The organism is Mesorhizobium sp. B2-9-1, assembly GCF_006439455.1.
Lineage (GTDB): Bacteria > Pseudomonadota > Alphaproteobacteria > Rhizobiales > Rhizobiaceae > Mesorhizobium.
This window is the reverse complement of the sequence record NZ_VFTP01000004.1, coordinates 55,739-271,327: the sequence shown is the minus strand read 5'-3', so window position 1 is coordinate 271,327 and position 215,589 is coordinate 55,739. Positions and strand designations below refer to the sequence as shown.

Below are 215,589 nucleotides of genomic sequence, written 5' to 3'. Positions count from 1 at the left end.
CCGTGGCCTTCGTCCAGGCGACGCGGCGCGGCTACGCATTCGCCGTCGACCATGCGCAGCAGGCAGGCGAGCTGCTGATCGCCGCGAACAAGGATACGCTGACCAACCCGGCGCTGGTGCAAGCCTCGCTGAAGGCGCTGAACGACGAGCATTTCCTGAAAAGCGCGGACGGCGCCATCGGCACCATGGACAAGGCCAAGATGGAGGCGATGGGCGGGTATTTGTTCGCCTCGGGGATATTGCTCGATGGCGACGGCAAGGTGCTGAAGGAGCGGCCGGATCTCGGGGCGTATTTCAGCAACGAGTTTCTAGGGTAGGGTTAGGCCTAACTCTTCGGATCGGGTCGCACAACCCGTGGATTGATCGCGTCGAAAACCTGCTTCGCGTCAAAGGCGCCAATGTTGTTAAGCCCGGTGAGGTTTCCCACCTTTATCAATACGTCCTGGCCGGGCTTGACGATCTGATAGGTACTCCCTGGGGTGTATGTTGTATAAGCCGTGTTTCCGATGATGTTGGTCTGCATCATTCCAGGAGTCTGCCCAAATTCCTGCCTGCTTGCGTCCTGGCCGCCGACGATTACGAAATGTGTATGCCCGGATTGCAACGTGGTTTCGGCTGCTTTCAGCAGCACATAATCCTGCACCGTCGTGGGGTCTGTATAGCCATTCCCCCGCGCGGAGATACGGTACATGTCTCCTCCGATAGGAGCGGCCGCTACGCCTCCGGTGAATCCCATATTCTGGTATTTTGTCTGGCAACCTGCCAACAAAAGCAGAGCCAATAACACAATTAATTTCACTTTCATCCCCCAACCAAACTGGCCATTGGCCGTAAGCAATTCCTTAGAAAGTCGCGGTCTTTGCTCGCGTAAATGAGCGCCGAGAACTTTTTTAAAAGTGAACCGCTCTAGACCTTCTTGCGGCTGAACAGCCTTCTCAGCCACACCAGCGGCAACAGCACGAGGAAGGCGCCCTTCTTCAGCACCAGCAGCGCCAGCGCGATCAGCCCGGCGCCGGCGGCCTTGCCGTATTTGACCCCGAGCATCGTCGCCAAGACGCCCAGCGCGCCGTAACCGGCCACCTTGTCGCCGCTGGAGAATTCGAAATAGGAACTGCCGGCCCTCGGCTTGTAGGCGTCGGCCGACGCCTCGACGATCTTTTGCACGGCATCGCTCGTGATGTTGCCGTTCACCGGTACGATCTTGATTGGGACATAGCCCTGGCGGTCGAAGATCGAGACCGAGATGTTGATCGTCCTGTCGCCGGCCCAGTTCAGGATGTTGGCGTAGTAAAGGATATTCTTGCCCTTATCGATTTGCGGATAAAGGAGCCAGCCGTCGAAGCGGATATCCTGTCCAAGCCGTTGCGACTGCGCTTTGACCGATTCCTTGAAGCTCTCCTCGAGGGAACTAATTTCTTCGTTGCGGTCGGCACTGTCCCAGTCCGCGAGGCTGACATAGCCGTCCGACACGGGTTTTTCGACGGTGAGGTTATCGATCTCCGGCGTGAAGCCGAAGATCAATTGGTCGATCGTGCCGCACTGGTCGCGGTCCCAGCCGAACTCCTTCACCACCAGGTCGCAGCGGTCCTCCGGCTTCAGGTAGAAGGCGGCGCCGCCAGCCGGAGTGATTGTGCCTCTGGCGGCGCTCAGAGGCTGGGTAAAATTTTGCGGATGATAGTCCGCGTCCTCGGCATGCACGATTGCCGGCTGCGCCAGGAAACAGGCATGCGCCACCATAATGAAAATCAGGTTTTCCCTGACCGACTTGTTCATTACCCCCTCCCGCCAATGGGACCCAACCTCAAGCATCCGTGATATAAGAGTATTTCGAAGACAAGCACAAGACGAGAAGTTCCCCTTTTGTTCCTTGTCTCGACCATGGCCCTGCCGAACTGCTCTTGAGACGGCATGCCGCCGCCTAACCCTCACATATCGATCATCGACCGCTTCACCCGCCCGATGATCGTGATCGCGCCTTCCAGCTCCGGCGGCGGGATGTCGAGATAGGATGCCGGCTGGAAAGGCGGATTGTCGTTCGGGCGCCAGCGCTTGTAGGTGGCGCGTCCCGTCTCGTCTGAAATCACGTAGCAGCCATTGGTCACCAGCCGCTTGTCGCGCAGGTTGACGAAGATGATCGAATCCGGCGGCGAGATCTTGTTCATCGACGGCCCGTCAACGCGCAGCGCGATCCACTCGCCTTCCTCGAGATCGGCGGTGGGGATGGTCGGATAGTCGGAGAGGTTGACGACACTATCCTGGCTGCCGAGCTCGCCGGCGCTGATCCACGACACGATCGGCACATCTATGGTGACGGGCGAGGGGGCGAAATTGACCGGCGCCGCCTCTGCGCCGTCCGCGTTGAACAAGAGCCAGCCGGGGTCGACGCCGAACAGCCGGCCGTATTTCTCCGCCGCCTTGCGCGACAGCGGCCGGTTGCCGTTCTCGTGGCTGATCAGCGTGTTCTTGTTGATGTCACGCAAGGCCCGTGCCGCATCGCTGGGCGAGGCATAGCCGGCCTGGGCGCGCGCCTGCTGCAATCTGTGCCGAGAATCCATCATCGTACAAAATGCCTGAAAATTATCGTCCGAAGTGTACGATTTCGCTTGCGCCAATTTCGTACATAACGTACGCTTAGCGCATGAATGAACATCCCGCAAGCATTTCCGCACTGCCGGTGATTCCGGTGCCGCCCACGGGCATCTCAGGGCTTATCGATACCTGGCGGAGCATCGACGCGTTCGCCGCCATGCAAAAGGAGGCGGCATGAACGCGCTGCCTTTCCAATTCGAACCGCCGTTCGAACCGCCGTTCGAATCGCCTGTCGAATTCCAATCGTCCGGACCGTCCCCGGTCCGGGCGCATTCCGGGGCGCTTGCCCCGGATCCGGCTGAACCGCCCGCACCCCGGTTCACCGGAACGGCCGGAGCCGTTCCTCCCCCGGCTCCGGCCCCCAATTCGGGCATAAGCTGCATCCGCACCGAGGACGGCACCGTCATCCTGTTCGACCGGATGACGGGCCGCGCGGTGTCGGGCCTGACGCGGACTGCGGCCGAGGCCGCTCTTCTCCGACTGACCGGCGCGGCGCCGGAGCAATTCCAGAAAAAGTGCGAAGCGGTTTTCCGTCCGGAATTGCGCCAAGACAACGCTGCCGGCGCCGCCTGACCTTCAACGCCTTCGCTGACCTGACCACCAAACGGCCTCGCGGCCGAACCCTGGCGCTTGGCCTGAAGCCTGGCGCTTCGCCCCAAGTGCTTCGCAATCAACGGAATGAGCAGATGGCAGCCGCCTACACCGAGAAGGAAATCGACGAGATCGCCGCTTTGCTAAAGGAGGGGCTGTCGGCCTCGCGCATCGCCGGCCGCTTCAGCGCGCTGCGCGGCAGCCCGGTCTCGCGCAACGCCATTATCGGCATCGTCCACCGCAACGCCGGTTTGAGCGCCATCGGCTTCGCCAACCCCAAGGGCGGCCGCGCCGGCGGCAGGCCGAAGAAGCCCGCCCGGCCGGATCGTCCGGGCGGGCGGAGAAGGGTGGCCGCCGGAGAGGTGACGCTCTCCGAACCCGCCGCGCTTTCAAGGCATGCCGAATTGGTGGAGACCGCCGGCGCCGCAACCGCCAATCTTCTCCCAAGTGGGGGAGATGCCCAGTCCACCCTCCGCAACTGCTGCGCAGCCGCTGCGGAGGACGGGCAGGACAGAGAGGGACGCTGTCCCGCCGACGTATCCGCGTATGGCGCCGGACCTCATCACTGCCCGCACCCCCAAGCCCAAAAAATCCAAAGCCCGCAAACCCGCGCGCACGCTTCCGCCCGCCTGGCTCGCCCCTGGCACCCGCGAAAAATCCGAAGCGCATCTCTACAAGCTGCCAGCGCCGCCGCCTCCGGTGAACCCTGGCCGCCAGCCGCATGTAGCGGCCATGCGCTTCCTCGACTGCCTGTTCGGCCGCTGCCGCGCGCCGCTCGATCTCGCGCTGCGCCAGGATGCCGAAGCCGATCCCGTCGGCACGCGCCCGGGACTGGACATGCTCTGCTGCGGCCTGCCGACGTCGGCCACGCGCTCCTACTGCGCCCATCACCATGCAAGGTTTCACGGCCATCGCGGCAGGTGATGTGAGGGCGCCAGGCTCTCCTTCTCCCCTTGTGGGAGAAGGTGGCTCGGCGCTCTGCGCCGAGCCGGATGAGGGATGCCTCGCGCCAACATCTATAGAATTCCAACCCAAGGACCGCACCATGCCCCGCAAATCCGCCAAGAAACCCCAGCCGCCAAAGCTCCCCAAGGGCGAGGCCGAGCAGGTACGCATCCGCCGCGAGATCGGTCACGACTTCGCGCTGAAGCCCGACGGCTTCGGCCGCCAGCGCCTCACCACCGGTACGGCGGAAGCGCGCCGCATCTACGAGGTGTCGAACGGCGGCTACACCTCCACCGGCGGCGTCGTGCGCCTGCGCAATGTCGACCCGCTCACCGGCGTCACCTCGCTCAGCCGCCAGCAGCGCGAAGCCGGCCAGCGCTTCCGCGACGATTTCGAGCGTAGTCAACGCGAAGGCCTGCTGCCGCAATCCTGGAGCGAGCGAGTCGATAGCGGTCGAATCGGCGGCGGCGTCCCGGACCGGGTGCTGTCAGCCGGCCGGGCGTATGCCCACGCCGCCGCTGCGCTCGCCCATTGGGAAGTGGCTGAAGCGGTCCGAAAAATCTGCCTCGAAGGCCAGTCGGTGAAGGCCGTCGCCGAACGCACCGGCGACGGGCGCGACGTGGTGGTCAAGCTGCTGAAGATCGGGCTGGATTTGTTGGCGGTGCATTATGGGATGATGGGAAGGAAGGTAGGGTGAATATTAGAAAGTGCTGGTTGATCTTGGGATAACCATAAGCAGAGAACAAAACAGTCAAGTTGTCGAAAGATGGTTATTGGTACGATGAGTCGGTATTGTTGTTAAAGCAATGCAATCGGTTCGAAATGTAGCGGGTGGGGATATGCCTAAAGCGAGGACCAGACTGATTGCTTGGCTCCTGATAGGCCTGGTCGTGGTGGCAGCAATTAGCGTGGGGTTGTTGCTGCTGCGAAACAAATGAGATGGACAGAGGTGTACAAGCGCTGAAGCGAGAGGACGGCACCGCTGCATTGGCGAACCTGAAACCGCTGGCGCAGCTTGGGGATCGATCTGCCCAGATGCTAGTAGGATCAATCTACGCCTACGGATGGGGCGGCATACCGAAGAGTGATGCGGATGCCATATACTGGTTCCATCGGCTCGGTTCGAGGGGCCCGCTGGTTGCCGAGGAAGGCGCCGATCCTGCTGCGCCGTACCAGCTTATGGTTGCAAAGGCTTATGCCAGCGGCGCTGACGGGGTGAGAACCGACCCTGCCGAGAGTCTGAAGTGGCTGAAACTAGCCGCCGAAGCTGGAAGCAAGGAGGCGTCCGCGGCACTCTCCCAGCCTCAGCCTTGATCATCGCCGCCCTTTCTTCCCGGCCCGCTTCTGCTCTCCAAGTCGCGACCCTCCGGCTTCCCCTCCCACCCGAACACGCTCCGCCCGCCCAGCAAATGCGACTGGTCCATCTCACCCGCGACGATCTCCTTCAGGCTCGGCCCCGTCACGTAGCGCTCCATCCGACGGGACTCACCATCCAGCCGCCTCAGCGCCTCCAACTCTTCGGTTCTTCCGAGCCTCGCCTTTCCCACCGCCGATTTCAGCACGGCGATCGTCTCGTCATAGACTTTCAGCGGCACGGGGAAGGGGTGGCGGTCCTTGCCGCCATGGGCGAGGGAGAAGCGGGCCGGGTCGGAGAAGCGATAGGGGGCGCCGTGCACCACTTCCGACACCATGGCCAGAGCCCGCACCGTGCGCGGGCCGACGCCGGGGACCAGCAGCAATTCAGGAAAATCCTTCGGGCCGCTTTCGATGGCCGAGGCGATGTTGCTGTGCAGGCGGCGCATCACGATGTCGCTTTCGCGCACATCGTGATGCGCCGGCATGACGAGGTTGGGCAGCAGCGGCTGCGCGGCCGGTTCAGGCTCCGACCGCGGTTCCAGCGCGGCCAGCTCGGTCAGGATCTTTTCCGGGCTCATCGTCTTGAGCAGCGCGATCTGGCCGCCGCGGGCTTTCTCGGCGCGACGGTCGGTCAGGTTGACGATCTCGCTCTGGCGCTCGCCCTCGATCGCCGCATGCGGTTGGTCGACGAAGCTTTTGAGCCCCTCCGACAGCCAGTGGTAGCGGCGTGCCTGGCGGGCGTCCCCGTTCATGCCTTGCTGCACCACCACCCAGCGCCCGTCATCGGTGACGATGAAGCCGTGCAGATAGAGGTCGTAGCCGTCCTGCACGGCGGCGCTGTCCACCTTGGCGACGAGCCGGCTGGCGGTGGCCAGGGCATCGCCGTCCAGCCCGACGCGCTCGCCGATGGCAATCAACTCGCCGGGCGTCTTGCGCGAATGCGCGCCGCGCCCGCCGCAGACATGGATGCCAAGCTCATTGCTGAGCGGGTTGAGCCCCCGTTTCAGCGCGCCGATGACCGAGGTGGTGATGCCGGACGAATGCCAGTCCATGCCCATCACCGCGCCGAAGGACTGGAACCAGAAGGGATGCGCCAGACGGCGCAAAAGCTCGTCGCGGCCGTAATGGTGGATGATCGCTTCGCACAGCACCGCGCCGAGCTTCGTCATCCGATCGCCCAGCCATTTCGGGACCCGCCCGCCATGCAGCGGCAGGTCGGCGCTGCCGCTTCGCTGCGTCAAGGATGTTCTCCGTGGATGCCGGAGAATTAGATGGCATTTTGCCGGTAATTTGCAAGGCGCCGACGCGATCTCCCCCACGAGGAGCAGCGCAATCGCATATGGGGTTTATTGGCGAAGGCCAAAGCAACGCCGTCATCCTCAGGCTTATCCCGAGGATCCGCCGTCGCACGCGGATATAGCGCCCAGTTCAGGCAGGCCGGTAGATCCTCGGGACAAGCCCGAGGATGACGCCATTAAGGCATGCAGGTTATCCGAACTCCCAAAAGCCATATGCGATCTCCCCCACGAGGAGGGAGATCGGTCCGCCGGCCGCATCACCCGCTAATACCGGTAATAGTACCCGTGGTGATGCCTGTGGTGCCGGTAATGATGCCTATGGTGGTACCGGTGGGGATAGATGTAGTAGTGTCTGTAATACCGATGGTACCGGTAGTGCGGATAGCGGACCACGTAGCCGGGATAGTAGTCATCATAGTAGCGCGGCCCATAATAGCGGCCGCCGTAATCGTAGAACGGGCCGCCATAGAACGGGCCGCCGTAGAACGGATAGCCGCCAAACGGCCCGATCCCGAGACCGAAGAAGCCTTGCGCATCTGCCGGCGCGACCGTGGCCACTGCCGAAGCGATGGCGATTGCCGAGGCAAGTAGAAGCTTTTTCATGGCAAACCTCCTCCTGAAGGTTCGCACTGACAACGCTTGACGAGCCGAAAAGCTGCCTAAGACAGTGGGCCCGGCGCGAAAATCGGCGGGATTTGAAGCCGCGCCTGCTTCCCGGCGGCGGATCGTCTAGCTGCAGACGCGCACCTCCCGCGTGAACCTGTGGTCGTGGCTGCGGGTTCTGACCATTTCGATCCGGCAATGGCGGCCGTGCTTTACGACACGATAGCGGCTCGGCGGGGCAACATAGCCGCCTTCATAGTCGTTGCTGTAGGCCGGGCCGTAGCCGGGCCCGTCATCCTGATAGGGGCCGTCCCAATAGGAGCCGTACACCGGAGCGTAGTTGTAGCTGTCGTAAAAATCGCCGAACGGGCCGTAGTCGAAGTAACTGCCGCCCAGGAATACGTTGCCTGCATCCGCCGATGTGATGACGGCCGCTGTCGAGGCCAGGGCGAACACCGAGGCAAACAGGAATTTTTTCATGGCAACCTCCTGAAGGTTCACCCAGGACAACGTGCGGCAAGCCCACAAATTGCGGCGTCCTGCACAATCAGCAACATTTGAGGGCTTCGTGAGCGCGCGAGGCGCTCCAGGCACACGTCGGACGACAGCACGGAGCGGGCGAAAGCCGTTCCGCGCTATCCAACCAGGGTGACTCTAGTAGCCGTTGTAGCCGTTACCGCAGACGCGCACCTCCTCCACCACGCGGTGGTGGTGGCGCCAGTGGCTCACCAGTTCGGTTCGGCAATGATGGCGATAATAGCGGTGATGGTAGCGAACCACATAGCCGCCATTGTCGTAGTCGTCATTGTAGACATGGCGATAATAGCGGTGAGGGTAGTATCCGCCGTAATCGTCATAATAGCCGTCATCATAGCCCGGCCCGATGCCAATGCCCAGTTGCACGCTACCGGCGCTGGCCGGCGCGATCGCGAACGCCGAGGCGATGGCGATCATCGAAGCAAGTAGAAGCCTTTTCATCGCTGCCTCCTTGAGTTGCAGGACGCCCCTTCAGGGGATAAACGGTTTCGACGGGACCGGTGTTCCGAGGAAAATGCGCGGCCCTATCTCAGGGACGAGCCCGTTCGCAAATGCGGGAAAACGCTCGCTCCCCCGCAAGATGCACGGATCAGGGGGAATAGCGCGTCGCGCGATGTCGCAGCATCGCTCGCGCACCCTTGGCGCCATCGGCTATGCCACACCGACGTAAATTTCAACCGCAGGAGCTCCCATGACCAAGCAGACCATTCTCAAATTCGGCCCCGTCGAGCATGCCGAGGCCGGCGACCTGCCGGGCTGGATCGTCGTGGAGGGCAGGCCGACCATGCAGACGGCCGTGCAGCACACCACCGAGGACGGCAAGGTGATGTCCGGCACCTGGCGCGCTTCGCCCGGCACCTATCACGCCACCTACACCGACTATGAATTCGTCCACATGATCGCCGGCCGCATCATCATCACGCCCGACGGCGGCGAGCCGGTCGAGGTCGGCCCCGGCGATGCTTTCGTGGTCGAGGCCGATTTCAAAGGGACGTGGAAGATCATCGAGCCGGTGACGAAGCATTTTGTCGTTGTGGTGGGGTGAGGGGGCATGAGCTGCTGATCTCTCCCCACAAGGGCTAGGCTATTCACACATCTTCTGTGACTGGCGCGACTGATCAGGCCGAGGCTTGATTGCCAGGTGGTTCCCCCAATCCGTCGCTGCTTCGCAGCGCCACCTTTCCCCCTCCGGAGGGAAAGGAAGGGAGCGTTGCTGGACGGGCGTTGACGGCAAAATGCTTGGCGCCTTTCCTCTACCCCGTCGATCGGGGGAGAGGTGGCTCGGCGAAGCCGAGACGGAGTGGGGGTCGACCAGCGCTACATTAGCCAATGCATGCGCCAAGCTGCCAAGCACGCTATCGCCAAAGACCAGCCGCTTGGAAATGTGTGCATGCCGTAGCTCACAAGAGGGGAGATTGGCAGCTTCACCTTCCCACTTTGGAAATCACCCTCTTCTCCACGTCCGGCTCCAGCGATTTCGCGAAGGGGGTCGCCATGTGGTGCCGGTCGCGGAAGGCGAGCTTGCCGTCGATGAAGACGTGGCAAATGGTGGAGCTGCAGAAGCGGTCGGTGAGGTCGACGTAGGCAGCGTTGGGGATGCTGTCGACGATATCGCGCTCCACCGCCGCCATCTTGTCGTTGGCGGCATAGGCCCGCGTCTGGTCGCAGCGCGAGGGCGTTTCGTTCCGCCAAAGCGCCCGCGCCACGCAGGTGTCGATATTCGCGTTGTTGAACGGCACGTCGCGGATGAAGGCGACCTTGAGGCCGGCTTGGCTCAGGCTGGTGAGCGTGGAGCGCAGGCCGGCCCGCCAGTCGGCGTCCTGGCTGTCCGTGTCGCCGCCGCGGCCCGCCATCTTGCGCCCGCTGCTCAGCGCCAGCTCCGAGATGACCACCAGCGCTGGCTTTGCGCGGATGATCTCCTTGATCGCCTGCTCGCGCCAGCGGTCGCATTCTGCGTAGGCGCGCTTCAATTCGGACGACCAGGCGCTGACGCGCGAGGCGCGGCAGGAGTTTTTCAGCCAGGTCACCACCCGGTAGCCGTTCTTCCGGCCCGCCTCGATCAGCGGCGTCGACCAGTGGTCGGCGTGGGAATCGCCGAACAGGGCTATGGTGCGCCGGCCGTCGCCGAACACACAAGGGATCGGCGTGACCGTCTCGTAATCCAGCACGCAGCCTGCTTTGGCGCGGGCCGTGGAGGGTTCGGCGGCGCTCGCGGCGATGATGCGCTGCCGCGGGTCGAGATCATGCGCGGCGAGCCTGGCATTGCCATAGGCGGCTGCGACGCCGGTGCCGGTCAGGAGGAGGGCCGGCACCAGCGCCCGCGCCGCATTGGCCATCAGCCAGCCGTTGCGACGGATAGGGTTCTCGACGAGGTGGTAGCTGAGCGCGGACAGCGCCAGCGTCAGGGCAAGGCAGTAAAGCCGCTCGGCAGGCGTCAACTCCGGCGCCAGCATGCCGGCATAGACGATCACCGGCCAATGCCAGAGATAGAGCGAATAGGAGAGCCTGCCGATCCATTGCAAAGGCGGCAGCGTCAGGGCGGCGTTCACGCAGTTCCGTTCGGAATTGCGCAAACGAGGAGTGCCGTCCCTGACGCCGGCCGCTCCCGCCTTGAGCAGAAGGACTGTGCCGGCCACCGGCAGAAGCGCCAGAAAGCCGGGGAAGGGAGCGTCCTCGCTGAAGGTGAGATAAGCGGCCCCGATCATCGCCAGTCCGGCCAGGCTCAACGCCCGCCCCAGCCGCGGACGCTCCTGCAACAGCCGCGCCGGCACCATCGATGCGAGGCCGCCGGCGGCAAATTCCCATGCGCGCAGCGGCGAAAAGTAGAACGCCCAGGGTGGCGATACGCTCGTCAGCCAGGCGCAGAGGACAAAGGAGACGAGGCCGGCCGCGGCGATTGCAACGACGATCGAGCGTTTGCCCGGCTTCAGCCAGGCGGCCAGCATCAGCAGCGCCGGCCAGGCGAGGTAGAATTGCTCCTCGACCGACAGCGACCAGTAATGGATGAACGGGTTGCTCGCGGCGTCATTGGCGAAATAGTCGAACGACCAGCGGATCAGCCACAGATTGATCATATAGGCCGAGGCGAACATGGCGCCCTTGGAATAGAGCGCCTGTTCTTCCGGCGACAGGATGACCGCGCCGGCGGCAAGTGTGGCGACGATGACGAAAAGCGCCGCCGGCAGCAGGCGCCGCGCGCGCCGGGCGTAGAAACGCAGAAGGTCGAGCCGGCCGGTGCCGGAAATCTCGGCGACCAGATGGCGGGTGATCAGATAGCCCGAGATGACGAAGAAGATGTCGACCCCGGCAAAGCCGCCGGGTAGCGCGGTCAGGCCGAAATGGTAGGCGATGACGCCCGCTACGGCCACCGCCCGCAACCCTTCTATGTCGGGCCGGAAATCCTGCGCTGATGCTGACACGAATACGAACCTCGCAAGCTCGTTCGTATCCCGCCTTGAGGAAGACTTGCGCCTGCGGGCTCATATCGCAATGCAACAAATCTAACGCGGTGCAACATAAGGCGAGGGGGACGACGTGCGGCAGCACCGAAATTGCCGAGCTCCTCCCTTCCGGAGGTGACTAGCCGGCGGCGCTCCTCCTGCAATGAAAGCAGCCGACCGCATGATCTCCCCGCGAGGGCCGGCGCCGCATTCACGCCTTCTTCACGAACTCCGTCTTCAGCACCAGGCCCTTCACCTGCTTGGTGTTGCATTCGATCTCGCCGGGATTGCCGTTGAGGCGGATGTTCTTCACCAGCGTGCCGCGCTTGATCGTCTCGGACGTGCCCTTGACCTTGAGGTCCTTGATCAGGGTGACGGAGTCGCCCTCCTTCAGCGTCGTTCCGTTGCTGTCTTTTACGATAGCGTCTGTCATGGCGGATCTTTCATCGGTTGGATGGCCTGCGCCCCCGCCTATCGCGCCGATCACGGCCTGGTCAAGCGCGCTGGAGCTGGTCATCTTGCCTGCAAGGGAGAGGTGTGGCGCTACCTCACAATCATCACTTCGGCCTCAATCTCGACCGGGAAATTCAGGGGCAGGGCGGCTACGCCGATTGCCGTGCGGGCGTGGCGGCCGATCTCCGGCCCGAACACCTCGAGGATGAGTTCCGAAAAGCCGTTTATCACCGCCGGCGTCTCGGTAAAGCGCAATGCCGAATTGACCATGCCGTGCACGCGGCACCAGCCGGTGATCCGGTCGAGGCTGCCGAGCTCGCGTTTCAGGCTGCCGAGCATCGACAGCCCGACCTTGCGGGCCGAGCCCCGCGCCTCCTCCAGCGACACGCTCTCGCCGACCGCGCCGAACGGGCCCGCAAGCGTGCCGTCCGGCTCCTGCGGTCCGTGGCCGGAGATATAGGCGCGGTCGCCGCGCACATTCACCCAGGGAAAGGGCAGCACCATGCGCGGTGGCAGTTTCAGCGGCGGTGGCAGCATGATGCCAAGCGCGGTAAGCTTTTCGTCGGCACCCGGCATGGCATGGCCTCCCTTCCCGCACAGCGCCACTGCGGCCGAGCTTTTCGGTTCGCTGGCCATTCGTCAAGAATGGCTTGGATCTGAAGAAGAATGACCTGGGTGACTGTCCGCAAGCCAGCCCACGCGGGCCGCGGCCGACCTGGCGAGCCTCGGCATCGGCCTGTGCATCCCGAAGCGATCGACCGCCAGCTCCCCGAGGCCCACAGCGACGAGGGCTCCATCGGAGGCAACGCCGGATGTTGCCGGCCAGCCACAGCCCAGCTGCTTTCGGTTGCAGTCAGTCCGCATTGGGCCTCGATCACGCAAATGTTCTTGACGCGAGTGTGTTTGCGCTGCGTGCTGCCGAGCGCGAAACTTGGGCAATGGGGGTTCCTTATGAAGAAGATTTACGAAAAGCCGGTGCTGTCGAAGCGGCAGAAGCTGTCAAGCGTCGTCGCGAGCGTCTCGGGTCCCAAATCGTAACAAAGGCGCACGGACAGATTGGCTGGCGCGCCCGGCGGCTCGCCGGCCAGTTGCTGGCGCCAGATTTTCGTCCTCGCTTGACGCGGCGGACGTCGCGCATATGTTGCGGTCCTGTTCGTCGACCGGGCCGAGGCAGCCGATGAAGAAGACATATCGCAAACCGACGCTTGCCAGACGTGACAGGCTTTCGGCGGTGACGGCCGCAGTGCCATCCTCGGGCTTCACGTTCTGAGATCCGATCCGATCACGCGCCGACGCGGTCGTGCACGCCTGGTTGGACGATATTTGAGGCCGACGCCGGACAGGCGCCGGGACTCGCAGTCAAGCGTTGAATCGAGGCGGTGACGCTCCGGCTTGGTCCCGCGACATCCGGCTTGAAAATTGATGCTGGCCAGGAGCGGGCGGTACACTTCGAAGGTGCCCGCCCGTCCGGCGCCGCCGCCAAGCTGCTGAAACCCCGTCCGTCCCCAACAGCAACGGTCATGGCGTGACCAGTGGTTGCGGAGTGCCATTGGCGCGGTGCCCTGTCAACGCCGCCGGCCGGCGGCCAGGAAGCGCCTTTTTAGCCGCCTTTTCGTCCTCGAAGCACGCTTTGCAGCCATGCCGGGGACACGGCTAAAAGCCACGAAATGGCGGAATTCCGGGCTTTTCAGATATTCACCAGGCAGCGCCGCGCATATGCCTATCCGCTTGAATAGGCTGATTTTTCGCCGGCCGGCATGTCGCTTCGACCCTGACTTTTTTTGGGTGCAATTCGGCAGTACAGCATTGATGCCCGGCGACGACGGGATTCCGCTTGAAAGCGGCATCGGATCTATCTGTGAGCCGTTTCATGACCCGCTCATGAAAGACGTGATAGAGTGTCGCCGAATGGGGGAAGTTGCGATGGCCAAACGGTTGTTCGAGGTTCTTGCCAGACGGCGATCATGGCTGGACCGGATCGCTTTGGGGCTGCTCGTGTTTCTGGCGACCTTGGTCGCCGCGCTGATGGGCGGCGCCAGTACTTAAAGCCAGGAAAAGTGCCTGGCGGTTTGCACGGCGACTTCGCCGCGCTTCGTCCACACTGGCGCCAATGCAAAACGGAGCGCGCTATTTCCTTTGGCCTATAGCCTTGAATTCGAATGTCGTGGGCCTGAGCCTGACCGGTCTCGGCCGCTCGGTGAGATCGACGACGCGGACCCACCTGTCGGCGCCGGCGCGCAAAGTGACTTTCTGGCCAAGCGCCTTCTCAGCCGCCTCGAAAGGCGTCTTTGCTGCGGCCGAATGGACCGCGACGACGGCATCGCCGTTCATTTCCTCGACACGATAGATTGTCATGCGGGGCGCCCGCCGCTCCGCTCTCGCCCTTTTATAGTATATTAGAAATTACGAATGAAAGGCAAGACTCCCAAGTGTAGCGAAAGCGAAGCCGGCCGGGTTTAGTCCTCTATAGTAGAGGGCGCGCCGTAGCCGCGCAGGCCGGTTCCGTTGCAGGCCTGGCAGGAAGCCCGTTGTCCAGGGCAATTGTCGCGCAACGCGCCAAAGGGACAACATGCGCCATTCGACGCCACCTGTTTCTCGCACTCGAACACCTTGCCGGCGCCCAGGCACCGGGGGCAGGCGAACTTCCTGAATTCGCTCAAGCGAGCCTCCGGCTGTTTCACGCGCGCCCGGCAACGCGCTGACTAGGCCGCGGGTTCCATGACAGACACGGTTTGTCCTGCGTACGATAGAATATATTAGTGATAACTAATATGATAAAGGCATCGACTGCAGCGCGGGGTCGGTTCCGCGGTGCCGCGGCGTATCAGGGCAAGGGTTCCTCGCCCTCGCGAAACGGCGGAGAGGAAAGACGGCACACCTCTTTCACCAGCCCGCGCAGCCAGCGATGCGCCGGATCGGCGTCGAGCCTCGGGTGCCACAAAAGCGAGACCGTCAGCGCGGCGAGCTTCACCGGCAGCGTGAAGGTGAACAGGCCCTCGCGCAGCGTTCCAGTATAGCGTTCCGGCACCGTGGCGATGAGGTCCGAGCCACGCGCCAGCGCCAGCGCCTCGGCGAAGCCGCCGACCACGGTCGCGACTGTCCGCGTCAGCCCGGCGAGCCCCAAGGCATCATCCACCGGGCCGCGGTCGAGGCCACGGCGCGAGATCAATATGTGCCGGCCGGCGGCGAAGCGCGCGGCGGTGATCCGGCCTTCGCTCAAAGGATGGCCGGCCCGCGCGACGCCGACAAAGCGGTCGCGGAACAGCGCCTGCGCGCGCACCTCCGGCCCGGTCGAACCGCCCACCACGCCGGTCTCCAGGTCGACCGCGCCCTCGCGCATCGGGCCGCTGTCCTTGTCGGGCTTGGGCACGAAACGCAGTTGCACGCCCGGCGCTTCCTCAGCCACGCGGGCGAGCAGCGCGGGGCCGAAATTCTCGACGAAACCATCGCTGTTTCGCAGCGTGAAGCTGCGGCCAAGCCGCGCGAGGTCGAGCCGCTCGGCAGGCCGCAGCACCGCTTCCGCCTCCTTCACCAGCCGCCCGACCTGTCCTCCGAGCTCGACAGCGCGCGGCGTCGGTACCAGGCCGCGCCCGGCACGCACCAGAAGCGGGTCGCCGGTCGCCTCGCGCAGCCTCGCCAGGGCCCGGCTCATTGCCGAAGGGCTGAGCTTCAGGCGCCGCGCGGCCTTGGCGACGCTGCCTTCGGCAAGCAGCACATCCAGCGTGACGAGCAGGTTGAGATCGGGTCGCGACATAGCGCGACCATAGCACGGATTCGTCAAAGCGGCATGGCGTCTGATGCACTATTCAAGTGCATACGCTGCGTGTTCCGCCATGTCATGCCCATGCCTATGTTCCCCGCAAGCTCAACCGACGGAGAAGAAATCATGGTCGACATTGCCGAAACCCGCGCCGCGCCCCTGCGCCATTCGACGGCGGGCGCGCTGGCCGGCCTGTCGCTTGCCATGCTCGTCTCCTCGCTCGGCACCAGCATCGCCAATGTCGCGCTGCCGACGTTGAGCGCGGCTTTCGCCGCGTCCTTTCCGGCGGTGCAATGGGTGGTGCTTGCCTACCTGCTCGCCATAACGGCGCTGATCGTTAGCGTCGGGCATCTCGGCGATGTCGTCGGCCGCCGGCTGCTGCTGATCGCCGGCCTGACGCTTTTCAGCGCCGCCTCGTTTGCCGCCGCGCTCGCGCCGTCGCTGGCGATGTTGATCGCTGCCCGTGCCGTGCAAGGCCTGGGCGCCGCGGTGATGATGGCGCTGACGATAGCCCTCGTCGGCGAGACGGTGCCGAAGCAACGCACCGGCAGCGCCATGGGCCTGCTCGGCACCATGTCGGCGATAGGCACCGCGCTTGGGCCCTCGCTCGGCGGCGTGCTGATCGCAGCTTTCGGCTGGCGCTCGATCTTCCTCGTCAACGCCGCGCTCGGCGCCGTCGCGCTGCTTGCCGCCTGGTGCTTTTTGCCGGGCGACAAAGGGCCGGGCATCGACCGCGCAGAGGCGAAGGGAGCCGCACGTTTCGATATGCTGGGGACACTGCTGCTTGCCGCCACGCTTGCCGCCTACGCGCTGGCCATGACCATGGGGCGCGGTCATATGGGCGGCCTGAACATGGCGCTGCTCGGCGGGGCAGTTGTCGGCGCGGTGCTGTTCGTCGTCGCCGAGGCCAAGGTGGCGTCGCCGCTGGTCAAGCTCGCGCTGTTGCGCGACCCAGTGCTGGCGCCGAGCCTTGCCATGAACGCGCTGGTCTCGACGGTGATGATGGCCACGCTGGTCGTCGGCCCGTTCTTCCTGTCGCGTGCACTGGGCCTCGGCGACGCTGCGACCGGGGCAGTGATGTCGATCGGACCCGTGGTCTCGGCGTTTTGCGGCATCATTGCCGGGCGTGTCGTCGACCGCCTCGGCGCTGCCGCGATGGTCATGGCCGGGCTGGTGCTGATGGTCGCCGGCTGCGTCGCGCTCGCCGTGCTGCCGGGCGTCTTCGGTGTCGTCGGCTACGCGGCGGCGATCATCCTGCTGACGCCCGGCTACCAGCTCTTCCAGGCGGCCAACAACACCGCCGTCATGGCCGATGTCGATAGGTCCGAGCGCGGCGTGGTCTCGGGCATGCTGAGCCTGTCGCGCAATCTCGGCCTTGTCACCGGCACGGCGGTGATGGGCGCGGTGTTCGCCTTCGCCGTGGGCACCAAGGATGTCGCGACGGCAGCGCCGGCAGCGGTCGCCGGCGGCATGGGGTTCACCTTCGCGGCGGCCACGGGGTTGGTGGCGTTGGCGGTCGCGATAGCGGTGGCTGGGCGGAGAGGCCGGATCGCGTAATCTGGGGAGAGCGGCAGCTTCGGCGTCGGCGCCGTTCCTTCCGCGATCACGCAATTTCGTCACCGCACCGGGAGCCTATCCTGACAGGCGGCGGTGCCCATTCCGCCTTCGGCCGGTGCCTCAGCTACCCCCAACGAACCCCCGCCCACTGCGGCGCCGGCCCATCCTCCCACCCGATCTCGATCGCGCGCCGGAGCGGATGGCGCATGTCCGTCCTCCCCGGAACCAAAGCGACAGGCAGCGGTTTACCCAGCCGAAGGGATGATTCAGGAATCAGGAATAGAGCAATGAAAACAGTGCTCCTTGCCGCCCTGGCGCTCTGCGTCGCCGCACCCGCCGTCGCTTCGGCGGCCGAGGCCGATGTCGTCATCAGGACGCATCACAGGCATCATTATCATCACCGCCCCGCCATCATCATCAATGACGAGGGCCATCGCTTGCATCACCGCCATCACGGCACGGTCGCCTTCTATGACAATGGCGAGCGGGGCTGGCGTTATCGCCATCACCGTCGTCAGGACGTGGTCGTCACGAGTTCGATCCACCGGCACCATCATCGTCGGGTCGTCGTCGAAGGCGGCTCCGACTATTGACGCCCCGCGCCCCGGCTCGTGCGATCAGACACGGGCCGGGAGCGCTTTTTTTCCGATTTATCTCTTCAGGACCGATTTCGCTCCGTAGCGCCTTCAGCGCCGGCCTGAACCATGGCGCCCAACCGCAGCCGCCGACGGTTGGCGCGGGCGGCCTTCGACGCTCATTGGACTTCGCCGCGGCACAACCCATATTTGAACTCATGGAGCTTCGAGCGTGACCTTCGCGCGGGCGGCCCTTTTCGCCGTTGCCCTCATGGCCGCGGCTGCCGTTTCTTCCTTCTCCTCGACCGGGAGCGGGAAGATCGCGCTGAGCGTTGCCATTGACGGCGCTATAGGGCCAGCGAGCACCAGGCAACTCGAGGAGGCACTCGACACTGCTGCTGAACGCAACGCCGAAGTGCTCATCCTTCAGCTCGACACGCCGGGCGGCCTGGTCACCTCGATGCGCGAGATGATCGCCGACATCCTGGCCTCGCCCGTGCCCGTTATCGGCTATGTCGCGCCGGCCGGCGGCCATGCGGCGAGCGCCGGCACCTATATTCTTTACGCAACCCATGTCGCGGCGATGGCGCCGGGCACCAATCTGGGCGCGGCGACGCCGGTCGAGATAGGCGGGCTGCCGTCGCTTCCGGGCGGCGACAAGGACAAGAACCAGAAGGGCGTCACCGAGCCGCCCGGCGACGAGATGATGGCCAAGGTGACCAATGACGCGGTCGCGCTCATCCGCTCGCTCGCCGAGATGCGCGGCCGCAACGGCGACTGGGGCGAGAAGGCGGTGCGCGAGGCAGCGAGCTTGTCGGCCAACGCCGCCCTGCAGGAGCATGTCATCGACTTCGTCGCCCGCGATGCTACCGAGTTGTTGCAGCTTGCCGACGGGCGCACCGTCGATGTCGCCGGCGTCAAGAAAGTGCTGGCGACGAAAGGGCTGCCGGTCGAGACGCTGGAGCCTGGCTGGTTCATACGGCTGCTCTCCGTCATCACCGATCCGAACACCGCCGTCATCCTGATGCTGGTCGGCGTCTATGGCCTTGTCTTCGAGTTCACCAGCCCGGGCGCCGTGGCGCCCGGCGTCACTGGCACCATCTGCCTGGTGCTCGGGCTCTATGCGCTCAACCTCTTGCCGATCAACTATACCGGCCTGGCGCTGATGCTGCTCGGCATCGCCTTCCTGATCATCGAGGCCTTCAACCCCACCGTGGTGCTGGGGTTGGGCGGCGTCGCCGCTTTCCTGCTCGGCTCGGCCATGCTGCTCAGGATCGAAGGGCCGGGCTTTGCCATGTCGTGGGCGGTCATCGGCCCCGCCGCCGTGCTGACGCTCGGACTGGCGCTACTCACCGGAACCTATGTCTGGACGGTCCGCAGGAACCCGCCGCGCGTCGGCGGCGAGGCGATGCGCGGCTTGCCCGTCGAGATCATCGACTGGCAGGGCGGCGAGGGCCATGTGCTGGCTTTGGGCGAACGTTGGCGGGCGAGGGCCGACGAACCCGTAGCACCCGGCGACAGGGTCGAGGTGATCGACGTCAGTGACCTCGTGCTGACCGTGCGGCGTCGCGATGCGAGCAACAACGGAGTAAAATGATGGTCGGTTACGTCGCCTATCTTATCATTGCGCTGCTGGTGATCATCTTCCTGGCGGCCGCCATCCGCATCCTGAGGGAATATGAACGCGGCGTGGTCTTCACGCTCGGCCGCTTCACCGGCGTCAAGGGCCCCGGCCTCATCATCCTCATCCCTTTCGTCCAGCAGATGGTGCGGGTCGATCTGCGCGTGGTCGTCCAGGATGTGCCGCCGCAGGATGTCATCTCGCGCGACAACGTCTCGGTCAAGGTCAACGCCGTGCTCTATTTCCGCATCGTCGACGCCGAGCGGGCAATCATCCAGGTCGAGGATTTCATGGCCGCCACCAACCAGCTGGCGCAGACCACGCTGCGCTCGGTGCTCGGCAAGCACGAGCTAGACGAGATGCTGGCCGAACGCGACAAGCTCAACAGCGACATCCAGGAGATCCTCGACCAGCGCACCGATGCCTGGGGCATCAAGGTCTCCAATGTCGAGATCAAGCATGTTGACCTGAACGAGAGCATGGTCCGCGCCATCGCCAAGCAGGCCGAGGCCGAGCGGCTGCGCCGTGCCAAGGTGATCAATGCCGACGGCGAGCAGCAGGCGGCGGCGAAGCTGGTCGAGGCCGGCCGCATGCTTGCGGCCGAGCCGCAAGCCATGCAGTTGCGCTATTTCGAGGCCCTGCACGACATCGCCGGCGAGCGCTCGTCCACGGTGGTGTTCCCGCTGCCGGTGGATTTGCTCGGGCAGTTCATGAAGGGCCAAGGCAAGTGAGGCATTGACGCTGCCGGCCTCTTTCCTCGGCGGCAGAGTCAGTCGGCCTCGCCGCCCGAACCCTTGCCGCATTCTGCCAGCACCTTGCCGATCGCAGCACCTGAGCCTTTCAGCGGAAAGCTCGCCGCACCGTATTTGTCGGCCGAGACCGTCACCTCGCCCTTGCCGCGCAGCAGCGCCAGCAACGGGTCGGCGGGGCCGGAGAGTTCGGCGGTGAAGTAATTATACATCGCCTCGAGCTCGAGCTTTTTCGTCAGGCTCCTGTCGCCGGCCTTGAAGGTGAAGGATCCGCCGATGCCGGGCTCCAGCTGCCCGCCTGCGGCGCCGAGATCGTAGCTCAGCACCGGCTTGTCGAAGCAGGCCAGCATCAGATGCGCATCGCCCTTCGGCCCGCCGCAGACCGAAGCCGTCATCACGCTGCCGCCTTCGTCCTCCTCCATCCGGGCGGACCAGGCGCAAGGCGCGGCATGGGCGAAAGGCGTGGCTAGAAGGGCAAGTGCGACGATTGCCAGTGCGCTTTTCACAATCGATCCCCCATCGTGGCGGGGCATCATATAGAGATTGTCGAAAGCCGGCGAGCGGCCAATCTCTCCTGAATGGATCTCGCTTATGTGCTCCTGGCCGGCTCGAACAATTCCAGCAGATGTGCCGGAAGGGTCGACCACCAAGATCTCGTCCGCGGCGTTGCCGGCGGAGGCGATCGCACCAAGTATTGATGACAATCCGACCGCCGACGATTGCAAGGAGGTAAACCGATGACCGATGATGCAACCGCGATCCGCCAGGTGGTCGAGACCTGGATGGCGGCGAGCCGGAAGGGCGATCTGGAGACCGTGCTTGGCCTGATGACGGACGATGTCGTCTTCATGGTTCCCGGCAAGGAGCCCTTCGGCAAGGAAGCCTTCGCCGCCGCGTCCAGGAGCATGGGCGAGACCAAGATCGACGGTGACAGCGAGATCGTCGAGCTCAATCTGCTCGGCGACTGGGCCTATATCCGCAACCGCATCGATATGACGGCGACGCCGCCCGGCGGCGAGCCGGTGCGGCGGTCCGGCTATACGCTGACGCTGCTGCGCAAGGAGAATGACGGCCGCTGGCGGCTGGCGCGGGATGCGAATTTGCTGGCGGCAAAAGGGTAGGGCGCGGCCGCCGGAACTGCCTATCCCCTTCTGGGGCGAGGAACCTTGTCCTACGAGCGCCGCGGTCGGGATCGCCTGCGCGAATGCCCGGCTACCTCGCGCTTACTTTCGCCACGGCGGCTCAGGCGCGAAGCGCTTGCCGATCCAGTCGGCGAAGGCGCGGGTCTTGGCGGCCTGACCTTTGGCCGAGGGCATGACGACATAGACCGCGCCCTCGTCGGCAAGTGTCCAGTCTTCCAGGATCGGCACCAGCCGGCCGTCGGCGAGCTCGCGCCCGATCAGCCAGTCGGTGCTCATCATCAGGCCGACGCCCTGCACGGCGGCCTCGACCAGCACCTCGGCGTCGTCGCTGACCAACGGCCCCGAAACCTCGACGCGCACGCGCCGGCCCTCGCGGTCGGTCATCTCCCAGGCGGGAAAGGTCTGGAAGCCGGAGAAGCCCAGGCAGCTGTGCTTCAGCAGCGCCTGCGGCGTTTCCGGCCTGCCCCTTCTGGCGAGGTAGGAGGGCGCGGCGCAGAGCAGCCGGCGCCGCGTCGCCACCTTGCGCGCCACCAGGCGCGAGTCCTCCAGGCTGCCCAGCCGTACGGCGACGTCGAAATTCTCGGCGACGAGATCGGCGAAGCGGTTGGAGAACTCTGCCTCGATGTGGACCTCGGGGAACTCCGCCAGGAATTGCGGCAAGAGCGGCCCGATCCACATGCGCCCGAAGGTCCCGGGCAGCGCCAGCTTGAGCAGGCCGCGCGGCTCGCCGGCGGCATGCGCCGATGCGGCCGCCTCAGCCTCGTCGACCGAGGCCAGGATGGCGCGCACGCGCAACAGGAATTCCGCGCCCGCCTCGGTAAGCGACACGCTGCGCGTGGTGCGGTGGAGCAGCCGCACCCCCAGCCGCTCTTCCAGCGATTGGAGACGGCGCGACAGGATGGTCGCGTCGCGCCCGACTCTCGCTGCCGCCCTGGTGAAGGAGCGCGCCTCGGCGACGGCCGCGAAGGCCGCCATTTCGGCAAGGGCGGAGGGTTCAACTGATTGCTGCATGGTCCGCAATACTCAAATGCAAAGTCCAACGATTATCGAGTAATAGCGCAGCAGCTAGGTTCGCTCAATCGTCCATCGACCACGCACGGAGTGAACCCATGAAAGCCATCGAACTCAGCCAACCCAGGCTCGACGCCTTCCGCGCCGCCAGCATCGCCACGCCCGAACCGCAACGCGGCGAGGTGCTGATCCGCCAGCGTGCGGCGAGCCTGAATTTCGTCGATGTCGCCGTTGCGAGCGGCAATTATCCCGGACCGGTCTTCCCGCTCGTTCCCGTGGCCGACGGCGCCGGCGAGATCGTCGCGCTCGGCGAGGGCGTGACGAGATTCAGCACGGGCGACCGGGTCGTTGCCCACGCCAAGCCGCGCTGGATCGGCGGCCGGCCGCGTCCTTACGAGATGACGCAGATGCGCGGCATCTCCTTGCCCGGGTCGCTGGCCGAATATGTCGCGCTGCCGGCCAACTCGGTCGTACCGGTCCCTGCGCATCTCTCCTTCGAGGCGGCCTCGACCTTGCCGATTGCCGGCACCACCGCATGGAACGCCATCCGCGCCGCCGATGTCGGGCCGGGTTCGGTCGTCGTGCTGCTCGGCACGGGCGGGGTCTCGATCTTCACCCTGCAGCTCGCCAAGGCGGCCGGGGCCACCGTCATCATCACTTCGTCCTCGGACGAGAAGCTCGAGCGAGCCAAGGCGCTCGGCGCCGATCACCTGATCAATTACCGCGCGACACCGGACTGGGACGGCAAGGTGCTGGAGCTGACCGACGGCCTCGGCGCCGATCTCGTCGTCGAGACCGGCGGCACCGCCACCTTCGCGCGCGCCGTCAATGCAACAGCGCCCGGCGGCACGCTGTTCACCATCGGCTTCGTCACCGGCGCCGAGGCCACGGTCAATCTGCTGCCGATCATCATCAAGGCGCTGAAAGTGGTGGGCAACAACACCGGATCGGTCTCGGACCTGCGCGACGCCGCCCGCGCCATCGGCGCCGCCCGGATCGAGCCGGTCGTCGACAAAGTGTTTTCACAAAACGAGGCAACCGAAGCCTACACCTACATGGCCGCCGGCGGCCTGCATTTCGGCAAGCTGGTGTTCGGCTTGGATTGGTAGGAAGAGCTGACGCTGGAGTGGGCGAAAGCGATGAATCTCTCGATCTCCCTGAAGCCGACTGCCCTGACAGGAAGATGTAGGAGCTTCAATCCGCCTCGCCGCCCGAGCCCTTGCCGTATTCGGCCAGCAGGGGGCGCTCCGTCGATCGAGCGTTCTCATGCTACTCCCGATCCTCACCTCTCGCCGTCAGAACTTGAGGTCGAGGTTGGCCTTGACGCCGTTGTCGGCGTTATGGGAGCCGAACTGACCGGTGTAGGACAGGCCGAGCGTGGCATTGACCGACATCGGCAGGTCGAATCCGGCCTCGATCACGGCGCTGTCCCTGGCGATGGGCACGCCGGCAATGGTGAAGGCGTTGCCGCCGGCGAAGGCGAAAGTCGAAGTCGGCGTGACATCGCCGAAGGCATGGCGCCAGCCGAGCGTGCCGCGCGCGGTCGCCTCGATGCTGCCCAGGGTCAGGTCGGTCGAGGCGCGCAGCCCGAGCGTGGAGAAGGTCGCATTGGTAGTTGAGCTTGCGCTGGTCAGGGCTGCACCGCCACCTTTCTCGGTGAAGCCGTCAGTGTGCACGCTGACATAGGCGAGATTGGCGAACGGCTCGAACTTAAAGCGCCCGGCATCGGCCTTGTAAGCGAGTTCGCCGAACACCTGTGCCGTGCCGGCGTCGTAGTCGGCCGACAGTTGATCGGCGAAGCCATTGAAGGCAACCGCGCGCTTTGTCGAGATTCTGTTCCAGCTGTAGGCGGCGCCGGTGCGGAAGGCTATGGCGCCCCAGTTGGTGCCCCCGTAGAGCCCGAGATGGTAATTGTCGCCGGCGCCGTTGGAACGGCGAGCATCGGCGTCGAAAGTCGAATGGCTGTAGCCGCCGATGGCGCCGACGCGCCAGTCCCCGACCAGGCTATCGGCGCCGACCAGGAGGCCGCCGGTCGAACGATCGAAGGCGGCGGCATTGCCGTCGCTGCCGGTATGTCCCCATGAGCCGAAGGCTTGGCCCCAGACGGCGAAGCGATCGGTGTCGGCCGCGACCATTTCCGGTCCGCCCTCGCCATAGGCCATGACCGGCAATGCGGCTGCGTCGGCATCGCCAAACGCGGCGCTGATCCGCCTGGTGGCGGCGTCGCGGATGAAGCGGCTGTCTTCCAGCAGCATCCCCTTGGCCGAGGCATGGATCTCTCCCGAGAGCTGGTCGAAAGCCGCTTGGGCAGTTGCCTCTGTCGGCAGCACGGCGATTGCGTCGTAGAGCGGGTTGCCGGCACCCAGGCTTTCGGCGCCACCGCCGGTGGCGATCTGGTTCGGCGTCAGGCCAACCTGAGCGAAGGTCTTTTGGACCACATCGAGATAGACGTGATTGGCGTCATAGCTGTCGACGAGGCCGAGGAAAGCCGTGCCGATATCGCCTGTGAGCGCGTAGTTTCCGGCGACGCCACCATCGGCTTGCAACACCGTATAATGCGTGCCCGCTATGTAAGGCGCGGCGTCCGTCTTGACCACGTCGAGCATCGATCCGGCGGCGATCGTCGCGGCGCCGGTCGCCTGGATCAAATCGGACTGGCCGGTCGAGGTCAGTTCGGCCTGATAGATTGAGCCGGCCGCCTGGTCGACGTCGCCCGCCACATTGAGCGTGCCGATCGAATTGCCCGGCCCGATGATGCCGCCCGAATGCGCCGCGATGCCGCCCACCGTGCCGTTGCCACCCAGTATGCCGCCCGAGATCGTCACCAGCGAGTTGGCCAGCGAACCGTTCACGGCCAGCCGCCCGCCGCTCACGTTGGTCACGCCGGTGAAGGCGCTGGAATCGGCGGTGAGGTTCGTGTTGCCGGCGATCTGGTTGATCGTGCCGGCACCGCCGATCGCCGACGCGAAGGTGTAGTTCGTGTCGGTGTGGTTGAAGTTGATTGCGCCCGCACCCGGTCCGAACTGCACACTCGCCGCATTGAGCGTGCCGGCGGCCGTCGCTGGCGATCCGCTCGCCGCGCCGATGTTCAGCGTGCCGACAGAGCCCGCTAGGGCGGCGATGTTGACCGCGCCGCCGGCCGACACCGCGCCGCCATTCGTGATCGTCAGCGTGCCTGTGCCGCTAACGCCGACACTGAGATCGCCGCTGCTGGTCCACGTCGAGCCGGGGCCGCTGACCGTCACGGCGCCGGCCGAGCCGGCTTCGTAGCCAATGTAGCCCCAGCCATTGCTGACCTTGCCGCCGTTCGAGATCGTCAGCGCACCCGTGCCGATACCGCCGATGAACAGGTCCAGGCTGTTGGTCCAGGTCGAACCCGCACCCTCGACTGTCACCGTGCCGATCGCGCCTAGGAACGTGCCCACATAGCCCGTGGCATTGCTGACCTTGCCGCCGTTCGAGATCGTCAGTGTGCCCGTGCCCTGATCGCCGACGAACAGGTTGGAATTGTTTGTCCACGTCGAGTCTGCGCCGTCGACCGTCACGGTCCCGGTGGAACCTATACCGAAGCCAATAAAACCCAAGTGACCGCTGACAGCGCCGCCGTTCAGGATGTTCAGCTTGCCCGTACCTTGTTCGCCGACGAACAGGTTGGAACTATTGGTCCAGGTCGAGTCCGCACCTGTGACGAAGACCGTTCCGGTCGAGCTCGCCGTCTTGCCGATGTAGGCCGAGTCATTGCTGACGGCGCCGCCTTGGCTGATCGCCAGAGTGCCGGTGCCCAAATCGCCGACAGTGAGATTCCCGGTGTTGGTCCAGGTCGAGGCCGCGCCGGTGACCGCCACCGTGCCGGCGGAATCTGCATTGTAGCCAACGAAGCCCTCACCATTGCTGACCGTGCCGCCATTCGAAATCGTCAACGTGCCCGTGCCGGCGTCGCCGACAAACAGGTTCGACGCGACGCTCCAGATCGAACCTATGCCATCGACCGTCGCCGCGCCGGTCGAGCCCGCTTTGGCACCGACAAAGCCGATGTTGCTGCTGACAAGACCGCCATTCTGGATGTTCAGTATGCCAGTGCCGCCATATCCAACGTAGAGGCCGTTCGTGTCGCTCCAGGTCGATCCGTTTCCGGTGACCGTAAGGGTGCCGCTCGAATCGGCATTGACGCCGATGTAGCCCGACAGGGCGCTCACTGCGCCGCCGTTCTGGATCGTCAGCGCGCCGGCACCGTAATTGCCGATGGAGAGAAAGCCGGAATTGGTCCAGTGCGAGCCCGCACCGTCCACAGTCGCGGCGGCGGCCGGGCTGAAATTTTCACCGATATAGCCGTTGGTATTGCTCACCGTGCCACCGTTCTGGACCGTCAGCGTGCCGGCGCCGTTCCAGCCGACATAAAGCTCGCCGGAATTGCTCCAGGACGAGCCGGTGCCGGCGACTGTCACGGCGCCGGTCGAGCCGGATTTGGAGCCGATCTGGCCGCCGGTGCTGCTCACCACGCCGCCGCTCTGGATCGTCAGCGTGCCGGCGCCGCCCCAGCCGACAAGTAGATTGCCGGAATTGGTCCAGGACGAGCCGGCGCCGGTGACAGTCGCCGAGCCACTGGAACCGGCCTGCTCACCAATCGAGCCGAGGGAATTGCTTACAGCGCCGCCGTTGGAGATGGTCAGAGTGCCGGCGCCGGCATGGCCGATGAAGAGCGACGAACTGTTGGTCCAGGTCGAGCCGATGCCATCGACCGTCGCCGTCCCGGTCGAGCCCGCGGAATATCCGAGATAGCCAGCAAGGTCGCTCACCACACCGCCGGCTAAAACGGTCATCGCGCCCGTGCCATTCTGTCCGACCGTCAGATTTCCGCTGTTCGTCCATGTCGACCCCGGGCCGAAGACGTTGACCGTGCCATGGGAGCCGGCATTCGCGGCAACAACGCCGGTCACATCCGTTGCTGTTGCTCCGCTGAAGATGTCTAGAAATCCGGTGCCTTGATCGCCGACGGTCATCTGGGAAGCGTTCGTCCAGGCGGAGCCTACCCCCGTCAACACAACAGTGCCGGTGGCAGAGGAACTCCCGCCAAGATTGGCAAGGTCATCCGACAACAGGCCGCCATTTGAAACCGTCACCAATCCGGCGCCGCCAAACCCGACATAGAGATTGCCCGTGTTGTTCCATTGCGAACCGGCGCCATTGACCGCGGCCGTGCCAGAGGAGCCGGAAACGTAGCCGATATAACTATAAAGATTGGTAAGAGTGCCGGCATTCGAGATGGTCAGATTGCCGGTTGAAGAAGAGCCATTGGCTATGGTGAGACCGGCGGCAAAAGCATTTCCGGCGTTGATGACCGTCGGGTTTATAACGATGGTGTCGACAGTGACATTATCGGCCGCGGTCGGTACCGATGCGGGATTCCAGTTTCCGGCGGTGAACCAATCCGTGGAGGCCGCGCCGGTCCAGATCTCGGCTGCCGTGGCGCTTGGCTGGCCAAGGCCGATCAGCGCCGTCGACGTCAGCGCCAGATATTTCAACGTCTTCTTCCGGCGTTCAAATCCATTCTTCGGCATTTAATCCCCTGACAGACAAGTCGTTTCACCCTGAAGGTGACATGTCATTGGAGCCCGGCGTTGTCTTGGGCAGCGCCGCACTGGAATTGGACTGGAAAGAGGTGCCGGTTCTTTTCTGCGCGTTGTGATGCTTTGGCACCACCGAGAATTTTGCAGCCAAGCGGCGTTACTTGGCGTCGCAGAAATGTGGCTAAAACAAACAGATAGAGCGGATGGGAAAATCGGAAATCGCGTCGCCTGACCGGTTTCGGGAGATGCCGGTTCTATCTGGCGCTTGTTGGCGTGTAGCCGAAGCGACGGCGGAAGCAGCGATTGAAGTAGGACACGTCGCTGAACCCGCTCATCATCGCAATTTCGCTGACCCGCATGTCGTCATTGTGTCTTTGGGCGAGCATCTTATGTGCGCTTTGCAAGCGCAGTTCGAGCACACGCTCGGAGAAGCTGATACCCGTCTCCTGGAGAATGTCGTGAATATAGCGCGTCGACAGACGGAGTTCCTTTGCGACGCCCTGCGCGGAGATGCCAGGATCGGCGAAATTGTCTGCGATGTTGGCCAGGACCGCCCGCAGCCTGGCCGCTCGCAGGCCGCGCAGGCCGGCCAATTCGGCAGCCTCACCTTTCGCGCCCGTCACCAGACCGATCAGATCGACGATCACGTCCGTTGCGTGCATGATGAGATCGGCCGAGACGAGGGGGCGGCCGGTCTCGAGAAGTTGGCAATAACGCTTGAGAAGATCGAGAGCCTCGTTTTCGGCGCCGATCTTCAACGCCAGCCTGTCATCGATCTGTGGGAAGGCCTGTACGAGGACGGCGCGTGGGACCACCACGTTCGACCACACATTCCGGTCGGCACCGACCATTTTCAGTGCTTCCGATGCCGTGACCAGGACCGCTTCTCCCTTGCTGACGCCGTACTCGCGGCCGACCTGCGCCCCGGTCAAAACGGAGTCGGCCTTGTTGATCAGCAGGAGATATCCGTCATTGCCGTCGTCGGCAATGTTGCTTGTTTTCCTCGTTGCATGCCTGATCGTTCCGGACATCTGGCCGAGAACCACTGATCCGACAGCCGTGGCTTCGATCGCTGCCTCGAAAGGCAGGTCCGCGGATATGCCGTATTCAACCGACCATATCTCCGCGACATGGATGTCCTGCCAAAGGGAAAACCGATCGCGTTCATTAAGATGCGAGGGCAACTGAGCCGATGAAAACACCGTCTTTCGCGACAATCGAACACCTCGAAAAACTACAGCTTCAAAAATTGTCGAACGCGATGCTTTCCAATCCGGGAATAACAAGCGACATTGATCGCTCGGCGTTCGACCGATCGCATTAGACCCTTAATCGAGTTCAACCACGCGTGGCGTCACCCCAAAGTATGACGTCGCGAAATCCTTCCAGACGGGATCGGCGTTTTTTGCGCCGGACGGCTGTCAATTTGGTGCTGTATTCATCGTTTTTCGCTCATCCCTCATGCGGGGCAGGGCATGTCAGGGGGCGTGGTGGAGAGGCTGGGCAGCGAAATACTTTTTTCGATTATCGGTGAAATTTATGATTGCGTTTTGAATCCGGAAGGCTGGACCGGAGTGATGACCCGGGTCACCGAAGCTGTCGACGCCGCCTATACCACTGTCGCGCTGGCCAGCACTGCTGACAATCAGGGCCGTTTCGCGGCTCAATCAGCTTGGGATCCGGTGCAAATGCGCGCGCTCCAGGAAGATTATGACTTTGACGAAATTCCCGGATTGAAGGCAGCAGTCATGGGCGACATCGACACGCCTGTTGCGACGCTGTCGCATATGAGCGAGGCCGAGCTCCAGCAAACGCCGTTCTTCCAGAATTGGGCCGGACCGCAGGGATTGCGCGAGGCTTGCATCACCAAATTCGTTCACACGCCGGACCGGATTGGGCTCATGGGCTGCACTACGCGTGCCAACAGGGGTATCATAACCGTTGAAGAGCAGCGGTTCCTGGCATTGCTCTCGCCGCATCTGCGCCGCGCTTCCCTGATTGGAGATCTGCTCGATCAAACCCGCATTACCGCCAATTTCTATCGCCAAGCGCTCGACCATCTCGCCGTGCCTATCGTTCTTGCCGGCGCCGACGGAGCAATCCTCCATGCGAATGGGGCTGCCGACCGGATGTTTTCCGTGCAGGGTCCCATTCTTTCCAGGAAGGGCCTGCTCCAACCGCAGAACCCGGTGGTCGCCCGCGCGTTGGCGGAAGCATTAGCCAGCGCTGCCGGCGCAGATGGTTCGCTTGGCTCTCGCGGCATAGGGCTGCCCGTTTCAGCGCCGGGTCAACCGCCCGCCGTAGCCTATGTGTTGCCGCTGACCGAAGGAACCGCGCGCGCGGCTTTCCGGCCCGCCTGCGCGGCCGTGTTCGTATCGACCACGACGTCCTCTTCTCCGCTGCCGGAGGCCGTTCTCACGACGCTGTTCGACCTTACTCCCGCGGAGGCCCGGGTCCTCCTGCGGATCGGCAGCGGATTGCCCGCGTCCAGGAGCGCCTCGTTGCTCGGCATCAGTGAAAACACGTTGAAGACCCATCTCAACCGGATATTCGCCAAGACCGGCACGAGGCGCCAAGCCGATCTCGTCAAACTGATTTCGGACATAGGCATGCCTTTCGTGACTGATCAGGCTGCCGCTCGCCGCTGAGCTGGCCGCGCCGAACTCCTCGTCGGCGCCGGGCGGTGCCAGGTAGACTCACGCCCAAACGCCGCGTCCAGACCGGCAATCGACTGAGGCTATATGGCCACACTGACCGGGAAAGCGTTGCGGCACTCTCCGGGACAATTCAGGTGCGGCTCAGCCCAAGACGCCGCTGGCGAACAATGCAACATCGGGGCTCTCGACGTTAACTTGAACTCCGCTGAGCATTTCGGCAGCGGGGGAGCGCAACACCTTGGGGCAGCAAACAACAATGAAAACGATTCTTCTCGCTACGGCCTTTATTCTCACGTCTGTCGGCATGGCGTCCGCGGCGGACACCAATGAAACCCTTCCCGTTGCCGCCGACTACGATTGGTCTGGCCTCTATGCTGGCGCTCACTTCGGCTACGTCGCCGGAAAATCCAATTTCTTCATCGCCGGCGCTGGCGTCGGGGGCACCGATGTTAACCTTCCCCTCGATCCCAGCGGTTTCATTGGCGGCATCCATATCGGCTTCAATCAGGAGATGGCGAACCGCTTCGTGCTCGGCGCCGAGGCGGACATTGCGTACAGCAATGTAGATGCGGTGGGGACCTTCGCCGGTGCCGGCGCGTTGCTCAAGAGCGAGCTCCAGTGGTCGGGGTCGGCACGGCTGCGCGCCGGCTATGCGTTTGATCGGACCTTGCCTTACATCACCGCGGGCGTGGCCGCGGCCAAGTATGAAATGACTTTGATCGGCACCAGCGGTTCAATACCGATCCACGACGAAACCCATGTCGGCTGGACGGTTGGAGCGGGCATCGAGCACGCTTTCACTGACAGGTGGATCGCGCGCGTCGAATATCGCTACTCCGACTTCGGCAAAAAGGATATCTCGGTGCCGCTGTTCGGTCCTGGCACGGTTGCGAACATCGATCTCAAGACGCACGATCTGCGGGTCGGCCTCAGCTACAAGTTCTGATCTGACAGACCGAGCAAAACCCCAGCCTCGCGCCGGGGTTTTGCTTGTGCCGTAGACGCATGCACGCCCGCCGGCGCGGGCCAAGAAGTTGACGATGCGCGCTCGGCCGGCGAGCCCGTCGGCGCGACCATCGACACCTGCTGCCCGCCAGGTAAAGGGCGTCCCTGGCGTCGACCTCAGATCAGCTTCTCCAGCGTGATCGGCAGATCCCGCACCCTTTTCCCTGTCGCGTGGAACACTGCGTTGGCAATCGCCGGCGCGATGCCGACGATTGCCAGTTCGCCCACGCCCTTGCCCCCAAGGGCGGAGGAGTGCGGGTCGGGGATGCCGACCGAGATGGTCTGGATGTCCGGGATATCGGCATTGGTCGGCAGCATGTAGTCGGCGAAATTGCCGTTGACGATGCGGCCGTGGCGACGATCGACGACGCCTTCCTCGAGCAGCGCCTGGCCGATGCCCATGATGATGCCGCCCTTCCACTGGCTCTCCGCCAGCTTCGGGTTGTAGAGCCGGCCTGAATCCAGCGCCGACACCACGCGCGCCACGCGCACCGTGCCGAAATCCTCGTCGATGCGCACCTCGACGAAATGCGCGCACCAGGAATGGCGCGAATAGTCGCCCTCGGTGTGCGGGATCGACATGGCTATCGTGGTGTAGTTCTTGTAGCGCTCTTCCGGCGTCGTGCTGGCCGGCAGCGTGTCGCCCTTGGCTTCGATTTGGTCGCGGCCGATCGCCACCATGAAGTCTGCGATCGACAGGTCCGGCCCTTCGCCGCGCGGCGAGGCGATGCGGCCATCCCTCACTTGCAGCGTGTTCGCCTGCAGCTTCTGGAACGGCGAGCGCGGTTCGGAAAGCGCGAGCCCGATCAGCTCGTCCAGCGCCTGGCCTGCCGCCTTGTGAACGGCGCCGGTCATGACGCCGGCAAGTCGCGAGCCGCCGGTGACGCCGGCGCGGGCGAAATGCGAGTCGCCGAGCTTCACCGACACCCGCTCCACCGGCACGCCAAGCGTCTCGGCCGCGGTCTGCGCCAGGATCGTGTAAGTGCCTTGGCCCATGTCGATGGACGAGCTTTCGACTTCGACGGAACCGTCGGAAAGCAGCTTCACCACCGCCTCGCCATGCGCGCGCCGCACCGGATAGGTGCCGGCCGCAACACCCCAGCCGATGAGCTGGTGGCCGTCGCGCATCGAGCGCGGCGCGTTGCTGCGCTTCGCCCAGCCGAAGGCCTCCGCGCCGGCGGCAAAGGCTTCGCGCAACTGGCGTGTCGACCACGCCTTCTTCGCATGCGGGTCCTGCTCGGCATAATTGATCAGCCGCATCTCCAGCGGATCGATACCGAGCTCATAGGCAAGCTCGTCGATGGCGCTTTCGATGCCGAAGGCGCTCGGGTTCTCCCCCGGCGCGCGTTTTGCTCCCGGCACCACCGTATTGACCCGCACCACATTCTGCTTCGAGGAGAAGTTGGGCGTGGCATACATGATCGAGGTGACGGAGCCGAGCGGCTCGACCCACGTCCCGTCGACCGCTGTCTCGTTGACGCCGCGATGGACGATCGACTGGATTTTGCCATCCCTGTCGGCGCCGATCGCAACGGTCTGACGCGTCGCCGCGCGACCGCCATAGGACGTAAAATTCTGCGGGCGGGTGAGCACCAGCTTCACCGGCCGGTCGAGCATCCTGGCGGCAGCCGCCGCAACCGCGCTGTGCGCCAGCGCCACCGCCTTGGAGCCGAAGCCGCCGCCGACATAGGGCGAGACCAGCCGCACATTCTCGAACGGCACGGAAAACCACTCGGCATAGGTGCGCGCCATGCCGTCGAGCCATTGGCTGGGCTCCCAGATGGTCAGCTCGTCGCCCTCCCAGCGCGCGATCAGCCCATGCGGCTCCATCGCCGCCTGGAATTCGCGCGGCGTGTTGTAGGCCGCGCAGATGCGCACAGGCGCTTCGGCGAAGGCGGCTTCAGCGTCGCCCCATTCCTTGGTCATGGCGTCGATCGGGATGCCGTCGCCGGCCTTGCCGTCGCTTAGGTCGACGATAGCCGGCGTCTCGTCATACCACACCTTGACCAGCGCCGCGGCGGCGACCGCCTGCTCGAATGTCTCGGCCACCACCGCCGCGACATGCTGGCCGGAAAAGGTGACTTCGCGCACGAGCGGCGCATAGGTCGGCTGCGAGGGCGGGTTGCCGAGCCAGTCCGATGCGCCCTTCAATTCCATGATGTTGTCGGGCGTCAGCACGGCTAGCACGCCGGGCGCGGTCTCGGCCGCGCGGGCGTCGATCGCCGTCACCTTGCCGGCGGCGATCGTTGCGCCGACCAGCACCGCATGCGTCAGCCCATCGAGCTGCTGCTCGAAGGCGTATTTCGCTGCGCCCGTGATCTTGGCCGGTCCGTCGACGCGCGACAGCCGCCCGCCGACCGCTTCGAGACGCGCGCTGTCGGACGCGGCGTGTTTCATGTCATGAACGGTCATGCCGTCTCTCCCAATTTGAGAATGGCGCGCGCGATCACGCGCGGCGCCAACGCAATCTTGTAGTGGTTGGCGCCATGGTCGACGGCGCCCTCCATGGCGAGCTCGCTCGCCTTGCGGATCGTGGCTTCGTCGATCGCCTTGCCTTTCAGCGCCTCTTCGACGGCGCGCGCCCGCCAAGGTTTCGTGGCGACGCCGCCGAGCGCGACGCGGATGTCGCGCACGGTGCGGCCGTCGCCTTCAAGTTCCAGTCCGACGGCCGCGCTTGCCGCCGCGAACTCATAGGACTGGCGATCGCGCACCTTGATGTAGGTCGAGCGTCTGGCCGCGGCCGAGCCTGGGATCTCTACTGCGGTGATCACTTCGCCGGGGCGGATGTCGTGCTCCTGCTCGGCGGTGGCGCCCGGCGCAAGGAAGAAGTCCTCGACCTTGAGCTTGCGCCCGCCGAGATCGACTTCGGCGTCGAAGGCGACGAGCGCCACGGCGAGATCGCCCGGATAGGTGGCGATGCAGGCCTCGCTCACGCCGAGCACCGCATGGCCGCGCGTCGCGCCGCCGATCGCCGAGCAGCCGCTGCCGTGCGCGCGCTTGTTGCACGCCGGGAAATTTTGCGGATCGCGGAAATAGGGGCAGCGCGTGCGCTGCATCAGATTGCCGCCGACGGTTGCCATGTTGCGCAACTGCGCCGAGGCCGCCTGCCACAGGGCTTCCGATACGGCCGGGAAGCAGCTCTTCACGGAGGTGTGGTCGGCGACATGGCTCATCCTGGCCAGCGCGCCGATCACGGCGCGGTCGGCAGTGACATCGATGGCGTCGAGCCCTTCGATGTGGCTGATGTCGATGACGGTCGAGGGTTCGGCGACGCCGCATTTGGCGAGGTCGATGAGCGTGGTGCCGCCTGCAAGCAGCATGGCGCCGGGAAGGGCGGCGGCGTTGCGCGCGGCCTCGACGCTGTCGGCGCGTAGATACGAAAAATCTCTCACGAGCGCAGCTCCTGTGCGGCTTGGCGAATGGCGGCGACGATGTGCGGATAGGCGCCGCAGCGGCACAGGTTGCCGGCCATGTATTCGCGGATCTCCTCGTCGGAGCCGGCATGGCCCTCGCGGATGCAGGCCACCGCCGACATGATCTGTCCCGGCGTGCAATAGCCGCACTGGAAGGCGTCCTGATCGAGGAAAGCGGCCTGCACGGCATGCAACGTGCCGTCCTGGCCGGCAAGGCCCTCGATGGTGGTGATCGAGCGCCCTTCGACTTGGGCCGCGAGCGTCAGGCAGGCCAGCACGCGCTCGCCGTCGACATGCACGGTGCAGGCGCCGCACTGGCCCTGGTCGCAGCCTTTCTTGGTGCCGGTGAGGTGGAGCCGTTCGCGCAGCGCATCGAGCAGCGTCACGCGCGGCTCGATCTCCAGCGCGTGGGCCTGGCCATTGATGGTGAGGTTGAGGGAAAGCGTGGTGGGACTGATGGTGACTTGATCATTCATGGGGCGTCGGGCTCCGATTGCTGGACGCTTGAGCGGATGGAAATGGGGCTTGGGAGGACAGGGCAAGGGTAATGGCTGGAGGGACGCAACCTCTGCGGTCGTCATCCTCGGGCTTGACCCGAGGATCCATGCCGTCGCGTTTGCCGAGGATCGCGGCGGGCCAGAATTCTGCACCGTAGCCGCGCTCGCAGGGTATGGCATGGATCCTAGGGTCTGCGCCGCGTCGCTTCGCTCCTTGCTTCGCCCTAGGATGACGAACTCACGAGCGGATTCGCCAACCAGAGGCGTCGCAGAGCGCGCCCGTCTGCACCAACCAGGGTGCGCTTGCCGTCCTTCTCTACGTGACATATCGCTTCCCCTGGTTATATGATAAAAGCACTCCACATAAACGGAGGTGCCTCCGTTTATTTACGTGGGGTCTGGGCTGTCATGGTTCAACCCCCCATATTGCGTTCGGTGGAGAAAAAAGTGCCTGACCAGGAAATGACCGCTAAAGCAAAGCGCGACGCGCAGGCGCCAAAGCCGTTGCGCGCCGATGCGCAACGCAACCGCGACAGGCTGGTCGAGGTGGCGGCGCAGGCTTTCGCCGCCGATGGCGTCGACGCCTCGCTGGAGGAGATCGCCAAACGGGCAGGGGTCGGCATCGGCACGCTCTACCGCCATTTCCCAACCCGCGAGCATCTGGTCGAGGTCGTCTATCGCCGCGAGGTGGAGGGACTTTGCCACGCGGCCGAGGAACTCGCCCGGGAGCACGCTGCCGATGTCGCACTGGAGCTCTGGATGCAGCGCTTCGTCGACTATATCGCCACCAAGCGCGGCCTCGCCACCAGCCTGCGCCTATTGCTCACCACCAACTCGACGCTGTTCTCCGACACTTCAGGCCGCGTCTCGGGCGCCATGCGAAGCCTGATCGAGGCCGCCGCCGCCTCGGGCAAAATCCGCGCCGACGTCGACGCCTCCGACGTCATGCATGCGCTGGGCGGCATCTACTCGGCGCCGAATACGCCGGACTGGCGCGAGCGGTCGGGGCGGCTGGTGAAGCTCTTGATGGATGGGCTGCGGTTCGGGGCGAGGGGCTGAGGCGCGGGAACTGCTAATCTCCCCCACGAGGGGAGATTGGCAGCTTCGGCGCTGCGCCATCTTCTCTCTCCCTGACTGGCATTCCCCAACCCGTGGCCTACATAGTCGGCACCACCCTCCCTTCCAAAAGGAACCTCCCATGCCCGAAAAGCTCAAATTGAACGACGGCGCCACCATCCCGCAGATCGGGCTGGGCGTCTGGCAGGTCGATCCGGAGATCACGGCCAAGGTTGTGCGCTGGGGCATCGAGGCCGGCTACCGGCTGATCGACACCGCCGAGGGTTATCGCAACGAGGAAGGCGTCGGCGAGGCGATCCGTGCTGCCGGCGTGCCGCGCGGCGAGTTGTTCATTACCTCCAAGCTGCGCAACGGCGCGCATCAGCGTGACGCGGCGCTGCGCGCCTTCGACGAGACGATGCAAAAACTCGGCATTGACCAGATCGACCTGTTCCTCATCCACTGGCCGGTGCCCAGCCAGAACAAATATGTCGAGGCCTGGAAGACGCTGGTCGAGCTGCGGAAGGCCGGCCGTATCAAGTCTGTCGGCGTCTCGAACTTCAACCAGGACCATCTGGAGCGTATCGTCGGCGAGACCGGCGTGACGCCGGTCGTCAACCAGATCGAATTGCATCCGCGCTTCCAGCAGCGTGATAAGCGCGATTTTCACGCCAGGCACAACATCCGTATCGAGAGCTGGAGCCCGCTGGGCAGCGGCCGGCTGCTGGGCGATCCGACGCTGGAGAAGATCGCGAAGAAGCACGGCAAGTCGGTGGCGCAGGTCATCATCCGCTGGCACCTGCAGGAGGGGCTGGTCGTCATTCCGAAGTCGATCCACCGGGAGCGCATCGCCGGCAATTTCGACATCTTCGGCTTCGAATTGGACGCGGACGACATGCAGACCGTTCACGGTCTGGATTCGCCCGACGGCCGGACGGGACCCGATCCAGCCACGGCGGCGTTCTTGTTCTGAGGATTAGGTTCCCCCTTCTCCCACAAGGAAGGGGATTGCCTAGCTAAATTCCCTCTCCATCCACCAGCGGCACGTCATCTCCCTCCCAGGGGCTCGGCATCGTCCCGCGTCCTGCGGTCGGCAGCGGCATCCAGCATCTGAGTTCCGGTTCTGCGTATTCGACGATGCGGCCGGGCGAGGAGTCCGACGCCCGCCAGCCTTCCTCGCCGAACTGGTCGGCGCGCGACCAGTAGGCCATGTCGACCTCGGCCGGTCCCTGCTCGGAGGAACGCACCGTCACGAGGATGCGGCTGCCGTCCCGCGGCGCGCTCGCCATGTTGCGCCACTGTTCGGTCTCGTCCATGCGATCTCCTCCTGCTGAACCAATTCCAGAAAAACCGGCCGTCGCAATAGTCGCCGCCCGCCGGGGAGGGGTCAACCCGAACTTGGGGCGCGACAGGCAATTCATTCACAGCTAATATGTCATTGGCCGCAATCGGACAGACGACGATGGATGATGGATTGCTGTCTCCGGTGACCCGTCTCGGGCCGGTCCATCTCAAGGTGACCGACGTGCCGGCGGCCTTGAATGTCTGGCGCGACGCGCTTGGGTTGGCGCTGCTTGGCGAGGACGCCACCATGGCGGAGCTTGGCGCCGGCGGCCGGACGCTGATCGTGCTCCATGCCGGCGCGGAGGCACCGCTGCCGCAGAAGTCGTGCGATCTCTTCCACGTCGCCATCCATATCACCAGCCGTCGCGATCTCGCGCATACAGCCGCCCGCCTCAAGGCATTTGGCTTACGGTTCAGCGCCCAGGATCATCTGGTTTCGGAATCGCTCTATGTCTCCGACCCCTCCGGTAACGGCATCGAAATCTGCTTCGACACGCCGGAGCGCTTGCTGCGCCGCGAAGTGTCGCCCAATGGCCGCGTGACGCTGATTGCCACCGACGGCAGCGCGCATTCGGGGCTCGAGCCGCTGGACGTGTCGGGGCTGCTGCGCGACCTCGGCAACTCCGGCCATATCGAGCCGAAGATGGCGCAGGATGCCTTTATCGGCCACATCCATTTGCGCGCCCGCGCGCCCGAGATGCTGATGAAATTCTATCTCGGCGTGCTCGGCTTCCGGCCGCATATTCAGTCCCGGACCTTCGGCATGTTTGACTGCGGCACGGAGCGCCGCGCCCATATGGTGGCCTTCAACATCTGGGCGCGCGACGAGCTGCGCGAGCCGCCGCAGGGTGCGGCCGGCCTCGACCATTTCACCATCGAGCTTGGCTCCGCGCAGGAGCTCGCCGCCGTGGAGGGCAGGCTCGAAGCGGCCGACATACCGGTGAAAAGGGATGGTCGCGTTATCTCGACCGCCGACCCGGAAGGCAACCGGCTGCGGCTCGTGGTCCAGGGAGATTGAGCGCAACCGCTTGAAGACGGGAGGAGGAGGGGAAATGTCGCTCAAGGTTATTGGAGCCGGCTTCGGCCGGACCGGCACGGATTCGATGCGCGAGGCGCTGACCATGCTCGGCTTCGGTCCTTGCTACCATATGTCGGAGGTAATGGCGCATGAGGAGCAGAAGCTGCTCTGGCGGGCGCTGGCCAAGGGCGCCGCGCCCGACTGGGACAGGCTCTTTGCCGGTTATAAATCCTGCGTTGACTGGCCCTCGGCGCATTACTGGCGCGAGCTGATCGAAATCTATCCGCAGGCACGCGTTATTCTGACCTGGCGCTCGCCCGAAAGCTGGTGGGAGAGTTTCGAAAAAACCATCCTGCCGGCGATCGTCAGCAGCACGGACCAGGAGTCGCTCGGCATCTCGCTCGTTTCGAAACAGGTTTTTGGCGGCCGCCCGCAGGACCGCGCCCATGCGATCGCCGTCTATCGGGACAATGTCGAGGCGGTGCTGAGCACCGTTCCGGCCGAACGTCTGCTGGTCCACAAGCTCGGCGACGGCTGGGCCCCGCTTTGCGCCCATCTAGGCGTTCCCGTGCCGGACGAACCCTATCCCAGCCGCAACTCGACCCGGGAGTTTCGGACGGCGCTGTCGCTGTCGGTAGGGGAGTAGGGGAGTAGGGGAGTAGGGGAGTAGGTCAAGAGTCTCAGGCCGCGTAGACGCCGCGAACTCCCATCGCTAACTTCCTCACTATTCACTATTCACTATTCACTATTCACTATTCACTACTCACTACTCACTACTCACTACTCACTACTCACTACTCACTACTCACTACTGCCCTACTCCCGTCCCTCACACATGCACGTCGCCAAAGGACAGCTCGCCGTCATCGGCGCGGACCAGGAACGCCGCGGCGAGCAGCGCGAGGTAGCAGCCGGTCACGCCGCACACGACGACGACGCCGGGAATTGGGCCGAGCGTCGCCACCCGGAAGGTGTCGACGAGCGAGGCGCCGAAGCCGATGGGAGAGCCTTCGCGCGACAGGCTCGGCGTGGTGATCTTGAGGATCCAGGCAAGCAGCAGGATCGTGTACATGAAGATGTAGTTGCGGCGCAGCCGCCTGATCAGCGCCGCGCGCTGCGTGATCAGGAAACGCGGCGAGCGCAGGCCTTCGCCGAGGATCGCGAGCCAGTTGGAAGCATAGTCCGGCTGTGGCGAAAAGATCTGCGCGAAATAATAACGCTCGAATTGCCGCACACGGGCGCGGTAGACGTCGAAAAAACGGTAGCGCCGCGCCTCGATCCACAAAAGCAGCGTGATCAGGAGCATGGCGAACAAAAGCACGCCATGATGCGCGCTGGGCGTCGACAGCGATACCGACAGCATCGCCGCCACCACCGTGATCGCCCAGTTGCTGGTGCGGTCGAGCCGGTCGCGCCAGCCCGCCATGCGCGCGATCTCGGCGCGGTGGAAATGCGACAGCGTCGTGGTGAATTCAGGGGAGCTGAGCTTCAGCGCCAGCGTGTCGGAAGCGCGCGGCGGTGCGGCCTTCTCGGTGGATCTTGCCGGCGCAGCCGCCTCTGTCGACCTTGCCACAGCTGCATCTGTGGATTTTGCGGCATTCGTCTGGGACATTCTGCCGTGCGCCTCCCGCCGCCATGGCCGGCCGTCCTCGCCTCGACATCGACCGGCCACACCCCTGTCGCTTCAACGTGCGGCCGGCCGGAATGTTCCCGCCTTTTCAGGCGGATAAGTCAGGATGCAAGTGGGGGGACACCACCGTTCGCGCGTCGCGGAAAGGGCAGCACATCGGCGATCGGCCTGGCATGCTGGGCTGCCGCCACTGCCTCGATCACAAGGTCGAGCGCCGCAAGCGCCGCGCGGCTCGTTTCATCGTCGCCGCGCAGGTAATGGCAGGCCCGGTCGAGGTGCAGGTGGGCGGCGGCAAAGTCGCTTTTCATTAGCTTCTCCTTATTGCCCGCCACGGCGCGAACATCGCCGAGTCGCTTTACCGGGAAGCAAAAATCCGTGGTGGCATTTGATTAGAATTGTAGGAAACGGCGCCGGAACTGCTGATCTCCCCTCTTGTGGGGGAGATGCCCGGCAGGGCAGAGGGTCGCCGTAGAGCACCAACTTCTGCCTGTCTCTCTTGCTGCATGTCCCATGCCGGACCTGCAGATGTTAACGCTTCTGGCTGTGAAGCCGCGTTCCTTCGCGCCCCCCTCTGTCCTGCCGGACATCTCCCCCACGGGGGGGAGATTGGCAGCTCCGACACCGTGCAACCGAACCACCGGCCAAACCGTTATGACGCGAAATCGAGGGGAGACAGCTTGTCCAAAATACTCAATCTGCGCCGGTCGGTCGTGTTAGCCGCCGCTGCGCTTCTGCTGATGCCCGTCGTCGCCTTCGCCGCCGAAAAGATCGGCATGTCCTCGGAAGGCATTTTCGTCGCCGAACTCATCCTGCTCCTTGTCGTCGGTCGCGGCATCGGCGAGGTGCTGGAAATACTGGGTCAGCCGGCGGTGATGGGACAGCTGATCGGCGGCATCCTGCTTGGGCCTTCGCTGCTCGGCTGGGTCTGGCCGGCGGCCGAGCGGCTGGTCTTTGCCGGTGACGCCTCGCAAAAGTCGATGATCAACGCCATCGCCCAGCTCGGCGTGTTGATGCTGCTCCTGCTCACCGGCATGGAAACGGATCTGCGGCTCGTGCGCCGCGTCGGCCGCGCCTGTTTTTCCATATCGGCCGCCGGGGTGGCGGTGCCCTTCGCGCTCGGCTTCGTCGCCGCCCAGTTCATGCCGGCCACGCTGCTTGCCGCAGGAAGCGAACGCATCGTTGCCGGGCTGTTCCTCGGCACTGCGCTCTCCATCTCCTCGGTCAAGATCGTCGCCATGGTGGTGCGCGACATGAACTTCATGCGCCGCGACCTTGGCCAGATCATCGTCTCGTCGGCCATCATCGAGGACACGATCGGCTGGGTAATCATCGCCATCACCATCGGCATCGCCACCAAGGGACGCATCGAGATCGGCGGCCTGGCCTTCATCATTATGGGCGTCGCCGCCTTCATGGCGTTTTCCTTCACACTCGGGCGCCGCATCGTCTTCGATGCCATCCGCTGGACCAACGACACCTTCCGCTCCGAGTATGCGGTCGTCACCGTCATCCTCGCCATCATGGGCGCCATGGCCTTGATCACCGATCTGATCGGCGTGCACACCGTGCTCGGCGCCTTCGTCGCCGGCATCTTGGTCGGCGAGTCGCCGATCCTGTCGCGCCACATCGAAGGGCAGCTGCGTGGCATCATCACCGCCCTTTTCATGCCGGTGTTTTTCGGCGTCGCCGGACTATCCGCAGACCTCACCGTGCTTCTCGATCCTCAGCTTGCGCTGCTGACGGTAGCGCTGGTCATCATCGCCAGCATCGGCAAGTTCGGCGGCGCCTTCATCGGCGCAGAGGTCGCCGGCATGAGCCGCGCCGAAGGCGTCGCGGTGGGCTGCGGCATGAACGCGCGCGGTTCCACGGAGGTCATCGTCGCCTCGATCGGCCTGTCGATGGGCGTGCTGTCGCACAACCTCTTCACCATGATCGTCACCATGGCGGTCATCACCACCTTGGCCATGCCGCCGACATTGCGCTGGGCCCTGCGCCGCCTGCCGATGGGCGAGGGCGAGCAGAAAAGACTGGAGCGCGAGGACATCGACCAGCGCGGCTTCGTCGCCAATCTGGAGCGGCTGCTGGTGGTGGTCGACGAGGGTATCGTCGGCCGCTTCGCCGCCTATCTAGCAGGCGTCATCGGCGCCGGCAAGCCGACGACGGTGCTGCATTCCAGCGGCGAGATCGATGCCGAGCCGACCGAAGGGTTGCATCTAGAGGAAATCGAGAAGGGCGCCGAGGACAGCCGTGAGGCGGCGAAGCAAGGCGACGAGACGCCGGTGCGCGAAGCCCCGGTCACCCGCCGCCAGCATGAGGAGCTCTCGGCCGAGGCTGTCACCAAGGAGGCGCGCAAGGGCTACGGCATGCTGCTCGTCGGCCTCGGCCGCGCGGTCACTTCCAAGGGGGCCTTCTCGCATCGGCTGAACGAGGTCGCCGGCGCCTTCGACGGGCCGCTCTGCCTGGTGCTGAAGCCGGCCACCGCCGGCCGCCAGATGCCTCGGCTCGGCCCGCGATCGGGCAAGATACTGGTGCCGGTCAACGGCACGGCGGTTGCCCGCCGCGGCGCCGAACTGGCTTTAGCCGTCGCCGCCGTCACCGGCGCGCGCGTCAAGACGCTCTATGTCGCACGGGCCGGCCGCGACGAGCTGCGCGACACCGTCTCGCACCGCCGCAGGGAAGCCGTGCTGAAGGACATCGTCGCGCTTGCCGACCGCTACGGCGTCGAGATCGAGACGGCGATCCGCAGCAGAGCCGCCGCCGCCGACGCCATCACCCGCCAGGCCGGCCGCAACGTGGCGCTGATCGTCATGGGCGTGGCGCGGCGCCAGGGCGAGGAGCTGATCTTCGGCGAGACGACGACAGCCGTCCTGCGGCGCAGCCCATGCCCAGTGGTGCTGATCTCCGACGAGCGGGTGAAGCGCGACGAGAGCGACCGCGAGGCGGTGCGCACGGGCACGGGCACGGGCTGAGCGGCCGGGCGGCGGCCCAAGCGGGTATCTTCAGCCTGCCGATCGCTGACGCTTGGCACGGGGCTGCGAAGCCTTCGCGGGAGGATCTTCCTGCACAATCGGGGCAGGCGCCTCGACAGCAAGCTCCTGGCTCGAAAGGATCACCACGGTCGGCTCGTCTTTCGTATCGTCGGGTCTCGCGGCGGCCGCCTCCAGTCGCTTCCGCCATGCGCGCGCCGCCCTCCAGTTTTCGATGGCCAGCCATGTCGACAGGACAAAGCTGATGGCAAGCGCGGCAATAAACCATCTCTGCGAATGGATCAGCGCCGGATCGTACCAAGGTTTGCTGAGAAGTTCCTGCGGCTCGACATAAGTGACATCGGTCGCCATGCCGGCTGCCACGAAAGGCAGCGCCCAAAGCGCGGCGACGAAGCCGAACGAGGACCAGCCCAGAAACTGGCTGAACCAGAAGGCACTTTCGGCAGGATCCTTGTCGGAAAGCGTGCGGGCCCAACGCGCTTGGCCGAGCATCATCGCGAGTATGACGATGATGACGATCGGGCCGATATTGAGCACGCCGGCGATGCCGAGTTTGGCTCCAAGGACATCACCGGTCTCTTCGGCGGTCTCGGATGTCGCCAGCGTGGCGAGCTTGTCGCGCGCAATCGATCGCGGCAGGAGCGCGATATCCTGCGGTATCTGCACGCCACCGGACAGCAACCCAAGTTGCTTCTGCGCCCTGACGTAGAAATTGAACCAAAAGGGCGTCACGTCTTGCGTCGCTGCTGCCGAACAGCCGATTCTGGTGACGAGGCTGGACCGTCGCTGTTGCTCCCAGCTCTCCGAACGGAAGACGAGATCGCAGAGTCTTGTCTTTGGATCAGGCTCGCCAACCTCGACCATCAGATCCTTCGCCACGATCAAGCCGTTCCACGCCGGCATGTTCTGCGCGTCGTCCACGAACTTGGCGAATTGCGCGGGATCGAGCGTGAGCACGGTGTAGGAGACTGCTGGCCAGTTGGAATTGGCGTATCCATTGAGCTCCAGCATCGTCAGGTCCGGGCTAGTCAGAGGGATCGGGATGGTTTTCCCGTTTGCGCTGGCGGTAAGCACTTCCGGCACGGATTCCATGGCTTTCAAGGCGTCCGCCTCGGCGGAGGGCGCCTTGGCGAAGGCTGGTGCAAGCTGCGCGCGATAAACTAGCGTCGCGTTGGCCCCGATGTCGCCGGTCAACTCGTCATAGAGCCGGTTGAGCCGGGTCAGCCCCTCGAGCACGCGCGAATAGCGGAAGGGCGGGTGATAGGAAACCGCGGTCGCGATTACCGTCGCGGCGAGCAGCAGCAGCACCCGCGAAAGCGTTTGAAGACTGTCCAGCGTCTTTGCCATGCAGATGTCCCTCGATGGCGTGACCGGCACGGACGTTAGGCCTGGCTGGTTGCGGGAGCCAGACCTTCCCGGCCGGATCATGCCGGTAACCTTTCGAAAGTCTAAGCGCACTTTTAAGTTGCGCATGTGAAAAGCCTCACAGGCCGATCGCACATGGCTCTTTATGCCGCTTCCGGCTGCCTGGGAGGCGCGCGAATGACGCTTGGCGATCTGTCCTTCTATCTGTTCACGTTGTTCAACGGCCTGCGCGTCGTCTCCTACCTGCCGCAGATCCTGCGCGTGGCGCGCGACGAGAACTGCGCTTCGGCAATCTCCTACACGACCTGGCTGCTGTGGACCGGCGCCAACGCCACCACAGGCCTCCATGCCGGCGTCAATCTCGACGATCCGATATTGGCCGCGATCAACTGGCTGAATGCCGTCTGCTGCGCGCTGGTGATCGCGCTGACGGCCTGGAAGCGGCGGTCGAGAGCGGTCGATACCATGCCTGCGAGTGGTTCCGGTTACACGTCGGTGATAATGGACAATCTGTCGGCCTGAAACTGGGCGCCATCGGTCTTCCTGATCGCGCGCGCCCGGGCTTCACCGGGCGTCAGTTGCAGCGGCCGCCTTCCGTCGGGCGGCCGCTTCCGATCACCTTCAAGCCATCTGCAGCTTCTGCCGGCTGGGCTGCGGCGGGAAGGCGATCGCGATCCCGGCCGCGCCCAACCCGATCAGCGCCGAGCCGATGAACAGCCAACGGTAGCTGGCGGTGGCGTCATAGATCATGCCGCCAGCAAGCGGCCCGAGCGACATGCCGAGGCTGGAGAGCATCGTTGCCGCGCCGAGGATGGTGCCGATGATGCGAAGGCCGAAATATTCGCGCGCCAGCACCGCGTAAAGCGGCATCACGCCGCCATAGGTGGCGCCGAAGATGACGGCCAGAAGGTAGAACTGCTCGAGCTGGCCGACGGTGAGATAAGCGGCGATCACCAGGCCCTGGATAGCAAGCCCGGTGACCAGCACCGGCTTGACGCCCAGCCGGTCGCCGAGCACGCCGTAGAGCACGCGCCCGCCAAGGCCGGCCAGCCCCTCGACGCTATAGATCGACACGGCCGCCATCGGCGCCACACCGCAGGACATGGCATAGCTTACCATGTGGAAGATCGGGCCCGAATGCGCCGCGCAGCAGGCGAAGAAGGTGAGGCCCAGCACGATGAATTGCGGCGAGCGCAGCGCCTGGCCGACGCTCATGCCGGGATCGTCGGTGACGGGCGCCGGCGTGCCGTCGCTGGCTGCGACCGCCGCCGATGGCTGGCGCACCAGCAAGACGGCGGGCAACAAAAGCACCCAGGCCATCACGCCGATGTCGAACATGGCGGTGCGCCAGTCATAGGCCGTGATCAGCCAGCGGGCGAAGGGCGAGATGGTCATCGGCGCGACGCCCATGCCGGCCGAGACCAGCGAGACGGCAAGGCTGCGGTTGGTGTCGAACCATGCGGTGGTGAGCGCGATCATCGGGGCGAAGAAGGCGCTGGCCGCCAGCCCGACGATGACGCCGTAGCTGAGCTGGAAGACCAGCAGCGAGGTCGCCCGGCTCGCCACCACCAGCGACAGGCCAAGCAGCACCGCGCCCGCAAGCACCACGGGCCTGGCGCCGACCCGGTCATAGATCGCGCCCCAGGCGAAGCCGCCGAGGCCCATCACCAGGAAATTCAAGGTCATGGCGCTGGAAATGCCGGTGCGCGACCAGTTTGTGTCGAGCGACATCGGCTCCAGAAAGATCGCCAGCGAAAACATGGCGCCGAGCGCCACGCAGGTCATCAGCGCGCCGGCCGCGACGATGACCCAACGATAGGAATGGTTCATGGTTCTGCTCCCATGCCGAAAGGCATCCTGTTTGATGCGGCACGGTTTTTCCAGTCCACCGGGCCGTTTGCGTCCGAAGGACGCCGGGGCGGGAGCCGATCCTACAATCTGGTTGCATTTTTTATCCGGATTTCTTGAGGGGCCGATTTTGTTGGTCCGGGCGCTGTCCCGCGCGTGGCTGAAAGTGTCAGCAGCCGGCAGTACCCGTCATTGACCGCTCGCCAGCCCCATCTAGATTTCACCCTCTCAACCAGGAGCATCCCATGGAACTCTATCGCGGCCGGCTCATCGATCACCTTCACCTGGTGGTGCGCGACATTGAGGCCAGCCGGCGCTTCTACAGCAGCCTATTCGAAGTGCTGGGCATCCCGATCGGCGGCGGCGCTGAGGACCATTTCTGGGCCGACGAGCTGTTCGTCTCGACCCCCGACAGCCGTTCCGCCCAAGGCGTGCTCACCGGCCGTCACCATCTCGCCTTCCAGGCGAAGGACCGCGCCACGGTCGATGCCTTCTATCACGCCGGGCTCGCCGCAGGCGGCAAGGACAATGGCGCGCCGGGCGAACGCCGCTACCATCCCGGATACTATGCCTGCTTCCTGCTCGACCCTGATGGCAACAACATCGAGGCGGCGTTTCACGGGCCGGCGACGCGGAGCGCGGATGCGGTGGTGGTGAGTTTCTGAGGCCTATCGGCGCCAGAACGGTTTAGCGAGCTCCTCCCGCACCTCGTCCATGGTCAGACCGATATCGCCGATCAGATATGGCGTATAGCGCGCCTTGAGCGCCAGCTCCTCGCGGAAGCAGGCTCGTTCGTGCCACACGGCCAAAAGGCCGAACACCCCGGGATGACGCGTCAAGCTTCCTCCGGCCGGCGGGTCGCGGAGGTCGAGCCGCACGGCGCCGTAAAAATCGGAAATCGTGTTCAACATGGGTTTCATCGTCGGCTCCTCGGAAAAACGGCCCTCATCGAGGGGCACGCCGGGAGCCTGAACCGCCACGCTCGGTCGATCCATCGGCTGCATGCAGTGTTTTGGGTCCTGCATTTGTAGTATTTTGCGGGGGGCGGGGCGTTGATAATGTCGCCGTCCGCGGGCAGGAATCGAGATGAACCACGACGCTGCGTCCATACCGGCCGCGCTTTCAGCGCGCCAGCCTGTGCCGGCCTTGTCCGAGCGCGAGCGTGCGGTGGCGGAAAGGTTCGCGGCTGGCCTGACCTATCGCGAGATCGGCGAGGCGCTGTTCATCGCGCCATCCACCGTGCGCACCCATCTCGCCGCGATCTACGAAAAGCTCGGCGTCCGCAGCAAGGTCGCGCTTGCCATGCATATCAACGCCGTCACAGCCATGCCGGCCGTGCCCGACACTTCGCCGGTCCTTGCGATATTTCCCGTCGAATGCCTGAACGCCGACGAGCAATGGCGCCGCTTTGCTCGCGGGCTGTCGTCCGACATTACCATCGACCTTGCGCGCTACGCGGATCTGCCGGTCATTGCCTTCCACACCATGAAGGCGCTGGGCAGCAAGCCGGCCGATTTCGCCGCCGACGGCAAGGCCCTGGGCGCTGCCTATCTTCTGTCCGGTCAGTTGCGCGCCGACACCCAGCGAGTGCGGCTTACGATGGAGCTGGCCGATGCGCGAACCGGCGTCAGCCTGTGGAGCGAACGCTTCGACCGGCCCGTCAAGGACATCTTCGCGCTGCAGGACAGCCTGACCGAAAGCGTGATCAACGTGCTTGCCGGCTGTTTCGGAGCGATCGCCACGGTCGGCCGCAATGCAATTCTTCGCAAGCCGCCGGCCAGCCTGCGCGCCTATGACTGCTATCTGCTGGGCGTCGAGCAGCACAACACCTTCAGCCGCAGCGGCAACAGGGAAGCCATCAGGCTGTTTTCACGCGCGCTCGAACTTGACCCGACCCTGGTCAAGGCCTGGACCGAACTTGCCTACGCCTATTCGATCGAGGCATGCAACGGCTTCGGAGACAATCTGAGCGCCTCGATCGCCAAATGGCGCTGGGCGGCCGAGAATGCGCTGCGGCTCGATCCGGGCGACAGCACTGCGCATAACTGCTTCGGCGACCTCATGGGTTGCCTCGGCGATTTGGAGGCAGCTGAAAGGGCGCACCGGCGCGCCTTCGAATGCGGTTCCAACCATGCCGACACGCTGGCGCTGCTTGCCGGCAGCAAGGCGCTGGTCGCCGGCGATCCGGCGGAAGCCATCCCGCTCATCGAGCGCGCCATGCGACTCAATCCGCTTAGCCCGCCCTGGTATTTCGGCATGCAGGGGCGCGTCCTGTTCACGGCCGGCAGGCACCGGGAAGCCATAGCCGCGCTGCGACGGAGCACGCCGGATTCGCCGCACGTGCTGATCTTCCTGATGCTCGCCCACGCGACACTAGGCGAAGATCGCGAGGCCGCAGCCATCGCGGACCGTCTGCGCACCGAATTCCCCAGCTTCTCGGTCGAGGGCTTCATCTCTGGCTATCCGGTCAGCAATCCGGGCGCCGCGCGAGCCATCCGCGAAGCGGCGAAGTTGGTGTCGCTCTGCTAGCCCCGGTCACAAGCCCGACGTCAGGCGCCAGGCGCGAAAGCGCTTCTATTCCTTCACCGCGCCCGTCATCGATGAAACATAGTGCTCGACGAAAAAGGAATAGAGCACCACCACCGGCAGCGACCCGATCAGCGCGCCGGCCATGAGCGCGCCCCATTCATAGACGTCGGAGCGAACGAGTTCGGTGAGCACGCCGACCGGCACTGTCTTCTTCTCCGAAGACTGGATGAAGGTCAGCGCATAGATGAACTCATTCCAGGACAAGGTGAAGGCGAAGATGCCGGCCGAGATCAGACCGGGAACCGACAGCGGCAGCACGATCTTGGTGAGGATCTGCCAGCGGCTCGCGCCATCGATGAGCGCGCATTCCTCCAACTCGAAGGGGATCGAGCGGAAGTAGCCCATCAGAAGCCAGGTGCAGAACGGGATGAGAAAGGTCGGATAGGTGAGGATCAGTGCGAACGGCGTGTCGTAAAGACCGAGATTGAACACCATCACCGACAGCGGAATGAACAGGATAGAAGGCGGCACGAGATAGGCGAGGAAGACGGCGAGGCCAACCTGCCGCGCCCCCGAAAACCTCAGCCGCTCGATCGCATACGCAGCAAGCACGGCAGCCGCCAGCGACAGGAAAGTTGCGGCGGTCGAAATGATGATCGTGTTGAGCAACCAACCTGGATAGGAGGTCTCGAAGAGCAGATAGCGAATGTGCTCCAGCGTCGGATGCACGACCCAGAACGGATTGTAGTTCACATAGTCGGTCATCTCGATATTGGGCTTAACAGCCGTGATCGTCATCCAGTAGAACGGAAACAAGAGGACGATCAGAAACACCAGCAGCGGCAGATAGACTGTCACCACCCGCCGCGGCAGGCTTTGCAGGTAGCCCATGCCGCCTTCGTCGGTCTCCAGGCGCTCGACTTCCTTGATCGCGGCCATGTCAGTCTCCGCCGCCTTGCTGCCATCTGCGCCGTTGCAGTCCGAAATAGCTGAACAGGATCGCGGCCAGCAGGAAGGGAATCATGGCGACCGCGATTGCCGCGCCTTCGCCCAGTTGGCCGCCCGCAATACCGCGCTGGAAGGACAATGTCGCCATCAGGTGCGTGGCGTTCACCGGCCCGCCGCGGGTCAGCACATAGATCAGCTGGAAATCGGTGAAGGTGAACAGGACCGAAAATGTCATGGTGATGGCTATGATCGGCGTCAGCAACGGCAGGGTCACGTAGCGGAACAGCTGCCAGCGGCTGGCGCCGTCGAGCGTGGCGGCCTCGTAGAGCGATTGCGGGATCGTCTGCAGTCCGGCAAGCAGCGTGATGGCGACAAAGGGAATGCCGCGCCACACATTGGCCGCGATGACCGAGGCGCGCGCATTGGTCGGGTCACCGAGAAAATTGATGCGGTGGTCGATCAGGCCCATCTGCTGCAATGCCCAGGACAGGATCGAAAACTGCGAGTCGTAGATCCACCAGAAGGCAATGGCCGAGAGCACCGTCGGCACGACCCAGGGCAGCAACACGACGGCGCGGAAGAACGACTTGAAGGGCAGCTTCTCGTTGAGGATGAGAGCCAGCCAGAGGCCGAGCACGAATTTTAGGATCGAAGCGCTGACCGTGTAGAGCAGCGTGTTGAACACCGAGAGCCAGAAGACGCTGTCGCTCCACAGATATTCGTAGTTCTCGACGCCGATGAAGATGCCGGGCCGGCCGATGCGCGTGTCCGTGAAGCCGAGCCAGACGCCGAGCCCGAGCGGATAGGTGAGAAAGACCAGGAGCAGCGCCGCCGCCGGCAGCATGAAGCCGAAGCCGAGAGCGTTCTTGCTTTCGGCGAGCCTCGAACGGATCGACGGGCGCGTCTGAACGGCAACGGACGGCACGGCCATGGCGCGGGCTCCTCGTTATGCGGGTGGAACTGTGGCTGACCGCGCTTGGCTTGGCTAAGCCGCAAAGCGCGGTCATCCTGCTTCAAACTGCGCCAGGATCAGACGCGGTAGTAGCGATTGGCGCGTTTTTCGGCCTCCTCCATCGCTTCCTGCGGCGTCGCCTGGCCCGTCACCGCCTTGGCGAACATGTCCACCAGCACGTAGTCAGCCATGGTTGCGGCGGATGCATAGCCGAGCGGCCCGGCGTAGCCGTTGGGGCGCAGCGTCGCCGAGGCTTTCGCGTAGGCTGCATTGTTGGGGTCGGCCTTCCAAACCGGGTTGTTGTCGAAGGCTTTCAGCGTTTGGCAGCAATAGCCCGCCGACGAGGTGATCCAGTCGGACATTTGCGGGTCCTCGAACATGAACTGCAGATAGGCTTTGGCGGCATTGGGGTAGGGCGTGTAGTTGAAGATGACGGCCGTGGTCACCTGGAAAAGCTCGACCGATTTCCCGACCGGACCGATCGGCATGTTGGTCGTGCGGATGTCCTTGGCGATCTCGGCCAGCTTCGGGTCCTTGTCCTTGTTGATCTTTGCTGTGTTGTAGGCTGAGATGCCGTTGGCGATCACGCTCACTTCCCCCGCCAGGAATGCGCGATTGTTGTTGACGTCGAGCCAGCTTTCGGTGCCGGGGATAAAGGTCTTGTAGAGCTCCTGCGCATACTGGATCGCCTTGAGCGTCTCCGGACTGTTGATCGTCACCTTGCCGGCTTCGTCGACCATCTGGCCGCCGTGGCTCCACAGCAGCCAATGCGCGTAATTGTTGCCGTCGCCGACGCCGTGGCCATGGGTGAAGCCGGCGGGATGGCCTTTCGCCTTCAACGCCTTGCAAAGTTCGAGGAAACTGGCCGTGTCCTTTGGGAATTCGGAGAAGCCTGCCTCCTTGACCCAGCTTTCGCGGTAGACGATGGCGTTGCCGATGGTGGCCAGCGGCAAGCCGATGAACTTGCCCTCGCGCGTCGCATATTGTTTCGGGCCGTCGTACCAGCCGCCATACTTCTTGCCGAGATAATCACCCAGTTCCGTCACATCGAGCAGCTTGTCGGGATACTGGTGCGGGTCGTCGAACCAGACGAACATCAGGTCGGGGCCGGAGCCGACATTGGCGGCGACCGCCGCCTTGGGACGGATGTCTTCCCAGCTTTCCTTGTCGACGCGCACCTCCACGCCCGTCGCCTCGGTGAACCGCTTGGTATTCTTCAGCCACTGGTCCTCGTCGCCCTGCACGAAGGGCGACCAGCGCAGCAGCCTGAGCTTGGCGCCTTCCTCGGGCTTGTAGGTCAGGCCTTCCTGGGCGAAAGCGGCCGAGCCGACGAAGCGGCTGCCCAGGGCTCCGGCCGCCGCGGCTGCGGTCGTGCGGATTACATCGCGTCTGGTGAACTTCATACTCGTTTCCTCCTATTGCTCTGCCGTTGCCTGGTTTTATCGCGCCGTCTCGATTCGCTTGCCGGTCTCGCCGTGGAACAGGTGGACCGGACCGGGGTTGACCGACAGCCGAATGGTTTCTCCCGGCGCGAAGGAGTGGCGCTCGCGGAAATTGGCGACGATATCCTCCCCGCCGACCGTGCGGCCGATGATCTGCACTTCCGACCCGGTCGGCTCGATCACCGCCACCTTGACTGGAATGCCGTCGTCGGCCAGCCGCAGATGCTCGGGTCGTACTCCGAGCACCATGGCTTCGCCGCTGCCGATCGAGAGAGGCTTCCGCAGAGGCACGGAAATGCCGCCCGCGCCCCTGAACGACGGTGGGCCATCATTGGCGAATGCGCCCTTGAGCAGGTTCATGGCGGGCGAGCCGATAAAGCTTGCCACGAACAGGTTGTTCGGCCGGTCGTAGAGCTCGAGCGGCGGTCCGATCTGCTCGACGAGGCCGTCATGCATGACCACGATTTTGTCCGCCATGGTCATGGCCTCGATCTGGTCGTGGGTGACATAGACCGTCGTGGTCTTCAGCCGCTGGTGCAGCTCCTTGATTTCGGCGCGCATCTGCACCCTCAGCTTTGCGTCGAGGTTCGAGAGCGGCTCGTCGAACAGGAACACCTGCGGATTGCGCACGATTGCCCGGCCCATCGCGACCCGCTGGCGCTGGCCGCCCGAAAGCTGGCGCGGATAGCGCGACAAAAGCGGCACCAGCCCCAGGATTTCGGCCGCCCGCTTCACGCCCGAATCGCTTTCAGCCTTCGGGACACCCTTGAGCATGAGCGAGAACGCCATGTTCTCGGCAACCGTCATATGCGGGTAGAGCGCGTAGTTCTGGAAGACCATGGCCACGTCGCGCTCCTTCGGCGCAACGTCGTTCACGATACGGCTGCCGATCGAGATATGGCCGCGCGAGATTTTTTCCAGGCCTGCAATCATCCTGAGAAGCGTCGATTTCCCGCAGCCTGAGGGCCCGACCAGCGTGACGAACTCGCCGTCGTCTATATCGACGCTAACGCCATGCAGGATCTGGGTGGTCCCGAACGATTTGTAGACATCGCCAATCGCGACAGACGCCATCGAACTCCTCCCGATGGTCCCTGCGAATCTCGCGGGAGCCGTTCCAATCAAGGTGTGGCTGAAACGGATGCCGGCAAGCACCCACCACTGGCGTCGGCGACGTTCGCCCCAGCTCCCCCGGGTCACGCGACTGTGAAACGGTAGCGCTACCACATACGCCTGTAAAGCGTCGGCGCGCCTTGCTTACTTTTGTCATTGAAGACAGTTGAGCAAAAGCTGTCCTGAAGCGAAGTGGATCCAGCCGGTCGCCGGCGGACGGACGGTTCATCGTCAAACGATCACCGATGGATATTAGGCAGCGTTAATGTAATAGATTTCAGCTTTCCCGGGAAAAGCCGACTCCCGCCGATTCAGACCGCCAGCGGGATTAGCCGCTATTCGTCTAAGACGCGCGTATTGCTTCCGCCATAACGCAGTGAACAGGGCGGTTGCCGCGCCTCTTGCCTTTCGTTCTCAGCCCCCGCCCAGAAACGCCGCGATCAGCTTCAGCATGTTGCCATCCTGCCCGAACTCGATCTTGTCGAAATCGCGGCTGCCCTGGCGCTGCGCCTTCGAGAGCTGGTCGAGATAGGCCGTCAGCTCCGCCCGGACCTTCTTGCAGCCGGGATCGTTCTGGGCGGTGAGGCCGGTGCTGAAGGCGACGATCTTGTCCACCATGTCGACGATGCCGGCGCCATGCACCTTCTCATGCGCGATCAGCCCGGCGGCGAAGGCATCCCAGCGCGTTTGCAAGGCTGAGCCAAGTTTCCCCGCCGGCTTGGGCAGCGTGTAGGTGATGATCAGCTTCGGCCGCGCCGTCCTCAGCACGCAGGCGCCGCCTTGCGGCTGGTAGTCGCGCTGCCAGGTCAGCTTGAAGAAAGTATGCGCGATGACGCGCCGTTCGTTGCCGGCCGAATCCTTGCCGATCACCGGTCCCTTCTCCCCGATCGAGAGGTAGAGCTGTTCCGCGCTTTCGCCTGAGACGGCATAAGTCTCGATTTTCTCGACGGGCTTCCAGTCGGCGAGCGCCGGCGTGGACGAAAGCAGGGCGGCGAGGAGGAGGGCGGGCTTCATCGGGCGAGCCATAGCACCGGGCCTCGTTCCGAAGAAGCCGGCCCGCGGATTTTTGGAACCCGCTCCGCTCGTCAGCCGTTCCCCTGGGCAATCATCCCGACCCATGGGGGAGGACAAGATGACCCGCAACGACATCATTTCCGTGCTTGGACCGGTCGACGAGGCCGTCATCGCCGACATCGCGCTCACCGGCGCCAGTCTTGAGGAACTGCGCGAGGCCTTCGCCTGGATCGGCGCCGACGAGGCGTTGGTCAATGAAGGCCGCGCCATGCCCGGCGCCCGCGTGGCGAAACTGATCGAGATCCTCGAACCGCCCGAGGATGAGCCCGAGGCGCCGGGCGCGATGGAGTAGGGCGGCTGCCCGTAGGTGGTTCTCCCTACTTGCCCCTCGAACCCCTCCTGTCATAGTTTTTGCCGCTTTGGCGGGAGGAAAGCAATTTGGATACCAATGTCGTCATCGTCGGCGCCGGTCCTGCCGGGCTCGCCGTTGCTGCCTGCCTCAAACAGGCGGGGCAGGATTTCGTCATCCTTGAAAAGGCCCATGAGGTGGCGCCGGCCTGGCGGCGACATTACCGGCGGCTGCATCTGCACACGGTGAAATCCTTCTCGTCGCTGCCCTTCGTGCCGTTCCCGAAAAGCCACCCGCGCTACGTGCCGCGCGAGAAGGTGGTCGCCTATCTCGATGCCTATGCCGGGCGTTTCGGGCTCAAGCCGCGCTTCGGCGTCACCGTCAAATCGGTCCGCCGCGAAGGCGAGCGCCTGCTGGTCCAGACTGATGCCGGGCTGTTCAATGCCCGCAAAGTCGTGGTGGCCACCGGCAACAATGCCGAGCCGATCACACCAAGCTTCCCGGGCATCGAAGCCTTCAATGGCAAGGTGCTGCATAGCGCCGCCTACACCGAGGCCGCGCCTTATGTCGGCAAGGACGTGCTGGTCGTTGGCATGGGCAATACGGGCGCGGAGATCGCGCTCGACCTGGCTGAAAGCGGTGCCAGGCCCACAATCTCGGTGCGCAAGGGCGTCCACATCGTGCCGCGCCAGCTGTTCGGCGTGCCGATCCAGATGGTGGGCATCGCCAGCCGGCCGATGCCGCAGGCGCTGAACGACTGGATGTTCCCAAAGATCCTCGATCTGGCGTTGGGTAGGCTGGAGAGATACGGCATCGTGCGGCCGCGGCAGGGCATCATGCAGGGGATCGAAGCCGGCCGCATTCCGGTGATCGACGTCGGCACGGTGGCGGCGATCAAGGCCGGCCGGATCGGCATCGCACCGGATATCGCAAGCTTCACCCGGGACGGTGTGAAATTCGCCGACGGGGTGGAGAAGAAATTCGACGCGGCTATTTTCGCCACCGGCTACCACCCGGCCTATGACGGCTTCCTGCCGGCGCAGCTCAGGCCGGACAAGAGCGGCGTGAACGCCCGCGCGACCGAGCTCGGCGTCTATCTCGTCGGCTTCTACAATCCGGTTACCGGCCTGTTGCGCGAGATCGGCATCGAGGCGCAGGCGGTGGCGAAGGATATTGCGAGGCGGTGAGAGGCGACGGCCACCTTCCTGCAACGTTGACGATTGGCGAAAGCCGGCGTGACATCTAATCTCCCCCCTTGAGGGGGAGATGCCCGGCAGGGCAGAGAGGGGGGCCTCGCTCAGACCTTTCTGTGCTGATCTGCGCCCGCCTGAATCGGGTGGCACCTTTCACCGCGGCATGCCAAGCCAAGTCCCACCAACGGAGGACCGCCATGCTCACGCTCTACGACTACCTCCCGTCGCAAAATGCCTGGAAGGTTCGCGTCCTGCTCGGCCTGCTGGGCATCGCCTACGAAACCCGCATCATCTCGATCTTCGAGGGCGAGAGCCACACCGAGACATTCCTGAAGCTCAACCCGGCAGGCGCAGTTCCGGTGCTCGGGCTGGACAATGGCGAGGCGATCGCTGAGTCGAACGCGATCCTTGCCTATCTCGCCGAGGGCACGCCCTACTTTCCGTCGGACCGCTTTGCCCGCGCCAAGGTGATGCAATGGCTGTTCTTCGAGCAGTACCATATCGAACCGGTCATCGGCTCGCTGCGCTACTGGACGCTGACGGGTCGGCTGGAGCGTAACCAGGCGATGGTTGCCGGCAAGCGCGAGGCGGGCGTGCGCGCGCTCGGCGCGCTGGAGCGCAGCCTGGCCGGCACGCAATTCCTGGTCGGCAATGCGCTCACCATCGCCGACATCGCCGTCTACGCCTACAGCCACCGCGCCGAGGACTGCGGTTTCTCGCTCGCCGACTATCCCGCGGTCGATGCTTGGATGGGACGCGTCAGCGAGGCGATCGGTCCGGACTATCCAGTGTATCCTTACAGCATCGATCCGCATTCGCACGCCTGAGCCGCCGGAACACAGCGGCGGACGGGGCGTTTTCCAAAGGCAGCGTGTCGTGCGTCGCCCAATCGGCGCCCGCCTGTTTCGCGTTGCGTTCCAACCAGAGCCATGGAGGTCCGCAATGGTTCGCACCATCCTCGCCGCAATCCTCGCCACCGGCATCATGAGCCTGCCTGTCATGGCAGCCGAGCAATACTGGGTCGCCAGGGACGCCGTGTCGAAGCAATGCGAGATCGTGCCGAAGAAGCCCGACGGCACGCTTGTCGTCGATCTCGGCAAGAAGAAATACGCCAGCGAGGGTGAGGCGAGGAAGGCGATGGAGGCGATGTCGGACTGCAAGAAAAAGTAAGGCCGTTGCCCAAATCTCCGAGGGAGATTGGCCAGCTTCTACCGGTCCACCAGAGACATCGTCCGCTCGTTGTAGCGCGGCCCTGACACCTTGTCGGGCGTCAGCGCCATGTCGAGCCCCAGCATCTCCGTGGCGTCGAGCGCGATGTCGGCCGCCGCGACGTTCTCCTCCAGATAGGTCCGGCGCTTGGTGCCGGGGATCGGCACGATGTCGATGCCGAAATCCGGGCCTTTGGCGAGCAGCCAGGCGATCGCGATCTGGCCGGGCGTGACGCCCTTTGCCGCGGCGATGTCGCGCACCGTGGCGGCCGCCGCGACATTCAGGTCGAAATTCTCGCCTTGGTAGCGTGGATCGCCGCGGCGGAAATCGCCTTCGGGATACTCCTCCGCGCGCCTGACGTCGCCGGCCAGGAAGCCGCGGCCGAGCGGCGCGAACGGCACCAGGCCGATGCCGAGCTCCTTCAGCGCCGGGATGATCTCGGGCTCGAGGTTGCGTTCCCACAGCGAATACTCGCTCTGCAGCGCCGAAACGGGATACACGGCATGCGCGCGGCGGATGTTGGCAATGCCCGCCTCCGACAGGCCGAAGAAGCGCACCTTGCCCTGCGCCACCAGTTTGCCGACCGCGCCCGCGACATCCTCCATCGGCACGGCCGGGTCGACGCGGTGCTGGTAGAGGAGGTCGATGCGGTCGGTGGCAAGTCGCGAGAGCGAAGCGTCGACCACCTCGCGTATATGCTCGGGCCGGCTGTCGAGCCCGGCCTGCTTGCCGCCGGCGATGCGGAAGCCGAACTTCGTCGCGATCGTCACCTGATCGCGCCGCCCTTTCAGCGCGCGTCCAAGCAACTCCTCATTGACGAAGGGCCCATAGACTTCGGCCGTGTCGAGAAAGGTGCAGCCGAGCTCGATCGCCCGGTGCAGCGTGGCGATAGACTCCGCCTCGTCGGCCGGGCCGTAGGCCTGGCTCATCCCCATGCAGCCGAGGCCGATGGCAGAGACTTCGAGCCCTTGGCTGCCGAGTTTCCGTTTGCCGAGGCTCATGCGTCTTGCTCCGCCGAATTTTCGATCCGGCTAAATTATAGGGCCGGACGTCAATGCGTCCAGCGCTGGCCCTATTGACGGCGTAATCGTCGCCATCCTTGCCGGTGGCGATTCCACTGTGGTGACGGCCAATGCGGCACGACAGGCTTGTCCTGATATTGCTCTGGCGCGAGCTCGTCGCCGGCTTGCGCGCGATGCGACGCCGCGATCTTGCCTGGATTGCGTTCGGCGGCGGCGGACTGGCGGCCTATGCGGTCGCCGATGTCGTGGTTGCCCTGCATGCCGGCGCGGCGAGACTGCGCCACGACCAGCTTCTGTGGACTCTCGGGCTGCCGCTCGCCTTGGCCGTTCTCGGAACGGCCGCCGGCAATGCGGTGGCCGGGCTCTGCCTTCAACGCGCCTTCGCGCCCTTCCTCAAAGCGCTGCCGCTAGCGCCCCGGCGGCGCCGTCGCATGGCGGGCGAGGCAACATTCGCGCTTGCGGTGCCGCTTGGCGCTCTGGTTGCGATTTCGGTCGGCTTCGCCTGCGCCGTCATCGGAAAGCCATGGGCGCCGGTCTGGGGCCTAGGTGCGGCGATCCTGTTTGCCTTGGGCTTCGGCACGGCGGCCCAGTGGCGTCTGCGACGGCCACGTCTTCTCGCCGAAGAGGCGGGAAGCGAGACGGCGCCGATTGGAAGGCCCTGGCTGCGCCGCCTCGACCAGGCGCGTCCGAGCTGGCTTTCCAGTTGGGCCTGGAAGCTGCCGGGCGGCCATATGCGGCCGTCATGGAAGTTGGCGGCTGCCTGCCTGCTGCCGGCAGTCGCCGCCATCCTTGGCGCATGGGCCAGCCTGGCCGGCCGCACGGCGGGGCCGGCGGCGATGGCGGGTCTGGCCGGCGGCATTCTCGTCTTCATGCTCAGCCTGCGCTGCCAGCCGCTCGGCTCGCCGGTGCTGCGCACGGCGCCCATCAGCTTTACCCGCGTGTGGCTGCGCCTGGTGCGGCTGCCGCTGCAATTGTCGCTCGCCTTCTTCCTGCTGCCGGCGGGCGCAGCACTTGCGGCCGAGCCGTCGGCATGGGCTGTGCCGGTGGCGGGCGGGTTCTGGCTGCTGGTGCTGAACGGCATCTATGCGGTGTTCGGCGCCTATTTCCTGAATGCGCCCTTCGTCGCCATACTGAGTTTTGCCGGCGCGCTCGCCTATGCCGGCTACGAGACGTTCGAATATGGCCGGACCGTGCTGATCGGCCTGGCCGCGCTGGTGTTCTTCCTGTGGCACCGAACCCGACAGAGGTATCGCAATGGATGAAGTTCTCGCCGTCAGCGAACTCAGCGCCGGCTATCGCGGGCGGGCCGTGGTTCAAGGCATCGATCTTTCGCTCCGCCGGGGCGATATTCTCGGTCTGCTCGGCGCCAATGGCTCGGGCAAGTCGACGCTCATCAGGGCGATCACCGGCCAGATCCCGTTGATCTGCGGCAGCGTGGCGATCGACGGCATCGACCTCGCCGCCGCGCCGGAACGCGCCAAGGCCGGTTTCGGCCTTGCCATCGAGCCGCACGAACTGCCGGCCCCGCTCTCGGGACGCCAGTATATCGAGCTCGTCGCGTCGATCCGCGGCTGCGCGCCAAACGACCTGCCAAGCGGCGACCTGCTGGAGCGGCTGGACCTCGGGCGCTGGATCGAGCGTCCGATCGCTGAATATTCGCTTGGCACGCGAGCCAAGGCCGCGATCGTCGCAGCATTCCTCGGCCGGCCGCCGCTTCTGATATTCGACGAGACGCTGAACGGCCTCGACCCCGTCGCGGCCTGGGAGGTGAAGCGCATCATCGCCGCGCTCTGCGCGAGCGGCCGTCACGCCGTCATCGTCTCGACCCATGTGGTGGAGGCGGTGCCGACGCTCTGCAATCGCGCGGTGCTGATGGCTGACGGAAGCCTGGACCGGAGCTGGGATGCGGCCCAGCTGGCCGAAGCGGGCGGGGCGCCCGGCGCTTTCGAGGAAAGCGTCATGCAGGCGCTGCGCGTGCGGGCCGCTGCCTGATCTAGAGCAATTCCAGGAAAAGTGTGAGCGGTTTTCCGCCTGGAATTGCGGCAAAAACAAAGCTCTAAGCCATCGGCAACATGCGGCGCATGATCAGCGAAGCATGGCCGCCGACGCCGTGGGCCGCTTCCCGGCGTTCGACCACTTCGAAGCCGTGCTTGCGGTAGAAGGCGATCGCGCGGTCGTTGCCTTCTATCACCTCCAGCGCGATGCTGGGGATGCCGGCATGCGCGGCAAGCACGGCATGCAGCAGGTCGACCGCGAGGCCGCTGCCGAACGCCTGCGGCTCGATGTGGAGCCGCTGCAGCATCACATCGCCTTTCCCGTCCATCGCCGCCATGGCGTAGCCGGCAATCGAGCCGTCGGCGCGCTCGGCGACGAAGGACATCTTGTCCTCGTCGTCGAGCTCCGCCGCGAGCCTTTCCGGCGCGTGCCTTTCATCGGAGAGCCTGGCCACGGCCTCGTCGCCCATGATCGGCGCATAGGTCCGCCGCCACGATTGCCCGAGCAGCCGCGACACATCGGCAAGGTCATTCCTCGTCATCGCCCGGATGCGGGTCATGGTCGCCATCCTTGTTGGAGTCTGAAGATAGGGCGAAGCGATGGGTACAGCCAATCTCCCCCTTGTGGGGAGATGCCCGGCAGGGCAGAGGGGGGTGCTGTCGCGCCGGCCCGTCCGCGCTTGGGATCTCCGCTTTACGCCGCGCTCTGTGCCGGCAATTCTTCGCGACGGCGGAACCTGCGCCCAATGATCATCAATTGGCGCGCGGTGTTGTTGCGCAGGCGGCGCAGCCGCCATTCGAGCCCCGTCTCGATGGTGATGCGCTTGGCGTAGATGCTGGAGCGCATGCTGGCTTTGTCGGTCGCGACCTTCACCGGATCGTCGTAGAAGGCGCAGATCTTGTTGGCGTCCATGCCGGGCGTCGAGAGCCATTGCGGGATGTAGGTCGAAGCCAGCCGGTCGACGTCGGTCACCACCCGGTTGATGCCGATGCCGGGCGTCGGGCATGTCGTCCAGAACGCGTCGCCGATGGTGACGACGCCGGCGCGGCGGTGCTGCCTTGTCGTCGTCAGGCTGACCTGCCTCACTTCGACGGGGCCGGCGACGGCGAAGTTGCCGCACTGCCTGGCGATCTCCGGCATCAGCTGGCAAAGCATTTTCTGCGGATTTTCGCGGAACGCCCGCGTCCATTCCTCGGCCACGGTGCGATAGACGAACATGTTGCCCCGCATGCGGTCGCCGATCGGGAAGACGCTGAGATAGGCGACACGATCCGCCGGGTTCCTGGCATAGCAGGCGACGGCGGGGTAGGCGCATTGCTGCGGCGCGATCGCGAGGTCGAATCCGATCGATAGCGAATGTGCCTTCGATTCCTCGACGCGCTCGATGCCGATGGCGCGCCGCACCGCCTCGCCGTAGCCGGTGGCCACCACCAGCAGGCGGGCATCGATGACGGAACCGTCGGTCAGCGCCAGGCGCTGCCGGTCCGGCCCGGTCGAAACCTCGGCGACCTTGCCCACCGTCAGCGGTACTTGCCGAGGCAGGGCCTGCCGCATGCCGTTGACCAGCGCGCCGTAGGAGAAGGCAAATTCCCATTTCCGTTCGCGCCGGAAGAACTGGCCGAGGCGGAAGACGTGAATGTCGGTCATCGGTGTGACCAGAGGCCTGATGGCAGGGCCGAGGCCGAGCTTCTCGAACACCTGCATCTGCTTCATGCCGATCTTCTCAGCCCGGAACTCGTCGTGATGCACCAGATGCGGGTCGATCAGCGCCACCTTGCGGCCGGCTTTGCCCAGCACCGCGGCCAGGCTCGTGCCCGCCAGCCCGGCGCCAACGATCGCCACTTCGACTTCGGCCGCGCCAGCCTGGCCGGCCGTTTCGCGCCCTTGTGCGGTGCTCATTCTTCTGCTCCACAGCCTTCGGCGGAATATCGCGAGTAGCCGAAACACTCTCAAGCAACCCGGACGCGAGCAGGGTAGCAATGAAAAATTAGGTTAATCCGGTGACACCGCCCTTACTTGCCGCCGCTCGTTAGCCCGCCGCCGAGCCGGCAGCGGGCCATTGGAGCGACGGGCGTGCTGTCCCGCCGAGCAGGAGACACTGCTCGCCACGATCTAAACCAGCTTTGCCAGGGATCGCGACTTACGGATTGGTAAGATCGCTCACGATCATGTTCCCAGGCTGGCCGGTGCCTTGCCGGTTTGGTCGAAAGCAGTTCCCTCTGGGCCAGGTCCGGCGTCACCCGATTTTCCCGCCTCGCGGAATCGACGGGCAAAGATCATCAAGCGCCGCGCGGTGTTGTTGCGCAGGCGGCGCAGCCGCCATTCAAGCCCCGTCTCGGTGGTTATCCGCTTTGCGTAAATGCTGGCGCGCATGGCCCTGGCGTCGGCGGCGATCTTGGTCGGATCGTCGTAGAAGGCGCAGATCTTGTCGGCCGCCATGCCGGGCGTCTCGAGCCAGGCGGGGATATGCGTCGAGCTGAGGCAATCGACATCGGTCAGCACCCGGTGGATGCCGTCGCCTTGCGCCGGGCAGGTCGTGGCGAACGCATCGCCGATGAAGACGACACCGTCGCGCCGATGGCCCTGCGTCGTTGTCAGGCCGACCTGCCTCACCTCGACCTCGCTGGCGACGGCGAAGTTGCAGCATCGAGCCGCGATCTCCGGCATCAACTCCAGGAGCATCTTTTGCGGGTCCTCGCGGAACGACCGCACCCACGGATCGGCGACGGTCCGGTAGACGAACATGTTCGCGCGCATCCGCTCGCCGATCCGGAAGATGGTAAGAAAGGCAATGCGATCGGCGATCCGCCTTCCGTAGAAGGTGAGGGACGGCAGGCCGAATTCCTGCGGCGTGACCGCGAGATCGAACCCCAACGTCAGCGAATGCGCCTTCGATTCCTCGACGCGCTCGACGCCGATCGCGCGCCGCACCGCCTCGCTATAGCCGGTGGCCACCACCAGCAGCCGGGCATCGATCACGGAGCCGTCGGTGAGCACCAGCCGCTGCCGGTCCGGTCCCGTCGAGACCTCCGCGACCTTGCCGATCGTCAGCGGCACTTGCGGAGGCAGCGCCGCGCGCAGGCCGTTGACCAGCGGCGTGTAGGAAAAGGCGTACTCCCAGCCTCGCTTGCGCTCGAACAGCTGGCCGAAGCGGAAGACATGGACGTCTGTCATCGGGGTGACGAGAGACCTGAAAACCGGGCCGAGGCCGAGTTTCTCGAACAGTCCCATCTGCTCCGCGCGAGTTTTCTCGGCCCGGAATTCGTCATGATGGACACGATGCGGATCGACCAGCGCGATCTTGCAGCCCGCCTTGGCGAGCGACAGCGCCAGCACGGTTCCGGCGAGCCCCGCGCCGACGATCGCCACTTCGACCTCGGCCTGGCTGGCCGGCACGGCGGTTGCTTCGCGGTCCTCTGCGATGCTCATGTCTTTTCTCCACCGCCCTTAGGCATGGAATCCTGCCTCTGCATGCGTTTCCAGCGCGGCGCCATTGCCGAACCATCTATGAATTCCATCCCGCCCGCTTCGTTCAGTGTATGCAGCTTGCGTCCGGCCCAGCCAGCGCCAGGATTGACGATCGTTTCGATGACCTGTTCCATGCCGCCATCGTCGAGCTGCGTGACACGCGCGATGCCGAGCGCGGCGCCATAGCTCCTGCGGCAGTCCTGCACCGGGCGAAGGAGTTGGCCGCCGCGGCTGACCATACGGCCCGCCGGCCGCGCCGAGGCGATGTCGATCATAATCGGGTTCTTCGGGTGCGGCGTCCACGGCCCGCGGAAATCCGGCGCCGACCACAGATGCAGTTGGTCCGAGAAGGCGCCGCCGCCGTCGCGTACGGTGGCGAACATCCACCAGCGCCCGCCATGCTCGACAAGCGTGGCGTCGCTGGCGACGATATCCGACAGGAGCGTCGCTTCCTTGACCCAGCCGCCCGGGAAAGCGGTGGCGCGGTAGAGGTCGACGGTCCGGTTGGCGGAGCTTTCCGGCACCATCCACATCTCGCCGTCGCGCTCGAACACGAAGGGGTAGGAGAGGTGGTAGGGCAGCTCCAGAACCGGCTTCGGAGTGCCGACTGGTCCAGATGCGCCAAACGCCACTGCCGACAGGATCGCCTTGCCGGTGCGATGGATGTAGTCCTCGACGAACAGCGTCACCTGGCCGCGGTAAAGCACGGGGAACGGGTCGGCGTAGAAGCGGCTGCCGTCGTCCGGCAAATCGCGCCAGCCGGATTGCGGATGGGCGCGCAGCTCGTAGAGATCCTTGCCGCCGGTCTCGCGCCAGCCGACCCGCCAATGCGGGGCGTTGTAGCACAGGTGATAGATCTGCTGGATGATGCGGCGTGCCGTCGCCTTGGCCGCACGCACACCGAGCTTCGTGGCTGGCGGCATGGCTGGCGGCGCCGTCTCAGATGGCGGTTCGGGCAGCACCGGAAGCGATGAGCGGGCGGCGCCGTTGACCGCCGCGACGATCAGGCTGGCGCTGCGCGCCAGCATGTCCTGGAAGGAAGCCAGCGCGATGCCGTGATACTCGGTCCCGAGCCGTCCCTCGGCGACTGTCGCGCCATTCTGTTCCAGGCGGGCCAGCGGCGTGCGGGCGGCAAGGATCAGCGCCAGGAGGGCCTGCTCGCCGCAGACGCCGTCATAGGCGAGCCGCCAGACCCGTCTGCCCTGCGGCTCGACGTCGCCGATGAGATCGATAGTGAGATCGGCCGGCGCGGACGCTCTCGCATGGCCGGCCAGTGCCGAAAGCGGCACACGCCTGGCCGTCCCATTGGCGGGCAGGCGATGGATCAGCGTCTCAAGCTGGAACAGCGCTTCGGCTGCGCGCGGCACGCCGCCCGCCGCCGGACGGGCGTCGACGGCAAGCTCCACGCCGGGCAGCAGCGACAACCGCTCGGCCAGCGTTACATGAAAGGCGCGCACGCAATCGCCATCGAGGCGCAGGGTCAGGCGCATTGCCGGCCCCGGGCACATCCGGTGCCGCCGACCCGGCTGGCCAGATCAAATTCCCGCCGCATGCGCACGATGTCTCCAATTTAGGCTGCACTTAGATTCTACTGCGTTGGTGCAAACTTCGTGCCAGAGCGGCCTCAATTTATGAACATAATTAACAGTGTTTTAATCGTTGCCGGGAATAGCTAGACCAACGCCGCATTTCTCGTTTGCCGGCCGATGGAGCGTTCTCGGAGCGACCTTTGCAATCACCCCTGCTCATGGTGCCTCAGCAGAACGCTCCGGAGGCGATCGCGCCGGCGCCGGCCTATTATGCGCCTGCGCCCGCGCCCGCCACGGTCGAGCTTGGCGATCTCGGCCGCATCCTGCTGCGCCGCCGCAAGCTGATCTTCGCCACCGTCGCGCTGCTCACCATCGCGACGCTGATCTACGCCTTCCTGACACCGGCGCTCTATTCCTCGACGGCGCAGATCATCATCGATCCGCAAGACCTCCAGGTCGTCACCAACGATGTCAATCCGAGCCGCATCTCGCCCGATGGCGGCATCACTCAGGTCGAAAGCCAGGTGAGTGTGGCGCAATCGAACGGCGTCCTGCTGCGCGCCATCAAGGCGACCAACCTGAGCGAGAACCCGGACTTCAACGGGCAGGGCGGGCTCGGCGGCTGGCTGGGCATGTTCTTCGACTCCGGCGACGGCGACAGGACAGCTGAAACGCTCGACGCGCTGCGCCGCCGCCTGGCGGTGAAGCGCGACGACAAGGTGCTGGTGCTCAATATCATCATCACGGCCAAGAGCGCCGACCTAGCGGCCGAACTCGCCAACGCCATCGCGCAGGCCTATCTCGACGACCAGGCCGAAGCGCGTTCGAAGGCCGCCGCCGACGCCTCCGACGCGATCAGCGCCCGGCTGGAAGACCAGCGCAAGCGCGTCGAGCAGGCTGCCAACGCCGTCGAGACCTACAAGGCCGAGCACAACATGGTGATGGCGGCCGGCAATTTGGTCAGCGACCAGGAACTGACCGACCTCAACACGCAACTGACAGCCACCCAGACCCGTACGGCCCAGCTCAAGGCGCAGGTCGACCAGCTGCGCCGGCAGGGCGGCGCGCCGGACGCGACATCGGAAGCGATGCGCTCGCCGGTGATTGCGAGCCTCAGGGCGCAGGAGGCGACGCTGGTCGACCAGATTTCGCAGTTCGGCACCGAGCTCGGGCCGCGCCATCCCTCGATGATCTCCGCGCAGCAGCAATTGAGCGATCTGCGCAAGCTGATTTCGCGTGAGCTCGGCCGCCTCGTTACTGCCGCCGAGACCGATTACGAGCGCGCGTCGGCCAACCAGAAGGCGCTGGAGGCCAAGGTGGCGTCCCTGAAAGGCAAGTCGCTCGACACCGACCAGGCCTCGGTAAGGCTGCGCGAGCTGCAGCGCGATCTCGACGCCGTGCGCACCGTCTATGCCAATTACCTGCAGCGGGCCCAGGAAACGCGCGAGCAGACTAACGTCAACAGCACCAATGCCCGCATCATCTCCGAAGCCATGCCGGCGCTGAAGAAGAGCTGGCCGCCGAAGGGGTTGCTTGTGTTTGGCGCCATCTTCGGCGGGCTGGCGCTGGGCGTCGGCATGGCGCTGATCGCCGAATATCTCTCGCCGACCGTGCTTTCCGCCAACCAGATGCAGTCGGCCATCGAGGCGCCGGTGCTGGGCGTTCTGCCGGGCAGGGGGCGCCGCCGCTCCGGCGCTGCTGCCCAGAAGACCGACGCCGTGGCCGGGCTCGCGCTGCAGCGCATCGCCGCCGCTACCAGGCGCCCGCCGGACTGGCCGCTGGTACCCTCCATCCTGGTGGCGTCGCCGCCCGAGGATAAGGCTGAGCGGTCGAGGGTGGCATGGCAGCTCGCCAACGCGGCGGCGGCCAGGGGGCGCCGCGTGCTGTTCATCGACATCAATGCCGGCAAGGGCCAGAAGGACCCGCAGCCCGGCGTGCTCGACGTGCTGCGCGGCGAATATCCGCTTGACGCGGTCAGCCGCTATGCAACGGGCAGTTCCGTGGCGCTGGTCAGCCGGGGACGGCCGACCGCGGTGTTCCAGGAAGCGCAGGCGCTCTATTTCGCCCATCGCATGTTGGCCGAGGCCAATCACAGCTTCGAGCTCGTCGTCGTCGACGGCGGCGCGCTTGCCGACGACCTCAACGTCCTGCCGCTGGTCGCCATGGCCGACGAGATCCTGCTCGTCGCCAGGCTGAACGCGACGCCGATGCGCGACGTCGCCGCGACCTCGGAAGCGGTCTCCGTCATGGGGCGGCTGCCGACCGGCGCCATGCTGGTCGACGAGGCGGCCTGACATGGCCTCGATCCTGGCTGGTCCCGCCCGGCCTGTTCCGGCTTCGGGCTATGGCATGGCGGGCCCGCGCACTGTCCCAGTCGACACGCTGACCCGTCTTGGCCTGACTATCGCGGTGCTGCTTCTGTTTTCCGTCTCCGGCGGCATGCTGTGGCTCGCAGGCTATAATTACGACGGCCTGCAAGGCAGCCCGCTGAGCAAGATCCACCCGTCCACCTATCTCTTCGTGCTCGTCTTCGTCTGGCGCTCCTGCATCTTCGGCAATCCGGTCGGCTATGTGGTCCATGTCACCAACAAGCGGCCGGCCACGATGCTGATGGCGGTGATCTCGACCGTGCTTCTCTTCGTCGTCATCCTCAGGCAGCGCCCCGGCATGGCCGGCATGATCGACACTTTCGTAGCCCCGGCGCTGATCGTGCTGCTGCTCAGCGAGGATGACGAGAAGACGTTTGCCTGGCTGCAGGCGGTCATCCATGTCGTCATGACCGCGAACGCACTGCTGGCGCTGTTCGAGTTCGGCACCAAGCATCTGGTGTTTCCCTACAGGTTCGACGGCGCGGTGTTCGTCAACGATCTGCGCTCGACGGCGCTGCAGGGGCACCCGCTCTCCAATGCCACGGTCACCTCGATCTATGTGCTGTCGCTGCTGTCCGGCTCGCGTTCCCTGTCGACGCCGCTCAGGCTGGCGCTTGTCGGCCTGCAGTTCTGCGCGCTGGTCGCCTTCGGCGGCCGCTCGGGCATGGTGCTGACAATCCTGCTCGGAGGCGTCTATGTGCTCATCCGCGGAGTGGCGCAGCTCAGCACCGGACGTGTCAACCTCTTGGGCGCCGCGCTGGTGATCATGCTCGCCGCGCTCCTGCCGCTGGCCATCGCGCTAGCCGGCTATTATGGCTTCTTCGACGCGCTGCTCGAACGTTTCGTCTCCGACAGCGGCAGCGCCAACGCCCGCGTCGAGATGTTCGATCTCTTCAGGCATCTGGAATTGCGCGACCTGATCGTCGGGCCCGATGTCGACCTGCTCGACAGCATGCGCCGCATCACCGGCCTGGAGCAGGGCATCGAGAATCCGATCCTGCGTCTGACGCTCTACCAGGGAGCGTTCTTCACGCTTTTGATCTTCTTCGGCTTCGCGCTGTTCATGCACGAGGTCGCGCGCCGCTGCCATTCGGGCATCTGGCTGCCGATGCTGGGTTGGCTCATCCTGCTCAACACCTCCGAAAGCATCGCCTCCAAGACGACGCTGATGACCAAATTCGTGGTTATAGCGCTGGCGCTTTATCGGCCGGTGAGGCCTGTTGCGCGTCAAAGGACGCAGGCGTAGGAACGCCGCGAGACAAGCGCGGGCTTCTCGGCCGCTCTTGCATGAAACCAAACCCTTAGCGCGGTTTGGTGATTCAGCAAATCAAGCGCGCGGCATCCTTAGCCCCAGCGCCTCGACCATCGCCGGGTCGAGCGCGCGCGTGGTGTCGTCCATCATGCCCATGCCGTCGAACAGGTCCCAGAATGCCCAGGGAAAGCCGAAGGCCTCGGCGCTCTGCCGGACATCGCCGATGTAGCGGGCGCGGTCCGGGTTGGGTGCGGCGGTGTAGCGGGCATCGGTTCGCAACGCGCCGAACTCGCCCATGATGATGCGCTCGCGCGCGATGCCATGGGTCTGCGCCCAGTCGCTCACCTGCTTGAGGTAGCCATCGACGAAGTGGCGGTCGGGCTGCGCGTCGAAATAGACTCTGAGCACCTTTTGGGTCTCTTCATACGCGGCTTTCTTGGCCTCGTCCGACCTCTCGGAATCCTGCGCCATCCTTGTCCTGACCGAGGCCAGCGTTCTTTCCAGCGTCCCGGCGGAGGCTGGCCACGGCACATTGTTCAGCGCCCGGTAGACCGGCTCGCGCATCCACGGCGCGCCTTGATGGCTGAACAGGTAGGGCTCGTAGAAATGGAAGGTGAACAGGATCGGCTCGAAGGCGGCCAGCGGCGCCGGATCGAGCGCGGCGAGGCCCCGCACCATCGAGCCGCAGCCGCCGGTGGTGAGCAGCGGCAGGTTGCGCGCCGAGACCCGCGCCGCGCTCAGCAGCGCCGCCTGCACCTTGGGCCACAGCCCGGAGGAGCAGTCCTGCGGCGGCTCGTTGACCGGCTCCAGCGCTATCCTGCCGGGCGCCATGTCCGCCAGCATGCCGGCAACCTCGCCGACGAAGACCTGGTAGCGCGCGAATTCCGGCGCGCCGGTGCTGGAATACATGTGGTCGGGATTCCAGTAATGCGTAGCGCCATTGGCCTGAATATTGACGATGATGCCGAGATCGGCGCTGAGCGCTGCCTCGACCGCCGCGCTCAGTATCACCATGAGGTCGGCGCGGCGGCCCGCGTCGGCGGCCAGGAACGGCCCCGGATCGACAGGCAGGCGGATGAAGTCGAGCCCGCTGGCGCGCAGCCGGGCAAGGTCGGCCGGCGTCGGCACCGGCCGCTGCGACTGGAAAGGCGGCCAGTCATAGTCGGTGCGGGGTGCAGGAAATTCGCGCGTCAGCGCAAACCAGGGCCATGTATTGATGCCGCGCCTGAACGGCCATGCGCCGGCGGCACGCGCCGAAGATGAGAGTGGCGGAAGCGCGCTCGCCAGCGGCGCTATTGCCGCGACCAGCGCCGCGCCGAGGAGCCGGCGGCGCGACCAACCGGTCATGCGTGCTTGGCGCGGTCGGCTTTCGCCGGCACGGCGGTGGTGACGCCGAGTTGCCGCAGCGCTTCCTTCTCGTAGGCGATGAGCACATCTTCCCAGCGGAAAGCCTCGCGGGCCCGCATTCGCGCCGCCTTGCTGCAGCGCGCCACCAGCGCGTCGTCGGCCAGCGCCTCGTCGATCCGATGGCTCAGGCTGTCGGCATCGCTGAAGTAAATCGCCGCCTCGCCGGCGACCCAGCGATTGTAGCGGTTGTCATGCGCGATCACCATGTTGCCGGCGGCAAGCGCCTCGACCAGCGAGGGGTTGGTGCCGCCCACGGTGTGGCCGTGCATATAGGCGCGCGCATGATAGCGCAGCGCCTGCACCGTCGCCCGATCGTAGATCGCGCCCGGCATGATCACCGTGGTCCCTGCCGCCGCGCGCACGGCGCGGTGGTAGGGAATGTCGTCGTCGAGCGTGCCGAGCACCACCAGCTTCACGTCGCCGCGATCGCGGCTGCGAAAGGCTTCGATGATCGGCAGGATGTTGTTGTCGGGTTCGATCCGCGCGATCGAGATCAGGTATTTGCCTGGTTCGAGCCCGAGCGCGCGAACGGGCTCTTCCGGCGCCGAGGTCACCGGGTCCGCGCCATAGGCGATGGTGGCGATGGCGCCGCGCCGCCGCCTTGTCGCCAGATGGTCGGCGATCGCCGGGTGATCGGCGATGAGCCGATGCGAGACCCAGGCGGCGATCCATTCATTGAGCCAGAACCAGCTGCGCGCCGCCGGCCCCCATTTCGGGCGCCGCCACTCGATCCCGTCCATATTGGTGATGATCTTGCGCCGCATGAGCCTGAGCCAGGTCAGGAACACCGCGCCATTGTAGCCGAGCACCAGGCACACGTCCGGCCGCCTGGCGGCGTCGAGCACGCATTGCCAGTCGAATTCCAGTGTCGCGCGGGGGCCCTTGGAAGCGACCTCGATGGTGATGAGCTCGATGCCGCGCCAGGTCTCGCTCGTCACCCTTTGCCCGACGCGCGCGACCTCCTTTTGGCAGTAGACACCGACCTTCCAGCCGCGTCCGGCCAGGAAAAGCGCCAGCCGCTCGGCGAAGGTTTCAAAGCCGCCGTGAGAAGCCGGAATGCCGCGCGTCCCCAGGATCAGGATCGAAGGCTTTTCGATCAGGGTGGAAGGTCGTACCGGTTTCAAAATAAAGGAATCCCCAGGGTCCGGTCATGGTTGTTGTTACGGCAATGACACGCCCAGCAACTTCCGTGCCAGGGTACCCCCAGGGCGAATATTCACATGAAGGTGTAAAATTTCTCTTCAAGCTACCTGGCTTGCTTCATCATCGGTCAACTTTCGCCACGTATCTGTGTCGATATGGGGCACGGCTGGGGTTCCTGGGTCGCGGCCGGACATTCGGGACCCGGCACGATCCTTGCTCCCGGGCCTGCAGTGGCCACCGCTGGGTAGAGCGGCGTGCGGATTTGGCATGAAGTTCCTTCCGCGCTTGAAGGGTCCGGTACTGAGCGGACTCGGGGTGCAAGGTGGAAAGATAGCAATGCGCATAGCCTGCATTCATCAGGGCTACGAGCTCTATGGTTCGGACCGCAGCTTCGCGGAGAGCGTGGCAGCGCTGCGCGCCGCGTTTCCGGCCGCCGAGATCGAGGTCGTGCTGCCGCGCGAGGGACCGATTGTCGACATCCTCAAGCCGCATGCCAGCCGCATCGTGTTCGAACCGCTCTGGGTGCTCAGGCGCCAGGCGATGCTCAAGCTCGCCACCGTCGAGATGGCGCGGTTGCCGGCGGCGCTCTGGCGGGCCTGGCGGCGCATGCGCGACAACGACCTGACCTATATCAACACCTCGATCATCGCCGATTATGCGCTGGCCGCGCGGCTCCTGCCGCGCAAGGCGCTGCTGCACATCCACGAGATTCCCGAGGGCGTCCTGCGCAAGGTGCTTGTCGCCTTGATGCGCTGGAGCAAGGCGGATCTCATCTTCAACTCGCGCGCAACGCGCGCCACCTTCGGCGATCCGCCGGCCCTCGATGCCGAGGGGCGGCGCACGCATGTCGTCTATAACGGCGTTGCCGGTCCCGCCGCGGCACTGCCGATGACTTATGACGGCAACCGGCCGCTCAAGGTCCTCCTGCTTGGCCGCGTCAACCGTATCAAAGGGCAGGAGGTGCTGCTCGAAGCCGTCGCCTCGCTTCCCGCCGAGTTGCGCGACCGTGTCGAGGTCCGCCTCGTCGGTGGCGCCTTCGAAAGCGCCGAGCGCGAGCAGGCACTGGCCGAGCTGGTTGGGCGCATGGGCCTGACCGGGCACGTCGAGGTGCTGCCTTTCGTTTCCGACCCCACTAACCATTATCGCTGGGCCGACATCGTCGCGGTGCCGTCGCGCCGCCCGGAATCGCTCGGCCGCGTGGCCATCGAGGCGATGGGCTGGGGGCGGCCGCCGCTGGTGTCGGCGATCGGCGGGCTGGTGGAAGTGGTGGCCGACGGCGAGACCGGCTGGCATGCGCCGCCGGGCAATGCCGCCGCCCTTGCCGGCAAGCTCGGCGAGATCATCCTGCGGCCCGATCTGTGGCGCGGCTTCGCCGCCGCCGGTCGTGCGCGCTACGAGGCGCTCTTCAGCGAGCCGATCGCCGCCGCCGCGATCGTGGCGATCGTGGCCGACAAGCTGAAGGCGACGCCGCCGCGGCAGGGGCGGGCGCGTGTCGCCCGCGAGGCGGAGACGAGCCCGTGAAGTTCACCTTCCCGGCCCATCTGGTGCGGCGCCTCATGTTGATGATCGGCGGCGAGGCGATGCAGAGCGGCTTCCATTTCGCCCTGAACATCGCGCTGCTGCATCTTTTGTCGGCCGAAGGTTACGGGCTCTTCGCGCTGGCCATGGTGATGGGCGGCGTCGGCTTGTCCTATATCCGCTCGCTCACCGCCGTTCCCGCCACCGTATGGATGAGCAAAAGCGCCAACTCCGCCGGCGTCGACGCCTACGACGTGACCTTCGGATCGGCGGCGCTGGTGGTGGCGCTGCTGATGGGATTGGGCACCGGGCTGCTGATGCGCCTCCTGGGCGACCCGAGCGGCATCGGCGCCGCCTGCTTCGTCGGGGCCTGGTCGCTGCGTAGCCACATGCGCACCGCCTTCTTCGCGCGCCGCATGCAGCTTGTCGTCTCCATCAGCGACGCCGCGTTCACGATCGCGGGCATAGTGCTCGCAGGAGCGGCGATCTGGCTCTTCGCGGACGCGCTTCAGGTCACCTTCTACGCGCTTGCCGTGGCCAACATGGTCGGCATCGCAGTGCTGGTGAAGCTGGCGCGCCGCAAGCTGCGCATCTCCTTTCGTGCGCCGACCTTGCGGCGCTACGCAAAGCTCTGGCCGCAGCTTCGCTGGTCGGGGTTCAGCGCCACAACCACCAACATCCAGGGGCAATGCCTGGCCCTGCTGGTCGCCGGCATCGCCGGACCCGCGGCCTATGCGCCGCTGGCGGCGGTGCTGGTGCTGTTTGCGCCGCTGCGCATCTCCAGCCTTGCCTTCTCCAACATGACCCAGCCGGAACTCGCAAAGCTGGCGCGCAACAAGGAGTTCGACCGCGTGTGGACGCAGGCCAAGGTCTGGGCGCTCGTCATGGGGCTCGGCAGCCTGGCCTATGGTTGCGGCATCCTGTTCATCTTGCCGATGATCAAATCCCAGGCGCTGCAGCATGCCTCGGTCGGATTGATCGGGCTTTTCGCCATCGCCAACTTCGTGCCGATCATGGCCTATGTCATGCCGCGCGTGGTCCTCGAGATCCTTGGCGATTTCCGCATCGTCGCCTTCATCACCATGGCCGGCGCGATTGTCGGGCTGGCGGCGATCGGGATTCTGTTGGCCGTCGCCCCGTCGACATGGTCGCTGGCCGGAGCCGCGGTCTCCGAGACCTTCGTGCTTGTGGCCTCATGGTATTTCGCTGCTCACCGTATGTGGAACTCCAAGCACCCGAACGAGCAGCGCCCCAGCGTGCTCGGCGCCTGGCGCCGTGCGGCCACGCTGGCAGTCCAGAGACGATAGGAGAATGATGTGACAAGCCAGGCAATGCCGATGGCCGCGATGACGACCGGCTTGGCCGGCGATGAGGCTGCAGTGCACGCCGCCGGCGGCGCTTATGTGGCGCGGCTGCACACCAGCCTCGAAGCGGTTAAGCCGCTCTGGCTGCGTCTCGAGACAGAGGGCGTGTGCACCGGCCACCAGCATTTCGCCTGGGCCGAAGGGATTGTCGAAGGGCTTGTGCCGCCAAAAGCCGATCTCGCCATCGTCGAGGTGAGGGACGCCGCCACGGGCGAGCTGAGGATGCTGGTGCCGTTGATGCGGCGCCGCGCATTCCACCATTGGGTGATCGAGTGGCTGAGCTGCGGGGTGTGCGATTATTCCGCGCCGTTGCTCGCCGACGCGACGCCCTGGACCAGGCAATCCGCCGAGGCCGCATGGGCGGCGGTGCTTTCCGTGCTGCCGCCGGCCGACCGCATCCATATCGTCGGTATCCCGAAACAGATCGGCGGCATCGCCAATCCCCTGGCGCTGCTTTCGCCAGCGCGCGATTCCATACATTCCCACTATGGCATCGCCATGGATGGCGACGCCGAAACCGTCGTCAAGCGCATCTGTCGCCCGTCCTTCGTCAAGGCGCTCAACAAGGACCTGCGCCGGCTCGATCGCAATGGCGGCCTGGCCCTGGTCGAGGCCGACACGCCAGCCCTGGTGGATTCCATCTTCGACAAGCTGGTCGAGATGCGGCTCAGCCGTTTTCGCGAGCTCGGCCGCTTCGATCTGTTGGCGCAACCGCCGGTCGTCGATTTCTACCGCAAGGCCGCGCATCGCGGCCTGACCGACGGTTCGGTGCGGATCTTCGGCCTGCGCGCCGGCGACGTGATGGTCGCGGTCCAATATCTGGCGGTCCATCTGGGCACGCTGCACGCGCTGCTGGTCGCGATCGACCAGGGTGCGGTTCCCAATGTCTCGCCGGGACTTTGCATCATGGGCGAGCTGATCAGATGGGGGCGCGGGCAGGGGTTCGACCATTTCGACCTGTCGGTCGGCAACCAGAGCTACAAGGAACATATGGGCGCAGTGAAGTCGGTTCTGTCCGAACTTTGCTACGGCATCACGCCGAAGGGCATGGCGGCGAGCGAGGCCATCAAATACCGTGGCCGGGGCGTGGCTTTCGTGCGCGCCAACCCGCGCCTGTTCAAGGTCGCGCAGGAGGCGATGCAGCGCTGGCGGCGGCTGCGTGCGGGGCGGTGAACGGGCCGCCTTCACCCTGCAAATTGACTCACATCCTGCTCTCCGCCATCCTTATGGGCAGCCGCTGTTGGAGCGGCAGCGTGCTCGAGTGAGGCCATGGCCAGTCCCGTCGCCAGAGAAAAGTCCCGCCGCGCCGCGGTGAAGACCGCGCTTGAGCGCCACAAGGTCTATGTCACCGCGCAGCGCTTTTCCGGCGGCTCCTACAGCGCCCGCGTGCTGGTCGACGGCGAGGCCTACTGGGTCGACGAGTTCCGGCTGAGCCAGTTGCGGCAAGGGCTTTCGCCCGCCGAACTGGAACTGACGCCGGCTGTTGACGATTGAGCGACTAAGCATGACAACGGCAAGGCTGGCGGGACAGCGCCCCCCTCTGTCCTGCCGGACATCTCCCCCACAAGGGGGGAGATCAGCAGCTTCGTCGGCACCGCTTTTCCTGCAGTGTGGGCGATTGGCGAAAACCGGCGCGACATCCAATCTCCCCCCTCGTGGGGGAGATGTCCGGCAGGACAGAGGGGGGCGCGAAGGAACTCGGCCTTCGCCGCATTCCATTCCGCCCTTCGGCGTCTGACCCATGCCCGCCAACCTCAAACCCTACCGCGCCAAGCGCGAATTCTCCCGCACCCCCGAACCGGCAGGCGCCCTGTCCGCCGGTGCCGGCAACCGCTTCGTCGTTCACAAGCACCACGCCACCGCCGACCATTACGATCTGCGCCTGGAAGTCGGCGGCGTGCTGAAGAGCTGGGCGGTGCCGCGCGGGCCCTCGCTCAATCCAGCCGACAAGCGCCTCGCCGTCGAGACCGAGGACCATCCGATCGAATATATCGATTTCGAGGGCGTCATCCCCGAGGGCGAATATGGCGGCGGGCCGATGATCGTCTGGGACACCGGTACGTGGGCGCCGATGGAGGATGTCGAGAAAAGCCTCAGGACCGGCGCGTTCAAGTTCCGGCTGGCAGGGCAAAAACTCAATGGCGGCTGGATGCTGACCCGGCTGAAGCCGAAGCCCGGCGAGGACGAGAACAAGAAGAACTGGCTGCTCTTCAAAGAGCGCGATATCGCTTCCGATACAAAGCTCGACATTCTCGAGGCGCGCCCCGAAAGCGTGAAGACTGGCCGCCGCATCGAGGAACTGGCGGCGCCGCCGAGGAAGCGCGAGCGCCTGCCGCCGAAAATCGGCTCGCTCAAACCGGGCGAGCTGCCCGGCGCAGTTAGGGCCGAGCCACCCGCCCGCGTCGAGCCGCAACTCGCCAGCCAGGTGCCGAAGCCACCGGGCGGCACGAGCGTTGCCTCGGACACGGGCGAGCTCTGGCTGCATGAGATAAAGTTCGACGGCTACCGCACCATGGCGCATGTCGTGGGCGGCGAGGTGCGGTTGATCACCCGCGGCGGAATCGACTGGACGAAACGCTATGGCGATCTGCCGCAGGCCTTTTCGCGGCTGCCGATCGCCCAAGCGATCGTTGACGGCGAGATCATGGTGCTCGACGACAAGGGCATCTCGCGCTTCGCGCTGCTGCAGGACGCGCTGGCCGAGGGCGCCGGCTCCAAATTGCATTTCTACGCCTTCGACCTGCTCCATCTCGACGGCTGGGATCTGCGCAAGGTGCCGCTGCAGAAGCGCAAAGCCCTGCTCGCCGAGCTGCTCGCCGGTCAGCCCGCCAATTCCGCCATCCAGTACAGCGACCATGTCGAGGGCGACGGCCAGGGCCTGTACGATCAGGCTTCGGATCTTGGGCTGGAAGGTGTCGTCTCCAAGCGCGCCGACGCAATCTACCAGAGCGGCCGCACCAAGAACTGGACCAAGGCCAAGGCGCAGAAGACGGACGATTTCGTCATCGCCGGCTATACCGTCTCCGACCAGGCCGAAGGGCTGGCGGCGCTCGGCATGGCTGAGTTCGAAAATGGTGAACTGCACTATCGCGGCAAGGTCGGCACCGGCTTCGACAGCGAGATGGCGCGGGCTCTGCTCGCCCGCCTGGAGCGGCTGACCGCCGGCGCGACCCCGCCCGAAGGTGTGCCGCGCGAGATCATGCGCGAGATGCATTGGGTGAAGCCGCTGCTGTCGGCACGCGTCCGCTATTCGAACCGCACCGCCGATAATGCGATCCGGCACGGCGTCTTCCGCGGGTTGCGCGATATCGGCGGGCTGACCACACCGGTGCCGGTCAAGCGCAAACGGCTGATCGCCGAATCCGACCTCGCCACCATTTGGGTCACCAATCCGGAGCGGCGGCTGTTCGGTAGAACCGGGCCTACAAAACTCGACATCGCCGTCTATTACGCGCTGGTCGGCGATTTCATGCTGCCGCATATCATCGGCCGGCCGGTGTCGCTGGTGCGCTGCCCGACCGGCAAGCCGCAGGACTGCTTCTTCCAGCGCCATGCCTTCACCGGCATGCCGGCTTCGGTTGCCGTGTTCGAGAGCACCAATTCGGAAGGCGAGACAAAAACCTATCTCTCGGTCGAGGACGCCAAGGGCTATCTTGCGCTGGCGCAGTTCGGCGTGGTGGAATTCCACACCTGGGGCACGCACCGGTCAAAGCTCGACAAGCCCGACCAGATCGTCTTCGACCTCGACCCGGGCGAGGGGATTTCCTGGCGCGAGGTGGTCGAAGCCGCGGTCCACATCAAGGGCGGGCTGGAGAGCCTGGGACTGGTCCCATTCGCCAAAACCTCCGGCGGCAAGGGCATCCACATCACCGTGCCGGTGACCCGAAAGCAGAACTGGAAGAAACTGCATCAGGCTTCGAGCGCGATTTCGACTTTGCTGGCGGCAAGCGCGCCCGACACCTTCACCACCACGATGGGCAAGGAAAACCGCAAGAAGCGCATCTTCATCGACTTCCACCGCAACGCGCGCGGTCACACCTCCGCCGCGCCCTATTCTCTGCGCGCCCGCACCAATCTGCCGGCCTCGACGCCGGTGAGCTGGACCGACCTGGAGACCATCGACGCGCCGGAGGATCTGAACTACGCCTCGCTGCCGGGGCTGTTGGAGACATCTGGCGATCCCTGGGCAGAGATCGACGAGGCGGCAAGGGATTTGCCTGTGTTTGACAAGGTAGGATAACGGCGAGCGCCGCGTTCCTTCGCGCCCCCCTCTGCCCTGCCGGGCATCTCCCCCACAAGGGGGGAGATCAGCAACCTCGCCGCTGGCGCTCTCTTTGCGACGTTGGAGATTGGCGAAAGCCGGCGTGACATCTGATCTCCCCCCCTCGTGGGGGAGATGTCCGGCAGGACAGAGGGGGGCGCTGTCCCGCCATCATCTCAATGCCATCTCCATCGACGCTTGCTACAATTTGAACTATTCTCCGCGCCAACCGTCCCAGAAAACACTTCGTCAGGAATTCGGCAGTACAATCAGGGGTCGGTGTAGGATTTCCACGGCGCTGATCGTCCTACGGACGAAGCGCTGCAAAGAGCATGGCCCTAAAAGGCCGGAACCGGTTTTGGACAAGACCATGCTCCAAACATACTGTCAGTGCATGGCCGCGTAGGAGTTCATCATGGCGCCCAGGGCAAGTTGGAAAGGTTATCTCAAGCTCAGCCTCGTCAGCTGTCCGGTCCGGCTTTACCCGGCCACCAGCGCGAGCGAGCGCATTTCGTTCAATCAGCTGCACAAGAAGACCCACAACCGCATCAACATGAAGCCGGTCGATCCCGAGCTCGGCCTTGTCGAGCGCTCGGACCTGGTGCGCGGCTACGAATATGAGGACAAGCAGTACATCATCATCGATGACGCCGATCTCGATGCGGTCAGGATCGAATCCAACCACACGATGAACATCGAGGCCTTCGTCGACGAGGGCGAGGTCGACGTCATCTACCAGGACTCGCCCTATTACCTCGCGCCCGACGGCGCCATGGCGGAGGAGACCTTCGCAGTGTTGCGGGAAGCGATGCGCAAGTCTGGCAAGCTCGCGATCGCGCGCCTGGTGCTCTCCAGCCGCGAACGCGTGGTGACGATCGGCGCGCGCGAGAACGGCATGTTCGTCTGCACCTTGAGGAATCCCAACGAAGTGCGCGGCACAGCTGAATATTTCGGAAACATCCCGGATGCCAAACCGGATCCCGAAATGCTGCAGCTGGCCGAGGCGCTGATCAAGCAGAAGCAAACCCATTTCGATCCGAAGAATTATGAGGATCGCTACGAGGTGGCGCTGATGGCGATGATCCGCGAGAAGCTGAAGGGCCATAAGCCGATCATCGCGGCCGCGCCCGAGCGTGGCAACGTCATCAACCTGATGGATGCGCTGAAGGCGAGCCTCTCGCAGCAGGCGAAACCCCCGGCCAGGTCGAAGAGCAAGGCCGAGGAAGCGTCGGCCAAGCCCGCCAAGAAGGCGGCTGCCGGCGGCGCGCCTGAAAATCCGCTGAAGGCGAACCTCTTGAAAGCTGTCGGCAAGAGCAAGAAGTGACGGGAAATGCAGGGCCAGTGATCGTTCCCGGCGCCGTCTTCGGTGTCATCGGCGCGCTGGCCGCCTTTCCGCTGCGCCTCGCTGCCCGCGAGGTCGAGCGCCGCCATGCGGAGCTAAGGCGCGGCGTCACCCGCCGCACCACTCATGTCGTGTTTGGTCGCACGCTTCTCGCCAAGGCGGCGAAATCCGGCGATGCCGAGATCGAGCGCCGCGTGAAGGTCGAGCGCGAAGCCGGCCGCGCGCTGATCAGCGAGAGCGGTTTCGTGCGCCTGCTTGGGCTGATGAAGGCGCCCGGCGCCGCGTCGCTCTCCAGGCAGTCGCTGATCGACCAGTCGCGACTCGCCGGCGACGAACTCGACCTTCTGTCGCTGTTCGATGCCTTGGAGCATGACGGCGAACCCTATTCCTTCCGAGACCTGATCCTTGCCCGCAAATATGCCGGGCTGATCGCCAGCGGCGCCACTTGGGGCGCGATCGCGCGCTCCGTGCATCGCTCCGGCCCGGTCGCCTCGCTCACCGCCAAGTCGCTCAATCTCGGCTCGCAGCATGGCCGCCCGGATGCGATCTATCTCGACGAAGGCAGGAGCGAGCTCGACGGCCAGCTTTTGTTCGACCTCGGTTCACCCGAGGATGACACGCTGGAGGAGTTGTTCGCCGAGGCCGAGATGGCGGAAGAGGAGGGGCGCCACGACGACGCGGCCGCGCTCTACCAGCGTTGCCTGGCGATCGATCCCAAGGATGCGATTGCCGCCTTCAACCGCGCCAATTGCCTGCGCGGCGCCGGCCGGGTTGCCGAAGCCGCGCATGATTATGCCCGCGCGATAAAGCTCGACCCCGGCTTCGTCGAGGCCTGGTTCAACCTCGCCGGCCTGATGAGCGACGAGGACAAGATGGCATCGGCGCGAAGGCACCTCCAGAAGGCTGTTGCGCTCGACAAGACCTATGCCGATCCGGTGTTCAACCTCGCGCGCCTGGAGTTCGATGCGGGCAATCTGGCCGAGGCTCGCCGGCTGTGGGTGCGATATCTGGAGCTGGATGCGGTGTCCGAATGGGCGCGGACTGCGCAGAAGGGCATACAGTTCGTGGATCTGCATATGGCGCGGACGGCGGGGTGAGCGCCTCTTCCTTCTCCCCTTGTGGGAGAAGGTGGATCGGCGCGCAGCGCCGAGACGGATGAGGGGTGCTGGAAGGAATGAGGCGCTGGTGACCTTGTCGCAGGTAACGATATTGATAGGCGTGGCCGCCAAGCTGGAGCACCCCTCATCCGTCCGAGCTTCGCTCGGCCACCTTCTCCCACAGCAAGGGGAGAAGGTGAGGTTGGCGCACCCATGACCCACTTCCTCTTCGACGGCTTCGACACCGCCCCCGTCACCATCCTGCTCGCCCACGGCGCCGGCGCGCCGATGGATTCGCCTTCCATGACCGCCACCGCCAGGGCGCTCGCGGCCGCCGGCTTTCAGGTCGCACGCTTCGAGTTCCACTATATGGCCGCTCGCCGCTACGGCCATCGCAAGCCGCCGCCGCGCGCCGAAACGGTGAACCCGGAATATGTGAGGGCAATCGCCGATCTGCGCGCCAAGGGCGTGACCGGAAAGCTGATCATAGGCGGCAAGTCGATGGGCGGCCGCGTCGCCTCCATGGTCGCCGACGAGATGTTCGCCAGGGGCGAAATCGCCGGCCTGGTCTGTCTCGGCTATCCCTTCCATCCGCCGGGCAAGCCTGAGCAGTTGCGGACAAAGCACCTCGCCGACCTGAAGACGCCGACGCTGATCTTCCAGGGCACGCGCGACGAGTTCGGCACCAAGGAAGAAGTTGCGACCTACGGCCTTTCTCCTGCCATTGAGGTGATCTGGCTGGAGGACGGCGACCATGATTTGAAACCGCGCAAGGCGATCTCGGGTTTTACGGCGGGCGATCATCTGAATACGGTGGCAGAGACTATAAAAGCCAGGCTGGCGCAGCCATCGGCGTCGTCATTCTAGGGCGAAGCAAGGAGCGGAGCGACGCGCGCAGACCCTGGAATCCATGCCGTGACGCTAAGGCGTTGCAACGGTTCAGAATTCTGCCCCGTCGCGTTCCGCGGCGACGGTCACGGAATGGATCCTCGGGTCAAGCCCGAAGATGACGAAGCGAGGGGCGCTTTCGGTAAATGAAACTCGCCACCTTCAACATCAACAACATCAACAGCCGTCTGGACAACCTGCTGGCTTGGCTCGCCAAGGCAAAGCCCGACGTCGTCTGCCTGCAGGAGTTGAAGGCGCGCGGCACGCAGTTTCCGCTGACCCGGCTCGCCAAGGCCGGCTATGGCGCGGTGTGGAAGGGCGAGCCGACCTGGAACGGCGTCGCGATCCTCGCGCGTGGCGCCGAGCCTGTGCTGACGCGCGATGCCCTGCCCGGCGACCATGCCGACCGCCAGGCGCGCTACATCGAGGCAGCGGTCGACGGCGTCGTCATCGCCTGCCTCTATGCGCCGAACGGCAATCCGCGGCCTGGCCCGAAATTCGACTACAAGCTCGCCTGGCACGAGCGCTTCGCCGCGCATGCGGGTGAGCTCCTCGACACCGGCCTGCCGGTGGTGCTCGCCGGCGACTTCAACATCGTGCCCGAACCGCGCGACATCTATGAGACCCGCTCCTATGATGACAACGCGCTGGTGCAACCCGAAAGCCGCGCCGCCTTCGCCGCGCTCATCGCGCAGGGCTGGACAGACGCGTTGCGAAAGGTTTTTCCCAAGGAGGAGAGGCTCTACACTTTCTGGGACTATCGCCGGAACCGCTGGCCGCGCGACGCCGGCCTGAGGCTCGACCACATTCTGTTGTCGAAGAAGCTCGCTCGAAAACTGAAAGGGGCGGGCATCGACCGCGAAGTACGGGGAGGGGACAATCCAAGCGACCACGCGCCGGTCTGGGTGGAACTAGGGTGAGTGCCGGGGCGCCGGAATAGCTGAGGCGATTGGCGAAGGCCCGCGTGACAGACAATCTCTCTGGGGAAAAGATCAGCGGCTTCCGCGCCTTCGCCAATTGACGGCGCGCAGCTCCTGCCTAGTTCATCCGATGGCGCGTAGCCGCTGGATGTCCCGGGCTGCTGCTGCGCTCTGCGCAAGGAGCCCTTCCTTGAAACGCTTCTGGATCAGCGTTCTCATTCTTGTTGTCGTCTGCCTGGCGGGCTTTGCCGCCTATGCCTGGAAGCCGGCGATCGACCCGATTGAACCGCCGCAGCGCGCCGCCTTCGATCAGGCGCTGATCGAGAAGGGGGCGGTGCTCGCTTCGGTCGGCAACTGCACGGCCTGCCATACCAAGCCCGGCGGAAAGTCCTTCGCCGGCGGGCTGGCGGTGCCGACGCCATTCGGCACCATCTATTCCACCAACATCACGCCGGACCCCAAGACCGGTATCGGCCGCTGGTCGGAAGCTGCCTTCAGCCGGGCGATGCGGGAAGGCGTCGAGCGCGACGGCGATCACCTTTATCCTGCCTTCCCGTTCGACCATTTCACGCTGGTCTCCGACGAGGACAATAAGGCGCTCTACGCCTATCTGATGACGCGGCATGCCGTGGAGAGCCGGCCTCCCGCCAATGAGCTGCCGTTCCCGCTCAACCTGCGTTTCGTGCTGGCGGGCTGGAAGCTGCTCTTCTTCGACAAGGGCGCCTATCGCGAGGATACCGCGCAGAGTGCCGAATGGAACCGCGGCGCCTATCTCGTCGAAGGACTTGGCCATTGCGGCGCCTGCCATACGCCGCGCAATGCCCTGGGCGCCGAGCGGAAAGGCGCGCATCTGGCAGGCGGCGAAGCGGAGGGCTGGGACGCCTTCGCGCTCGATGCATCGTCCTCGGCCCCGATCCCGTGGACGCATGACAGCCTCTTTGCCTATCTGCGCCAGGGCTGGCATGCCGATCACGGCGTGGCCAACGGACCGATGGCCGAGGTCACCGGCAATCTCGGCCGTCTGTCCGATTCCGATATCAGCGCCATCGCCACTTACCTGAGCTCGCGGATGGGCGAGCCGACGCCGGAGCGCGCGGCGGCAGCCGAGGACATCCGCAAGAAGCTCTCTATCGACCAGGGCGGCACGCCGATACCGGCCAGCGCCACCACCGGCAGTCCGACAAGCCGCGGCGGCGCGATCTACCAGGCGGCCTGCGCCACCTGCCATGACGGAAGCCGCCCGCAGCCTTTCGGCGGCATCGATTTCCATCTCTCCAGCACGATCGCCGCGCGCGATCCGCAAAATGCAGTCAACGTCGTGCTCTTTGGCCTGCCGGCGGCGAGCGGCCGGGAGAGCCCGATCATGCCCGGCTTCGCCGCGACGCTGACCGACGATCAGGTGGCGGACCTGCTCGGCTATCTGCGTGAGGCCTATGCACAGAAGCCGGCATGGGCGGACACGAAGGCGAAGACCGCCGACACCAGGAGCGGCAAATACCGGGTCAGCGTCCAGCCTTCGGACGGCATCGAGCGCAGCCCGGACAATGTGGGAGCCAAGGACTGATGGTTAAGCTCAACGTCAACGGCACGTCACATGACGTCGACATCGATCCGGCGACGCCGCTGCTCTATGTGCTGCGCAACGATCTGAAGCTCAACGGCGCCAAGTTCGGCTGCGGCCTCGGCCAGTGCGGCGCCTGCACGGTGATGGTCGACGGCAAGGCGGTCTTTTCCTGCCTGACGCCGGCCATGCTGGTCGAGGGGCGCGAGATCAAGACGGTCGAGGGCCTTGGCACCATCGACGATCCCGGCCCGATGCAAAAAGCTTTCATCGAACAACAGGCGGCGCAATGCGGCTATTGCATTGCCGGCATGATGATGCGGGCGCAGGCGCTGCTCGAGGCAAAGCCCGATGCCGCCGACGCCGACATTAGGCAGGCGCTGGAGCCCAATCTCTGTCGCTGCGGCACGCATATGCGCATCCTTCGGGCCGTGGCTCGCGCCCGCGACCTGATGCAGGGCAAGTCCGCCGGCAACATGGCGCCGGCCGCCGCCATGGGGAGGGGATGATGAACGCACCGAACCCGCTTCCCGATGTCACCCGCCGCGGCTTCCTGGCCGGAGCCGGCGCGCTGGTCGTATCCTTCGCGATCCCCGCCGAGGCGCAGGAGGGCGAGGTACCGACCGCGCCCGGCGGCCAGGCGACTAAGCCGAAACGACCCGGCAGCCTGGCCGATACGCCCTCGCTCGACGCGTGGATCCGCATCGACGCCGACGGTTCGATCACCGTCTTCACCGGCAAGGCCGAGCTTGGCCAGGGCACCAAGACGTCGCTTCGCCAGATCGCGGCCGAGGAACTGGAGGTCGAGCCGGCCGCGATCAAGCTGGTCACCGCCGACACCGCGCTGACACCGAACGAAGGCTACACGGCCGGCAGTCAGACGATCCAGAACTCAGGCACCGCCATCCGCTACGCCTCGGCACAGGTGCGCCAGATCCTGATCGCCAAGGCCAGCGAGAAGCTCGGCGCACCGGTCGAGGCGCTCAAGGCGCAGGCGGGCGCGATCGTCGGCCCGAACGGCGCCAAGGCCAGCTATGGCGAACTGGTCTCGGCCGACTTCCTGCATGTCGATGCGGCGGCCGACACCAAGCTCAAGCCGCCCACTGCTTACCACGCGATTGGCAAGCCCTTTGCTCGGGTGGACATCCCGGCCAAGGTCACCGGCGGGGAAGCCTATGTGCAGGACATGCGGCCGCCCGGCATGGTGCATGCCCGCGTCGTGCGTCCGCCGAGCTACAACGCCAGGCTCACCGACTTCGCCGATGCCGCCGTCAAGGCGATGCCCGGCGTCATCGCGGTGGTGCGCGACGGCGACTTCCTGGCCGTGGTCGCCGAGCAGGAATTCCAGGCGGTGAAGACCATGCGCGCCATGGCCGGCGTCGCCAAGTGGCAGGAGCAGCCGGCGCTTCCCGACCAATACGATCTGCCGGCCTTCCTCGAAAAATCCGTATCGGAGGTCGGCGTCGTAACCTCGGTCGGCGCCGATAGCGTGTCGGGCGCCAGGACGCTCAAGGCGCAGTTCACCCGCGCCTACCAGATGCACGGGTCGATCGGCCCGTCGAGCGCGGTGGCCATGGCCGACAATGGCCTGACGACGGTGTGGACGCACACGCAGGGCGTCTATCCCGATCGCAAGGCGATTGCTCAGATGCTCGGCGTGCCGGAGGAAAAGGTGCGCTGCATTCATACCGAAGGTTCCGGCTGCTATGGCCACAACGGCGCCGACGATGCGGCGGCCGACGCCGCGCTGATTGCGCAGAAAGTGCCGGGCAAGCCGGTGCGCGTGCAGTGGATGCGCGACCAGGAGCATCTGTGGGAGCCATACGGACCGGCGATGCTGACCAGAGCGAGCGCCACACTCGACCAGAACGGCAACATCGTCAGTTGGCACTACGACCTGTGGAGCAACAGTCACGGCACACGGCCGGGCTCGGCCGGATCGCTGATCGCCGGCCGCCTGATGGCCCGGCATTTCCCGCCGGATCCTGCGAAGCTGCAGATATCGCCGCTCGGCAATGGCGACCGCAACGCCATCCCGCTCTATGACGTGCCCAACCAGCGCGTGAACTGGCATTTCATCGCCGACATGCCGGTGCGTGTTTCATCGCTGCGCAGCTTAGGGGCCTATTGCAACGTCTTCTCCATCGAAAGCTTCATGGACGAGCTGGCGCTGGCGGCGAACGCCGATCCGGTCGAATACCGCCTTCGCCATCTGAAAGACCCCCGCGCCAGGAAGGTGATCGAGGTCGCGGCCGAAAAGTTCGGCTGGTCGAAGGATGCTTTGCCGGCGGGCCAGGGCAGGGGCTTCGCCTTCGCCAAGTACAAGAACCACGCCGCGTATCTGGCCGTCGCGCTCGAAGCCGATGTCGACAGCGACAGCGGCGCGATCAAGGTGTCGCGCGCTGTCGCGGCGGTCGATTGCGGCGAGGCCGTCGCCCCGGATTCGATCGTCAACCAGACCGAGGGCGGCATATTGCAATCGATGAGCTGGACGCTTTACGAGGCGGTGCATTTCGACCGCACGCGCATCTTGAGTCCGGACTGGTCGACCTATCCGATCCTGCGCTTCAGCGCGGTGCCCGACAGCATCGAGGTGCAGGTCGTCGACAATCCAGGCACGCCCTATCTCGGTGTCGCCGAAGCCGCCCAGGGCCCAACCGCAGGCGCCATCGCCAATGCGTTCCGGAATGCCACGGGGAAGCGGATTTACGATCTGCCCTACACGCGCGAGCGGGTGAAGGGCGTGCTGGGGGTTTAACGCGGCGGCGATTGGCGAACGATCGCGACATCGATCTTCTCGCTTGCGGGGGGAGATACCCGGTTCACCCTCTTTCGCTGCAGCGAAGGACGGGCAGGGCAGAGGGGCGCTGTCCCGCCAGCCTGTCCGAAGAAGACCTGTACAAGGACAGTCCGAGCAGCCATCGTCGCCGCATGAGCAACACTGCCGAATCCACTTATTTTGTCCTGCAGGAGATCGATCCTGCGACCGGTTCGGCTGTCGCTGAGGCTCGGATCTGCGTCTTGGACCTGAAAGAGCTTGGCGCGGTTCTGGGTTGCAGCAGCACACAGCTATCAGGCTCGTGGGAATTGGACCCGGGAGATATTCAAAGGCTGGGCGCGATATGCATCCCACCTCGCGAGCTTGACCCCAGGCTCAATCGCATCGAGCCCTGGCATCCAATTCGCGAGACACCGTATCTCGTTCACACGAATTTCGAGCTGCCGCTGATGCTTGAATGTCGCAAGCCTCTGGCGGTGTTCCAAGACGCCTATCCGGCGGAGTGGTTGACGGAAATGCTGGTCCGCTTCGACCCGTTCGTCCGCTCGGGTCGGTTGGTGCGCCGCATAATGGACACGCCCTTCACCAACGCCGAGCGCGCTCGCTTCCCAAAGTTCGAAAGATGGCGGCGCGCCTTCTTCGCACTCCCCGGCGAGGAATGGCGAATAGACGCATATCTGCTGGCGTCGCAAGTCTCCGCCAAGACCGGCTGGAACGAAGCCCTCGAACGGATGGAGGGCTCACTTCTCGGTTATGAGGATTGGCAGAATGATTGGTGGGTTGAGCATAGAGCACCACCGCGAGAGGCGGGCATTCGTCGGGAAAATGAATAGCGCCCTTGGATTACCTGACAGGCGGGCTGGACAGCCCCCCTGGCCTGCCGCGATCTCCCCCGCAAGGAGGAAGATTGGCAGTTCCTGCGACGGCGCCCTCTCTGCAGCGTCAGCGATTGGCGAAAGCGATGGCGACATCGATCTCCCCTTGCGAGGTAGATGCCCGGCAGGGCAGAGGGGTGACGGAACGCAGCTTCTGTAAGGGAATTCGCTCGCCATCATGCTCCACCTCGTCGAAGCCTCGATCGCCGACCTGCGCCGCGCGCTTGAGGACGGCACCGTCACCAGCGTCGAGCTGGTCGCGGCGTATCTGCGGCGCATCGCCCATTACGATCACCACGGCATCGCGCTCAACGCCGTGCCGGTCCTCAACCCGAAGATGTTCGAAGAGGCGGAAGCGTCCGACCGGCGCCGCCGCGAGGGCAAGACGCTCGGGCCGCTCGACGGCATCCCCTACACCGCCAAGGACAGCTACAAGGTCAAGGGGCTGACGGTGGCCGCCGGCTCGCCGGCCTTCGAGCATCTCGTTGCTACGGAAGACGCATTCACCATCGCCCGGCTGCGCGCCGCCGGCGCGGTGCTGATCGGCCTCACCAACATGCCGCCGATGGCCAATGGCGGCATGCAGCGCGGCGTCTATGGCCGGGCCGAGAGTCCGTATAACAAGCATTTCCTCACCGCCGCCTTCGCTTCCGGCTCGTCCAACGGCTCGGCCACCGCGACCGCCGCCGGCTTCGCCGCCTTCGGCCTTGGCGAAGAAACCTGGTCGTCCGGCCGGGCGCCGGCTTCCAACAACGCGCTGGTCGCCTACACGCCCTCGCGCGGCGTGGTCTCGGTGCGCGGCAACTGGCCCTTGGTGCCAACCATGGATGTGGTGGTGCCGCATACGCGCACCATTCCCGACATGCTGGAATTGCTCGACGTGATCGTTGCCGACGATGCCCAGGCGCGCGGCGATTTCTGGCGCGTGCAGCCCTGGGTGGAGATCCCGAAAGCCTCGGCGCTGCGGCCGGCGAGCTACACGGCGCTTCCCCTGAAAGGCGCGCTCAAGGGCAAGCGCCTCGGCGTGCCGAAAATGTATATCGGCAAGGACGAAGGCGCCGACCGCCCGATCGAGACGCGCGCCTCGGTGCTTGAGCTCTGGCGGCAGGCGGCGCGCGACGTTGCAGCACTCGGCGCCGAGGTGGTCGAGGTCGATTTCCCTGTCGTCTCCAATTACGAACGCGACCGTCCGGGCGCGCTGTCGATGGTCGACCGCGGCCTTGTGCCGCCGGAATTCGCCGAGCGCGAGATCTGGGACCTGTCCATCTGGTCCTGGGACGATTTCCTGCGCGCCAATGCCGATTCGGCGATCCCCGATCTTGCTTCGGTCGACGGCGCAAAGATCTTCCCGCAGCCGCCGGGCACGTTGCGCGACCGTTACGGCGAGGCCGATTTCGATCTGGCGCGGTATGTCGAGCGGGCGAAGCCGGGCGTGACGCCGCTTGCGGACATTCCCGCCATCGAGGCGGGCCTGAAAGGCCTGGAGGCAACGCGCCGCGCCGACTTCGAGGACTGGCTTGATGCCAACCGCCTCGACGCCGTGGTGCTGCCGGCGGTCGCCGATGTCGGCACGGCCGATGCCGACGTCGATGAGGCTTCCGCCCGGCTCGCCTGGCGCAACGGCACCTGGGTCGCCAACGGCAATCTTGTCTGGCGCCATCTCGGCATCCCGACGGTGACGGTGCCGATGGGCGCCATGGCCGATATCGGCATGCCTGTCGGCCTCACCTTCGCCGGAAAGGCTTATGACGACGTTGCGTTGTTGAGGATCGCCGGCGACTACGAGCGCGCCACGAAGCGCCGCACCGTTCCGCCGCGCACGCCGGCGCTGGCCGGCGATGTGTTCGAGGGGAGAAGCGCGGCAAGTCGTGTTGGCGATGCCCCGCTCACGCTGGCGCTCACAGCCGAGACGACGCGCTCCGGCGACACCGATGAGATCGCGATCGCGCTGGAGACCGGCGACGCGGCGGTGGTCAAAGTCCACGTCAACGGCGAGCCGGTTTCCATGCAAGGCAGCGGTAACCGATTCACCGGTCGCGTGATCGTGCCGGCCACGACCCATCAAGGCTTCCATAGCGTCTGGCGCGGCGCCTATGGCTCCATCGTCACGGCCATTGTGAGGTCGCCGGATGGGCGCGTCAGCGGGGCGTATAGGGTGACGGGTGGGATTGGATAGCTTCCTCCCGCACAAGCGTGGAGGAGAAGATCGAGCTACTCGGTCCAATCCACCACCAGCGCCACCACCCCGAACAGCGCTCCAACCGCGCACACCGCGTTCCAGCCGCCCCAGGTCCAGGCGATGCCGGCAAGCAGCGAGCCGATTGCGCCGCCGATGAAGAAGATGCCGACGAACAGCCCGTTGATGCGGCCCCGTGCCTTTGGCTGCAGCAGGTTGACGGCGCGGCGGCCCAGCGTCTGGTCGCCGGTGACGCCGATATCGAGCAGCACGGCGCTGACGCCCATGAGGATGAGCGGCAGCCATGCCCCGGCTTTGGCCGCCCCGGCCCATGCGGCGAGGCCGAGCGCCGCAATCAGCACGAGATGGCAGAGGATCGTGGCGGTGCGCGTAAAACCGCGGTCGCCGGCGCGGCCGAAGATCGGCGTCGCCGCCGCGCCGCCGGCGCCGACAAATGCGAACAGCGCGATACCTTTCTGGCCGAGATCGAATGGCGGAGCGGAGAGGCGCAGCGCCACCGCCGTCCAGAACACGCTGAAGGCCGCCATCACCAGGCTTGCTGTGAGGGCGCGGCGGCGCAGCACCGGCTCTTGGGCTAGAAGCCCGACCAGCGAGGCTATGAGCCCCGCATAGCTCGTATGCGCCAGCGGCTTCCGCCTCGGCAATGTCAAGCCGAGCAGGATGGCAAGCAGCGCCAGTGCCGCGGCGCTGATGCCGTAGAAGGCGCGCCAGCCGAAGGCGTCGGCGACAAGGCTGGCGATCGGACGCGAGAGCAGGATGCCGATCATCAGCCCGCTCATCACGTCGCCGATGACGCGCCCGTCCTGTCCGGGAGGCGCCATCGAGGCCGCGAGCGGCACCAGCACCTGGATGCAGGAACAGGCCGCCCCAAGCACGAACAACACGGCAAGCAGCGAGGCGGCCGATGGCGCGAATGACGCGACCGCCGCCGCGAGCGCGGCCGTGCACAGCATGCGCAGCACCAGCACGCGGTTCTCGATGAGATCGGACAGCGGCACCATGAAGAATAGCCCGGCCGCATAGCCGAGCAGCGTGGCCATCGAGACCAAGCCGCTTTCCGATACCTCGGCGCCCAGCGACGGGCCGATCAGCCCGACCAGCGTCTGCGGCGCGAACAGATTGGTGACGATGATGCCGACCGAAGCGGCGAACAGCAGCGTCTGGGATCGGGTGATCGTGCCGCCGCCAGCATGCGGCGACGGATCGGCGAACTCGGCCGTCGCGATCCGGGCGTTGTCTGTTCCGTTCATGGGTAGCCTCGCTGTTTGTATATTTCGCGAGGACTTTATTCGCGCCGATCATAATGCTACAATTGAAATGATATGATAATGATTATGCGAGATACGCATGAACATCCATGACCTCGAAGCCTTCGTCGCCGTCGTCGAGACCGGCTCGATCGTCGGCGCTTCGGCCAGGCTCAACCTCACCCAGCCCGGCGTGACGCGGCGGGTGCAGAATCTCGAGGAGCGGCTGGCGACGCCTTTGCTCGACCGCCAGTCGAAGCCGCTCAAACCCACCGCCTCGGGCCGCGAGGCCTATGAGCATGGCCGCCGGGTGCTGCGCTCGCTGGAGGATCTGAAGGCGGGCGTCTCGCCGGCCGGCGAGGTGAGGGGCGAGTTCCGTCTCGGCATCATGCCTTACCTCTCGACCAGCGCGCTATCGGAGCCGCTCGACAGTCTTCGCGCGGCCTTCCCGCAACTGACACTGAAGATCACCTCCAGCCTGTCGCCGCGCCTGGTGGAGCAGGTGCTGCACAGCGAGATCGATGCCGTCGCGGTCTGCCTCGCCGAGGGTGTGGAGCCGCCGCCGGAGCTCGTCGGCGACGATCTCGGCGTGCAGGCGGTGCTGCTGGTGGCCGCGCCAAACCTCGGCGTGCCGAAGCCGGCCGAGCTCAACGATCTCGCGCGCTACCCCTGGGTGCTGAACGAAACCGGCTGCGGCTTCCGCGCCTTCATCCGCCATCGCTTCGAGGCGGCAAGGCTGCCCTTCCATGTCGGCGTGGAGGCGCAGGGCGCGGATCTGAGAATGTCGCTGGTGGCGCGCGGCCACGGCATCGGCGTCGTCACGCCCGGCGCGCTGTCCGGCAGCCAATGGCGCGACGCGGTCGAGGTGGTCGACTGCCCAGGCTTCAAACCGCAGGTGCGTTGCTGGCTGCTTCACCGCCCGCCGGCAGGAAGGCTGGCGCGTCCGATCGCGGTGTTCCGCGACGCGCTGGCGGAGGCGCTGAAGGGCCCGATGCCGCTGATGTCGTGAGAGCTCCCCTTCTCCTCCTTGCGGGAGGTGTCGCCGAAGGCGACGGATGAGAGGTGCTCCAGGGAAACCGGCGTCTCACTCCGCTGGAACACCCCTCATCCGTCTCGGCGCTATCGCGCCGATCCACCTTCTCCCACAAGGGGGAGAAGGGAAGGCTGGCGCTGCCTTGACCCATCCCCCACCCACGCTATCTTCGCGCCATGCCAGACACAGCCCCCTCCGCCGCCGCGCCGCTGATCGTCATCGACCTGCAGACCGGCATGTTCGACGGTCGGTTCGATCCGCCGATCCATGACGCCGACACGATCGCCGAGCGTGCCCGTCGGCTGATCGACTGGGCACGGCGTTCCGGCCGCAAGGTGGCGTTCATCCGCCATGACGGACCGGAAGGCGATCCGCTGGCGCCGGGCGCTTCCGGTTGGCCGGTATGGCCGCTGCTCGGTCAGGCCGCCGACGAGCCGACCTTCGGCAAGACCGTCGGCAACGCCTTCTTGAATCCCGAACTCGTTGAATGGGTGGCGGGACACGGCGCGAAGGACGTTGTGCTTATCGGCGCCCAGACCGATTTCTGCGTCGCCGCCACCGTAAAGGGCGCCTTTGCCGAAGGTCTCGGCGTCACCGTGGTCTCCGACGCGCACTCGACGCTGGATTCACTGGAGGAGAAGGCGCCCGACATCATCGTCCGCCACAACGAGGCTTTCGCGGGGCAGGGCGTGCGGATGGCGACGACGGCGGAGTTGATCGAAGGCTGAGCGCGCCTTCCCCTTCTCCCCTTGTGGCCGCGAAGCGGCCGGATGAGGGGTGTTCCAGGGAATGCCAGCGTCTCACTCTGCTGGAACACCCCTCATCCGTCTCGGCGCTACGCGCCGATCCACCGCCCCGCCCTTCGCAGGCTCAGGGCGTTCGAAGCTCGAAAAGCCAAGCAATTGGCTTTTCGTCCGCTGCGCGGACCGCTTCTCACCCCACAAGGGGAGAAGGGAGAACCCCAACCCAAGGAGCCGATCTTGCCTACCCTCACTCTTCCCGCCGAAGGAGGCTGCCGCTGCGGCCGCGTGCGCCTGAAAATCTCGGCAAAGCCGCTGCTTACCATGGCCTGCCATTGCACGGGTTGCCAGTCGATGTCGTCGAGCGCCTGTTCGCTGAGTGCGGCGATCCCCTCGGAAGGTTTCGCGGTGACAAAGGGCGAGCCGGTGGTCGGCGGCCTGCACGGCGCATCGAAACATTATTTCTGCGGCTACTGCATGACCTGGATGTTCACGCGGCCGGAAGGGATCGACTGGTTCGTCAACCTGCGCCCGACCATGCTCGATGACCATGCCTGGTTCGCACCGTTCATCGAAACCTGGACCAGTGAGAAATTGCCCTGGGCGGCGACATCGGCCGTGCACAGCTACGCGACGTTGCCCGCCTTGGAGGAATATGAGCCGCTGGTCGCCGAATACGCCGGCCGCAAGGCTGAATAAAAGCGAGGCCGGTCGAAAAAGCGACCCCAGGTGCGGTCGCCGTTGGCGTTTCCGGTCATGGTCGACGCGGCCGTTGGGGGCGCATTGTTGGGGATGTGCTTGGGCGTCCGCGTCGACCACGGCGGCCTCATACCGCAGACTTCACCATGGCACATTTGCCGCCCGCTGAAACTTCCGCGAAAACGGTATATGGCGGCCGTTGAACTTGCCTTCTTCCACAAGGAGGGAAGGCAAGCGTGAAACAGGTTCTATCCTTTGCCGCATTGGCCTCCGCGCGGCGACGACTGAGGCTTCCTTTCGACGGATTGCACCATCGGCCGGCCGGCCGGCCAGCCGAGTGAAATGTCGCCTTCCGCTTGACAGCCTGTGGGCCGGTGCCGCACGTTTCCGTGCAGGTTGGGGACTTAGCCATGAAGAAAGAATACGCAAGGCCGACGCTCGTCCGCAAAGGCCGGCTTTCCGAGCAGACCGCAAGGCCAAGCAATTCGGATTCGCAGGCGCCAGAGTAAGGCGCGGCCCTCTCAGGGGACGTGAATCAGCGCGCAAGGCAACGGGCGTAAGCGTTTGACATTGCAGGCCATGCAGGCTCGCGTCCTGCGCAGCGCCACATGGCCGACCCCCAATTAGTTTGCATGCATATGTTTCAAGCCGTTCCGGCTTCGTGAAGCATTTCACCGTTCGCGCGCAATCCACCGGTTACAGACGCATCGCAAAAGCGACGCCGGGAAGAGGCGGCACCGGTTTTCCGCCGCTGATTTAGGAGGTTTTTCATGTTCAAAAGTCTCAACCGAATCCGCGCCGCCTTCGCGCAGGCCAGCAAGCGCCGCTGCACGGCGCGCGAGCTTAACGAGCTGCCGACGGAGATTCAGAAGGACATCGGCTGGCCTGACAGGACCGAACCTGACGAGATCCGTTTGCCGTTCTAATCGCGCGGCCGCCGGAGCCGGAGCGCCGCGGCCCTGGCAGGCCGATCCGGGTGGCCGCTACGCCAGCCACCACCAAAGGGCGCCGATGGCCAGCGTGATCAGGACCGCTACGCCGGCAAGCATCAGATAAGATCCCACGATCATCCCATTGATGATCTTCTTGATGCTGGCGCGATCATTGAGATTGGGGAAGGGTTCGTTGGGCAGCGCGACGCCGAGGAAATCGCAGAGCGGCGCCCAGCCGTCGCTGACCTTGAAGACCAGCAGCTTCTCAGGCGGCACCGCCGCCTTCACCTCGGCGATATAGGAATTGTAGCGCGCCACCGCTTTGTCGCGGTCGTTCATCACGCCCTTCAGCGTTCGGCCCCAGACCAGCTTGCGCGACATGTCGCCGAACTTCCGGCCGAACGGCGTCAGCCATTCCAGCACCCTGAACTGCCAGACATTCTCGGTGAAGTAGATCGTGTCTATGGTGCTGTCGTACCAGGCCTCGGCGCCGCGCGGATGCAGCGTCAGAAGCACCTTGGCTTCCGGATAGGCGGCCATTAGCTCGCGCCACACGCAGCAGCCCGGATTGTCGACGGTCGCCCGATAATTGGCGAAGACCCGGTTCCAATCCTGCTGCGCACCGGGCGGGCTGTTCGCCACCTTGCGCCAGAAGTCGAGATGGCCCTTGTTGGCCTTGTTGATGATGACTTCCTGCATGTGGTAGCTCGGAAAACCGAGCCTGTTCAGCGCGGCGAAAGTCGACCACGTGCCGGTGCGGCCAAAGCCGGCCCCGATGACCTCGAGCGTCATTACCCCTCCCGTTCCAGACCGATGTTCTTCTTCTTGACGGTCCGCGCCAATGAGGTTGCATCCGCTTGCGCTTCGAGGCAACGGGTTTCTATTCGCGGTCGCTTAAATGTTCTTGAGTTTGAGGCGGATGGCGGTCCTCTCCAGGTCCGCCATCCTGCCGTCGAAACTCGGTCAGGCGTGGCCCGCCAGCGCGTTCAGCTTGGCGCAGAATTCGGCATGCGGCTTGCTCATCGCCGCGTCCTGGCATTCCTTCATCATCGCCGCTTGGTGCTTCTTCGACATCTTGGCCCAAGCCTTCTTCATATCGGCATCCGACTTCATCGTCTTCATCGTCTTGTCGGTGAAGAAGGGAGCCATCATCTTCGGCTCGTCGAGGATGCCGGCGAATGCCGTGCCGGCGATGACCGACGCGGCCAATAGGCTTAGAAATGCGATCTTCGTTTTCATGGCCTGTACCTCCCATCGTTGTAACCCCACAGTTGGGGCACGTCATAAGTATCACCAACAGCGATTTATTTAGATGTCGCTGATATTTCCTGGCGGTCACGTTTCGGTGAATGCATGCTGCTTATTGGCCTGCGCGCGCTTCGAGCCTGGGCTATTCAACTCGGTGAAAAAGCCTGATAATAGGTCAGCTAGGTTGACCTAAATAGAATACGCTCCGCGGGAGGTGCGCCTTGACCCTGTTGAATCTTCTGGCTTCGCGTTCGTCGCGCATGAAGGCTTCGGAAATCCGCGAGCTGTTGAAGCTGCTCGACCAGCCCGACATCATCTCCTTCGCCGGCGGCATTCCCGACCCGTCGCTGTTTCCGGCCGAAGCCATCGGCGATGCCTACCAGGCCGTGCTGGGCGGCAAGGAGGCGGGCGCCGCGCTGCAGTACCAGGTCAGCGAGGGTTTCCTGCCGCTGCGCAAATGGCTGGCCGCCTATATGGGCAAGCTTGGCGTTCAATGCGACGAAGGCAACATCTTCATCACCTCCGGCTCGCAGCAGGCGCTCGACTATCTCGGCAAGCTCTTTTTGTCCCCCGGCGACACTGCGCTGGTGACATGGCCGACCTATCTCGGCGCGCTGCAGGCTTTCAACGCCTATGAGCCGCGCTACGACCGGCTGAACACCGCCGGCGGCAACATCACGCCCGAGGCTTATCGCGCGGCAGCGGCGGCAAATGGCGGCAAGGTGAAGTTCGCCTATCTGGTGCCGGATTTCGCCAATCCGACCGGCAATACGCTGGATACCAAGCAGCGCGAGGCGGTGCTCGATCTCGCCGGCGAGATTGACATCGCCGTCATCGAGGATGCCGCCTACCGCGCGCTGCGCTATGACGGCGAGGGCGAACCGCCGATCCTGGCGCTCGATTGCGCCCGCTCCGGCGGCATCGATCATGCGCGCACGCTCTATTGCGGGTCGTTCTCGAAGATCCTGTCGCCCGGCATGCGCGTCGGCTGGGTCTGCGCGCCGCGCCATGTGGTGGAGAAGCTGGTGCTGATGAAGCAGGCGTCCGACCTGCACAGCCCCTCGATCAACCAGATGGTCATGTACCGCGTCGCCGAAACCATCTTCGACGCCCAGGTGGAAAAGCTGATCGGCGCCTACCGAAAGCGCCGCGATGCGCTGCTTTCCGCGCTGGAAGCCGACATGCCCGCCGGCATTTCCTGGAGCCGCCCGGACGGCGGCATGTTCGTTTGGCTGACGCTGCCGGAAGGCACGGATGCCACCGAGCTACTGGCGCGCTCGATCAAGGAGGCGCGCGTCGCCTTCGTGCCGGGCAACGCCTTCTACGCCGACGGCACCGGCCGCAACACGCTGCGCATGTCATTCACGCTTGCCGACGGCCGCGCGGTGAACGAAGGCGTGCCGAGACTGGCAAAGCTGCTGCGGGGCTGATCCTCAAGAGGAGATCAGCAGCCGGCCGTCCACTCGCGCAGGCGTGATTGGTCGTGCGCAGGCGTGATTGTCCGCGCGCCCGATTCCTCGGCTAGTGTCGCGACCGATCCAACCCCCTGGATCGACCCGGCCGTGGGGTCCCACCTCTACGGTCCGAACGAAAGCCCCGACGGCCTCCACCGGCGGGGCTTTTTCATTGTCTCGGCAAGCGGCCGCGCTAGCTTGCCCTTTTTCGGGCCGCTTTTCGGCTACGCTGCGTCATTCAGGGAGGATCAGATGACCTTGCGTCTCGGCTTCACCATGCTTGCCCTTGTGGCCTTCGCCAGTCAGGCGGCGGCCTTCGAGATGTCCAGCCCGTCGGTATCGAACGGCAAATGGGATGCAAAATATCTCGGCGACAAGCCCGGCTGTGGCGGACAGAGCGTCTCGATCGCGCTTGCCTGGAAGGACCCGCCGGCCGGAACGAAAAGCTACGCGCTGACCATGTTCGACACCGATGCCAATGGCGGCAAGGGCTTCTGGCACTGGCTGGCATGGAACATCCCGGCGAGCGCCAAGGGTCTGCGCGAAGGCGCCGGCGCGCAAAGTGGCCAGCGCATGCCCAAGGGCTCTGTACAGGGCAAAGGCGGCGTCGGCCGCGCCGGCTATTTCGGCCCGTGCCCGCCGCCCGGCAGCGGCGATCATCACTATGTCTTTACGCTCTATGCGCTGGGTGAAAAGACATTGCGCATACCGGCCAACCCCTTGCCGGAGATGATCTCGGTCGCCGCCAAGAGCTCTGCGCTCGGCCAGGCGACCGTGACATACACATATGGGAGGTAGCGGGGCGCTGGCGACAGCCAATCTCCCCCCTTGTGGGGAGATGCCCGGCAGGGCAGAGGGGGGGCGCTGTCCCGCCGACCTTTCCAGCTAAAATCAGCTAAATCCGATCGCCGACTGTGCTCGGCCGATGCAAAACACCGGAGGCCGCGATCCTTCGCGCCCCCTCTGGCCTGCCGGGCATCTCCCCCACGAGAGGGGAGATTAGCAGTTCACTCCGCCGCTTGCAGCTTATCCTGCGTCTTGGTTTCGAAGTCGCTGGCGTCGTGGCGCTCGCGCAGCTGGAAGGCCGGATCGCCGGACATGCGGTTGACCATGCGGCCGCGGCTTACCGCCGGCCGCGCGTCGATCGCGTCGGCCCAGCGCTGCACGTTCTTGTATTCATGCACCGACAGGAACTCCGCGGCGTTGCTGTAGCTGCGGCCCTTGGCGAGCCCGCCATACCAGGGCCAGACCGCAATGTCGGCGATCGTGTAGTCGGGCCCTGCGAGATATTCGCTCTCCGCCAGCCGGCGGTCGAGCACATCCATCTGCCGCTTGGTCTCCATGGCGAAGCGGTCAATGGCGTATTCGATCTTTTCGGGCGCATAGGCATAGAAATGGCCGAAGCCGCCGCCGAGATAAGGCGCCGAACCCATCTGCCAGAACAGCCATGAGAAGGTTTCCGCGCGCGCCGCGCGTTCGGTCGGCAGGAACGCGCCGAACTTTTCGGCGAGATAGGTCAGGATCGAGCCGGATTCGAACACGCGGACCGGCTTCGGCTCGCTATGGTCCATCAGCGCCGGGATCTTCGAATTCGGATTGACCTCGACGAAGCCCGAGCCGAACTGGTCGCCGTCGCCGATCTTGATCAGCCAGGCATCGTATTCCGCGCCCTTGTGGCCGAGCGCCAGAAGCTCCTCCAGCATGATCGTCACTTTCTGGCCATTGGGCGTGGCCAGCGAGTAGAGCTGCAGCGGGTGCTTGCCGACCGGCAGTTTCTTGTCATGCGTGGGGCCTGCGATCGGCCGGTTTATCGAGGCGAACTCACCGCCATTCGGCTTGTTCCAGGTCCAGACTTTCGGCGGGACGTATTGGTTCATGTTGAAGGCCTTGTGTTTCGTGAAGGGCGGGCATCTGCCACGGATGCCGATAGACTTAGGTGCGGTTCCGCGCGCGTCAAAGAAAAAAGTTCAATCTTCGTTGAACTAGCGCTTGTGCCAGCTTGGGCGAGGGGAAATCCGCCCTTGCACGGCGCTCCTTCGGCCATACTTATAGGCTGAGACCCGCAATGCAGGATGGACCGATGACCATCGAGAAAATTTCGCGCTCCGTCGTTGCGGTGCGCGCCACGGTTCCGGACGACGCCTTCACCGCCAATGCGCTGGGCACGCGCCGCGAGGGCAGCGGCGTGGTGATCCGCGACAATGGGCTGGTGCTCACCATCGGCTATCTGATCACCGAGGCCGAGGAAGTGTGGCTGACCGACCAGGATGGCCGTGTGGTGGCCGCGCATGCGCTGGCTTACGACCAGGAGACCGGCTTCGGCCTCGTGCAGGCGCTGTCGCCGCTCGGACTGCCGGCGGTCCAGCTCGGCAATGCCAGGAAAGCCAAGATCGGCGATGCCGTGACGCTCGCCGACGGCATCGGCCAGCAGGTCGACGCCCACATCGTGACCAAGCAGGAATTCGCCGGCTATTGGGAATATCTGATCGACGAGGCGATCTTCACGGCGCCCGCGCATCCGTCCTGGGGCGGCGCCGCGCTGTTCGACCGCGCCGGCAAGCTGCTCGGCGTCGGCTCACTGCGCCTGCAGATGAGCCGCGCCGGCGAGGTGGCCGACATCAACATGGTCGTGCCTATCGATCTTCTGACGCCGATCCTCGACGATCTGATCAAGCGCGGCCAGGCGGCGAAGGCGCCGCGTCCGTGGCTCGGCGCCTTCTCGGCCGAGTCGAACGGCATGGTGGTGGTGATGAGCGTCGCCGAGGGCGGCCCGGCCGCACAGGCGGGCCTGCGCCAGGGCGACATCATCTCCGATGTGCGCGACGGCGAAGTCGATGGTCTGGCCGATTTCTACAGAAAACTATGGCAGAACCCGGCCGGCGCTGAAATTCCGCTGCGCGTCGTGCGCGACGGCCGCGAGACCTGGCTGCGCGTCAAATCCGCCGACCGCAATTCCTTCCTGAAGAAGCCGCAGCTGCAGTAGGCTTGGAGCGCCGATGCATCCCAGGCTGCTGAAGACCTTTCTCGCGGTCGCGCGTACCCGCAACGTCACGCGCGCAGCGCGAGAGGTCAATCTCGCGCAGTCGAGCGTCAGCGACCAGATCCAGGCGCTGGAAACCGAGCTTGGCGCCAGCCTCTTCACCCGCTCGCGACAGGGGCTCACCCTGACGCCGGCGGGCGAGGCGCTGAAACCTTATGCCGAGGAGCTGCTGGCGCTCGCCGACGACGCGCGGGCCGCGATTGATGCCACCAGCGCCGAGGCGGCCGGCGGCCTGTCGATCGGCGCGCTGGAGACGATCGCCGCGGCAAGGCTGGCGCCATGGCTTGCTGGTTTTCGCGCCGATCATCCCGGCATCGACATCAAGCTCCGGATCGCCGGCAGCGGCGAGTTGCTGCGCCGGCTGGGCGACGGTGAGATCGACGTCGTTTTCTGCTTCGAGCGGCCCCCTGAGCTTGAAGATGCCGGTGAGCCGGACCCGCGCCTTGCCAGGCGCGTCGTGGCGATCGAGCCGCTGGCGCTGATAGCGCCGCCCGGCGACAACCGGACGGATGTCGATCTGGCGGCGCTGGCCGAGAAGCATTTCGTCGCCACCGAGACAGGCTGCGTCTACCGCGCCATGGTCGACAAGGCATTCGCCGAGGCAGGCCTCGGCAATCCCAACCTCGCCGCCGAAGCCGGCAGCATCGACGCCATCGCCGGGCTGGTGGCGGCAGGCGCCGGCTTTGGCCTCGTGCCTCGGCTGGCGGTCGCCGCCGCGATCGGTCGCGGCGAGGTGTCCGAGCTTGCCTGGCCTGGGCCGGTCCGCTCGGCGGACGTGGTGATGATCTGGCGTCGCCGGCGCGTCCAGCCGCCGGCGCTTAAGGCACTGCTCACGGCCGTAGGGGAGGGCTTCGCCTTGGTCACACCAGGCGGTGCCCGCCCTCGACATGTAGCGTCTCTCCCGTCGTAAAGCCATTGCCGATCAGGAAGCGGATTGCGTCGGCGATGTCCTGCGGCCGTCCGACCCGGCCCACCGGCAGGCGTTTCGCCATCGCCGCAAGCGTGTCGTCCTTTTTGTCGCCGGCGACGAACTCCCAGATCGGCGTGTCGACCCAGCCGGGCGAGACGGCGTTGACCCGGATCGGCGCCAGTTCGACGGCCAAAGCCCGCACCAGCCCTTCCAAGGCGGCGTTTACGGCCGCGACGACCGAGCCTCGCGCCGCCGGCCGGTGGGCGGCAATGCCCGAGACGAAAGTGAGCGAGCCGGCTGACGGCAGCTTCGGCGCGCCATGCTTGGCGAGCAAAAGCGGCCCGTAGAACTTGCTTTCCACCACCTTTTGCGCGGCTGAAAGCTCGATCTCGGGCAACAGCCGGTAGGCGCCGTCGATGTCGGCCGCCGTGCTGACGATATGGTCGACCCTGCCGACGCGCTGAAACAGTGCGGCGACCTCATCCTCGCGGCTTATATCGACCACAGCTGTTTCGAGCGTGCCCGGCTGGCCGAGCTCTTCCCGCGCCGCGCCCAGCTTCGCTTCGCCTCGCCCGGCGATGACGACGTGCGCGTCTTCCTCGAGGCAGCGCCTGGCGAGCGCCAGCCCCATGCCCGAGCTGCCGCCGACGATCAGGATTTTTTGCTTCTCCATGTCCATGCCTTTCCTTTGCATGGAGGAGGTTTGGCAGACCCTGGCGCGAAGCGGAAACGGAACAAACCGATAGTGGTATCGGAGCGTCCGATGGCGAGGTCGGCGGCCGCCCCCTTTCGTTGCGAAAGTCAGGCGGCCTTGTGGAACTCCATGTCGAAGCGCAGCGGGTGGCCGAGCGCCTTGAATGCCTCCTCGAGCGAATCGAGCCGCGAGTTGTGGTCGAGCCGGAACAACCGATCGACATGCTCGCGCTGGCATTTCAACTCACGCATCAGATCCGCCCGGCTCCAGCCCTTTTCCCTAAGGGCCATGTATAGGGCCGACTTCAGGAAAACGAGCGCCGGAACCTCCACGAACCATCCCTTGCCCTTGGTTTCCTTGAGCGGAAAAGGGATATCATCCCCGTGCGCAATCCGGGCGGCGATGGCCTCCTCGATTGCATTGCGCCCATTGCGGCAAGCTTCTTCATCGGTGGCGCCGTAGGACGCGACTTCGTCGAACTGAGGTGCCGTAACCAACCAGGTATCGTTGTCGTCGGGCGTGAGGGCGAGTTCATACCACATACACTATCTCCTCTATTTCAGGCCCAAATCCTTCTTGATCTTCTCGACCAAACGCGTTCCAAGCTCCTTGCCGCCACCATGCATTGGCAACTGGGAAACTTTGTCCTTAAAACGGACAGTCAGATGACCGCTCCCACCGCGGTGGGTTTCAAAGGTGCATCCCTGCTTGGCGAGCCAGCGCCGGAATTCGTTTGCGTTCATAAAGGATAGCGTACTCCACATATCTGTAGAAGTCAACAGAAGTGTGGAGTTTACCAGGTTATTGAAAACAAGGGAGTTTTCGGCCGGTGCTTCAAGTCGCGAACGCGAATCCCTCGGATCAAGCCGTATAGCGCCTGCTGACAGGAACTGGCACCAGCCGTCGCTACAACCGTCGCGGAATCGTCCGTATTGGCGTGATGAAATGACGAGGTGATAATGGCCCCCATTAAGGTCGATCCGGACAAGGTGCACGAATTCCCGGATGCCGAAAGCTTCCATGCCTGGCTTGCCGACAACCACGCCCGCGAAAGCGAAGTCTGGATCAAGATCCACAAGGTTGGTTCTGGTCTCGCCTCGATCACGCCGAAAGAGGCGATCGACGTCGTGCTTTGCTTCGGCTGGATCGACGCGGTGCGCAAGTCGCTCGACGAGAAGAGTTTTCTGCAGCGCTACACGCCGCGCGGCAGGAAGAGCATCTGGAGCAAGATCAACATCGACAATGTCGCGCGCCTGATCGAGGCGGGGCGCATGACGAAGCATGGGCTCGATCAGGTCGAGGCGGCCAAGGCCGACGGTCGCTGGGACCGCGCCTATGGCGGATCGAAGGAGATGACCATCCCGCCCGACCTGCAGGCTGCGATCGATGCCGAGCCGAAGGCGAAAGCGATGCTGGGCAAGCTTTCGGCACAGAACCGCTTCGCGCTCGCCTTCCGCGTCCACAACATGAGGACCGAGGCCGGCCGCAAGAAGAAGATCGCTGATCTGGTGGCGATGTTGAAGCGCGGCGAGACCATCCACCCGCAGAAGAAGTAAGGCATGATCCCGAAATGGTCGCCGGTTTGCCCGACTAGGTCTGCAAGCAAAAACGCCGCCCGGGAGGGAGGGCGGCGTTTTCGGGAAGCGATGATCCTGAACCCTTGGCAAGCGGTCCCGGATCATCCGGTCATGAAGGTCGAAACGCGTTAGGCCTTATGCGGCCTGCTTCGCAACATGCTTCTTCACATGGTGCTTGCGCACGTGGTGCTTCTTCACGTGATGATGCTTGCGAGCATGATGACGGTGATGCTTCCTGAGCTTCTTGTGCGGGCCATTGGCGCCGGCCTTCGCCGTCTCGTTAGCGGCCGGGGCAGCCGTGGTCGCGGCAGGAGCAGTGGTGCTCGTCGCCGGAGCGGTGTTCGTCGTGGTGGTCTGGGCGTTGGCGGCGGGCACCGCGAAAGCGAGAGCGACGGCGAGGCCGAGTGCGGAAAGAAAGGTCTTTTTCATAATCGGCATTCCTTGGGTTCGGATCAATGTCTGTTGTCGCGCGCCGGAGTGGTCGGCTGCTGCGGGTACCGTTATGACACCAGTTTTTTTCGCGAGTTTTTCCCGACTGTTGAATCTTGTTTCCGGATTGTGTCTGGCGCCGCCGGCATCGTCTGGGCCGCGACCTTGCGCGACGACGGTCCGACCGGCGGCTTTTTTCATGACTGCAAAAGACTGCCTTGGTGAGAAAGGACAATCGCGAAAGTCGTTTCATAGGAAACGATTTAAGCTATTGTTTTCAAGCATTTTTCCACTATCATGGCGGAATTCGAGAGTGATGGTGGAAAATGGCAAGCAAGGCATTGTTATTTAACGATTTTCCACTATTAATTTAGGAATGGCTCGGTAGAGTGGAAAACGGATGCTTAGGGAGCTGACAAATGAACAGCGCCGCCAACTCATAGATACCCAGCAGGTCTATGAGAGCTGGCTCGGCGCCAACGAAGAGCACCAAAGGCGCTTCCGGGGCAGCATGCGCTGGGTTGAGCGGAACGGCGCCGAATACCTGCTGCGCAAGATCGGCCAAGCCGAAAGCTCGCTAGGTCCCAGAAGCGAGGATACGGAAAGATCATTTTCGGCTTTCTCCGAGGGCAGGGAACGGAACAAGGACCTGCTGGCCGGCCTGTCAGATCACTTGAACAGCCTTGCCAAGATCAATGTCGCAATTGGCTTGGGGCGGGTGCCGGCTATAGCTGCCCGGATATTGCGACGCTGCGCCGAAACGAACCTCCTTGGACGACAATTGGTTGTCGTCGGCACGAATGCCCTGTTCGCCTACGAGGCGTTGGCAGGTGTGCAGATCGCGAGCGGCCTCACGGCAACCGGAGACATCGATCTGCTCTTTGACTCGCGCCGCCGGATCAGCTTCGTGACCGGCGAGAAGATAACACAATCCGGGTTGATCGGTGTATTGCGCAAAGTGGACCAGTCCTTCAAGCCACTCCAGCCCAGAGCCTTCAGGGCGACAAACCGGGATGGTTATCTGGTCGATCTCATTAGACCGCAAACGAGAAATGTCCTCAAGGACAATGCCCCGACGTCGATAACGCCGCTTGCCGATGATCTCGACGGTGCCCCGATGGACGGATTGCAATGGCTCATCAATGCGCCCAAGACCGAGGCAATCGCCATCGATGAGCGCGGCTATCCCGTAAGGATACCGACTGTCGACCCCAGGATATTTGCGCTTCACAAGGCATGGCTCGCGAGGCGGCCCGACCGGTCCGCGGTCAAGGCCACCCGCGATCGCGAGCAGGCTGAGGTGGCTGCGGCGATTTCTCACAACTACCTGAAGCTTCCACTTGACCGCGACTATCTCAAGGCTTTTCCCGCTCCTCTTAGAGAAGCTGCGATCCGCACGCTCCTGCCGGTAAAATCGCTTGGGCTTTCCGAGGATTCTGCAATAGAGCCTGATTGGTAGCCGCCCAGGCTGCCTGGCAATCCTCCATGCTACGAAAATAGCATTCTCGGCCTGCGACATGTGGTGCTAGGCTCGCGCTCGTGCACCCAAGGCACGCTGTGGCCCAGCCCGCAAACAGGAAGGCCCGCCGGAGGAGGAGCGGCAGAGCGGGATCGAGGCTCCAATCCAAAAATCCGAAGGAACTGTTGAACCATCGCGAGGCAGCCGCGTTCCCCGTGGCTGCCATATGGGAGGAACCACCAGTGAAAGCATCCTGTCTCGTCTCGGCCGCGCTCCTTGCGGCATCCGCAATGCCGGCCGCGGCTGGCGAAATCTCCGACGGCAAGGTCAAGATCGGCATCTTGAACGACCAGTCGGGCGTCTATGCCGATTTCGGCGGCAAGTGGTCGGTCGAGGCCGCCAAGATGGCGGTCGATGATTTCGGCGGCAAGGTGCAGGGCGTGCCGATCGAGATCGTCAGCGCCGATCATCAGAACAAGCCCGACATCGCCTCCAACATCGCGCGCCAGTGGTACGACACCGAGCAGGTCGACGCGATCATGGAGCTCACGACATCGTCCGTAGCCTTGGCCGTCCAGGGGCTTTCCAAGGAAAAGAAGAAGATCGACATCGTCACCGGCGCGGCTTCCACCGACCTGACTGGCAAGCAGTGCTCGCCCTATGGCTTCCATTGGGCCTACGACACCCACTCCCAAGCGGTCGGCACCGGCGGCCAACTGGTCAAGCAGGGCGGCGACAGCTGGTATTTCATCACCGTCGACTATGCCTTCGGCTATTCGCTGAAGGACCAGACCGCCAAGCTGGTCGAGGCGAGCGGCGGCAAGGTGCTGGGCGAAGTGCGCTATCCGCTCGGCTCCACCGACTATTCCTCCTTCCTGCTGCAGGCGCAGTCCTCCGGCGCCAAGATCGTCGGGCTCGCCAATGCCGGCCTCGACACGTCGAACTCGATCAAGCAGGCAGCCGAATTCGGCATCGTCGCCGGCGGCCAGCGGCTCGCCGCGCTGCTTTTCACGCTCGCCGAAGTGCATGGGCTGGGCTTGCAGGCGGCGCAAGGCGTGGTGCTGACCGAAGGCTTCTACTGGGATCGCGACGACAAGAGCCGCGAATTCGCGCAACGCTTCTTCAAGCGCACCAACCGCATGCCGAACATGATTCAGGCCGGCACCTATTCGGCGGTGACGCAGTACCTGAAGGCCATCGACAAGGCCGGCACCGACGAGACCGAGGCGGTGGCGAAGGAACTGCATGAAATGCCGGTCAACGACGTCTTCACCGCCAACGGCAAGGTGCAGGCCGACGGCTCGATGGTGCACGACATGTATCTCTATCAGGTCAAGAAACCGGAAGAGTCGAAGAAGGACTGGGACTATTACACCTATCTGGCGACCATTCCGGGCGACAAGGCCTTCATGAAGGCCGAGGACAGCGGCTGCCCGCTCGCCGCCAAGTGACGCTCGACACAGCCACCGCTGTCCGCCCGGACAGCACGGATCAGATGCCGCGGGTGGTGCTTTCCGCCCGCGGCCTCAGGCGCGACTTCGCCGGCTTCGTCGCGGTGAAGGATGTCGACCTCGACGTCCATCACGCCAAGATCCATGCGCTGATCGGCCCGAACGGCGCCGGCAAGACTACCATCTTCAATCTCTTGACCAAATTCCTGCAGCCGACCAGCGGCAGGATCGAATTGCTCGGCACCGACATCACCCGCACGCCGCCGGCCAAAGTGGCGCGCATGGGGCTCGTCCGCTCCTTTCAGATATCGGCGATCTTTCCGCATCTCTCCGTGCTCGACAATGTGCGCGTGGCGCTGCAGCGTCCAAGCGGGCTGGGCTACCAGTTCTGGCGCCCGGTCTCGGCGTTGGATCGGCTGACGCCAAGGGCACGCGAGCTGCTCGCCATCGTCGGCCTCGATGACACGGCGCATCGTCTCGCCGGCGATCTCTCTTACGGCCGCAAGCGCGTGCTGGAGATCGCGACCACATTGGCGCTCGAACCGAAGGTGCTTCTGCTCGACGAGCCGATGGCCGGCATGGGGCATGAGGACGTCGGCACGATCTCCGGCATTATCCGCTCGCTGGCAAAAGACCGCGCCGTGCTGATGGTCGAGCACAACCTCACCGTGGTTGCCGATCTCTGCGACTGGATCACCGTCATGCAGCGCGGCCAGGTGCTCGCCGCCGGCGACTACGCCGCCGTCAGCCAGGACGAGCGCGTCCGCGTCGCCTACATGGGAACCGAGCATGAGTGAGCCGCTGCTTGCCGTGCGCGACCTCCACGCCTGGTATGGCGAGGGCCATGCGCTGCATGGCGTCAACCTCGACGTTATGCGCGGCGAGACCGTGACGCTGCTTGGCCGCAACGGCGTCGGCAAGACGACGACGCTGCGCGCCATCATGGGCCTGATCCGTAAGCGCACGGGCTCCGTCACCTTCAACGGCAAGGACCTGATCCGCCTGCCGTTGCACCGCGTCGCGCATCAGGGCATTGGCTTCGTGCCGGAGGAGCGCGGCATCTTCGCCACTCTTACCGTCGATGAGAACCTCATCCTGCCGCCCGTCGTGGCCAAGGGCGGTATGAGCGTGGAAGAAATCTTCAAGCTCTTCCCCAATCTCAAGGAGCGCCGCAACAGCCAGGGCACGAAGCTGTCCGGCGGCGAGCAGCAGATGCTGGCCATCGCCCGCATCCTGCGGACCGGCGTCGAGATGCTTTTGCTCGACGAGCCGACCGAGGGCCTGGCGCCCGTCATCGTCCAGCGAATCGGCGAGTTGCTGGCGACGCTGAAGAAGCGCGGCATGACCATCCTGCTGGTCGAGCAGAACTTCCGCTTCGCCGCCCGCATCGCCGACCGCTTCTACCTGATGGAGCACGGCAAGGTGGTGGAGGGTTTTGCCGTCGGCCAGCTGACCGCGCACACCGATAAGCTGCACGAGGTGCTAGGGGTATGATGGCGCCATGACCATGATCTTCGGCATCCCCATCCAGGCGCTTCTCGGTCAGCTCCTCGTCGGCCTGATCAATGGTTCGTTCTACGCCATGCTCAGCCTCGGCCTCGCCGTCATCTTCGGCCTCTTACGCATCATCAACTTCGCCCATGGCGCGCTCTATATGCTGGGCGCTTTCATCGGCTATCTGCTGCTCGTGCATTTGGGCATCGGCTACTGGCCGGCGCTGGTCCTGGTGCCGCTTGTCGTCGGCCTGTTCGGCATGGCGGTCGAGCGCCTTGCTTTGTCGCATCTCTACCGCCTCGACCCACTCTATGGCCTGCTCTTCACCTTTGGCCTTGCCTTGGTCATCGAAGGCGTGTTCCGCTATTATTACGGCGTCTCCGGCAATCCATACGCCGTGCCCGCGCTGCTCGCCGGCGGCACCAATCTCGGCTTCATGTTCCTGCCCAACTATCGCGGCTGGGTGGTGGCGGCTTCGCTCATCGTCTGCATCGGCACCTGGCTGCTGATCGAGAAGACCAGGCTAGGCTCCTATCTGCGCGCGGCCACCGAGAACCCGGAACTGGTTCAGGCCTTCGGCGTTAACGTGCCGCTTCTGCTCACGCTCACCTACGGGCTGGGCGCGGCGCTTGCGGGGCTCGCCGGCATTCTCGCCGCTCCGGTCTACCAGGTCAGCCCGCTGATGGGCTCGGACCTGATCATCGTCGTCTTCGCCGTTGTCGTGGTCGGCGGCATGGGCTCGATCCTCGGCGCCATCGTCACCGGCTACATGCTCGGCCTCGCCGAGGGCCTGACCAAGGTTTTCTATCCCGAGGCCTCGAACCTCGTCGTCTTCGTCATTATGGCGATCGTGCTTTTGCTCAGGCCCGCCGGCCTGTTCGGAAGGGACGCCTGAGATGAGCGAGGCGACCCTTCACGCAGAACGAGCCGCCGCCTCCGTGAGGCTCGAACGGGCGCTGGTGGTGTTGGGCATCGTGGCGCTGATCGCCGCGCCCTTCGTCATCTATCCGATCTTCGTCATGAAGATGCTGTGCTTTGCGCTGTTTGCCTGCGCCTTCAACCTGCTCTTGGGCTACACCGGCCTGCTTTCCTTCGGCCATGCCGCCTTCTTCGGCGGCGCGGCCTATTTTTGCGCCTATGCGGTGAAAGCCTGGGGCTGGCCGCCAGAGGCCGGCATCCTGCTCGGCACCGCAGGTGCCGCGGGCATGGGCCTCGTCATGGGCTTCCTCGCCATCCGCCGGCAGGGCATCTATTTCTCGATGATCACGCTGGCGCTGGCGCAGATGTTCTATTTCTTCTGCGTCCAGGCGCCCTTCACCGAGGGCGAGGACGGCATCCAGGGCGTGCCTCGCGGCCACCTGTTCGGCGTCGTGGACCTCAACGTCGCCATGAACATGTATTTCTTCGTGCTCGCCGTCTTCCTCATCGGCGTCTTCGCCATCTGGCGCATCGTCAACTCGCCCTTCGGCATGATCCTGCGCTCCATCCGCGAGAACGAGAACCGCGCCATTTCGCTCGGCTATTCCGTCGGCCGCTACAAGCTCGCCGCCTTCGTCATGTCGGCCGCGCTTGCCGGCTTTGCCGGCGCGACCAAGACGATCGTCTTCCAGTTCGCCACGCTCACCGACGTCACCTGGCAGATGTCGGGCGAAGTGATCCTGATGACGCTGCTCGGCGGCATCGGCACCATGGTCGGCCCGGTGGCGGGCGCGGGCCTTGTCGTCGGGCTGGAGAATACACTCGCGACATCCGGCTTCCCTGTGACCATCGCCACGGGGCTGATCTTCATGGTCTGCGTGCTGGTATTCCGGCGTGGGATTGTCGGGGAGGTCTATGCGCGGTGGCTGGGGTGGAGGGCGGGCGGCAAGAACTCCTAAGCTGCGGCCGCCCCGAACCGCTCAATCTCTTTGAGTTCTTCCTGTATGGAGGTGCCCTCGACGGCGAGGTCATAGCTGGCCTGCATGTTCATCCAGAACTGCGGAGTCGTCCCAAAGAACTTTGCGAGGCGCAAAGCGGTGTCTGGCGTAACAGGGGTGGTCTCGTTGGCAAGGCGTTCGATACGCGTACGTGGGACGTGAAGCTTCTTCGCCACGGTGTAGGGCTTCAGGTCGAGTGGCTCGAGGAACTCGGCCCTCAATATCTCGCCGGGATGAATAGGCTTGTCGAGGTCGATCATTTGGTTCCGCTCCTGTCGGATAGAGCTGGTTGGTTCAGCTAATGATAGTCGGTGATCTCTACATCGTCCGCTCCACCATCCGTCCACCGAAAGCAAACGCGAAATTGGTCGTTGATACGGATCGAGTATTGACCGGCGCGATCGCCCTTCAGCGCTTCAAGCCGGTTTCCCGGTGGGACCTTGAGATCGGCCAGTTCGGCAGCGTTGTCCAACATGAACAGTTTCCGTTGAGCGACACGAACGAGATCTGCCGGGAATCCTTTCGGAGCTTTGCCTGTCGAAACCGCCTCAGTGGTGCTGTCTCTGAACGAACGTATCATCCACTTCCCCCGAAACGTATCTTCTCATGATGCGTCTTCAAGATCAAGCGCAAAGTATCATTCGATGATACGAAATGGCTCGAAGGGGTCATGTTGAGCGAGGTGCGCCCGCCGGCACTTCCGGCCCGCCTTCCCGGTCCATCGCCACAAACGTGCGACAGCAAGGTGGTGCCCGGCTATGCCGCCCGCTTGGGTTCGACCGCGAACGGGCTGAGCCCGAGCCAGGTTTGCATCTTCCTGCCAATGGCCTTGTCGCCGGTCAGGACGACCTTCACGCCGGCCTTCTCGACAGTCAGCACGCCCATCCAGATTGCGGTCATCGTGTGGAGATCGGTCGAGACGTAGAGGTCCACCTCGAAACCCGGATCGTACCAGCACAAATCGACCTCGCCATGCTTCTCGACGATCAGCCACCACGAGCGTTTCGAGGCCGGCAGATCCTGATACAGAAATTGTATCACCGTTCTTCCCTCGGGCAGCGGCAAGGGGTTCAGATTGCGCCGCATATCCCACATCAGCAGCGACGGATCGAGGTTCTTCAACGACAGCCGGGACTCGACCCATTTCTGTCCCCAGAAGCCCATCGCCTCGACAACAGGGCGCAAATCGAGTCCCGCCTCGGTCAGCCGATAGTCGAAGATACCCTTCTCGCCGGGGACTTCCCGGCGCTCCACGACCCCCGCCAGCTCCAGCTCCTTCAGCCGTTGCGACAGAAGGGTCGGCGACATTTTCGGCACGCCGCGGCGCAGGTCGTTGAAGCGGGTCGAGCCCGCCACCAGCTCGCGCATCAACACCATCGTCCAGCGGGTGCACAGCACCTCGGCGGCCATCGATAGCGGGCAGAACTGCTTGTAACCGTGCTGGGCCATGATCGGCGCCTCCTCAAAAGTCGACCGGACATTAGACCTTCATGAATGAAGCGGCGAGTACAGAAACTGTACCGGGCCGGTACAGATCCAGGACTGGTTGGCGCGAGCCTTGCCGTGCGAGCCGTTTGGCCGACGCACGGGATATCCCTGTGCGCAGCAACCAGGAGAATGACCATGACCGCTTACCTTATCGCGGACATCAAAGTGAAAGATCCGAAATGGATACCGGACTACGCCGCGACCGTGCACGACCTCGTTCACAAGCACGGCGGCAGATATCTGGCGCGCAGCGGCAATGTGAGGACGCTCGAGGGCAAGCCGCTCGACACGACACTGATCGCGCTGATGGCCTTTCCATCGGAAGCGGCGGCGCACGCCTTCACCAATGATCCGGCCTACGCCCCCTTCGTGTCGGCCCGCCAGGGCGGCAGCGACAGCCGCTTTCAGCTGATCGACAACACCGATCTGGCCGGAACGATTTCGTACCTGCCGAAGGGATGATCGGCAGCCGCCGCATCCAAACCGGGATCATCAAGCACAAACAGCCACGGCGCTTGCCTGTCGCGCCGCCGTATTTTCGGCGGCCGGCCAGCCGTGCTTTTCAGGAAGAACGGAATGAACATGACACCAAACTTTTGTAACAGGCTGCTCATGGCAGCGGCTGCGCTGACGGCCTGTACGACCTTCGCCCAGGCGCATCAGGACGCGGCTGCATCGGTGTCCGGCGCCAACCCGCTGGCCGACAAGGTGCGAGCGGCCAACAGCCGGTTTCTTGACGTCAAGGCTGCCACGGCGGAGGGCTATGCGTCCATTCCTTGCGCCAGCGGTATCACCGGCGGCGCCATGGGCATCCACTATGTCAACGGCCAGTATCTGAAGGACGACAAGATCGATATCGCCCGTCCGGAAGCGGTCATGTACGAGCCGATGGCCGACGGCACGCTGAAGCTGGTGGCGGTCGAATACATCACCTCGAAGGGGCCCGCGTCGCTCGACGGCCAGCTGTTCAACTTCAACAGCGCGCCCAACCGCTACGGCCTGGGCGAGTTCTACGAACTGCATGTCTGGGCCTGGAAAGGCAACCCGACCGGCACCTTCGCCGACATGAACCCGAAAGTGTCGTGCGAACACGCCGCGTCGCCGACCCAGTAAAGGCTGGAGATTGGCGAAAGCCAGGACGACAGCCGATCTCCCCCCGTTGGGGAGGTCGGCAGCTTCGACGCCTCACCCGACCGGCACTTCCATCCCCACCTTCACCCGGTCCATGGCGACAAACGTGCGAAACCTTTTGACATTGTTGTTCTCGAAGAACAGCCGCCTAGTCAGCGCCTCGTAATCGGCCATCGTCGCCACCGTGACGACCAGGATGAAATCGGCCTCGCCGGTGACGTAGTAGCATTGCTGCACTTCGGGCACTTGGGCAAAACCGCGCTTGGCGGCGTCGATGAGCTCGGCGCGTTCGCTCTCCACCTCCACCTCGACGAAGATCGTGATCGGGTGGCCGACCTTGGCCGGATCGACCAGCGCCACATTGGCGCGGATGACGCCGGTCTCCTCCATGCGCTTGATGCGCCGCTGCACGGCCGGCGCCGACAGGTTGACCTTCTCGCCGATCGTGCGCTGCGGCGTGGCGTTGTCCTTCTGCAGGATGGCGAGGATGGCGCGGTCGAAGGCGTCGAGTTCGGGCGAAATGGACATGGCAGCGCTCCAAACGAAACAAACTTGCAATTCAGGCGCCAAAACAGAGCGTCTTTCTCGCCTAGCCTGCAATAAATTTCGATCATCAAGACGGAGAAACCCATGTTGCTGCTCAACCGCCACCCGGACCATCGCCAGCCGCTGAGCGAGGAGGACGCAGCGACGCTTGGGCTCGCCGGGGCCGATGAAGCGGAACGCTTCCTTGCCGCGCGCGACAATCATGCCGAGACGCCGCTGCACGCCCTGCCGGCGTTGGCGGCCGAGCTCGGCATCGACGCGCTGCATGTCAAGGACGAGGGCAAGCGCCTCGGCCTCGGCAGTTTCAAGGCGCTCGGCGGCGCCTATGCCGTCATGCATCTGGTGCTGGAGGAGGCCGGTAGCCGGCTCTGCCGCGCCGTGGATGTCGCGGACCTGCACAAGCCTGAGGTGAAGGCGGTCGCCGCGCAGATGACCTTCGCATGCGCAACCGACGGCAATCATGGGCGCTCGGTGGCGCAGGGCGCCGGCCTTGTCGGCGCGCGCTCCGTCATCTTCGTTCATTCGGGTGTCAGCAACGAGCGCGTGGCGGCCATTGCCCGCTTCGGCGCCGAAATAGTGCGCGTCGCCGGCGATTACGACCAGTCGGTCAGGGAAGCCGCCCGCGTCGCCGCCGAGCGCGGCTGGACCGTCGTCTCCGACACGTCCTGGCCGGGTTATGAGCGCATACCCGGGCTTGTGATGCAGGGCTACACGGTGATCGTGCGCGAGACGCTGAGGCGCTTGCCGCAGCCGCCCACCCACGTCTTCCTTCAAGCCGGCGTCGGCGGCTTCGCCGCGGCGGTCGCCGGCCATCTCGCCATCATGCTTGGCGAGGATCGCCCGAAGGCCATCGTGGTCGAGCCCACGCGGGCGGCCTGCGTCTATGAGACGGCCAAGGCCGGACGTCCGGTCACGATCGCGCACAGCAAGCCCACGGTGATGGCGATGCTCGAATGCTACGAGCCGTCTCTGGTCGCCTGGCGCGTGCTGTCACGGGTCGGCGATGCTTTCATGACCGTGGACGAGGAAGATGCCGTCGCGGTGATGAACCGTCTGGCGAGACCTGCCGGCAACGATCCGGCGATCGTCTCGGGCGAGAGCGGCGGGGCAGGGCTCGCCGGGCTGATCCGCGCTGCCGGCGACAACAAGATGCGCGCGGCGCTCGGTCTCGATGGGAATTCCCGCGTGCTGATCATCAATTCCGAAGGCGCGACCGATCCCGGCCGCTATGCCGAGCTGGTCGGAATGGCGCCGGAAGAAGTCGCGCAAGCGAGGCTGCCGGCATGAGCAATCTGACGATCAACGCCGACCGGCTTCTCGGCCGTATCCAGGAGCTCGGCAGTATCGGCCGCGATGCGCAGGGGCGGCTGGTCCGCGTCGCCGCCTCCGAGATGGACCGGCTCGGCCGCGACCGCCTCGTCGGCTGGCTGGAAGAGGCAGGGCTCGAGGTCGCCGTCGACCGCATCGGCAACATTTTCGGCATCTGGCGCGACGATGCCAATAGCGGCCAGCAGCCGGTCATGCTCGGCTCGCATATCGACACGGTGATCGACGCCGGCATCTATGACGGCTGCTATGGCGTGCTTGCCGGCCTCGAAGCGATCGAGTGCCTGAGGGAGGCCGGCTTCGCGCCGGCGCGCCCGATCGTGGTTGCCGCCTTCACCAACGAGGAGGGCGTGCGCTTCTCGCCCGACATGATGGGCTCGCTGGTCTTTGCCGGCGGTCGGAACCTCGAGGAAGCGCTGGCCTCGGTCGGCACCGACGGCACGGTGCTGGGCAAGGAGCTGGAGCGCATCGGCTATGCCGGTCGGCATCAGCCCCGCTTCCTCAAGCCGCATGCCTATGTCGAGCTGCATGTCGAGCAGGGGCCGGTGCTCGAGCGCGAGGGCATCGCCATCGGCGCGGTCGAAAACCTGCAGGGCATTTCCTGGCAGCGCGTTACCATTAACGGCGAGGCCAACCATGCCGGCACCACGCCGATGTCGATGCGAAAGGACGCAGGCGTCGCCGCCGCCCGCGTGATCGGCTTCTTGGCGGACCGGGCCAGCGCCTCGTCGACGCGCACTGTCGCCACCGTCGGCACCATCGCGTTCGAGCCGAACGCCATCAACGTCATCCCGTCGCGGGCGACCTTCACGATCGACCTGCGCGATCCCGAGGAAACGCACCTTCGCAAAGAGGAGGCGGCGCTTGCCGCCTTCCTCGACAAATTGGCTGCAAGCGCCGGCGTTACCGTCCATGCCGAAAGCCTGGCGCGTTTCGAGCCGGTGACCTTCGATGCCCGCATCGTCGCGCTGATCGAGGATGGCGCCAGGGCCGCCGGCCTTTCGTGCCGGCGCATGACCTCGGGCGCCGGCCACGACGCGCAGATGATCGCCCGCATCGCGCCGTCCGCGATGATCTTCGTGCCGAGCCGGGGCGGCATTAGCCACAACCCCGCCGAGTTCACCGCTCCCGACGAGCTGGTCGCCGGCGCCAACATCCTGCTTAGCGTCGCCGCCCGGCTGGCGGGCGGCTGATCGCGGGAGGAACCAGATAGGGGTGCCGCTGGGGATGAAATACCACCAAAAATAGTCATGTTGGCTCTATCTGGTCGTCCAGAAGCGAACATCCGGCGACATCCAATCGAAACAAACTTCAATCACTTAGCCAATTAAAACATCCAAAATCGCGCCCGAATCGCGCCCGCCGACAGAGCTCAGTGCCTCGCAGGAAGACTAGCATGCTGCTTCTCAACCAACGTCCAGAACACAACCAGCCGTTGGTTGCCGCCGATGCCGAGTCGCTCGGCATCGCGGGGGGCGAGCGGGCCGAGCGTTACCTCAAGGCGCGCGACGATCATGCCGAAACGCCGCTGCACGCCTTGCCGGCGCTGGCCGATCACCTCGGCGTCGCGGCACTTCATGTCAAGGATGAAGGCCAGCGTCTCGGCCTTGGCAGCTTCAAGGCGCTGGGCGGCGCCTATGCCGTCATGCGGCTGGTGCTGGAAGAGGCCGGCAAGCGCCTCGGTCGCGATGTCGATGTCTCGGAGATCAACGAGCCGAGAGTGCGCGGGATCGCGTCGAGCATGATCTTTGTCTGCGCCACCGACGGCAACCATGGCCGATCCGTGGCGCAGGGCGCCGGGCTTGTCGGTGCGCGTTCGGTGATCTTCGTCCATGCCGGCGTCAGCGCCGAGCGCGTCGCGGCCATCGCCCGCCTCGGCGCCGAGATCGTGCGGGTCGAGGGCGGCTATGACCATACGGTGCGCGAGGTCGCCCGCGTCGGTGCCGAGCGCGGCTGGAAGATCGTCTCCAACACGTCCTGGCTCGGCTATGAGCGCGTCCCCGGACTGGTCATGCAGGGCTACACTGTGATCGTGCGCGAGACGCTGCGGCGCCTGGCCGAGCCACCGACGCATATTTTCCTGCAGGCCGGCGTCGGCGGCTTCGCGGCGGCAATTGCCTGCCATATGGCGGTCATACTTGGCTCCAGGCGGCCGAAAGCGGTGGTGGTCGAGCCGCGGCGCTCGGCGTGCCTCTACGCTTCGGCTGAGGCCGGACGTCCGGTGACGATCGCCCAGCAGCAGCCGACCGTGATGACGATGCTCGAATGCGCCGAGCCGTCCTTGGTCGCCTGGCGCGTGCTGGCGCGCGTCGGCGATGCCTTCATGACAGTGGAAGAAGAGGACGCGGTCGCCGTGATGAAGCGGCTGGCGCGGCCCTTGGACAACGATCCGGCGATCGTCTCCGGCGAGAGCGGCGGCGTCGGGCTTGCCGGACTGGTCCGCGCTGCGGGCGACGGGCAGATGCGCGCGGCGTTAGGCCTCGATGCCGGCTCCCGCGTGCTCGTCGTCAACTCGGAGGGCGCCACCGACCACGGCCGCTTTGCCGAGCTGGTCGGGATGGCGCCGGCAGAGGTGTTCCTGCAGACTGCCTGAGAGCAATTCCGGGAAAAGCGCGCAGCGGTTGACTCGGCGACTTCGACGTAGCCTTCCGTCCAGAATTGCGTCAAGAAAAGAGACTTGAGGGCAACGATGGCTGAGCTCGACCAGCAGGCACTGCACAGCGAGATGACGGCGTGGCGACGCGATCTCCACGCCCATCCCGAATTCGGCTTCGAGGAACAGCGCACCGCCGCTTTTATCGCCGCGAAATTGCGGGAGTTCGGCCTGGAGGTCGCCGAAGGCGTCGGCGGCACCGGCGTCGTCGGCACGCTGACCCGAGGCAGCGGCAACCGTGCCATCGCGTTGCGCGCCGACATGGATGCGCTGCACATCGCGGAGCAGGGCAGGCAAGCCTGGCGCTCGCAAATGCCGGGCACCATGCATGCCTGCGGCCATGACGGCCATACCTCGATGCTGCTCGGCGCGGCGAAATTGCTTGCCGGTGAGGGCGGCTTCGACGGCACGGTGCGCTTCATCTTCCAGCCGGCCGAGGAATGGGGCAGGGGCGCGCTGGCTATGCTGGGCGACGGCCTGCTCGAGCGCTTCCCCTTCGAGGAGGTCTTTGGGCTGCACAACATGCCCGGTCTGCCCATCGGTCATTTCGAGACCCGGAGCGGTTCGGTCATGTCGGCCGAGGACAATTTCGAGATCGTGCTCAAGGGCCTGGGCGGCCACGCGGCGCGGCCGCATGCCGGCCAGGAGACCCTGGTCGCCGCCTGCGCGCTGGTCGTCAACCTCCAGACCATCGTCTCGCGGCGCCTGAGCCCCGCCGATATCGGCGTCGTCTCGGTGACCGAGCTCATTGCCGACGGCACCCGCAATGCGCTGCCCGGCACGGCGCGCATCCTCGGCGACTGCCGCAGTTTCCGGCCCGAGGTGAGCGCCGCGATCGAAAAGGAGATGCGCCGCATCGCCGACGGCACGGCCCAGGCCTATAACGTTGCGGCTGAAGTCGCTTACACCCGCGAGTTCGTGCCGTTGATCAACGATGCGGCATTGGTCGACGAGGCGCTTGCGGCGGCCCGGTCCGTGCTGGCCGACGACGCTGTTCGCGTCGCGGCCGACGATGCCGTTCGCATCGCGGCTGAGCCCATGACCGCCTCGGAGGATTTCGCCCGCTTCCTCGACCATGTGCCTGGCTGCTTCGTCTTCATGGGCAATGGCGATACGGCACCGCTGCACAACCCGTCCTATGATTTCGACGACATGGCCCTGCTGCACGGCGCACGGTTCCATGCGGCGGTGGTGAGGCGAAGGTTGGCGGTGGGCTAGGCGATTGGCGGCGGCGGTCGAGCGCAGACGGGGGTGCTGTCCCGCCGGCGTTTCAATTTTTGCAGTCACAGCCAAGCCGGTTAGCGACCAGCTCCACCCCAACAAAATCAACGTCGCGATCCTTCACGCCCCCTCTGGCCTGCCGGCCATCCCCCCCTCCTGGGAGGAGGTTAACTGAACCACTCCCGGTAACCCTTTTTTCTCTGCTTCCATGCAATATTGCCGGGACGGGATGGCAAGAACAAAGAATGGCGGACGACGATAAACGCAACGGTAAGTTCTGGGCGCTGGCGCTTGATCGCGCTCATCTCGGTCTATGGGACTGGAATTTGTCGACCGGCGATTGCTACTATTCGCCGACCTGGTCGAAGATGTTGGGCTACGAGGCGAACGAGCTCGCCAACACGCCCGATCTCTGGCTGAAGCTGACCCATCCCGACGATCGCCAGCGCGCGCAGGAAAGCGGCGACCGGCATATTGCGGGCCTCGTCGATTCCATCGAGACGGAGCTGCGCTTGCGCCACAAGGACGGCCACTGGGTCTGGGTGCTCGACCGCGGCGGCATTGTCGAGCAGGACGCCAGCGGCAAGCCGCTCAGGATGATGGGCGTGCAGACCGACATCACCCGGCAGAAAGAGGCCGAGGCGGCGCTCGAGCAGGTCAATATCCGCTTCCGCCTCGCGATTGCCGCCAGCGGCACCGGCATCTGGCATCACGATATCGGTACGAAGAAGAGCTATTGGGACGCGCGCACGCGCGAGATCTTCGGCCTGGTTGCCGATACCGATGAGGTGACGGCCGACCTCTGGCACACCTACCTTCATCCCGACGACAAGGAAGCTACCGAGCGAGCGCATCTGATCGCCCCCGGCTCGAACAGCGTCGTCGCCTCGCAATACCGGATAGTCCTGCGTGACGGCCAGGTCCGCCATCTCGAGTCGCTGGTGCGTTTCATTGCCGGCGTCGGCTCGGCCGGCCAGATTTTGGGCACGGTGCGCGACATCACCGAGGAGAAGACGCGCGCCGAGGAGCTTGCATTCGCCGCGCGTCACGACGCGCTGACCGGGTTGCTCAACCGTTCGGCCTTCGACCGGCTGCTTGCCGAGAACATCGCCATGGCCGGGCGGCTGCCGCTTGCCGTGTTCTATGTCGACCTCGACTACTTCAAGGCGCTCAACGACTATGCCGGCCATGCCGCCGGAGACCTCGCGCTGAAGAGCGTCGCGGCGGGCATCCTCGCCAGCCTGCCCGCGTCGGGGCAGGCGGCGCGCCTCGGCGGCGACGAATTCGCGCTGTTGGTGCCGAACTGCAATGACGCCTGCGCCGAGCGCCTTGCCCGCGCGGTGCTTGCCGCGGTGCACGACGCCGATCCCGGCTCTGCCGCCACCTCGCGCAGGCTTGCCGCCAGCATCGGCATCGCCTTCGTGCGCGACCCCACCATGAGCGTGGCCGACGCGCTCGCCTGCGCCGACGATGCCTGCTACGCCGCCAAGGCCGGCGGCCGTGGCCGCTTCGCGGTGTTCTCGCCGGAAACGGCGTCGGGCGCCGGCGGCCTCAACGCCGCGCGGCTTGCCGCAGACCTGGTCGATGCGATGGAGGATGGCCGGCTGAAGCTGTTCGGCCAGGAGATCCACCGGCTCGGGCAGTCATGGGAGGACAGCCGCCACGTCGAGGTGCTGGCCAGGCTCGAGGGCCGCAGCGGCAACATGATCCCGCCCTGCGGTTTCATGCCGGTCGCCGAACGCTTCGGCCTTGCCGCCCGGCTCGACCGCTGGATCATCCGCGCCGCGCTGACGCGCCACGGCGAGGCGATGCGCGCGGGCGCCATCTCGCTCGACTTCAACCTGTCGGCGCAGACGCTTTCCGATCCGCAGCTCTGGGAGTTCGTCGACGAGGCGATCGCCGACAGCGGCGCGCCGGCATCGGCGATCGGCTTCGAGATCACAGAAACCGCCGCCGTCACCAATTTCGATGCCGCGGCCGAGTTCGTGCGCAAGGCCAGGCAACGCCGCTGCCGCGTCAGCCTCGACGATTTCGGCGCCGGCATGAGCTCGTTCGAATATCTCAGGCGCTTTCCCGTCGATGCCATCAAGATCGACGGCTCCTTCGTCGAGCACATCGCCGAAAGCCGGTTCGACCGCGAGATCGTTTCGGCGATCACCGGCATCGCCCGCTCGATGGGCGCTGCCGTGGTGGCAGAGAAGATCGAGGAAAAGAACGCGCTGGAAATCCTCATGGGCATGGGCGTTGCCTATGGCCAGGGCTATTTCCTGCACCGGCCCGAGCCGCTGGAAGCGATCGTGGCAAGGGCGACGGGCGGCGCGTGGGGGATGCGGGCCGGCTAAGCTATCTCCTCCTCGGGGGAGATCAGCCACCCATCAGCCACCTCAGCACGCCCGCCGAAGCCACCCCGATCACCACTGTCGGCAGCATCGACAGCCGTGTCGCGGCAATCACCGTGATTACAAGCGCCGCCAGATCGGCCGGATTCTTCGAGACGAAATCCGGCGCGATCACCGAGATCAGCACGCAGCCGGGCGCGGCTTCCATCACCGCCGTGGCGCGTGGGCCGAGCGCGCGGTTCCTCAGCACCACATAGCCGCCGATGCGGGTGAGATACGTCACGCCGGCCATCGCCAGGATGGCGAGCACGGTCATCGGATCGATCATCTCTCACCTGCCGGGAACCACGCGGCCACCAGGCCGGACAGCGCACCGGCCGCCACATACCAGGCGCCGGGCATGACGAGAGAGGTGAGCGCCGCCACCACCAGGCTGACCAGCCAGGGCCGCGCCGCGGCAAAGCCCGTCCACATGCCCCGAAGCAACACCAGGAACACAGCCGGGAAAGCCAAGGCAAAACCGTATGTCTCGACGTCGCCGAGCACCGGACCGAGTGCCGCGCCGCAGGTCGTGAACGCCACCCAGGCGAGGTAGAAGGGCAGGGCGGCGCCCAAATAAAAGGCCGGGCTGAAGGCCGGCCGCATGCCGGCGTCGGCGCGCCGCCGCGCATCCGCAAGGCCTACGGCCCAGCTCTCGTCGCACATCAGGAACAGCGCCGGAAAAACCTGCCGCTTCGGCAGATGGTTGATGAACGGCGCAAGTGCGGCGCCCATCAGGAAATGCCGGCTGTTGACCAGAAAGGTGATGGCGGCGATCAACAGGATATGCGGCGGCGAAGTCCAGAGCTGGATCGCGGCGAACTCGGAGCCACCGGCGAAATTGAGGCCGGTCATCAGCGGCACCTCGGCCACGCTCAGGCCCTTCTGCGCGGCCTGCGCGCCGAGCACCAGCGCGTAAGGGATGATGCCGAGCAGCACCGGCGTCGAAGCGGCGAGCCCGCGCCGGAACTCGCCGCCGCGTCCATCGGTGCTTTGACCCTCGGCGAGGGCGATCTCGGAAACGCTCATGGCTTTGCTTTCGGCTGGCCTCGCGGCCGCCGTTCTCCCGCTCGGTTGTGGGTTGCTATCGGTGGGGCACTATAGCCGAATTGCCTCGCAATCGGGTTGCGAAGATGCCCCGTTTCTGCCAAAATTTAGCATTGAATGGCGAATTAGAGCAAAAGATTGGACTCTGGCACTATGAAGCTGGATGAGATCGACAGGCGCATCCTGCGCGCCTTGCAGCGCGACGGGCGCATGGCCAATAACGATCTGGCCAAGGAAGTCGGCCTCTCGCCGTCGCCTTGCCTGCGGCGCGTCAAGTTGCTGGAGGAGGCCGGCGTCATCGACCGCTACGTCGCGGTTCTCAACCCGGCCAAGATCGGCCGCGGCCAGACCTTCTTCACCCGCATCTGGCTGAAGCAGCAGGACGAGGACACGATCGAGCATTTCGCCGCCGAGGTGGCGAAATTCCCCGAAGTGATGGAGTGCTATCTGATGCTGGGCGACTGCGACGCGATGGTGCGGATCGTGGCGGCCGGCATCGACGACTACCGCCGCTTCCAGTCGGAGCATCTGAGCCGCATCAAGGGCGTGCAGAACGTCAAGACGGATGTGCCAAGCCAGACGATCAAGCAGACCTCGGAGATGCCGCTGTAGGGGGCATTCTCCTTCTCCCCTTGTGGGGTGAGAAGCGGTCCGCGTGAGCGGATGGAAAGCCAATTGCTTGGCTTTTCGAGCTTCGAACGCCCTGAGCCTGCGAAGGGCCGGGCGGTGGCCGCGAAACGGCCGGATGAGGGGTGTTCCAGGGAAAGCCGGCGTCTCGCTCCGCTGGAACACCCCTCATCCGTCTCGGCGCTGCGCGCCGATCCACCTTCTCCCACAAGGGGAGAAGGGGAAGTTCCTCAATGATGGGCGTGGTGCTCAGCGTTGCGCTTGCGCGTGGCCGCTGCCTTCTTCGCGGAAGCGGAGCGCGCGGCCGCGGATCGCTCGCCCGACGCCTTGCCACCCGTCCTGCCGCCCTTGTGCGCGGCCGGATTGCCGGTGTGCTTGCCGCGGCCGGAGCCGCCTTCCTTCTTGCCCCCGGCGTCGTCCTTGTTGACGGTCGCCCAGGCGCGCCGCTCGGCTTCCTTTTCGGACACGCCGCGCTTCTCGTAGCCTTCGGCGATATGGTCGGCCTTGCGTTCCTGCTTGTCGGTGTATTTCGATTTATCGCCACGTGGCATTTGCTTGCTCCTTGTTGCGCTGAGTGAAATCGCCCTCAGGAACCTTTCTTCTTGGCGACGTCGCCGAGATCGGACCGTTCCGGATCCTCGTTGTTCTCGCCGGCCGCGTCGCGGTTCGTGTCGGGATCGTCCTTAGGCTTCAGATAGCCCGGCGGGCGGTTGCCCTTCGGACCCTCCCAGCGCGGCCACTGCTCGGTTGTTCCGGGCCGTCCCGGATGTGGTTCCTTGCTCATGGTCTGCCTCGCTTTCGATCTGTGGGGAGGGTCAGCCCTCCGCCTTCATGGTCCGTGCGATCTCGAGCAGCTTGTCGCGGTCGTGCCCGTGCTCGCGGATCAACTCCCGCGCCTGCTTCGGCGAAAGATCGGTGTGCTCCGCCAGGAAGCGCACATCGGGATCGTCGCCGCCTTTGGTCGGCAGATTGCCGGTCGCCGGCGCATCGGCGGCGCCCGGCCGGTTCGGTATATTGTCGTTCGCCTGGGTCATCGCAGGCCTCCTTCGATTTCCGCCGTATCAGTTCGCTGTTTGCCTGCGCCGTGCTTGCTTCTTGCGGCGCAGCACCTCGTCGGTGCCGACGATGTCCTTCGAGCCGCCGGTGATCGCGGTCGAGACCACGGCCGGCGGATCGCTTGCCGGAAAGGAATCCTCAAGGCCGGACTGCAACTGCTCCTCCAGCGTATCCGGGTCCTCCGAACGCCCTTCGGCGCGGCGTCCGTCGATCTCTTCCAAATCTTGCTTGGCGTCGGGATGCTCGCGCACATTGCGCAGCGTCGACACGACGAGTTCGACGGCGAATTCCTTCATCTCCTCGCCGTGCGGCGCGGCGACGTCGGTCTCCTCGACCAGCCGCACCAGCGATTGTTCGAGCTTGTCCAGTTCGCGCATGCCTTGGTAGTGCGCCAGTTTCTGCGCCAGCGAATGGATCAGCAACGGACCGAAGGTCGAATACGCCTGTACCCGGGTCTCATCGACGCGTTCGGGATGAAGTGTACGCAAGGACATCGGTGCCTCCATGTAACGTCCTGCGGCGACGGCTTCGCTTGAGGCGGCCGGCCCTTAAGGGAACTGGAGGAGGGGAAAGAGGTTCCATCCCGGCTGGAAGTCGCGGGACATCTGGAAGTCGCGGGACACCAAAATGGCGCCCGCGTTTTGCGAACGCCATTTTGAAACTCAGTGCTGACCGCCCTTGCGACCAGCCTCGGAGGCGCGCCGGCGGTCTTCGGCGAAGTTGCCGCTGCCACCTCGATGCTGGCCGGCGCTCCGCTGGCCCATGTCGCGGTCCTCGGCCTGCTGCTGCCCGCTGCCGCGATGCTGGCCTTCGCGGTTCTTGTGACTCTGCTGGCCGGCCTTGACGTGCTGTTCGTGGGTTCCGCCTTGATTGGCCATGTCGAATTCTCCGTTGGTTCGGATTTTTCTTGAGGGTGAATTCAAGGATGCGTCCAACATCCCTGAGTAAGGGGAACAGGCGCCCGCAACCGATGTTCCGGTCGAAACATTTTGTGACTCGTCAGACTGAAGTCCGATCCGGCCAGCGCATTGGGCTGGCCTGTGCAACCAAATCTCTTTTTGCGAATTGGTGAGCGGCCGACGAGAAAGCCCCCTCCATCGCCGGCTATCATGGTGCCCGCCGGTCAGCCCCGCGCAATTCCGGCGGGCACCGATATTCATAAACAAGAAGGCCGCGCAGTCGGCTTCGGAGCGAGACGACGTTTTGACCTATATCTCTGCAAAGCCCGTTCGGCAGGATACCGAAAGCCTGCCTGCCAACGACAACCAGCGTACCACCCTTGCCGATCTTTCGTTCCTCGACATCATCAACGACGAGAACGAGGTCGCCGACGTTGCCAGGCGCGCCGAGCGTCTCGGCCATACCGCGCTCATCGCAATGGCGATCGGCCTGGCGGCCCTGCCGTTGCTCTGGCTGATGCTGATGTGAGCCAGGCCGACCGGCCGCTTGGCCGGCCGGCGCCATCTGCCGGAGAGGTCTCTATCTTCCGGAAAAGAAGGCGTCGAGCGTGGCCGCCGTTTCGATCGGCGATTCCTCCGGAAAGAAGTGGCCGCCGGGCATCGCCCCGCCGCTGGCATCGTCGGCCCAGTTCCGCCATATGCCCAGCGGTCCGTCTTCGTCCCGATACCATTCGGCCAGCGCGCCATGCTCGCTCCACAGCGCCAGCACGGGGCAGGATATACGCCGGCCGGCCTCGCGGTCCGCTTGGTCGTGCAGCCGGTCGAGCGAAGCCGCCGCGCGATACTCTTCGCAGATGGCGTGGATATGCGCCGGATCGCGCAGCGCATCGACATAAGCCTGCCGCACGCCGGGCGGGAACGCGTCGGCTGCGGATCCCCAGCCGGAAAGCGCATTGTCGACGATTGCTTCGGCCGTCGCCGCCAATATCGTCTCCGGCAGCGGCTCGGGCTGCGCCAGTAGCGACCACGGCCAAAAGCCTAGCGCCAGCCTGGCATCGGCCCGGTCCCAGACCTCGGCGGTAGGGACGATGTCGAGCACGGCGAGCTTCTCGACGCGTTCCGGATGATCGAGCGCCAGCCGGTAGGCGACGCGCCCGCCGCGATCATGGCCGGCGACCAGGAAACGTCGGAAGCCGAGGTCCTCCATGAGCGCGGCCATGTCGGCGGCCATGGCGCGCTTGCCGTAGGGCGCATGGTCGGCGGCCGACGGCGGGCAGGAGCTTTGCCCATAACCGCGCAGATCGGCACAGACGACGCTGAAATCCCGCGCCAGGCTGGGCGCAACGTCGCGCCACATCGCATGCGTCTCGGGAAAGCCGTGCAGCAGGAGCAGGCCGGGCCCGCTGCCGCCATGGCGGGCGAAGATACGCGCCTCGCCGGTGTCTATTTCCAATGTGTCAAAATCGGCAAACATGCTTGCCTCCGGCGGGATGCGATGCTGAGGGCAAAGGCCTCACTTCCAGGCCGAGTCCAGCGTCAGCGACGCCTCGAAGATCTGCTCCTTCGCGGTGCGCAGCTTCACGGTGATCTTCAACTGTTCGGTCCCGGGCGCCTCGTCGCGGGCAATGTCGTGCAGGATGCGCAACGCCTCAAGACGGGCACGCTCGCGGTTGGCAAAAAGCTGCCCGTGCTCGTCAACCTGGCCATGCTCGGCGTTATGGAGGTCGAAATAGTAGCGTTCCATCGATGAAGCACTCCGGGCGTTTGGCAAGTTCAATCCCTGGCCCCGATCATGGTTCCAAGCGGTTGATCTTCAGGGAAATCCGCGGCGCGCCGGCCCTTGCTGCGCGGCCGTCTGCAACCGGCCCGGCCCTGCGGCGTTAGCTGTTGCGCATGGAGAACCGCGGATGCTGGAATCGCTTTACCTCAACCTCGGCCAGCATGACGTCCTGTCAGAAGAAGAGAAGGCGCTGCTCGCCGGCGCCATGTCGCTGGAAAGATACCTCGCCGCTGGCGAGCATATCGTCACGGAAGGCACGCGGCCGATCTACAGCACGCTCATCATCGACGGGTTTGCCGCCCGCTACAAGGTGTTGGAGCACGGCGGCCGCCAGTTCACCTCGCTGCAGGTCGCGGGCGATTTCGTCGACCTTCATGCGTTTTTGCTGAAGACGATGGACCATGGCATCGTCGCGCTATCTCCCTGCCATGTCGCCGCAGCGGAGCATAGCAAGCTCAAGACGATTACCGAGCAGGCGCCGCACCTTACCCGGCTGTTGTGGCTGAACACGCTGGTCGACGGCGCCATCCATCGCGAATGGATCGTGGCCATGGGACGCCGCTCCAAGACCTCTCATCTCGCGCATTTGATATGCGAGCTGTTCGTCAGGCTGCAGGTGGTGAAAAAGACGCGCGAGATGAGCTTCCATCTGCCGCTGTCGCAGGCCGAGCTCGCCGACGTGCTCGGCCTCTCCGTCGTCCATATGAACCGGGTCATCGGCACGCTGCGCCGCATGAACGTGGTCAACTGGACGAACCATATGATCACGATCCTCGACTGGGAGCGGCTGGTTGCGATCGCCGAATTCGATCCAACCTATCTCAGCATGACCCGCGAGCCGAGATAGGCATCTAAAGCATGTCTCCCGAAAGTGGGAACCGGTTTCGGGATAAAGACATGCGTAAAATCAAGACGCTAAAGCGCATGGAGCGAATCTGAAAGATCGCGACGCGCTTTAGCTGCGCGGGGTCTTGGATCGCGACCACAGCTCATCCAGCATGGTAAGGGCGGCACTCGGCTGGGCAGGCCTCAGCAGGCCCTGCTGCGCGGCGACCTTCTTGAAGGCCGCAAAGGCGATGGCCGGACGGCAGGTGCCGGCAATCGCGTCGTCCACCAGCCGGGCCGCTTTGAGATAGGCTGGCGCCTCCTTGTTCTTCCATGCGCCTCCGAGCGCCTTCTTGGCCTCGGCGACGGTGGTGACCACCATCGTGCCACCGCTGACGAAGCGTATGGTGAGGGGCAGAAAACGGCTCATCGGTCCTTCACCATCCGAACCATTCGCGCGTGCGCCAGGCAAGACCGACAAACGGCGCGGCCGTAATCATGGCGGCGGCGAGAATAAAAAGCGGGCTGTTCGTACGCGTGGATTTCATGTTTCACCGTAAAAATTGCGGATGGCCATAAACGATGACTTCGGCAGTCGGTTGCATCCGGCCGGCTGGTCCGAGGCTGCAAATCCGAGGCTACATATGGCTCGCGGGCCGGGCTGGCGGCGCCGGGCGGTGCGGCGGACGTGGGCGCGGCCTGAGCGGCACCTCGGCCAGCGAAGCGCGGATCACCCTGACGGGGACTGGCGGCGCTGCCGCGCGCCGGCGCAGCATTGCGGCCGACGGACTGCCGATGAGAGTTCGAACGTCCATGTGGACTCCTCCTGAAGAGTCCCCCAGTGACCAAGCGTTAGCACCGCGGCCGGGCAGCCGCATTTAACTTTGATGTACGCGCAGGCATCTCGGCGAGGTGCTGCGATCCAAGGGCCAACCTTTTCCGTTGGCATGCGTTGTCCTCCGAAAGGAGACCACCATGCCGACCGGCAGCCGAACGAAAACCGACACGGCCAGGAAATCAGCGACCGCCAAGAAGACAGACACGGCGAAGACCGCGAATAGGCAGCGCGGCGTGCAGCGCAAGGTCGATGCCACGGACCGCGGCAAGCCGAAGCCGGAAGCGCCGGGCGCCATGCAGGCCGGCGCGCGCAAATACCCCACGCCGCCTTTCCCCAGGCAGCATCATCCCAAGCCCGGCGAGGAATGGGCGATCGAGCCCGCGCCGCTTTATGATGCGCCCTTCTGGCGAGGATCGGGCAAGCTCAAGGACAAGGTCGCGCTGATCACCGGCGGCGATTCCGGCATCGGCCGCGCTGTGGCAGTGCTGTTCGCACGCGAGGGTGCCGATGTCGCCATCGCCTATCTCAGCGAGGACCGCGATGCCGAGGCGACGAAGCATGCGATCGAGGCGGAGGGCAGGCGCTGCATCACCTTGCGCGGCGACGTCGCCAAACGCGCCTTCTGCCACAAGGCGGTGGCGGAAACGCTCAAGGCCTTCGGCAAGCTCGACGTGCTGGTCAACAATGCCGCCTTTCAAATCCACTCGGCCGATTTCGCCGATCTGACCGAAGAGCATTTCGACACCACGCTGAAGACCAATCTCTACGGCTATTTCCATATGGCTCAGGAAGCCGTGCCGCACATGACGCCGGGTTCGGCGATCATCAACACCGGTTCGGTCACCGGCATCGAGGGTTCGAAGGAACTGGTCGACTACTCGATGACCAAGGGCGGCATTCACGCCTTCACCCGCGCTCTCTCCGGCAACCTCATCTCGAAGGGCATCCGCGTCAATGCGGTGGCGCCGGGTCCGGTCTGGACGCCGCTCAACCCATCCGAGAAACAAGCGGAAGACGTCTCGCAGTTCGGCGCCAAGACGCCGATGAAGCGGCCCGCCCAGCCGGAAGAGATCGCGCCGGCCTATGTGTTCCTGGCCTCGCCGCAATGCTCGAGCTACATCACCGGCGAAATCCTGCCGATCATCGGGGGTTACTGACACCCATGAGGAGGATCTCATGAAAAAAGCGCTTCTCATTGCAGCCGTCACCCTGGTCCAGGCTCTGCCGGCGGTGGCCCAGAATGCCGTCCAGCCGAACGACCAGCAGGCGCAGAACTGCCAGGCCAAGCCCGACGCCAACGACCAGCAGCAGAAACAGAAGCAGCAGGCCGACACCGATGAACTGTCGAAAAAACTCGGCAATTGCGGCGGCGTGCTGAAGCCGCCGCCCACCGGCGACAAGAATGCGACGCCGCCGCCCCCGACAGGCAGCGACATGCCGGTGATCAAGCCGGGCGAAATTCCGCCGCAGACCGGCCAATGAGGCCCGTCTTCTACAACAAGGGTTCAATGCTTGCGCTTCTCGCCTTCGGCCGCCCTGACGGCCGGCAGGTTGTGGGCCTCGCGTATCATCTGCAATGCCTCCTCACGCGTGAGGCCGCATTTGCGGGCAAAATAAGCCGCTTCGAGGATCTCGGCGTCGGAAGCTGCCGAAACAGTGCAAGCCGACCGTCTGTGCTTCTTCTTGGCCATCGGTTCACCGCGCCATGAATCACTTAGTCAGCTAAATATAAATCCATTGTTTCCGATTGCAAATACGCGGCCGTTTTTAGCGATCCGGCGTCGGTGCCCACGCCCATTGGGAACCATTGTGCCGGCATGGGATTGTGATTTGCGAACCGCGTCAGCCGGACCTGGCGGCAAAGGGCAGGTCCAAAACAGATGAGGCGACGATGCCGGGCTGGGTTCGTGAAGGCTGGCTGCTCTTGCGGGAGAGTGTCGCTGGCTACATCGCCAACAATGCCCTGAGCCACGGAGCGGCAATCGCTTTCTATGCCACGACCTCGCTGGCGCCGATCCTCCTCATTGTCGTGGCGATTGCCGGCTTCGTCATCGGCAATGACGCCGCGCAACTGGCGCTCTCGGCCGAGATATCGGGCGTGATGGGGCCGCAAAGTGCCGACCTCCTGAAGGCAACGATCGAGAGCGCGGCACAGCGCTGGTCAAGCACGCTTGCCACGCTCATCGGACTGGTCACGCTTTTCGTCACCGCCTCGGGCGTCTTCGGCGAAATGCAGCAGTCGCTCAACGAGATATGGAAGGTGAAGCCCGACGGCGTGTCGCTGTCGCGCCTGGTGCGGGCGAGGGCGGCGAGCCTCGGTCTCGTCGCGGCGCTTGGCTTCCTGCTGCTGGTATCGCTCGCGGCAAGCACGGCGATCTCGGCGCTGAGCGAATTGATCAACCGGCGCCTGCCGTTCGGTGGCGTGATCGTCAGCGGCGTCAACACGATCGTCTCTTTTGTGCTGATCGCGCTGCTCTTCGCTGCGATCTACAAGGTCCTGCCGGACCGCACGCTCAAATGGCGCGATGTCGGCATCGGCGCGGCGGTCACGGCGCTGCTCTTCACCATCGGCAAATCGCTGATCGGCTGGTACATCGGCACCAGCGCCATCGCTACCTCCTACGGCGCGGCGGGCGCACTGATGGTCGTGCTGGTCTGGGTCTATTATTCGGCACAGATTTTTCTTTTCGGCGCCGAGATTACCCGCGCCTATTCGGTACGGCGCGGCAGCCGGCGCGACCTCGCGCCGGTCGTTGCGATTGCAACCGACCGGGCTGCGTCGCACCATATCGAAAAAGTAGCCAAACCCGGGACGACGACGCCGGCCGACGCTGGTGCAAGTGTCGGCGCGGCGGCGCCTCGTGCATCCGGCGGCGGGATCGTTCTATGGATTGTCCTCGGCAGCCTGATCACTCTGCTTGTCACGCGGGTCTTGCGCCGCTCAGGCTGACACGACCTCGTCGCCAGGCGCGGGCCTTACCGCCGTTCTTCCTGCCGTTTCTCGATTTCGTAGGACAGCCAGCGGCAGAACATGCCGACAACCGAGGTAGCGGCTCCGCCGAGCAGACAAGCAATCAGCAACGGACTTTTCGAGGCGCCGTCCCAACTGACGATCGCCAGCAGCGCCACGCTCACTGTGGAAATCAGATACCCTGTACCCTTGAGAAGATGAAGCGACGATCTGGTCATGTTGGCCCGCCTTCCAATGAACAGACAATCAGGATCGAGGTTCCATTTAGCCGATGTTCCTCCACGACGGTGGCGGCATGAGGCACTTGCTGGAAACCGGGAAGGCAGGCTGGCCGGCCGCAGCATACCACTCACTTGGGACTGAAGTCGCACGCAGCGCCGCTTTGGTCCAAGCAGTGAAACCTTAGCCCGCCGTTGGTGGTTGGGGGACGGTTTGACGGATATTTGAGTCCCTTCATCGTCAACTGTTTGAACGCCCACCATTCCCGCGACTGGTGGGCGTTCATTCGAGGCAACGATCCGGTGCCAAGGGGCGGACCGGATGACACGCCGCACGCTGTGAGGCGCCCCGACAGCTGTCGCGGCGCGCGCCCCGATCGTCATCGGTGATCTGACGGCCGAGCTTTTTCTATCGCGGGGGGGATTGGTCCGTCCTCGACAAGGATATCCTTCTTGCGCGCGAACGCGGCGAAAACGCCTCGCGCGGTTTCCGCGTCGACGTCGCCGACCAAAGCTGCCTTGCAGGCACGGATAGCCGCTTTCTGCTCCGGGCTATTGCCGCACCAGTCGGTCGCGAACTGATAGGCATCGACGACGGTGTTCAGTTGCCGGGGAAAGCCCAGTCCGACCCAAACGCGAAGGGGTTTCTCGAAAGGTTTGGAAAGCATCGCGAACTCCCATAGCCGCGAAACTTTCAAGCAGTCAGTCCGCCGCCGCGGCCGCCTTTGCCGGTCATCCATGGCAAGGGGATACTCACGTCCTCGAGAATTTTGACCGACCTTGCGAAACCGCTAAAGGCATCTCTGGCGGCAGTCAGCGGATAGCCGCTGTCGAATGCCCGCTGGCAGGCACGAAGGGCCGTTTCAAAGATGGTCCCGCGCCTGTTCTTGGGCCACGCGTAGAGAAATTCCAGGGCATCTTCCAGGCACGCGATTTCCTGGATGAGGCTGTCTCCGCTCTTCACGAAAACAGGGCTGTCGAACATGCGATCGTTCATAACGTCCTCCAATCGAACGAACAATTGAGTTCAGGCAACGGCTTGGTACCGACAGCGGCCCAAGCTCAGCGGCGATATGGGTTTGTAGATCTTGACCGTCAAGAGGCCCGGGTCGCTGCAAGAACCGGCGTGCCAATTTTGCCATCCACGACGAATTATCGGTCCAACAAACAGCTAAGATCGTTGGTGGCGCGGCAGCGGCCGCCGCCGTTCGATTAGACCTGCAATGTGGCGACGAGCCCTGGCAAGCTGCCGGGGCTCGGCGGCCGTCAGCGGATCGTCCGCTATGCGGCTTCAGCCGCGACGTTGACCGCGGATTCGGCAAGCTGGCTGAGCGCGGCGTCCGTTTCCTTTTCTTCGTTCAGCGTCTTGTCCAGCAAGGTGACGGCCTCCGTCAGGCCGAGTTCCTGCGCCCAGGTCCTGAGCGTGCCGTAGCGAGAGATCTCGTAATGCTCGACGGCTTGGGCGGCAGCCAGCAGGCCGGCGTCGAGCGAGGGCGAGCCCTTGTACTCGTCCATGATCTCGGCACCTTCCTCGGTGATGCCCATGATGGCGGCACAAGTCTTGCCCGCCGGTTTCTTGTCGATCACCTCGAACACTTCCTCGAGACGGGCGACATGTTCCTCCGTCTGGTCGCGATGCTTCTCGAAGGCCATTTTCAGGGCACCGTCCTGCGCCGCCTTTGCCATTTTGGGCAGCGTCGTCAGGATTTTCTTCTCGGCGAAATAGATATCCTTCAGCGTGTCATGGAAAAGTTCGTTGAGGCCCTTGTTCGAGGCCGCTTTCGTCGTCGCCATTCTGAATCTCCTGGTGGGGGTTGGATCATCACCAACACGGCCTGATCAAACTTGTTCCAGAAAGAAATACATGCGGCGACACCGCTAAAAGCATCAATTGTTATTGACGGCGACGAAGCACCGCCGCGGCCAGCCAGTTGGCCGGACCGACGCATGAATCGCCGCCTGTCGCATCTGAAAGACCGCTTTTCCCTGCCCGGGATTCACACAAACCACTGCGCGATGAGGCCCACCGACGAGGCTGCCATTGTCATTGTCGTCAGCCATCCCAGCGCGCGCAGCCAACCCTGAACCGGGAATTCACCCATGATGTCCTTGCGGCCGGCCATCCGCATCATGACGATCAGCACGGGAACGGCGCATATGCCGTTGATGACGGCGCTCCAGTAAAGCGTCTTGATCGGGTCGATCGGGGTAAACATGATCCCGGTGCCAAGAGCGGTCGCGGCGGCGAGTGTGACGTAAAACGCCAACGCTTCCTTCGGCTTGCGCTGCAGCCCCACCGTCCAGTGCAGGGCTTCGCCGACGGCGAAAGCCGCTGACCCCGCCAGCACCGGCACAGCCAGGAGCCCGGTGCCGATAATTCCCATCGAGAAAATGATGAAGGCGAACTTTCCGGCGGCCGGCTCCAGAGCCCTGGCCGCGTCGGTGGACGAAGCAATGTCCGTCACCCCCGCCTTGTGAAGCGTGGCGGCCGTGGTGAAGATGATCGCGACGCCTATCAAATTCGAAAACGCCATTCCGACCAGCGTATCGGCGCGTATTCGCCGGAATGCCTTGGAAGCTTGCCACGGCGCCCATCGCAGCGGCTTGGCGCTTGGCTTGAGTTCCTCCTCCTCGACCTCCTGCGAGGCCTGCCAGAAGAACAGATAAGGCGAGATCGTCGTGCCGAGGATCGCGAGCAGCGTGGTGAAGAAAGCGCCATTCCATTCAATGTGCGGAACAAGCAAGCCTTTGGCCGCGTCGGCCCAGGCTACATTCGTGGCGAACATGGCAATGACGTAGGCGAAGAGGCTCAAGGTTGTCCATTTGAGCACTTCCACGTAGCGGGTGTAGTCGAGAAAGACGATCGCGCAGATACAGACGATCGCGAATGCGATCACATAGAGCGGGCTCGGCCCGCCGATGAGCAGCTCCAACGCGTCCGCCATGGCGCTGAGGTCGGCGCCGATATTGATGACGTTGGCGACGGAAAGCAGCACCACCACGACGTAGAGCAGCGAGGCGGGATAATGTCTGCTGAGGTTGCCGGAAATCCCCTTGCCCGTGGTGCGGCCGATGCGGGCGGCGATCTCCTGGATCGCCGCCATCAGCGGGAAGGTGAACAGCATGGTCCAGCCGATATCGAAACCGAGCTGCGCGCCGGCCTGGCTGTAAGTTCCGATACCGGAGGGATCGTCGTCGGATGCGCCGGTGATAAAACCGGGGCCGATCATACGCAGGAACCGTTGCAAAGGTCCCTTCGCCGACGTTTTGCTTTGTTCTCTCTCGATGTGCGAACCGACTTCGGCCATCGTTGCTTCTTCCATGCCCGGCCGAGCGCTAGCGCAATGGCAGCCGAGGCCAGGGATAATCGGAGCGACTTGCACGACAGGCTCGGACAGGTGTTTTGCGTAGATAAGCAAGAGCTAACGAAGATGGTGAGTAACTGGCGGCGATGACGTCGGTTCCGCCGTCATCGTCACCTTCGCATCAGAGGGCGGATCCGGTCGGGTGCCGAAAAGGGTCCTGCATAAATATATCGGGGGTTGTCTTGCCGGGAGTCAGTTTAAACGCTATATGTGTGATATCGATCTTGTTGAACGAACGTTGTTTCAGGGCCTTTGCGCCCGACGATCTTCCCTCTCAATTTCGAAAACCGTGACGTTTGGCATTCGGCCAAGCGGCGGTAATTTGCGTCGATTTGAAAGGAAATCGTATGACTACTGGAACCGTGAAGTTTTTCAACGCCACTAAGGGCTTTGGCTTCATCGAACAGGGCGGCGGCCAGCCGGACGTGTTCGTTCACATCTCCGCCGTGGAGCGCGCAGGGATGCGTTCTCTCGTCGAAGGCCAGAAGGTAAGCTTTGACGTCGTCAAGGACGCTCGCAGCGGCAAGAGCGCCGCGGAGAACCTCCAGGCAGCCTAAGCCATGCGTCGGCGCCTTTGACCACGGATGTACCGGCACAGGCGCTGGGGCTTTGAGGGAAGGTCGGGTTCGCCCGGCCTTTTTCATTTGCATAGCGAGGTAGCACATGGCTGATACGAATGTGTTCAAGCCGAAAGGCGACGCCAAGAACGAGGCCACTACAAAAACCGCGCGCGCCATCATCGACAGCGAGGCGGCGGCCAGGGTTGCCAAGACGGCGCGTCTTCGCAAGGCCAGGCTGGCGCAGGAGCCGGTGGAGGAGCCGGTAAAGAAGGTGAAGAAGAAGGCCGCCGCCAAATAGGGGCGCGGCGTGAGCGGCGCCGTGGCGGCCGGGCTGGGTTCACCCCTTCCCGAGATGGTCGCCCCGGCTGCGGGAAAATCTCGACAAGCCGTTGATCAGTGCCGTCCCTTGAGGAACCTCGCCTCTCTCACCAGTGAAGTCCAGTCAGGGCCGATAAGCTTGATCAGTTCGCGAGCTTCGTCCTCCGAGATGTCCGTATCCTTTGCCAGGCGGCGGGCAAGCAATTCCACATCGCCCTGCGCTGGTTGAGCCGCTTTGCCGTCGCCGGGTTCGGCGCCATCGTCGATCATGAGCCAACTCCTTCCGGTAGGAACTGTCGAGGCGGCCGCATGTTTCATGCGTTCCGCAATTTGACATCCGGGGCGTCTCGCCGGCGGCGGACCATGAGATCCGAGGCTGATTCGCTTTCTGGAACCGCCGCAAGGCGGCGCGCCAGGAGCCTCGCGAAGGCAAGCCGACCCGGATAATCCAGCGCGCCGTCGGCGCGGGCGGAACTCGGCCATGGCAGCCCGTCGGAGCCATTCGCCGCCATCGCGCGGGCTTGACCGGCTTACGCAAAAAGGCGCTGCCGCGAGGCAACGCCCTCCGTTTTCGGGGAGGCTTTTACCAGCCCTGCATCCTGTACCAGTCGTCGATGTCGCGGCGCACGCGATCCTTCTCCAGGCCGTAGCGTTCCTGGATTATGCCTTCGAGCTGGTCGCGCTTTCCGGCGATACGGTCGAGATCGTCGTCGGTCAGCTTGCCCCACTTTTCCTTCACCTTGCCCTTCACCTGCTTCCAATTGCCTTCGACGCGGTTCCAGTCCATGGCCGGACCTCCTGTTGGACACGGAGGGCTAACGGCAACACGACCGCGAAGTTCCTGTCGAAAGCTCTTTCTGCGTCGAGGCAGGCACTGAGCACAACGACACGGACGAATGTGCCTTCATCTGGCCGTCATAATGAACCGCCAAATTAGCAAACGCTGAACGTGACCCCCGGTCAGCATGTTCCCAAGACCTCTCTTGCCCGGCTCCTGGTCCGGGCTTCTTTTTAATGCATGTCGCCCAGAAGTGCGCAGCAGTTCTGGGACGACGAGCATCAAAAAAAGACTTAAAGCGTGTCGTCGAATCCGTTTCAGCGACGCCCCTCAGGTGCTGGCATTCCGCCTGGAACGGGTGGCGCGGATTGACGATGGCGCATCCTCAAAAATCCGGCAGCGTTGGAACATTAGGCCGGTGCCGAGGTTTTTGCATGCATGATGGCGCGCAGTTCCCCGAAGGCGCGTCATCCGACCGGGTTCCGACCCGAGCAAGCCCGCCTCGGCCGTCCCTCGCCGGGACGGGCTTTATCGTGACGAGATCGGAAGAACCATGCTTCACCAGGCCGCCAAAATCGCCGAGCAGGCCCATCGAGGCCAGAAAGACAAGACCGGCAGACCCTACATCGAACATCTGAGACGGGTTGCCGATGCGGTCGAAACGCTGGACGAAAAGACGGTTGCCTATCTGCATGACGTGGTCGAGAAAGGCGAGGGTTGGAGTCTCGAGCGGCTGCACGGCGCCGGCTTCGGCCTGCCGGTGGTGGCGGCGGTCGATGCGCTGACCAGGCGCATGGACGAGAGCGAGGAGGGCTTCATTTTCCGCGCCGCCTCGAACGAGCTTGCCCTGCCGGTTAAGATAGCCGACCTGCGCGACAATCTGTGGCAAGCTCATCAGGCGGGCGTTGCGCCGGACCGGTATGAGACGGGGCTCGGCATTCTGGGCGAGTTGGCCGCCAGGGACTGAGCGGCGTTGGGGCACTGGGCTGCTGCCGGCGGCGGCCCGCTATTCGTCGAGCTGCAGCAAATCGAGCCGCGCGTCGGGCAGCGAGTGCTCCCACAGGGCCCTTTCGAGGTCGTTGCGGTTGTCGCCGCCCGTGGCTTCCGGCAGGTCGAGCGCCGTCAAAGCCTGGTCGTCGAACTCGATCGGCGCCCCGTAAAGTTGGGCGATTTGCATCACCAAGCTTTCTATATCCTCGCGGGCGATGTTCTCGGCGAGGTTCTTGAGCCTGATTTCTTCCGCAACCCGGATGATGTTGACGATGCCGTCGATTCGCAGGGCCTGCTGGACCTTGCAGTGAGAGTCGTCGCGCAGCCGGTTGGAAAATCCTCGCATCATTGGAAAACCCTCCTTTCCCGGGGGTCTATCCCTCTGTTGCAACCATGCGCTGGAGCAGTGCGGTTGGCAATACACAAATTTTAAAAACAATAAATAAATCAGCTAGTTATCAGAGTATATCAAACGCAGTTTCACCGCATCCTTAGCATCGTTGGCTTCATTGCCGGTCGGCAAATCATCCCATCTTGACGTCTTATGGCCGTTTCCTATTTCTACTCACAGTTAGGCAGATACTAACTCACAGCATTCGGCTCGGATGGAGGCGGAAGTGGTTGAGCTTGAACGGCCGCAACGGCTGCAGATCATGCTGACCGACGACGAATTGGCGGCGCTGGAAAACTGGCGTTTCGAAAAACGCATGCCAAGCCGCTCGGCCGCCGTGCGCGAGCTTTTGCGCCGTGGGCTGGCATCCGATGGGTTTCTGGCCGCTGGTCTGGGCGCGAAGTCGCAGGATTTCGGCGTGATATCGCTGGATCGGAAGGCCGCAGATGGCTCCAGCGACCCGAAACCCTGAGCAAATGCACGCTCGCTCGCGGCAGATTGCCTTGACCTCGGCCGGCCCTAATTACCGTCCATGACCAATCGCGGGGGGACGTTCCGACAGGATCCGAATGCCGATGCGCGCTTGGCCGCGATCGTCGATTCGTCCTACGACGCCATCGTCGGCAAGACTCTGGGCAGCGTGATCACCGACTGGAATCACGCGGCCGAACGCATGTTCGGCTATACCGCCGAAGAGGCCATCGGCCGGTCGATCCTGATGCTGATCCCAGAGCATATGCAAGACGAGGAAACCGAGATCATCGGCCGCATCCGCAAGGGGGAGCGCATTCCGAGCTTCGAGACGGTGCGCAGGCGCAAGGACGGCTCGTTGATCACCGTTTCACTGACGATTTCGCCGATCAAGAACAACGCGGGCGAGATCATCGGCGCCTCGACAATCGCCCGCGATATCAGCGCTGCCAAGGAAAGCGAGCGCCGCATCCGGCTCTTGATGCGCGAGGTCAACCATCGCGTGAAGAACCAGTTCGCCGTGATCCTGTCGATGATCAGGGAAACCAGCAAGCGCTCCACCGATCCGGGCGAGTTCGAGGAACTGATCCGTTCGCGCATCATGGCGCTGTCGCGCTCGCACGATCTCCTGGTCACCTCCGAATGGGCCGGCGCCAGCCTGTTCGACCTGATCCAGGAGCATCTGAAGCCTTTCGGCCATGAGGAGCGCATCTCGCTTTCCGGGCCGCTCCTGACGCTGCAGTCCAACGCCGTGCAGAATCTCGGCATGGCCTTCCACGAACTGGGCACCAACTCATCCAAATATGGCGCGCTGGCGGGTGAAGGCGGCCGCATTGAAATCACCTGGCAGGTCGAGCCCGGCCCGCAAGCGCAGCGGCGCTTTCATCTTCTGTGGCACGAGACATCCGGCGCGACGGCCGTTGGAGCTGAGCAGAAGACGAGTGAGCGCAAGGGTTTTGGCACCGTGGTGCTGCAGCGGGTGGCGCCGCAGTCGCTGAGCGGTTCTTCAAGCCTCGAGCGTTCGCCCGGCAGCGTGAAATGGACGCTCGACGCGCCGCTCGAGGCAATCGTCGTTCCGCAGCTGGGGGCAGAGAGCGACACCGACTTCAGCGTCTGAGCGGTAGGCGGCGGGATTTCTGCCGTCCCACGCCGGGCGACGCGCAGTCCGGGCCCGCCCGACCGCCACTTGCAGCCTGATAGAAACGTAATTACATCAATCGTTAAGCGTGCAATGTCCACGCGGATACAGTTGCTTTGGTCAAGCTTCATCTATGGAGGTTGTCATGCCAAGCAAACTGATGGAAGCAAGAAAGAGCCAGGACTGGATCACCCTGATCCTGGCGATTTGCCTGTTCATCTCACCATGGGTCATCGGATTCACCGCGGCAACGGTGCCCGCGTGGAACGCCTGGATTGTCGGCGTTCTTCTCGGCGCGCTGGCGCTCGCGACGCTTTCGGTGTTCGCCGAATGGGAAGAATGGGTAAACGTCGTCCTCGGGCTCTGGCTGATCGTGTCGCCCTGGTTGCTACATTTCGCGGCTGACACGTATGTCATGGCCACGCATGTCGTTCTCGGCGTGCTGGTGGTCGCGGCATCGGCCTGGGCTGTCTGGGACTTCCGTCATCCCCACGCTCATGCGTGAGCGGTGATTGAGCGGGAGCCCGCCGCGCAAGCGGCGAGCTCCTGCTACTGCGACGTCTGGGCGCCCGGCTGAACGGCGATTGCAGCGTCTTCACGCGATTGCTGCAACGGGAAACGTTTTGGTGCATTCTTGGGAATGGTCTCGATGCTTTACCCCGACACTCCAGCCAAGTGCTGCTCCTACTGCGGCGGCCGCGACCATGATTTCGAGGAATGCCCGAAACGCAAGGCCGACGCGGAGAAGGAAAAGGTGGAGCGGGAGCCGGCCGTGAACAGGCTCCCATATTCTCGTCACGCGTCCTCCAACCAGTAGATCGCCTCGCGTCGCCATAAAGACACCGTCCGGCGCGGGCCTGCGCGGCCAGCGTCCACGGCTCGATTGCCGGCAGGGTACCGTCGAGCCGACGTCTCAATTTGGCGCTCGCCTTATCCCCTCAGCGCACGCGCCGCCGCCTCGGCGAACGAGATGTCGCCCTTGATCTCGCGCATCGCCATCGAAGTCACCGTGCGGCGCACGCCGGGCAGGCGGCTGAGTTCCTCGCGCAGCATCCGGTCGAGCGCCATCATGTCGACGGTGACGATCTGGAGCAGATAGTCGGCTTCGCCCGTGGTGGCGTAGCAGCGGCGGATCAGCGGGTGCTTCTTCACTGCCGCCTCGAAGGCATCCGACACCTCGAAGTCGATCGACACCTGAATGAAGGCCTCGATGCCGAAGCCGATCCTCGCCGGGTCGATGCGGGTCGAATATCCGCGAATAACGCCGGCCTCTTCCAACGCCTTCACCCGTTTCCAGCAAGGCGTCTTGCTCAAGCCGACCTCCTCGGCGAGTTCGCCGAAGGAGATGCGCGCGTCGCGCTCAAGCGCGGCGACTATTCTACGGTCGAGAGCATCCAGCGCCATTCGTTCTCCAATATGACGGAAGATATCGACAGTCGTCCTTCATTCCACGTCATTTTGAATAACAGAAAGGAACAATGTTCAAGCCGAAAAGCGCTATCCTTGTCGCCAGGTCGAAAACCTGCCGCGAGGAGGAGAAGCCATGGACAAGACGGACTATCACGCCCGCATCGAGGCCCCCGAGATGCGCGACTACGGCGTCTATCTGAAATGCGATCAGCTGCTCGCCTGCCAAAAACCGCTCTCCGACATGGTCAACGCCGACGAGCTGCAGTTCCAGATCGTGCACCAGGTCGAGGAACTATGGATGAAGCTCATCGCCTACACGCTGGTCGATGTCCTCGACTATCTGGAGAAACAGGACACGCATCGCATCGTCACGCTGATGGGCCGCGTGCACCGATTGATGCGCATGATGACGGCGCAGCTCGACCTCCTGGAAACCATGTCGCCCAAGGAGTACCAGCAGATCCGCCTGCAGCTCGGCAATGGCAGCGGCCAGGAATCGCCAGGCTTCAAGCTTTTGCTGCGCCTGCCGCCGGACCTTTGGCGGGCCTTCAGGCATGCCTATCTCGACGGCCGCGGGCTGACCGTGGAGGATATCTATGACGAGCATTATGACCACGGCGATTCCTATGTCGTGGCCGAGGCGCTGATCGAGTTCGACGAGCTGTTCCAGAAATTCCGCGCTAATCACCTCTATCTGATCCACCGCTCTATCGGGCTCGGCGCGAAGTCGCTGAAAGGCAGGCCGGTGGAGATCCTCGAAGGCGGCGCCCGTCACCGCTTCTTCCCCGAGCTCTGGGACATTCGCTGCGCCATGACGGACCGCTGGGGCGCCGAATACGGCACCGTTCGGGATTCGATCAGCCATCCGCCGCAACTTTCTCCTTCTCCCCTTGTGGGAGAAGGTGGCCGCGAAGCGGACGGATGAGGGGTGTTCCAGGGAATACCGACGTCTCACTTCGCTGGAACACCCCTCATCCGTCTCGGCGCTGTCGCGCCGATCCACCTTTTCCCACAAGGGGAGAAGGCGAGGCGCCGCGTCCCCGCCAAACAATTTTTCCACCGCCTGTCGGAACCAACTCCCTCCGCCCGTCCTTGGGGGCATCAACCGCTTCAACAATCCGGAGGAACATCGTGGAAATGCAATCGATCTGGCAGACCGCCGCCATCCTCATCGCCCGCCTGATCTTCGCCGCCATGTTCGCGATGGCCGTCGCCTTCAAGCTGATGGATATCGGCGCCACCGCCGGCTACATCGCGGCCGCCGGCTTCCCGTTCCCGCTGTTCCTGGCCTGGTGCGCGGCGATCCTCGAAGCGTTGCTGGTGATCGCCTTCCTCACCGGCGCTTATCTGACGCCGTTGGCGCTAATCGGCGCGGTCTATGTCATCTTCCTGGGCTTCGCCTTTCACGGCCCGTCGCACTGGGCCGGAAACCAGGCCGAGTTCGGCGCCTTCATGTCGCATTTCCCGTTCGCCGCCGGGCTGCTCTACGCCGCCGTCCACGGCCCGGGCAGCGTGCTGGCCCTCAAGCAGGGTTGGCCGGGCAGGGCATGAACTTTCCTTCTCCCCGTTCTACTGGGAGAAGGTGGCCGAAGGCCGGATGAGGGGCGGCGCCAACATTTCAAGACAAGGCGCCTTCCCCACACGCTCACATCTGATCGTTATACGGCTCTTTCATCTGGCCGACCATGCGCGCCAGCTTCGAGAAGGACGGCATGTCGGCCTCCGGCTGGCACTGATTGGCGAGTTCGAGCAGCCGGATCGGGAAGTTGACGGCGTCGCGGCTCGAGGCCGACATGCCTTCCGAGCGCTCCTCGCTGGTTTCGCTGGCCTCCGCCTTGCGCAGCGCGATGTCGATCTCCTCGACCGTCAGCACGCCCTTGCGCACCAGCACCTGGTTGACCGAAGCGACGGCCATCAGGAGGCCCTCGAGCTGCAGATTGGCGACATTCATGGCTTTTGCTCCCATTGACCGGGGTGAAACGCGCGAGCCGCGGTTACGATCCGGAGATGCGCGAGCCTCGCTTAGGCCTCCATCCACCGCTCTCCATACTCGCTCCAAAGCCGCCGGATCTCGCGGTTGCCGAGCGGCGGCGTCTGGCGGTCGCCGTAGAAGACAGCGACGGCGCTGAGGTCATATTGGCCCTCGGCCTGGGCGATGAAGCGGATCGCTTCGCCGAGCGGTCTCGAATGGAAGATCGGATCGGCCTGGCCCCGGCCGAGGCTGCGAACGCCCGAAATGTTTGCTGGCACATGCCGCATCCGAAAGACGGATGCCATGGCAGGTTTGTCCATGCCTGCTCTCCGCGATTCCCTTGGGGAATGATCCCACAAGCACCGGCTAATGACCAGCCCGGGACGGCCGCCGGAACAGAGCAGGCCCCAGCACAACCTCGGAAACTGGAAGCCGGCGGGGAAAGAAAAAGGCCGGGCGCGACGGCCTGGCCTTTCCTTCCGCGCGGTCGCCGCAAGGCAACCTCACCGTTTTCCGGGTCGGCTCTCTAGCCGGGCCGGAAATGTCTACCTGTGCCAGCGATGCAGCCAGTCCGGCTCGGGGGCGGAGCTTCGGCTGATCGCCATGCCGGCCAGCAAGCCGACCAGGCCGCCGATCAACATCGCGGTCGAGAAGGTGCCGGGGTTCTGCTGCACGGTTTCCGAAACGCTATGCGCCTGGCTGCGCAACTGGCTCGCCGCGCGCGACGCGCGGTCGGAGGCGCCGCTGTAAAGGGTCGAGGCCCGGTCGGCCGCGCCCTGGTACCAGCCATGCGCGGTCTCTGCGGCTTGTTCGGAAAGCGTGCGGTTCAGCCGGTTCACCTCGCGCTTCAACTCGGCGATCTGCTTCTTCATCGCGTCTTCCGATGCCCGCGAGGCTCGTGCGCTGCTGCGGGACGCGGGACGGTTGCGCGTGGCGCGCGCGGCGGCGGTCTTCGCGTTGCCGTTGGCTGAATTGGTGGTGCTGGTGTCATTGTCTGCCATCGGTCTCTCCTTTTTGCCTCCTGGGAACGAACGGCCAAGCCGTGCCATTGTTCCGCCGCGGTTTCCGCAGGCGCGCCGCCAGGCCAAAAGACGAGGGCCGCGGAGCGAACTCCACGGCCCTTGGTCCAAGCCCGATGCCCTTGCTTGCCGCAGCTACTTGCCGCAGTTGTTGTCGTTCACGTTCGGCTGCACCGTGGTGGCGGTGCTGTTGTTGGCATCGCCCATTGCGCCCTGCGGATTATTCGCGCAGTTCTTGTCGGCGTTCGAATTCATGTCGCCGCCTGTGATGCTGCCGGTCGTGCCGGTATCGGGCGGAGGGGCCTGGTCAGGCGATGGCGCGGCCGGTGTCTTCGGGTTGACGGTAACGGTCTGGCCGCTGCCCGCGCCGTCATTTCCGGCGGTACCGGCGTTCTGGGCCATCGCCGCCGTCGCGAGGCCGATGGTCAAGGCCGAAGCTGCAAGAATCTTCGTAAGCATGATCTCTTCTCCTCTGTTGCGAGACGGTCGTCTGTCGCGTTGCGACTAAGAGTGCAACCCGTCGGACCAGGGTTGGTTCCGACAAAAATTTGCTGTGATCTGGCCTGGCGTTTCAATTTATAGGTGTGGCGCGCACGGGGCTTTGCTGGCTCGATTGCGAGAAATTTAGGAAAATGTACCTAGAAGCTATTGCCTGATGAAGGCAGCTATGCTACTATTTTGTCCATGGTGCTGATTTGCGCCAACGAACCCGCCGCCGGCGGGTTTTTGTTTTTCGCGCCATCCATTCTTTCGAAGCGCTGGCGGCGTCTTCCCTGTCCTGCGGCGCTTTCAACATCGAGGCCCAGATGCCACGCTATGCCACCATCGTCACCGCCGATGACGGCGCCGAGATCGTCAGCGCTATCGGCAAATTCGAAGGCGCAAGCCTTCCGCAGCGCTCGGGCCGTGTCGAGCAGGTCGCGCCGGGCGTGCGCATCGGCATGGTGCGGGGTGGCCTTGATGAAGTCGTCGCCGGTTTTGGTTTCCCGCGCCAGTGCCTCGGCCCGGCTGCGGTCCGCACAGCCACGGCGGGGCTGAAGGCAATGGCCGCGCCCTCCGCCGATGCCAAGCCCGCCAAGCCGACCAGCGCAAGGCGACGCAGGAAACCCGCCCGCAAGGTCCGCAAGGCGAAGGCGGCGAAAGCAGCACCATCGGATGCGGTCACGCATGGCTGACGAAAGCAGGCGCCGCGAGCCCGTCGGCGCGAAGCGGGCGAGGCGAAAGCCGAAAGCCACCCAAGCCGCTGCCACTCCGTCCCCCCGCCCGAAGCGCTCGCGAAGGACGCTCGTCGACGATTTCGCCGCCGCGCTTCGCGCCGACTTCCGCGCCCATGGTGCCGGCGTCATCGCCGCGGTGCGGGCCGAAAAACCTGACCAGTATCTGAAGGTCGTGCTGACGCTGCTACCCAAGGATTTTTCGGCCAAGGATTTCTCGGAACCTGTCGATGCCAAGCAAACCAGTCTCGAGCAGTTGAGCGATGACGAGATCCGCAACCGCATCCGCGGCCTCGAAGCGAGCCTCCGGCCGCTCCTGGACAGCGATGCAAACCTATCTGGCGCTGCTCGAGGAGATGGACCGCAGGCGTCGCCGTAACCTTCTTGCAGCCTACGCGCCCTACAAGCAGCAGGCCGAATTTCACGCGGCAGGGGCAACGAACCGCGAACGCCTGTTCATGGCCGGCAACCAGCTGGGCAAGACCAGGGCAGGGGGCGCGGAATGGGCCATGCACCTCACCGGCCGCTATCCGGGCTGGTGGAAGGGCAAAGTGTTCGACACACCGGTCAGGCTCTGGGCCGCCGGCGTGACCGGCGAAGGCACGCGCGACAATCCGCAGCGCGTGCTGGTCGGTCCGCCGCAACAACAGGCAGAATGGGGCACCGGCATGATCCCGGCCGATGCCATCGCCGACACGGTAATGGGCCGCGGCGCGCCGGGAGCGCTGGACAGCGTCGTCGTGCGCTGGGGCGGTGGCGGCGATGTGCAGGCCGGCGAGAGCGTGCTTTCGTTCAAGAGTTACGAGAAGGGCCGCGAGAAATGGCAGGGCGAGACGCTGCACGGCGTCTGGTTCGACGAGGAACCGCCGCTGGATATCTACTCCGAGGGCCTCACCCGTACGAATGCCACGGATGGCATTACGATCGTGACGTTCACGCCGCTGCTCGGCATGAGCGATGTGGTGCTCAGGTTCTTGAGCGCGGGCGAGGTGGAAAGAATTGGGAAGAGGTAGGTGACGGCCAATCTCCCCCCTCGTGGGGGAGATGCCCGGTAGGGCAGAGGGGGGCGCCGTAGAGTGCTTACCTCGACTTTATCCGCGGCGGCGTGCTTCCTCGACCATTGTGGATGGGTCTGATCGCTCATACACCGACTTGACCACTGATACGCCGGCGGGAACAGCGCCCCCCTCTGTCCTGCCGGACATCTCCCCCACGAGGGGGAGATCGGCAGCTTCGGCTGCCGCACCCAACGCGAAACCGCGCCGAAACCATGATTTGCGATGTCGCTTTGGCCGCAACCGAAGGTCGAGTAGTTTTCGGCCACGATCCGGGGGCCGACATGCGACCGAAACCGAACCTGCTTCTGGCCTGCGCGTTGCTCTCGGCCTGTTCCGGCTCTAGCGGCGACTGGCGCGGCGATGCGATCGCTTCGGCCGAAGCCAGGATGCGGAGCCTGATCAACGATCCGGCGGCGAGTTTCTCGCATGTCGACCTCACCGGCGACAGCGCGAGCGGCCAGACCTGCGGCGTCATCGCAAGCAAGGTCGGCATCTTCACCAAGCAAGCGCGCTTCATCGTCTACATCGACGGCGCCGGGCCCTATGTCGAACCGGGCCTCGGCTCGTCCATGTCGCAGGCCGATTTCGACTGGGCCTGGAAGAACGACTGCGTCAACGAGGGCTATAAGGGCTGAGCGTTGGCTTTCCCTTCTCCCCTTGTGGGAGAAGGTGGCCGAGCGTAGCTCGGTCGGATGAGGGGTGCTCCAGCTTGGCAAAAGCGCTCGTACAGCGAAGGGGCATAGCGACAGAAAAACCAACGTCTCACTCCGCTGGAACACCCCTCATCCGTCTCGGCGCTGCGCGCCGATCCACCTTCTCCCACAAGGGGAGAAGGGAAGGCTGTAGGCCCCTGTCAAAACGTTTTCCACCCCTTATGGTGCGCGAGCGCGCGGTCGCGCGATTTGCCTGCCGTAAGGGACTTCAGGAATGTATGTAGGCCGTTCTTATAGGTTGCTGGACTTCGCGCTCTGGTCGCGGCGCAGCGTCATCTACATGGTCGTGGTGAGCGGGTTGGCGATCGCCGCCTACCGCCTTCCGGCGACCGCGGGCTTCTCGGTGCCGTGGTCGGTCGTGCTGGTGCTCGGCACAACGGTGTCGCTGGTCACCGGCTTCAAGAATTCTCAGGTCTTCACCCGCGCCAACGAGGCTCTGCAGGCTTTTTCGCAGATCACCGCCAGCAGCCGGATGCTGTCCGGCTTCTGCCGCGATTTCATGGATGCGGCCGCCGCCCGGCAACTGATCCACCGCCATCTCGCCTGGCTGACGGCGCTGCGTTTTTCGCTGCGGCGGCCGATGCCTTGGGAATCGCTGGCGAAAGCAGCCAACATCGAGTTCAGGCGCCGTCGCTATCACATTGAGGAGGACAAGACGTCACTTGCCGAGGAACTGCGCAGGCTGCTCGGCGAGGAAGCCGAAAGCGTGCTGAAATCGCCGCAGCCGGCGATAGAACTTCTCGACAGGCAATTGACCGTGGTCAACGGCTTGTTGAAGAGCTCGGCCATTCCGACGCAGGTCTATTCCGAATTGACCAAGCTGATACGCGACTTCCAGGACCAGCAGGCGCGTTGCGATCGCATCAAGAACAATCCCTATCCCCGCCAATACGCGATCGTGAGCTCGATGTTCATGATCATCTTCTGCACCTTGCTGCCGTTTGGTGTCGTTCCGGTCTTTGCCGACATGGCCAAGCTGGGCGGCGTGCTCGGCTGGATCTCGATCTGGCTGACCATCCCGTTCAGCGCGCTGCTGGGCTGGGTCTACATGTCGCTGGACCTGGTCGGCGAAAGCAGCGCCAATCCGTTCGAAGGCAATGCCAACGACGTGCCGATCTCGCAAATCTGCCGCGACATTGAGATCGAGCTGCGCCGTGGCCTTGGCGAGACCGCGCTTCCCGCGCCGCTGGCGCCGGTGAACGATATCGCGACGTGAAGCTCTTCCCTTCTCCCCTTGCGGGGTGAGAAGTGGTCCGTTTAGCGGACGAAAAGCCGATTGCTTGGCTTTTCGAGCTTCGAACGCCTTGAGCCTGCGAAAGGCCGGGCGGTGGCCGCGAAGCGGCCCGATGAGGGGGTACTCCAGGGAACGCCAGCGCGTCTCTCCGGTGGAACACCCTTCATCCGTCTCGGCGCTGCGCCGATCCACCGCCCGGGGGCGAGCCACGGGTCTCGCCTCGTCCTTCGGAGGGGGAGAAGGGAAAGGTTTGCCATGTCCCGCCACGTTACCTTCATGACCATCGACGATGCCGGGCACTATACGCCCGAGCAGCGCGCCGAGATCGTCGCCGCCTATTCCGAGCACGAGCGTGAGGCCCGCGCGAAAGGCATTCCGGTGCTGGGCTCCGGCCGCATCTTCCCGGTGGCGGAGGAGATGGTCGCCTGCGAGCCGTTCAAATTGCCGCGCTGGTGGCCGCGCATCGGCGCGCTCGATTTCGGTTGGGACCATCCGTCGGCCGCGGTCGAGCTTGCCTGGGATACCGAAGCGGATGTCGTGTACGTGACGAAAGCGCATCGCGCGTCCCAGCAGACGCCGGCGATGCAGGCGCTGGCGCTGAAGGCCTGGGGCGACTGGCTGCCCTTCGCTTGGCCGCGCGATGGCAGCCGCGAAACGCTGGAAGGCGCCGGTGTGGCGCTGGCAAAGCAATATGCCGCCCACGGGCTGAACATGCTGATTAGCCACGCCCGCTTCGCCGACGGTTCGGCTTCGGTCGAGGCCGGGCTGATGGAAATGCTCGACCGCATGCAGTCCGGCCGCTTCAAGGTGTTTTCCACCCTTCACGCATGGTTTGAGGAATTCAGGCTTTTTCATCGAAAGAACGGCCAAGTGGTGAAGCTGCGTGACGATCTCATGGCCGCGACACGCTACGGCGTGATGATGCTGCGCGAGGCGATCGTCGACCCGGCGGAGTTCAAGGCGGCGCGCCGGCCGGCGGGACAGAGCGACCCGCTGGGGGCTTTCAGGTAACGAGGGCCGCCCTCTCACTTCGTCATACTCGGGCTTGACCCGAGTATCCATGCCGTGACGGCTGCCATAGAGCGCAACGGTGCAGAATTCTGCAACCATTGCAACGCTTTAGCGTCACGGCATGGATCCTAGGGTCTGCGCTCGTCGCTCCGCTCCTCGCTTCGCCCTAGGATGACGAACAGGTGGCGCCGAGCCTTTCTCGCGCGACCCTGACATTCGCCCGGCCTCTCCAAAATCCTCGATCCAGCAAGCCGCATGCGCCGCCGCGCCTGCGATCGGCCGCGATCGCGTGCGCGCGCCTCTTCCAAAGCCAGCCATGCCGGAGAAGCTGATGGTCCACATCATTCCTCTCTTCACCGATCAGCGCCGCCCCAATGCCGGCAAAGGAGCGCCCGACGTTTCGGCCGGCCCGCTCGATCCCTACTGGCAGGAGGTTGCCGCTCATTACGAACGGCGCATGGCACAGCAGCAGGCCTTCGACACCGAGATCGCGGCGCGCAGGCTGCATGGCGAGATCGCCAGCGCCGAGGCCGACACCGTGGCTAATGCGCCGGCCGACGGCGAGGGCCTGCACCACGCGATGTATGGCGAGGTCGATCCGCATACCGGGCGCGTCGTGCTCAAGGGCCGGTTCGACACGCTGTTCGACAATTTCCTGAAGCAGGCGCCGGCCGAGCTGCGCGCCGGCCTCGCCAGCCGCAAGCCTGCACTGCGAGAGGCAGGCTCGGTGCGCATGGCGATGCAACAGCTCCAGCGCCGCGCCCAGTATGAGCAGGACCAACTGGCGGCGGCCCAGGCCGAAGAGCTCGACACCATCGCGAAGAGTGACCCGGACGACCACGCCGCCTTCGATGCCTCCCGCCATGCCGGCCTTGATCTCATCGCCAAGATGAACCTCGACCCTGAGAGCCGGCTGCAGGCCGAAGCCGCCTGGCGTGAAAGCACGGCAAGGACGCGCGTCGAAGCGCTGATCGCGCGCGATCCGGGGCGGGCAACCGAGATGCTGAGCGCCGGACCAGTTGCGGGCGACCGCCAAGCCGGCGATCCCGTCGTCGATCCTCGTGCCGATTTATCGTCCGACGGTATTCGGCGGCTGCTCCGCCAGGCGCGCGCCGCGACAGTGACCAAGCTGATCGAGGCGCGCGTCAACATCGATCTCGCCTCGCAGAACGCCCCGGACGCGATTGCCAGTACGGGCAGCTACTCCGGCACCATGCCAAACGTCGCGGATTTCACCGCCGTCTATGGCGTCGAGGAGGGCGGCAAGCGGTATCAGGAGTTCGGTCGAAAGATTGACGCCGGTCGCCAAGCCTCCGGCATGCGGACCATGCCGAACCAGGCGATCCACGCAGCACTGCGTGATGTCGAGCCGGCTCCAGGAAGTTCCAAGGAAGATCAGGCGCGATATCAAGTCACGGCCGCTGCAGCCCTCAAAATTTTAGGCGAGAGGCGGGCAGATCCTGCAGGCTATGTCCGCGACGTCTTCCCTGATGTCGAGGCCGCATGGAGCGCCGTTACTGGCCAAGGCGGCAAGCCTGGGAACAACGATCAGGAAGCATACAATCGGGCGATCGCCCTCTCTGTCGCGGCACAGCGACAACTAGGGGTCGAAAATCCCCAACCTCTACCGAGAGGCATCGCCCAAAGCATCACCGACACCCTCGGCAGGAAAGACGTACCGCAGGCTGACAGGGCCATTGTCCTGAATGATCTTCTGGCAGCAGCCACCGATCCTGCAACCCGGGATGCTTTATCTCAACAGCTAGACCAAGCTGGGTTTTATCAGCCAGCCGACATCGATCCGATCACCACCGCGGCGACAGGGGAGCAATCGCCTTCTTCGGCGGCTTCCGGCGAACCGAAGTCTGCAGTTCGACAGGCCGCAGAGGATTTCGGCAATTACCTCAGCGAGGGCTTCGAGTCCCTGGCCCGCACCCCGCACGACATTGGGCTGGCTCTCCGGGACCTGCGCGATTCCCCTTGGGATTTCCTTGAACAATTGCCGGTCACCCCCGGCTCGGGAGCAGTTGCCGAAGGGCGCTTGGCGTCAGAGGCAGCCGGCGAAGCTGTTGCAAAGGGCTTGGCGATTGTCCGCGACGCGACGGCCAAGTTTACCAAGCCGCTCGAGAAGTTTGCGACGAGTGGTTCGCGCGCCAAGTCGGGGCTCGCCGCCGACGCCGCGGTGGCTCGCCAAGCGGTCGAGACGAAATCTCTGGTCAAAGCCGCGGAGGATATCGCCTCTCGTGTGGGCACCGGCGCCAAACTCCAGAAGGCCGAGGTTCTTCAGATCATAAAGTCGATCGCAAGAGATCCTTCCAAGGTAAAGTATCAAGGTGCATCGCTAGGAAGGGCTGCCTCCAAAAATTACCGCAAAACATTCCTTGATGCGAACCCGAAGCTGGAGGGCGACGTGGTGGTCCACCATGCTGCAGAGCGGCAGGTATTGAAACGATATCCTGGTCTTGTTACCGAAGGTGAGATGCACTCACTTGAGAACCTCCGTGGAATCCCTAAGGATTTGGATAGACTTCTGCATAAGACAATTTTTCGGTTCGAATGGGAACGGTTTTATAGAAGACACCCAAATGCAACTCGTCAGGATGTGCTTAAGTACGTTACATATATCGACAAGAAATATGGCCATCTGTTCCAGCCGCCGATAGGTGAATAATGCAATACTTCTATATAGAACCGAACGTTGCCGGCGGACTCGGCGAACACACGGTTCTCGACCCGAGCGTTCACCCACCGATCGTAACCCAGCTTCATTACGAGGTAGAGGGCTGGTTTGGGGATGTGATTGTTACAACCTTTCCTTGTTTCCTCGTCACCGAAGAAACCCAGCATGCGCTGCAGAAGATGGGCTTTTCAGGTGCGACGTTCGCCGCCGCCGAAGTGACTATTTCGGAAGACTGTCAGGAGGATCAACCCGGGCTGCAATTACCACTTTTCGTTTGGCTGAAAGTGCATGGCAAGGCCGGCCACGACGACTTCGGAATCGCAGCAGATTATCGCCTCGTCATTTCGAAGCGCGTCCTTGATCTGCTTGAATCGCTGGGCATTCCGTTTGCTGTCGTCGAGCCTTACGATGATCCGTAGATTCGGCCTTTCGAATGCGAGGATGGCTGCAAGATCGCGCCGCTTTGAGGAGTTCCTGCGCCCCCACGACCGTAGGCGCCTAAACAGGGGGCTTGGCTTGCAATTACAGATTGCATAGGATGCCTCGGCACCACTGAGAGTATGGAGCCGTTGACGAGGCGATTTCGGACGTCGGTGATTCCGCTCCGGAATGGAGGACAAGTGAAATATTGCTATTTGGAACCGGAAGTCTCGGGCGGGCTTGGTGATGATACCATTATGGACACTAGCGTCCATCCTCCTATCGTGACACGTCTGCACTATGAATTCGACGGGTGGCTGGGTGATGTGGCTGTTACTTCGTTCCCCTGCTATCTCGTCACCGAAGACGTAAAAGTGAAAATTCTCACGGCTGGCTTTTCGGGAGCAACCTTCGATAAGGTCGAAGTAACCACGTCCGAATTGTTCGAGGAGATGCAGCCGGACTTGAAGCTGCCGCCATTCGTATGGCTGAAAGTGAATGGAAAGGCGGGCCACGACGATTTCGGGCTAGCCGAGGACCACCGGCTTGTTGTCTCCCAGCGCGCGCTCGATGCCCTGAGGCCATTGGGCATCTCCCATGCTTTAATCGAACCTTTCTGAGGTTCAGCTGCAGGTTGATCGGTCTTCCTCTGATGCGATTTTTTAAAATACGGCCGCACCCGGCTGGTGGGATTGGCAAAGGCACGGTTCTCGACTCGAGCCTTCATCCACCGATCGTAACCAAGCTCCACTACAAGGTAAACGCATGGTTCGGGGATGTGATTGTTGCGACGTTTCCCTGTTTTCTTGTCACAGAAGAAGCCCAGCGCGCGTTGCAGAAGATGGGCTTTTCAGGCGCAACGTTCGCCGACGCCGAGGTGACGACCTCGGAAGAGTTTCAAGAGGATCAACCCGGCCTGGAGCTGCCACATTTCGTTTGGTTGAAAGTGCATGGAAAGGCGGGTCAGGACGACTTCGGGATCGCAGTGCCCTTCCGTCTCGTCATTTCGGAACGCGTTCTTGATCTGCTTGAATCGTTGGGCATTTTCGTTGCGATAGTCGAGCCTTACGACGACGAGTAGCGTCCCCGGGCGGAATGACGAGGCGCAGACCAAGACGCGATCACTCGGTAAGCCTAACGACGAGGCTGCCGGAGCTTCTGTGGCCCGTACGGTCGCGCCGATGACAAGTGGTCTGCCCTTCCAATCCCGATCCGACAGTCCGCAAGCGTAAACGAAGCGGTCCATGCGCATGGGGCGTTCCATCTACTGCCGCTATCTTCGAACTGCTCGGCTTTGCACCCATAGCGTGTGCCGCCGATGGGTTCAATCGCCTGCCATGCCAAGGTGCATCAGAATTCTGCACCGTCGCGACCCCTCGATGTCACGGAATGGATTCCAGGGTCTGCGGCGCGTCGCTTCGCTCCTTGCTTCGCCCTGGAATGACGAAACTGGGATCGCTGACGCATCCTCTCGCTTGACGATCACCTCGCTTCGCGCGGAGTAAAGCCACCATGCCCACCCGCATCGTCCCCGGCACGCTGCGGGATCTCTCCTACATCGCCGCCAATCTGCGCCCGCAGGACCGGGCCGAGATCGACTGCCAGCTCGACCATTGGTCGCCGGCGCTGCTGGCGCTGACAGCACTTCAGGGTTTTGCCTATGTCGCCGAGCTCGACGGCAATCCGGAGGCGGGCTTCGGCGCCGCCGAGCAGCATAGCGGCCTGTGGATCGCCTGGAGCTGGGGCACGCGCCGCATGAAGCGCTGCGTGCCCGAGATCACGCGCTTCTTCCATGGCGTGCTCGGGCCGCAGGTCGCGGCGCGGGGCGCCTGGCGGGTCGAGGCGAGGGCGCTTGCCGAGAATGAGCTTGCGCTGCGCTGGCTGGACAGGCTCGGCGCCACGCAGCGCTGCCGCCTGCCGGGTTACGGCAGGAACGGCGAAGATTTCTTCCTCTATGACTGGACAAGAACCTCTAACCTTGGGGAAAGCCGGAACCATGTGTCTCTTTCAAAAACCACCGGAACTGAAGCCGCTGCCGCCGGTGCCGACCGCGCAGGACAAGGACGTGCAGGAGCGTGAAGCCGCGCTTCGCGCTGAGCTCGAGCAGCGCCAGGGCACGCTCGCCACTGTCAAGACCGACCTTGCGCCGAGCGACGTCGCCGGACGGCGCCGCGTGCTGCTCGGAGTATGACGCCATGACCGCGATGAAACGCAGTTTTCGAAGGCGCGTGCTGGACTGGTGGTACTGGCGGCGGCATACGCGGCTGTTGAAGAAACGGGCGGACTGAGGCCGTCCTTGCCGTCAGCGGAAGAGGGAGTGCCGAAACCGGGTTGACATTGAGGCTCCCCTGGCCATGCTGCAATGCAGCATGGAGAGAGCATGACCGAGTCATCGCGCATCGAATGCCTGGATGGCCTTCGCGCCGCCGCCGCGCTGTGGGTGCTGGTCGGTCACTGCCTCCTGTTGACCGGCTGGCATATTCCGGTGCTTGGCGACCCCGCGCTCGGCGTCGATCTCTTCATCATGCTGTCCGGATTTCTGATGGTGTTTCACTATCAGTTGCGCCAGGCCAAGGAGCCTTGGCAACGGCCTGAGACCTGGCTGAAATTCTGGACGCGGCGCTATTTTCGCATTGCGCCGCTGTTCTACGTCATGCTGTTCTTCGCGCTGGCGCTGGGGCCGTATCTCTATGAGTCACGGACGGTCATCGATGCCTTCTTGCAGCGCGCGCCACAGGCACCCGAGCGCTTTCTGGACGGCAGCCTGAAGAACATCGTCGCCCACCTGACATTCCTGTTCGGCCTCTCGCCAAACCTCGCCTACCGGACGCCGCTGCCGGACTGGAGCCTTGGCCTGGAAATGCAGTTCTACGCAGTCTTCCCGGCGTTGATGCTTTTGGTGCGCCGCTTCGACTGGATATGGAGCGCGATACTCGTGGCGGCGCTCGGCGGCCTGGCTGTGATGATCCTCAAGTCGCTGTCGGTCCATTACCCGATGCCGTCTTTCCTGCCGCTGAAGATCCAGGTCTTTCTTTGCGGCATGCTGTTGGCGGGCGTCCTGGCACAAAGCCAACCGAGGCCACTGCTGCATCTGGCCCTGGCCATGGCGCTTGCTGCGATTCCCTTTGGCGACGGCTACGGGCTTTCGAAATTCCTGGTACGCGAAGCGCTGGTGCTGGGCTTCTTTGCCCTTGTCCTCTACCGGATGCTCCCCGGCTTGGTGGGCGTCGTGGCGAAAAAGGTCGCCGTGGCGCTGGGCGGCGGTGTCTTTCATGTTCTGGGCGAACTGTCCTACAGCATCTATCTCATCCACCTTTTGGTGCTGCAGCCGGTCGCGGCATTCGTCATTGCCCGCTACGGCCAGGAGATGGACGCGCCGCTGCGCTTCGCCATCGTGCTGGCGATCGTGCTACCGGTGGTCTGCCTTCTGTCCTTCGTCACCTATAGGGTCATCGAAATGCCTGGCCAGCAGCTCGGCCGCACGGTCGTGCGCTGGTTCGCCCGCAGGAAGCCGGTGCTGGGAACGACGCCGGCCGAGTAGAAGCGGCCGGCAGAACGGTCGATCTCCCTCAAAGGGAGATGACCGATCCGCCTTGCGCGGCCGCGGAGGGCGGGCAGGCGGACGGGGCGCTGTCGCGCTGGCCTTTCCAACTTTCCGATCTCTTCCGCGGCCATGCTCGTTGGCCAAATTCGCCTCAGAGGTTGGCGATCCTTCGCGCCCCTCTCTGTCCTGCCGGACATCTCTCCCACGAGGGGAGAGATTGGCAGCTTCGATGCCCCCGCCAAACAAGCGAGATCCAAGATGACCGATTCCCGCGCCCGCGATATCCTGTCGCGACAGGCCGAACTCGAGACCGAACGCGCCGCCTACGAACCCGTCTGGGAAGCGGTGGCCGAGTTCTGCGATCCGGATGCGCCCGACATCTGGTCCGGTCGCCGCACCGGCCACGGCGAGAGCCAGGCCGAGCGACAGGAGCGGCGCGGCTCACGCGTCTACGCCAACACCATCAACTCCGCCGCCAACCGGCTCGCCGCCGGCCTGGAGAGCCTGATCATCCCGCAGTCCGAAAAATGGCACGGGCTGACCACGGCCGAGATGAATGACGAGGAGACCGACGAAGAGAAGGAATGGGCGGAGGCGTTGCGCGATTTCCTGTTCGCACTGCGCTATTCCGCCAACTCCAATTTCGTGCCGGCAACGCAAGCCTGCCTCAGGAACGTCGTGCGCTACGGCCCGGCCTATCTCTATGCCGAGGAAGGTTTTGGCGGCACGCCGATCCGCTACGCCTCGATCCCCGTGGTCGAAGGCTATCTGTCGCGCAACCGCTGGGGCCAGGTCGACATTTTTCACCGCCGCTACGAGCGCACGGCCCGCCAGGCGGCGCAGCTTCTGGGCTACGAAAAGCTACCGGCGCGCATCAAGGCGCTCGTCGACGATCCCGCCAAATGCGAGGAGAAGATATCGCTCATCCAGTGCGTCCAGCCGCGCGACGAGCGCCGCATGTACCGCAAGGGCGGCTCCTACCAATATCTCGACCAGGCCTTCGCCTCCTACCACGTCATCGAGGACGAGGAGGAGATCGTGAAGGAGAGCGGCTTCCGCACCTTTCCGGTCTCGACCTTCAACTGGCGCCGCTACGAGGGCGACGCCTATGGCATTTCGCCGGCCATCGAGGCGCTGACCACGGTGCGCGAGGAGAATGCCGTGCGCCGCTCAGGCCTGCGCGCGCTGCAGCAGATCACCGATCCGCCGACTGCCTCGAAAGCCAGGCTCGACTATGTGCCGGTGCTCAATCCCGGCGAGAATTATCCGGGCCTGATCGACGACAATGGCCGGCCGCTGATCCAGCCGATCGCCACCGGCCAGAACCCGAGCTATGCCTTCGACTATGCGGCCAGCCGGGCGGAGGAGATCCGCGACATGATGTTCGTCAACCTGTTCCAGACGCTGGTGCAGAACCCGCAGATGACCGCCACCGAGGCGCTGATCCGCCAGGAGGAGAAGGGCGCGCTGCTCGGTCCGTCCGGCTCGATCATCCAGGCGGGCTTCGCCGCCAATCTCGACCGCGAGCTGTCCATCCTCGAGGACAAGGGCCTCTACGACCAGGACAGCCGCTTCCGTCCGCCGGACAGTCTCGCCGGCAAAGCGGTGCGGCCGACCTTCACCGGCCCGCTCGACGTGCTGCGCCGCTCGGCCGAAGCCCGCGACACCATCCAGGTGGTGACCACCGCCATGCAGATGGCGCAGTTCGATCCCGGCATCATGGACAATATCGACGGCGACGAGGCGATCCGCGTCGTGCAGAGCGCCGGCCGCAGCCCGCAGCGCATTTTTCGGCGCAAGGACGAGGTGGAAGGTCTGCGCGGAGCCAGGGCGCAGGCGCAGCAAGCCCAGGCCGGCATGGTCGCGATCGCCACCGCTGGCAAGGTTGCGAAGGATGCCGTGCCGGCGGCCGTCCAGGCGCGCGACAGCGGCCTGCTGGACAGCCTGCAGGCGATGATGCAGGGCGCCCAGGCTGGCGGCAGCGCAGCTGGCGCTCCGGCCGGCGGCGCGCAAAGCGCGATTCCCGGCGGGCAGGGCGCCGGCCCCGCGGGCGGCGTCGCCAATGGTGGCGCATGAGCCGCAAACGCTTCGCCCGCCCCTCCGACGCCAGCGGCCCGCTCGCCGCCCGCGAGGCGCTGACCAAGGCCTATCGCCGCGTCTTTTCCGGCGAGGACGGCGAGTTGGTGCTGGCCGACCTCACCGCCGCCACCGGCTACTACCGCCGGCCGTCCTACGGCGACTGGCTGGCCCGCACCAAGACGCCCGAAGGTTTTGAGCTGCACAGCGCGCTCTCCAACGCGCGGGCGGAAGTGGTGCAGCACATCATGGGCTTCCTGGCGCTGGAAGACGCCGACCTCGCCGCGCTGGAAAAAGCGGCACGGGCCGAGGAGAGATAGCGCCTCTGCCTTCTCCCCTTGTGGGAGAAGGTGGATCGGCGCGCCAGCGCCGAGACGGATGAGGGGTGTTGGAAGAAACGAGGCGTCGCCAAACTCAGCTCCGCCTCAGGTGAGATGAGCGGCGCGCCAAGCTGGAGCACCCCTCATCCGGCCGCTTCGCGGCCACCTTCTCCCACAAGGGGAGAAGGAGACTCTGGCGCCCCTCATCGCATCCATCCAGGCTCCAGCCGAACCCTCCCATCCGCACCACCGAACCGGCCGCCACCTCGGCGGCTCGGCGCCGCGCGCCCTCTCAAACCGCCCGGGCAGGAAACAGTCCAATGGTCCACATCATCCCTCTTTTTGTCGGCGAACGCCGGCTCGATACCGGCAACGCGGTGCAATATCCGGACTCTTCGCCTGTGGGCGAAGCGATGCAACAGTTCGGCGACGGGTGGCAGGCCGCCGCTGAGCGCTACGAGCAGCGCAAGGCGCAGCAGCAGGCCTTCGACACCGAGATCGCCGCGCGCCGGTTGAACGGCGAGCTCGCCAAGGCCGAGGCCGAGACGGTGGCCAACTCCCCCGCCGACGGCGCCGGCCTGCACGAGGCCATGTATGGCCAGGTCGATCCGTACACCGGCCAGGTGGTAAGGACCGGCCAGTTCGACACGCTGTTCGGCAATTTCCTGAAGCAGGTGCCGCCCGAACTGCGCCCCGGTCTTGCCAGCCGCAAGGAAGCGCTGCGCGAGGCGGGCGCAATACGCCTGGCGCTGCAGCAAAATCAGCAGCGCGACGGCTATGAGTGGAACGAGTGGAGCCAGGCCGAAAACGAGTACGCCAGCGCAATCGCGCAAAGCGATCCCAAGGACACGGCCAACTTCGAAGCGATCAGGCAGCGCGGCCTCGATTTCATAGCCAATATCGGCAGTCCGCTTGCCCGGCACGTCGCGGAAGCGGCCTGGAAGAGCAATGCCGCCAAAGCGCTTGTCCAGGCCATGATCGCGCAGGACCCGCGCCGCGCCGCCGAGATGCTAGGCGTGGCGCAGGCCGGCGCGACCTCAGGCCGGGTGAGCGCCGCGGCGTCCGCTGTCGCCAATGCCGGTGCGGCGGCTCAAGCTGCCGCCGGGATATCCGGTGCGACTGCTGCAGACAGCGCGAACTCGGCAGGAAGTGAATCGCCCAAGCCTGATGGCACGGATGGCCCGGCAACCATACCTCTCGATGCCATCACCTACCTAAAACCCGGCGATCTTGCCGCGCTGAAGGCTCAGGCCAACAACGCCGCAGCGGCTCAGATGATCGGTGCGAATGCGCGGGTCATGCTTGCCGAGCAAAGCGCGCCGGCTGTCATCGCGGCCACCGGCAAATATCCCGAGGAAGACCCGACCGCGCAGGACTTCGTCCAGGTCTACGGCGCCGACCTGGGGCCAGAACGATTCAAACAATTCCGGATCAACACCGGCATCGGCAAAGCCTACTCCGATATGCATGCGGCGTCGAACCAGGCGATCCGTGCCGAGCTCCTGCACTCCAGGCCCAGGCCCGGCAGTTCGCTGGAAGCGCGCGAGCGTTACGACGTCAAGGTCGGCGCTGCTCAACTGCTCATGGCCGCCCGCGACGCCGATCCCGTCGCCTACGTCAGCCAGCTGTTTCGCGGTGACGCTCCGGACTGGAGCAGGGTCAAAACGCCCGAGGAATTTCAAGCCGCCGTCAACTGGGCGGGAGCAGCCCAGCAGCAACTGGGTTTCAGCAAAAGATTGCCGTTGCCTTGGGATTTCGCTGACCGGCAGGCTGCGGAATACATCGACCCAAGCAAGCCATTCAACGAGCGTCTTGCCGAGTTGAGTTCGCTTGTCCTGGCGGTTCGCGACCCGGGCGCACGCAGGGCAATGGCCAAGCAGGTTTCTTTGGCTGCGGAAGCCAGACTGCGCGCACAAGCGGCCCAAGATCCCAGCGTCACACCAGAGGCGTTGGAAAGTCAGATCGCCAAGCTGAAAGGCGAGATGGATTGGATCGGGGAACATCCGGCCCGAGCCCAATACAGCACCATGTCATGGTGGCTGCAGCAACCTGTCACGGCGTTTGGCGATATCGGTCGGACCATAGCCAAGGGCGCGACCGCCGGGGGCGCGGACAGTCTTGTCGCTGGGCTGGCCACCTCAGTATCGGGCGAGAGCTACGAGCAGCGTCTGGCCCGAGAGCAGGCCGAAACGGAGGATGCGGAGGACCGAGCCGGCTGGGCCGGTTGGGCGGCCGAGGCCCTTGGCGCTGGTCTGACCGGCTACGGCGCCGCAAAAGGCCTCTTTGGTCTGCTGGGCCGAGCTGGTGCCGGCGCGGCGGCGGAAGGCGGAGGCCTGACAGGCCTCGGCACTCGCACGGCCGTAGCGGGCGCCACCGGTGGCGTATACGGTGGGATATATGCCTACAACACCGATGAAAGCATTCCCGAGGGTGTGCTCACCGGCACAGTTGGAGGCGCCGGCCTCAACGTTCTTGCAGAGGGCCTCGGCGCGATTGGCAGCCGGATAGCGGCGAGATTTTCAGGTAGTTCGACCGTTGCAAAGCCAAAGGTCGCTTCGGATGATGTAGACTCATCAAAATTGGTCGCCAAAGCGGAAGAAATACCGCTAAGCGCCCCGACCGATGAGGTCATAGCGAGACCTTATTCGCACCTAAAAGATCCGCCAACTGTCGGGCCTGGCAAGGATTTTACCAAAGTGCAGAAGGTAAAGATGGCTGAAGAGAATATGAGAAGGAACGGTGGAATCTTAAGAGACGACGAAGACGGACAAGAATTAGTTCGGGCTAAGAAGAGTAAAAAGGGGATAACGCCGCCGCTGAATGAAGCTCAGGTTGACCATATTGATCCGCTATCTCCTGCCGATCCGTCAAAAACTCCAGGCACAAATAGCTATAGTAACGGGAGAATTGTAGCAAGAACGAGAAATAGAAATAAATCGAACAAATAGGGAAACCATGATTTGGAAATTTGAAGATCCGGAAAATGTCGCTGTCTTTGTAAACAGGAAGGCCATACGTGGCAATGGGTGGATTGCTCGCGTTGTGCATGACGATGACGATGGAGCATGGCAATTTCATGCGCATGAGTCTGAGGAATTTGATGATGACGACATTATGATTCTGGCTTTAAGAAAAATAGTCGATAGAGATGAGACTGTTATGGAACTGGCTGATTTGCCTTATGGTTGGCATGCCTGGCGTGAGACAAAATCTTCGCCATGGAAGCGAGCTAAGAGAGTTGGCGTGTCATAAAAGCTGGACCGAAGTGCTATTGAGGATCGGGAGCCGAGCAGCTAATGGACAAGATGGCAAATCCAGACCTCGGCAGCGTCACGCGCTTGCCACCTGCTGATGTCAGCACTGGAGACGATGACCTGGATTCCGCCCGGGTCGAGGCCCGTCAATATCTCGAGTTTTACAACTGGGTCCTATCCATCAAAGGCGAATATCTTGGATATGGCGCCGAGGGAATAATCTACATCTTCCTTTTCGAAATAGAGCCTGGGCGTCCCGAGGTGAACCGATGGACATGGTGATCGTTGGCGACGTGCCGCCGACATATATTCCTGCCGATGACGCCGCCACGCCTTTCGAAGCTCTTGATGGCTACATTGGTGCCCTAGAGGAATGGGTCAAGGCCGCGCGGCAGGGAAAGTCGGTAGCGAAGTTGATACCGGTAAATGTCGACGCAAATCCCACCAATGCGGAGATGCTGGCCGGCCGCCTCAAATTCCTCGACGAGAGAATTTTGCCGGAGCTCAAAGGTAGTTGAGCGATGTCGGCCGTCTTGGCTTTAGGGCACCCCGCCGCCGGTCGGCGGCAGCAATTTGCCTACGGCGCGCAGCCGATATCGTGCTGCGTAAATAGCGCTTCCGTGCCATCATCGGTGCGGACGGTGTAGAACGCGTGCAATTCGGTCTCCGCCGGCCGCCATTCGAACTATCGGGGATTTGCGTAAGGCGGGGCGAGCGGAGGAATAGGCGGCGTCGAGGCTTCCGATGTCCTCACCAAGCTGATTTATCAGCCGTAGGCGTCGACAAGATTCATAGTGGGCACCATTCCCGGTGCACTCATTCTCGATGCGCCCATAGATGGGTGGACGGATTGAGCCCTCGACAGCGCCAGCATCTCGGATCCTGGCGCTGCCCCTCACCCCCCTGCCGGGACCTTCTCCCCGTTGAACGGGGAGAAGGCGGCTAATGATCAATAATTGCCGTTGTAGTACCGGTCGTCGCAGGGGGCGGTGTAGATGCGGCCGTAGCGGTCCTGATAGCGGCAGAGCTGGTCGCCGCGGCGCTGCGGCGTGGTGGCTGAGCCGACCACGGCGCCGAGCAGGGCACCGCTGGCGGCGCCGATCACCGTGCTCTTGGTGTTGCCGCCGATCGCCTGGCCGACCAGCGCGCCGCCGGCGCCGCCCAGCAATGCGCCGGTGGTGGCCCGCTGCTGGCCTTCGGTCTGCGTCTCGCAGCCGGCAAGTGCCGCGGTCATCAGAACCGCCAGAATAGCCTTCTTGATGATCATCACTAGAACTCCTCTGAAGCCCCAGGGACAGACGACGGGGGCGAACGGCGATGAACTGCGGTCGCATTGCGGCGGAACGGCGGCGGAGCCCGCTCACGAAGTGAGTCACGGTTTCCCGGCGGTTGAACGCCATGGTTTCCAAACCGGAAAGATCAGTGTCAACAAGAGGATGGTGCTCCCGCCTGAATCAGAATGCGAAGTTCCTAGGCCGCTTCGTTACGCATCGCTTGTCTGGCGGCAGCGGTCAGAAACCCGGATCGGCTGTAGCCGTGACGTTCGGCATAGCGGTCGATTTCGCTGAGCACGTCTTCCGGAATGGTGATGTTGACGCGCACCACCTTTGTCGTTTCGGCCTTCAGCGTGACCAGGATGGCAACGCCGGCACGATTGTCCTCGTCGGCCATCACGTCCTCGAGCGAGGACGGCTCGGAAATGGCCCCGCCATCCTCGACAAGGCCGTCGACGTGAAAGGCCAGCGCCTCTTCGGCCAGCATGCGCGCCTCGTCGAGGCTCGTTCCGGCAGTGACCACGCCGGGGAAGTCGGGGAACGAGACACCGAAGTCGCTGTCCGCGTCCTTGTGGATCAGTCCGATATAGTGACGCATATTTCTACCTCAGCTTCAGGCCGGATTGCTTCTCGATCGATTTCAGCGTGCCGATCGGAATGTCGCGCTTGGGGTGCGGCACCGTAACACGGCCTGGTTTGGTGCTGTGCTTGAACTGGGCATGGCTGCCCCTGTGCGCCACCTCGAACCAGCCATCCGCAAACAACCTGTCGATGACATCGGCACTCTTCATGTTGTGTATTGATACACACAAGTCAAGGCCGCGTCCATAGAGCGGTAACACCCGGCCCGTCGCTGTCGCTTCGGCGTTCGTTGTTCGGAAAGCCAAGCAATTGGCTTTCCGTCCGCCGGGTGGACCACGCCTCACCCCCAGAAAATTCCCCCCAAGAATGGAGAACTGAAATGACCCGAGGACTTCCCCGGACCCTTGCCCGCGCCGCTGCCCGCGAGGCAGGCCTTGCGCCGCCCAAGCTCGGCCTCAAGGCTGTGACCAGCGGGCAGGGCGGTTCCTACCGCACCGTCTTTACCTTCGCCGGCATGCAGGTGCCGGTGACCGATGCGCTCGCCTATGCGAGCCAAAAGATCTTCGATTTTTCTGACGGCAAGGTGCGCATCAAGGGCGGCACGGCAAGGCTGCAGTTTGCCGTGCTGACCACTCGCGCATCCACCATAAACGACAACGCCGCGCTCACCTGGTCGCTGGGCTCGGCGGCGGCGTCGAGCGCCACGCTCGCCGGCACCATGGTCAATGTGCTGGCCTCCACCGGCCGCACGCTGGACGGCGCGGGTGCGACGCTCTCCTCGGCCTCCACCGCCGATATCGCCGCCGCCTCGACGCTCGACGGCTCGGCGACGCCGGTCGACCTCTATCTCAATCTGGCGTTTGCCACCGGCACGGATATCGATGCCGACGGCACGCTTACGGTGACGGGAACGATCACGCTGCTGTGGGAGAACTGGGGGGATAATGCGTAGGCGTTGACGCTCTCCTTCTCCCCTTGTGGGAGAAGGTGGCCGAGCGAAGCTCGGTCGGATGAGGGGTGCTCCAGCTTGGCGCACACTTCCATCCAATCACCAACGTCTCATTCCTTCCAACACCCCTCATCCGTCTCGGCGCTGCGCGCCGATCCACCTTCTCCCACAAGGGGAGAAGGCAGAAGAAAGGAACATCTCATGACAGATCTGGCAGAGGCCGGGTCCGTGGCTTCGCGGCCGGCGGGCAACCTGGCGACGCCTCCGGCTTCCGGGGACAACGGGTCCGCCCCGGCGGCCGGCAGAAGTTGGTTTGACGGTCTTTCCGAAGGCAACCGCAAGCTCGCTGAAGCCAAGGGCTGGACCAAGGCCGAAAACCTCGATCGGGTTTTCACATCCTATGCGGAACTGGAGCGCCAGCAGGGCGAAAGCCTGCGGGTTCCCTCAAAAGACGCGCCGAAGGAGGAGTGGGACAGGTTCCATTCCAGACTGCCGGAGGCGATGCGTCCACTGACTTCGGCCGAGAAGGTCGAATACCGGCGGCCTGAAAACCTGCCGGAGAACTTCGCCTATTCGGACGAGCTCGCCAACGCCTCGAAGGCCTGGGCGGTCGAAGCGGGCGCCAGCCCGAAGATCGCGCAGGCCTATCACGACCGCTTCGTCGGCTACATGGCCGAGCAGGCTGCGCAGCAGCAGGCGGCGCTTTCACGCTCGGTCGAGGCCACGCATGACGAGCTGGTGCGCGACTGGGGGCCGATCGACAGCGACGGCTTTCGCCAGAAGCTCGAGGTCGCCAACCGAGCGATGAAAAAGCTCGGCCTGGTCGACGCCTACAAGCAGAAGGGCATTCTTCTGTCCGACGGCGCGCTGACCGATCCGCAGATCGCCCGCGCCTTCCATGCGATCGGCGAGGCGATGTTCCGCGAAGACACGATCGACGCCGATGGAGCGCCGCGGGGGCAGAATCCCTTCCGGCGCAACGCCATCGGCGAGCGCAATATTTCGGCCATCTCCGCCCTTGTCAAAAGCGACCCTCAACGCGCCCGGCGGCTCGCCCGGGATGCCGGCGAAAATCCGGATCTCTGGATGCCCAACAACCCGCTCTAGCCGCCAGCCTGACCTCACCAGCCTCAAAGGAAAGACCAAATGGCAGACGCCTATACCCGCATCGCGGACGCGATCGTTCCGTCCGTCTATGCCCAGTACTCGTTCGAGGAGCATGTCCAGTCCCTCGAAATCTATCAGGCCGGCATCCTGTTTTCCGATCCGGCGATTTCCTCGAAACTGTCGATGGGCGGTCGCTCCGTCGACATGCCCGGATGGAAGGATCTCGGCAACGATCCGTCCGAACCGGTCAATGACGATCCGGCCGACTCCATCGAGATGAAGAAGATCGGCTCGCGCCGCGAGGTCGCCGCCCGCAACGTGCGCGCCCAGGCCTGGGGCGTTCCGGATCTGACCGCGATCCTTGCCGGCGACGATCCGCAGAAGCTGATCGTGCGCCGCCAGACCGAATACTGGCAGCGCGCCAACAAGCTCACCCTGCTCGGTATCCTCAAGGGCGTGCTCGCCGACAACGTCGCCAATGACGGCGGCGACCTGGTGCGCACCACCGGCGCCTCGATCGTCGACACCGACATCATCGAGGCGGCGTACCTGATGGGTGATCGCGCGGACAAGTTCCGCACCATCTGGATGCATTCCAAGCAGATGAAGGCCCTCAAGCTCGCCGACCTGATCGACTATGTGCCGTCGTCGGAGCAGGGCGGGCCGCTGATCCCCTATTACATGGGGCTGCGCTGCGTGGTCGACGACGACATCCCGGTCGCGGCCGGCGTCTACACGGCCTTCATGTTCAAGGACAAGGCGATCCTGTGGAACGAGCTGCCGGTCAACTCCGAAGGCGGCCCGCTCGAGTTCGACCGCAAGCCGCGCCAGGGCCATGGCGGCGGCGTCACCGAAATGGTCGGCCGCCGGCATTTCGTGGCGCACGTGCCGGGCACGAGGTTCCTTGATGCCTCCAGCGCCGGCGAGTTCGCCACCGACGCCGAGCTCGCGCTGGCCGTCAACTGGGACCGCACCGCGTCGAGCGTGAAGAACATGAGCTTCATCGCGCTGAAGACGACGGAAGCATAAGGCCGATGAGAGCGCTCCTCTCCCCGTCTCTATACGGGGAGAGGATGCCGGCAGGCAGGTGAGGGGCAGCGCCGGCGCTTCAAGGCTGGTGCCAATTGTTCACGCCGGCGCTGCCCCTCATTGCCCCTGCCGGGCATTTCTCCCCGTGAACGGGGACAAAGACGAAACTTCTCCCACCACGGATCACCAACCCATGGCCATCACCCCGCTCGACATCGCCAACATGGCGCTGGCCGTTCTCGACGAAGCGCCGATCGACTGTCTCGACCAGGACGTCAAGGCGGCCCGCCTGCTCAACCTCCACCACGACCTCACCCGCGAAGGAGAGCTCGCCAAGCACGCCTGGGTCTTCGCCATCCTCTCGGCGCAGGTTTTAGGTGCCGATACCGGCAGCGGCGACTGCACGCTGAACTATGCCTATGAATTGCCGGCCGACTGCATCCGTCCGCTGCCGCTGACGCGAAATGGCGAGCCGGACGGCCAGCCGATCTCCTGGCGCCAGGAGGCCGGGCTGATCTACTGCGACCAGCCTGGGCCGCTGACCATCCGCTACCTTGCCAATCTCTCCGATCCGAATGATTGGGACGCGCTGTTCACCGAAGTGCTGGTGGCGGCGCTGGCGATCAAGATCGCGCATCCGCTGACCCACAAGGCCGGCATGATCGACATCGCTCGCGCCGCCTATGACCGCGCGCTCGATGCCGCCTTCAGCGCCAACGCCATCCAGCGCGGAGGCCGGCTCTATACCGGCGCCTGGGCGGCTCAGCGCGGCGATTTCCGGAGTTTTCGCTGATGGCTGCGCTCTACCCGGTCCAGGACGTCTTCACCCGCGGCGAAATCTCGCCCAGGCTGCACGCGCGGGCTTCACTCGACCTCTACCGCGCGGCGCTCGCCAAATGCGAGAACTTCGTCACGCTGCCGCATGGCGGCATCCGTGCGCGCGGCGGCACTTACTTCGTCAACGAGGTGAAGAACTCGGCGAAGAAGACCCGCGGCATTCCTTTCATCTTCTCCTCCGAGCAGGCCTACTGCCTGGAGTTCGGCGATCAGTATATCCGCGTCTACGCCTATGGCGCGCGCGTCGGCACGGTCGAGATCGCCTCACCCTATCTCGAGGCGGATCTTTTCGAGCTCGCCTATGTGCAGTCGGCCGACCAGATGTGGATCACCCATCGCGACTATCCGCCCAAGGTGCTGACCCGCACCGCCCATACCGTCTGGGCCCTCGATGATTTCGAGTTTCGGGATGGGCCTTATGACGACATCAATGACACGGCAACCACACTGACCCCGTCAGACACTGGTCACCTGACACCGAAAATGACGGGGAACACGTCCCCCTATGGCACGGCGTCGGCCTCTGGCGGCGGCACCGATGCTTACCGGATGTTCAATCGGGATAAGATCAACAAGGTCACTTTGGACGGCGGGTCCGATGGTTATATCCGCTATCAGAGTCCTGGCGGCGCGCGACGGGTCGTAGACGCTTATTGGCTCACCACCTATCCGACCGCCACCTCCGACAACAATTACTTCACGGGTTGGGAGATCCAGGGCTCCAATGATGGTACGACCTGGGTGACGTTGGACTCCCGGACAGCTGAGACGGGTTGGGCGAACAGCGAGACACGGTTCTACGAATTTCACAATCAGGCAGCTTTCGAGTACTACCAGATGGCCTTCACCGGGGGCGGTGGACCGGACGCTGTGGATTGTCAGGCCGCGGAATTGGCCTTTCATGTTGCCGCTTCAGACCAGGCACCCTTCGATCTCACCGCTTCGGGTACCGCCGGCATCAATGACGGCGCCGGCTTTCAGCCCACCGATGTCGGCCGCGCCATCAGGCTGCTCGGCGCCGACGGCATCTGGCGCTGGGCCAAGATCACCGGCCGCACCAACGCGACCGTCATCAAGATCGTGCTATACGGCCATGCCTTGCCGAACACCAATCCGATCACCCGCTGGCGGCTCGGCACCTTCGTGCCCGGCAAATATGTCGAGTCCGGCTCGCTATACGAGGAGCGTCTGGCTTTCAGCCGTCGCTTCTCCGTCTATGCTTCGGCCACCGGCGACTTCGACAATTTCGCGCTCGGCGAGAAGGACGACGACGCGCTGGAATTTGTCCAGGCCGGCGGCGGCCAGGCCAACGATATCGTCTGGATCGCCGATTCCGACGGCGCGCTTCTGATCGGCACCTCCGGCGGCATCCGCGCGCTGTCGGGCTCCGGCATCGACGAGGCGCTGACTCCGTCCTCCTTCAAGAACCGTCGCTCACGCACCTTCGGCTGCGCCCGCATCCGCCCCGTCGATGCCGGCCAGTCCTTCCTCTATGTCACGCGCTCGCGCCGCTCGATTGCCGAACTGGCGCAGGTGCAGACCACCCGTTATCAGTCCGACGACATCGGCCAGATATCGGAGCACATCCCGAAGAAGGGTGTCGTCGAACTCGCCTACCAGACGGACCCGGACCCCATCCTTTGGTTTCCGCTGGATAATGGAGAGCTTGGGGGATACACGCACCAGCCGAGCCAGGAAGTTCGCGGCATGCACCGCCACCGCGTCGGCGGGTCGTATTCAGGGTCGGACTGGGCAATCGTCGAAAGTGCCGTGGTGACGCCCGGACAGAACGGCGTCGACGACATCTGGCTGATCGTCAAGCGCACCGTCGGCGGCGTGACCAGGCGCTACATCGAGGTGATGCAGACGCCCTTCGAATACGGCGCGCTGGAAGACGCCTTCCAGGTCGATTGCGGGCTGACCTATTCCGGCGCCGCGGTCAACGTTGTCTCCGGCCTCGGCCACCTCAATGGCGAGAAAGTCGACGTGCTGGCCGACGGCAAGGTCTTTCGCGGCGTCGCCGTCGCGTCCGGCCAGGTGACGCTGCCTGGCGGCGCAGCGGCCGCCAAATGGCAGGTCGGGCTTCCGTTTCAATCGCAGGCCGACACGCTGGAGCTCGATGTCGGCGGCCGGGACGGCTCGATCATCGGTCGCCGCAAGAAGGTGGCGAAGCTGATCCTGTCGCTGCTCGAGACCGACACGACAGGACTTCAGGTGCAGTCCTTCATCCGCGGCCGCTGGGAGGCCGTGCGCATGCCCTCGATCGTCGCGCCCGACGGCAAGGCGAAGCTCTATACCGGCAATGCCGAGGTGCCGATCGACGACAGCTGGGAAGGGCAGGGCAGGGTGAAGATCCGCCACGTCAATCCCACGCCCTGCACGATCCGTGCGTTTACCCCGGTGTTCGACGCCGAGCCTTAAGCGCCGGCGCTGAAGCTGCCAATCTCCCCCACAGGGGGAGATTGGCTCTCCTTCGCTCCGCTCCACCCACCCAAGGAACCCTCATGACACCCCATGCCGAAGCTCTCGGCAGGGCGCGGACGGCTGCGGATTTCGCAGCCGTCATCGCTTTGCTCGACACCGATCTCTCGCAAGCCGCCGCCGGCCGGCAAGGCCTGAAGCAAGCGGAAGACCGCGCCATTCTCGGCGATGGCGATCTCGCTGCCGCGCGGGCCGCGCTCGACGACTACAACGACAAGATTGCGATGCTGGAACGAACAATCGCCGCCGCCGGCAGCCGCCGCGATGCCGCCGCGGAAAGCGAGGCCCGCGCGGACATCGAGGCGCTTGCCGATGAGATCGAAGGCAAGGCGGCACTTCTCGGCACCCGCTGGCGCGCTGTTCGCCGGCTGGTCGAAGAATTGCGCGAGGAACTGTTTGAAGCCGATGCGCTGTCGCGCGCCATCGCCACCGCCAACGGCTTGTTCGACGCCGCCGGCCTGCCGCGCCTGAAGGTGAACCTTGCCGCTACCCGCCGCGCCGCCATGGCCGGCCCGCGCGCGGCGCCGCCGGCGCGCCTCAGCCGCGCCGGTCTGGCGGCCGACCGGCTGCTCCTTTCGCTGATCAGCACCGGCGGCGCGCTCGACCAACGCCCGGCGCTGCGCGCGCCCGTCGCGGGCGCAACCAGGAAACCCAAGACCCTGCGAGGCTGAACCCATGTGCACATTAGCTCTTCTTGGACTGGCAGGCACGGCCGTCTCGGTCGGCGGCGCCCTGATGCAGGGCGCCCAGCAGCAGCAATTGGCCAATTACCAGGCCAAGGCCTACGAGCAGCAGGCGCAGGCCGATGCGCAAAGCGCCGCCTTTGAACAGAGGCAGGAACGCCGCAAGCAGGATCTGCTCGAAGCCCAGGCGCGCGCCCAGGCGGGCGCTTCCGGAGTCGGCATTGCCGGCTCGCCGACCGAGGTGCTGGCGGCGAATGCCCGGCAGGGTCAGGTCGATCTCAATGCGACTCTGTACAATTCGCGGCTGCGCCAGAACAATCTCAACATCCAGGCCGCCATCTCGCGCTTCCAGGGCAGCCAGGCGATGACGGCCTCGATCTTCAAGGCGGGCAGTGGCCTCATCGACGGTCTGTCCGGCCTCTACGATCCGGCCAAGTCCGTGACCTTCGGCGGCTCGTCGCTCTCGCCTCGGGCGAGCAGGGCCATCATCGGCGGCTACACGGGGCTCTACTGAGATGGTCCACATCATCCCTCTTTTTGTCGGCGAGCGCCGGCTCGATACCGGCAACGCGGTGCAGTATCCGGACACCTCGCCAGTCGGCGAGGCGATGCAGCAGCTCGGCGACAGGTGGCAGGCAGCCGCCGAGCGTTATGAGCAGCGCAAGGCGCAGCAGCAGGCCTTCGACACCGAGATCGCCGCGCGCCGGCTGAACGGCGAGCTCGCCCAGGCCGAGGCCGAGACGGTGGCCAATTCCCCAGCCGACGGCGCCGGCCTGCACGAGGCCATGTATGGCCAGGTCGATCCGTACACGGGCCAAGTGGTAAGGACCGGCCAGTTCGACACGCTGTTCGGCAATTTCCTGAAGCAGGTTCCGCCCGAGCTGCGCCCCGGTCTTGCCAGCCGCAAGGAAGCGCTGCGGGAGACGGGCGCAATACGCCTGGCGCTGCAGCAAAATCAGCAGCGCAAGCAATATGAACAGAACCAGCTGGCGGAGGTTCACAGCGCCGAACTCGACAACATCGCGCGAAGCGATCCGAACGACACCGCCGCCTTCGACGCCTCCCGGCAGGCCGGACTCGATCTCATCGCCAAGATGGACCTCGACCCGCAGATCAGGCTGCAGGCCGAAGCCGACTGGCGCGCCAGCACGGCGAAGGCGCGGATGCAGGCTCTGATCGCGCAGGACCCGCGCCGCGCCGCCGAGATGCTGAGCGCCGGACCGGTGGCCAGTGACGGCATGGGCGAGACTGTGCGGTCGCAGCTTGGTGCAGGGGCGCAGGATGAGCAGGCCGCCGCGAAGGGCGACTGGCGTCGCAACAAGACGCCGGACGAAGCGATCGCGCAGGCGTTCGGCGACGTTCCCGAAGAAGAACAGCAAGCGATCCGTCGACAGGCGAAGGCCGCCAGCCTCGCTCAAGAGGTCAATATCCGCGCCGCCATCGATCGCGCCCAAGCGGAAGCTCCCGACGAGATCGCACGGACCGGCACCTACTCAGGCAACATACCGGGCGAGGATGCCTACAAGATCGTCTACGGCCCGGAAGAAGGCATTAAGCGCCGGCAGGATCTCGAATGGCAGGTCGATGTCGGAAAGAAGATTTTCGACATGGGGGCCATGTCGAACCAGGCCATCAATGCCGCCCTTAACGATGCCGGGGCTGGGCCAAATGCTTCGTCGCCAGACAAAGAGCGCGACGGGGCAACCGCCGTCGCGGCAAAGCTGGTCCTGGAGAGGAGGCGGGTCGATTCAGGTGGCTATGTCAGCGATACGTCTCAAGATATCTCCGCGGGCTGGAAAGCCGTATTTGGCACTGGGCCTTCCGATCCAGAGGCTTATGACCAGGACACATACGACAGAACAATAGAATTGTCCGTCGCCAGGCAAAAAGCATTGGGCATTGATGATGAAAATCTCCAGCCCGTGCCGTTCTCCATTCTCCTCCAGCTTGCCGAGGATCGTGACAGCGGAAGTATGGACTTCATGGACAACTACGCAAAGGCAAGCGAGTTGTTCCTGCACACGAAAGGTCCCGTCGTGCGAGCAGCTCTGGTCCGGGAACTGGATCAGGCCGGTCTGGGCGGGATTCTCCCCGGTGGCAAGCCAGGCCTTTCCGTGGCGAAGTATTTCGAGCGGATGCCAAAGCCGTCGGCAAAGAAACTGCGAATGCCGGGATATTCGCGGGCAAATTGATCAAAGGGGCTGGCTACGTTGTTTCCCTTGGATCAAGCGAGCCTCCCGATTTCAGCCATGGGTACTACGAGCCAGCGAACAGCACCGAGAAGGTGATGATGCGTCAGCAAGGCGACGCATTGAGTTGGGGGATACCGGTGCCCGGGGTTGGTCGAGTTCTTGAGGCTGCGATGCCGCGGGCCGTTGAGCGGATCGGTTCTGGAGCGGCAGCGCAAGCAGAACGATCGATCGGCAATTCGGCAGCGGCGAAGATGCCAGGTTCCGAAGTTGCTCCCGGTCGTGTTGAGTTGATAAGTGGCGACGAAAGCACTGCGCTGAGAGGGCCTCAGCCTGAAGAAATCTCCAAGCAACCGACGAAGCCGATTGATGATACCGGGGAACCTCCAGCTCCCGATCCCAAAACCCCCTCTGATGTTTCGACGTCCAGCCCCCTGCGAGGCGGACACCAGACGACGCGTTCGCCTCGGAAGTCAAAACTGGAGCGCAAGATGGCTGTAGAAATTGCGAAGGAGCTGTTCGCGAGAGACCCCAGTCGGGTAGAGCATCCCGGTGCGAAATTCGGAGACGCACTTACGAATAATTACCGGAAAGGGTACGCTCAGGCGAACCCCGAGGTGAACATGGACGATTTGGTAATCCATCATCCGGCCGAGCAGCAATTACTCGATCGGTTAAGTTTTTTATCGGAGAGAAAGATAAATTCAGTAGAGAATCTTCGCGGAATTCCGAAGGATCTCAATGATATTCTTCACCTTTCGATCATTAGGAGTGAAAACGACGAATTCTACGCACGATATCCTAATCCGACAGAGCAGCAGATTCTCGATCACTCAACAATGATGGACAAAAAGTATGGTCACCATTTCGTTCCACCTGTCGGTAGGGAGAGGTAAACGATGAATTATTACTACCTAAGGCCGTTTGTTGCGGGTGATTTCGGCAAAAATACGGTTCTCGATAACCGCGTTCATCCGCCGATTGTCCATAAGCTTCATTACGTGATTGACGTTTGGATCGGTGACGTACTGATTAGGAGCTTCCCGTGCTATCTTGTCACCGAAGAAGCAGAACGGGAACTGTTGAAGATCGGTGTTTCTGGGGTGACGTTTGCTGATGTCGAAGTGACCGCCTCGGAAATATTTTATCGGCTGCAGCCAAAAACGAAACTTCCAGATTTCGTCTGGATGAAGATCCATGGGCAGCCAGGACATGACGACTTCGGCATGGCTCCAAATCACGTGCTTGTGGTTTCAGAGCGTGCCTTGGATGTGTTCGAGCGTTTGGGCAATGAATCGGCCGGAATTCGTTTGTACGATGAACCGGAAGAAGATTGAAGATCTTGGAATTAGGGTGACAGCGCCCTAATTCGCCTAGTCGGAATGCTAACCTAAATGCAGATGACTACGTGGTCCATCATAGCATTGAGCAGCAGGTTCTCGAGAAGTATCCGGGGCTGTTTACTGAGCAGGAAATAAATTCGATTGAGAATCTTCGCGGAATTCGTGGAGAATTTGACACGAATTTGCACCAGAAGGTAATTAAAGGTGAGTGGAGGGATTTTTATCAAACTCATCCAGCCGCCACTCGCCAGCAGGTAATTGATAAAGCCACGGAAATCGACCAGAAGTACGGGCATCTTTTCGACTCGCCAATAGGTGATTGATGGAATATTTTTACGTAGAACCTGTTAGCGCTGGCGAAATAGGTCGCGGAACTGTTGCGGACAGAAGCGTGCATCCGCCGATCGTAAGCAAGCTCGTCTATCAGATCGATGGCTGGCCGGGTGATGTTCTCATAGAAAGCTTTCCTTGCTTTCTTGTGACGGAGGAGGCCAAGCGTGCCCTGATAAAGGCTGGCTTCTCCGGCGCTACATTCGCAGACGTCGAAATCACAATCTCCGATAATTTTCGCGACGTCTTTTCCAACGTAAAGCTCCCACCGCTTGTCTGGCTGAAGGTCGATGGAAAGGCAGGTCGTGACGACTTCGGCATTGCCTCGAATCTCCGTCTCGTCATGTCGGAGCGCATCTTGGACGTGCTGGATGAACTGGGGCTTCCTTTAGCCAGCTTCAAACCGTTCGACGATCGAGAAGAGCGCAGCTGAGTCAACCGGCGCAGCGGTCTGCCAACCCCAATCCATAGAATCCGTTCGGATTTTGAGAGTTCTCGGTGTGCGTCACCTATTTAGGTCCAGCTCAAGTTTATCGAATTTGAAAAGTAGTGCACTGTCACCGTAAATTCCTCGTGCAATATTGCGCCGGCAAAATGGTAGTCAATGCTAGTGACTGTTCGAAAATTCTCATCCCTTGGAGGACTCTCAAGAAGTCTTTGACGATCGGGGGCAGACTTCAAGGGCAGCGCTCGCCACGGCCCTCAAGCTCGACGAACTGATCGCGTCGGCCGGTTCATAAGGAGTGAAGCAAACCGCAAGGCAAGAGCCGAAATTTCAAATATCTATCACTGTGAACGCGCGATCACGATGGACGGTCATGAAGCACTGATTCAGATTGTCGTGCGTGAACACCCGGATGGGCGACGCTATTATGATCATTTCGAAATGAAGAGCGCGGGGGTTCGGGCGTCAGCGAAACGGAAAGCGGCGACGGCTCCGTCCCGGAGCTGCACCCTTTCAGGGATCAAATCGGCTAGTGTCGGGAACCATCGACTACTTTTACTTTAGTAGAGAATGCCGCGTTAAGCAACGCCGGTGGCTTGTATCAGTATGGACAACGCCGAACGGAAGCCGAAATCTGCGCCATGAACAGGTTGGCCGTCGTGCTTGCTGCCTACAGCGCGGGCACGGTGCGCGCTGGCGAGGGCGCAGCAGCATCGCCGTCGAGGCGAAAGCCCGATTTCTATCGGCAGCCAACTCGTCGCTTGTGCGTAACGGCGAAGATGGCGGCGCCCGAGGCGATGGCGCTCAGGATCGTGTTCGGACCGCCGACCGGGCCGGAGAAAATGCCGACCGAGGAAGAGCGCATCCTGCCGAGGTCGCAGACGACTACATGACGCCTGCCCAGCGCAAGCTGCTGCGCTAGCATCCCGATACGGGCCAGGACTAACCGCCCGACCTCAGCCCACGCACTGAGCCAATCTTTCCAGCCTCGCTCTCGCGAGGCTTTTTCATGGAGCAAGCCTTATGGCCCGACCTGCAACTGCCGCCGTTCGCCTGTTGACCGGCGAACGCGAACCCGTGCGCCTGGCGACGACCGCGAACAACACCCTTTATGCCCTGCAGACGATCGACGGCGTGGCCGCCGAAGTTGGCGACCGCGTGCTGGTCAAGGACCAGGCCGACCAGACCCAGAACGGTATCTACACCGCCAGCGAGGGCCAGTGGTTTCGCGCCGCAGACGCCCGCACCGCGCGCACGATGCAGAAGGGCACGACGGTGCATGTGCAGGAGGGGCTTGTTTCGGTCGATCGCGTCTATGCCTTCGAGACGCTGGATCCGGTGATTGGCGCCGACCCGATCGTGCTCAGCTTCTATCTCTCGCAGGACACGCTTGGCGGCGCAGTGAATGCTGCCAATGCCGCCGCCGCGAGCGCGGCCGCAGCACTCACCTCCAAGAATGCGGCGGCCACCAGCGCCACCAATGCGGCCGGCTCGGCCACGGCCGCTTCCGGCTCGGCAAGCGCCGCGTTAACGTCGGCGACGGCTGCTGCTGGGTCAGCATCGACAGCCTCGACCGCAGCGACCAATGCAGGGAATTCAGCCACTGCGGCGGCGGGCAGCGCGTCTTCGGCGGCGGCGTCCGCTGCTGCGGCGGCGGCTCTGCCTGGGATCACCACAGATCCCATCGTTATCCTCGCTACAGGACAATCGAACATCGGCAAAGAGGAGAACTATTTGTGGACGCCGCCGACGAACCTCTACAACTGGAATTACAGCGGCGTTGACGGCACGACCGGGACGGCCTTTGCGGCGCTCGACGGCACGAAAATCAACACGTCGTACTCTTTCGCTGCCGCAATTGCCGAGAATAACCCGCTTCGCAAGGTCTATCTGGTCCGCGTCGGCTTGCTGGTACCGCCGAACGGGATCGCTCAGTGGAAGGCGGGCGCATCTTCACCGGACCAGTATGCGAACTGCAAAAGCAACGTCGAAGCGGCGTTGACGCTGCTCGGCCGGTCGAAGATCAGCCACATGCTGTGGTGGCAGGGCGAGGGCGACATCGCAACGCCAACGACCTATCAGACGGACTTCGAAACAGTACAGACCAGGTTCCGCGGAGAGACGTGGTATCCTCGCGAGCTGCCCGTCACCATTTGCGGGCTCATGCCGGAAGTCTTGGGGGGCACCTCCGGTAAGGACGTGATGAATACCGTCCTCCAGCAGTGCGCGCAGGTTGAGCCGGAGACACGCCAGTTCGTTTATCCCGGCTGGACTTCCGCCGCTATGTGGCAAGACACGGCACACCCTACAGGCGCTGGCTGTTGGGCGATCGGTAGAGCTATCGCCAACAACGTCATTGGGCGGACCGGGGCGAAACCAGCCTCAGGGTTGCTGAGGAACTTCGGCACAGCCGTCCTGTCCTACCTCCTCGGCAAGTTCATGCTCGGTTATGGCACGTCGGTGGCAGTGGGGGCGACCAGCGCCTCGGCGCCGCAGTTCCAATCCCACGGCACGGATGCCGGCGGCGCGCAAGGGAATTTCTATCGTTGGGCCAATTCCGTGGGGGGCTCCACTATCGGGATGTTCAAGTCTCGAGGAACCTCGCCGGGAGCGCGCGCGATCGTTCAGAACGGTGACACTCTTGCGACAGTGATCGGCTACGGCGATGATGGCGTGAACGCTCCGCCGGCCGCGTCCATCTCCATTGTGGTGGACGGCACTCCCGGCGTAGGGGACATGCCTGGTAAGGTTAAAATTTCGACGACCTCTGACGGCGCGGCTGCTGTCACCGATCGGGTGACCGTCGACAATAGGGGGTTTATGTCAATGGTATCAGGCAGCTTTGGGCGTTCCGGCCCAGTCACGAAAAGTGCTGACTTCACGGTTGGAGATGCGGAAAACAGCATTATCGTAACGAAGGGGTCAAGTTGCGTCGCCACCCTACCATCGGCGTCCAGCTGGCTCGGCCGTGAGATCCTCATCAAGACGACTGTAGCCTTCACGACAGTTTCTGCTTCGGCGAATGTCGTGCCGCTTGCGGGTGGCGCGGCCGGAACTGCTATCCTTGCCGCTACTGCGGGGAAGTGGGCGCTGCTGATTTCAGACGGCACCAACTGGGTTGTCCAGATGGCTGCCTGATGGAACTCGATGGCATGGGAGAACTGGTCGGCATCAGGCATATGAGGGGCAGAACGTTCGCTCCTGCCGAGTGATCGTCACTTAAGCAGCCCAGTTAGTCCGGCCGCTGTCGGCTCCCGGCTCAGCCACCCTTGACCGGCCCGAGCGTTGCCGCCGCCTCGTCAAACGTCTCCGCCTGAACATCGGTGCGCCTCAAGGTCACGCCGTCGCGCATCGGCCTCTCCTGGCGCCGGCCATATCCAAAACATAATCCGAAAGGAACTCCCATGGACCGCAACTTTGCGCGTGCCCTTTCGCTCGTTCTCGCCTCCGAAGGCGGCTGGTCCGACAACCCCGCCGACCCCGGCGGTGCGACCATGAAGGGCGTCACGCTCGCCAATTTCCGCCGCTACGTCAAAGCAGACGGCACTAAGGCCGATCTGCGCGCCATCTCGGATGACCAAGTCGCCACCGTCTACCGCCGTTTCTATTGGGATGCTGTAGCGGGCGCTCAGCTCCCCGGCGGCATCGACTACGCGCTGTTCGACTTCGCCGTGAACAGCGGGCCGGGCAGGGCGGCGAAGTATCTTCAAGGTGTGCTCGGCGTTGTTCAGGATGGCCGCATTGGCCCGGCCACGCTGGCGGCGGTGAGGGCAAAACCCGCCGGCGTCGTCATCGATGCGCTGTGCGACGCGCGGCTCGCCTTCCTGGAAAGACTATCGACTTGGCCGAGCTTCGGCCGGGGCTGGAGCGCCCGAGTCGCCTCCGTGCGCCGGCAGGCGCTGCTGATGTCGGCCGCGCCGTCGGCGACTGAGGGATCCGTTTCGCCGGGGCCTGCGTCCGCCGATGACGTTCCGCTAGCCGCAACCCCTGCCGGCGCCAGATCGCCTGCCGCCGGCGAGGCGCTCGCTGTGCCACACAAATCCGCATCGCCAGCCAAGGTAGCCGGCGTCCTCGCGCTGATCGCGCTGGCGCTCGGCTCGCTCACCGCCTGGACCGCGCATCTTTCCTGCAATCTTTTCGGAGTGTTCTGCCAATGATTGCCGTCATCATCCGCATCGCCCTGCGCTATGGCGCGGGCGTGCTTGTCGCACGCGGCCTCCTGGCCGCCGACGACGCCTCGGCACTCTCCGCCGATCCCGACATTCAAATGGCGCTGGAGACCGGCCTCGGTCTTGCCGTCGCCGCCGCGGCCGAGTGGTGGCATCTGCTCGCGCGCCGGTTCGGCTGGGAGCATTGACCATGGAAAATCTGAAAGGTCTGCTCACCGCCTGTATCGAAGCCGCCAGGCCGTATGTCGTTATCGGTGCCGCCTGCTTTGTCGCCGGTCTTCTCATCGGAGCGCTGCTATGAGCGCGCTGCTGGCATGGCTTCTCACCAATCCGACAATCCTGGCGATCGCCGCCGGCCTTGTCGGGGCGATCGGCTGGGGTTTTAGCCAGCGCCTCGCCGGCGCAAGGGCCGAGCGCAGCAAGCAGGCCGACGCCGAGGTCGCGGCCCGGGATGTCGCCGACCAGGTCGACAACGATGTCGGCGCTTTGCCGGCTGACGCGGTCAGAAAGGAGCTGAAATCATGGGCAAGGGATTGATCGTCGCCGCCATCGTCGCCGCGCTCGCCGGCTGCACCACGGCCAGGGGCAGTTTCTGCGCCGTCGCCTCGCCAATGCGCCTCTCTGCCAGCGCGGTCGATGCCTTGTCCGACCAGGAGGCGAGGGCGCTGCTTGCGCACAACCGCAAGGGCGAAAAACTCTGCGGCTGGAGGCCGTGATGCATGACATTTTCGATCTTCTCGGCATCAAGGGCCAGGTCGTGGCAGCGGGGCTCGCCGGCGGCGTGCTGCGGGCGCTGTCGCGCCATCGCTACAAGCTGCGCGAGATGATTGCCTCGCCCATCTGCGGCGCCTTGGCCGCCGCCTATCTGACATTGCCTGTCGTCGCCTGGATCCGGGCAAGCGGCCTGCCGATCCCCGCCGCCGACGACACCACCACGCTCGCCGCCGCCTTCCTCATCGGAGTCTCGGCAATGTGGATCTCGGACATCGTTTTCGAGGTGGTGGTGCGAAGATTCAAACAAACGCCGGATTCCTGATCGCGGCGGACCGAAGCGTGCAGGGCATCAAGACGTCGACCGGCGGATCGTCCACACCGGACCAAGATGCCGGTGTCAGCGGTTGGCCCGATCGAGCCGCTGGAAGAATCCAGGCGCAACGCCTATCTATGGAGCAATCCAAAGGAGGTACGACATGGCTTCTTCCACCGAGCGCGCGGTCCTTGCCGGCGGCTGCTTCTGGGGCATGCAGGATCTGATCCGGCGCTTGCCCGGCGTGATCTCGACGCGCGTGGGCTACAGCGGCGGCGATGTCCCCAACGCCACCTACCGCAACCACGGCACCCACGCCGAGGCGATCGAGATCATCTTTGACCCTGCTAGGACCAGCTTTCGCACGCTGCTCGAATTCTTCTTCCAGATCCACGATCCGACGACGAAGAACCGCCAGGGCAACGATATCGGCGCGAGCTATCGCTCGGCGATTTTCTATTCCAGCGATGAGCAGAAGCGGATCGCCGAGGACACGATAGCCGATGTCGACGCGTCCGGCCTGTGGCCTGGCAAGGTCGTCACCGAGCTCGCTCCGGTCGGGCCCTTCTGGGAAGCCGAGCCCGAGCATCAGGACTATCTCGAGCGCTATCCCAACGGCTACACCTGCCATTTCGCACGGCCGGGCTGGAAGCTTCCGGTTCGCCAACAGGCGGCCGCGTCATAATCAGCGACCGCCGCGTTTGACATAGGTTTCACGCGCTTTGATCCGCCCGCCATGCCGGAAGGCATGGCGGGCTTTTTGCGTTTCCGGCCGGTTGTCCCGGCCCGGCGGGCCTCAGCCCTTGGCTCGGCGGCCTTCGTGTTCGTGGCTGCCGATCCAGTGGGCGCGGATGCGGTCGCTAGCTTCGAGATAAGCCATGTCGATCAGGTAGGTCAAAAGCTTCTCGCCATCGGCCTCCGCCTTCTGGCGAAGTTCTCGCAGGATCCCCTGCGCAAACTGCAGGTTTTCCATTTTGCTAGGCTGGTCCATGGGTGCCCCCAAATGTCGGTGCGGTAAGTTTGGCTCACTATGCTTGTACGAAGATTATCGCCTCGCTCGCGGTGAAGCTGTACTCGGTTGCACTGAGGACGCCGGATCAACGAAGCTGTTGGACATCGCGCGGAAATGTCGATATTTTACGCGCCCAATCGGATGGCGACCATGCACGAAGACGAGGGCAGCACTCCTGACAAGTTGCAAGCCATGCTTGACGTGATCGGCAGGAGCGAGCCCCCGAGCGAGAGCGGGCAAGCCGATTTGGGCCGATTGAGAGCCGACGCCGCCAAGGCAGCCGGCGTGTTGATCGAATTTTACGGCGATGCGGCCTTGGAGCGGGCCAAGCTCATAGAGCGCCGGTCGCCCCAGTCGCATTTTGCGCGCATGGTCGCGGCTGAAGTCGGCCGACGCGGCAAGCGAAATTGACCCGCGAGCAATCGGCGAAAGCTGCTTCAAGACGATCTTCGCCTCCCCAGCCTTGCGCCAAGCCGCTGCTCGACCTCTTCCTCGATGTTGTCCAGGAGATACGACATCAGCTCGTGTCCGATCGACCGCGCCAGGTCCTTGGCTTGCCCGACATGGTTGCGGATCTCGCGCAGCGCCTGCTCTTCGCACGCGGCGTCGTCCGTCAAATCGACGAACCAGCCGGGATAGAGCGCTGCCTCGCCCGTCCCGTCAACATAGCATTGGCCGACGGCCAGGATCTTGCGTAATCCCATCTTTTCGGAATGGACCCTATAGACCTCCCTGAATGCGGACCTGCGCTCCACGGCCTTGCGGATCGCCAGCCGGACCCGTGAGCGGTCGTCCCGATCGATGCTTTGCATGCATCGTTCAAGCGAGGCGCCGTGAGAGAACTCATCGAGTGTCAGGCCGAAATAATCTGAAAGATTGGCGTCGCCATAAACGCGGTCGCGCTTGATGTCCCAGGTCCAGAACCCGTCGATCGATGGATACCGCATATGCATGTTGCGGTCGTGTTCAGGCGCCGACGTCATGAAAACCGCCCCGTCCGGTTTCAAGCTTTGGCAGCACTATGTCGCAAAATCGGTAAGAAACAAACATGGCCTTTTGTACAAGGCCCGAAGTCATAAGGTTTGCTGCCGGTGGCAATTCGGGATGCCATGTTCGGTATAACCGGCAAGACGGTGAAGAAAAATTTCTTGAGCCGAAAGAATTTTCACCATAATGTTGCAACTGCCGCTTGGCGTTTCACACGAAAATGCGGCAGGCAAGCAGGCGAAACAATCCCGGAGGTTGTATTTCCACAAGAAGGATGGTTGAAAATTCTTATATTTTGTAAAAAGAATAAAACTCTTTGCGTGCTGCTGCAGGGAGCCAAGCCGGCTTACCGCCTCATATTTGCAGCTTATCCAAATGCTAGCGTCAGCCGATTGACCGGCAAACCGACCGGTGGTTGAAAAACGCGGAACTTCGAGAAAAGCTCGCGCATCAGTCCGCGGCCGGGCGTCCTCCCGGACGTGCCGAAGCCGTCACCAGACTGAAGGTCGTTCGGACTAAAGTCTGCCAAGAGATCAACCTAGGCCAATCTTTGCCGCGGCTCCAGGTCGGCTTCAGCGCTTGCGGCCGAATCATCGGCGATCCGGTCATGCTCGAACTGGCGCGCCGCGGGGAGGGCCTGCAACCAGGGCTCGCGGCGTCCGATCCACAGCTCGTAGCTCGGCACCAGCCCTTCGGTTGGCGCCACGTCCAGGCTACCGATCGTCACTTCGGCCTCGTCGTCGCCGACGAACGGGACGCGGCTTCCGCAGGTGGGGCAAAAGCTCCGAGCGCCATAGCTGCTGGTGATGCCGGTGGTTTCGAACGCTTTTAGCGGCCATACGGCGTAGGCATGGAAGACCGATCCGCTTGTCTTGCGGCAGTCCTTGCAGTGACAGAGGCCGACCCGGAGCGGCTCCCCAGTGACGCGGAACTGCACCCCGCCACACAGGCAACTCCCGCTGCGTGCGATTTCAGGCATTGCCGTTCCTCCCTCGGTTATGCACAGAGGCAATTTCCCTCGCGCCCGGCAGGTCCCGCCGCCGGCTGCTAAAACCCGCAACAAGTTGCGATAGTTCCACGCCTGCGAGCAAGAAGCACCGGTCAGTCGGGGAGGTTGATCGGCTCCTCGCACCGATAGACGCGGCACTCGCCGTCCTTGGTCGGAACCGTCGTCGACACAGGCACTTCCGGCCAGTCGCACTCATTGCCGAATTGCCGAACGAACCGGTCATAGGTATCCCGACCCGTGCTCAAAACTATGGCACGATCGCTTTTGATGAGTGTCTGCGTCTGCTCGCAAGTCATCGCGCGTGTGTCCGGCCGGGCGTAGGCAGCGCTCACGGTGCACAACATTGGGCCGGCGCACAATATTCTGCCAGCGCCAAGTGCGATCGACAGGGTTCTCATGGGGACGCCGGGGTTTTGAAGTTTCCGGGTGTCGAATATGGACCGCGGCTAGAATACCGCAAGATATTTGAGCAGCGAAACGATTCCGATGATGATGACGATGATCTGCGCGATCTGCCGCGCGCGGGCATCGAGCGGCAGGCGTTGCACGAGGTAGAGCACCAGGATCACCACCAGGAAGGTGATCAATATGCCGATAAGGATCGATGCGCCCATATGCCTGCCTCCTTACCAAGATTGCCCGGATGGGCAGGCTCCAACGTTGCCGGCTGCGAAATGGTTCCAAGCGGATCGAGCCGCCGATCGGGTCGTCCGAAAACAGAAGCTGGCTTCGACGTCGGCGGAACATGCGCGCGGCTTGCGAGTTCACTTCCTCGATAGCAATGCGCGGGATCGCACTGTCAGAGAGGAAGAAACCATGGGCCTCGGCACGATTCTCATCATCATTCTAATTCTTGCCCTACTTGGCGGCTTCAGCGGCTTAGGCGGAGGGCCTTTCTACGGCACCGGCTATTATGGCGGCGGCGGCCTCGGACTCGTCCTGGTCATCGTGATCATCCTGGTGTTGCTCGGCCGCATCTGACGGCCCACGGCGCGACCCGGCCTCAGGGCGTCGCCAGCGCGTCCCTCAGCTTCGCCGCCGGCCGATTGCTTCGCGTCTGGCGTTGCGGTTCCCGATCTGCGTTTCGGCGAAGTTGGCGCGCAAGGTGACGATCAGCGCGACGACCGCAAGGAGCGGAAGTGTTTGCCGTCGCAGGGCGCGTCCCAGTCAGATGATCATTGCTGCCATAGAACAAGATTCGGCGGCGTTGCAATCGACCGGCGGCAGATCCGCGAATCCCGCTAGCTCTCGCGCACACTGCATTCGAGGCAGGCGATACTGTGTCCCGGACAATTCAGCCGATGCGTGCCCCCTGGGCAGCAATGGCCGTTCGAGCTCAGCCAGCGCGCGCAAAGAAAAACCTTCTTGGCCCCGTGACAGCGGGGGCATTCCTGCGGACGCATCAGTTCCTCCCGTGACGGGACGCTATGTTCCGCTTCAACGACCATGTTCATCCGTTTAGTCCCCAACGCCTGGATTATCGGTCACATATGTTAATTCACCATTCTTTACATTAGCGTTTATGAATGTGAAAGGCATGAAAGCGACATAAGCTTTCAGGCGCTTGCGCGCTTTCCCTTTGCGCTGGCCTTGTTAAATGTGGTGCCGCCCGGTGCGTCGACCGATTCCGGCGGGACAGGGCAGGCAACGGGAACCTTCTTGCAATGACATGGACCGGCGCGGGCGCGCTTTTCATCCTCGTGCTCACCTATGCCGGCGTCGCCGTCGGCCGCATTCCGGGCCTGCGGCTCGACCGCGCCGGCATCGCGCTGCTGGGCGGCGCCGCCATGATCGCCATCGGCGCGATCGGCATCGAAGATGCCTACAAAGCCATCAATTTCGACACCATCACGTTGCTGCTCGGCATGATGATCGTCGTGGCGCATCTGAAGGTCTCGGGCGCGTTTCGGGCGCTCGGCGGCTTTGCCATCGAGCATGCCCACGCGCCCTTCATGCTTTTGGTGATGGTGACGTTGCTGACCGGCGCGCTCTCGGCCTTCCTGGTCAACGACGCGATCTGCCTGGTGATGGCGCCGATCGTCGTGCACGTCACACGAGTCATCAACCGCAACCCGGTGCCTTACCTCATCGCCACCTGCACGGCCTCGAACTGCGGCAGCGTCGCCACCATCACAGGCAACCCGCAGAACATGGTGATCGGTGCGCTGTCCGGTATTTCCTATCCGGCTTTCACGCTGGCGCTCGCGCCGGTGGCGCTGTTCGGCCTGCTCTGCGTCATCGTCATCGTGCGCATCGTCTACCGTGCCGAATTCTCCCGCCCTGCCGAACTCAGCCCGGAAGTCTATCGCGGCCGCATGCTGCCCGGGCAGGTGCTGAAGGCCACCATCGTGTGCGTGTTGCTGGCGCTCGCCTTCTTCGCCGGCGTTCCCGTCGCGAAGGCGGCGCTCGTTGCCGGCGCCTTCCTGCTGGTCACGCGGGCAATCAAGCCGCGGCGCATTTACCGCGAGATCGACGGACCGCTGCTCTTCATGTTCGCCGGCTTGTTCGTGGTGGTGGCGGGTGCCGAGCGCACCTTGCTCACGCCCGACATGATCGCCTGGGCCAAGAACATCGGACTAGACGATGTCTGGCGGCTCTCCGGCTTCACCGCGGTGCTTTCCAACATCATGAGCAATGTGCCGGCGGTGCTGGCGCTCCGGCCCTTCGTTCCTGGGCTGGAAAACCCGGGGCGCGCCTGGCTGGTCGTGGCGATGAGCTCGACGCTTGCCGGCAATTTCACGCTGCTCGGCTCGGTTGCCAATCTGATCGTCGCCGAACAGGCAAAAGCTGCCGGCAAGGAGCTTTCCTTCTCCGCATTCTTCAAGGTCGGCCTGCCGCTGACGCTGGTGACGCTTCTTGCCGGCACCGCCTGGCTGGCCTGGGCCTGAAGACGCTGTCCCTTCGGACCGCCAGATTGAGAGCGCCGCGGCGAGATGACCGGCGGCAGCGCCTCGACCTGGCAGCCGGCCTGCCGGGGTGAGGGCCTTGCCTAGGCCACCGCTTTCAACGGCGCCTTGTCTGTCTGCTGCAGGCGCGCGGCGGCTGCAAGCAGGTCGGTCTGGGTGATCAGGCCGAGGATGCGCCGCTCGGCATCGACGATCACCACCGCATGGCTTCGCCCGTCGGTCAGCACCGGTAGCAGGCTCATCGCCGGCGTGTCGGGAGAGGCGGTGCCGGCCTTAGACATCACGCCTTTGACCGTGTCGGTCGCCCTTGTCAGCTCGCGCAGACCGACCGCGCCGGAGAGCCGTCCGTCCGCGTCGATCACCGGCAAGGTGCGGATGTTGTGGTCGATCAGATGTTTGCGCGCCTCGTCGGCCGAGGCCGTTTCCGCCACGGAGATCACATCGCGCGACATGATGTCTTTGCAAAGCAGCGTACGCTGCGAGCGCACCATGGCCTGCAACTCGACCTGGCGCAGCAGGCGCTCCAGGTCGTCACGGTCGATATCGAAGGTTTCGTCGAGCGCCGAGAGGGCGGCGTCGACATCCTCGGGCCGGAAGCCGACGCGCTCGGCCGGCGGCCGGTCGGCGGTGCCGTGGCCGCGGGCGGCGGGCACATGCACATGGGGATAGTTGCGCCGCGACAGCTTGTGGAAAAGGAAGCCGAGCGCAACCAGGATGGTCGAGTTGAGTGCTACCGGCACGAAGGGAAACAGGAAGCCCGCGGCGGCTACGGCCGGCCCGCCGAGCACGCCGGTAAGCGCCGCTGCGCCGCCCGGCGGATGCAATGAGCGCGTGAACGACATGGCGGCGATCGCCAGCGCCACCGCTAGGCCGGAGGCGATCACCGTGTCATGCACAAAATGCGCCACCGTCACGCCGACCAGCGCCGAAATCGTGTTGCCGCCGATGATCGACCAGGGCTGCGCCAGCGGGCTCGAGGGAACGGCAAAGAGCAGCACCGCCGAAGCGCCCATTGGCGCCACCAGCATCGCCACAAGCGAGCCGCTACCCACGGCGAGCCCGCTAATCATGCCGGTGAGCGCGATACCGATGGTAGCGCCGATGCAGGCAAGCAGCCGTTCGCGAAGCGTCGCGCCTGCAAGGATCGGAACGAAAAGGCGAAACGCCATGGCAGACCCTGGATCGAAGAGGTGGAATTGCGTTGCCCCGCAATGCCGCTGAAGCCGCGGATTTGAAAGCCAAACCAATCCGTAGATTCGCTGCTGAAGGGAATATTATTGCACAGCGATCCGCGCAGAACGCGCCGCCAGCGGCCTCGGCTTTCTCAATCGCGCCAAGCCTTTACGACGGTTTGCAGAGTCGGTTCGGCAATTCGCCCGAATGCCCTGGCCTCGGCGAAAGTGTGCGAGTGCGGCGCGCGGCGCTGAGGCTGCTTTCGGCATGGGAGGACTGCGACAAGGTCAAGCGAGGCGCTGCGCGCGCCTCGCTCTCGGATAGCTAGGGCGCCACCTCGACATGGCCCTTCATGTTGGGATGGAAGCGGCAGAAATAGTCCGCTGTTCCCGCCGCCTTCAGCGTAACCTTGCCCTTCGACTTTGCCGGGATCATCACGTCCCAGCCGCCTTTCACCGTCGCGGTGTGGGCGATCACGTCCTTGTTCGTCCACTCGATCGTATCGCCGACCTTGGCCTGAATGTTTGCGGGCGAGAAGACCAGCCTGTCGATCGTTATCTCGATGGTCGCCGCGAACGCCGGCGATGCGATGAGCGCCAGCGCCAGAGTGAGCAAAGCAATTCCTGGAAAAGTGTGAAACGGTTGGGCGCAGCGACTTCGCCGTAGCCTTCCGTCAGGAATTGCCTCAAAACAAAGCAATAGTAGCCTCATTTCAACATGCCGGCGACGTGTTCGGCATGTTGCTGATGCCCCCGGAAAATCTTGAGGCCGGTCTCCAGCAGGTCCTTCAGTTCGGCATTGCTTGCCGAGGGGATGAGCAAGGTTTCGAGCGCGCCGTTGACCTGTTTGTGATAGGCCACTTCGTTCTCGATATAGGCCTTGTCGAAGGCGGCACCCTTGAGCTTCGCCAGCTTAGCGTCCTCTTCCTTCGCAGCCTTGGCCAGGGCCTTGCTGGTGTCGTTGTCCTCGGGCGTGACCTTCAGCTTCTTCACGAGGTCGAGCGCCTGCTTGTTCACCGCCTCGTGGTCGCGCTCCATGTCTTTGGCGAAGTCGACGACCTCCTTGTTCTTGGACTTCTTGATCGCCAGCTTGGCCGCTTCGATGTCGAGCGTGCCGGCTGTATAGGCAATGTGGGCGATCTGCGGATCGGTGGGCTTTTCGGCGGCTAGCGCCAGCGGCGCCGTGCTCACGAAGAAAAGGGCGGCGAGGGCGGCGGTTGATCGCATGAACATGGCATCTCCTTCGCCCGGCGGCGCTGGCCTCGGGCTTCATTTGAGGTTGACGGTAGATTGGATGCCGGACGCGTCGAAACGTTCCCGGGAAAGTTAGCCCTCGAAATCCAGCCTTTTCATCACCGCCTGCGTCAGCCGCTCGCAACGCCGGCCTGCAAAGGGGAAGGCGTCGAGCAGCACCGGACCGATCTCGTCGTCCAGTGCCTTTCGCACCAGCGTTCGCGCCCGGTGCAGCCTGGTCTTCACCGTCTCGGGCCTCACGCCGAGAAAATCGGCGGTTTCCTCGATGCTCAGGCCCTCGATGACGCGGGCGACGAAGACGGTGCGATAGACATCGGGAAGGCTGTCGGTCGCCCGTTCGACAAGCCTCAGAATCTGCCGCTGCGCCATGGTCCGCTCCGGATCGTCGCCTGGGTTCAAGTCGGTTGGATTCAAGGGAAACCGGATGATCTGCGCCTCCGGGTTCTCATCCATCGCCGCGACGCGCTTGCGCTTGCGCAGCCGGCCGAGCGCTTCGTTGATGACGATGCGCGACAGCCAGGTGGATAAAGAGGCCTCGCCGCGAAAGCTGCTAAGATTTGCGAAGGCGCGCATATAGGCCTCCTGCACGATGTCCTCGGCCTCCGCGTCATTGCGCACCACGCCGCGCGCGATGCGGTAGAGTCGCTGGTTGTACGTCTTGATGATGGCACGGAACGCATTCGGATCGCGCGCAAGCGCCCGGCGAACCAATGCCATGTCGCCGGCTTCGGCCGTACCGACCTCGGCAGTTTCGATGGCGGGCTTTATCATCGCGCCCGATCTCCCGACAGATGTTGCATCCACGGTTGGATGCGCCTGCCGACAAAAGGTTCCCGAGCTGGTTGCACGGACCATGCTAACGCTTCGACCGGGGCTTGTCTGCCGCCGGTGCGGATTTCCGTGCCGATCAGCCTGTCATCCGGCTGCGGCGGCCGCCGCGAGCCCGCGCAGAATGTCGGCCTTGAGATCTTCGACATCCTCGAGCCCGATCTGCAGGCGGATCAGCGAGCCGGCATATGAGCCTTTGGCAAGCATGCGGTCGCCGAGGAAGACCGGAACGGCGAGGCTTTCATAGCCGCCCCAGGAATAACCGAGGCCGAAGATCTTGAGCGCGTCGAGAAAGGCGTGCTGGGCCTTCTGGCCGCCGCCGTTGAGCACGATCGAGAAAACTCCGCTCGAGCCGCAGAAATCGCGCTTCCAGAGCGCATGGTCGGGATGGCTTTCCAGCGCCGGATGCAGCACCTGCGCGATGCCAGGCTGCTCCTCCAGCCAGCGCGCGATGTCGAGCGCGCTCTTGCGGTGATGCTCGAGCCGCACGCCCATCGTGCGCAGGCCGCGCAGCACCTGGTAGATATCGTCGGGACCGGAACAGCAGCCCAGCGTGCAAAACCCGTCATAAAGTTTCGTCCAGCAGGCGTCGTTGGCCGAAACCAGGCCGAGCAGCACGTCGGAATGGCCGCCCGGATATTTCGTTGCCGCGTGGATGGAGATGTCGACGCCATGGTCGAGCGGCTTAAAATAGAGCGGCGTCGCCCAGGTGTTGTCCATCATCACGATAGCGTTCGCCGCATGTGCCGCCTTGGAGATCGCCGGGATGTCCTGCACCTCATAGGTGTTCGATGCCGGCGATTCGGTGAACACCACCTTTGTGTTTGGCTTGATCAGCGAAGCGATGCCGGCGCCGATGCGCGGCTCGTAATATTCGATCTCAACACCGAGCCGCTTCAGCATCGTGTCGGCGAAGTGGCGCGTCGGGTGGTAGACGCTGTCGACGATCAACAAGTGATCGCCCGTGGCAAGGAAGGTGAGCAGCGGCACCGTCACCGCCGCCAGCCCGGAAGGCACCGCGATCGTGCCGGCCGAGCCTTCCAGCGCATCGACGGCGAGCGTCAGCGCGTCCATCGTCGGCGTGCCGCGCGTGCCGTAAGTGTATTTCTGGCTGCGCCCGGCCATCGAAGCGGCGTCGGGATAAAGCACTGTCGAGGCATGCACGACCGGCGGGTTGACGAAGCCGAAATAGTCGCGCGGGTTGTTGCCGGAATGGGCAAGCAGCGTATTGATGCCCATCTCGATGCCGTCTCTAGCCATGGTTCGTCGCCTGTCGAATGATGTCAGGAACCAGCCATAAAGCGGCGGCAAAGCCGGCGCAACCGCGCCGCGCCCGCCAAAAGCCGGTCTTCCGCTGGGCCAATCCAAAGGCGCGCAAGCCCAGTAAAGCACCGCTAGTGCCGCAGCGGATTCTGCCGCCAGACCACGGATTCGCGGCGGCGCGACTTGGCTGATTTGTTCGCATCGCCTGCCGGTTTCATGTGCTCTTGTCCGCAATTCAGGCATTTGCGCCAATTGCTTTTCAAACCTCCCTGGAATCGGTCATTTCCCTTGACCTCACAGGAATAATCGCCTTCGATGCGTTTCGTGAATGGGAGGCAGCGCATCGGCAATCGATGCGGGTCCCGGGAGTGGGCCTTGGAGTGGGAGCTGCATTCACAAACGAAAAAAGATCAAGCGTCGCCTGGCAATAGGGGCGCCTGTAACAGAAAAGGGTCTGTGGGTCATGAAACACATTGCAATCGGCATTCTTGGCGTCGCCGCGCTCGGGTTCATGGCGTCTGCCGCTTCGGCCGGCACGCTCGATACCGTGAAGCAGAAGGGCTTTATCCAGTGCGGCGTCTCGACCGGCCTCGCCGGCTTCTCGGCGCCGGACGACAAGGGCGACTGGAAGGGCATCGACGCGGACTTCTGTCGCGCCGTTGCGGCCGCTGTCTTCGGTGACGGCTCCAAAGTCAAGTTCACGCCGCTCAGCGCCAAGGAACGTTTCACCGCCTTGCAATCGGGCGAGATCGACATCCTGTCGCGCAACACCACCTGGACCAGCAACCGCGACAGCGCGCTCGGCCTCGATTTTGTCGGCATCACCTACTATGACGGCCAGGGCTTCATGATCAATGCAAAGAAGCTGCCCGGCGTGAACTCCGCGCTGCAGCTTTCGGGCGCCGCCGTGTGCGTGCAGAGCGGCACCACCACCGAGCTCAACCTCGCCGACTACTTCAAGAAGAACAAGATGGAGTACAACCCCGTCGTGTTCGAAAAACTCGAAGAGGTCAACGCGGCCTATGACGCCGGCCGCTGCGATGCTTACACCACCGACCAGTCCGGCCTTTATGGTATCCGTCTGACGCTGTCCTCGCCGGCCGACCATGTCGTGCTGCCCGAGATCATCTCCAAGGAGCCGCTCGGCCCGGCCGTGCGCCAGGGCGACGACCAGTGGGCGCATATCGCGCGCTGGACATATTTCGCGCTGCTCAACGCCGAGGAAGCCGGCATCACGCAGGCCAATGTCGATGAGATGAAGACGTCGACCGACCCGAACATCCAGCGCCTTCTCGGCACTGAACCGGACGGCAAGTATGGTGCCGATCTCGGCCTCTCCAACGACTTTGTCGTCAACATCGTCAAGGCTGTCGGCAACTACGGCGAAATGTTTGAGCGCAATGTCGGCTCGGGCAGCCCGCTTAAGATCGCGCGCGGCATCAACGCGCTGTGGACCAAGGGCGGCCTGCAATACGGTCCGCCGATCCGCTGATTGAAACGTGATCCGGGAGGCAGGTCGTCTGTCTCCCGGTTTCTCTTTCCAGAGGACGGTCCATGGCTTCGCAGGAAATCCTTCGCGAGGAGCCGAGTCGCGGCTCCTTCATCAATGACCCGAGAATACGCAGCCTGTTCTTTCAGACGCTGGTTGTGATCCTGCTGTTCAGTTCGATCTGGTGGATCGTCCACAACGTCATCGAAAACCTCCAGCGTCTGCACATCGCGTCGGGCTTCGGTTTTCTCAGGAGCAGGGCCGGCTTCGACATTTCCGACACGCCGATCGCCTATACGTCCGACTCGACCTATTTCCGCGCGCTGGTCGTCGGTTTGCTCAACACCATCATCGTCGCCGTCGTCGGCATCGTGCTTGCGACCATCGTGGGCTTCGCCATCGGCATCGGCCGCCTGTCGCAGAACTGGCTGATCCGCAAGATCTGCACGGTCTATGTCGAGATCTTCCGCAACATCCCGCCGCTGCTGGTCATCTTCTTCTGGTATTCCGGCGTGCTGGCCGTGCTGCCGCCGCCGCGCGAGAGCATCCACCTGCCTTTCGGCTCGTTCCTCAACCAGCGCGGCTTCTATTTTCCGCGCGCCGTTTGGGGCGATGGCTCCTGGCTGATCGGCGTCGCACTGCTGCTCGCCATTGCAATGGCCTGGTTCGTCGCCCACAGGGCGCGACAACGGCAGAAGGCGACCGGCCAGCAGTTTCCGGTCTTCTGGACGTCGGTCGCGCTTATCGTCGGCTTGCCGGTGCTGGCCTTCCTGCTCGGCGGCATGCCGCTCACCTTCGATTTTCCGAAGCAGTCGACCTTCAACCTGACCGGTGGCTTCTGGGTCAAGCCGGAATTCCTGTCGCTCTTGCTGGCGCTCTCCTTCTACACGGCGGCCTTCATCGCCGAGATCGTGCGCGCCGGCATCAGAGGCGTCAACAAAGGGCAAAGCGAAGCAGCGGCGGCGCTCGGCCTCCGCTCCGGTCCGATCCTGCGGCTGGTGGTCATCCCGCAGGCGATGCGCATAGTCATCCCGCCGCTCACCAGCCAATATCTCAACCTGACCAAGAACTCCTCGCTGGCGATCGCCATCGGCTATCCGGACCTTACCGCCACCGCCGGCACCGTGCTCAATCAGACGGGCCAGGCGGTGGAGGGCGTATTTATCATGATGATCGCCTATCTGGTGCTGAGCCTGGTGACGTCCTTTGTCATGAATATCGTCAACGCCAGAATGGCGCTGGTGGAGAGGTAGGGCCATGCAGGAACATGACATGTCCTGGGTGCGCACCGAGATGGCGCTTGCCCAGCCGGCGCCGCCTACCGAACGCGGCGCCTATGCCTGGGTGCGCAAGAACCTGATCGGTTCGGTCGGCGACATCGTCCTCACAATCCTCGGCATCGCCATCGTGCTTTGGATCCTGCCGCAGGTCATCAGCTGGGCCTTCCTCAATGCCCAGTGGACCGGGCCGGATCGCACCGTCTGCACCACCGTCACGCAAGGCGGTATCCAGCCCGACGGCTGGACCGGTGCCTGCTGGGCTTTTGTCAACGCCAAGTTCGGCCAGTTCATGTTCGGCACCTATCCGATCGACGAGCGCTGGCGGCCGATCCTGGTCGCCATCCTGTTCGTGGCGCTGTTGGTGCCGATGCTGATCCCGCGCGTGCCGCGCAAGGGATTGAATGCGATGCTGCTGTTCGTAGCGCTGCCGATCGTCGCCTTTTTCCTGCTGCTTGGCGGCGTGTTCGGCCTGCCGGTCGTCGAGACCTCGCGCTGGGGCGGGCTTCTTGTGACGCTCAGCCTCTCCTTTGTCGGCATTGCGGTGTCGCTGCCTTTGGGCATCGTGCTGGCGCTCGGGCGCCGTTCGAAGATGCCGATCATCAAATGGCTTTGTATCGTCTTCATCGAGACGGTGCGCGGCATTCCGTTGATCACCGTGCTGTTCTTCGCCAGCGTCATGCTGCCGCTGTTCCTGCCCGCGGGCGTCACCTTCGACAAGTATCTGCGTGCGTTAATCGGTGTGTCGCTGTTTGCCGCCGCCTATATGGCCGAAGTGATTCGTGGCGGCTTGCAGGCGATCCCGAAGGGCCAGTATGAGGGCGCCGATTCGCTCGGCCTCGGCTACTGGCAGAAGATGAGCCTGATCGTGCTGCCGCAGGCGCTGAAGCTGGTCATTCCGGGCATCGTCAACACCTTCATCGGCATGTTCAAGGACACCAGCCTGGTCCTGATCATCTCGATGTTCGACCTGCTCGGCGTGGTCAAGCAGAATTTCGCCGATGCAAACTGGGCGACCCCGCAGACCGCGAGGTCCGGCCTGATCTTTGCCGCCTTCGTTTTCTGGCTGTTCTGCTTCGGCATGTCGCGCTATTCAATGTATACCGAACGCCGGCTCGACACCGGTTATAAACGATAAAAAGGGAACAGGTTATGGCCACCGAAAACGCCGTCAGCGCGGAAGAAATCAAGGTCAACGCCGCCAAGATGCACATCTCCACCACCGATGTCGCCATCGACATCGTCGGCATGCACAAATGGTATGGCGAATTCCATGTGCTGAAGGACATCAACCTCAAGGTGATGCGTGGCGAGCGCATTGTCATTTGCGGTCCGTCCGGGTCCGGAAAGTCGACCATGATCCGCTGCATCAACCGGCTGGAAGAGCACCAGAAGGGCAAGATCATCGTCGACGGCAAGGAACTCACCAACGATCTGAAGAAGATCGACGAGGTGCGCCGCGAGGTCGGCATGGTGTTCCAACATTTCAACCTGTTCCCGCATCTGACCATCCTGGAGAACTGCACGCTGGCGCCGATCTGGGTGCGCAAGATGCCGAAGAAGCAGGCCGAGGAGATCGCCATGCATTTCCTCAAGCGCGTCAAGATCCCCGAGCAGGCCAACAAATATCCGGGCCAGCTCTCCGGCGGTCAGCAGCAGCGTGTGGCGATCGCACGCTCGCTGTGCATGAACCCGCGCATCATGCTCTTCGACGAGCCGACCTCGGCGCTCGATCCGGAAATGATCAAGGAAGTGCTGGAGACGATGGTGGGGCTGGCGGAAGAGGGCATGACGATGCTGTGCGTCACCCACGAGATGGGCTTTGCCCGCAAGGTCGCCAACCGCGTGATCTTCATGGATCAGGGCCAGATCGTCGAGCAGAACACGCCCGCCGAATTCTTCGACCATCCGCGCCATGAACGCACGAAGCTTTTCCTGTCGCAGATCCTGCACTGAGCGGGCGCGACGCTAAATTTTCGGGAGCCCGGCTGGAAACAGCCGGGCTTTTTTTGCATTCGGGCGATCGGACAAGGATCGGCTCATTTTTGGTTGACGCTCCGAAATCGTCTAGCCTGATCGTCCAGGTTTTCCTGGGGTTGACGCAGACAAGATGGAACCACCGCACTCGATGAGACGAGTCCTGCGATATATGGTGATGCTGTTGGGAGCGGCGGTGCTTGCCGCCGCGCTCGGTACGCTGGTGCCGCGTCCGCTCTGGTCGGCGGCACGGGCTGAAGGCGAGGGGACGCGGCACATATTGGTGTTGAGGAACCCGATCCACACCGACATCGCTGTGCCCCTCGATGACGGCGTGCGCCGGCGCTTTGCCTTCCTGGCCGATGCCGGCCTGCCGATCGAGGCTCCGGAGGCGCGCTACATCGTCTTCGGCTGGGGCGGCCGCGCCTTCTATCTGGAGACGCCGACCTGGTCGCAATTGAAGACCATGCCGGTGCTGAAGGCGCTTACGCTCGACGCCGCGGTGATGCATGTCGATGTCGCGGGGGCGATCAAAGAACCGCACCCGGATGTCGCAGTCTTCGATATCGACGCGGAGCATTTTTCAGCGCTGCTTGATTACATCGCTGCGAGTTTTCAGCAGGGGCCTGACGGGCCCGTGGTCATCGAGGACGCCGGCTATTCCACCTACGACCGGTTCTACGAAGCCGACGGTCATTTCAACGCGCTGGTCGGCTGCAACACCTGGACTGCGGCGGGGCTGCGCACGGCCGGCCTACGAACAGGATGGTGGAATCCGCTACCGGTTTCGTTGTGGTGGTCGCTGAGGCTGTATGATTGAGGGTTGATGGGAATTTGCAAACGCCGCGTTCCGTCACACCCCCCTCTGGCCTGCCGGCCATCTCCCCCGCAAGGGGGAGATCAGCTGTCGTGGCTGCTACCGCCAATCATCAACGTCGCAAGGCGGGAGCCAGCGCCCAAGCTGCCAATCTCCCCCTTTGCGGGGGAGATGCCCGGCAGGGCAGAGGGGGGTGCTGTCCCGCCGACCTATCCAGCTGGTGGCAGGCGCTACCGCCGCACAACCTTCCGCTCCTCCCACCCGTAGAGCCAGTCCAGGTCCGCCGCGAGCTTTTCCGCCGGTCGCGCTGCCAGCACGAGATTGCGCGCGATCGCCACCGGCCCCCAGGCGTGCCAGGCCAGCCGATTGAGCGCGCCGCGTTTCAACACTCTTTCGACACGGGGCCGTCTGAGATTCTCCCAGGTAGTCAGGCCCTGCTTCGGATCGCCCGGAAAATCGGCAACGAGATTGGCGAGCATGGCGGCGTCCTCGATCCCCATGGCCGCGCCTTGCGCCGCGAACGGCGTCATGGCGTGCGCGGCGTCACCGATCAGCGCTACTCCCTCCGTCATGGTCCAGCGCCGCTGCGCGACCGTGTGGATGGGGAAGGCTGTCCACGGCCCGGCAAGCGCCGCCAGCTCCGCCAGCGCTGCCGCGGTGCCTCGCATGGCAGCTGAAAGAATCGCGGGGTCGGCATGGCCGGACCAGCCTTCGGCGATGCGCTCGCCCCTGGTGAAGGCGGCAAGATTGAAGGCGTTGCCCTTGCTCACCGGATAGGCGACCATGTGGAAGCCGGGATGCAGGAAGGTGGTGACGCTGTCGGTGGCTCCGATCTCGGCAAAGGCGCTGCCGGCGGCGCTGTCCGCCGGGACCGTCGCGCGCCAGGCGAGTTCGCCCGAAAAACGGCTTGCCGCGAAGCCTGCCGTCCGGGCAAGCTGGGCGCGTACCGACGACCAGACGCCGTCGGCTGCTACCAGCAACCCGCATGCGACATCCGTCGCCTTGCCGTCGATCTCGACCGTCGCGGTAACGCTTTGCGGGTCGGCGGCAATGCCGGTAACACGCGCGCCGGTGACAAGCGCGATATCGGGCCGTTCCGCCACTGCCGCCATCAGCGCTGCCTGCAGGTCGGCGCGGTGCGCCACGAGATAGGGCGCCCCCCAGCGCTTTTCCGCGGCTTCCCCAAGCGGTACGCGCGTCAGCTCTCGCAGGCTTCTTGCGTCCTTCAGCACCACCGCTCGCGGCCGGATCGCGTTGGCCAGCAGGCGATCGAGCACGCCGAGCCGCCGCAGGATACGGGTCGCGTTGGGGGAAAGCTGGAGGCCGGCGCCCGCCGTTTCGAGTTGCCTGGCCTGCTCGAACAGTGTTACCGGGAAGCCACGCTCGGCAAAGGCAAGCGCCGCCGTCAGCCCGGCAATACCAGCCCCGGCGATGACGATCTGCCGGGACCTTATTTCAGTCATGGTCGATCGGGACGATCAGGCGGCCTGGTCGACATAGAGGCAGCCGGCCGGCTGGGTTTCCGTCGCCTTCAGCGACGGTGAATAGCGGTAGAGCGTCGAGCAGTAGGGGCAGACCTTTTCATTGTCGTCGCCCATGTCGAGGAACACGTGCGGATGGTCGAAAGGCGGGTTGGCGCCGGTGCACATGAATTCCTTGACGCCGATCTCGATGACGGGATGGCCCGCGTCGTTCTGGAAATGGGGAATGCTGCCGCCTGCCATCGTCGTCTCCAATTGGGTTCGGCCAGTGGGTGTGACCAGTCTGCATCTGGAGCATAACAGGCCAGTTTGCAAGGTCGATGAAATCAAACTGTCGCAAAAGGCTGGCAGAGGATAAGTTGAGCCGGTTAAGAGCATGGGGCGGTGTCGGAGCGATTCCGTGACGATCATGCGTCATAAAGACATGCTAGAGCGTCATTGAACGGCAATATGCGGCGCCGCCCTAGGGACGGTTGCGGGCAAGAGCAGGAAACCATGAACGAACTGAAGCCGGTGCAGAGCGAGTTCATCACCGTCGAGGCGGCAAGCCCCGACGGCGGCAATCCCGATCGTTTCGTCAACCGCGAATTCTCCTGGCTGCAATTCAACCGCCGCGTGCTGGAGGAATCGCTGAACGAGCATCATCCGCTGCTCGAGCGCGTCCGCTTCCTGTCGATCTCGGCCGCCAATCTCGACGAGTTCTTCATGGTCCGCGTCGCCGGCCTTGCCGGCCAGGTCCGCGAGGGCATCGCGCTGAAGAGCCCGGACGGGCGCACGCCCGAGCAGCAGCTGGAACAATTGCTGCGGGAGGTCGAGCGCCTGCAGGAAGACCAGCAGAAGAGCCTCTCGGCGCTGATGACGCTGCTCAACAAGGAAGGCATCGAGAGCATCACCCGCGACGCACTGACCAAGGATGAGAAGGCCTGGCTGGAGGAGCATTTCCAGGAACAGGTTTTCCCGGTGCTGACGCCGCTGTCGATCGATCCGGCGCATCCGTTTCCGTTCATCCCCAATCTCGGCTTTTCCATCGCCCTGCAATTGCGCCATCGCAAGAATGGCGAGGAGATGAGCGCGCTGCTGCGCCTGCCGGTGGCGCTCAGGCGTTTCATCCGCCTGCCCGACCGCAAGAACCATGTCCGCTTCATTCCGCTGGAGGAAGTGGTCGGCATCTATATCGGCAAGCTTTTCCCTGGCTACGAGGTCAAGGGCTCCGGTACGTTCCGCATCATCCGCGACAGCGACATCGAGGTCGAGGAAGAATCGGAAGACCTGGTGCGCCTGTTCGAAACGGCGCTGAAGCGGCGGCGCCGCGGCTCGGTGATCCGCATCGAATTCGACACGCTGATGCCGGCCGCGTTGCGGGACTTCGTCGCCGGCGAGCTCGGCGTCTCGTCGAGCCGCATCAGCGTGCTCACCGGTCCGCTGGCGCTCAACCAGATATCCGAGATTGTCGCCATCCCACGCGACGACCTCAAATTCACGCCCTACAATCCGCGCTTTCCCGAGCGCATCCGCGAGCATGGCGGCGACTGCTTCGCCGCCATCCGCGAGAAGGACATCGTCGTCCATCACCCCTACGAGTCCTTCGACGTGGTGGTGCAGTTCCTGCGCCAGGCCGCCGCCGACCCGGAAGTGGTGGCGATCAAGCAGACGCTCTACCGCACCTCCAACGACAGCCCGATCGTGCGCGCGCTGATTGACGCCGCCGAGGCCGGCAAGTCGGTCACGGCACTTGTCGAGCTCAAGGCGCGCTTCGACGAGGAAGCCAACATCCGCTGGGCGCGCGACCTCGAGCGCGCCGGCGTGCAGGTCGTGTTCGGCTTCCTGGAGCTGAAGACCCACGCCAAGATGTCCTTGATCGTGCGCCGCGAGGATGGCCGGCTGCGCAACTACGTGCATCTCGGCACCGGCAACTACCACCCGGTTACCGCCCGTATCTACACCGACCTGTCCTTCTTCACCACCGACCCGACGATCGCGCGCGATGTCGCGCAGCTCTTCAATTTCATCACCGGCTATGCCGAGCCCGCCGAGGAGATGCGCCTTGCCGTATCGCCCTTCACGCTGCGCAAGCGCATCCTGAAACACATCTCGGACGAGATCGTTCATGCCCGCGACGGCCGACCGGCGCGCATCTGGATGAAGATGAACGCGCTGGTCGATCCGACCATCATCGACGCGCTTTACGACGCCAGCCGCGCCGGCGTCGAGGTCGACCTCGTCGTGCGCGGCATCTGTTGTCTGCGGCCGCAGGTGCCGGGTCTTTCCGAGAATATCAGGGTGAAATCGATCGTCGGCCGCTTCCTCGAGCACAGCCGCATCTTCTGCTTCGGCAACGGCCACGGCCTGCCGTCCGACGAGGCGGTCGTCTACATCTCGTCGGCCGACATGATGCCGCGCAATCTCGACCGCCGCGTCGAGACCTTGGTGCCGATCACCAATCCAACTGTGCATGAACAGGTGCTTGGCCAGATCATGCTGGGCAACATCATGGACAACCAGCAAAGTTTCGACGTATTGGCTGACGGCACCTCCCGGCGCGCTGTGCTGGAGGAGGGCGAAGAGCCGTTCAACGCGCAGGAATATTTCATGACTAATCCGAGCCTCTCCGGGCGGGGCGACGCGCTGAAATCGCATGCGCCCAAGCGCATTGCCCAGTTCAAGCGCCGCAAGAAGAACAGCGCCGCGTGATTGCAGTTTCCCAGGGCCGGCTTCAGGACCGGCGGCCGCTGTCGATCATCGACATCGGATCGAACTCGATCCGCCTTGTCGTCTATGAGGGGCTGGCGCGCTCGCCCACGCTTCTGTTCAACGAGAAGATGCTGGCGGGCCTCGGCCGCGGCATCGTTTCGACGGGCAAGCTCGATCCCGAGGCGGTGACGCGCTCGATGGAGGAATTCCGCAGGTTCCGCGCGCTCTCGGACCAGGCGGGTGCAGAGCACATCTATGTGCTGGCGACAGCCGCCGCGCGCGAGGCGGGCAACGGCCCCGATTTCATCCACCGCGCCGAGGAGGTGCTGAAGACCGAGATCCGCGTGCTCACCGGGCGCCAGGAGGCCTATTATTCGGCGCTCGGCGTCATTTCCGGTTTCCATCCGGCCAACGGCATCGCCGGCGACCTTGGCGGCGGCAGCCTCGAGCTGATCGACATCAATGGCGAGACAATGGGCGACGGCATAACGTTGCCGCTCGGCGGCCTGCGCCTGCAGGACATGGCCAGGAACTCGCTGGTTCAGGCGCAGAAGATCGCGCGCCAGGAACTGGCGCGGGCGAAGCTTCTGAAGGGCGGGCAGGGCAGGGTTTTCTACGCCGTCGGCGGCACCTGGCGAAACCTTGCCCGGCTGCATATGGAGATGAACAACTACCCGCTCGGCGTCATGCATCACTACGAGATATCGGCCGACAGCGCGCAGACTTTCCTCAAGCAGGTCGCCCGCAGCGAGGTCGAGAAGGTGAGGGGCATCGAGGGCGTCTCCAAGAACCGCCGCTCGCTCTTACCCTACGGCGCCGTCGTGCTGCAGGAGATCATGTCGGCCATGCAGCCCTCGAAGATCGTCGTCTCGGCGCAGGGCGTGCGCGAGGGTTTCCTCTATTCGCTGCTCGACGCCGCCGAGCAGAAGGCCGACCCGCTGATCTCGGCCGCCGAGGAACTGGCGCTGTTGCGCTCGCGCTCTGTGCATCACGCCCATGACCTGGTCGAATGGACCGGCAAGGCCTTCAAGGCCTTCGGCATCGACGAGACGGAGGATGAGGCGCGCTACCGCCATGCGGCCTGCCTGCTTGCCGACATCGGCTGGCGCGCGCATCCGGAATATCGCGGCCGGCAGTCGCTCAACATCATCGCGCATGCCTCCTTCACCGGCGTCGACCATCCGGGCCGCGCCTATCTGGCTCTGGCCAACGCCTATCGCCATGACGGCGTCTTCAACGACGGCATCGCTCCCGAGATCAAGGCGCTGGCGCCGCCGCGCCTTCTGGAACGCGCCCGCACGCTCGCGGCCATGATGCGCGTCGTCTATCTGCTGACGGCGGCTATGCCGGGCGTGATGCCGAGGCTGAAATGGGAAAGTCGCGGCAACGGAGCGCTCGCGCTGGTGCTGCCGGCCTCGCTTTCCGACCTCTATGGTGAGCGCCCGGCCGGCCGGCTGGCGCAACTGGCGCGTATCACCAACCGCCGCCTGGTGCTAGCGGTCGAGGGTGGGCCGAGCGTCTCGGTGAAGTAACGGATCAGCTGACGTCGGCGCCGATTCCGAAGCCACGCCCGTCCGCCGACCATGCACCGGCGCCGGCCATGGCCAGCGCCAGAAAGCCGCCGGCAATGGCGATGTCCTTCATCAGCATCTGCTGGTGCATGAAGGACAGCGTGGCGTCGTCCGCGCCTTGGCCGTAATGGCCGATGAAACCGGCGGCTACGCTGAAGGCGGCAAGCAGCAGCGCCACGATCCGCGTCTGGAAACCAACGAGGACCAACAACCCGGCGATCAACTCGAACAGGCCTGTTCCCCAGGCCGCCAAGGTCGGCAGTGGCAGGCCGAGGCCGGCGAAATAATTGATCGTACCGCCGATATTGCTGAGCGCCTGGAAGCCCGACGGTACGAACAGCGCGGCAAGAAGTAGCCGCGAGACCAAAAGCAGTGCGTTGCGGGCCATGGGCCAACTCCTTGCCGTCTGCCGATGCAGTTTACGCCTGCAATTGGAAAAACGAAAAAGCGGCGCGGAAAATTCCACGCCGCTTCCATTGGCAGTCTGGGAGGAAAAAATTAGCCGCGCTTGGCGTCGATCGAGTAAGCGCCGGCCCCCGAAGAGGCGAGCAGGATGAAGCCGCCTGTGATGGCGAGGTTCTTGAGGAACTGGATCATTTGCATCTGGTCGGCCCAGCCGGTGTGCGCGACCAGCCCGGTGGCGACCGTGAAGATGGCGAGCACCCAGGCGGCGATCCGGGTCTGGAAGCCGACGAGAATGGCAAGGCCGCCGAGCAACTCGATCAGGCCGACCAGGACGGCGGTTACGGTTGGCATCGGCAGGCCGAGAGCGCCGAAATAGCCGGCAGTACCGGAAATCGCGGTGAGCTTGCCGAAGCCGGAAAGCAGGAAGATGACAGCGAGCAGAATGCGACCGAGGAGGATCGTGGTGGAACTGTTGGACGCAGTGCCGGCGACGGAAGAGTTGATGGACATGGCGGTTCTCCGAACGGGTTGAATGGTCCGTCAGATAGACGACGAAGACTGTTCACCAAAGCCGCCTATGTGGCGACACATTGTTCACAGAATGTATGTTTTCGGGATTGACGGTTGTGCGCAAAAATCGTGTCGCGGGATTGGGCTTTCCCAGTAAATTCTGCTGCCGCAAAACGGACCGTCCGTCCGAAGTTTGCGAGCGCTGGCTTCGCAGATTTGCCGAGACGCTCATGACGTCGTCATCCACGGGCGGAGCAAGGAGCGAAGCGACGCGCGCAGACCCGAGGATCCATGCCGTGACTTCAAAGTAGCCGCAAGCGGTGGAGGATCTGCTCCGCTGCGTCCTTCGGTTCAGGTAACGGCATGGATTCCAGGGTCTTCGCGACGCCGCTTCGCGGCTGCTTCGCCCTGGAATGACGACATCGCGAGGCTGCAGCAGCCTGTAACAGCCTCGCTCCGCGTCGCGAAACTACCCGGGATGCGTCATGTCCTCCGGCCGTACCAGCCGATCGTAATCGGCTTCGCTGACCAGCCCGGTGGCCAAGGCCTCCTCGCGCAAGGTCGTGCCGTTCTTGTGCGCGGTCTTGGCGATCTTGGCCGCGTTGTCGTAGCCGATGGTCGGCGCCAGCGCCGTCACCAGCATCAGCGAACGCTCGAGCGCGGCCTTGATGTTGTCCTCGCGCGCCTCGATGCCGACCACGCAATTGTCGGTGAAGGAGACGGAAGCATCGGCCAGCAGCTGCACCGACTGCAGGAAGTTGTAAGCCATCAGCGGGTTGTAGACGTTGAGCTCGAAATGGCCCTGGCTGCCGGCGAAGGCAAGTGCTGCATTGTTGCCGAACACCTGCACGCAAACCTGCGTCAGCGCCTCGCACTGGGTCGGGTTGACCTTGCCTGGCATGATCGAGGAGCCCGGCTCGTTTTCCGGCAGCGAGAGCTCGCCGAGGCCCGAGCGCGGCCCGGAACCGAGCAGGCGGATGTCGTTGGCGATCTTGAACAGCGCCGCGGCCGCCGCGTTGATCGCACCATGCGAGAACACCATGGAATCGTGCGCCGCCAGCGCCTCGAACTTGTTCGGAGCAGTGACGAAGGCGATGCCTGTGATGGCGGCGATGCGGTCCGCCACCTTTTCCGCGAAGCCGACCGGCGCGTTGAGCCCTGTGCCGACGGCGGTGCCGCCCTGCGCCAGCTCCTGCAAACCGGGCAGCGTGAGCTCGATGCGCTTGATTGAGGAGGCGACCTGCGCGGCGTAGCCGGAAAATTCCTGGCCGAGGGTCAGCGGCGTGGCGTCCTGCGTGTGAGTGCGGCCGATCTTGATGATGTGACTGAAGGCACGGGCCTTGGCGCCGAGCGCCTTGTGCAAATGGTGCAGCGCCGGGATCAGGTGGTGCGCGACCCGCTCGGCGCAGGCGATGTGCATGGCCGTCGGATAGGTGTCGTTGGACGACTGGCTCATATTGACGTGGTCGTTCGGATGCACCGGCTTCTTCGAACCCATGACGCCGCCGAGCATCTCGATCGCCCGGTTGGAGATCACCTCGTTGGCGTTCATGTTCGACTGGGTGCCCGAGCCCGTCTGCCAGACGACCAGCGGAAAGTGCTCGTCCAGCTTGCCGTCGATCACCTCCTGCGCTGCTTCCGCGATCGCCTTGCCGATGGCCGGGTCGAGCCGCTTCATCTCCATGTTCACTTCGGCCGCGGCGCGCTTGACGATGCCGAGCGCACGCACGATCGAAGCCGGTTGCTTTTCCCAACCGATCTTGAAATTGCCCAGGGAACGCTGCGCCTGCGCGCCCCAATAGCGGTCGGCCGCGACCTCAATGGGGCCGAACGTATCGGTTTCGGTTCTGGTCTTTTCAGCGCTCACGGCAAGTCTCCGTCTGTCGATTGGGGCAAGGGCGTATCGCGTTGCACAAACCGCATCAAGCGGAGATTGCGGGCGGGAAAGATGCAAATCGGTTGAAGAGAGGGTCAATCTCGCCCTCCTGGAGGAGATATCCGGCAGGGCAGAGGGGGCGCTGTCGCAACGCGCTGGAGCTATCGCCGGTATGAACCTTATCCGGCCGAGGCTAGCCCGACCGGCGCGGGCTGGAGCAGGCTCAGCCGGCCCGCGACGAAATCCTTGACCTGGCGCACCGCCTGCTCGCGCGTGACGCTGCCCGGCTGCAGGCCAAGCCTGAGCCACAGTCCGTCGATCAAAGCGGTGACGCCGAGCACGATCTCCTCGGCCAGTTCGGGCGAAGCGAGGCCGCGCAGGCCGGACAAGAGGTTCGAGCGCATGCGGGCGTGGATGACCTTTTGGATGCGCGCCAGCTTCTCGTCGCGCGGCACCTCGGCGCAGAGCGACAGCCATGCGTGGCAAAGCGGCGGCAGGAACAAATGCTCCTCGAAATTGCCTTCGATCACCGCGTCCAGCCGTTCCATCGGCGTTCGCGCCCGCTGAAGCCGGGCGACCACGGCGTGACAGAGCACGGCGTTGGCCTCGCGCATGGCGTGCTCGAAGAGCTCCTGCTTGTTGCGGAAATAATGCAGCACGATGCCCTTCGAGGCGCCGGCCCGGGCCGCGACCTTTTCCAGCGTCGCGCCGGCGATGCCTTCGCGCTCCAGCACCGCGAAGGCCGCCTGCCGCAGTTCCTTGCGGCGTATGTCGCTGAGGCGTGTGAGTTTCACCGTACCGATCCATGCATGGCGAATCCACGTTGACATTTTCGTCCGCCCAGATCAATGATTGACCAATGGGACAATAAAATGACCAATAGGTCAAAAGCGATCGAAAAGAGGAGAACCGGAATGTTGCGCATGCTTGCGAGAGGCGTCTGTGTCGCGGCGCTAATGCTGGCTTCCCATGCGGCCGGAGCCGCCGAGGCCGAAGGCTGCAAAGCGGTTCGCATGGCCGAACCCGGCTGGAACGATCTCGCCTTCACCACGGGTGTGGCCAAGGTGCTGCTCCAGGCGCTCGGCTACGAGCCGCAAAGCGAGGTGCTTGGCATCAACGTCATCTATGAAGGCATGAAGAACAAAGACCTCGACCTGTTCCTCGGCTACTGGGATCCGGCGATGGTCACCTACTATGAGCCCTACAAGCAGGACGGTTCGATCGAGAATGTGCGCGTCAACCTGGTCGGCGCCAAATACACCTTCGCCGTGCCGACCTATGTCTGGGACGCCGGCGTCAAGGACCTGTCGGACCTGCACAAATTCGCCGACAAGTTCGGCAAGAAGATGTACGGCATCGAGCCCGGATCCAATCAGCTCATGATGGATGCCATTGCCGATCCGCAATTTGGTCTGGACGGCTGGCAGGTGGTCGAATCGAGCGAAGCCGGCATGCTTTCGGAGGTCGGCTATGAGATCAAGGAGAAGCAGTTCATCGTCTTCCAGGGTTGGGCGCCGCACCCGATGAACACGATGTACGACTTCAAGTACCTGACCGGCGGCGACAAGTTCTTCGGCCCGAATTTCGGCGCCGCCACCGTGACCACCCAGGTGCGCAAGGGTTTCCTGCAGGAATGCCCCAACGTCGCGCAGTTTCTGAAGAACCTCGCCTTCGACATCGACATGGAAAATGTCGGTATGGGCTATCTCATCAACGACGGCATGAAGCCGGAGGATGGGGCTCTGAAGTCGATCACCCTGCACAAGGATCGGCTCGATGCGTGGCTGGCCGGCGTCACCACCTACGACGGCAAGCCCGGCCTTGCTGCGGTCAAGGAAAAGCTCGGACTGTGAGGCCGTCAGCCTTGGAACCGGCGGATCAGGAGGCCGAGCAGGCGTCCTGGGCCGGGCGCAAGCGGACCGTCGATATCGGCGGTCTCGACCTTGCCTATGTCGAGATCCCGGGTTCGGAGCCGCCGCTTGTCCTGGTGCACGGCTTCACCGACACCAGCCGCAGCTTCTCGCTGCTGGCGCCGCATCTTCCCGGCCGCCGGCTTATCATGCCGGATCTGCGTGGCCATGGGGTCTCGCAGGCGGGCGAGGGCTGCGGCGTCGCCGATTTCGCCGACGACATTGCCGGGCTGATCCGGCGCCTGCGGCTCGACCGGCCGGTCGTCGTCGGCCATTCACTGGGTGGCATGGTGTCGATCGCGCTGGCCGCACGGCATCCGGAACTGGTCGGCGGCCTGGTAATCCTGGCAAGCGCGCTGATGCCCGGTTTCGAGCAGGATCACCAACTGATCGATGGTGTCGCGGCGTTGCGCGATCCGATCTCGCCGGTCGATCCCTTCTATCATTGGTGGCATGCCTGCCGGCCGGGCGTGCCGCGGGCTTTTCTCGCCGGCCTGGCGAAAGACGCGTCCGCGATTCCCGCAGCGCGCTGGCGCGCCATTCTCGAAGAAGTCCGTCGCACCGATCTGACCGCCGCGGCGCGCGCCGTGCAGGCCCCGACGCTGATCATCGCAGGCGGGCGCGATCCGCTTTTTGGCGAAGCGCATCAGCGGGCGATGGCAGGGGCGCTGGCCGGATCGCGCCTGGTGTGGGCACAGGATTGCGGCCACAATCCGCATTGGGAAGATCCGGCCTTTGTCGCCGAGGCAATAGCCGGCATGTTGCCGACAGCGTGACTATCGCAACAGCGACCGGGCCGTGGGCGTCAGGCGCAACGTCTCGGCCGGCTTTGTGGCGACGGCCGCCATGGCTTCGCGGGCCGCCCGCCATGCCGGCGAAGCGGCGAGACCGGCCCAATGGCCCGCGTGGACATCGCCATCGTCGAAACCGGCAACGGCGATGAAGACATTTTCGCCGGCCCGCACGGGCAGCCGAGGAAACGTGTTTTCGGAATGCTCGCTGACGAAGGCGCCGAGAGGCCGGGCGCCGTTTGTCGCAAGTTGCGGAACGGCCTCAGCCTGGAAGCGTTCGGCAAAGCCGGCCTCAGTGCCTGGCCGCAAATGATGAATCGAAACCTCAACAAAGCCAGGCAACCGGCTCCCATTGCTCATGGTTTCAGCCTCGGTGACCGTCGACCGCAGCAACCCCGACAGGTCGAAACCCGCGCCCTGCCAAGCCGGTTTGAGCAGCAACACTTCGTCGGAATCGATCATCGTCGCATTGGCGGCATCGCGATGCGCTGCCCAGACCGGGCCGCCATAGAAGGCGCTCAGCGCGTCCTTTCTCGTTTCCATGTCCTCAAAACCGCGCAGCCAGACGAACATGTCGGGGCGATCGAGATCGCGGAACTGTCCGATGACGGTCATGCCCGTTGCTTCCTGCGTTTCGACGAACTCCTGCTCGAACAGCGCGATCAGCGTTTCGCGCTGCCCGGGCTTCAGCGTGTATTGCCGAAGCTCGACGACGGGCGAGGCAAGGCGGGAAGGTCGGTTCATGGCCAGAATCTCAAAACAGGGTGATCGTCCTGTTTATAAACAGACCGGTTGTCCTGTTTTGTCAATCTGCTATCTTGCTTTCCCCTTCTCCCCTTGTGGGAGAAGGTGGATCGGCGCGCAGCGCCGAGACGGATGAGGGGTGTTCCAGCGGAGTGAGACGTTGGCTTTCCCGGAACACGCTTATCCGTCCTCACTTTGCTCAGGTACCCTCTCCAATAAGCGGAGAAGGGGAGATCGCCATGGCCCCGCGCAAAAAGCGCACCAACGATCCGGAAGGCATGCGCCGGCGCGTCCTCGACGTGGCGGAAGGCGCCTTCCAGGCGCGCGGCTATCACGCCTCGAGCCTTGGCGATCTGATGGCGGCGGCCGGTGTTACCGGCGGCGCGCTGCACCACCATTTCCCGACCAAGAAGGCGCTGGCGCTCGCAGTGATCGAGGAACGGGTGGCGGCGGCGGTCCAGGAGACCTGGATCGACCCGGTGCTGGCGGCGTCATCGGCCCGCGAAGGCGTGCGGGCCGTGTTCGAGGCGGTGGCTGCGGAGCTAGAGCGACAGGGCTATGTCCGCGGCTGCCCGCTTAACAATCTGGCGCATGAACTGTCGCTGGCCGACGACGAGTTTCGCCTGGCGCTTGCCAAGATCTTCGCCGGCTGGCAGAGGGCGATCGCCGACAAGATCCGGGCCGACCAGCAGGACGGCTGGGAGGGTGGGACCGAACCCGACCGCTTCGCCGCGCTTGCGGTGGCTGCTTATTCCGGCGCCATGTCGATGGCCAAGACATCACAGGACGCCGCGGTGTTGCTGGAGTGCTTGAGGGGGCTGGAAAGCGTGCATCCGTCTTTGGGCGGATTGGCAACGAGACGACGCCGCAGGGTGTTGTTGCGATAACGCTGCCAGGACAGAGGGAGGCGGTCCGAGGGTGTTTAATCGGGTGACGATGAATCGCTCTTCGCCAGCAACCGTTTCGCGCCGCATCTTCATCGCCGGAGGTCTCGCTGCTGCCGGCGCGCTGCCTCGCGTCGCCTTCGGCCAGACCGGCAGGCGCATCCAGCCGATCGACGCCACTTTCCTCTTCATCGCCGATATCCATGCCTGCCGCATGGCGAGCGGGCTCAGTCCCAACTGCCTGCAGGAAGGCAAGACCGATGCAGCACTTCTGCGCAACGTCGCGGCCTTGAACGCGATTGCCGACAAGAAGTGGCCGGCCGAGATCGACGGCGTTGCCACTGGCCTGCATTCGGCCGGCACCCGCATCGGCACGCCGCTTGGCCTCGTCACCGGCGGCGACATCACCGACGATGGCGGCGGCCAGGTCACGGAGCCCAGCGAAGGCACGCAGCTTCTGCAGTTCTCCAAGCGCTATCAGGAAGGTGTCGGGCCGGACCGGATTCACATCCCGGTCTATGTCGGGCTCGGCAATCATGATCTCGACCAGAACGGCTCGCCGCCGCACGTCGATTGGTATCGCCGCGAACTGCGCGATTATGTCGAGGTCAACCATCGTCCCGGCGTGTTCTTCAAGCCGCCGGTGCCCGCTACCGAATACGACGTCGATACCGACTGCTATTCCTGGGACTGGGGCGGCCTGCATCTCGTCCAGATGCACCGCTTCGCCGGCGATACCGGCCATGGCGCGCCAAGCAGCCTGCCTTGGCTGAAGCAGGACCTCGCCACCTATGCCGGCGACGGCCGGCCGGTCGTCCTGTTCCAGCATTATGGCTGGGACACTTTCTCGACGGAGCGCTGGGATCCGGTGAAACACACCTATGATGACGATGGCTCGGGCCGCCCGCATTGGTGGGGCGAGGCCGACCGCCAGGCGCTGCTGGCCGCGATAAAGGGCTACAATGTGATTGCCGTCTTCCACGGCCACCAGCACGAAGTGCCGATGATCTACCAGCGTGACGGGCTAGACATCATCAAGCCGAAGGCGGCCTATATGGGCGGCTTCGCGCTGGCCAGGGTCACTGCCGGCAACATGGATGTGGTGTTGGGCGAGGCGGCCGGCGACCATGGCGAGATCGTCTTCACCAACGCTTTCGCCAAGCAATTCCAGACATGAAAAGGCCGCCTCGCGGCGGCCTCTTGCCTATCTCGCCATCAAGACAAGACGGCCCCAGAACGCTTTGCGAAACTTCTCCTTCACGTCGCCATAAGCCTTCTGCATCTTGCCGGCGATCTTGTCGGCGGCGCCTTCAGCCTGGGTCCGCCTGTTGCCGGTGGCCTTGCCGGCCGTTTGCTTGACGGACCCCTTCATTTGCTTGACGCGCATCTCCTGGGTCTGGACGCGAGAAACCGCATCCGGGTCTGACAACGTGCCGGATCCGTTTGGGTTCCAGGCCGCGGCGATCTCTCTCTCGGTGCGGTTGCATCGGATAAGGCAATCCGGTTAGGGTCTGCCGCGGCTGCGGGAGAGGGCAGCCCTGGGGGAAACGAGTTTGCGTCTTCGTGTGGCCTTTGTCGCAGTTTTGATGGCCGTGGCCGGCTGCGTCGCCGACGATGTCGGGCCGATCAACGTGCTGAGCACAGAAGTCGGCCACCCGTCACCCACCTACATACCCGACACCGCCGATGACGGTTCGACCGTCGTCGGGCTGGCGTTCTCGGGCGGCGGCACTCGGGCGGCCGCTTTCTCCTATGGCGTGCTGCGGGCGCTCGACGATATCGTCATCGACGAACGGCCGAAACGCCGCACGCTGGTCGACGACATCAGGATGATTTCTGGCGCCTCGGGAGGCGCCGTCGCCGCCGCCTATTTCGGCTACAAGGGCAGGGACGGCTACCGGGATTTTCGCGAGCGCTTCCTGACCCAGAATGCCGAGGCCGATCTCAGGGTATCGATCTCTCCGGTCAATCTGGTTCGCGCCTATTATGGCGGCGTCAACGACCGAAGCGGCTTCGCCAGATGGCTGAACGATCATCTCTTCGACGGCGCGACTTTCAAGGCGTTGCACAGGCCGAACGCGCCGATCGTCTGGATCAACGCTTCCGACATCTACAACCGCACGCCTTTCCTTTTCACCTACGACACCTTTGCGGCGCTGTGCAGCGATCTCGACAAAGTGCGGATTGCTGATGCTGTCGCAGCATCGGCCGCCGTGCCGATCGTGTTCGCGCCGATCGTGGTCTCGGCGACCAGTCCTCATTGCGGTTACCGCAGGCCGCAATGGCTGAGCCTGGCGCTCGAGGACCGCAATGCCTCGCTGCGGCTCAAGGCCTATGCCAGCGCTCTGGATTCCTATCAGAACGCCGATCCGCTCGACTATGTGAAGCTGCTCGACGGCGGCCTCACCGACAATATCGGCGTCACCGGCTTCACGCTCGAGCGTTCCGCCGCGGGTACGCCTTACGGGCCGCTGTCGCCATCGGCCGCGGTCCGCCTGACGACGTTGATCTTCATTGTCGCGGATGCGGGGAGCGACAGCGACGTGAGCTGGGCGAAGTCCCTGCATGGGCCAAGGGCTGCCGAACTCCTCGACGCCGTGACCAGCACCACACTCGCCGCCTCGGTGCGCGACGAGTTCGATGCGTTGACGCTCGCCGTCTCGCAATGGAAGGGCGAGCTGGTGCGCTATCGTTGTGGCCTGCCAGCCTCCGCCGTTTCCGCCTATCGTGGTTCGGCTTCCGGCTGGAACTGCCGTGATGTCCGCCTTGTTGTCCAGCACCTGTCCTTCGCCGATGTCGATCCGGCGGTGCAGGCGAAGCTCAACGAGATCCCGACCAGGCTGCGGCTGCCGATAGACCAGGTAGACCTCGCGATCGAGGCCGGCCGCAAGGCGATCGAGGTCAACCCCGACATAAAGGCAGCGGTCGCCGCGATCCGGGCCCGCGCCGGCGTCAGGCCGACGGCGATCATGACGACCGCAGCGGATTGACATCATCAGGAGACGGTCTTGGCGGAGTTCACCCTCTATATCGGCAACAAATGCTTTTCCTCATGGTCGCTGCGGCCATGGGTGGCGATGAAGCGCCTGGATATCCCCTTTGAGGAAGGCTTCGTGCGGCTGCGCACGCCCGAGACGGCGGCCAACCTCGCCAAGGTGTCGCCGACGGGCCTTGTGCCGGTCTTGAATCACAATGGAAGGATCGTCTGGGAAACGCTTGCCATCCTTGAATATCTGGCCGATCTCTATCCGGAAAAAAGGCTCTGGCCGACCGATCTCGGCGCCCGTCAACTGGCGCGCTCGGTGGCGACGGAAATGCATTCGGGCTTCCGCGAAGTCCGCTACGGATGGCCGATGAACCTGCGCAGGCCGAAATCCCATAAGCCGCTCGATGCCGAGGGCGAGGCGCAGCGGGCGAGGATCGAAGCGATCTGGCGCCAGTGCCGCGAGCAATATGGCGAAGGCGGCCCGTTCCTGTTCGGCCATTTCACCGCGGCCGATGCCATGTATGCGCCGGTGGTGACGCGCTTCGACACCTATGGCGGCGAGCTGGCGCCCGTCACCCGCGCCTATGTCGACGCGATATTGGCGATGCCCGCGATGCGGCACTGGTATGCCGAAGCCGCCAGGGAGCCCTGGCCGGAGCCTGGGTCGCACGAACAGGATTGAGCCCGGGCAGGCTCGGGCAAATTGCGTCGATGGCTCTCATGGGGCCTTCAAGCCTCGGCGGGGCGGCCTATGTGAAGGGGCGGGCCGGGCTCCTGGAGATTTCTCATGACAACCGCAAATTCACCACTCACGGGCAAGGTCGCGCTCGTCACCGGCGCTTCGTCCGGCATCGGCGAGGCCGCCGCCGCGGTCCTTGCCGCGGCCGGCGCGAAAGTCGCGGTCGCTGCCCGTCGTGCCGATCGCCTCGAAGCACTGGTTGCGCGCATCGAACAGGCCGATGGCGTCGCGCTCGCCATTGAAGCCGACATCGCCAAGCCCGGCGACATCGCCGCGATGGTCGATAAGGTCGTATCCGAATGGGGAGGGCTCGATATCCTCGTCAACAATGCCGGCGTCATGCTGCTTGCTCCCGCGGCCGAAGCCGATCTAGACGACTGGCGCCAGATGATCGAGCTCAACCTTATTGGCCTGATGGCGACCACCAAGGCGGCGCTGCCGCACCTGAAGGCCTCAAAGGGTCATATCGTCAACGTCTCCTCGGTCGCCGGCCGGGTCGCAAATCCCGGCGCTAGCGGCTATGCGGCGACCAAGTTCGGGGTGGTGGCTTTTTCGGAATCGCTGCGCCGCGAGGTCTATGCCGACAAGGTGCGCGTCACCGTCGTCGAGCCGGGCCTTGTGCGTACCGAACTCGGCGATCATATCACCAACGTGCAATCCAAGGCCGGACTCGAACACCGTCTCGCCACGATGGAGGCGCTGACCGCGGAAGACATTGCGAACGCGATTTTCTATGCCGTCAGCCAGCCGCCCAGGGTCAATGTCAACGAGATACTTATCCGTCCGACCGATCAGGAGCGGTGAACAATAGAAAACGCCTCTCGCGCTTGTTACGGCGCGGGAGGCGCTTTTGCCATCAGCCGTTCTCGATTGCTCGTGAATTGCTGACGGCTTGGGTGGAAACGGCCCGCCACGACATTGGTTCCGCAGCCGACGAATTTTTTGCCCTTTTTTGCGGATAGCCCCAACGTCCGCCACGATGTGATAAGAATGCGGCAAGGCCAGGGATGCGGGCGTCCGCAATTTAAATCCGGCGCCGTGTTGCTTTGTGCGTGGTCATGGCCGAAAGACGCTCTGCCATTTCGGCATCAGCCCTCCGGGCAGGAGAAGATTTTGACCGCTAGCTCGAATGAATCATGTGGGCAGGCTTTGCCGAAACCGGCAGGCACACGCTGATGGCCGCCAAACGCGTACCATTAACGCCGATCGCCGCCGATGCGACCATCGCCGATATGGTCGATACCCTTGACAAGCCGATCGAATATGTTCGCCGAGTGCTGGAAAGGCTCGAACGCTGCAAGCGAGCGCATGGCGATGCCCAGGTGCGCGTTGGCGTACGCGGCCGCGCCGAAGCCCCGAACTATCTGATCGAGTATGTGCGAGAAGACGCCAAGACCCATCAGCGCACCAGCTATCAGGATGCCGCCTACAGCGGCAGCACGCATCGTGAGCTGGCGCCGCACCACATCGAGGACGCCAGGAACTGGTCGCCCGAGGAAATGAACATCACGGCGGTCTCGGCGCTGATCGGCCGCTTGCGCAAACCGAATGCGCCATCATCGCGCTTTTCTGACGAGGACTGACATGGCCATAAAATTCTCCGCCAAGGACCAACCGGCAGCTCCGCCCGCCGCTGCCAAGCCAGCCAAGCCGGCGGCAAAGCCGGATGCGCCCGCAGAGGTTGCGACCGATCTGTTCAAGTCGCCGGCCGAAGCGCCGGCGCGCAAGACCAGGAAGAAGTAGCGCCCTTGCCGCAGGACGGCGGTCGCACAGCCGGGCCGCTCGGCCAGCTCGGTCAGTCCTCTGTGTCTGTCGACGAGGATGGCGGCGCGGTCGCCGTTTTCGACTGTCAGAGCTGCGGCGCCTGCTGCTCCTACTCGGCAGACTGGCCGCGTTTTTCGACCGAGGAGGACGAGCAGCTCGACCGCATCCCGGCCGAGCTGGTAGCAGCCGACCAGTCCGGCATGCGCTGCGAGGGCGGCCGATGCTCGGCGCTCACCGGCGAGGTGGGCAAGCACACGGCCTGCGGCATCTACGAGCTGCGCCCCGACGTCTGCCGCGCCTGCATGCCCGGCGGCGGCGACTGCCTGATGGCGAGGGCGGCGCATGGGCTTGCGGTGAGCTAGTTTCCTCGCCCCGCCAAGCGGGGGGAGAGGTGGCCGCGCAGCGGCCGGAGAGGGGCTGCGCGCCGGCGGTTCCTCAGATTGCTTTAAGGGCGGCGCCATTCCCTCTCCGTCTCGGCTTCGCCGAGCCACCTCTCCCCCGATCGACGGGGTAGAGGAAAGGGGCCAAGCTTTTTGCCGTCAACGCCCGTCCAGCAACGCTCCCTTCCTTTCCCTCCGGAGGGGGGAAAGGTGGCGCTGCGAAGCAGCGACGGATTGGGGGAACCACCTGGCAATCAAGCCTCGGCCCGATCAGTCGCGCCAGTCACAGAAGATGTGTGCATGGCGTAGCCCATTTCATGGGGGCGAGGAAAAGCGGCCCCGCTTGCCCTGTTGCACGCCTCCCGGTACCTTCCCGCCGGGCAGGGCTGCGGAGGAAACCCATGAGCATTGAATTCCTGTTGACGTCGCTGATCATCGTGGCTTCGCCCGGCACCGGCGTCATTTACACGCTTGGCGCCGGCCTCTCGCGCGGCGCGCGCGCCTCAATTGTCGCGGCCTTCGCCTGCACGCTTGGCATCATCCCGCATATGGCGGCCGCCATCACCGGCCTCGCCGCAGTGCTGCACACAAGCGCCGTCGCCTTCGAGACGCTGAAATATCTCGGTGTCGCCTATCTGCTCTACATGGCCTGGAACACATTGAAGGAAAAAGGCGACCTCAGCATCGACGAGGACGCCGCGCCGCGCTCAACCGCCAGAACGATCACCTCGGGCATCCTGATCAACATCCTGAACCCGAAACTGTCGATCTTCTTCTTTGCCTTCCTGCCGCAATTCGTCAGCACCAC

The 215,589-nt window shown here is 64.1% G+C and carries 234 protein-coding genes and 2 pseudogenes (2 of these 236 only partly in view); 142 read left to right on the top strand and 94 right to left on the bottom strand.

Annotated elements, in window-relative coordinates; translation table 11 throughout:
• Positions 1 to 317, top strand: partial view of an ABC transporter substrate-binding protein gene (locus FJW05_RS11405; RefSeq protein ID WP_140631683.1) — the 3' end only. It extends 694 nt beyond the left edge of the window; the window shows 317 of its 1,011 coding nt (coding positions 695–1,011); its start codon lies beyond the left edge, outside the window; the stop codon is at positions 315 to 317.
• An 8-nt stretch (positions 318 to 325) separates the two neighbouring features.
• On the opposite strand, the gene FJW05_RS11400 is transcribed toward FJW05_RS11405, so the two are convergent.
• The 3 genes from FJW05_RS11400 to FJW05_RS11390 form a co-directional block, all read right to left on the bottom strand.
• Positions 326 to 943 carry a hypothetical protein gene (locus FJW05_RS11400; RefSeq protein WP_140631681.1) on the bottom strand — a complete coding sequence of 206 codons (618 nt, stop codon included), beginning with the start codon at positions 941 to 943 and terminating at the stop codon, positions 326 to 328.
• On the bottom strand, positions 907 to 1,773 hold the full coding sequence (locus tag FJW05_RS11395) for a DUF2167 domain-containing protein (RefSeq protein WP_181164909.1): 867 nt from the start codon (positions 1,771 to 1,773) through the stop codon (positions 907 to 909). The genes FJW05_RS11400 and FJW05_RS11395 overlap by 37 nt, the downstream gene beginning before the upstream one ends.
• Positions 1,774 to 1,925: 152 nt before the next feature.
• Entirely contained in the window at positions 1,926 to 2,558 is a 633-nt protein-coding gene (locus FJW05_RS11390) for a S24 family peptidase (RefSeq protein ID WP_140631678.1), read from the bottom strand.
• Positions 2,559 to 2,638: 80 nt separating this feature from the next.
• On the opposite strand from FJW05_RS11390, the gene FJW05_RS27900 reads away from it, so the two are divergent.
• Both FJW05_RS27900 and FJW05_RS11385 read left to right on the top strand, forming a co-directional pair.
• Positions 2,639 to 2,767: a hypothetical protein gene (locus FJW05_RS27900; protein WP_281405769.1), complete on the top strand. Its 129-nt coding sequence runs from the start codon at positions 2,639 to 2,641 to the stop codon at positions 2,765 to 2,767.
• Complete coding sequence (locus tag FJW05_RS11385) at positions 2,764 to 3,162, top strand: hypothetical protein (protein ID WP_181164908.1); 399 nt, start codon at positions 2,764 to 2,766, stop codon at positions 3,160 to 3,162. The genes FJW05_RS27900 and FJW05_RS11385 overlap by 4 nt, the downstream gene beginning before the upstream one ends.
• A 124-nt stretch (positions 3,163 to 3,286) precedes the next feature.
• On the opposite strand, the gene FJW05_RS27400 is transcribed toward FJW05_RS11385, so the two are convergent.
• The gene (locus FJW05_RS27400; protein WP_181164907.1) at positions 3,287 to 3,616 is read right to left on the bottom strand and encodes a hypothetical protein; all 330 of its coding nucleotides are present in this window, start codon (positions 3,614 to 3,616) and stop codon (positions 3,287 to 3,289) included.
• 110 nt (positions 3,617 to 3,726) lie between these two features.
• Between FJW05_RS27400 and FJW05_RS27395 the strand changes: the two genes are divergently transcribed.
• Positions 3,727 to 4,104: a hypothetical protein gene (locus FJW05_RS27395; protein ID WP_181164906.1), complete on the top strand. Its 378-nt coding sequence runs from the start codon at positions 3,727 to 3,729 to the stop codon at positions 4,102 to 4,104.
• A 121-nt stretch (positions 4,105 to 4,225) separates the two neighbouring features.
• The gene (locus FJW05_RS11370; RefSeq protein WP_140631675.1) at positions 4,226 to 4,822 is read left to right on the top strand and encodes a DUF6456 domain-containing protein; all 597 of its coding nucleotides are present in this window, start codon (positions 4,226 to 4,228) and stop codon (positions 4,820 to 4,822) included.
• Between the two features lie 607 nt (positions 4,823 to 5,429).
• Here FJW05_RS11370 and FJW05_RS11360 read toward each other — a convergent pair.
• The 4 genes from FJW05_RS11360 to FJW05_RS11345 all read right to left on the bottom strand — a co-directional run bounded on the left by FJW05_RS11360 (position 5,430) and on the right by FJW05_RS11345 (position 8,360).
• Complete coding sequence (locus FJW05_RS11360; protein WP_140631670.1) at positions 5,430 to 6,722, bottom strand: DUF763 domain-containing protein; 1,293 nt, start codon at positions 6,720 to 6,722, stop codon at positions 5,430 to 5,432.
• Positions 6,723 to 7,043: 321 nt separating this feature from the next.
• Positions 7,044 to 7,382, bottom strand: coding sequence for a hypothetical protein (locus FJW05_RS11355; RefSeq protein ID WP_140631667.1), 339 nt, complete (start codon positions 7,380 to 7,382; stop codon positions 7,044 to 7,046).
• Between the two features lie 126 nt (positions 7,383 to 7,508).
• Positions 7,509 to 7,862: a hypothetical protein gene (locus FJW05_RS11350; RefSeq protein ID WP_140631664.1), complete on the bottom strand. Its 354-nt coding sequence runs from the start codon at positions 7,860 to 7,862 to the stop codon at positions 7,509 to 7,511.
• A 174-nt stretch (positions 7,863 to 8,036) separates the two neighbouring features.
• Positions 8,037 to 8,360, bottom strand: a complete 324-nt coding sequence (locus tag FJW05_RS11345; RefSeq protein WP_140631661.1) for a hypothetical protein — start codon at positions 8,358 to 8,360, stop codon at positions 8,037 to 8,039.
• Between the two features lie 250 nt (positions 8,361 to 8,610).
• Here FJW05_RS11345 and FJW05_RS11340 point away from each other — a divergent pair, with 250 nt between their 5' ends.
• Entirely contained in the window at positions 8,611 to 8,964 is a 354-nt protein-coding gene (locus FJW05_RS11340) for a cupin domain-containing protein (protein ID WP_140631658.1), read from the top strand.
• A gap of 379 nt (positions 8,965 to 9,343) precedes the next feature.
• On the opposite strand, the gene FJW05_RS11335 is transcribed toward FJW05_RS11340, so the two are convergent.
• The 3 genes from FJW05_RS11335 to FJW05_RS11325 all read right to left on the bottom strand — a co-directional run bounded on the left by FJW05_RS11335 (position 9,344) and on the right by FJW05_RS11325 (position 12,388).
• Complete coding sequence (locus FJW05_RS11335) at positions 9,344 to 11,338, bottom strand: acyltransferase family protein (RefSeq protein WP_140631654.1); 1,995 nt, start codon at positions 11,336 to 11,338, stop codon at positions 9,344 to 9,346.
• A 232-nt stretch (positions 11,339 to 11,570) separates the two neighbouring features.
• Positions 11,571 to 11,792 (bottom strand): alkylphosphonate utilization protein, encoded by a 222-nt coding sequence (locus tag FJW05_RS11330; RefSeq protein ID WP_140631650.1) that lies wholly within the window; start codon positions 11,790 to 11,792, stop codon positions 11,571 to 11,573.
• Between the two features lie 110 nt (positions 11,793 to 11,902).
• Complete coding sequence (locus FJW05_RS11325; RefSeq protein ID WP_140631616.1) at positions 11,903 to 12,388, bottom strand: RidA family protein; 486 nt, start codon at positions 12,386 to 12,388, stop codon at positions 11,903 to 11,905.
• Between the two features lie 1,233 nt (positions 12,389 to 13,621).
• Here FJW05_RS11325 and FJW05_RS11310 point away from each other — a divergent pair.
• Entirely contained in the window at positions 13,622 to 13,858 is a 237-nt protein-coding gene (locus tag FJW05_RS11310; protein ID WP_140631608.1) for a hypothetical protein, read from the top strand.
• Between the two features lie 81 nt (positions 13,859 to 13,939).
• Here the strand turns inward: FJW05_RS11310 and FJW05_RS11305 are convergent, their stop codons facing one another.
• Both FJW05_RS11305 and FJW05_RS11300 read right to left on the bottom strand, forming a co-directional pair.
• Positions 13,940 to 14,167 (bottom strand): hypothetical protein, encoded by a 228-nt coding sequence (locus FJW05_RS11305; protein WP_140631605.1) that lies wholly within the window; start codon positions 14,165 to 14,167, stop codon positions 13,940 to 13,942.
• A 469-nt stretch (positions 14,168 to 14,636) separates the two neighbouring features.
• The gene (locus FJW05_RS11300; RefSeq protein WP_140631602.1) at positions 14,637 to 15,566 is read right to left on the bottom strand and encodes a LysR family transcriptional regulator; all 930 of its coding nucleotides are present in this window, start codon (positions 15,564 to 15,566) and stop codon (positions 14,637 to 14,639) included.
• 132 nt (positions 15,567 to 15,698) lie between these two features.
• Here FJW05_RS11300 and FJW05_RS11295 point away from each other — a divergent pair, with 132 nt between their 5' ends.
• The 4 genes from FJW05_RS11295 to FJW05_RS11280 all read left to right on the top strand — a co-directional run bounded on the left by FJW05_RS11295 (position 15,699) and on the right by FJW05_RS11280 (position 20,056).
• Positions 15,699 to 17,129: an MFS transporter gene (locus FJW05_RS11295; protein ID WP_246673352.1), complete on the top strand. Its 1,431-nt coding sequence runs from the start codon at positions 15,699 to 15,701 to the stop codon at positions 17,127 to 17,129.
• A gap of 287 nt (positions 17,130 to 17,416) precedes the next feature.
• A complete protein-coding gene (locus FJW05_RS11290; RefSeq protein ID WP_140631599.1) occupies positions 17,417 to 17,722 on the top strand; it encodes a hypothetical protein in 306 nt (101 codons plus the stop codon).
• Between the two features lie 214 nt (positions 17,723 to 17,936).
• Positions 17,937 to 19,301, top strand: a complete 1,365-nt coding sequence (locus tag FJW05_RS11285) for a nodulation protein NfeD (protein WP_140631597.1) — start codon at positions 17,937 to 17,939, stop codon at positions 19,299 to 19,301.
• Entirely contained in the window at positions 19,298 to 20,056 is a 759-nt protein-coding gene (locus FJW05_RS11280) for a slipin family protein (RefSeq protein WP_140631594.1), read from the top strand. The genes FJW05_RS11285 and FJW05_RS11280 overlap by 4 nt, the downstream gene beginning before the upstream one ends.
• A 38-nt stretch (positions 20,057 to 20,094) precedes the next feature.
• On the opposite strand, the gene FJW05_RS11275 is transcribed toward FJW05_RS11280, so the two are convergent.
• The gene (locus FJW05_RS11275) at positions 20,095 to 20,580 is read right to left on the bottom strand and encodes a hypothetical protein (RefSeq protein ID WP_246673351.1); all 486 of its coding nucleotides are present in this window, start codon (positions 20,578 to 20,580) and stop codon (positions 20,095 to 20,097) included.
• Between the two features lie 231 nt (positions 20,581 to 20,811).
• Here FJW05_RS11275 and FJW05_RS11270 point away from each other — a divergent pair, with 231 nt between their 5' ends.
• Positions 20,812 to 21,195, top strand: coding sequence for an SgcJ/EcaC family oxidoreductase (locus tag FJW05_RS11270; protein ID WP_140631592.1), 384 nt, complete (start codon positions 20,812 to 20,814; stop codon positions 21,193 to 21,195).
• Positions 21,196 to 21,297: 102 nt separating this feature from the next.
• On the opposite strand, the gene FJW05_RS11265 is transcribed toward FJW05_RS11270, so the two are convergent.
• Complete coding sequence (locus FJW05_RS11265) at positions 21,298 to 22,227, bottom strand: LysR family transcriptional regulator (protein ID WP_140631589.1); 930 nt, start codon at positions 22,225 to 22,227, stop codon at positions 21,298 to 21,300.
• Positions 22,228 to 22,325: 98 nt separating this feature from the next.
• On the opposite strand from FJW05_RS11265, the gene FJW05_RS11260 reads away from it, so the two are divergent.
• On the top strand, positions 22,326 to 23,336 hold the full coding sequence (locus tag FJW05_RS11260; RefSeq protein ID WP_140631586.1) for an NAD(P)-dependent alcohol dehydrogenase: 1,011 nt from the start codon (positions 22,326 to 22,328) through the stop codon (positions 23,334 to 23,336).
• A gap of 186 nt (positions 23,337 to 23,522) precedes the next feature.
• On the opposite strand, the gene FJW05_RS11255 is transcribed toward FJW05_RS11260, so the two are convergent.
• Both FJW05_RS11255 and FJW05_RS11250 read right to left on the bottom strand, forming a co-directional pair.
• The gene (locus FJW05_RS11255; RefSeq protein WP_140631583.1) at positions 23,523 to 27,785 is read right to left on the bottom strand and encodes an autotransporter domain-containing protein; all 4,263 of its coding nucleotides are present in this window, start codon (positions 27,783 to 27,785) and stop codon (positions 23,523 to 23,525) included.
• Between the two features lie 263 nt (positions 27,786 to 28,048).
• Entirely contained in the window at positions 28,049 to 29,011 is a 963-nt protein-coding gene (locus FJW05_RS11250; RefSeq protein ID WP_140631581.1) for an AraC family transcriptional regulator, read from the bottom strand.
• A gap of 258 nt (positions 29,012 to 29,269) precedes the next feature.
• Between FJW05_RS11250 and FJW05_RS11245 the strand changes: the two genes are divergently transcribed.
• Complete coding sequence (locus tag FJW05_RS11245; protein WP_246673349.1) at positions 29,270 to 30,442, top strand: LuxR C-terminal-related transcriptional regulator; 1,173 nt, start codon at positions 29,270 to 29,272, stop codon at positions 30,440 to 30,442.
• A gap of 265 nt (positions 30,443 to 30,707) precedes the next feature.
• Positions 30,708 to 31,397, top strand: coding sequence for an outer membrane protein (locus FJW05_RS11240; protein ID WP_140631578.1), 690 nt, complete (start codon positions 30,708 to 30,710; stop codon positions 31,395 to 31,397).
• A gap of 176 nt (positions 31,398 to 31,573) precedes the next feature.
• Here FJW05_RS11240 and FJW05_RS11235 read toward each other — a convergent pair whose 3' ends face one another.
• Genes FJW05_RS11235 through FJW05_RS11225 form a run of 3 tightly spaced genes read right to left on the bottom strand, consistent with a single transcriptional unit; the run spans position 31,574 to position 35,345 of the window.
• Positions 31,574 to 33,868 carry a xanthine dehydrogenase family protein molybdopterin-binding subunit gene (locus tag FJW05_RS11235; protein WP_140631576.1) on the bottom strand — a complete coding sequence of 765 codons (2,295 nt, stop codon included), beginning with the start codon at positions 33,866 to 33,868 and terminating at the stop codon, positions 31,574 to 31,576.
• A complete protein-coding gene (locus tag FJW05_RS11230) occupies positions 33,865 to 34,848 on the bottom strand; it encodes a xanthine dehydrogenase family protein subunit M (RefSeq protein ID WP_140631574.1) in 984 nt (327 codons plus the stop codon). Before FJW05_RS11230 ends, FJW05_RS11235 begins: the two co-directional genes overlap by 4 nt.
• A complete protein-coding gene (locus FJW05_RS11225) occupies positions 34,845 to 35,345 on the bottom strand; it encodes a (2Fe-2S)-binding protein (RefSeq protein ID WP_181164905.1) in 501 nt (166 codons plus the stop codon). Before FJW05_RS11225 ends, FJW05_RS11230 begins: the two co-directional genes overlap by 4 nt.
• Positions 35,346 to 35,828: 483 nt before the next feature.
• Between FJW05_RS11225 and FJW05_RS11220 the strand changes: the two genes are divergently transcribed.
• On the top strand, positions 35,829 to 36,425 hold the full coding sequence (locus FJW05_RS11220) for a TetR/AcrR family transcriptional regulator (protein WP_140632055.1): 597 nt from the start codon (positions 35,829 to 35,831) through the stop codon (positions 36,423 to 36,425).
• Between the two features lie 139 nt (positions 36,426 to 36,564).
• Positions 36,565 to 37,395, top strand: a complete 831-nt coding sequence (locus tag FJW05_RS11215) for an aldo/keto reductase (protein WP_140631571.1) — start codon at positions 36,565 to 36,567, stop codon at positions 37,393 to 37,395.
• Positions 37,396 to 37,438: 43 nt separating this feature from the next.
• Here FJW05_RS11215 and FJW05_RS11210 read toward each other — a convergent pair whose 3' ends face one another.
• On the bottom strand, positions 37,439 to 37,738 hold the full coding sequence (locus FJW05_RS11210; RefSeq protein WP_095768322.1) for a hypothetical protein: 300 nt from the start codon (positions 37,736 to 37,738) through the stop codon (positions 37,439 to 37,441).
• A gap of 146 nt (positions 37,739 to 37,884) precedes the next feature.
• On the opposite strand from FJW05_RS11210, the gene FJW05_RS11205 reads away from it, so the two are divergent.
• Positions 37,885 to 38,784 (top strand): VOC family protein, encoded by a 900-nt coding sequence (locus FJW05_RS11205; protein WP_140631569.1) that lies wholly within the window; start codon positions 37,885 to 37,887, stop codon positions 38,782 to 38,784.
• 34 nt (positions 38,785 to 38,818) lie between these two features.
• Complete coding sequence (locus FJW05_RS11200; protein WP_140631566.1) at positions 38,819 to 39,430, top strand: sulfotransferase family protein; 612 nt, start codon at positions 38,819 to 38,821, stop codon at positions 39,428 to 39,430.
• A 183-nt stretch (positions 39,431 to 39,613) separates the two neighbouring features.
• Here FJW05_RS11200 and FJW05_RS11195 read toward each other — a convergent pair whose 3' ends face one another.
• On the bottom strand, positions 39,614 to 40,282 hold the full coding sequence (locus FJW05_RS11195; protein ID WP_246673369.1) for a DUF2270 domain-containing protein: 669 nt from the start codon (positions 40,280 to 40,282) through the stop codon (positions 39,614 to 39,616).
• Between the two features lie 233 nt (positions 40,283 to 40,515).
• Entirely contained in the window at positions 40,516 to 40,722 is a 207-nt protein-coding gene (locus tag FJW05_RS11190) for a hypothetical protein (RefSeq protein WP_140541617.1), read from the bottom strand.
• Positions 40,723 to 41,151: 429 nt separating this feature from the next.
• Here FJW05_RS11190 and FJW05_RS11185 point away from each other — a divergent pair, with 429 nt between their 5' ends.
• A complete protein-coding gene (locus FJW05_RS11185; RefSeq protein WP_140632053.1) occupies positions 41,152 to 43,383 on the top strand; it encodes a cation:proton antiporter in 2,232 nt (743 codons plus the stop codon).
• Positions 43,384 to 43,413: 30 nt separating this feature from the next.
• Here FJW05_RS11185 and FJW05_RS11180 read toward each other — a convergent pair whose 3' ends face one another.
• Positions 43,414 to 44,748 (bottom strand): hypothetical protein, encoded by a 1,335-nt coding sequence (locus FJW05_RS11180; protein WP_140631561.1) that lies wholly within the window; start codon positions 44,746 to 44,748, stop codon positions 43,414 to 43,416.
• Between the two features lie 195 nt (positions 44,749 to 44,943).
• Here FJW05_RS11180 and FJW05_RS11175 point away from each other — a divergent pair, with 195 nt between their 5' ends.
• The gene (locus FJW05_RS11175; RefSeq protein ID WP_140631558.1) at positions 44,944 to 45,288 is read left to right on the top strand and encodes a hypothetical protein; all 345 of its coding nucleotides are present in this window, start codon (positions 44,944 to 44,946) and stop codon (positions 45,286 to 45,288) included.
• Positions 45,289 to 45,387: 99 nt separating this feature from the next.
• On the opposite strand, the gene FJW05_RS11170 is transcribed toward FJW05_RS11175, so the two are convergent.
• Positions 45,388 to 46,596 carry an MFS transporter gene (locus FJW05_RS11170; RefSeq protein ID WP_140631555.1) on the bottom strand — a complete coding sequence of 403 codons (1,209 nt, stop codon included), beginning with the start codon at positions 46,594 to 46,596 and terminating at the stop codon, positions 45,388 to 45,390.
• 263 nt (positions 46,597 to 46,859) lie between these two features.
• Here FJW05_RS11170 and FJW05_RS11165 point away from each other — a divergent pair, with 263 nt between their 5' ends.
• Positions 46,860 to 47,279: a VOC family protein gene (locus FJW05_RS11165; protein WP_140631552.1), complete on the top strand. Its 420-nt coding sequence runs from the start codon at positions 46,860 to 46,862 to the stop codon at positions 47,277 to 47,279.
• Positions 47,280 to 47,282: 3 nt separating this feature from the next.
• Here FJW05_RS11165 and FJW05_RS11160 read toward each other — a convergent pair whose 3' ends face one another.
• Entirely contained in the window at positions 47,283 to 47,618 is a 336-nt protein-coding gene (locus tag FJW05_RS11160) for a hypothetical protein (protein ID WP_140631549.1), read from the bottom strand.
• An 82-nt stretch (positions 47,619 to 47,700) separates the two neighbouring features.
• Between FJW05_RS11160 and FJW05_RS11155 the strand changes: the two genes are divergently transcribed.
• Entirely contained in the window at positions 47,701 to 49,143 is a 1,443-nt protein-coding gene (locus tag FJW05_RS11155) for a LuxR C-terminal-related transcriptional regulator (protein ID WP_140631546.1), read from the top strand.
• A gap of 45 nt (positions 49,144 to 49,188) precedes the next feature.
• On the opposite strand, the gene FJW05_RS11150 is transcribed toward FJW05_RS11155, so the two are convergent.
• The 5 genes from FJW05_RS11150 to FJW05_RS11130 form a co-directional block, all read right to left on the bottom strand.
• The gene (locus FJW05_RS11150) at positions 49,189 to 50,082 is read right to left on the bottom strand and encodes a carbohydrate ABC transporter permease (RefSeq protein ID WP_140544608.1); all 894 of its coding nucleotides are present in this window, start codon (positions 50,080 to 50,082) and stop codon (positions 49,189 to 49,191) included.
• Position 50,083: 1 nt separating this feature from the next.
• A complete protein-coding gene (locus tag FJW05_RS11145) occupies positions 50,084 to 51,022 on the bottom strand; it encodes a sugar ABC transporter permease (protein WP_140631543.1) in 939 nt (312 codons plus the stop codon).
• A 98-nt stretch (positions 51,023 to 51,120) separates the two neighbouring features.
• Positions 51,121 to 52,446: an ABC transporter substrate-binding protein gene (locus tag FJW05_RS11140; protein WP_140631540.1), complete on the bottom strand. Its 1,326-nt coding sequence runs from the start codon at positions 52,444 to 52,446 to the stop codon at positions 51,121 to 51,123.
• A gap of 36 nt (positions 52,447 to 52,482) precedes the next feature.
• The gene (ugpC, locus tag FJW05_RS11135; protein ID WP_140631537.1) at positions 52,483 to 53,559 is read right to left on the bottom strand and encodes a sn-glycerol-3-phosphate ABC transporter ATP-binding protein UgpC; all 1,077 of its coding nucleotides are present in this window, start codon (positions 53,557 to 53,559) and stop codon (positions 52,483 to 52,485) included.
• Positions 53,560 to 54,012: 453 nt separating this feature from the next.
• Complete coding sequence (locus FJW05_RS11130; RefSeq protein WP_140631534.1) at positions 54,013 to 54,612, bottom strand: DUF922 domain-containing protein; 600 nt, start codon at positions 54,610 to 54,612, stop codon at positions 54,013 to 54,015.
• A gap of 118 nt (positions 54,613 to 54,730) precedes the next feature.
• Between FJW05_RS11130 and FJW05_RS11125 the strand changes: the two genes are divergently transcribed.
• The 4 genes from FJW05_RS11125 to FJW05_RS11110 all read left to right on the top strand — a co-directional run bounded on the left by FJW05_RS11125 (position 54,731) and on the right by FJW05_RS11110 (position 57,324).
• Positions 54,731 to 54,964 (top strand): hypothetical protein, encoded by a 234-nt coding sequence (locus FJW05_RS11125; RefSeq protein WP_140544600.1) that lies wholly within the window; start codon positions 54,731 to 54,733, stop codon positions 54,962 to 54,964.
• Positions 54,965 to 55,050: 86 nt separating this feature from the next.
• Complete coding sequence (locus FJW05_RS11120) at positions 55,051 to 56,148, top strand: NAD(P)/FAD-dependent oxidoreductase (protein WP_140631532.1); 1,098 nt, start codon at positions 55,051 to 55,053, stop codon at positions 56,146 to 56,148.
• Between the two features lie 203 nt (positions 56,149 to 56,351).
• Positions 56,352 to 56,981, top strand: a complete 630-nt coding sequence (locus FJW05_RS11115; protein ID WP_140544596.1) for a glutathione S-transferase family protein — start codon at positions 56,352 to 56,354, stop codon at positions 56,979 to 56,981.
• 115 nt (positions 56,982 to 57,096) lie between these two features.
• On the top strand, positions 57,097 to 57,324 hold the full coding sequence (locus FJW05_RS11110; protein WP_140631530.1) for a hypothetical protein: 228 nt from the start codon (positions 57,097 to 57,099) through the stop codon (positions 57,322 to 57,324).
• Positions 57,325 to 57,362: 38 nt separating this feature from the next.
• On the opposite strand, the gene FJW05_RS11105 is transcribed toward FJW05_RS11110, so the two are convergent.
• Complete coding sequence (locus FJW05_RS11105) at positions 57,363 to 58,364, bottom strand: aldo/keto reductase (protein WP_140631526.1); 1,002 nt, start codon at positions 58,362 to 58,364, stop codon at positions 57,363 to 57,365.
• Between the two features lie 131 nt (positions 58,365 to 58,495).
• On the opposite strand from FJW05_RS11105, the gene FJW05_RS11100 reads away from it, so the two are divergent.
• Together FJW05_RS11100 and FJW05_RS11095 are read left to right on the top strand one after the other, a co-directional pair.
• The gene (locus FJW05_RS11100; RefSeq protein WP_140631523.1) at positions 58,496 to 59,647 is read left to right on the top strand and encodes a hypothetical protein; all 1,152 of its coding nucleotides are present in this window, start codon (positions 58,496 to 58,498) and stop codon (positions 59,645 to 59,647) included.
• A complete protein-coding gene (locus tag FJW05_RS11095) occupies positions 59,640 to 60,377 on the top strand; it encodes an ABC transporter ATP-binding protein (RefSeq protein ID WP_140631520.1) in 738 nt (245 codons plus the stop codon). The genes FJW05_RS11100 and FJW05_RS11095 overlap by 8 nt, the downstream gene beginning before the upstream one ends.
• Before the next feature lie 64 nt (positions 60,378 to 60,441).
• Here FJW05_RS11095 and FJW05_RS11090 read toward each other — a convergent pair whose 3' ends face one another.
• From FJW05_RS11090 to FJW05_RS11075, 4 genes are all read right to left on the bottom strand, one after another.
• The gene (locus FJW05_RS11090; protein ID WP_140631517.1) at positions 60,442 to 60,939 is read right to left on the bottom strand and encodes an N-acetyltransferase; all 498 of its coding nucleotides are present in this window, start codon (positions 60,937 to 60,939) and stop codon (positions 60,442 to 60,444) included.
• Positions 60,940 to 61,073: 134 nt separating this feature from the next.
• Entirely contained in the window at positions 61,074 to 62,279 is a 1,206-nt protein-coding gene (locus FJW05_RS11085) for an NAD(P)/FAD-dependent oxidoreductase (RefSeq protein WP_140631514.1), read from the bottom strand.
• A 267-nt stretch (positions 62,280 to 62,546) separates the two neighbouring features.
• Positions 62,547 to 63,809, bottom strand: a complete 1,263-nt coding sequence (locus FJW05_RS11080; RefSeq protein WP_140631512.1) for an NAD(P)/FAD-dependent oxidoreductase — start codon at positions 63,807 to 63,809, stop codon at positions 62,547 to 62,549.
• Positions 63,806 to 65,338 carry a formyl transferase gene (locus FJW05_RS11075; RefSeq protein WP_140631509.1) on the bottom strand — a complete coding sequence of 511 codons (1,533 nt, stop codon included), beginning with the start codon at positions 65,336 to 65,338 and terminating at the stop codon, positions 63,806 to 63,808. Before FJW05_RS11075 ends, FJW05_RS11080 begins: the two co-directional genes overlap by 4 nt.
• Before the next feature lie 239 nt (positions 65,339 to 65,577).
• On the opposite strand from FJW05_RS11075, the gene FJW05_RS11070 reads away from it, so the two are divergent.
• Both FJW05_RS11070 and FJW05_RS11065 read left to right on the top strand, forming a co-directional pair.
• Positions 65,578 to 67,671 (top strand): Wzz/FepE/Etk N-terminal domain-containing protein, encoded by a 2,094-nt coding sequence (locus tag FJW05_RS11070; RefSeq protein WP_140631506.1) that lies wholly within the window; start codon positions 65,578 to 65,580, stop codon positions 67,669 to 67,671.
• Positions 67,672 to 67,726: 55 nt separating this feature from the next.
• On the top strand, positions 67,727 to 68,992 hold the full coding sequence (locus FJW05_RS11065) for a VpsF family polysaccharide biosynthesis protein (protein ID WP_246673367.1): 1,266 nt from the start codon (positions 67,727 to 67,729) through the stop codon (positions 68,990 to 68,992).
• Between the two features lie 81 nt (positions 68,993 to 69,073).
• Here the strand turns inward: FJW05_RS11065 and FJW05_RS11060 are convergent, their stop codons facing one another.
• On the bottom strand, positions 69,074 to 70,345 hold the full coding sequence (locus FJW05_RS11060; RefSeq protein ID WP_140631503.1) for a cellulase family glycosylhydrolase: 1,272 nt from the start codon (positions 70,343 to 70,345) through the stop codon (positions 69,074 to 69,076).
• The gene (locus FJW05_RS11055; protein WP_246673347.1) at positions 70,342 to 71,529 is read right to left on the bottom strand and encodes a DUF1972 domain-containing protein; all 1,188 of its coding nucleotides are present in this window, start codon (positions 71,527 to 71,529) and stop codon (positions 70,342 to 70,344) included. Before FJW05_RS11055 ends, FJW05_RS11060 begins: the two co-directional genes overlap by 4 nt.
• 355 nt (positions 71,530 to 71,884) lie before the next feature.
• Here FJW05_RS11055 and FJW05_RS11050 point away from each other — a divergent pair, with 355 nt between their 5' ends.
• The 14 genes from FJW05_RS11050 (at position 71,885) to FJW05_RS10975 (ending at position 90,329) form a co-directional block, all read left to right on the top strand.
• Positions 71,885 to 73,069, top strand: a complete 1,185-nt coding sequence (locus FJW05_RS11050; protein ID WP_140631497.1) for a glycosyltransferase family 4 protein — start codon at positions 71,885 to 71,887, stop codon at positions 73,067 to 73,069.
• Positions 73,066 to 74,373 carry a hypothetical protein gene (locus tag FJW05_RS11045; protein WP_140631495.1) on the top strand — a complete coding sequence of 436 codons (1,308 nt, stop codon included), beginning with the start codon at positions 73,066 to 73,068 and terminating at the stop codon, positions 74,371 to 74,373. Before FJW05_RS11050 ends, FJW05_RS11045 begins: the two co-directional genes overlap by 4 nt.
• Before the next feature lie 9 nt (positions 74,374 to 74,382).
• Positions 74,383 to 75,603: a GNAT family N-acetyltransferase gene (locus tag FJW05_RS11040; RefSeq protein WP_246673344.1), complete on the top strand. Its 1,221-nt coding sequence runs from the start codon at positions 74,383 to 74,385 to the stop codon at positions 75,601 to 75,603.
• Between the two features lie 96 nt (positions 75,604 to 75,699).
• Positions 75,700 to 75,924: a hypothetical protein gene (locus tag FJW05_RS11035; RefSeq protein WP_140544568.1), complete on the top strand. Its 225-nt coding sequence runs from the start codon at positions 75,700 to 75,702 to the stop codon at positions 75,922 to 75,924.
• Positions 75,925 to 76,171: 247 nt separating this feature from the next.
• Positions 76,172 to 78,670 carry a DNA ligase D gene (ligD, locus tag FJW05_RS11025; protein ID WP_140631492.1) on the top strand — a complete coding sequence of 833 codons (2,499 nt, stop codon included), beginning with the start codon at positions 76,172 to 76,174 and terminating at the stop codon, positions 78,668 to 78,670.
• Between the two features lie 436 nt (positions 78,671 to 79,106).
• Positions 79,107 to 80,015, top strand: coding sequence for a Ku protein (locus tag FJW05_RS11015; protein WP_140631490.1), 909 nt, complete (start codon positions 79,107 to 79,109; stop codon positions 80,013 to 80,015).
• The gene (locus FJW05_RS11010) at positions 80,012 to 81,130 is read left to right on the top strand and encodes a tetratricopeptide repeat protein (RefSeq protein WP_181164904.1); all 1,119 of its coding nucleotides are present in this window, start codon (positions 80,012 to 80,014) and stop codon (positions 81,128 to 81,130) included. The genes FJW05_RS11015 and FJW05_RS11010 overlap by 4 nt, the downstream gene beginning before the upstream one ends.
• 213 nt (positions 81,131 to 81,343) lie before the next feature.
• Positions 81,344 to 81,997, top strand: coding sequence for an alpha/beta fold hydrolase (locus tag FJW05_RS11005; protein WP_140631487.1), 654 nt, complete (start codon positions 81,344 to 81,346; stop codon positions 81,995 to 81,997).
• 167 nt (positions 81,998 to 82,164) lie between these two features.
• Positions 82,165 to 82,938: an exodeoxyribonuclease III gene (gene xth, locus FJW05_RS11000; RefSeq protein ID WP_140631483.1), complete on the top strand. Its 774-nt coding sequence runs from the start codon at positions 82,165 to 82,167 to the stop codon at positions 82,936 to 82,938.
• 271 nt (positions 82,939 to 83,209) lie between these two features.
• Positions 83,210 to 84,502: a cytochrome c gene (locus FJW05_RS10995; protein ID WP_246673365.1), complete on the top strand. Its 1,293-nt coding sequence runs from the start codon at positions 83,210 to 83,212 to the stop codon at positions 84,500 to 84,502.
• The gene (locus FJW05_RS10990; RefSeq protein WP_140631475.1) at positions 84,502 to 85,008 is read left to right on the top strand and encodes a (2Fe-2S)-binding protein; all 507 of its coding nucleotides are present in this window, start codon (positions 84,502 to 84,504) and stop codon (positions 85,006 to 85,008) included. Before FJW05_RS10995 ends, FJW05_RS10990 begins: the two co-directional genes overlap by 1 nt.
• Entirely contained in the window at positions 85,008 to 87,257 is a 2,250-nt protein-coding gene (locus FJW05_RS10985) for a molybdopterin cofactor-binding domain-containing protein (protein ID WP_140631472.1), read from the top strand. Before FJW05_RS10990 ends, FJW05_RS10985 begins: the two co-directional genes overlap by 1 nt.
• A gap of 173 nt (positions 87,258 to 87,430) precedes the next feature.
• Positions 87,431 to 88,111, top strand: coding sequence for a hypothetical protein (locus FJW05_RS10980; protein ID WP_140631469.1), 681 nt, complete (start codon positions 87,431 to 87,433; stop codon positions 88,109 to 88,111).
• Between the two features lie 220 nt (positions 88,112 to 88,331).
• Complete coding sequence (locus FJW05_RS10975) at positions 88,332 to 90,329, top strand: amidase (RefSeq protein WP_140631466.1); 1,998 nt, start codon at positions 88,332 to 88,334, stop codon at positions 90,327 to 90,329.
• Between the two features lie 35 nt (positions 90,330 to 90,364).
• On the opposite strand, the gene FJW05_RS10970 is transcribed toward FJW05_RS10975, so the two are convergent.
• Positions 90,365 to 91,600: an MFS transporter gene (locus tag FJW05_RS10970; protein WP_140631463.1), complete on the bottom strand. Its 1,236-nt coding sequence runs from the start codon at positions 91,598 to 91,600 to the stop codon at positions 90,365 to 90,367.
• Between the two features lie 97 nt (positions 91,601 to 91,697).
• Here FJW05_RS10970 and FJW05_RS10965 point away from each other — a divergent pair, with 97 nt between their 5' ends.
• The 4 genes from FJW05_RS10965 (at position 91,698) to FJW05_RS10950 (ending at position 94,995) form a co-directional block, all read left to right on the top strand.
• Entirely contained in the window at positions 91,698 to 92,606 is a 909-nt protein-coding gene (locus FJW05_RS10965; protein WP_140631461.1) for a LysR family transcriptional regulator, read from the top strand.
• Between the two features lie 200 nt (positions 92,607 to 92,806).
• The gene (locus FJW05_RS10960; RefSeq protein WP_140631459.1) at positions 92,807 to 93,358 is read left to right on the top strand and encodes an isochorismatase family protein; all 552 of its coding nucleotides are present in this window, start codon (positions 92,807 to 92,809) and stop codon (positions 93,356 to 93,358) included.
• Positions 93,359 to 93,610: 252 nt separating this feature from the next.
• Positions 93,611 to 94,069, top strand: a complete 459-nt coding sequence (locus tag FJW05_RS10955) for a GFA family protein (protein ID WP_140631457.1) — start codon at positions 93,611 to 93,613, stop codon at positions 94,067 to 94,069.
• A gap of 770 nt (positions 94,070 to 94,839) precedes the next feature.
• Positions 94,840 to 94,995, top strand: a complete 156-nt coding sequence (locus FJW05_RS10950; protein WP_140631455.1) for a DUF1127 domain-containing protein — start codon at positions 94,840 to 94,842, stop codon at positions 94,993 to 94,995.
• 57 nt (positions 94,996 to 95,052) lie between these two features.
• On the opposite strand, the gene FJW05_RS10945 is transcribed toward FJW05_RS10950, so the two are convergent.
• Both FJW05_RS10945 and FJW05_RS10940 read right to left on the bottom strand, forming a co-directional pair.
• The gene (locus FJW05_RS10945; RefSeq protein ID WP_140631454.1) at positions 95,053 to 95,793 is read right to left on the bottom strand and encodes a sulfotransferase family protein; all 741 of its coding nucleotides are present in this window, start codon (positions 95,791 to 95,793) and stop codon (positions 95,053 to 95,055) included.
• Positions 95,794 to 95,964: 171 nt separating this feature from the next.
• Positions 95,965 to 96,240, bottom strand: coding sequence for a hypothetical protein (locus tag FJW05_RS10940; protein WP_140543070.1), 276 nt, complete (start codon positions 96,238 to 96,240; stop codon positions 95,965 to 95,967).
• Between the two features lie 269 nt (positions 96,241 to 96,509).
• On the opposite strand from FJW05_RS10940, the gene FJW05_RS10935 reads away from it, so the two are divergent.
• The gene (locus FJW05_RS10935; RefSeq protein WP_181164918.1) at positions 96,510 to 97,679 is read left to right on the top strand and encodes a PLP-dependent aminotransferase family protein; all 1,170 of its coding nucleotides are present in this window, start codon (positions 96,510 to 96,512) and stop codon (positions 97,677 to 97,679) included.
• A gap of 276 nt (positions 97,680 to 97,955) precedes the next feature.
• Complete coding sequence (locus tag FJW05_RS10930) at positions 97,956 to 98,501, top strand: YbhB/YbcL family Raf kinase inhibitor-like protein (protein WP_140631450.1); 546 nt, start codon at positions 97,956 to 97,958, stop codon at positions 98,499 to 98,501.
• 209 nt (positions 98,502 to 98,710) lie between these two features.
• Here the strand turns inward: FJW05_RS10930 and yghU are convergent, their stop codons facing one another.
• The gene (yghU, locus tag FJW05_RS10925) at positions 98,711 to 99,580 is read right to left on the bottom strand and encodes a glutathione-dependent disulfide-bond oxidoreductase (protein ID WP_140631448.1); all 870 of its coding nucleotides are present in this window, start codon (positions 99,578 to 99,580) and stop codon (positions 98,711 to 98,713) included.
• A gap of 203 nt (positions 99,581 to 99,783) precedes the next feature.
• On the opposite strand from yghU, the gene FJW05_RS10920 reads away from it, so the two are divergent.
• Both FJW05_RS10920 and FJW05_RS10915 read left to right on the top strand, forming a co-directional pair.
• Positions 99,784 to 100,686 carry a S1C family serine protease gene (locus tag FJW05_RS10920; RefSeq protein WP_095768364.1) on the top strand — a complete coding sequence of 301 codons (903 nt, stop codon included), beginning with the start codon at positions 99,784 to 99,786 and terminating at the stop codon, positions 100,684 to 100,686.
• A 13-nt stretch (positions 100,687 to 100,699) separates the two neighbouring features.
• Entirely contained in the window at positions 100,700 to 101,653 is a 954-nt protein-coding gene (locus tag FJW05_RS10915) for a LysR family transcriptional regulator (RefSeq protein WP_140631446.1), read from the top strand.
• Here the strand turns inward: FJW05_RS10915 and FJW05_RS10910 are convergent.
• The 3 genes from FJW05_RS10910 to FJW05_RS10900 form a co-directional block, all read right to left on the bottom strand.
• Positions 101,604 to 102,332: an SDR family oxidoreductase gene (locus FJW05_RS10910; protein WP_140631445.1), complete on the bottom strand. Its 729-nt coding sequence runs from the start codon at positions 102,330 to 102,332 to the stop codon at positions 101,604 to 101,606. The genes FJW05_RS10915 and FJW05_RS10910 overlap by 50 nt on opposite strands.
• Before the next feature lie 122 nt (positions 102,333 to 102,454).
• Positions 102,455 to 102,889: a type II toxin-antitoxin system HicB family antitoxin gene (locus FJW05_RS10905; protein WP_140543063.1), complete on the bottom strand. Its 435-nt coding sequence runs from the start codon at positions 102,887 to 102,889 to the stop codon at positions 102,455 to 102,457.
• 12 nt (positions 102,890 to 102,901) lie between these two features.
• Positions 102,902 to 103,090: a type II toxin-antitoxin system HicA family toxin gene (locus tag FJW05_RS10900; RefSeq protein ID WP_140631443.1), complete on the bottom strand. Its 189-nt coding sequence runs from the start codon at positions 103,088 to 103,090 to the stop codon at positions 102,902 to 102,904.
• A 216-nt stretch (positions 103,091 to 103,306) separates the two neighbouring features.
• On the opposite strand from FJW05_RS10900, the gene FJW05_RS10895 reads away from it, so the two are divergent.
• Positions 103,307 to 103,903, top strand: coding sequence for a YdeI/OmpD-associated family protein (locus FJW05_RS10895; RefSeq protein ID WP_140631441.1), 597 nt, complete (start codon positions 103,307 to 103,309; stop codon positions 103,901 to 103,903).
• A 156-nt stretch (positions 103,904 to 104,059) separates the two neighbouring features.
• Here FJW05_RS10895 and FJW05_RS27390 read toward each other — a convergent pair whose 3' ends face one another.
• Positions 104,060 to 104,554 carry a hypothetical protein gene (locus tag FJW05_RS27390; RefSeq protein WP_181164903.1) on the bottom strand — a complete coding sequence of 165 codons (495 nt, stop codon included), beginning with the start codon at positions 104,552 to 104,554 and terminating at the stop codon, positions 104,060 to 104,062.
• Between the two features lie 199 nt (positions 104,555 to 104,753).
• Here FJW05_RS27390 and FJW05_RS10880 point away from each other — a divergent pair, with 199 nt between their 5' ends.
• The 6 genes from FJW05_RS10880 to FJW05_RS10855 all read left to right on the top strand — a co-directional run bounded on the left by FJW05_RS10880 (position 104,754) and on the right by FJW05_RS10855 (position 110,634).
• Positions 104,754 to 105,812, top strand: coding sequence for a nucleotidyltransferase domain-containing protein (locus tag FJW05_RS10880; RefSeq protein WP_140631436.1), 1,059 nt, complete (start codon positions 104,754 to 104,756; stop codon positions 105,810 to 105,812).
• Between the two features lie 242 nt (positions 105,813 to 106,054).
• The gene (locus tag FJW05_RS10875; protein WP_140631433.1) at positions 106,055 to 107,263 is read left to right on the top strand and encodes an ABC transporter substrate-binding protein; all 1,209 of its coding nucleotides are present in this window, start codon (positions 106,055 to 106,057) and stop codon (positions 107,261 to 107,263) included.
• 44 nt (positions 107,264 to 107,307) lie between these two features.
• Positions 107,308 to 108,060 (top strand): ABC transporter ATP-binding protein, encoded by a 753-nt coding sequence (locus tag FJW05_RS10870; protein ID WP_140632042.1) that lies wholly within the window; start codon positions 107,308 to 107,310, stop codon positions 108,058 to 108,060.
• Positions 108,053 to 108,757 (top strand): ABC transporter ATP-binding protein, encoded by a 705-nt coding sequence (locus tag FJW05_RS10865; protein WP_140631430.1) that lies wholly within the window; start codon positions 108,053 to 108,055, stop codon positions 108,755 to 108,757. Before FJW05_RS10870 ends, FJW05_RS10865 begins: the two co-directional genes overlap by 8 nt.
• A gap of 7 nt (positions 108,758 to 108,764) precedes the next feature.
• Positions 108,765 to 109,652 (top strand): branched-chain amino acid ABC transporter permease, encoded by an 888-nt coding sequence (locus tag FJW05_RS10860; RefSeq protein ID WP_140631428.1) that lies wholly within the window; start codon positions 108,765 to 108,767, stop codon positions 109,650 to 109,652.
• A gap of 1 nt (position 109,653) precedes the next feature.
• Positions 109,654 to 110,634 (top strand): branched-chain amino acid ABC transporter permease, encoded by a 981-nt coding sequence (locus FJW05_RS10855; protein ID WP_140631425.1) that lies wholly within the window; start codon positions 109,654 to 109,656, stop codon positions 110,632 to 110,634.
• Here FJW05_RS10855 and FJW05_RS10850 read toward each other — a convergent pair.
• From FJW05_RS10850 to FJW05_RS10840, 3 genes are all read right to left on the bottom strand, one after another.
• Complete coding sequence (locus FJW05_RS10850; RefSeq protein ID WP_140631423.1) at positions 110,631 to 110,933, bottom strand: HigA family addiction module antitoxin; 303 nt, start codon at positions 110,931 to 110,933, stop codon at positions 110,631 to 110,633. The two genes, FJW05_RS10855 and FJW05_RS10850, sit on opposite strands and share 4 nt — an antisense overlap.
• 38 nt (positions 110,934 to 110,971) lie before the next feature.
• Positions 110,972 to 111,253 (bottom strand): type II toxin-antitoxin system RelE/ParE family toxin, encoded by a 282-nt coding sequence (locus tag FJW05_RS10845; RefSeq protein ID WP_140631420.1) that lies wholly within the window; start codon positions 111,251 to 111,253, stop codon positions 110,972 to 110,974.
• A 176-nt stretch (positions 111,254 to 111,429) separates the two neighbouring features.
• Complete coding sequence (locus tag FJW05_RS10840) at positions 111,430 to 112,122, bottom strand: helix-turn-helix domain-containing protein (protein WP_140631418.1); 693 nt, start codon at positions 112,120 to 112,122, stop codon at positions 111,430 to 111,432.
• Between the two features lie 174 nt (positions 112,123 to 112,296).
• On the opposite strand from FJW05_RS10840, the gene FJW05_RS10835 reads away from it, so the two are divergent.
• Positions 112,297 to 112,623 (top strand): DUF1330 domain-containing protein, encoded by a 327-nt coding sequence (locus FJW05_RS10835; protein ID WP_140543052.1) that lies wholly within the window; start codon positions 112,297 to 112,299, stop codon positions 112,621 to 112,623.
• A 114-nt stretch (positions 112,624 to 112,737) separates the two neighbouring features.
• Complete coding sequence (locus tag FJW05_RS10830) at positions 112,738 to 113,274, top strand: hypothetical protein (protein ID WP_181164902.1); 537 nt, start codon at positions 112,738 to 112,740, stop codon at positions 113,272 to 113,274.
• A gap of 72 nt (positions 113,275 to 113,346) precedes the next feature.
• On the opposite strand, the gene FJW05_RS10825 is transcribed toward FJW05_RS10830, so the two are convergent.
• The gene (locus tag FJW05_RS10825) at positions 113,347 to 113,820 is read right to left on the bottom strand and encodes an Lrp/AsnC family transcriptional regulator (protein ID WP_140631415.1); all 474 of its coding nucleotides are present in this window, start codon (positions 113,818 to 113,820) and stop codon (positions 113,347 to 113,349) included.
• A gap of 102 nt (positions 113,821 to 113,922) precedes the next feature.
• Between FJW05_RS10825 and FJW05_RS10820 the strand changes: the two genes are divergently transcribed.
• The 5 genes from FJW05_RS10820 (at position 113,923) to FJW05_RS10800 (ending at position 121,380) form a co-directional block, all read left to right on the top strand.
• The gene (locus FJW05_RS10820; RefSeq protein ID WP_140631413.1) at positions 113,923 to 115,125 is read left to right on the top strand and encodes a diaminopropionate ammonia-lyase; all 1,203 of its coding nucleotides are present in this window, start codon (positions 113,923 to 113,925) and stop codon (positions 115,123 to 115,125) included.
• On the top strand, positions 115,122 to 116,357 hold the full coding sequence (locus FJW05_RS10815; RefSeq protein WP_140631410.1) for a Zn-dependent hydrolase: 1,236 nt from the start codon (positions 115,122 to 115,124) through the stop codon (positions 116,355 to 116,357). Before FJW05_RS10820 ends, FJW05_RS10815 begins: the two co-directional genes overlap by 4 nt.
• 203 nt (positions 116,358 to 116,560) lie before the next feature.
• Complete coding sequence (locus FJW05_RS10810) at positions 116,561 to 117,757, top strand: diaminopropionate ammonia-lyase (RefSeq protein WP_140631407.1); 1,197 nt, start codon at positions 116,561 to 116,563, stop codon at positions 117,755 to 117,757.
• Between the two features lie 96 nt (positions 117,758 to 117,853).
• Entirely contained in the window at positions 117,854 to 119,035 is a 1,182-nt protein-coding gene (locus FJW05_RS10805) for a M20 aminoacylase family protein (protein ID WP_140631401.1), read from the top strand.
• Between the two features lie 248 nt (positions 119,036 to 119,283).
• Positions 119,284 to 121,380, top strand: coding sequence for an EAL domain-containing protein (locus FJW05_RS10800; RefSeq protein WP_140631397.1), 2,097 nt, complete (start codon positions 119,284 to 119,286; stop codon positions 121,378 to 121,380).
• Positions 121,381 to 121,402: 22 nt separating this feature from the next.
• Here the strand turns inward: FJW05_RS10800 and FJW05_RS10795 are convergent, their stop codons facing one another.
• Positions 121,403 to 121,705 carry an AzlD family protein gene (locus FJW05_RS10795; protein WP_140631392.1) on the bottom strand — a complete coding sequence of 101 codons (303 nt, stop codon included), beginning with the start codon at positions 121,703 to 121,705 and terminating at the stop codon, positions 121,403 to 121,405.
• A complete protein-coding gene (locus FJW05_RS10790; RefSeq protein WP_140631388.1) occupies positions 121,702 to 122,445 on the bottom strand; it encodes an AzlC family ABC transporter permease in 744 nt (247 codons plus the stop codon). The genes FJW05_RS10795 and FJW05_RS10790 overlap by 4 nt, the downstream gene beginning before the upstream one ends.
• A 171-nt stretch (positions 122,446 to 122,616) precedes the next feature.
• On the opposite strand from FJW05_RS10790, the gene FJW05_RS10785 reads away from it, so the two are divergent.
• On the top strand, positions 122,617 to 123,075 hold the full coding sequence (locus tag FJW05_RS10785; protein WP_040981044.1) for an Lrp/AsnC family transcriptional regulator: 459 nt from the start codon (positions 122,617 to 122,619) through the stop codon (positions 123,073 to 123,075).
• 245 nt (positions 123,076 to 123,320) lie between these two features.
• Here the strand turns inward: FJW05_RS10785 and FJW05_RS10780 are convergent, their stop codons facing one another.
• The 5 genes and pseudogenes from FJW05_RS10780 to FJW05_RS27385 form a co-directional block, all read right to left on the bottom strand.
• Entirely contained in the window at positions 123,321 to 123,641 is a 321-nt protein-coding gene (locus FJW05_RS10780) for a plasmid stabilization protein (RefSeq protein ID WP_140631386.1), read from the bottom strand.
• Positions 123,642 to 123,676: 35 nt separating this feature from the next.
• Positions 123,677 to 123,874 (bottom strand): hypothetical protein, encoded by a 198-nt coding sequence (locus FJW05_RS10775; RefSeq protein WP_140631383.1) that lies wholly within the window; start codon positions 123,872 to 123,874, stop codon positions 123,677 to 123,679.
• A 31-nt stretch (positions 123,875 to 123,905) separates the two neighbouring features.
• Complete coding sequence (locus tag FJW05_RS10770) at positions 123,906 to 124,124, bottom strand: hypothetical protein (RefSeq protein ID WP_140631380.1); 219 nt, start codon at positions 124,122 to 124,124, stop codon at positions 123,906 to 123,908.
• 27 nt (positions 124,125 to 124,151) lie between these two features.
• Positions 124,152 to 124,349, bottom strand: a pseudogene (locus FJW05_RS27705) (hypothetical protein); the annotation flags it as partial.
• Between the two features lie 462 nt (positions 124,350 to 124,811).
• Positions 124,812 to 124,910: pseudogene (locus tag FJW05_RS27385) on the bottom strand (KGG domain-containing protein); the annotation flags it as partial.
• Between the two features lie 439 nt (positions 124,911 to 125,349).
• Between FJW05_RS27385 and FJW05_RS10755 the strand changes: the two are divergent.
• On the top strand, positions 125,350 to 125,574 hold the full coding sequence (locus FJW05_RS10755; RefSeq protein ID WP_140631372.1) for a hypothetical protein: 225 nt from the start codon (positions 125,350 to 125,352) through the stop codon (positions 125,572 to 125,574).
• Positions 125,575 to 125,625: 51 nt separating this feature from the next.
• On the opposite strand, the gene FJW05_RS10750 is transcribed toward FJW05_RS10755, so the two are convergent.
• Together FJW05_RS10750 and FJW05_RS10745 are read right to left on the bottom strand one after the other, a co-directional pair.
• Positions 125,626 to 126,519, bottom strand: coding sequence for an alpha/beta hydrolase (locus FJW05_RS10750; RefSeq protein ID WP_140631368.1), 894 nt, complete (start codon positions 126,517 to 126,519; stop codon positions 125,626 to 125,628).
• Between the two features lie 39 nt (positions 126,520 to 126,558).
• Positions 126,559 to 126,789 carry a hypothetical protein gene (locus tag FJW05_RS10745; RefSeq protein WP_140543038.1) on the bottom strand — a complete coding sequence of 77 codons (231 nt, stop codon included), beginning with the start codon at positions 126,787 to 126,789 and terminating at the stop codon, positions 126,559 to 126,561.
• 163 nt (positions 126,790 to 126,952) lie between these two features.
• Here FJW05_RS10745 and FJW05_RS10740 point away from each other — a divergent pair, with 163 nt between their 5' ends.
• Positions 126,953 to 127,672, top strand: coding sequence for a Crp/Fnr family transcriptional regulator (locus FJW05_RS10740; RefSeq protein WP_140631364.1), 720 nt, complete (start codon positions 126,953 to 126,955; stop codon positions 127,670 to 127,672).
• A gap of 108 nt (positions 127,673 to 127,780) precedes the next feature.
• Here the strand turns inward: FJW05_RS10740 and FJW05_RS10735 are convergent, their stop codons facing one another.
• On the bottom strand, positions 127,781 to 128,080 hold the full coding sequence (locus tag FJW05_RS10735; RefSeq protein WP_140543036.1) for a DUF982 domain-containing protein: 300 nt from the start codon (positions 128,078 to 128,080) through the stop codon (positions 127,781 to 127,783).
• A 545-nt stretch (positions 128,081 to 128,625) separates the two neighbouring features.
• Here FJW05_RS10735 and FJW05_RS10730 point away from each other — a divergent pair.
• Both FJW05_RS10730 and FJW05_RS10725 read left to right on the top strand, forming a co-directional pair.
• On the top strand, positions 128,626 to 129,645 hold the full coding sequence (locus FJW05_RS10730; RefSeq protein WP_140631361.1) for an SDR family oxidoreductase: 1,020 nt from the start codon (positions 128,626 to 128,628) through the stop codon (positions 129,643 to 129,645).
• 19 nt (positions 129,646 to 129,664) lie between these two features.
• The gene (locus FJW05_RS10725; RefSeq protein WP_140543034.1) at positions 129,665 to 129,970 is read left to right on the top strand and encodes a hypothetical protein; all 306 of its coding nucleotides are present in this window, start codon (positions 129,665 to 129,667) and stop codon (positions 129,968 to 129,970) included.
• 23 nt (positions 129,971 to 129,993) lie between these two features.
• Here the strand turns inward: FJW05_RS10725 and FJW05_RS10720 are convergent, their stop codons facing one another.
• On the bottom strand, positions 129,994 to 130,179 hold the full coding sequence (locus tag FJW05_RS10720) for a hypothetical protein (protein ID WP_140543033.1): 186 nt from the start codon (positions 130,177 to 130,179) through the stop codon (positions 129,994 to 129,996).
• A 200-nt stretch (positions 130,180 to 130,379) separates the two neighbouring features.
• Between FJW05_RS10720 and FJW05_RS10715 the strand changes: the two genes are divergently transcribed.
• Entirely contained in the window at positions 130,380 to 131,438 is a 1,059-nt protein-coding gene (locus FJW05_RS10715) for a YihY/virulence factor BrkB family protein (RefSeq protein WP_140631359.1), read from the top strand.
• 26 nt (positions 131,439 to 131,464) lie between these two features.
• Here FJW05_RS10715 and FJW05_RS10710 read toward each other — a convergent pair whose 3' ends face one another.
• The 5 genes from FJW05_RS10710 to FJW05_RS10690 all read right to left on the bottom strand — a co-directional run bounded on the left by FJW05_RS10710 (position 131,465) and on the right by FJW05_RS10690 (position 134,985).
• On the bottom strand, positions 131,465 to 131,677 hold the full coding sequence (locus FJW05_RS10710; protein WP_140631356.1) for a hypothetical protein: 213 nt from the start codon (positions 131,675 to 131,677) through the stop codon (positions 131,465 to 131,467).
• A gap of 380 nt (positions 131,678 to 132,057) precedes the next feature.
• Entirely contained in the window at positions 132,058 to 132,345 is a 288-nt protein-coding gene (locus FJW05_RS10705; RefSeq protein ID WP_140543077.1) for a DUF982 domain-containing protein, read from the bottom strand.
• 26 nt (positions 132,346 to 132,371) lie between these two features.
• Positions 132,372 to 132,674: a DUF982 domain-containing protein gene (locus FJW05_RS10700; protein WP_140631353.1), complete on the bottom strand. Its 303-nt coding sequence runs from the start codon at positions 132,672 to 132,674 to the stop codon at positions 132,372 to 132,374.
• A gap of 284 nt (positions 132,675 to 132,958) precedes the next feature.
• Positions 132,959 to 133,471 carry a ferritin-like domain-containing protein gene (locus FJW05_RS10695; protein WP_140631351.1) on the bottom strand — a complete coding sequence of 171 codons (513 nt, stop codon included), beginning with the start codon at positions 133,469 to 133,471 and terminating at the stop codon, positions 132,959 to 132,961.
• Between the two features lie 203 nt (positions 133,472 to 133,674).
• Positions 133,675 to 134,985 carry an Nramp family divalent metal transporter gene (locus FJW05_RS10690; RefSeq protein ID WP_140631348.1) on the bottom strand — a complete coding sequence of 437 codons (1,311 nt, stop codon included), beginning with the start codon at positions 134,983 to 134,985 and terminating at the stop codon, positions 133,675 to 133,677.
• Positions 134,986 to 135,389: 404 nt separating this feature from the next.
• Between FJW05_RS10690 and FJW05_RS10685 the strand changes: the two genes are divergently transcribed.
• Both FJW05_RS10685 and FJW05_RS10680 read left to right on the top strand, forming a co-directional pair.
• Positions 135,390 to 135,599 (top strand): cold-shock protein, encoded by a 210-nt coding sequence (locus FJW05_RS10685; protein ID WP_095768399.1) that lies wholly within the window; start codon positions 135,390 to 135,392, stop codon positions 135,597 to 135,599.
• Between the two features lie 106 nt (positions 135,600 to 135,705).
• Positions 135,706 to 135,900 (top strand): hypothetical protein, encoded by a 195-nt coding sequence (locus tag FJW05_RS10680; RefSeq protein ID WP_140543027.1) that lies wholly within the window; start codon positions 135,706 to 135,708, stop codon positions 135,898 to 135,900.
• Positions 135,901 to 135,995: 95 nt separating this feature from the next.
• On the opposite strand, the gene FJW05_RS10675 is transcribed toward FJW05_RS10680, so the two are convergent.
• The gene (locus FJW05_RS10675) at positions 135,996 to 136,190 is read right to left on the bottom strand and encodes a hypothetical protein (protein ID WP_140631345.1); all 195 of its coding nucleotides are present in this window, start codon (positions 136,188 to 136,190) and stop codon (positions 135,996 to 135,998) included.
• Positions 136,191 to 136,503: 313 nt separating this feature from the next.
• On the bottom strand, positions 136,504 to 136,707 hold the full coding sequence (locus FJW05_RS10670; protein WP_140543025.1) for a CsbD family protein: 204 nt from the start codon (positions 136,705 to 136,707) through the stop codon (positions 136,504 to 136,506).
• 544 nt (positions 136,708 to 137,251) lie between these two features.
• On the opposite strand from FJW05_RS10670, the gene FJW05_RS10665 reads away from it, so the two are divergent.
• Positions 137,252 to 137,665, top strand: coding sequence for an HD domain-containing protein (locus tag FJW05_RS10665; protein WP_140543024.1), 414 nt, complete (start codon positions 137,252 to 137,254; stop codon positions 137,663 to 137,665).
• A 39-nt stretch (positions 137,666 to 137,704) separates the two neighbouring features.
• Here FJW05_RS10665 and FJW05_RS10660 read toward each other — a convergent pair whose 3' ends face one another.
• Positions 137,705 to 138,037, bottom strand: coding sequence for a hypothetical protein (locus FJW05_RS10660; protein ID WP_140631342.1), 333 nt, complete (start codon positions 138,035 to 138,037; stop codon positions 137,705 to 137,707).
• 268 nt (positions 138,038 to 138,305) lie between these two features.
• On the opposite strand from FJW05_RS10660, the gene FJW05_RS10655 reads away from it, so the two are divergent.
• From FJW05_RS10655 to FJW05_RS10645, 3 genes are all read left to right on the top strand, one after another.
• A complete protein-coding gene (locus FJW05_RS10655; RefSeq protein WP_140632036.1) occupies positions 138,306 to 138,551 on the top strand; it encodes a hypothetical protein in 246 nt (81 codons plus the stop codon).
• A gap of 111 nt (positions 138,552 to 138,662) precedes the next feature.
• On the top strand, positions 138,663 to 139,667 hold the full coding sequence (locus FJW05_RS10650; RefSeq protein ID WP_246673341.1) for a PAS domain S-box protein: 1,005 nt from the start codon (positions 138,663 to 138,665) through the stop codon (positions 139,665 to 139,667).
• Positions 139,668 to 139,833: 166 nt separating this feature from the next.
• Positions 139,834 to 140,193: an SPW repeat protein gene (locus FJW05_RS10645; RefSeq protein ID WP_095768502.1), complete on the top strand. Its 360-nt coding sequence runs from the start codon at positions 139,834 to 139,836 to the stop codon at positions 140,191 to 140,193.
• A 425-nt stretch (positions 140,194 to 140,618) separates the two neighbouring features.
• Here the strand turns inward: FJW05_RS10645 and FJW05_RS10640 are convergent, their stop codons facing one another.
• A complete protein-coding gene (locus tag FJW05_RS10640; RefSeq protein WP_140631339.1) occupies positions 140,619 to 141,092 on the bottom strand; it encodes an Lrp/AsnC family transcriptional regulator in 474 nt (157 codons plus the stop codon).
• Between the two features lie 139 nt (positions 141,093 to 141,231).
• On the opposite strand from FJW05_RS10640, the gene FJW05_RS10635 reads away from it, so the two are divergent.
• Together FJW05_RS10635 and FJW05_RS10630 are read left to right on the top strand one after the other, a co-directional pair.
• Complete coding sequence (locus FJW05_RS10635) at positions 141,232 to 142,023, top strand: tryptophan 2,3-dioxygenase family protein (RefSeq protein ID WP_140631337.1); 792 nt, start codon at positions 141,232 to 141,234, stop codon at positions 142,021 to 142,023.
• Between the two features lie 212 nt (positions 142,024 to 142,235).
• A complete protein-coding gene (locus tag FJW05_RS10630) occupies positions 142,236 to 142,649 on the top strand; it encodes a DoxX family protein (RefSeq protein ID WP_140632034.1) in 414 nt (137 codons plus the stop codon).
• Between the two features lie 94 nt (positions 142,650 to 142,743).
• On the opposite strand, the gene FJW05_RS10625 is transcribed toward FJW05_RS10630, so the two are convergent.
• The 4 genes from FJW05_RS10625 to FJW05_RS10610 all read right to left on the bottom strand — a co-directional run bounded on the left by FJW05_RS10625 (position 142,744) and on the right by FJW05_RS10610 (position 144,548).
• Positions 142,744 to 143,049, bottom strand: coding sequence for a hypothetical protein (locus tag FJW05_RS10625; protein ID WP_095768409.1), 306 nt, complete (start codon positions 143,047 to 143,049; stop codon positions 142,744 to 142,746).
• Positions 143,050 to 143,120: 71 nt separating this feature from the next.
• On the bottom strand, positions 143,121 to 143,390 hold the full coding sequence (locus FJW05_RS10620) for a hypothetical protein (protein WP_140631334.1): 270 nt from the start codon (positions 143,388 to 143,390) through the stop codon (positions 143,121 to 143,123).
• A 225-nt stretch (positions 143,391 to 143,615) separates the two neighbouring features.
• A complete protein-coding gene (locus FJW05_RS10615; RefSeq protein WP_246673339.1) occupies positions 143,616 to 144,071 on the bottom strand; it encodes a hypothetical protein in 456 nt (151 codons plus the stop codon).
• A gap of 153 nt (positions 144,072 to 144,224) precedes the next feature.
• Positions 144,225 to 144,548, bottom strand: coding sequence for a hypothetical protein (locus tag FJW05_RS10610; protein WP_140543019.1), 324 nt, complete (start codon positions 144,546 to 144,548; stop codon positions 144,225 to 144,227).
• A 347-nt stretch (positions 144,549 to 144,895) separates the two neighbouring features.
• Between FJW05_RS10610 and FJW05_RS10605 the strand changes: the two genes are divergently transcribed.
• The 19 genes from FJW05_RS10605 (at position 144,896) to FJW05_RS10520 (ending at position 162,131) form a co-directional block, all read left to right on the top strand.
• Entirely contained in the window at positions 144,896 to 145,264 is a 369-nt protein-coding gene (locus tag FJW05_RS10605; protein ID WP_140631331.1) for a hypothetical protein, read from the top strand.
• On the top strand, positions 145,257 to 145,682 hold the full coding sequence (locus FJW05_RS10600; RefSeq protein WP_140631328.1) for a hypothetical protein: 426 nt from the start codon (positions 145,257 to 145,259) through the stop codon (positions 145,680 to 145,682). Before FJW05_RS10605 ends, FJW05_RS10600 begins: the two co-directional genes overlap by 8 nt.
• Positions 145,630 to 146,316, top strand: a complete 687-nt coding sequence (locus FJW05_RS10595) for a terminase family protein (RefSeq protein ID WP_246673336.1) — start codon at positions 145,630 to 145,632, stop codon at positions 146,314 to 146,316. The genes FJW05_RS10600 and FJW05_RS10595 overlap by 53 nt, the downstream gene beginning before the upstream one ends.
• Positions 146,317 to 146,642: 326 nt before the next feature.
• Positions 146,643 to 146,996 (top strand): hypothetical protein, encoded by a 354-nt coding sequence (locus FJW05_RS10590; RefSeq protein ID WP_140631321.1) that lies wholly within the window; start codon positions 146,643 to 146,645, stop codon positions 146,994 to 146,996.
• Between the two features lie 292 nt (positions 146,997 to 147,288).
• Positions 147,289 to 148,290: a bestrophin family ion channel gene (locus FJW05_RS10585; protein ID WP_140631318.1), complete on the top strand. Its 1,002-nt coding sequence runs from the start codon at positions 147,289 to 147,291 to the stop codon at positions 148,288 to 148,290.
• 111 nt (positions 148,291 to 148,401) lie between these two features.
• Positions 148,402 to 149,319 (top strand): terminase family protein, encoded by a 918-nt coding sequence (locus tag FJW05_RS10580; protein ID WP_281405772.1) that lies wholly within the window; start codon positions 148,402 to 148,404, stop codon positions 149,317 to 149,319.
• 331 nt (positions 149,320 to 149,650) lie between these two features.
• Positions 149,651 to 151,990: a hypothetical protein gene (locus FJW05_RS10575; protein ID WP_140631313.1), complete on the top strand. Its 2,340-nt coding sequence runs from the start codon at positions 149,651 to 149,653 to the stop codon at positions 151,988 to 151,990.
• On the top strand, positions 151,990 to 152,418 hold the full coding sequence (locus tag FJW05_RS10570; RefSeq protein ID WP_140631310.1) for a hypothetical protein: 429 nt from the start codon (positions 151,990 to 151,992) through the stop codon (positions 152,416 to 152,418). The genes FJW05_RS10575 and FJW05_RS10570 overlap by 1 nt, the downstream gene beginning before the upstream one ends.
• 201 nt (positions 152,419 to 152,619) lie before the next feature.
• Entirely contained in the window at positions 152,620 to 153,039 is a 420-nt protein-coding gene (locus FJW05_RS10565) for a hypothetical protein (protein WP_140631307.1), read from the top strand.
• A gap of 14 nt (positions 153,040 to 153,053) precedes the next feature.
• On the top strand, positions 153,054 to 153,500 hold the full coding sequence (locus FJW05_RS10560) for a hypothetical protein (RefSeq protein WP_246673335.1): 447 nt from the start codon (positions 153,054 to 153,056) through the stop codon (positions 153,498 to 153,500).
• Between the two features lie 431 nt (positions 153,501 to 153,931).
• Complete coding sequence (locus FJW05_RS10555) at positions 153,932 to 154,498, top strand: hypothetical protein (RefSeq protein WP_140631305.1); 567 nt, start codon at positions 153,932 to 153,934, stop codon at positions 154,496 to 154,498.
• Positions 154,485 to 154,610 (top strand): hypothetical protein, encoded by a 126-nt coding sequence (locus FJW05_RS27895; protein ID WP_281405768.1) that lies wholly within the window; start codon positions 154,485 to 154,487, stop codon positions 154,608 to 154,610. The genes FJW05_RS10555 and FJW05_RS27895 overlap by 14 nt, the downstream gene beginning before the upstream one ends.
• 189 nt (positions 154,611 to 154,799) lie before the next feature.
• Entirely contained in the window at positions 154,800 to 155,960 is a 1,161-nt protein-coding gene (locus FJW05_RS10550; RefSeq protein WP_140631301.1) for an acyltransferase, read from the top strand.
• Between the two features lie 261 nt (positions 155,961 to 156,221).
• Positions 156,222 to 158,039 carry a portal protein gene (locus tag FJW05_RS10545; protein WP_246673333.1) on the top strand — a complete coding sequence of 606 codons (1,818 nt, stop codon included), beginning with the start codon at positions 156,222 to 156,224 and terminating at the stop codon, positions 158,037 to 158,039.
• Positions 158,036 to 158,359, top strand: coding sequence for a hypothetical protein (locus FJW05_RS10540; protein ID WP_140631298.1), 324 nt, complete (start codon positions 158,036 to 158,038; stop codon positions 158,357 to 158,359). The genes FJW05_RS10545 and FJW05_RS10540 overlap by 4 nt, the downstream gene beginning before the upstream one ends.
• A 320-nt stretch (positions 158,360 to 158,679) precedes the next feature.
• Entirely contained in the window at positions 158,680 to 161,307 is a 2,628-nt protein-coding gene (locus FJW05_RS27380) for a hypothetical protein (protein WP_181164901.1), read from the top strand.
• Positions 161,308 to 161,314: 7 nt separating this feature from the next.
• Complete coding sequence (locus FJW05_RS10530; RefSeq protein ID WP_140631295.1) at positions 161,315 to 161,611, top strand: hypothetical protein; 297 nt, start codon at positions 161,315 to 161,317, stop codon at positions 161,609 to 161,611.
• A gap of 44 nt (positions 161,612 to 161,655) precedes the next feature.
• A complete protein-coding gene (locus FJW05_RS10525; protein ID WP_140631292.1) occupies positions 161,656 to 161,895 on the top strand; it encodes a hypothetical protein in 240 nt (79 codons plus the stop codon).
• Complete coding sequence (locus tag FJW05_RS10520; protein WP_140631288.1) at positions 161,883 to 162,131, top strand: hypothetical protein; 249 nt, start codon at positions 161,883 to 161,885, stop codon at positions 162,129 to 162,131. Before FJW05_RS10525 ends, FJW05_RS10520 begins: the two co-directional genes overlap by 13 nt.
• 431 nt (positions 162,132 to 162,562) lie before the next feature.
• Here the strand turns inward: FJW05_RS10520 and FJW05_RS10515 are convergent, their stop codons facing one another.
• The 3 genes from FJW05_RS10515 to FJW05_RS10505 form a co-directional block, all read right to left on the bottom strand.
• Complete coding sequence (locus FJW05_RS10515) at positions 162,563 to 162,880, bottom strand: YMGG-like glycine zipper-containing protein (protein WP_040980804.1); 318 nt, start codon at positions 162,878 to 162,880, stop codon at positions 162,563 to 162,565.
• A 203-nt stretch (positions 162,881 to 163,083) separates the two neighbouring features.
• Positions 163,084 to 163,485, bottom strand: coding sequence for a type II toxin-antitoxin system HicB family antitoxin (locus FJW05_RS10510; RefSeq protein WP_140631286.1), 402 nt, complete (start codon positions 163,483 to 163,485; stop codon positions 163,084 to 163,086).
• A gap of 4 nt (positions 163,486 to 163,489) precedes the next feature.
• Complete coding sequence (locus FJW05_RS10505; protein WP_140631283.1) at positions 163,490 to 163,678, bottom strand: type II toxin-antitoxin system HicA family toxin; 189 nt, start codon at positions 163,676 to 163,678, stop codon at positions 163,490 to 163,492.
• A 170-nt stretch (positions 163,679 to 163,848) separates the two neighbouring features.
• Between FJW05_RS10505 and FJW05_RS10500 the strand changes: the two genes are divergently transcribed.
• From FJW05_RS10500 to msrA, 20 genes are all read left to right on the top strand, one after another.
• Positions 163,849 to 164,421 carry a hypothetical protein gene (locus FJW05_RS10500; protein WP_140631281.1) on the top strand — a complete coding sequence of 191 codons (573 nt, stop codon included), beginning with the start codon at positions 163,849 to 163,851 and terminating at the stop codon, positions 164,419 to 164,421.
• Between the two features lie 198 nt (positions 164,422 to 164,619).
• Positions 164,620 to 165,525 (top strand): hypothetical protein, encoded by a 906-nt coding sequence (locus tag FJW05_RS10495; RefSeq protein ID WP_140631276.1) that lies wholly within the window; start codon positions 164,620 to 164,622, stop codon positions 165,523 to 165,525.
• Positions 165,526 to 165,564: 39 nt separating this feature from the next.
• On the top strand, positions 165,565 to 166,554 hold the full coding sequence (locus tag FJW05_RS10490; RefSeq protein WP_140631273.1) for a Coat protein: 990 nt from the start codon (positions 165,565 to 165,567) through the stop codon (positions 166,552 to 166,554).
• Between the two features lie 193 nt (positions 166,555 to 166,747).
• Positions 166,748 to 167,347 carry a hypothetical protein gene (locus FJW05_RS10485; protein WP_140631269.1) on the top strand — a complete coding sequence of 200 codons (600 nt, stop codon included), beginning with the start codon at positions 166,748 to 166,750 and terminating at the stop codon, positions 167,345 to 167,347.
• On the top strand, positions 167,347 to 169,812 hold the full coding sequence (locus tag FJW05_RS10480) for a hypothetical protein (RefSeq protein WP_140631263.1): 2,466 nt from the start codon (positions 167,347 to 167,349) through the stop codon (positions 169,810 to 169,812). The genes FJW05_RS10485 and FJW05_RS10480 overlap by 1 nt, the downstream gene beginning before the upstream one ends.
• 83 nt (positions 169,813 to 169,895) lie before the next feature.
• Positions 169,896 to 170,543, top strand: coding sequence for a hypothetical protein (locus tag FJW05_RS10475; RefSeq protein ID WP_140631261.1), 648 nt, complete (start codon positions 169,896 to 169,898; stop codon positions 170,541 to 170,543).
• A 4-nt stretch (positions 170,544 to 170,547) separates the two neighbouring features.
• Positions 170,548 to 171,069: a hypothetical protein gene (locus FJW05_RS10470; protein WP_140631258.1), complete on the top strand. Its 522-nt coding sequence runs from the start codon at positions 170,548 to 170,550 to the stop codon at positions 171,067 to 171,069.
• Position 171,070: 1 nt separating this feature from the next.
• Positions 171,071 to 172,747 carry a hypothetical protein gene (locus FJW05_RS27375; protein ID WP_181164900.1) on the top strand — a complete coding sequence of 559 codons (1,677 nt, stop codon included), beginning with the start codon at positions 171,071 to 171,073 and terminating at the stop codon, positions 172,745 to 172,747.
• Entirely contained in the window at positions 172,744 to 173,640 is an 897-nt protein-coding gene (locus FJW05_RS10460; protein ID WP_140631256.1) for a hypothetical protein, read from the top strand. Before FJW05_RS27375 ends, FJW05_RS10460 begins: the two co-directional genes overlap by 4 nt.
• 3 nt (positions 173,641 to 173,643) lie before the next feature.
• Positions 173,644 to 174,081, top strand: coding sequence for a hypothetical protein (locus FJW05_RS10455; RefSeq protein ID WP_140631252.1), 438 nt, complete (start codon positions 173,644 to 173,646; stop codon positions 174,079 to 174,081).
• A 71-nt stretch (positions 174,082 to 174,152) separates the two neighbouring features.
• A complete protein-coding gene (locus tag FJW05_RS10450; RefSeq protein WP_140631249.1) occupies positions 174,153 to 174,410 on the top strand; it encodes a hypothetical protein in 258 nt (85 codons plus the stop codon).
• The gene (locus FJW05_RS10445; RefSeq protein ID WP_140631245.1) at positions 174,410 to 174,850 is read left to right on the top strand and encodes a hypothetical protein; all 441 of its coding nucleotides are present in this window, start codon (positions 174,410 to 174,412) and stop codon (positions 174,848 to 174,850) included. The genes FJW05_RS10450 and FJW05_RS10445 overlap by 1 nt, the downstream gene beginning before the upstream one ends.
• 653 nt (positions 174,851 to 175,503) lie before the next feature.
• Positions 175,504 to 175,755 carry a hypothetical protein gene (locus FJW05_RS10440; protein WP_140631242.1) on the top strand — a complete coding sequence of 84 codons (252 nt, stop codon included), beginning with the start codon at positions 175,504 to 175,506 and terminating at the stop codon, positions 175,753 to 175,755.
• Between the two features lie 130 nt (positions 175,756 to 175,885).
• Positions 175,886 to 178,000 (top strand): sialate O-acetylesterase, encoded by a 2,115-nt coding sequence (locus tag FJW05_RS10435; RefSeq protein ID WP_140631239.1) that lies wholly within the window; start codon positions 175,886 to 175,888, stop codon positions 177,998 to 178,000.
• A 266-nt stretch (positions 178,001 to 178,266) separates the two neighbouring features.
• Positions 178,267 to 179,019 (top strand): glycosyl hydrolase 108 family protein, encoded by a 753-nt coding sequence (locus FJW05_RS10430; RefSeq protein ID WP_140631233.1) that lies wholly within the window; start codon positions 178,267 to 178,269, stop codon positions 179,017 to 179,019.
• Positions 179,016 to 179,219, top strand: coding sequence for a hypothetical protein (locus tag FJW05_RS10425; RefSeq protein WP_140631230.1), 204 nt, complete (start codon positions 179,016 to 179,018; stop codon positions 179,217 to 179,219). The genes FJW05_RS10430 and FJW05_RS10425 overlap by 4 nt, the downstream gene beginning before the upstream one ends.
• Positions 179,220 to 179,328: 109 nt before the next feature.
• The gene (locus tag FJW05_RS10420; RefSeq protein ID WP_140631228.1) at positions 179,329 to 179,568 is read left to right on the top strand and encodes an ABC transporter permease; all 240 of its coding nucleotides are present in this window, start codon (positions 179,329 to 179,331) and stop codon (positions 179,566 to 179,568) included.
• Positions 179,553 to 179,747: a hypothetical protein gene (locus tag FJW05_RS10415; protein WP_140545447.1), complete on the top strand. Its 195-nt coding sequence runs from the start codon at positions 179,553 to 179,555 to the stop codon at positions 179,745 to 179,747. The genes FJW05_RS10420 and FJW05_RS10415 overlap by 16 nt, the downstream gene beginning before the upstream one ends.
• Positions 179,747 to 180,067: a hypothetical protein gene (locus FJW05_RS10410; protein ID WP_140631225.1), complete on the top strand. Its 321-nt coding sequence runs from the start codon at positions 179,747 to 179,749 to the stop codon at positions 180,065 to 180,067. The genes FJW05_RS10415 and FJW05_RS10410 overlap by 1 nt, the downstream gene beginning before the upstream one ends.
• Positions 180,068 to 180,221: 154 nt before the next feature.
• A complete protein-coding gene (msrA, locus tag FJW05_RS10405; protein ID WP_140545449.1) occupies positions 180,222 to 180,743 on the top strand; it encodes a peptide-methionine (S)-S-oxide reductase MsrA in 522 nt (173 codons plus the stop codon).
• A gap of 111 nt (positions 180,744 to 180,854) precedes the next feature.
• On the opposite strand, the gene FJW05_RS27370 is transcribed toward msrA, so the two are convergent.
• On the bottom strand, positions 180,855 to 181,031 hold the full coding sequence (locus tag FJW05_RS27370; protein WP_167498612.1) for a hypothetical protein: 177 nt from the start codon (positions 181,029 to 181,031) through the stop codon (positions 180,855 to 180,857).
• A 189-nt stretch (positions 181,032 to 181,220) separates the two neighbouring features.
• Between FJW05_RS27370 and FJW05_RS10400 the strand changes: the two genes are divergently transcribed.
• Complete coding sequence (locus FJW05_RS10400) at positions 181,221 to 181,481, top strand: hypothetical protein (RefSeq protein WP_140631222.1); 261 nt, start codon at positions 181,221 to 181,223, stop codon at positions 181,479 to 181,481.
• A 26-nt stretch (positions 181,482 to 181,507) separates the two neighbouring features.
• On the opposite strand, the gene FJW05_RS10395 is transcribed toward FJW05_RS10400, so the two are convergent.
• Positions 181,508 to 182,053, bottom strand: a complete 546-nt coding sequence (locus tag FJW05_RS10395) for a hypothetical protein (protein ID WP_140631219.1) — start codon at positions 182,051 to 182,053, stop codon at positions 181,508 to 181,510.
• A gap of 126 nt (positions 182,054 to 182,179) precedes the next feature.
• On the opposite strand from FJW05_RS10395, the gene FJW05_RS10390 reads away from it, so the two are divergent.
• The gene (locus FJW05_RS10390) at positions 182,180 to 182,476 is read left to right on the top strand and encodes a hypothetical protein (protein WP_140631217.1); all 297 of its coding nucleotides are present in this window, start codon (positions 182,180 to 182,182) and stop codon (positions 182,474 to 182,476) included.
• A gap of 119 nt (positions 182,477 to 182,595) precedes the next feature.
• Here FJW05_RS10390 and FJW05_RS10385 read toward each other — a convergent pair whose 3' ends face one another.
• Positions 182,596 to 183,036, bottom strand: coding sequence for a GFA family protein (locus FJW05_RS10385; RefSeq protein ID WP_140631214.1), 441 nt, complete (start codon positions 183,034 to 183,036; stop codon positions 182,596 to 182,598).
• A gap of 476 nt (positions 183,037 to 183,512) precedes the next feature.
• A complete protein-coding gene (locus FJW05_RS10375; RefSeq protein ID WP_140545453.1) occupies positions 183,513 to 183,680 on the bottom strand; it encodes a Thivi_2564 family membrane protein in 168 nt (55 codons plus the stop codon).
• Positions 183,681 to 183,882: 202 nt separating this feature from the next.
• On the opposite strand from FJW05_RS10375, the gene FJW05_RS10370 reads away from it, so the two are divergent.
• Both FJW05_RS10370 and FJW05_RS10365 read left to right on the top strand, forming a co-directional pair.
• Positions 183,883 to 184,047 (top strand): DUF3309 family protein, encoded by a 165-nt coding sequence (locus FJW05_RS10370; protein WP_095768421.1) that lies wholly within the window; start codon positions 183,883 to 183,885, stop codon positions 184,045 to 184,047.
• Positions 184,048 to 184,730: 683 nt separating this feature from the next.
• Entirely contained in the window at positions 184,731 to 185,954 is a 1,224-nt protein-coding gene (locus tag FJW05_RS10365; RefSeq protein ID WP_140631211.1) for an anion transporter, read from the top strand.
• Positions 185,955 to 186,055: 101 nt separating this feature from the next.
• Here FJW05_RS10365 and FJW05_RS10360 read toward each other — a convergent pair whose 3' ends face one another.
• From FJW05_RS10360 to FJW05_RS10340, 5 genes are all read right to left on the bottom strand, one after another.
• Positions 186,056 to 187,141 (bottom strand): HPP family protein, encoded by a 1,086-nt coding sequence (locus tag FJW05_RS10360; protein WP_140631208.1) that lies wholly within the window; start codon positions 187,139 to 187,141, stop codon positions 186,056 to 186,058.
• Between the two features lie 328 nt (positions 187,142 to 187,469).
• Complete coding sequence (locus FJW05_RS10355; protein ID WP_246673331.1) at positions 187,470 to 187,760, bottom strand: cupredoxin family copper-binding protein; 291 nt, start codon at positions 187,758 to 187,760, stop codon at positions 187,470 to 187,472.
• 92 nt (positions 187,761 to 187,852) lie between these two features.
• Positions 187,853 to 188,377: a DUF4142 domain-containing protein gene (locus FJW05_RS10350; RefSeq protein ID WP_140631203.1), complete on the bottom strand. Its 525-nt coding sequence runs from the start codon at positions 188,375 to 188,377 to the stop codon at positions 187,853 to 187,855.
• A 93-nt stretch (positions 188,378 to 188,470) separates the two neighbouring features.
• A complete protein-coding gene (locus FJW05_RS10345) occupies positions 188,471 to 189,169 on the bottom strand; it encodes an RNA polymerase sigma factor (RefSeq protein ID WP_140631201.1) in 699 nt (232 codons plus the stop codon).
• Positions 189,170 to 189,313: 144 nt separating this feature from the next.
• A complete protein-coding gene (locus tag FJW05_RS10340) occupies positions 189,314 to 190,486 on the bottom strand; it encodes a cystathionine beta-lyase (protein WP_140631198.1) in 1,173 nt (390 codons plus the stop codon).
• Between the two features lie 466 nt (positions 190,487 to 190,952).
• Here FJW05_RS10340 and FJW05_RS10335 point away from each other — a divergent pair, with 466 nt between their 5' ends.
• From FJW05_RS10335 to FJW05_RS10315, 5 genes are all read left to right on the top strand, one after another.
• The gene (locus tag FJW05_RS10335; RefSeq protein ID WP_140545460.1) at positions 190,953 to 191,981 is read left to right on the top strand and encodes an amino acid ABC transporter substrate-binding protein; all 1,029 of its coding nucleotides are present in this window, start codon (positions 190,953 to 190,955) and stop codon (positions 191,979 to 191,981) included.
• A 62-nt stretch (positions 191,982 to 192,043) separates the two neighbouring features.
• Complete coding sequence (locus FJW05_RS10330) at positions 192,044 to 193,231, top strand: amino acid ABC transporter permease (RefSeq protein WP_140545461.1); 1,188 nt, start codon at positions 192,044 to 192,046, stop codon at positions 193,229 to 193,231.
• A 4-nt stretch (positions 193,232 to 193,235) separates the two neighbouring features.
• On the top strand, positions 193,236 to 194,393 hold the full coding sequence (locus FJW05_RS10325; protein ID WP_140631196.1) for an amino acid ABC transporter permease: 1,158 nt from the start codon (positions 193,236 to 193,238) through the stop codon (positions 194,391 to 194,393).
• A gap of 14 nt (positions 194,394 to 194,407) precedes the next feature.
• Positions 194,408 to 195,211: an amino acid ABC transporter ATP-binding protein gene (locus FJW05_RS10320; protein WP_095768430.1), complete on the top strand. Its 804-nt coding sequence runs from the start codon at positions 194,408 to 194,410 to the stop codon at positions 195,209 to 195,211.
• A 172-nt stretch (positions 195,212 to 195,383) separates the two neighbouring features.
• On the top strand, positions 195,384 to 196,052 hold the full coding sequence (locus FJW05_RS10315) for a TIGR02117 family protein (protein ID WP_140631193.1): 669 nt from the start codon (positions 195,384 to 195,386) through the stop codon (positions 196,050 to 196,052).
• Positions 196,053 to 196,279: 227 nt separating this feature from the next.
• Here the strand turns inward: FJW05_RS10315 and FJW05_RS10305 are convergent, their stop codons facing one another.
• Positions 196,280 to 197,512, bottom strand: coding sequence for an FAD-dependent monooxygenase (locus tag FJW05_RS10305; RefSeq protein ID WP_140631190.1), 1,233 nt, complete (start codon positions 197,510 to 197,512; stop codon positions 196,280 to 196,282).
• Positions 197,513 to 197,527: 15 nt separating this feature from the next.
• Positions 197,528 to 197,773 (bottom strand): zinc-finger domain-containing protein, encoded by a 246-nt coding sequence (locus FJW05_RS10300; protein ID WP_027169907.1) that lies wholly within the window; start codon positions 197,771 to 197,773, stop codon positions 197,528 to 197,530.
• A 252-nt stretch (positions 197,774 to 198,025) separates the two neighbouring features.
• Between FJW05_RS10300 and FJW05_RS10295 the strand changes: the two genes are divergently transcribed.
• Both FJW05_RS10295 and ppx read left to right on the top strand, forming a co-directional pair.
• A complete protein-coding gene (locus tag FJW05_RS10295; RefSeq protein ID WP_140545464.1) occupies positions 198,026 to 200,221 on the top strand; it encodes an RNA degradosome polyphosphate kinase in 2,196 nt (731 codons plus the stop codon).
• Positions 200,218 to 201,753, top strand: a complete 1,536-nt coding sequence (ppx, locus tag FJW05_RS10290) for an exopolyphosphatase (RefSeq protein WP_140631187.1) — start codon at positions 200,218 to 200,220, stop codon at positions 201,751 to 201,753. Before FJW05_RS10295 ends, ppx begins: the two co-directional genes overlap by 4 nt.
• Before the next feature lie 4 nt (positions 201,754 to 201,757).
• Here ppx and FJW05_RS10285 read toward each other — a convergent pair whose 3' ends face one another.
• The 4 genes from FJW05_RS10285 to betI all read right to left on the bottom strand — a co-directional run bounded on the left by FJW05_RS10285 (position 201,758) and on the right by betI (position 205,413).
• Positions 201,758 to 202,180, bottom strand: a complete 423-nt coding sequence (locus FJW05_RS10285) for a DoxX family protein (protein WP_140631185.1) — start codon at positions 202,178 to 202,180, stop codon at positions 201,758 to 201,760.
• Positions 202,181 to 202,290: 110 nt separating this feature from the next.
• Positions 202,291 to 202,707, bottom strand: a complete 417-nt coding sequence (locus FJW05_RS10280) for a DoxX family protein (RefSeq protein WP_140631182.1) — start codon at positions 202,705 to 202,707, stop codon at positions 202,291 to 202,293.
• A 469-nt stretch (positions 202,708 to 203,176) separates the two neighbouring features.
• On the bottom strand, positions 203,177 to 204,574 hold the full coding sequence (fumC, locus tag FJW05_RS10275) for a class II fumarate hydratase (protein ID WP_140631180.1): 1,398 nt from the start codon (positions 204,572 to 204,574) through the stop codon (positions 203,177 to 203,179).
• A 188-nt stretch (positions 204,575 to 204,762) separates the two neighbouring features.
• Positions 204,763 to 205,413, bottom strand: a complete 651-nt coding sequence (gene betI / locus FJW05_RS10270; protein WP_140631177.1) for a transcriptional regulator BetI — start codon at positions 205,411 to 205,413, stop codon at positions 204,763 to 204,765.
• Between the two features lie 84 nt (positions 205,414 to 205,497).
• Here betI and choX point away from each other — a divergent pair, with 84 nt between their 5' ends.
• Together choX and FJW05_RS10260 are read left to right on the top strand one after the other, a co-directional pair.
• Positions 205,498 to 206,436, top strand: coding sequence for a choline ABC transporter substrate-binding protein (gene choX, locus FJW05_RS10265; protein WP_140631175.1), 939 nt, complete (start codon positions 205,498 to 205,500; stop codon positions 206,434 to 206,436).
• A gap of 11 nt (positions 206,437 to 206,447) precedes the next feature.
• A complete protein-coding gene (locus FJW05_RS10260; RefSeq protein WP_246673330.1) occupies positions 206,448 to 207,269 on the top strand; it encodes an alpha/beta hydrolase in 822 nt (273 codons plus the stop codon).
• Here FJW05_RS10260 and FJW05_RS10255 read toward each other — a convergent pair whose 3' ends face one another.
• Positions 207,270 to 208,028, bottom strand: coding sequence for an NIPSNAP family protein (locus tag FJW05_RS10255; RefSeq protein ID WP_140631170.1), 759 nt, complete (start codon positions 208,026 to 208,028; stop codon positions 207,270 to 207,272).
• Between the two features lie 239 nt (positions 208,029 to 208,267).
• Here FJW05_RS10255 and FJW05_RS10250 point away from each other — a divergent pair, with 239 nt between their 5' ends.
• Positions 208,268 to 208,915, top strand: coding sequence for a TetR/AcrR family transcriptional regulator (locus tag FJW05_RS10250; protein WP_140631168.1), 648 nt, complete (start codon positions 208,268 to 208,270; stop codon positions 208,913 to 208,915).
• 49 nt (positions 208,916 to 208,964) lie between these two features.
• Entirely contained in the window at positions 208,965 to 210,089 is a 1,125-nt protein-coding gene (locus FJW05_RS10245) for a metallophosphoesterase (protein WP_140631166.1), read from the top strand.
• Between the two features lie 27 nt (positions 210,090 to 210,116).
• Here FJW05_RS10245 and FJW05_RS10240 read toward each other — a convergent pair whose 3' ends face one another.
• On the bottom strand, positions 210,117 to 210,299 hold the full coding sequence (locus FJW05_RS10240; RefSeq protein WP_140631164.1) for a CsbD family protein: 183 nt from the start codon (positions 210,297 to 210,299) through the stop codon (positions 210,117 to 210,119).
• Positions 210,300 to 210,498: 199 nt separating this feature from the next.
• Here FJW05_RS10240 and FJW05_RS10235 point away from each other — a divergent pair, with 199 nt between their 5' ends.
• The 7 genes from FJW05_RS10235 to FJW05_RS10210 form a co-directional block, all read left to right on the top strand.
• Positions 210,499 to 211,902 carry a patatin-like phospholipase family protein gene (locus FJW05_RS10235; RefSeq protein ID WP_140632027.1) on the top strand — a complete coding sequence of 468 codons (1,404 nt, stop codon included), beginning with the start codon at positions 210,499 to 210,501 and terminating at the stop codon, positions 211,900 to 211,902.
• A gap of 18 nt (positions 211,903 to 211,920) precedes the next feature.
• On the top strand, positions 211,921 to 212,580 hold the full coding sequence (locus FJW05_RS10230; RefSeq protein WP_140631161.1) for a glutathione S-transferase family protein: 660 nt from the start codon (positions 211,921 to 211,923) through the stop codon (positions 212,578 to 212,580).
• Between the two features lie 105 nt (positions 212,581 to 212,685).
• Positions 212,686 to 213,441: an SDR family NAD(P)-dependent oxidoreductase gene (locus FJW05_RS10225; RefSeq protein ID WP_140631158.1), complete on the top strand. Its 756-nt coding sequence runs from the start codon at positions 212,686 to 212,688 to the stop codon at positions 213,439 to 213,441.
• A gap of 371 nt (positions 213,442 to 213,812) precedes the next feature.
• Positions 213,813 to 214,220 carry a hypothetical protein gene (locus FJW05_RS10220; protein WP_140632024.1) on the top strand — a complete coding sequence of 136 codons (408 nt, stop codon included), beginning with the start codon at positions 213,813 to 213,815 and terminating at the stop codon, positions 214,218 to 214,220.
• A 1-nt stretch (position 214,221) separates the two neighbouring features.
• Complete coding sequence (locus FJW05_RS27365; protein WP_095768447.1) at positions 214,222 to 214,380, top strand: hypothetical protein; 159 nt, start codon at positions 214,222 to 214,224, stop codon at positions 214,378 to 214,380.
• A gap of 62 nt (positions 214,381 to 214,442) precedes the next feature.
• Positions 214,443 to 214,763, top strand: coding sequence for a YkgJ family cysteine cluster protein (locus FJW05_RS10215; RefSeq protein ID WP_140632022.1), 321 nt, complete (start codon positions 214,443 to 214,445; stop codon positions 214,761 to 214,763).
• Positions 214,764 to 215,182: 419 nt separating this feature from the next.
• On the top strand, positions 215,183 to 215,589 hold the 5' portion of the coding sequence (locus tag FJW05_RS10210; RefSeq protein WP_140631155.1) for a LysE family translocator. It continues 205 nt past the right edge of the window; only the first 407 of its 612 coding nucleotides appear in the window; its start codon is at positions 215,183 to 215,185; the stop codon falls past the right edge of the window.

Excerpts from the sequence above, each read along its gene's own strand:
- FJW05_RS11395 (WP_181164909.1), bottom strand. The coding sequence starts at position 1,773 with ATGAACAAGTCGGTCAGGGAAAACCTGATTTTCATTATGGTGGCGCAT.
- FJW05_RS11390 (WP_140631678.1), bottom strand. The coding sequence starts at position 2,558 with ATGATGGATTCTCGGCACAGATTGCAGCAGGCGCGCGCCCAGGCCGGC.
- FJW05_RS27900 (WP_281405769.1), top strand. The coding sequence starts at position 2,639 with ATGAATGAACATCCCGCAAGCATTTCCGCACTGCCGGTGATTCCGGTG.
- FJW05_RS11385 (WP_181164908.1), top strand. The coding sequence starts at position 2,764 with ATGAACGCGCTGCCTTTCCAATTCGAACCGCCGTTCGAACCGCCGTTC.
- FJW05_RS27395 (WP_181164906.1), top strand. The coding sequence starts at position 3,727 with ATGGCGCCGGACCTCATCACTGCCCGCACCCCCAAGCCCAAAAAATCC.
- FJW05_RS11370 (WP_140631675.1), top strand. The coding sequence starts at position 4,226 with ATGCCCCGCAAATCCGCCAAGAAACCCCAGCCGCCAAAGCTCCCCAAG.
- FJW05_RS11355 (WP_140631667.1), bottom strand. The coding sequence starts at position 7,382 with ATGAAAAAGCTTCTACTTGCCTCGGCAATCGCCATCGCTTCGGCAGTG.
- FJW05_RS11350 (WP_140631664.1), bottom strand. The coding sequence starts at position 7,862 with ATGAAAAAATTCCTGTTTGCCTCGGTGTTCGCCCTGGCCTCGACAGCG.
- FJW05_RS11345 (WP_140631661.1), bottom strand. The coding sequence starts at position 8,360 with ATGAAAAGGCTTCTACTTGCTTCGATGATCGCCATCGCCTCGGCGTTC.
- FJW05_RS11340 (WP_140631658.1), top strand. The coding sequence starts at position 8,611 with ATGACCAAGCAGACCATTCTCAAATTCGGCCCCGTCGAGCATGCCGAG.
- FJW05_RS11330 (WP_140631650.1), bottom strand. The coding sequence starts at position 11,792 with ATGACAGACGCTATCGTAAAAGACAGCAACGGAACGACGCTGAAGGAG.
- FJW05_RS11325 (WP_140631616.1), bottom strand. The coding sequence starts at position 12,388 with ATGCCGGGTGCCGACGAAAAGCTTACCGCGCTTGGCATCATGCTGCCA.
- FJW05_RS11310 (WP_140631608.1), top strand. The coding sequence starts at position 13,622 with ATGCCCGGCGACGACGGGATTCCGCTTGAAAGCGGCATCGGATCTATC.
- FJW05_RS11305 (WP_140631605.1), bottom strand. The coding sequence starts at position 14,167 with ATGACAATCTATCGTGTCGAGGAAATGAACGGCGATGCCGTCGTCGCG.
- FJW05_RS11300 (WP_140631602.1), bottom strand. The coding sequence starts at position 15,566 with ATGTCGCGACCCGATCTCAACCTGCTCGTCACGCTGGATGTGCTGCTT.
- FJW05_RS11295 (WP_246673352.1), top strand. The coding sequence starts at position 15,699 with ATGGTCGACATTGCCGAAACCCGCGCCGCGCCCCTGCGCCATTCGACG.
- FJW05_RS11290 (WP_140631599.1), top strand. The coding sequence starts at position 17,417 with ATGAAAACAGTGCTCCTTGCCGCCCTGGCGCTCTGCGTCGCCGCACCC.
- FJW05_RS11280 (WP_140631594.1), top strand. The coding sequence starts at position 19,298 with ATGATGGTCGGTTACGTCGCCTATCTTATCATTGCGCTGCTGGTGATC.
- FJW05_RS11270 (WP_140631592.1), top strand. The coding sequence starts at position 20,812 with ATGACCGATGATGCAACCGCGATCCGCCAGGTGGTCGAGACCTGGATG.
- FJW05_RS11265 (WP_140631589.1), bottom strand. The coding sequence starts at position 22,227 with ATGCAGCAATCAGTTGAACCCTCCGCCCTTGCCGAAATGGCGGCCTTC.
- FJW05_RS11260 (WP_140631586.1), top strand. The coding sequence starts at position 22,326 with ATGAAAGCCATCGAACTCAGCCAACCCAGGCTCGACGCCTTCCGCGCC.
- FJW05_RS11255 (WP_140631583.1), bottom strand. The coding sequence starts at position 27,785 with ATGCCGAAGAATGGATTTGAACGCCGGAAGAAGACGTTGAAATATCTG.
- FJW05_RS11245 (WP_246673349.1), top strand. The coding sequence starts at position 29,270 with ATGTCAGGGGGCGTGGTGGAGAGGCTGGGCAGCGAAATACTTTTTTCG.
- FJW05_RS11240 (WP_140631578.1), top strand. The coding sequence starts at position 30,708 with ATGAAAACGATTCTTCTCGCTACGGCCTTTATTCTCACGTCTGTCGGC.
- FJW05_RS11235 (WP_140631576.1), bottom strand. The coding sequence starts at position 33,868 with ATGACCGTTCATGACATGAAACACGCCGCGTCCGACAGCGCGCGTCTC.
- FJW05_RS11225 (WP_181164905.1), bottom strand. The coding sequence starts at position 35,345 with ATGAATGATCAAGTCACCATCAGTCCCACCACGCTTTCCCTCAACCTC.
- FJW05_RS11220 (WP_140632055.1), top strand. The coding sequence starts at position 35,829 with ATGACCGCTAAAGCAAAGCGCGACGCGCAGGCGCCAAAGCCGTTGCGC.
- FJW05_RS11215 (WP_140631571.1), top strand. The coding sequence starts at position 36,565 with ATGCCCGAAAAGCTCAAATTGAACGACGGCGCCACCATCCCGCAGATC.
- FJW05_RS11210 (WP_095768322.1), bottom strand. The coding sequence starts at position 37,738 with ATGGACGAGACCGAACAGTGGCGCAACATGGCGAGCGCGCCGCGGGAC.
- FJW05_RS11205 (WP_140631569.1), top strand. The coding sequence starts at position 37,885 with ATGGATGATGGATTGCTGTCTCCGGTGACCCGTCTCGGGCCGGTCCAT.
- FJW05_RS11200 (WP_140631566.1), top strand. The coding sequence starts at position 38,819 with ATGTCGCTCAAGGTTATTGGAGCCGGCTTCGGCCGGACCGGCACGGAT.
- FJW05_RS11190 (WP_140541617.1), bottom strand. The coding sequence starts at position 40,722 with ATGAAAAGCGACTTTGCCGCCGCCCACCTGCACCTCGACCGGGCCTGC.
- FJW05_RS11185 (WP_140632053.1), top strand. The coding sequence starts at position 41,152 with ATGCCCGTCGTCGCCTTCGCCGCCGAAAAGATCGGCATGTCCTCGGAA.
- FJW05_RS11180 (WP_140631561.1), bottom strand. The coding sequence starts at position 44,748 with ATGGCAAAGACGCTGGACAGTCTTCAAACGCTTTCGCGGGTGCTGCTG.
- FJW05_RS11175 (WP_140631558.1), top strand. The coding sequence starts at position 44,944 with ATGACGCTTGGCGATCTGTCCTTCTATCTGTTCACGTTGTTCAACGGC.
- FJW05_RS11170 (WP_140631555.1), bottom strand. The coding sequence starts at position 46,596 with ATGAACCATTCCTATCGTTGGGTCATCGTCGCGGCCGGCGCGCTGATG.
- FJW05_RS11165 (WP_140631552.1), top strand. The coding sequence starts at position 46,860 with ATGGAACTCTATCGCGGCCGGCTCATCGATCACCTTCACCTGGTGGTG.
- FJW05_RS11160 (WP_140631549.1), bottom strand. The coding sequence starts at position 47,618 with ATGCAGCCGATGGATCGACCGAGCGTGGCGGTTCAGGCTCCCGGCGTG.
- FJW05_RS11155 (WP_140631546.1), top strand. The coding sequence starts at position 47,701 with ATGAACCACGACGCTGCGTCCATACCGGCCGCGCTTTCAGCGCGCCAG.
- FJW05_RS11150 (WP_140544608.1), bottom strand. The coding sequence starts at position 50,082 with ATGGCCGCGATCAAGGAAGTCGAGCGCCTGGAGACCGACGAAGGCGGC.
- FJW05_RS11145 (WP_140631543.1), bottom strand. The coding sequence starts at position 51,022 with ATGGCCGTGCCGTCCGTTGCCGTTCAGACGCGCCCGTCGATCCGTTCG.
- FJW05_RS11140 (WP_140631540.1), bottom strand. The coding sequence starts at position 52,446 with ATGAAGTTCACCAGACGCGATGTAATCCGCACGACCGCAGCCGCGGCG.
- ugpC (WP_140631537.1), bottom strand. The coding sequence starts at position 53,559 with ATGGCGTCTGTCGCGATTGGCGATGTCTACAAATCGTTCGGGACCACC.
- FJW05_RS11130 (WP_140631534.1), bottom strand. The coding sequence starts at position 54,612 with ATGAAGCCCGCCCTCCTCCTCGCCGCCCTGCTTTCGTCCACGCCGGCG.
- FJW05_RS11125 (WP_140544600.1), top strand. The coding sequence starts at position 54,731 with ATGACCCGCAACGACATCATTTCCGTGCTTGGACCGGTCGACGAGGCC.
- FJW05_RS11115 (WP_140544596.1), top strand. The coding sequence starts at position 56,352 with ATGCTCACGCTCTACGACTACCTCCCGTCGCAAAATGCCTGGAAGGTT.
- FJW05_RS11110 (WP_140631530.1), top strand. The coding sequence starts at position 57,097 with ATGGTTCGCACCATCCTCGCCGCAATCCTCGCCACCGGCATCATGAGC.
- FJW05_RS11105 (WP_140631526.1), bottom strand. The coding sequence starts at position 58,364 with ATGAGCCTCGGCAAACGGAAACTCGGCAGCCAAGGGCTCGAAGTCTCT.
- FJW05_RS11100 (WP_140631523.1), top strand. The coding sequence starts at position 58,496 with ATGCGGCACGACAGGCTTGTCCTGATATTGCTCTGGCGCGAGCTCGTC.
- FJW05_RS11095 (WP_140631520.1), top strand. The coding sequence starts at position 59,640 with ATGGATGAAGTTCTCGCCGTCAGCGAACTCAGCGCCGGCTATCGCGGG.
- FJW05_RS11090 (WP_140631517.1), bottom strand. The coding sequence starts at position 60,939 with ATGACCCGCATCCGGGCGATGACGAGGAATGACCTTGCCGATGTGTCG.
- FJW05_RS11085 (WP_140631514.1), bottom strand. The coding sequence starts at position 62,279 with ATGAGCACCGCACAAGGGCGCGAAACGGCCGGCCAGGCTGGCGCGGCC.
- FJW05_RS11080 (WP_140631512.1), bottom strand. The coding sequence starts at position 63,809 with ATGAGCATCGCAGAGGACCGCGAAGCAACCGCCGTGCCGGCCAGCCAG.
- FJW05_RS11075 (WP_140631509.1), bottom strand. The coding sequence starts at position 65,338 with ATGCGCCTGACCCTGCGCCTCGATGGCGATTGCGTGCGCGCCTTTCAT.
- FJW05_RS11065 (WP_246673367.1), top strand. The coding sequence starts at position 67,727 with ATGGCGGGCCCGCGCACTGTCCCAGTCGACACGCTGACCCGTCTTGGC.
- FJW05_RS11060 (WP_140631503.1), bottom strand. The coding sequence starts at position 70,345 with ATGACCGGTTGGTCGCGCCGCCGGCTCCTCGGCGCGGCGCTGGTCGCG.
- FJW05_RS11050 (WP_140631497.1), top strand. The coding sequence starts at position 71,885 with ATGCGCATAGCCTGCATTCATCAGGGCTACGAGCTCTATGGTTCGGAC.
- FJW05_RS11035 (WP_140544568.1), top strand. The coding sequence starts at position 75,700 with ATGGCCAGTCCCGTCGCCAGAGAAAAGTCCCGCCGCGCCGCGGTGAAG.
- ligD (WP_140631492.1), top strand. The coding sequence starts at position 76,172 with ATGCCCGCCAACCTCAAACCCTACCGCGCCAAGCGCGAATTCTCCCGC.
- FJW05_RS11015 (WP_140631490.1), top strand. The coding sequence starts at position 79,107 with ATGGCGCCCAGGGCAAGTTGGAAAGGTTATCTCAAGCTCAGCCTCGTC.
- FJW05_RS11005 (WP_140631487.1), top strand. The coding sequence starts at position 81,344 with ATGACCCACTTCCTCTTCGACGGCTTCGACACCGCCCCCGTCACCATC.
- xth (WP_140631483.1), top strand. The coding sequence starts at position 82,165 with ATGAAACTCGCCACCTTCAACATCAACAACATCAACAGCCGTCTGGAC.
- FJW05_RS10990 (WP_140631475.1), top strand. The coding sequence starts at position 84,502 with ATGGTTAAGCTCAACGTCAACGGCACGTCACATGACGTCGACATCGAT.
- FJW05_RS10985 (WP_140631472.1), top strand. The coding sequence starts at position 85,008 with ATGAACGCACCGAACCCGCTTCCCGATGTCACCCGCCGCGGCTTCCTG.
- FJW05_RS10980 (WP_140631469.1), top strand. The coding sequence starts at position 87,431 with ATGAGCAACACTGCCGAATCCACTTATTTTGTCCTGCAGGAGATCGAT.
- FJW05_RS10975 (WP_140631466.1), top strand. The coding sequence starts at position 88,332 with ATGCTCCACCTCGTCGAAGCCTCGATCGCCGACCTGCGCCGCGCGCTT.
- FJW05_RS10970 (WP_140631463.1), bottom strand. The coding sequence starts at position 91,600 with ATGAACGGAACAGACAACGCCCGGATCGCGACGGCCGAGTTCGCCGAT.
- FJW05_RS10965 (WP_140631461.1), top strand. The coding sequence starts at position 91,698 with ATGAACATCCATGACCTCGAAGCCTTCGTCGCCGTCGTCGAGACCGGC.
- FJW05_RS10960 (WP_140631459.1), top strand. The coding sequence starts at position 92,807 with ATGCCAGACACAGCCCCCTCCGCCGCCGCGCCGCTGATCGTCATCGAC.
- FJW05_RS10950 (WP_140631455.1), top strand. The coding sequence starts at position 94,840 with ATGTTCAAAAGTCTCAACCGAATCCGCGCCGCCTTCGCGCAGGCCAGC.
- FJW05_RS10945 (WP_140631454.1), bottom strand. The coding sequence starts at position 95,793 with ATGACGCTCGAGGTCATCGGGGCCGGCTTTGGCCGCACCGGCACGTGG.
- FJW05_RS10940 (WP_140543070.1), bottom strand. The coding sequence starts at position 96,240 with ATGAAAACGAAGATCGCATTTCTAAGCCTATTGGCCGCGTCGGTCATC.
- FJW05_RS10935 (WP_181164918.1), top strand. The coding sequence starts at position 96,510 with ATGAAGGCTTCGGAAATCCGCGAGCTGTTGAAGCTGCTCGACCAGCCC.
- FJW05_RS10930 (WP_140631450.1), top strand. The coding sequence starts at position 97,956 with ATGACCTTGCGTCTCGGCTTCACCATGCTTGCCCTTGTGGCCTTCGCC.
- yghU (WP_140631448.1), bottom strand. The coding sequence starts at position 99,580 with ATGAACCAATACGTCCCGCCGAAAGTCTGGACCTGGAACAAGCCGAAT.
- FJW05_RS10920 (WP_095768364.1), top strand. The coding sequence starts at position 99,784 with ATGACCATCGAGAAAATTTCGCGCTCCGTCGTTGCGGTGCGCGCCACG.
- FJW05_RS10915 (WP_140631446.1), top strand. The coding sequence starts at position 100,700 with ATGCATCCCAGGCTGCTGAAGACCTTTCTCGCGGTCGCGCGTACCCGC.
- FJW05_RS10910 (WP_140631445.1), bottom strand. The coding sequence starts at position 102,332 with ATGGACATGGAGAAGCAAAAAATCCTGATCGTCGGCGGCAGCTCGGGC.
- FJW05_RS10905 (WP_140543063.1), bottom strand. The coding sequence starts at position 102,889 with ATGTGGTATGAACTCGCCCTCACGCCCGACGACAACGATACCTGGTTG.
- FJW05_RS10900 (WP_140631443.1), bottom strand. The coding sequence starts at position 103,090 with ATGAACGCAAACGAATTCCGGCGCTGGCTCGCCAAGCAGGGATGCACC.
- FJW05_RS10895 (WP_140631441.1), top strand. The coding sequence starts at position 103,307 with ATGGCCCCCATTAAGGTCGATCCGGACAAGGTGCACGAATTCCCGGAT.
- FJW05_RS27390 (WP_181164903.1), bottom strand. The coding sequence starts at position 104,554 with ATGAAAAAAGCCGCCGGTCGGACCGTCGTCGCGCAAGGTCGCGGCCCA.
- FJW05_RS10880 (WP_140631436.1), top strand. The coding sequence starts at position 104,754 with ATGCTTAGGGAGCTGACAAATGAACAGCGCCGCCAACTCATAGATACC.
- FJW05_RS10870 (WP_140632042.1), top strand. The coding sequence starts at position 107,308 with ATGCCGCGGGTGGTGCTTTCCGCCCGCGGCCTCAGGCGCGACTTCGCC.
- FJW05_RS10865 (WP_140631430.1), top strand. The coding sequence starts at position 108,053 with ATGAGTGAGCCGCTGCTTGCCGTGCGCGACCTCCACGCCTGGTATGGC.
- FJW05_RS10860 (WP_140631428.1), top strand. The coding sequence starts at position 108,765 with ATGACCATGATCTTCGGCATCCCCATCCAGGCGCTTCTCGGTCAGCTC.
- FJW05_RS10855 (WP_140631425.1), top strand. The coding sequence starts at position 109,654 with ATGAGCGAGGCGACCCTTCACGCAGAACGAGCCGCCGCCTCCGTGAGG.
- FJW05_RS10850 (WP_140631423.1), bottom strand. The coding sequence starts at position 110,933 with ATGATCGACCTCGACAAGCCTATTCATCCCGGCGAGATATTGAGGGCC.
- FJW05_RS10845 (WP_140631420.1), bottom strand. The coding sequence starts at position 111,253 with ATGATACGTTCGTTCAGAGACAGCACCACTGAGGCGGTTTCGACAGGC.
- FJW05_RS10840 (WP_140631418.1), bottom strand. The coding sequence starts at position 112,122 with ATGGCCCAGCACGGTTACAAGCAGTTCTGCCCGCTATCGATGGCCGCC.
- FJW05_RS10835 (WP_140543052.1), top strand. The coding sequence starts at position 112,297 with ATGACCGCTTACCTTATCGCGGACATCAAAGTGAAAGATCCGAAATGG.
- FJW05_RS10830 (WP_181164902.1), top strand. The coding sequence starts at position 112,738 with ATGAACATGACACCAAACTTTTGTAACAGGCTGCTCATGGCAGCGGCT.
- FJW05_RS10825 (WP_140631415.1), bottom strand. The coding sequence starts at position 113,820 with ATGTCCATTTCGCCCGAACTCGACGCCTTCGACCGCGCCATCCTCGCC.
- FJW05_RS10820 (WP_140631413.1), top strand. The coding sequence starts at position 113,923 with ATGTTGCTGCTCAACCGCCACCCGGACCATCGCCAGCCGCTGAGCGAG.
- FJW05_RS10815 (WP_140631410.1), top strand. The coding sequence starts at position 115,122 with ATGAGCAATCTGACGATCAACGCCGACCGGCTTCTCGGCCGTATCCAG.
- FJW05_RS10810 (WP_140631407.1), top strand. The coding sequence starts at position 116,561 with ATGCTGCTTCTCAACCAACGTCCAGAACACAACCAGCCGTTGGTTGCC.
- FJW05_RS10805 (WP_140631401.1), top strand. The coding sequence starts at position 117,854 with ATGGCTGAGCTCGACCAGCAGGCACTGCACAGCGAGATGACGGCGTGG.
- FJW05_RS10800 (WP_140631397.1), top strand. The coding sequence starts at position 119,284 with ATGGCGGACGACGATAAACGCAACGGTAAGTTCTGGGCGCTGGCGCTT.
- FJW05_RS10795 (WP_140631392.1), bottom strand. The coding sequence starts at position 121,705 with ATGATCGATCCGATGACCGTGCTCGCCATCCTGGCGATGGCCGGCGTG.
- FJW05_RS10790 (WP_140631388.1), bottom strand. The coding sequence starts at position 122,445 with ATGAGCGTTTCCGAGATCGCCCTCGCCGAGGGTCAAAGCACCGATGGA.
- FJW05_RS10785 (WP_040981044.1), top strand. The coding sequence starts at position 122,617 with ATGAAGCTGGATGAGATCGACAGGCGCATCCTGCGCGCCTTGCAGCGC.
- FJW05_RS10780 (WP_140631386.1), bottom strand. The coding sequence starts at position 123,641 with ATGCCACGTGGCGATAAATCGAAATACACCGACAAGCAGGAACGCAAG.
- FJW05_RS10775 (WP_140631383.1), bottom strand. The coding sequence starts at position 123,874 with ATGAGCAAGGAACCACATCCGGGACGGCCCGGAACAACCGAGCAGTGG.
- FJW05_RS10770 (WP_140631380.1), bottom strand. The coding sequence starts at position 124,124 with ATGACCCAGGCGAACGACAATATACCGAACCGGCCGGGCGCCGCCGAT.
- FJW05_RS10750 (WP_140631368.1), bottom strand. The coding sequence starts at position 126,519 with ATGTTTGCCGATTTTGACACATTGGAAATAGACACCGGCGAGGCGCGT.
- FJW05_RS10745 (WP_140543038.1), bottom strand. The coding sequence starts at position 126,789 with ATGGAACGCTACTATTTCGACCTCCATAACGCCGAGCATGGCCAGGTT.
- FJW05_RS10740 (WP_140631364.1), top strand. The coding sequence starts at position 126,953 with ATGCTGGAATCGCTTTACCTCAACCTCGGCCAGCATGACGTCCTGTCA.
- FJW05_RS10735 (WP_140543036.1), bottom strand. The coding sequence starts at position 128,080 with ATGAGCCGTTTTCTGCCCCTCACCATACGCTTCGTCAGCGGTGGCACG.
- FJW05_RS10730 (WP_140631361.1), top strand. The coding sequence starts at position 128,626 with ATGCCGACCGGCAGCCGAACGAAAACCGACACGGCCAGGAAATCAGCG.
- FJW05_RS10725 (WP_140543034.1), top strand. The coding sequence starts at position 129,665 with ATGAAAAAAGCGCTTCTCATTGCAGCCGTCACCCTGGTCCAGGCTCTG.
- FJW05_RS10720 (WP_140543033.1), bottom strand. The coding sequence starts at position 130,179 with ATGGCCAAGAAGAAGCACAGACGGTCGGCTTGCACTGTTTCGGCAGCT.
- FJW05_RS10715 (WP_140631359.1), top strand. The coding sequence starts at position 130,380 with ATGCCGGGCTGGGTTCGTGAAGGCTGGCTGCTCTTGCGGGAGAGTGTC.
- FJW05_RS10710 (WP_140631356.1), bottom strand. The coding sequence starts at position 131,677 with ATGACCAGATCGTCGCTTCATCTTCTCAAGGGTACAGGGTATCTGATT.
- FJW05_RS10705 (WP_140543077.1), bottom strand. The coding sequence starts at position 132,345 with ATGCTTTCCAAACCTTTCGAGAAACCCCTTCGCGTTTGGGTCGGACTG.
- FJW05_RS10700 (WP_140631353.1), bottom strand. The coding sequence starts at position 132,674 with ATGAACGATCGCATGTTCGACAGCCCTGTTTTCGTGAAGAGCGGAGAC.
- FJW05_RS10695 (WP_140631351.1), bottom strand. The coding sequence starts at position 133,471 with ATGGCGACGACGAAAGCGGCCTCGAACAAGGGCCTCAACGAACTTTTC.
- FJW05_RS10690 (WP_140631348.1), bottom strand. The coding sequence starts at position 134,985 with ATGGCCGAAGTCGGTTCGCACATCGAGAGAGAACAAAGCAAAACGTCG.
- FJW05_RS10685 (WP_095768399.1), top strand. The coding sequence starts at position 135,390 with ATGACTACTGGAACCGTGAAGTTTTTCAACGCCACTAAGGGCTTTGGC.
- FJW05_RS10680 (WP_140543027.1), top strand. The coding sequence starts at position 135,706 with ATGGCTGATACGAATGTGTTCAAGCCGAAAGGCGACGCCAAGAACGAG.
- FJW05_RS10675 (WP_140631345.1), bottom strand. The coding sequence starts at position 136,190 with ATGATCGACGATGGCGCCGAACCCGGCGACGGCAAAGCGGCTCAACCA.
- FJW05_RS10670 (WP_140543025.1), bottom strand. The coding sequence starts at position 136,707 with ATGGACTGGAACCGCGTCGAAGGCAATTGGAAGCAGGTGAAGGGCAAG.
- FJW05_RS10665 (WP_140543024.1), top strand. The coding sequence starts at position 137,252 with ATGCTTCACCAGGCCGCCAAAATCGCCGAGCAGGCCCATCGAGGCCAG.
- FJW05_RS10660 (WP_140631342.1), bottom strand. The coding sequence starts at position 138,037 with ATGATGCGAGGATTTTCCAACCGGCTGCGCGACGACTCTCACTGCAAG.
- FJW05_RS10645 (WP_095768502.1), top strand. The coding sequence starts at position 139,834 with ATGCCAAGCAAACTGATGGAAGCAAGAAAGAGCCAGGACTGGATCACC.
- FJW05_RS10640 (WP_140631339.1), bottom strand. The coding sequence starts at position 141,092 with ATGGCGCTGGATGCTCTCGACCGTAGAATAGTCGCCGCGCTTGAGCGC.
- FJW05_RS10635 (WP_140631337.1), top strand. The coding sequence starts at position 141,232 with ATGGACAAGACGGACTATCACGCCCGCATCGAGGCCCCCGAGATGCGC.
- FJW05_RS10630 (WP_140632034.1), top strand. The coding sequence starts at position 142,236 with ATGCAATCGATCTGGCAGACCGCCGCCATCCTCATCGCCCGCCTGATC.
- FJW05_RS10625 (WP_095768409.1), bottom strand. The coding sequence starts at position 143,049 with ATGAATGTCGCCAATCTGCAGCTCGAGGGCCTCCTGATGGCCGTCGCT.
- FJW05_RS10620 (WP_140631334.1), bottom strand. The coding sequence starts at position 143,390 with ATGGACAAACCTGCCATGGCATCCGTCTTTCGGATGCGGCATGTGCCA.
- FJW05_RS10615 (WP_246673339.1), bottom strand. The coding sequence starts at position 144,071 with ATGGCAGACAATGACACCAGCACCACCAATTCAGCCAACGGCAACGCG.
- FJW05_RS10610 (WP_140543019.1), bottom strand. The coding sequence starts at position 144,548 with ATGCTTACGAAGATTCTTGCAGCTTCGGCCTTGACCATCGGCCTCGCG.
- FJW05_RS10605 (WP_140631331.1), top strand. The coding sequence starts at position 144,896 with ATGCCACGCTATGCCACCATCGTCACCGCCGATGACGGCGCCGAGATC.
- FJW05_RS10600 (WP_140631328.1), top strand. The coding sequence starts at position 145,257 with ATGGCTGACGAAAGCAGGCGCCGCGAGCCCGTCGGCGCGAAGCGGGCG.
- FJW05_RS10595 (WP_246673336.1), top strand. The coding sequence starts at position 145,630 with ATGCAAACCTATCTGGCGCTGCTCGAGGAGATGGACCGCAGGCGTCGC.
- FJW05_RS10590 (WP_140631321.1), top strand. The coding sequence starts at position 146,643 with ATGCGACCGAAACCGAACCTGCTTCTGGCCTGCGCGTTGCTCTCGGCC.
- FJW05_RS10585 (WP_140631318.1), top strand. The coding sequence starts at position 147,289 with ATGTATGTAGGCCGTTCTTATAGGTTGCTGGACTTCGCGCTCTGGTCG.
- FJW05_RS10575 (WP_140631313.1), top strand. The coding sequence starts at position 149,651 with ATGGTCCACATCATTCCTCTCTTCACCGATCAGCGCCGCCCCAATGCC.
- FJW05_RS10570 (WP_140631310.1), top strand. The coding sequence starts at position 151,990 with ATGCAATACTTCTATATAGAACCGAACGTTGCCGGCGGACTCGGCGAA.
- FJW05_RS10555 (WP_140631305.1), top strand. The coding sequence starts at position 153,932 with ATGCCCACCCGCATCGTCCCCGGCACGCTGCGGGATCTCTCCTACATC.
- FJW05_RS10550 (WP_140631301.1), top strand. The coding sequence starts at position 154,800 with ATGACCGAGTCATCGCGCATCGAATGCCTGGATGGCCTTCGCGCCGCC.
- FJW05_RS10545 (WP_246673333.1), top strand. The coding sequence starts at position 156,222 with ATGACCGATTCCCGCGCCCGCGATATCCTGTCGCGACAGGCCGAACTC.
- FJW05_RS10540 (WP_140631298.1), top strand. The coding sequence starts at position 158,036 with ATGAGCCGCAAACGCTTCGCCCGCCCCTCCGACGCCAGCGGCCCGCTC.
- FJW05_RS27380 (WP_181164901.1), top strand. The coding sequence starts at position 158,680 with ATGGTCCACATCATCCCTCTTTTTGTCGGCGAACGCCGGCTCGATACC.
- FJW05_RS10530 (WP_140631295.1), top strand. The coding sequence starts at position 161,315 with ATGATTTGGAAATTTGAAGATCCGGAAAATGTCGCTGTCTTTGTAAAC.
- FJW05_RS10525 (WP_140631292.1), top strand. The coding sequence starts at position 161,656 with ATGGACAAGATGGCAAATCCAGACCTCGGCAGCGTCACGCGCTTGCCA.
- FJW05_RS10520 (WP_140631288.1), top strand. The coding sequence starts at position 161,883 with ATGGACATGGTGATCGTTGGCGACGTGCCGCCGACATATATTCCTGCC.
- FJW05_RS10515 (WP_040980804.1), bottom strand. The coding sequence starts at position 162,880 with ATGATCATCAAGAAGGCTATTCTGGCGGTTCTGATGACCGCGGCACTT.
- FJW05_RS10510 (WP_140631286.1), bottom strand. The coding sequence starts at position 163,485 with ATGCGTCACTATATCGGACTGATCCACAAGGACGCGGACAGCGACTTC.
- FJW05_RS10505 (WP_140631283.1), bottom strand. The coding sequence starts at position 163,678 with ATGAAGAGTGCCGATGTCATCGACAGGTTGTTTGCGGATGGCTGGTTC.
- FJW05_RS10500 (WP_140631281.1), top strand. The coding sequence starts at position 163,849 with ATGACCCGAGGACTTCCCCGGACCCTTGCCCGCGCCGCTGCCCGCGAG.
- FJW05_RS10495 (WP_140631276.1), top strand. The coding sequence starts at position 164,620 with ATGACAGATCTGGCAGAGGCCGGGTCCGTGGCTTCGCGGCCGGCGGGC.
- FJW05_RS10490 (WP_140631273.1), top strand. The coding sequence starts at position 165,565 with ATGGCAGACGCCTATACCCGCATCGCGGACGCGATCGTTCCGTCCGTC.
- FJW05_RS10485 (WP_140631269.1), top strand. The coding sequence starts at position 166,748 with ATGGCCATCACCCCGCTCGACATCGCCAACATGGCGCTGGCCGTTCTC.
- FJW05_RS10480 (WP_140631263.1), top strand. The coding sequence starts at position 167,347 with ATGGCTGCGCTCTACCCGGTCCAGGACGTCTTCACCCGCGGCGAAATC.
- FJW05_RS10475 (WP_140631261.1), top strand. The coding sequence starts at position 169,896 with ATGACACCCCATGCCGAAGCTCTCGGCAGGGCGCGGACGGCTGCGGAT.
- FJW05_RS10470 (WP_140631258.1), top strand. The coding sequence starts at position 170,548 with ATGTGCACATTAGCTCTTCTTGGACTGGCAGGCACGGCCGTCTCGGTC.
- FJW05_RS27375 (WP_181164900.1), top strand. The coding sequence starts at position 171,071 with ATGGTCCACATCATCCCTCTTTTTGTCGGCGAGCGCCGGCTCGATACC.
- FJW05_RS10455 (WP_140631252.1), top strand. The coding sequence starts at position 173,644 with ATGAATTATTACTACCTAAGGCCGTTTGTTGCGGGTGATTTCGGCAAA.
- FJW05_RS10445 (WP_140631245.1), top strand. The coding sequence starts at position 174,410 with ATGGAATATTTTTACGTAGAACCTGTTAGCGCTGGCGAAATAGGTCGC.
- FJW05_RS10440 (WP_140631242.1), top strand. The coding sequence starts at position 175,504 with ATGAACAGGTTGGCCGTCGTGCTTGCTGCCTACAGCGCGGGCACGGTG.
- FJW05_RS10435 (WP_140631239.1), top strand. The coding sequence starts at position 175,886 with ATGGCCCGACCTGCAACTGCCGCCGTTCGCCTGTTGACCGGCGAACGC.
- FJW05_RS10430 (WP_140631233.1), top strand. The coding sequence starts at position 178,267 with ATGGACCGCAACTTTGCGCGTGCCCTTTCGCTCGTTCTCGCCTCCGAA.
- FJW05_RS10425 (WP_140631230.1), top strand. The coding sequence starts at position 179,016 with ATGATTGCCGTCATCATCCGCATCGCCCTGCGCTATGGCGCGGGCGTG.
- FJW05_RS10420 (WP_140631228.1), top strand. The coding sequence starts at position 179,329 with ATGAGCGCGCTGCTGGCATGGCTTCTCACCAATCCGACAATCCTGGCG.
- FJW05_RS10415 (WP_140545447.1), top strand. The coding sequence starts at position 179,553 with ATGGGCAAGGGATTGATCGTCGCCGCCATCGTCGCCGCGCTCGCCGGC.
- FJW05_RS10410 (WP_140631225.1), top strand. The coding sequence starts at position 179,747 with ATGCATGACATTTTCGATCTTCTCGGCATCAAGGGCCAGGTCGTGGCA.
- msrA (WP_140545449.1), top strand. The coding sequence starts at position 180,222 with ATGGCTTCTTCCACCGAGCGCGCGGTCCTTGCCGGCGGCTGCTTCTGG.
- FJW05_RS27370 (WP_167498612.1), bottom strand. The coding sequence starts at position 181,031 with ATGGAAAACCTGCAGTTTGCGCAGGGGATCCTGCGAGAACTTCGCCAG.
- FJW05_RS10400 (WP_140631222.1), top strand. The coding sequence starts at position 181,221 with ATGCACGAAGACGAGGGCAGCACTCCTGACAAGTTGCAAGCCATGCTT.
- FJW05_RS10395 (WP_140631219.1), bottom strand. The coding sequence starts at position 182,053 with ATGACGTCGGCGCCTGAACACGACCGCAACATGCATATGCGGTATCCA.
- FJW05_RS10390 (WP_140631217.1), top strand. The coding sequence starts at position 182,180 with ATGTTCGGTATAACCGGCAAGACGGTGAAGAAAAATTTCTTGAGCCGA.
- FJW05_RS10385 (WP_140631214.1), bottom strand. The coding sequence starts at position 183,036 with ATGCCTGAAATCGCACGCAGCGGGAGTTGCCTGTGTGGCGGGGTGCAG.
- FJW05_RS10375 (WP_140545453.1), bottom strand. The coding sequence starts at position 183,680 with ATGGGCGCATCGATCCTTATCGGCATATTGATCACCTTCCTGGTGGTG.
- FJW05_RS10370 (WP_095768421.1), top strand. The coding sequence starts at position 183,883 with ATGGGCCTCGGCACGATTCTCATCATCATTCTAATTCTTGCCCTACTT.
- FJW05_RS10365 (WP_140631211.1), top strand. The coding sequence starts at position 184,731 with ATGACATGGACCGGCGCGGGCGCGCTTTTCATCCTCGTGCTCACCTAT.
- FJW05_RS10360 (WP_140631208.1), bottom strand. The coding sequence starts at position 187,141 with ATGGCGTTTCGCCTTTTCGTTCCGATCCTTGCAGGCGCGACGCTTCGC.
- FJW05_RS10350 (WP_140631203.1), bottom strand. The coding sequence starts at position 188,377 with ATGTTCATGCGATCAACCGCCGCCCTCGCCGCCCTTTTCTTCGTGAGC.
- FJW05_RS10345 (WP_140631201.1), bottom strand. The coding sequence starts at position 189,169 with ATGATAAAGCCCGCCATCGAAACTGCCGAGGTCGGTACGGCCGAAGCC.
- FJW05_RS10340 (WP_140631198.1), bottom strand. The coding sequence starts at position 190,486 with ATGGCTAGAGACGGCATCGAGATGGGCATCAATACGCTGCTTGCCCAT.
- FJW05_RS10335 (WP_140545460.1), top strand. The coding sequence starts at position 190,953 with ATGAAACACATTGCAATCGGCATTCTTGGCGTCGCCGCGCTCGGGTTC.
- FJW05_RS10330 (WP_140545461.1), top strand. The coding sequence starts at position 192,044 with ATGGCTTCGCAGGAAATCCTTCGCGAGGAGCCGAGTCGCGGCTCCTTC.
- FJW05_RS10325 (WP_140631196.1), top strand. The coding sequence starts at position 193,236 with ATGCAGGAACATGACATGTCCTGGGTGCGCACCGAGATGGCGCTTGCC.
- FJW05_RS10320 (WP_095768430.1), top strand. The coding sequence starts at position 194,408 with ATGGCCACCGAAAACGCCGTCAGCGCGGAAGAAATCAAGGTCAACGCC.
- FJW05_RS10315 (WP_140631193.1), top strand. The coding sequence starts at position 195,384 with ATGAGACGAGTCCTGCGATATATGGTGATGCTGTTGGGAGCGGCGGTG.
- FJW05_RS10305 (WP_140631190.1), bottom strand. The coding sequence starts at position 197,512 with ATGACTGAAATAAGGTCCCGGCAGATCGTCATCGCCGGGGCTGGTATT.
- FJW05_RS10300 (WP_027169907.1), bottom strand. The coding sequence starts at position 197,773 with ATGGCAGGCGGCAGCATTCCCCATTTCCAGAACGACGCGGGCCATCCC.
- FJW05_RS10295 (WP_140545464.1), top strand. The coding sequence starts at position 198,026 with ATGAACGAACTGAAGCCGGTGCAGAGCGAGTTCATCACCGTCGAGGCG.
- FJW05_RS10285 (WP_140631185.1), bottom strand. The coding sequence starts at position 202,180 with ATGGCCCGCAACGCACTGCTTTTGGTCTCGCGGCTACTTCTTGCCGCG.
- FJW05_RS10280 (WP_140631182.1), bottom strand. The coding sequence starts at position 202,707 with ATGTCCATCAACTCTTCCGTCGCCGGCACTGCGTCCAACAGTTCCACC.
- betI (WP_140631177.1), bottom strand. The coding sequence starts at position 205,413 with ATGTCAACGTGGATTCGCCATGCATGGATCGGTACGGTGAAACTCACA.
- choX (WP_140631175.1), top strand. The coding sequence starts at position 205,498 with ATGTTGCGCATGCTTGCGAGAGGCGTCTGTGTCGCGGCGCTAATGCTG.
- FJW05_RS10255 (WP_140631170.1), bottom strand. The coding sequence starts at position 208,028 with ATGAACCGACCTTCCCGCCTTGCCTCGCCCGTCGTCGAGCTTCGGCAA.
- FJW05_RS10250 (WP_140631168.1), top strand. The coding sequence starts at position 208,268 with ATGGCCCCGCGCAAAAAGCGCACCAACGATCCGGAAGGCATGCGCCGG.
- FJW05_RS10245 (WP_140631166.1), top strand. The coding sequence starts at position 208,965 with ATGAATCGCTCTTCGCCAGCAACCGTTTCGCGCCGCATCTTCATCGCC.
- FJW05_RS10240 (WP_140631164.1), bottom strand. The coding sequence starts at position 210,299 with ATGCGCGTCAAGCAAATGAAGGGGTCCGTCAAGCAAACGGCCGGCAAG.
- FJW05_RS10235 (WP_140632027.1), top strand. The coding sequence starts at position 210,499 with ATGGCCGTGGCCGGCTGCGTCGCCGACGATGTCGGGCCGATCAACGTG.
- FJW05_RS10225 (WP_140631158.1), top strand. The coding sequence starts at position 212,686 with ATGACAACCGCAAATTCACCACTCACGGGCAAGGTCGCGCTCGTCACC.
- FJW05_RS10220 (WP_140632024.1), top strand. The coding sequence starts at position 213,813 with ATGGCCGCCAAACGCGTACCATTAACGCCGATCGCCGCCGATGCGACC.
- FJW05_RS27365 (WP_095768447.1), top strand. The coding sequence starts at position 214,222 with ATGGCCATAAAATTCTCCGCCAAGGACCAACCGGCAGCTCCGCCCGCC.